The organism is Mycobacterium sp. SVM_VP21, assembly GCA_024758765.1.
Lineage (GTDB): Bacteria > Actinomycetota > Actinomycetes > Mycobacteriales > Mycobacteriaceae > Mycobacterium > Mycobacterium heraklionense_C.
Window position 1 is genome coordinate 4,373,843 of the sequence record CP101406.1, and the last position, 230,686, is coordinate 4,604,528.

A 230,686-nucleotide genomic window follows, 5' to 3' on the forward strand; every position below is an offset into this window, starting at 1 on the left:
ACCGACGGCCAGGCCCGTCCGCCGGCGCGGCTGGTCGGCTGGACTGCGCGCTTCCTGGGCATGGTCAAGCCCGGCGATGACGTCGACTTCCGGGTGGATCGGGTCGGAATCGACCTGGGCGCCGAGGTTCTGGAGATCAGCGCGCGGATCGGCTCTGATCTGGTGATGTCGGCGACCGCTCGGCTGACCGCCCCCAAGACCGTCTATGCGTTCCCGGGTCAGGGCATCCAGCACAAGGGCATGGGCATGGAGGTCCGTGCCCGGTCCAAGGCCGCTCGCAAGGTCTGGGACTCCGCAGACAAGTTCACCCGCGAAACCCTGGGCTTCTCGGTGCTGCACGTGGTGCGCGACAACCCGACTTCCCTGATCGCCTCCGGCGTGCACTACCAGCACCCCGACGGTGTGCTGTACCTGACGCAGTTCACCCAGGTCGCGATGGCCACCGTGGCTGCCGCACAGGTCGCCGAGATGCGCGAGCAGGGCGCATTCGTCGAAGGAGCGATCGCCTGCGGTCACTCCGTCGGCGAGTACACCGCGCTGGCCTGCGTCAGCGGCGTCTACGAGTTGGAAGCGCTGCTCGAGGTGGTGTTCCACCGCGGCTCGAAGATGCACGACATCGTGCCGCGTGACGCCATGGGACGCTCCAACTACCGGTTGGCCGCCATCCGGCCATCGCAGATCGACCTCGACGACGCCGACGTCACCGCGTTCGTTGCCGAGATCGCGGCGAATACTGGCGAGTTTTTACAGATCGTCAACTTCAACCTGCGCGGCTCGCAGTACGCGATCGCCGGCACCGTGGCCGGTCTGGAGGCCCTGGAGGCCGAGGTCGAGCGGCGCCGCGAGATCAGCGGCGGCAAGCGCTCGTTCATCTTGGTGCCCGGTATCGATGTGCCGTTCCACTCGAGCGTGCTGCGGATCGGTGTGGACGACTTCCGCCGTTCGCTGGAGCGGGTCATGCCGCGCGACCAGGACCCGGCGCTGATCGTCGGCCGCTACATCCCGAACCTGGTGCCCAAGCCGTTCACCCTGGACCGGGAGTTCATCCAGGAGATTCGTGACCTGGTGCCGGCCGAGCCACTCGACGAGGTGCTGGCCGACTACGACACCTGGCGTAACGAGAAGCCGGCGGAGCTGTGCCGCAAGGTCGTCATCGAGTTGTTGGCCTGGCAGTTCGCCAGCCCGGTGCGCTGGATCGAGACTCAGGACCTGCTGTTCATCGAACAGGCCGCCGGCGGGTTGGGCGTGGAACGGTTCGTCGAGATCGGGGTGAAGACCGCCCCGACGGTCGCCGGACTGGCCACCAACACGCTCAAGTTGCCCGAGTACGCCCACAGCACCGTGGAGGTGCTCAACGCTGAGCGCGACGCCGCGGTGCTCTTCGCCACCGACACCGACCCGGAGCCGGAGGAGGAGCCGGTTGCGGAGGATTCCGGCGCTGGCGCGCCGGAACCGGCGGCTGTGCCTGATGTCGCCCCCGCCGTCGCTTCGGCTGGCGCCTCAGCTCCGTCCGGTGCTCCCCGCCCCGACGACATTGCGTTCGACGCCGCCGACGCCACCTGCGCGCTGATCGCCTTGAGCGCCAAGATGCGCATCGACCAGATCGAGGCGCTGGACTCCATCGAGTCCATCACCGACGGCGCGTCCTCGCGACGCAACCAGCTGCTGGTTGACCTCGGTTCGGAGCTGAACCTGGGCGCCATCGACGGCGCCGCCGAAGCCGACCTGTCCGGGCTGAAGTCGCAGGTCACGAAGCTGGCCCGCACCTACAAGCCCTACGGCCCGGTGCTGACCGACGCGATCAACGACCAGCTCCGCACCATTCTCGGACCGTCCGGCAAGCGGCCCGGTGCCATCGCCGAACGGGTCAAGAAGACCTGGGAGCTCGGTGAGGGCTGGGCCAAGCACGTCACCGTCGAGGTGGCGTTGGGGACCCGCGAAGGCAGCAGTGTCCGGGGCGGCGCCCTGGGCGGGTTGCACGAGGGCGCGCTGGCCGACGCCGCAGCCGTCGACAAGGTCATCGATGCGGCCGTGCAGGCCGTCGCCGCACGCCGCGGCGTCGCCGTCAGCCTGCCCTCGGCAGGCGGTGGTGGCGGCGCGACCGTGGACGCCGCCGCGCTGGGCGAGTTCACCGCCCAGATCACCGGGCGCGACGGTGTGCTCGCCTCAGCGGCCCGGCTGGTGCTGGGCCAGCTCGGGTTCAGCGAGGATGTGGCCGCGGTCCCGGCGGGCGCCACCGACAGCGAGCTGATCGACCTGGTGACCGCCGAATTGGGTTCGGACTGGCCGCGCCTGGTGGCGCCGGTCTTCGACGGCCGCAAAGCGGTGCTGTTCGACGACCGTTGGGCCAGTGCCCGCGAAGACCTGGTCAAGCTGTGGCTGGTCGACGAAGGCGACATCGACGCCGACTGGCCGCGCCTCGCCGAGCGTTTTGAGGGTGCCGGCCATGTGGTCGCCACCCAGGCGTCGTGGTGGCAGGCCCGGGCGCTGGCGTCCGGCCGGCAGATTCACGGCTCGCTGTACGCCCGGATCGCTGCCGGCGCGGAGAACCCGGGCCGGGGCCGCTACAGCGACGAGGTGGCGGTGGTGACCGGTGCCTCCAAGGGCTCGATCGCGGCATCGGTGGTCGGGCAGCTGCTCGACGGCGGTGCGACCGTCATCGCCACCACTTCTCGCCTCGACGACGAGCGGCTGAGCTTCTACCGCGACCTTTACCGCGACCACGCTCGGTTCGGTGCCGCGCTGTGGGTGGTGCCGGCCAACATGGCTTCCTACTCTGACATCGACGCACTGGTCGAGTGGGTCGGAACCGAGCAGACCGAAAGCCTTGGGCCGCAGTCGATCCACCTCAAGGATGCGCAGACCCCGACGCTGCTGTTCCCGTTCGCGGCACCGCGGGTCACCGGCGATCTGTCGGAGGCCGGTGCGCGTGCCGAGATGGAGATGAAGGTGCTGCTGTGGGCAGTGCAGCGCCTGATTGGCGGCCTGTCGAAGATCGGTGCCGAGCGCGACATCGCCTCCCGGCTGCACGTGGTGCTGCCCGGCTCGCCCAACCGCGGCATGTTCGGCGGTGACGGTGCCTACGGCGAGGCCAAGGCGTCGCTGGACGCGCTGGTGTCGCGCTGGAAGGCCGAGTCCTCGTGGGCTTCTCGGGTCAGCCTGGCCCACGCCCTGATCGGCTGGACGCGTGGTACCGGGTTGATGGGCCACAACGACGTCATCGTCGACGCGGTCGAGGAAGCCGGCGTCACCACCTATTCGACCGAGCAGATGGCGGCCATGCTGCTGGGCCTGTGCAACGTCGAGTCCAAGGTGGCCGCGGCCAACGCCCCGATCGAAGCCGACCTGACCGGCGGCCTGGCCGAGGCGAACCTGGACATGGCCGAGCTGGCCGCCAAGGCCCGCGAGGAGATGACGAGCGAAGCCGCAGCCGACGACGAAGCTGACGCCGGCAATACCATTGCGGCACTGCCGAGCCCGCCGCGCGGTCACACCCCGGCACCCCCGCCGGCCTGGGCCGACCTCGACGTCGACCCGGCCGATCTGGTGGTCATCGTCGGGGGCGCCGAACTGGGCCCGCTGGGCTCGTCGCGCACCCGCTTCGAGATGGAGGTTTCCGGCGAGCTGTCGGCCGCCGGTGTGCTGGAGCTGGCCTGGACCACCGGTCTGGTCAAGTGGGAGGACGACCCGACCCCGGGTTGGTATGACACCGCGACCGGTGAGCTGGTCGACGAGGCCGAGCTGGTGGAGCGCTACCACGACGCCGTGGTGGAACGCGTCGGTGTTCGCGAGTTCGTGGACGACGGTGCGATCGACCCCGACCACGCCTCGCCGCTTTTGGTCAGTGTGTTCCTGGACAAGGACTTCTCGTTCGTGGTCTCCAGCGAGGCCGACGCGCGGGCGTTCGTCGAGTTCGACCCCGAGCACACCGTGGTGCGCCCGGTGCCGGACTCCTCGGACTGGCAGGTGATCCGCAAGGCCGGCACCGAGATTCGGGTGCCGCGCAAGAGCAAGCTGTCGCGCACCGTGGGTGCTCAGATCCCGACCGGGTTCGACCCGACGGTGTGGGGCATCAGCCAGGACATGGCCACCTCCATCGACCGCGTGGCGCTGTGGAACATCGTCGCGACCGTGGACGCGTTCCTGTCGGCGGGTTTCACCCCGACCGAGCTGATGCGCTGGGTGCACCCGTCGCTGGTGGCCAGCACTCAGGGCACCGGCATGGGCGGCATGACCTCGATGCAGACCATGTACCACGGCAACCTGCTCGGGCGGGCCAAGCCGAACGACATCCTGCAGGAGGTGCTGCCCAACGTCGTTGCCGCGCACGTGGTGCAGAGCTACGTCGGGTCCTACGGCGCGATGATCCACCCGGTGGCCGCCTGTGCCACCGCCGCGGTCTCGGTCGAGGAGGGCGTCGACAAGATCCGCCTGGGCAAGGCCGAGCTGGTGGTCACCGGCGGCTACGACGACCTGACCCTGGAGGCCATCATCGGCTTCGGTGACATGGCGGCCACCGCCGACACCGAGATGATGCGCGCCAAGGGCATCAGCGACTCGAAGTTCTCCCGCGCCAACGACCGGCGCCGGTTGGGCTTCGTCGAGGCTCAGGGGGGCGGCACCATTCTGCTGGCCCGCGGCGACCTGGCCGCCAAGATGGGCCTGCCGGTCCTGGCCGTGGTGGCCTACGCGCAGAGCTTCGCCGACGGCGTGCACACCTCGATCCCCGCTCCGGGCCTGGGAGCGCTGGGCGCCGGGCGGGGCGGCAAGGACTCGATGCTGGCCCGTTCGCTGGCCAAGCTGGGCGTGGGCGCCGACGACATCGCGGTGGTCTCCAAGCACGACACTTCGACGTTGGCCAACGACCCTAACGAGACCGAGCTACACGAGCGGCTGGCCGACTCGCTGGGCCGCTCCGACGGTGCGCCGCTATTCGTGATCAGCCAGAAGAGCCTCACCGGGCACGCCAAGGGCGGCGCGGCGGTCTTCCAGATGATGGGGCTGTGCCAGGTGCTGCGCGACGGGGTCATCCCGCCCAACCGCAGCCTGGACTGCGTCGACGACGAGCTGGCCACCGCCGGGCACCTGGTGTGGGTGCGCGAGACGCTGGAGCTGGGGGAGAAGTTCCCGCTCAAGGCCGGTCTGGTCACCAGCCTCGGCTTCGGCCACGTGTCCGGTCTGGTCGCCCTGGTGCACCCGGCGGCGTTCCTGGCGGCGCTGGACCCGAGCCAGCGTGCGGCGTACCTGGAGCAGGCCTCCGAGCGTGTCCTGGCCGGTCAGCGTCGACTCGCCTCGGCGATCGCCGGCGGCAAGCCGATGTATGAGCGGCCCGCCGACCGGCGGTTCGACCACGACACACCGGAGAAGCGCCAGGAGTCGGCCATGCTGCTCAACCCGGCGGCACGGCTCGGCGACGGCGACGTCTACATCGGCTAGCGTCGCTGCGTATGAGCATCGTTGGTGTCGGGATCGACCTGGTGTCGATTCCCGACTTCGCGGAGCAGGTCGACCAACCCGGGACGGTGTTCGCCGAGACGTTCACCCCCGGGGAGCGGCGCGACGCTTCCGACAAGAGTTCGTCGGCGGCGCGGCATCTGGCGGCCCGGTGGGCGGCCAAGGAGGCGGTGATCAAGGCGTGGTCGGGGTCGCGGTTCGCGCAGAAGCCGGTGCTGCCGGAGGCGATTCACCGTGACATCGAGGTGGTCACCGACATGTGGGGACGCCCGAAGGTGCGGCTCTCTGGTGAGATCGCGCAGCATCTCGCCGAGGTGACGATCCACGTGTCGCTGACCCACGAGGCCGACACCGCCGCCGCCGTCGCCATCCTCGAGACCCCCTAATCGGCGAGCAGACACAGAATCGCACTCCGGATGGCTCGGGCGTGCGATTCTGTGTCTGCTCGCGGGGAAGGGATACTGGCGCCATGAGCGAACTGGTGCAGCGAGTCCGCGACGTCTTGCCGTCGGTGCGGGCCGACCTGGAGGATCTGGTGCGCATCGAGTCGGTGTGGGCCGACCCGGCGCGGCGCCCCGAGGTACACCGCAGCGCTCAGCGTGTCGCAGACCTGCTGAGCCAGGCCGGTTTTCCGCAGGTGCAGATCGTTGCCGAGGGCGGTGCGCCGGCGGTCATCGCGCATTTTCCGCCACCCCCGGGTGCCCCGACTGTGTTGCTCTACGCGCACCACGACGTGCAGCCCGAAGGCGACGTGGGGCAGTGGGATTCACCGCCGTTCGAACCCACTGAACGCGACGGGCGCCTCTACGGCCGCGGCACCGCCGACGACAAGGCCGGTATCGCAACACATCTGGCGGCATTCCGGGCGCACGGTGGCCAGCCGCCGGTCGGTGTGACAGTCTTCGTCGAGGGCGAGGAGGAATCCGGATCGCCGTCGCTGGGAGCTCTGCTGGCTGCGCACCGCGAGGCGCTGAGCGCCGATGTGATCGTGATCGCCGACTCCGACAACTGGAGCACCGACATCCCCTCACTGACGGTGTCGCTGCGGGGGCTGGCCGACTGCGTGGTGGAAGTCGCGACGCTGGACCACGGACTGCACTCTGGGCTGTGGGGTGGGGTGGTACCCGACGCGCTCACCGTTCTGGTGCGGCTGCTGGCGAGCTTGCACGACGACGACGGCAACGTCGCGGTCGCCGGATTGCACGAAAGCATCGCGGCACCAGTCGATTACCCACCTGAGCGGGTCCGTGCCGACACCGGGCTGCTGGACGGGGTGACCGAGATCGGCTCCGGATCGGTGCCGCAGCGGATGTGGGCCAAGCCGGCGATCACCGTCATCGGTATCGACACCACGAGCATTGCGGCATCGTCGAACACGCTGATTCCACGGGCCCGGGCCAAGGTCAGTTTGCGGGTGGCCCCCGGCGGCGACGCCGCCGCCCACCTGGAGGCGCTCACCGCTCACCTACAGCACCATGCCCCGTGGGGAGCGCACGTGACCGTCACCCCGGGCGATGTTGGGCAGCCCTACGCCATCGACGCCACTGGTCCGGTGTATGACGCCGCCCGGGACGCATTCGCGCAGGCGTGGGGCGTCGAACCCGTCGACATGGGCATGGGCGGATCCATCCCATTCATCGCTGAGTTCGCCGCCGCTTACCCGCAGGCGACCATCCTGGTCACCGGGGTGGAAGATCCGGGGACCCAGGCGCACAGCATCAACGAGAGCCTGCACCTGGGCGTGCTGGAACGCGCCGCCACCGCCGAAGCGCTGCTATTGGCGAAGCTGGCGACCTGAATGGACGAGCGCCGCTTCATCAAATGGTCGCCGATCGACAGCGGTGTCGACCTCTTCGTCGGTCGCCGTGCGGGGTGCCGTGCTGGCCGGGGCCGGGCCGGCGGTGATGAGCAGGTTGGCGGCCGCCGATGACCTTGCGGTCGGCCGGCTTCGCAGTGTGGAGGTGCCGGAATTAGACCTGCATCGGGATCTCAGGGCGATCTGGACGGGTGGGCGGACGCCGCCGGCCGGGCGGTGCGGGACCTGTTGAGCCACATCGGCGGCGTCAACCGGCCGCACTGATCTACGCCGAAGCTACGTTCCGTACTGGAACCACAGGGGCAGCGCGCTGTTGAGCCGCTGCATGAACTTGATCAATCCGATCCGATACTCCCCAGATCCGAACGAGTCGATCCCGTACTCGGGGAACGCGATCCCGACCCCGAACAGTCCCGGTCCAAGGATCCCGTTCACCGGATCGTATTCCAGCTCCCCCCACTGCGGGGTCGCGGGGAGCTGGCGTCGGGTGAACCCGACGGTGTAGACAACGTGGCTACAGGCTTGGAGCTGCTCGGAGAACTCCTTGTCGTCTACCCGATACCGTTCCAGGCGCTCCGGATAGGTTCCGTCGATGTTCTCACGGGCCCACGTTGCGGCATTCCCCTTCAGGCCAGTGTCGTCGAACAGAATCTGATCACCAAGGTACACAGCGTATTTGGTTGGGCTCCGGTAGAAGTTGACGACCTTCCGGGCGTGGGTGTTCAACAGGTTGGGCAGGGCCACCATCGATGAGTGTGACGAGCCGAAGACGGCCACCGTGGCGTCGTCCAACGCCAGCTGACCGAGTTTGTCGGGGTTCAGTGCCACCTCGACCGGAATCTCCTTCAGGCTCGGATGCTGAAGCGTCTTGGGAACCGAACCGACGGCCAGAATCACGTTCTTCGCTTCGATCTCGGCTTCCGGGGTGCTCACCAACCATCGGCGGTTGCGCAGGACGAGCTCGGTGGCCACCGCGCGAATGGAGGTGACCCGCTCTGACAGGTGTTGGGAGATCCATACCAACGGATCGGCCACCAGGCCGAGCGGGCAGGTGTGACCGGGATCGATGTCGGTCAACTCGAAGTGGGGCGCTTCGGAGAAGCGGAACGACGGGGAGCCGTTCAAGTAGTCGAGGAAGAGCGAGACATAGGTGTTGCCCGGGACGGCGCGCCATTTGGTGCCGATATCACCGGCGGCAAAATCGGGATCGATCCAGACGATCTCGTTCTCGGGGACGCCATGGTCGAGTAGGCGGCCCACCGCGGCTATACCTGCGGGACCTGCCCCGATCACTGCCCAGCTGTGCTCAGTCATCTTCTTGCCTTCCAACGGAGCTGGAGTAGCGCGCTTGGTTGGTCGCTCGACCGGAAGCGCCACCCAAGCCCGACTGTGATTAATGCTGCGCCCGCCGGCAACACGTGACTAGTCGGGTTGTACTTGACAGGTCACAAATTGCCGTTGTGAGCTGAGGTCAACGCCCTTCGGCTGCGGCCTCCAGCGCGGCGATGTCGAGTTTGACCATCGTGAGCATGGCCTGCTTCGCCCGTAGCACGCGCTCGGGGTCTGGATCGGTCATCAACTCCGACAATCGTTGCGGGATGATCTGCCAGGACAATCCGTATCGGTCGGTGAGCCAGCCGCACTGAAGTTCCTTGCCGCCGGCGCTCAACGCGTCCCAGTAGTGGTCGACCTCGGCCTGATCCGCGCAGTAGGCCTGGATGGAGATGGCCTCGTCCAGCGTGAAGTTCGGTCCGCCGTTGATTGCGGAGAACTGCCGCCCGTCGAGCTCGAACAGCACTTGCAGCGGGCTGCCGTCGCGCTCGGGATTCTCCGCGCCCCAGTAGGACACGTCGGTGACCTTCGAATTGGGAAAGATCGACACGTAGTACTCGGCGGCGTCCAGTGCCTGGGTGTCGAACCACAAACTCGTCCGGATGACCGGCACGCGCTGCTCCTTCTCGGTCGGCGGAAAAGTGACCTCGGGGTCAGACCGACAGATCGCGCCGCAGTTTCGCGACGTGCCCGGTGGCCCGCACGTTGTACTGGGCCTCGGCGATCTTGCCCTGTTCGTCGACGACGAACGTCGAGCGAATGACGCCTTGCACGGTCTTGCCGTACATCTTCTTCTCGCCGTAGGCGCCCCAGGCCGCTAACACCGAGCGGTCCGGGTCGGACAGCAGCGGGAAGGTCAATCCCTCGGTGTCGCGGAATTTGGCCAGTTTGGCCGGCTTGTCGGGGGAGATACCGACGACGTCGAGGCCGGCGTCGTTGAAGTCGCGCAGGTTGTCCCGGAAGTCGCAGGCCTGCTTGGTGCAGCCCGGGGTCGACGCGGCCGGGTAGAAATAGACGACGACCCGTCTTCCCCGGTAGTCGGCCAGCGACACGGTGTTGCCGTCGGCGTCAGGAAGGCTGAACGCGGGCGCTTCATCGCCGGGCGCCAGGCGTGCGGTGTCGGTCAACAACTGCCCCTTTCTGCTCGCCGGAGCATGAGACGAACCCCGGCTGCTCTAGGGTAGTTCGACAGGGGCAGCATCGGACAGGGAGGACGACAGTGGCGGAACGCGATCCCGACACGATCAAGAAGGACATCGATCAGGCCCGTGAGCAGCTGGCGTCGACGGTCGACATTCTCGCGGACCGGGCCAACCCCCGTCGGCTGGCCGACCGCGCCAAGGCTCGGGCGGTCGAGATCGTCACCCAACCTGCGGTGATGGCGTCGCTGGCCGGTGTCGGCGGACTCATTCTCATCCTGACGATTCGCCGAATCCGCAACCGCTGAGATCCCCGCGCGCCGGCGCGAAAATTGGGTCTGGTGGCGTGACGCTGCCGGGGCGAAGATATTGCGGTGCGCGCCCAACAGCCCCCGGCGCCGCGGCCTGACCCGATCGGCTACACGCTCAAGCGGCTGGTGCTGGGACGGCCGCTGGTCACCGGTGCGCTGCGCTCCGAGCGGTTGTCGAATCCGGTTGCCCTAGGCGTACTTTCACCCGACGCGATCTCCTCGAACGCCTATGGCGTCGAGGAGATCCTGATCGAGCTGCTGCCGTTCGCCGGCCTGGCAGCCTTCGCGCTGCTGCTGCCCATCACCGGCGTGGTCCTGCTGATCCTGGTACTGGTCACCGCCTCGTATCGCCAGGTGGTGATGACCTACACCCGCGCCGGCGGCTCCTACATCGTCTCTCGGGAGAACTTCGGCCCCCGGGTAGCGCAGGTCGCCGCCGCGGCGCTGCTGATCGACTACGTGGTGACCGTCGCCGTGCAATCCGCGGCCGGCACCGTCGCCGTCGTCTCAGCGATCCGCCCGCTGGGCCCCTACAGCCTGGAGATCACCGTCGCGGTGGTGATCGTGATGTGTTACGCGAACCTGCGCGGTGTGCGAGAAGCCGGCCGTACGTTCGCGATACCGACCTACTTCTTCGTAGGCATGCTCGGGCTGATGATCATCACCGGTGTGGTGCGCGAGATCTTTTGGGGCTTACCCGTTTACGACGCCGAGCACCTCCCAGGGGCGGTGCCGGTCCATCAGGGCAACGGGCTGATCATGGGGGCGACGGTCCTGGTGGTACTGCGCTCTTTCGCCAACGGCGGGTCATCGCTGACCGGTGTGGAAGCCATCTCCAACACCGTCAGCGTCTTCCAAAAGCCGCAGGGCGTGAACGCGCGGCGCGTGCTCACCACGATGGCGTGCATCCTGGGATTCCTGCTGGCTGGCGTCACCTACCTGGCCTACCGCACCCACACCCCGCCGTACGCGGTCGGATATCCCTCGGTGCTCTCCGAGGTGGCCCGGGCGGTGTTCGGCGGCGGCTGGCTGGGTCAGGTTCTGTACGTGCTGGTGCAGACGGCGACGGCGTTGATCCTGTTCACCGGAGCGAACACCAGCTTCAACGGGTTTCCGATGCTGGCTAGCTTCGTTGCCGAAGACCGCTTCCTGCCCCGCCAGTTGACCAAACGCGGGCACCGGCTGGTCTTTTCCAACGGGATCATCGTGCTCACCGTCCTGGCGGTGACTCTGCTGGTGGTCACCGGTGGCTCGGTCAACGCACTGGTGCCGTTCTACGCGATCGGGGTGTTCACCGGATTCGCGATGGCCGGTTACGGCATGGCCAAACATCATGTGACGCATCGGGAATCGGGATGGCGGTACAAGCTCGTCATCAATTTCTCGGCGGGCCTGCTGTCCACCGTGGTGGTGGGGATCTTCGCGGTGGCGAAGTTCACCGAGGGAGCCTGGCTGGTAGTGGTCGTGTTCCCGTTGCTGGTGGTGGTGCTGATCCGGCTCAACCGGGAGTACCGGGCCGAGGCTGCGATCCTGGAGCGATTCCGCACCGACCGGCCTGACTCCGTCAAGTACGCCCGTCACCGGGTGATGGTTTTCGTGCATTCGCTGGACCTGGCGGTACTCGAAGCCCTGCGCTACGGCAAAGGGCTCTACGCCGACGAGCTGGTCGCGGTGCACCTGGTGGTCGACGCCGCCCATGCCGCTCTGCTGCAGCAGCGCTGGGAGTACTACGGCCTGGACACCCCGCTGCGGGTGGTCGACTGCCCGGACCGCCGGCTGACACGCACCGCCCGGCAACTGGTCGACACCGCACGCGCGCAATACCCGAACTGCCACGTGACCGTGTTGCTGCCCCGGCGTACCTACGCGCCGTTGCTGGGGCGCTTGTTGCACGATCGCACCGCCGACAAGATCGCCAAGGCCGTGAGCGTGGTTCCCGACGCGGCGGCGACGATCGTGCCCTACGACGTGCAATCACGCGTGCGGCAGGCGTTCCCGGACCTGTTCGAACAGCGCATTCTGCGCGAGGTCGAGAAACTGCAGCAGTGGGTGGCTCGCCATGACCAGCAGGACGTGGACCGCTACGAGCATCCGGCGCCGCCGCCGGACGCCATCGCGGTGGACGCCCTCATCATCGGTCACCTGTCCACCGTCGAGGGGCGGGTCAATGAGGTCGACGACACCACCAGCCGCGGCAAGCCGGTCCGCGTCGCGGTGGTCGGAGACGGCAGTGGTGAGCTGCGCGCGACATTTCCCGCGGGACGGGGCACCGACATCAGCCCCGGTGACGTGGTTGCGCTCACCGGCAAGGCGCGGCAGAACGGCAATGGGCCGGTGTACATGTCGGACCCGAGCTACCGGATCATCAAGGAGACCGAAGAGTCGACACCGTCGCAGTAAGCCGTCGCAATAAGACGAAACAGTCGAACGAAGTGCGCCGTCAGGGTTTCGAACCCCGGACCCGCTGATTAAGAGTCAGCTGCTCTACCAACTGAGCTAACGGCGCCGTGCGGTCAAGAACCGCGAAAGAGACAATAACAGGCGCCGCGCCGGGAGACGAAATCGCGACGTCAGCGCGCTGTTCTGGACGGAACAGCGGCAGTTCCGATTACCCACTAGACTGCCTGCGAGCAGCATCAGCACGGTCAGGTGGGAAAAGCATGGGGCAGGTTGGTTTGGCGGAACGCTGCCGGGGGTTCGGGTCCCGGGCGGCGGCATTGCTGATGGTTCCGGCCGCGGTAATGAGCTTGAGTGCGTGCGGGAGTAACGCCGACGCCGAAGCGGCCAAGATCATCACCGACAAGGGCACTCCCTTCGCTGACCTGCTGATTCCCAAGGTCACTGCGTCGGTCACCGACAAGGCAGTCGGGGTCGCGGTGGACGCGCCGGTGACCGTGACCGCCGAGGACGGCGTGCTCGATTCGGTCACCATGGTCAACGAGTACGGCGCGATCGTCGACGGCAAGCTCAGTGCGGACGGGTTGACCTGGGCGACATCCGAGCAGCTCGGCTATAACAAGCGTTACACGGTCAACGCGAAGGCGCTGGGCCTCGGTGGCGTGACCAGCCGGCAGATGACGTTTCAGACGCACTCGCCGCAAAACCTGACCATGCCCTACGTCATGCCGCGCGACGGCGAGGTCGTCGGCGTCGGTCAGCCGGTGGCGATTCGGTTCGACGAGAACATCGTTGACCGCGAGGCGGCCGAGAAGGCGATCATTATCACCACCGAGCCTCCTGTGGCAGGCGCGTTCTACTGGCTGAACAATCGCGAGGTGCGCTGGCGGCCGCAGGCCTTCTGGAAGCCCGGAACCAACGTCGACGTGCAGGTCAACACCTACGGGGTGGACCTGGGCAACGGGGTCTACGGGCAGGACAACGCGACCAGCCACTTTGTCATCGGCGACGAGGTGATCGCCACCGTTGACGACGACACCAAGTCGATGGTGGTGCGCATCAACGGCGAAGTGGCCAAGACCATGCCGGTCTCGATGGGCAAGGAAAGCACCCCGACCAACAACGGCACCTACATCGTCGGCGAGCGCTTCGCGCACATCGTCATGGACTCCTCGACCTACGGGGTTCCGGTCAACTCGCCCAACGGGTATCGCACCGACGTCGACTGGGCCACCCAGATCTCCTACAGCGGCATTTTCGTGCATTCGGCCCCGTGGTCGGTGGGAGCCCAGGGCTACGCCAACACCAGCCATGGCTGCATCAACGTCAGTCCCAGCAACGCGCTGTGGTTCTACGACCACGTCAAGCGCGGCGACGTGGTGCAGATCAACAACACCATCGGCTCGTTGCTGCCCGGCAACGAAGGCCTCGGCGACTGGAATGTGCCGTGGTCGCAGTGGCAGGCCGGCAACGCCAACGACCCGGTGCGCTAGACGCGTTAGGCGCCGTCAGGCCGGGGGCGGCTAGCCTTCCTCGCGCAGGTACTCCTCGTTCCCGTTGGGATAACCTCCGCCGAACGTGGTGATGTGCACGTGGTCGTAGTGGCCGTTGCCGCGACCGCTCGGCCCGCCCGGCGTGTAGTACGTGCCGCGCCAGATCGCGTCCTGCATGGCGAACCGACCGGCGTTCTGCCGGACGTAGTCGACGATCTGGTCTCCCAATGCGATGCCCTCGGGACTACCGGGGTTGGGGATCATCACGTCGATGGCCAGGCCGGACGGATGCCAGCGCTGGCCGTCGGGACGCACCCCGATCATGTTGTGAATCTGCGGGAACGCCTCGCTGATGCTGCGGGCGACAAGGATCGTCTTGACCTGCATGCCGTGCTCGTTGACGATCCCCGGCGGCAGCGCGTGCGGTGCCGGCATGGACCAGTTGGTCGCCAGCTCGGGTGCGGGAGGTCCCCAGTCCTGCGGCGGGGGCGGAATGTCTTCGGGTGGCGGGGGAGGCGCGTCCTCCGGGGGCGGTGGTGGTAGGTCTTCAGGTGGTGGGGGAGGTGCGTCCTCCGGCGGCGGGGGTGGCCCGTCTTCGGGTGGCGGAGGCGGCGCGTCCTCGGGCGGCGGCGGCACATCGGCGGCGGCCGGAGGGGGCGGTTCATCGTTGTTTCCCGGCTCGGCACCGACGCTGCCAGCCAAGAACACGGCGGCCGGCAACAGAGTTGTCGCGGCCAGAACCGAGGATTTCATGCGCAGATCTACTAGTCCTTGCGTGAGCACGCAGGGAACCGTAACCAAAACGTTACCTCGACATCAACCCGGCACGCGGAACGGCGCGCCCCGAGCCGACACCCAGCGGTTCGCCAATCGGGGGTTGAGTGGCAGTCAGACCAGGTCAGCTCGATGATGGGCGCCGGTCATCGCAACCAGGGTCCGCGGGTGTTCGCTAGCTCACTAAATTCCGAACGCGGCGGCGATCGCCGACACCGATCGGTCTCCCGGGGCGGCCTGGGCCAGCGGCGCCAGGGGCGACTCACATTGTGCTGACCACATGAGCGTATTCCTCGCAAAATCCTGAGCATTGCCTGTGCGATTGCTAGGGTCGTCGGGCAGTCTCGCGCAACTTCGACGAGGGAATCCGATGGTGACAAAGGTGAAGCGGTTTCTGTGCGGTGCGACCGTCGCCGGCCTGGTTGCCGGAACGGGGGCGGTGGTAGGGACGCAGACTGGGCTGTCCGGGGTGAGCGCCGACTGGCTGCTGGCCGCTGAGCACGTGCTGCTGATCGGTACCGACGGCACCAACTTGGACAAGATCCTGGAGTACGCCTACAACCAAGACAGCGGCTTCAAAACCGCGATGGACCAAGGTATTACCGGAACCGCGAGCCTGACCAACCACACCACCTTCTCCGGTCCGTCATGGACGACGATTCTGACCGGGGTGTGGGACGACAAGCACGGTGTGACCAACAACCTGTTCAGTCCCGAGCCGTACAACTTGTGGCCGACGGTGTTCAACCTTCTCGAGTACTACAAGCCCGAGATCAACACCACGGTGATCGCCGACTGGGACTACATCAACGACATCGCTGCCGCGGGCGGCTACCCGGTCGACAACAACGTCTTCGTGCCCTTCGAGACCAACTGGGCTGATGCCGACGCGCTGGTCACCGCGCAGACCATCGCTCAGATCCTGGCGACCGCCGACAACCCCGACGACATCTCGAACTTCCTGTTCTCCTACCAAGTACAGGTAGACGAGGCCGGACACGAGTTCGGTGGCGGGTCGGCCGAATACGCCCAAGCCGTCGTGAACGTCGGCGCCAACATCCAGCAGATCCTGGCCGCGGTCGCGCAGGTCAAGGCGCTCACCGGTGACGACTGGTCGATCATCATCACCACCGACCACGGACACCAGCAGTCCCACGACATCTTGGGCCACGGCTTCCAATCGCCCAATGAGACATCGTCATTCGTCATCTTCGATCAGGCCGGTGATCACGCCACCGACGGCAGCCAGAACCTGAACTACTCCACGGTGGACATCACGCCGACGATCTTGTCGCTGTTCGGGGTCCCGATGCGGTCAGATTTCGACGGCGTCTCGATGGCCAACGACCCCGCCATCCTCAACAGCATCGTCACACCCGTCGACCTCAAGCAGGCCCTCCACGACGCGCTCGCGATGTACGGCTACCCCAATATCGGCAACGACATCGCGCTGGCCATCCGCACGGTGGTCACCTCCATCCCGTATGGGCTCAATCTGGTCGTCACCGAGATCGACAAGCTCCTGCAATCGATCGTCGACCAGGACATCTTCCTGATCAGTGGACTGGCCCAATTCGCCCAGCAAGTCAACGATTTCGTGGGCGGCCTGGTGGTCGACACGAGCGTGGCGCTGGCTCGCGGCGTTGCATTCCTGACCGGATCGGGCGTCATCGCGCCGACCGACGCGCCGCTACCGCTGCCTGGTGCCTCGGAGTTCTCCGACCCGTGGGGGCTGCTTGCCGCGAGCGATAACCTGTTCGCGCCTGACCATTGGTAGGGGGATTCGAGCTGCCCTGGCTGCTGGACACCTGATACGCCTAGGCGGTCTCGGGACGGCTCCTGGCGGCGATGCAGGTAGCCGCAGAGCATGAAGTTAGGGTACCCTAATTTCATGCCTATAACGTGGATGGACACTGTGATACGCCAGGTGCGCCGAGTCGGTGACTTCCCTTTTCCGCACCAGGCCGCCTTCTTGCTGGACAATCCGATTCACCGACGCCTTGTCAATCCGGGTGGCGTGGTCGGGCAGCTAGCGCTTCGCGGCGGTGAACGAGTGCTGGAGATCGGACCCGGTCCGGGGATCTTCAGTATCGAAATCGCCCGCCGGCTGACGACCGGCCACCTCGATCTTTTCGATGTCCAACCGCAGATGCTGGACAAGGTGAAGAAAAAAGTTGAAGCTGCCGGCTACCGGAATGTGCAGTTTCACTCGGGCGACGCCAGCGACGGGCTTCCCTTCCCCGACAACACGTTTGATCTTGCGTTTCTGGCCAGCGTGCTCGGCGAGGTTCCGGACAAGGCGGCATGTGCGGTGTCTTTGCAGAATGTGATCAAGCCGGGTGGGCGGCTGGTCTTCCAGGAGATATTCCTTGACCCGGATCGACTGGGCGTTGCAGACCTACGCGCTCTTTTCGAACCCAGGGGCTTTGTGCTCAAGTCTGCGACGGGAAACCGGTGGCGTGACATCGTGGAGTTCACCCGGGGTGAGGGCGCATAGGCTGCAATACGGCTTGTCTCCCGTTGCCTCCACCTGGCGTAGGCGCCTATGTCCGCGGCCTTCGCGTCCGCGCCAGAGTGGCGCGTGTAACCGTCTTCAAGAACGCAGAAGGTGCGTGGGCAAAAATGCCCTCCGCGTTCTTGTCAGCACTGACCGATTGCTTCGCCGGGAGCTGTATGGGCGGTTCTTGGTGCCGTACTGACCGCTACGGGGAATCTGGCGACGGCCAGTCGGGTAGGCGCTCCACGATAAAATCGACCGCCGATAGACATGCGCTCTTTGCCCATCGGACTGTTGCGATAAATGCGTCAATCACGTTGTCGGCAAACGACTTGTCCAACCATGATCCCGACGATCCAACGGCGTCGCGGCTGGTGATATCGGATGTAGTCACTAAATGGACTTTGCGATTCTCGTCCATGTACGAAGTCCAGTTGTCATCGGACGACAGGACGTAGACGGGGCTTACCTCAGTGTTGGCGGCCTCGATCCGCTCCTGAGGGAGCCACATCCCCACTCCACCAAGCAAATAGATGATGGGACTGAACAGCACGCCCAGGATTGCCACGACTACCAGGAGCATGACCAGCACATTGGGCGTGCCGTTCTCGTCCCCCTTCTGCGCGCGGCAGTTGATTACTTTGCCTATCAACATGATTACGCCGATGATTCCGCAGATGGTGGCCGCCGCGCAGACATGCCACATAGGCATAGCGTAAACCAGGAGGAAGACTGAGATCACCGCTGAAATCAACAGTAGAAGCGGCCCACCATTGATGGGCGGTTTGTTCGATGACCTCAGTCTGCAGGCTAGAAAGATCACGAATCCTACGGAAATCACCGCTCCGAACGGGAGTACCGTTGCCAAAACTAATGCGGGGACGTTGAGGTTCTGCACCAGTGCACGGAGTGTTTCGGGGTCACCGTGAGAGACCACAAGTACCCGCAACGCGGCGAACACGATTGGGGCAAAGCCCCATACCCACCCAGATGGAAGTTTCCAGACGGATTCCTTCTTGCTGCCCGACACACGAACCAACGCCTCACCCAACGAGCCGGCCGCTTCGCGGATGCTGGTAGGCATTCCCTGCGGGGGCGAGGGCGGGGCGGGTGGCTCCTGCGGCGACTCCATGACCTTGGAAGCTACCGAAGCGCTACGACAACCGCGCTGTCCCATGCCGCAACGTGCGATTTGTCCTGCGCGTGTCGGTGCACGCAGGGGACACCACCGACGGGAAAACTGACCTCATGCTCGAGCCGCCGATGGAGGCTGACCAGGGGGGTGACACGCCAGACGCCAGTCGAGTCGGCAGTGAGTTCGGTGACGGTGGTCTCGGTGGTGGGCATCGCTGCAGCATCTATCCAGTCGCCGATAATCACCAGCCACGCGGTTGCACGTCCCCGCAGGTCAGGGGAGGGCGCGCGCTCCTACGTAGGCGTAGCTCTGTGGCGGTACTCCAGAGGGGAGTAGGTCGGTAATGTGGGCGGGGCTGCGCAGACGGACGGCTCTGCGGATGCCGATGCCCGCCCCGATTTGGCTGTTGGCGTAGTACCTGTCGAAGTCGGCTCGGTTGATGCAGCCCACGTCGGCGAACTGCCGCCAGAGGTCAGTCGGTTTGGCGGTATGGATTGTTCCGACTTCGAAGTAGCCGAGCACCTTGCTGACGGGGGCAGTGGCGTAGACCCACACCACTCTCACGTCATCAGCGAGGCGACGTTTACGGAACTCAATCTTCTTGCGCCCGTCCATAATTGCCTCTGCAAACTGCGGATGGACGGACATGATCACATGGCGTCCAGTTGCTGATGCACCCATTGGGCACCGGTCTCCTTCGCTTTGGTCACGGCTTGTGGCGGTGCCTTCAGCACGTCATGGCTCTGAAGCTCCGCCAGGGTCCATTCGGGATCAACGACGCGATCCTGCCGGAAGAGGATGACAAGTAACTGCGCGGAGTGAGACGCGAGCTGGGCAATATCGGTGGGTCCGTATACGGTTCGTCCGCCGACCAGGTTCAGCACTTCATCGGGAGAGGATGTTCTGGAGGCTTCCTCGACCACGCCAATGACAGATACGGTCTGGAGCCTGGATCGGTAGAACAGAATCGCGTCGCCCGGCTGAATCTGCCTTGAAGATGAGTTGCATAGATACGCCTTGCGCAGCGCGTTACCCCAGGGGAGTGTCGTGCCTTCCAGCCCAGGCAACATGGGTTGTTGAGTCTCGGGTATGCACTCTGGAAACAACTGATCATGCCATTGCTCGATGATCGGAATGACGAACACATTCGCTTGGTCAGACACGGCTGGCGGACCGTACGCAATGTGAAAGTCCAACGGCGACATGGAGGTGTCTCGCGGCTGGTACCTCTTGGCGAGGACAATCTCACCACGCGCCGACTTGCCTGCGTCGTAGTACCCGAACATCTTCATGAAGTCGATGAGCCGCTGATGGCGATCCCACACCTCAACGTAGGCACTTCCAGCGCTGTGGTCGCGGTGCGAAAGGAGGACGGCTTTCAGTAGTAGCTCCCCGTACCGTTGACCGCCGAACTCCTCCTGCACCTTGAATGTCGAAATCTTGGTGATGGGCTCTGGCAGGTCGTACGGGCATTCGGATGCGAGCTCGTTGACCTTCAATATGGCGACGGCTGCGTAGGTTCCGCCGTCTTCGGTGATGATGAAGCACTCACGGTTCGCCGAGTCCCCGCGAACCTTGTTGATCCAGGCATCGAAGCCGTTGTAATCGGTTCTGATGCTGGCGAAAATGTCTTGTTCCAGGTCGAGGGCATATGACTCGACGGGCGTCACCTTCGGTGGTGGTTCGACGGTGGTCGGCTCGAATGCCTCCAGCAGCGCCGCCGCATCGGCAAGTGTGAGGACTCGATCCCCTAGTCCGACCCTCTTCGCTCGCTTATGAAGACCAACGTCCTCAGTGACAAGGAAATTGACGGCGTTCGCGTCCAGTGCAGCCAGTATTCGCAGATCGCGGTGATCGTTGGAATCGGGGACCAGTGGACCCAGTTTGGTCTGGAGGCGAGTGCTGATCGGCACCTCGGCGAGCATCTCGATCTTGCTCAGTTCGGCGATTCGCTGCTCCGCCCGCGTCGGGTTCGTTCCTTCGGAAAGCTCGTCCCTCGTGGCGGGATGGACGAAGACTAGGTTGCGCTGCTTCATCGCTAGCCGCATGAAGGTAGCTGCTGGTCCAAGCCCGGGCTCCATCTGCCCGTCGAACGGTTCAAGTGCAATGAAGACGTTGGTGTCGATCAGAAAGCGCGTCGGCGGCGGAGCCGCCGTTTCCCCGCTCCCTGTCATGGTTGCGATTATCACCCGTCACATTGGTCACACCCGATTGAGACACGCTCCCTAGCCCACTGAGGGGCGACGGGGACGTGTCTCAATCGCCCGCCTGGAGTCCTTGGTCGGGGAGTGGAAGCCGGGGGTGGTCCCACCTACTCCCCCAGCGGGATGTCGCATCGTGGGCGCATGTCGCATCGGATATCGCATGGACCCGAAATGAACATCGCCCCACCCGCTTATGTGCAGGTGAGGCGATGTTTTCCCTCGGGGTGGCTGACGGGACTCGAACCCGCGACACCCAGGATCACAACCTGGTGCTCTACCAACTGAACTACAGCCACCATTGCTGCCCGACTAGCAAGCAGCGTCGTCGATACTAACCGCTTGGGCGCTCAGCGACCGAATCGATATCGTCGGGCGCGTCCACCGGCGGCCCCAGTTCCCCGGCGACCGCGGCAATGTCGCTGGTAGACGGCCCGGGCGGGGCGACGAACGCGGTACGCCGGTAGTACTTCAATTCCCGGATGGACTCGTGGATATCGGCCAGTGCGCGGTGCGCGAGGCCCTTCTCCGGCTGGCCGAAGTAGATCCGGGGGTACCACCGACGGCACAACTCCTTGATCGAGCTGACGTCGATCATCCGGTAGTGCAGGTAGTCGTTGAGGGCGACCATGTCGCGGGCCAGGAAACCACGGTCGGTGCCGATCGAGTTGCCCGCGAGCGGCGCCGTCTTGGCCTGCTTGACGTGGGTGCGGATGTAGTCGAGCACCATCGCCTCGGCGGTAGCCAGGTCGACCGTCGATGCTCTGACCTCGTCGATCAGGCCCGATCGGGTGTGCATCTCGGTCACCACAGGGCTCATCGCGTCCAGGTCCGCGTCGTCGGCGTGGATCACCACGTCAATACCGTCGCCCAGGATGTTCAGCTCGCCGTCGGTGACCAGGGCGGCAATCTCGATGAGCTTGTCCGAGCCCAGATCCAGGCCGGTCATCTCACAGTCGATCCAGACGAGTTCGTCTCGTGCAGCACTCACAGTGAGCCAACGTTAGCCGTTCGCCGCAGCCATAGCCGCACAGCGGTACAGACTGGCCAAGTAATGTCGTGACCTGTGAGTCCCGAGTCGGCGGCGAACGCCGCGCAGCAGATCGCGGCGGGCTATGTCGCTGACGGCCAGGCCCTCGAATTGGGCACGGTGGTGATCGACGACACCGCAGACGCCTCCGCGCAGGTCCGCATCCCGCTGGCCACGATCAACCGTCACGGGTTGGTGGCCGGCGCCACCGGAACCGGCAAGACCAAGACCTTGCAGGTGATCGCCGAGCAGCTATCCGCCGCCGGTGTCCCGGTGCTGATGGCCGACGTCAAGGGCGACCTGTCCGGGCTGTCGCGTGCGGGGGAGGCCGGGGACAAGATCACCCAGCGCGCCACCGAGACCGGCGACGACTGGACGCCGACGGCATTCCCGGTGGAGTTCCTGTCGCTGGGCACCGGCGGTCTTGGAATCCCGGTGCGCGCCACCATTTCCAGCTTCGGACCCATTCTGTTGTCGAAGGTGTTGGGGCTCAACAGCACCCAGGAGTCGACTCTCGGTCTGATCTTCCACTGGGCAGACCAGAACGGCTATCTGCTGCTGGACCTGAAGGATTTGCGTTCGGTCATCACGTTTTTGACCAGCGATGCCGGCAAACCCCAGCTGAAGAACCTCGGCGGGGTGTCGGCTCAGACCGCGGGGGTGATCCTGCGCGCCCTGGTCAATCTGGAGGCCGAAGGCGGCGACACCTTCTTCGGCGAGCCGGAGCTCAAACCGGAGGACTTGCTGCGTACCGACAGTCAGGGCCGCGGCATCATCTCGCTGCTGGAACTGGGCGATCAAGCCACCCGCCCGGTGTTGTTCTCCACCTTCTTGATGTGGGTGCTCGCCGACCTGTTCACGCTGCTTCCCGAGGTCGGCGACGTGGACAAGCCCAAGCTGGTGTTCTTCTTCGATGAGGCGCACCTGCTGTTCACCGACGCTTCGAAGGCGTTCCTGCAGCAGGTCGAGCAGACCGTGAAGCTGATCCGCTCTAAGGGCGTCGGGGTGTTCTTCTGCACCCAGTTGCCCACCGACGTGCCGAACAGCGTGCTGTCCCAGCTGGGCGCCCGGATCCAGCATGCGTTGCGTGCGTTCACCCCCGATGACCAGGCGGCGCTGAGCAAAACGGTGCGCACCTACCCGAAAACCAAGGTGTATGACCTGGAGTCGGCGCTGACGTCGCTGGGGATCGGCGAGGCGATCGTCACCGTCTTGTCGGAGAAGGGTGCCCCGACGCCGGTCGCCTGGACGCGGCTACGGGCACCGCGATCGATGATGGCCTCGGTCGGCGACGCGGCGATCACCGCGGCGGCCACCGCGAGCCCCCTGCACGCCGTCTACAGCGAGACCGTGGATCGCGAGTCGGCCTACGAGATCTTGTCCGGCAAGCTCGCGGCTGGGGAGGGCAGTGCGCCGCCCTCCGACCCCCTGGGATACGACGAAGTGCCGCCGCCACCGAAAGTGCACTGGTGGACGCGGTTCGGTCGCTGGCTCGCCCACTTCCTCTCCACCCGGGAGGGCAAGCAGGTGACCCGTGCTGTCACTACCGTGGTGGTCGGTCAGATCACCCGCGGCGCAATGGGCACCGGGCGCCGCAGGCGTTGAGCCCAACACCGCCAGGCGCTGGAGAATTAGGCGCGATGGCGGATCAACTGTCGCATTTACCTGCCGCCGTGCAGAACCCAATTATATTATTGACGAATGGAAAGAATCCAGTGTTCATGTCGGGATCATCGTTGATGTAGGTGTTGTGATATGCATCCGTTACAAACGAGTATATTAGTTTTCTTACGCCGTCGATTTCGCCATATACAGCGACCGGTACGCCATTTTTAAGGCCGCCCCCGTCGATAAGGTTCTGATGGCCGGCATCGAGGACGCTTGACGGAATGTGCCCCCAGCCGCCACCCGTGTCCCAAAGTGCGTGTACTTTCACGGGTGCCTGGTCGCCGATCTTCACCCACAATGATGAATATGGAGTATCGACATCGCCCGGCCTGTCGCCGTAATATTCCGTCCAATGAACGCCAGGCGGCGTTCCGAAGCCCAAGAGGTGTTCCGGTTCGTCGATGACCAAGACTGTGCCGAGGTTTCCTGGCAGGGCCGCGGTAACGATTGGACCGGGGCCGCCGGTGCCCAGTCCTACGCCCATGATTGAAGCTGCACCGTATTTATCGACATAGTCGAAATCTTTGGGAAAGGCCAATCCGAGAGCGAAATTGAACCAGCCGCCAAATCCTGACCCGGATGATATTAGTACCTGGATTTCTGTTGGTCCGGATACCAGCTCGGTTCCGGTTTGAATGTCGTGGCCGAATCCAATTTGGTTTACTGGAAGTGTTAGATACCAAAGTGGATCATTGTCGCCAAAGCTGAAATCGCCCGCATGGATGGCGGTCGGAAGTTCGAAATATCCACCTAGGATACCTTCGAGGATCCCGAGGGTCCCCCCGAGTTCTTGCAATGGAACGAATAACCCTTCGGAGCCCGTGTCTACCAGGGTAGAAAACGATTCGCCCCCGATGGAGATGTCGATTACCGGCCGATGGAGCTCACCTATCACGTCCATCGGAACCATGGCGAAATTCAGCTGACCGCTGGCATCCGCACTGCCCGCTACGTCCAAGAACATGTCATCGATGTCTGCGCGCGCAGGAGGGGCGAGCAATGCCGTCCCGGCGATCAGTAGCGAGACGATCAGCCTGTCGGTGGCTCCGCCGCCCCTGCGCTGCGATGTCCTGATGGCGGCGCGTTCAGCGCCCTCGTTTGGGACGGCAGCGGTCAGCCCGCGATGCGCTGCGCGCTCATTGCCTGATCTACGGCTACTGTTTCGCTGAGCCATTGCTCCGACCCCCTTGAGGTAGCGCCGTGCGTTTTATAGGCATCAACTGAGCGCCAATACGGATATTAGTGGATGCATTGCCGTTTTAGTCAACATTGGATCTGAAAAGAGCTCTTCGGCCCAGTTCTCGGCCGGCAACTGCCAGAAGCTGCGGGTGTAGGTGTTACCTTGCCAGCGCCTCACAAGCGCGACGACTTTGCCGCAGCGCTGGAGACACCCGCCTTCCTAACGACGGCCGGGGGTGACGGCTTTGCAGCGCAGCGCAGATTCCGGAGCCTTAATGGCCTTCCCGCACTGGGCATCCCCTCACCATCAGCGTCAAGCGCACGCTGGTGATCGTCGCTAACCCCCGCCGAGCTTCTTGTAGACCGCCCCCACGATCGGGGTGACGATGGCGCGCGGCGCGTAGCCGCTGGCCATCGACATGGCCTTGGAGGTGATCCCGGGCACGACGCGCATCTTGTTGCGCGCCAGCGCATCCAGCGACAGTTTCGCGGTGTGTTGGGTGGAGATCCACAAGAAGTCCGGGATCAGTCGGTCGACCAACGAGGCCTCGGTGGCATCGGGCATCTCGGCGCGCACCGGCCCAGGCGCGAGCAACGTGACGTGCACTCCGGACCCCCGTAGCTCACCGCGCAGCGACTCACTGAACGTGTTGGCAAACGCCTTGGTCGCGGCGTAGGTAGCGTTGTTGGGGATCGGTGAGTTTCCCGCCGCCGAACCGGAGATCAAGATGCCACCGGCACGGCGCTCGAGCATGCCGGGCAGCACCGCCAAAACCAGGTCGTGCACCGCCACCGCGTTCAACTGCACCTGCGCCTTCTCCGCCGCCGGGTCCAGGCCGGAGATCGGCCCGAACGTCGCGGTTCCGGCGTTGGCGCACAGCACCGAGATCTCCCGCTCGGCCAACTCAGCGCAGAATGCGTCACGTGCCGGCGGGTCGGCCAGGTCGACCGCGCGTACCTCGACCGCGACCCGGTACTTGTCCCGCAGCCGTGCTGCCACGTCGTTGAGCACATCTTCGCGGCGCGCGGTGATGATCAGGGCGTGGCCGCGGGCGGCCAGCTCGGTGGCTAGCGCCTCACCGATTCCCTGGGACGCGCCGGTGACGACAGCGCGGGCATCTGGGCTGGGAGCAGGAATTGGCATGGGGCAATCGTAGAGTGCCAGTCATGGGCGAGCCGGGGGCGGACAAGCCGGGGCGATCCCGGATCGTAGCGTGGGCACTGTGGGACACCGGTGCGGCCGGTGTCAGCGCCATTGTCGTGACGTTCGTCTACTCGGTGTATCTGACCAGCAGCGTCGGTCGAGAGCTGCCAGGAGAGGTGTCCCCGGCCAGCTGGCTGGGCCGCACGCTGGCCATCTCCGGGCTGACCGTGGCCGCGGTCGCCCCGGTGATCGGGGTCTGGGTGGCCGCCCCGCACCGCCGACGCGTGACGCTGGCGGTGCTGACCGGTACCGCGGCGGTATTGACGGCCGCAATGAGCCTGATCCGTGACGAACCCGCCTACTTGGCTCCGGGACTGTTGTTGTTGGCGTTGACCGCCGCGTGCGGCGACCTGGCCAGCGTGCCCTACAACGCCATGCTGCGGCAGCTGTCGACCCCGCAGAACTCCGGCCGGATCTCCGGCTTCGGCTGGGCGGCCGGCTATGCCGGCAGCGTGGTGTTGCTGCTGCTGGTCTACGTAGGCTGCATCGCCGGCAGCGGCCCCACCCGCGGCCTGCTGCGCTTGTCCACCGAAGGCGGATACAACGTTCGGGTGGCGATGCTGCTGGCCGCGGCCTGGCTGACGGTGTTCGCGTTGCCGTTATTGCTCACCGCGCATCGCTTGGCCGGCGAGAGTCAGGCGCCGGCTCTGCGGCCCGGCTTCTTCGGCGGCTATCGCCAGCTGTGGCGCGACATCACCGCGGAATGGCACCGCGACCGCAACCTGGTCTTCTACCTGGTGGCCAGCGCGATCTTCCGCGACGGGCTGGCCGGTGTGTTCGCGTTCGGCGCGGTGCTCGGCGTCAACGTCTACGGCATCTCGGCCGGCGACGTGCTGATCTTCGGGGTGGCCGCCAGCGTGGTGGCCGCACTCGGGGCCATCGCCGGGGGTCTCCTCGACGACCGGATCGGGTCCAAGACCGTCATCGTCGGCTCACTGGTGGTGATGATCGCTGCCGGCACCACGTTGATGATGCTGTCGGGTCCAGGGGCGTTCTGGGCCTGCGGGCTGGTGCTGTGCCTGTTCATCGGGCCGACCCAATCGTCGGCGCGCACCCTGTTGCTGCGGATGGCCCAAGAAGGCCGGGATGGGTTTGAAGGGGTGGCGTTCGGTCTCTACACGATGACCGGTCGGGCGGTGTCGTTCCTGGCGCCGTGGCTGTTCTCGGTCTTCGTCGACGTCTTTGGCACCGACCGGGCGGGCATGGGTGGGCTGTGCACTGTCCTGCTGCTGGGTCTGCTGGCACTGCTGCCCGTGCGGGTCAGCCGGGTTTGACGGCGGCGACCCGCTTCGCCCGGCTGCGCCGCACTTGCGATCAGCCGGCCGCCGCGCACACCGTGAGGATCGAACCGGTGCGCTGACGCACCTGGGCGCCGTCCACCGATACCGAGCAGGTGATCTGCTCGCCGAAGTTGACCACCGTGACCGCCGCGGCCGTGGTCGCCGGCGGCGTCAGCGTCACCTGCTTGCTCCACGGCAGGGACACATTGAACTCGGTCTGCAATATGCCGCCGGTATCGATGTAGGCGATGCTCAGCGCCCTGCCGGTCCCGCTGACGCTGTAGACGATCGTCTCGGGGGCCCCGGCGGTGGTCGAAGTCGGCGGCGGCGCGGTGGTGGTGGTGCTCGGCGCCGGCGTCCTCGACGGCGGCGGAGTGGTGGTGGGGACGCGCTTGGGAATCGGGGTGCTGGGGGCCGTCGGCAACGGGGTCACCGGCGTAACGGTGGCCGAATTGCGTTGCGACCCATTGGCGATCACCAGGGCGATGACCATGCCGACCACCAGCAGTACCGCCGCACCGGCGACCAGGAACAGCCAGTTTGGAAACCGCGGAGGCTCCGGCGGTCCGCCTTTGCCGCCGCCTACCGGCCCACCCGGCGGGGGCTGAGGCGCCGCCTCCCAGTGCTGCCGCGGCAGTTGCTCGGTCGGGTGAGGGGCCTGCGGCGGATAGCCGGGCGGATACGTCGGGAGCTGCCCGGCGTAGGCCGGGTCGACATAGGGCGGATAGCCGGAGGTCGGCGGTTCGGACGCTCCACCGCGCTGCCACGGCTGATGAGAGCCCTCCGGTCGGTACGAATCGCTCATGCCCACCTCATGGCTTGCAGGGTACCTGCGCCGGGCGTCTGCGGCCGGGACGTCGGCGCGCCCGGCCTAAATTGCGGCCGCGCCCAGCGCGCTGATCGTCATTGCCCGCAACACTGCTCGCGAGTGCTCCGGGGCGGCGGACTTGGCACCGGTGGGCTTCATGCTGTGCGGGGTCGAGTTCAGCAAGCCGAACGCGGCGTGGGCCATCAGCCGCGCATCGGCTTCGGCCAGCCCGGTGTGCAGCGCGCGTAACACGCTCACCCACACCTCGACGTACTGCCGCTGGGCGCTGCGCACTTGGCGCTGCGCGGCGGCCGGCAGATGTCCCAAGTCACGGTCCTGGATCCGAATCAGATCTGGCTCGCCGAGGGCGAAATCGAGATGAAAATCGACCAGGCCGTCCAGCACGTCTTGCGGGCTGCGTCCACTCGCTTCGACCGCGCGTGCCCCGGCGAGCAATCGAGTGCTGATACCGACCAGCAACTCGACCAGCAGTGCTTCTTTGCCTGCGAAGTGTCGGTAGATGGCCGGGCCGCTGACTCCGGCGGCCGCGCCGATGTCCTCCAACCGCACCGCCGAGTAGCCGCCCTGCGCGAAAAGGCGTTCGGCGGCCGCGAGCAGCTGGCTACGCCGGTCGGACTTCAGCCGGCTGCGCCGGTTTCCCGGCTCGTCATTGCCCGCCGAGTCGGCCGAGATGGACTTAGGAATAGAAGAAACCATCACGCCTCCGCTCCATCGTGGACATCTCAGTTAATGGCCACTAACGTAACACCCGTCGCCTCGGAACACATCCGGCTTCGGGCGGCACCGGTGGAGGGGCCGATGGCAACTGCGGTACCCGCGGCACAGGACGCCTTGTCCTACGCCCGCGGCGGGGCCCAGCCCGCCCTGTTGGAGACGACGATTGGCGCGAATCTAGCGACGATCGCCAACGCGTTCGCCGATCGCGACGCGTTGGTCGACGTTCCGTCGGGTCGGCGGTGGAACTACGCTGAGCTCTTAGCCGATGTGCGCCGGCTGGCAACCGGGCTGCTGCATGCTGGCATCGGCACGGGGGATCGGGTGGGAATCTGGGCGCCCAACTGTGCCGAATGGGTGTTGACCCAGTACGCCACCGCCGAGATCGGCGCGATTTTGGTCAACGTCAATCCGGCGTACCGCTCCCACGAATTGGCCTATGCGCTCAACCAGTCCGGGGTCGCGATGGTCATCTCGGCTTCGCGTTTCAAGACCTCCGACTACGTCGGCATGCTGGGGGAGGTGGCTCCCGAATGCCCGGATTTGCGCGAGGTGGTGTTCATCGGCGGTTCCCGGTGGCAGCAGCTGGCCGACACGCCGATCGATGCGACAGCACTGTCGCAGGTGGCCGAGACACTGCATGCCCAGGACCCGATCAATATCCAATACACCTCGGGCACAACCGGTTACCCCAAGGGCGCGACGCTGAGTCATCGCAATATCCTCAACAACGGCTATCTGGTCGGTGAGCTGCTCGGCTACACCGAGGCGGATCGGATCTGCCTTCCCGTGCCGCTGTATCACTGCTTCGGTCTGGTGATGGGGAGCCTGGCGGCGACCAGTCACGGCGCGGCCATCGTGTTGCCGGGCCCCGGCTTCGATCCGGCGGCCACGCTGCGAGCGGTGCGCGATGAGGCGTGCACCAGCCTCTATGGGGTGCCGACCATGTTCATCGCCGAGCTCGGTCTACCCGACTTCGCCGACTACGACCTCGCCAGCCTGCGCACCGGAATCATGGCGGGATCGCCGTGCCCGGCCGAGGTGATGCGACGAGTCATCGGCGACATGCACATGACCGGGGTCGCGATCTGCTACGGCATGACCGAGACCTCCCCAGTCTCGACCCAAACCCGCAGCGAGGACTCGCTGGAGCAGCGAGTGGAGACCGTTGGGCAGGTCGGTCCGCATCTGGAGATCAAGCTGACGGACCCGGCCACCGGCGCGATGGTGCCGCGCGGAGAGGTCGGCGAGCTGTGCACTCGCGGCTATTCGGTGATGACCGGCTACTGGAACGACCCGGACAAGACCGCGGCGGCCATCGACGCGGACGGCTGGATGCACACCGGCGATCTGGCCGTGATGGACGGCGACGGCTACGTGCGCATCACCGGGCGGATCAAGGACATGGTGATCCGCGGCGGGGAGAACATCTACCCGCGCGAGATCGAGGAATTTCTCTACACCCACCCTGACATCCTCGACGCCCAGGTCATCGGCGTGCCCGACGAAACGTACGGTGAGGAGCTGATGGCGGTGGTGATGATGCGCGACGGGGCGCCGCCGTTGACCGTGGAGCGGCTGCGGGAATTCTGCACCGGCCGGCTCGCGCACTTCAAGGTGCCGCGCTACGTGCGGGTCGTGACCGCGTTTCCGATGACAGTCACCGGCAAGGTCCGCAAGGACGAGATGCGCCAGCAGGCGATCGAGCATTTGAGCGGCGGCTGACAGGGCCGCTTGAGAATGGTATTCTTCGGCATCAGTTAATGGATATTAACTGAAATTAGGAGGCGCGAGTGGCGATAGACAAGGTCGTGGCGACGGCGGCAGAGGCCGTGGCCGACGTGACCGACGGCGCGTCACTGGCGGTAGGCGGGTTCGGACTCTGCGGCATCCCGGAGGCGTTGATCGAGGCCCTGCTGCAGCTCGGGGTGACCGATCTGGAGACGGTGTCCAACAACTGCGGTGTCGACGGCGTCGGCCTGGGAGTGCTGTTGGAGCACAAGCGCATCCGCCGCACCGTCAGCTCCTATGTGGGCGAGAACAAGGAATTCGCCCGCCAGTTCCTGTCCGGCGAACTCGAGGTGGAGCTGACCCCGCAGGGGACCCTGGCCGAGCGGCTGCGTGCCGGCGGCGCCGGCATCCCGGCGTTCTATACCCCGACCGGTGTGGGTACCCAGGTTGCCGACGGCGGTTTGCCGTGGCGCTACGACGGCGCCGGCGGGGTGGCGGTCGCCTCGCCGCCGAAAGAGACCCGGGAGTTCGACGGCCGAACCTATGTCTTGGAGCGGGCGATCCGCACGGACTTCGCGCTGGTGCACGCTTGGAAGGGTGACCGGCACGGCAACCTCGTCTATCGCGAGGCCGCCGCCAACTTCAACCCGGACTGCGCTGCGGCAGGCCGGATCACCATCGCCGAGGTTGAGCACCTGGTCGAGCCCGGCGAGATCTGCCCCGCCGAGGTGCACACCCAGGGAGTCTTCGTGCACCGAGTGGTGCACGTGCCCAATCCGATTAAGCGAATCGAGCGGGAGACGGTGCGTTCGTGACCCTCACCAGAGATGAACTGGCCGCACGGGTGGCCGCCGAGCTGCGCGACGGGCAGTACGTAAACCTCGGCATCGGACTGCCCACCTTGATTCCCAACCACATCCCCGACGGTGTCAGCGTGGTGCTGCACTCGGAGAACGGAATCCTCGGGGTAGGTCCCTACCCGTTGCGCGAAGACCTCGATGCCGACCTGATCAACGCCGGAAAAGAAACGGTGACGGTCCTGCCCGGCGCGTCGTTCTTCTCTTCGTCGGCGTCGTTCGGGGTCATCCGCGGTGGCCATCTTGACGTGGCGGTCCTTGGCGCCATGCAGGTTTCGGCCGCCGGCGACCTAGCCAACTGGATGATCCCCGGCAAGATGATCAAAGGCATGGGTGGGGCGATGGACCTGGTGCACGGAGCGCGCCGCGTGATCGTGATGATGGAACACGCCGCCAAAGACGGCAGCGCCAAGATCGTCGAGCAGTGCACGTTGCCGCTCACCGGCGCCCGCTGCGTTAACCGGATCATCACCGACCTGGCCGTCATCGACGTCACCGAGGCCGGCCTGAAACTGGTCGAGACCGCCCCGGGCGTCTCCGTCGACGAGGTCGTCGCGAAAACCGACGCTCCGTTGGATCTTTCGGCACTGTCATGACAGCACCGGCATTCGCTGACGAGCACCGTCGCCTAGTCGCTGAACTCAACACCAAGCTGGCGGCGGCCGCCCTCGGCGGCAACGAGCAATCCCGGCAGCGCCACGTGGCTCGCGGAAAACTGTTGCCACGCGACCGGGTTGACCGGTTGCTGGACCCCGGTAGCCCGTTCCTGGAATTGGCGCCGCTGGCTGCCGACGGGATGTACGACGACCAGTGCCCCGGGGCGGGGATCATCACCGGCATCGGGCGGGTGTCCGGCCGCGAATGCGTGATCGTCGCCAATGACGCCACCGTCAAAGGCGGCACCTACTACCCGGTGACGGTCAAGAAGCACCTGCGTGCCCAAGAGGTGGCACTGGGCAACCGGCTGCCCTGCCTGTACCTGGTGGACTCCGGGGGAGCGTTCCTGCCTCGCCAGGATGAAGTCTTCCCCGACCGTGAGCATTTCGGCCGGATCTTCTACAACCAGGCCACCATGAGCGCTGCGGGCATTCCACAGATCGCAGCGGTGCTCGGTTCGTGCACCGCCGGCGGCGCCTACGTCCCGGCGATGAGCGATGAGGCCGTCATCGTCCGGGAGCAGGGCACCATCTTCCTGGGCGGGCCGCCGCTGGTGAAGGCAGCCACCGGCGAAGTGGTGACTGCCGAAGAACTCGGTGGCGGTGACCTGCACTCCAAGGTCTCCGGGGTCACCGATTACCTCGCCGACGACGACGAGCACGCGCTGCGCATCGTGCGCCAGATCGCGGAGACTTTCGGGCCGCGCCCCGAAAGTCCCTGGGAGATCAGCGACTCCGTCGAGCCTCGGCATGACCCGGCCGAGCTCTACGACGTGGTTCCCCCGGATCCACGGGTGCCCTACGACGTGCGGCAGGTGATCGTTCGGCTGGTCGACGGCAGTGAGTTCAGCGAGTTCAAGGCCGAGTACGGCAAAACCCTGGTGACCGCGTTCGCGCGCATCCACGGCCACCCGGTCGGGATCATCGCCAACAACGGAGTGCTGTTCGGTGAATCCGCGCTCAAGGGCGCGCATTTCATCGAACTGTGCGACAAGCGCTCGATCCCGTTGGTGTTCCTGCAGAACATCGCCGGATTCATGGTCGGCCGCGACTATGAAGCCGGGGGCATCGCCAAGCACGGCGCCAAGATGGTGACCGCGGTGGCGTGTGCGCGCGTGCCCAAGCTGACGGTCGTGATCGGCGGGTCCTACGGGGCGGGCAACTACTCCATGTGCGGCCGGGCGTACTCGCCGCGGTTCCTGTGGATGTGGCCCAACGCCCGGATCTCGGTGATGGGCGGCGAGCAGGCCGCGTCAGTGCTGGCCACCGTGCGCAGCGATCAGCTCGACGCCGCCGGCAAGCCGTGGTCGGCGGCCGACGAGGAAGCCTTCAAGGCCCCGATTCGCGAGCAATATGAAGTGCAGGGCAACCCGTACTACTCGACCGCCCGGCTGTGGGACGACGGGATCATCGACCCGGCTGACACCAGAACAGTGCTGGGCCTGGCGCTTTCGGTCTGCTCGAACGCGCCTTTGGACCCGGTCTCCTACGGCGTATTCCGGATGTGAGCGCAGATGTTTGAAACCGTACTGATAGCCAATCGCGGTGAGATCGCGGTGCGGGTGATCCGTACCCTGCGCCGGATGGGCATCCGATCCGTAGCCGTCTACAGCGACGCCGATGCCGGGGCGCGCCATGTGTGCGAAGCCGACACCGCGGTGCGGCTTGGTCCCGCGCCGGTGCTGGAGAGCTACCTGTCGATACCCAAGGTGCTCGAGGCCGCTGCGTCCACCGGCGCCCAAGCCATTCACCCCGGCTACGGATTCCTTTCCGAGAACGCCGGCTTCGCGGCCGCCTGCCAGCGGGCCGGAGTGGTTTTCATCGGGCCGCCGGCCCGGGCCATCGAGGTGATGGGCGACAAGATCTCGGCGAAGAACACCGTCACCGCCTTTGAGGTGCCGGTGGTTCCGGGTATCGCCAAACCTGGTCTGTCCGATGACGACCTGGTGGCCGCGGCCGGCGAGATCGGCTACCCGGTGCTGATCAAGCCGTCGGCCGGCGGTGGTGGCAAAGGCATGCACCTGGTCGAAGACCCGGCTCAACTGCGCCCGGCGCTGGCCACCGCACGGCGCGAAGCGGCCTCGGCGTTCGGCGACGACACCTTGTTCTTGGAGCGATTCGTGCTGCGGCCGCGCCACATCGAGGTGCAGGTGCTCGCCGACACCCACGGCAACGTGGTGCATCTCGGCGAACGCGAATGCAGCCTGCAGCGACGCCACCAGAAGGTGATCGAGGAGGCGCCGTCGCCGCTGCTGGACGCCGCCACCCGGGACCGGATTGGCGCGGCGGCCTGCAACACCGCCCGCAGCGTGGACTACGTCGGCGCCGGCACGGTGGAATTCATCGTCTCCGCCGATCGTCCGGATGAGTTCTTCTTCATGGAGATGAACACCCGGTTGCAGGTGGAACACCCCGTCACCGAAGCGATCACCGGCCTGGACCTGGTCGAGTGGCAGTTGCGGGTGGCCGCCGGGGAGAAACTGTCCTTCACCCAGGACGACATCACCTTCACCGGGCACGCAGTAGAAGCCCGGGTGTATGCGGAAGACCCGGCTCGCGGCTTCCTGCCCACCGGCGGACGAGTATTGGCGGTGCACGAGCCCGCCGGCGGTTCAGCGAGGCTCGACGGAGGAGAGGCGAAGCTGGGACGGCCGCATGGACCCGGCGCGGGGGTGCGGGTGGACTCGTCGTTGCAGGACGGCACCGTCGTCGGCAGCGACTACGACCCGATGCTGTCCAAGGTGATTGCGCACGGCTCCGACCGGGCGCAGGCACTGGCGCGCCTGGATGCGGCATTGGCCGGCACGGCGGTGTTCGGAGTCCAGACCAACATCGAGTTTCTGCGGTTTCTGCTGGCCGATGAGCGGGTGGTCGCCGGTGACCTGGACACCGAGCTGCTGGACGCCCGGTCGGGCGATTTCACACCGATGCCCGCCCCCGACGATGTGTTGGCCGCCGGTGGCCTCTATCGCCAGTGGGCGTTGTCCGGGCGATTTCGGCGCGGTAATCACCGCTCAGCGGGCGAAACCGCGCCGAAATCGCTGTGGGCGGCCCCGAGCGGATGGCGCATCGGCGCGGCGGCGCCGGTGCGCACCGAGATGCACACCCCACTGCGCACCGAGACGGTGTCGGTGTGGGGCCTGCCCGACGCCGCGCAGGTGCAGATCGGCGACGGCGAGATCCAGAGCGCCAGCGCCCATGTCGAAGGCGATCAGCTGATCGCGACCGTGGCCGGGCGGCAACGCCGCTACCTGTTCGCCGAGGACGACGGTCAACTGTGGATCAGCGACGAACGCGGAACCTGGCAGCTGCGAGAGGCCGAAGTGGTGCGGGTGCACCGCGGCGGCGCAACCCGCAGCGCAGAGATCGCCAGCCCGATGCCGGGCACCGTGATCGCCGTCGCTGTGGAGTCGGAATCCGCTGTCGGCGAAGGTGACCCGGTGGTGGTGGTGGAGGCGATGAAGATGGAGCACACCCTGACCGCCCCGATTTGCGGCCGGGTGCAGGTGTTGGTTGCCGTGGGCGAGCAAGTGAAGGTGGATCAGGTGCTGGCGCGGCTGATCCCGGACGGAGAGACCGAGGAAGCGAAATGACCACGACGGAGGCAGGAAGCCTGCCGAGCCACTACCAGGACCTGCGCGACACCGTCGCCGAGTTCGCCCGCACCGTCGTCGCCCCGGTGGCGGCCAAACACGACGAAGAACACAGCTTCCCCTACGAAGTCATCGCCAAGATGGGGGAGATGGGCCTGTTCGGCCTGCCCTTCCCCGAAGAGTACGGCGGCATGGGCGGCGACTACTTCGCCCTGGCGCTCGCCCTGGAGGAACTCGGCAAGGTCGATCAGTCGGTGGCGATGACGTTGGAGGCCGGCGTGGGCCTGGGCGCGATGCCGATCTACCGGTTCGGCAGCAAAGAACAGAAGCAGACCTGGCTGCCGGATCTGGTCACCGGTCGCACCCTGGCCGGCTTCGGCCTGACCGAGCCGGGCGCCGGCTCCGACGCCGGCGGCACCCGCACCACCGCCCGCCTCGACGGCGACGAGTGGGTCATCAACGGCACCAAGCAGTTCATCACCAACTCCGGCACCGACATCACCTCGCTGGTCACCGTCACCGCCGTCACCGGCACCCGCCCTGATGGACGCAAGGAGATCTCCACGATCATCGTGCCTTCCGGCACAGCGGGATTCACCGTGGAACCGGCCTACAACAAGGTCGGCTGGAACGCCTCGGACACCCACCCGCTCACCTTCGCCGACGCCCGTGTTCCCCAGGCCAACCTGCTCGGCGAAGAAGGGCGGGGCTACGCGAACTTCCTGTCCATCCTGGACGAGGGCCGCATCGCGATCGCCGCGGTCGCCACTGGGGTGGCGCAGGGCTGCGTCGACGAAAGCGTCAAGTACGCCGGCGAGCGTGAGGCGTTCGGCCAGACCATCGGCTCCTACCAGGCGATCAGCTTCAAGATCGCCCGGATGGAGGCACGTGCCCACGTCGCCCGGACCGCCTACTACGACGCCGCCGCGAAGATGTTGGCGGGCAAGCCGTTCAAGAAGGAAGCGGCGATCGCCAAGATGATCTCCTCGGAGGCAGCGATGGACAACGCTCGCGACGCCACCCAGATCCACGGCGGCTATGGCTTCATCAACGAATACCCGGTGGCCCGGCACTACCGCGACAGCAAGATCCTCGAGATCGGCGAGGGCACCACCGAGGTGCAGCTCATGCTGATCGCACGATCGTTGGGGTTGTAATGAGCAAGACCCGCGAGTGGCAATCTCACGACGGGGCGACGGCGTGTCGCGTCGTGAGATTGCCACTCGACGAAGGGAAACGGGGCAGGAGAAGGGAAGCGGTGTGAGCAAGACGGTCGAGCAGCGCGGGCTGTGGTTCGAGGAATACGAGATCGGCACCACCTACCTGCACCGGCCCGGACGCACCATCACCGAAGCCGACAACGTGCTGTTCACCACGTTGACGATGAACACCCAATCGCTGCACCTGGATGCGGCGTGGGCGGCCCAGCAGCCGGGCTTTCGCGGTGAGCGCCTGGTGAATTCGATGTTCACCCTCTCCACGCTGGTCGGCCTGTCGGTGGCACAGCTGACGTTGGGCACCATCGTGGCCAACCTGGGCTTCTCGGAGGTGTCGTTTCCTAAGCCGGTGTTTCACGGCGACACGCTGTATGCCGAGACGGTGTGCACCGACAAGCGGGAGTCCAAGAGCCGTCCCGGCGAGGGCATCGTGACGTTGGAACACGTCGGGCGTAACCAGAACGGCGACATCGTCGCCCGCGCGGTGCGCACCACTTTGGTGCGCAAGCGGCCCGAGGACCAACAGTGAGCACCGGCCCGGCCTGGCTGTTCTGCCCGGCGGACCGCCCGGAGCGCTACGGCAAAGCGGCGGCGGTCGCCGACGTGGTGATCCTGGACCTGGAAGACGGTGTGGCCGCGGCAGATCGGCCCGCTGCCCGCGAAGCGCTGCGCAGCACCCCCCTCGACCCGGAGCGGACCGTGGTGCGGGTGAACCCCGCCGGGACCGAGGACCAGGCTCGCGACTTGGAGGCCCTGGCCGACACCGCCTACACCACGGTGATGCTGGCCAAGACCGAATCCGCCGCTGAGGTCGCCGCACTGGCACCCCGGCAGGTGGTGGCCCTGATCGAGACCCCACGCGGCGCGGTGTTCTGCGCCGAGATCGCCGCCGCGCAGCAATGCGTCGCGATGATGTGGGGTGCCGAAGATCTGGTCGCGGCCATGGGCGGAGGTTCCAGCCGGCACGCTGATGGCCGGTATCGCGATGTAGCCCGGCACGTGCGCTCCAGTGTGCTGTTGGCGGCATCGACGTTCGGCCGGGCCGCGCTGGACGCCGTCTACCTCAACATCGGCGACCTCGACGGGCTCAAAGCCGAAGCGCTCGATGGCGCCGCGGTCGGATTCGCTGCTACGGTGTGCATCCACCCGAGCCAGATCGCGGTGGTCCGCGACGCCTATCGGCCTGCCCCGGAACGGGTTGACTGGGCGCGCAGGGTGCTCGCCGCGGCGCAGTCCGAGCGCGGGGTGTTCGCGTTCGAAGGACAGATGGTCGATTCCCCGGTGCTGCGGCACGCGGAAGCCATCCTGCGGCGAGCGGATTGACGCACCAGGAGGACTGACACCGCATGCGCATCACCCAGATCATCGAGACGCCGGTGCGCTTGCGCGGCGAGGTCGCCAACGCGTTGGTGGATTTCTCTCGGCACACGGTGTCACTGGTCGCGGTGATCAGCGATCAGATCCGCAACGGGAAACCGGTGACCGGCGTCGCATTCAACTCCATCGGCCGATTCGCCCAGAGCGGCATCCTGGCCGACCGGATGATCCCGCGCGTGCTGCGCGCGAAGCCGGAGTCGCTGCTTGACGACGCCGGCCGGATCGATCCCGCGCGGGTGCTGGGCTGCGCGCTGGCCGACGAGAAGCCCGGCGGGCACGGCGACCGGGCTGGAGCGGCAGCCGCACTGGAACTCGCATGCTGGGACCTCAACGCCAAACTCGCCGACGAGCCCGCCTACCGCACCATTGCCGGGTATTTCGGTCGCGACACCGTCGCCGCCGCCGTACCGGTGTATGCTGCCGGCGGCTACTACTACCCGGGCGACGACACCACGGCCGGCCTGGATCGGCTGCGCAGCGAAATCCGCGGCTATCTCGACATAGGCTACGACGCGGTCAAGATGAAGATCGGTGGCGCGTCGACGAGCGAGGACCTGGCGCGCATCGAAGCAGTGATCGACATCGTCGGCAGCGGAGCCCGAGTCGCTGTCGACGCCAACGGCAGATTCGACGAGGCCGACGCGATCCAGTGGGCACAAGCGCTGCGCCCGTATAGCTTGCGCTGGTACGAAGAGCCCGGTGACCCGCTCGACTACGCGTTGAACGCCGCGGTGATCGCGGCATACGACGGTGCCATCGCCACCGGAGAAAATCTGTTCTCGGTGCGCGATGCGACCAACCTGGTTCGCTACGCCGGCATGCGGCCGGGCACCGACATCTTTCAGATGGACGCCGGACTCAGCTACGGCCTGACCGAATACGCCCGGATGATCGAAACCCTCGAAGCGCACGGCTTCGATCGCCGCTTCGCCTTCCCACACGGCGGGCACCTGATCAATCTGCACATCGTGGTCGCGCTGGGACTGGGCGGCTGCGAGTCCTACCCCGGGGTGTTCGCACCGTTCGGCGGCTACGCACCGGGTTGTGTGCTGGCCGAGGGCACCATCGCGCCGACCGACGCGCCGGGCTTCGGGCTCGAGGAGAAGCCCGACCTGGCCACCGTGATTGCCGACCTGGTGGGATGAGCAGATGAAGATCGCGGTCATCGGATGCGGCGCCATGGGTTCCATCTACGCCGCCAGATTGGCAGCGGCCGGCAACGATGTGCTGGCCATAGACCGGTCACCCCAGCATGTCGACGCCATCGCCGAGGGCGGCCTGCGGATCAGCGGACCGCAGCCTGACCAAGTGGTCCCCATGCGCGCTACCACCACCGCGCCGGCCGAGCCGATGGATCTGGTGGTGCTGGCGGTCAAGGCCGCCGACGTCGCCACCGGGGCCAACCAGGCACTGCCGCTGCTCGGCGAGGACACGCCGGTGTTGACCATCCAGAACGGACTCGGGTCGGCCGACACCGTCGCCGACATCGTCGGCGCAGGCCGAGTGGCGGTCGGCATCGCCAGTGGCTTCGGCGCCTCGCGTCCCGCCCCGGGGCATGTGCACCACAACGCGATGCGTGCCGTCCGGTTCGGCGCCTATGCGGCGCTGCCGTTTTCGACTGTCGAGCAGATCGCTGCGGTGTGGGCGGAGGCGGGATTCGACGCGGCCGCGGTCGCCGACATCGCCGCCATGCAATGGGAGAAGCTGATCTGCAACGCCGCCTACAGCGCGCCGTGCGCGCTGACCGGCATGACGGTGGGGCAGGTCATGGACGACGCAGATATGGGACCGGTCAGCCGCGCCACCGCAACCGAGGCCTGGACGGTGGCCCGCGCTGCCGGAATCGGTATCGACGTGGCAGACCCAGTCGCGCATGTCCGGGCCTTCGGGGCGCAGATGCCGAACGCCAAACCGTCTGCGCTGCTGGATCACCTGGCCCGCAGAGTCAGCGAGATCGACGTCATCAACGGCGCCGTGGTGCGCACGGCCGCGCAGGTGGGGGAGCAGGTCCCGGTGAATTCCACACTGACCGCGCTGGTCAAAGCGGTTGAACGTCAGTGGATAACGCCGTAGGGCTGAACACCACGCCGACCGGCGTTCAGCTCCGCGCGGTTTTCGCCGGCGGCGCTAGCGTGGATTGGCATGACCGATGACAAGGCGCGGGTGGACCTGAGCGGGTCCCCGCAGACCATGCTCGCGACGCTGTACGCCAAGGCGCTGGATGCCGATCTGCCCGAACCCATCCTGGGAGACCGCTACGCCAAAGATGTGGTCGCACGCATCGACTACGACTGGCGCAAGACCACCATCACCGCGGCTCGATCGCCGTCGGTGACTACCCGCTCGGCACACTTCGACACCTGGGCCCGCGGATTCCTGGCGGCTAACCCCGATGCCGTGGTGCTGCACCTGGGCTGTGGGCTCGACGCCCGATACTTCCGGTTGCAGCCCGGCGATGGAGTCGACTGGTACGACATCGATTACCCGTCCGTGGCCGACCTGCGCCGGCAGCTGCTTCCCGAACGACGCCACAATCACGTAGTGGCAGCGTCGGTCACCGACCCGGCATGGTTCGCTGAAATACCCACCGGCCGTCCGACATTGATGCTGGGCGAAGGCCTCACGATGTATCTGACCGAATCCGACGGTGTGGCGTTGCTGCGCCGGGTCGTCGAGCACGCCCCGAGTGGGGAGTTGCAGTTCGACGCCTTCAACTGGCTGGGCATCAAGTCGCAATGGTCCAACGCGGTGGTACGCAAATCCGGGGCGACGCTGCACTGGGCGATCAACGGCCCTGACGACATTCTCGCGGCGGTACCGGGCACCCGACTCCTGCAATGGGAGCGCTGGTTCGAGTCGGCCACCTTCGCTCAACTGCCGCGCGCCTACCGGGCGCTGGGTAAGGCGATGTCGTTGATTCCGGCGGTGGCGAACATGTCGCAGTACCACCGTTACACCTTCTGACCTGCGCAGTCGGGTTCTGATAGAACCGTTGACTAATTACGTTACGTAATGTAATTGTTTAGACCGTGAGTCGCCGACAGCGGGTGCCCTAGTGACGGCAAGCCCAGACCAGGCCCCGGCCGGTCGCGGGCGCCCACGTGACCCGCGCACCGAACAGGCCATCACCGAAGCCACCCGCAGACTGCTGGCCCGTGACGGCTACGACCAGGTGTCCATCGAGGCGATCGCCCGCGAGGCCGATATCAGCCGCCCCACCGTCTACCGGCGCTGGCCGTCGAAGACGCATCTGGTGTTCGACGCGGTCTTCGGTGCCGCCGAGGTCGGTGACGTGCTGACCAGCTCGGGCGACTTCGAAGCCGACCTACGTCAATTCGTTGCCGGCGTTTTCGAGTTCTGGCGCGCACCGGACGTGGCCGCCGCGGCGCTGGGCATACTGGCCGATCGCCACCGTGATCCCGAACTGTTCATCCGGACCCAACAGTTGCTCGACGAGACGACCCGCACCGCGTTCGGCGTGCTGGTTCGCGCCGGCATTGACCAAGGCGTGCTGGATGCCGACATCGATGTCGAGATCGCTTACGACGCCTTGGTGGGCACCAGCTTCTACATCGCCCAAGTCTTGGCCACCGAAACGGTCGACGCCGCTGCCGACAGGTTGTGCACCCTGCTGCTGCAGGGAATGAGAAAGAAGGAGAACCGGGATGAGTGACGAGTTGTCCGTCGCGTTTGGCGACCTCCTCGACGAGGTCCGAGCCGTCGAGCAGCGCCTGCTGACTGCCGATCCGCCGCTGGAGGAGGCCGACGTCCTGGACGGCTATCGGTGGGCGTTGAGCCTGCTGCGGGTCGCCTCGGAAGCTTACATCTGGGGCGATGCGGACAAGCCGATCCTGGTCGACGTGATCGGCCCCTACCTCAAGTGGGGCGGCGACAATTCGGACGCGTTCTACCAGCTGGCGCCGATCGACCCGAGCCGCAGCTATCGGGTCACCGGCAACCGCGGCGACGCGGTCTATCTGTCCATGACCGTCTACGGGGGTCCGGACGACGGCCGCTACAGCGACCGCATCATCGACACCATCAACGACCGCGACCTGGGATGCGACGCCGACGGCAACTTCGAATTCGTCATCAGCGCCCAAGAGCAGCAAGGTAATTGGCTCAAGCTGGAGCCCGACGCCGTGTTCATCCTGACCCGCGACTACCTCACCGACCCCGGCGCCGATGCGCGGGTGCAGTGGAAGATCGAGGCGCTCGATGACACGCCGCGGCGCCCCGACAGCCGGGCCGACCTGACCCGGCGGATGCGCGCGGCCCGCACCTGGATTCGTGAGCAGGCGGCGATGGCACCCGTGCGGCTGCCGGCCAACGTGCTGCAGGAGCCCTACCCGGTTCCGAGCCGCACCGTGGGCTGGGCCGCAGGCGATGCCGCCTATTCGATGGGCGCCTACGAACTGCAACCCGGCCAGGCGCTGGTCATCGACGGAACTTCACCGGAGTGTGTGTTCTGGAACCTGTGCCTGTGGAATCCGTTCCTGCACACCTACGACTACACCCGCGAGCGGGTCACCATCAACGGCGCGCACGTCAGCTACGCCCCCGACGGGTCCTGGCAGATCGTGATCAGCGAAACCGATCCAGGGCATCCGAACTGGGTGTCCACCGCCGGCCGGTCGAAAGGCCTGATCTGGCTGCGCTGGTTCTTGCCCGAGGCCACCCCTGACCCACTGACCTGCCGGGTCGTCGACGTCGCAGAGCTGGCCTCGTGAGCGCCGGCACGCGGCCCGGCGCCATCCGCCTTGAAGACCTTGCCAACCCGATCTTTCCCGAGGCTGCCGGCCCGATGCGCGAAGGCCTGGCCGGCTACGGCGCGGTCCTGCAACTCACACCCGAAGCCCTGCTGCAGGCCGCGACTGAACGCACGGGCCTGGACAACTGGGGCGACAACGGATTCCGCGAACGCCTCGACGTGTTGTGCGGTTCCCTGAACGCCGAAGCCGACCTGTCCGGCGTCGGCCGAGCGATGGCGTTCGAACAACTGGTAGGCCATCTGGTCAACCGGCTTCGGCTGGAAGATCTGATCGCGGCCAACCCCGAGATCGAAAACGTCGAGATCGAACGCCCGATCATCATCTGCGGGCTGCCGCGCACCGGCACCACCCATTTGCACAACCTGATCGCCGCCGATCCGGCCCTGCGCTACCTGCCCTATTGGGAGAGCATGGAGCCGGTCGCCACCCCGGGCGAACCCGATCCGCAGGCCAGGCGTGATCGTTGCGCTGTCGGCCTGGATCTGATCAACACCTCGATGCCCGACTTCAAGCGCATGCATGACATGACTGTCGACCACGCACACGAAGAGATCCAGCTGCTGGGCAACGACATCTCTGGAATGCTCTTCGAATGTAGTTACTACCTACCGACATTCGCGCAGCACTACAAGACCCACGATCAGACCGCGTCGTACGCCTACATGAGGCGCACCCTGCAGGCGCTGCAATGGCTGCGCGGCGGGACCCGCTGGGTGCTCAAATCACCACAACATCTAGAGCAGTTCCCCGCGCTGTATGCCACATTTCCCGACGCCACTTTCGTTGTCACCCATCGGGATCCAGTCGAGGTGACCCGATCGATGGCGACCATGATCAGCTACGCGGCGCGCATGGCCTGCGACCAACCCGATCCGGTCAAGATCTCGCAGTACTGGCTGGACCGAGCCGACGATCTGCTCACCGGCTGCCTGCGCGACCGCGATGTGCTGCCGGCGGCGCAGTCGGTCGATGTGCGCTTCGAGGACTTCATGGCCGACGAGGATGGAACCGTCGCTGCCATCTACGAGCTCGCGGGCCAGCCGCTGGACACCCGGGCCAAAGAAGCAATGACGCAGTTCTGCGTCGAGCACCCCCGCGGGCGCTACGGCGCAGTGGACTACCAGCCGGCCGATCTGGGACTAGACGCCGACGAAGTGGCAAACCGCCTGCGTGCCTACCGAAACCAATTCGTTCACGACTAACGGGAGAAAACCATGAACCAACCGATCACCGCCGACGCCTGGGTCGCCACCGCACTCGGTGACCCCGCCAAAGTGCTGGCCCGCCAAAACGTCGAGGTGCGCGCCCCCGGACCCGGCGAAATCCGGGTCGCCGTCAACGCGTTCTGCCTCAACTTCAACGACATTGACATCATCGGTGGCCGATACACGACCCTGCCGCTGCAGCCGCCGTTCGTGCCCGGCATGGAGACCGTCGGAGTCGTGGAAAGTGCCGGCCAGGGCGCTGAACATCTCATCGGCCGGCGCATTGTCGGCATCCCGGTGATGGCCTTCGGCGGCTACGCCTCTTACGCGATCGTGGACGCGGCAACCGCGCTGGACCTGCCGGACTGGGTCAGCGACGTCGACGGCGCCGCCCTGCATTACCCGTTCCACCTGGGCTGGTTCGCGTTGCGCGAGCGTGGCCGCCTCAAGTCGGGGGAGACCCTGCTGGTGCATGCCGCCGCGGGCGGCACCGGATCCGGTGCCATGGTGCTCGGCAAGGCGCTGGGCGCCAGGGTGATCGCCACCGCCGGCAGCGAAGAGAAATTGGAGTTCTGCAAGGAACTCGGCGCCGACCACGCGATCAACTACCGCGACGCCGACTGGGCGCAACAGGTCGTGGAACTGACCTACGGCCGTGGTGTCGACGTCGCGTTCGACGCGGTCGGCGGCGACGTCGCGGTGGAGACCTTCAAGTGCATGGGTTTGAACGGCCGGTACCTGATGGCCGGATTCGCCCAGGACATCGCCTTGGAGGACGGCGACTACCTCTCGCCGAGGCCCATCGCCTACAGCAACTTCGATGTCTGCGGGGTATGCCTGGTCTACGTCAACGACCCGGTGGCGATCCGGCGCACCCTGGGCTTCAACTGGCCGGCCCGCTCCGAGGGACTTGACGCTCACGCGAAAATCCTGGAGTTGCTGCGCACCGGCAAGATCCGCACCGTCGTCGGCGCCGAGGTTCCCTGGACAGACTTGCCGAATGCCTTGGAGCGCATGGCCGCTCGCCAGACCACCGGACGCCTGGTGGTCAGCACCGGCCATCACGGGTAACTTGCCCGGATCAAACCGATGGCTTTCGATGTCTAAGGTCACTACCGGCTAAGCGCACGGCCACCGTAGCCTGACGAACATGATTCCGTTGGGGCCACCGCCCCCGGCGCCGGTCGTCAAACCCCGCCGCCGGGGTGGACCGCGCGGGCCGGTGTTCCTCGGCGCCAACATCGTGGTGCTGGGCTGGCTGGCCGTCGCGGTCGCGCTGTTGGTCGCACACAACGTCGTTGCGCACCCGGTCTGGCTGCCGGTGCACGCGCTGCTGCTCGGTGCGGCCACCAACGCGATCGTGATCTGGTCGGGACACTTCACCACCACGCTGTGCCGGGTCCCTGACCCGCCGCAATGGCACCTGGTGGCCAAGCTGTGCCTGCTCAACCTCGCCGTAATCGCGACTCTGGCGGGAGTGGCCTTCAACACCGAGGCCCTGACCGGGATGGGTGGCACGGCCGTGGCCGTGGTCGCCGTCGCCCACGGCGCCGAGTTGATCGCGATGAAGAAGCGCGCCCTGTCCGCGCGTTTCGACTACCTGGTCGGTTTCTACCTGGCCGCCATCGCGGCACTGCTGGCCGGATCGGCGACCGGTGCCGCCATGGCCTTCGGGGTGGCCCGGTGGTACGCGCAGCTGTGGACCACCCACGTGCACGTGATGCTCTACGGGTGGATTGGCCTGACGGTGGTAGGCACCTTATTCACCCTGTGGCCCACCACAATCCGGGAGAAGATCACCCCGCGCAGCTTCGCGATGGCCCAACGCGCGCTGCCGACGCTGACGGTGGGCCTGTCCGTCGCGGCTGCCGGTCTGCTCACCAACAGCTGGTGGCTCACCGCGGCAGGACTGCTGGGCTATGTGGTCGGAGTCGGTCTGTCCATGGTCGGGTTGTGGCCAGGGCGCAGCTTCACCGGACCCGCGGCCTGGATGCTGGTCGGCGCGACGGCCTGGCTCGGGGTCGCCGTCCTGATCGAGACGATCCGTCTGAGCGCCGCCCGCTCCGTTGACGTGCTGCCCGCGTTCGTCGAGAACACCCTGCTGCCGCTGCTGGCGGTCGGATTCGTCGCCCAGATCCTGTTGGGCGCACTGAGTCAGCTGCTGCCGATCCTGGTGGCCAACGGCCCGCCCGTCCGCAAAGCCGTCATCGGCTACCTGGATCAGGGCTGGCAGGCCCGGGTGTGCGCGATCAACATCGCCGTACCGCTGGTCGCCGGGCCGTGGCGGGCGCCGCTGCCGTTGATCGGCTGGGTGTTGGCCGCAGTCGCGGTCGCCAGCTTCGTCCTGCTGGCGCTGCGGCTTGCGCTGCCCGTGGCGTTGCGCGGCCCGCTCGATATCGACGCGATCGCGCCGCATTCCCGGGCCGTCACCGGGGCGGTCGCCGTCGCCGCGGTGGCCTCGGTGGCCGCCGCGCTGGGGCTCGGGATCGCTGGCCCCGCGCCCTCGGGAGCGGCCGGCATCTCCGGAGAAGCACGCACCGTCGACGTCACGCTGAAGAACATGCGGTTCTCCCCGGATGTGATCAACGTGCCCGCTGGAACCCGGCTGGTGCTGCGCGTCACCAATATCGACGGATTGCCGCACGACTTGCATGTCGACACCGGCGAGCGCACCCCGCGGTTGAGTCGCGGGCAGACCGCGGTGCTGGATCTCGGTGCGGTGCACCAGGACCGCGACGTGTGGTGCGACGTACCGGGACACCGGGCCGCCGGCATGACGATGACGATCCATGCCGTCGGTGGCGCCCCCCGGCATGAGCACACCGGCGCGGGGCATGGTGGCCTGCCCGCGCCCACCGTCCTGGACCTGGCCGCCGATCCGTCACCGGGCTGGACGCCGTACGACGCGGCGCTCGCACCGGCGAACCCGGGCGTGCATCGGGTGGAACTGCGCGCCGTCGACCGAGAACTGGAGATCGCGCCCGGTCGCCGGGAGACCCGCTGGACCTTCGGCGGTGTCGAACCGGCCCCGACCCTGCACGGCCGGGTCGGGGACACCTTCGAGATCACGCTGATCAACGACGCGACCATGGGCCACGGAATCGACTTTCACGCCGGAGCGCTCGCCCCGGACCAACCGATGCGCACCTTGGCGCCGGGGGAGCGGCTGGTCTACCGGTTCACGGCGCACCGAGCCGGCGCCTGGCTCTATCACTGCAGCACCCCGCCCATGGCGCTGCACATCGCCAACGGCATGTACGGGGCGGTGATCATCGACCCGCCAGGGTTGCCGTCGGTGGACCGGGAATACGCCCTGGTCGGCGCCCAGCTCTACGCGGCGGCACCGGATTCCGACGCCCAAACCACGGCCATTCGCGCCGGCCAGCCCGACGGTTGGATGTTCAACGGGACTGCGGCTCAATACATGCACGCACCGCTGCCGGCGCGCACCGGCGAGCGGGTGCGCGTCTGGGTGGTCAATGCCGGCCCGGGCGACTCCATCGCATTCCACGTCGTGGGGTCCCAGTTCGACACCGTTTACAAAGAGGGCGCCTGGTTGCTGCGGCCCCCGCATCAGTCCGGCGCGCCGTCGGCCCCGGCGGGGGGATCGCAGGTCCTCGACCTGGCGCCCGCCCAGGGCGGCTTCGTCGAGCTCACCTTCCCCGAACCGGGCCACTATCCGTTCATGGATCACGACATGCGGCATGCCGAGAATGGGGCGCACGGCATCTTCGAGGTGACCGGCTAGCCCAGGTCGATAGAACACGCCGAGTGTGCGGTTTCGTACGTGACAAGCCCGACCCGAGCGACTCCCAGAACCTCTCCCACACAAAATCCGGTACCCGCCGATCACCACGGCCCCGAAACCCCGCCTGATACCCCATACCGCACCAACACCTCTCGATCAGGTGTTGCAGCGATCACTTGAGCCTGACGCCGTTTTGCCCATCAAAACGCACACTCGACGAATAGCCACGCCGCACCGGATGACCAGGGGTCTCGGTGTTCGCTGGCATAATGAGATCAGCGTCACAAGGAGGCTCGCATGGGCCAGCTGCCAGGCATTACCGGTCCGCAGGTCGCCCTGGAGCCTGTGCAGCTGATCGGGCCGGACGGGGCCCCTACCGCCGAGAATCGCTATAGCCGGGAGCTGCCCGAAGAGACCCTCTGTTGGCTCTACGAGCTGATGGTGCTCACCCGCGAACTCGACACCGAACTGGTCAACCTGCAACGCCAGGGCGAGCTAGGGCTCTACGCGTCGTGCCGCGGCCAGGAGGCTGCGCAGGTTGGCGCCGCCGCGTGCCTGCGCAAGACCGACTGGCTGTTCCCGCAGTACCGCGAGCTGGGTGTCTTCGTCACTCGGGGAATCCCGCCGTGGCACGTCGCGGCGGCCTGGCGTGGAACCTGGAACGGCGGGTTGGAGTTCACCGAGAAGAACTGCGCGCCAATCTCGGTTCCCATCGGCACCCAGGCGCTGCACGCGGTGGGCGCGGCGATGGCTGCCCAACGCCTGGCCGAAGATTCCGTTACCGTCGCCTTCGTCGGCGACGGCGCCACCAGCGAGGGCGATGTACACGAGGCACTTAATTTCGCCGCCGTGTTCGCCGCCCCGTGCGTGTTCTACGTGCAGAACAACCAATGGGCCATCTCGGTGCCGCTGAGCAAGCAGACCGCCGCTGTCTCGCTGGCGCACAAGGCGATCGGCTACGGCATGCCCGGCATCCGGGTGGACGGCAATGATCCGCTGGCCTGCTATGCGGTGATGGCCGAGGCCGCCGAGCGGGCACGACACGGTGGTGGACCGAGTTTGATCGAGGCCGTCACCTACCGGTTCGGTCCGCACACCACCTCCGATGACCCGACCCGCTACCGCAGCAGCATCGAAGTCGACCAGTGGACCGCACTCGACCCGATCCCGCGTTACCGCACCTATCTGCGCAATATCGGCGTGTGGTCGCAGCGCTTGGAGGACCGGGTCGACTCTCGGGCCAAGCGCGTACGCAGCGAACTGCGAGACGCCACGTTCGGGGCCGCCGATGCCGACATCGACGAAGTGTTCACCGCCGTCTACGCCGAGATCACCCCGGAGCTGCAGCAGCAGCGTGCCGCGCTGCGCGCCGAATTGGGCAGGGGGCGCTGATGACCCAGATCCTCGAACCGCCCACCCACTCGGCGACCCCCACCGCGGCGGTCGCGTCCAACACCCGCACTGAAGAGCTGACCATGGTGGCGGCGCTCAACCGGGCACTGCACGATGCGATGGACGCCGATCCCAAGGTCCTGGTGTTCGGCACCGACGTCGGCGTGCAGGGCGGGGTGTTCCGGGTGACCGAGGGGCTGGCTGAGACCTTCGGTGAGCAACGCTGTTTCGACACGCCACTGGCCGAATCGGCGGTGATCGGCATCGCCATAGGATTGGCCATTCGAGGCTTTGTACCGGTCCCGGAGATCCAGTTCGACGGGTTCAGCTACCCGGCTTTGGATCAGGTGGTCAGCCACCTGGCCAAGTACCGGACCCGGACCCGCGGCGCGGTGTCGATGCCGGTCACCGTGCGCATCCCGTCGTTCGGCGGAATCGGTGCGGCTGAGCATCATTCGGAATCCACCGAGACCTATTGGGCGCACACCGCCGGATTGAAGGTGGTGGTGCCCGCCGATCCGTCGGACGCGTACTGGCTGCTGCGCCACGCGATCGAGGCCCCCGACCCGGTGATGTTTTTAGAGCCTAAGCGGCGATACTGGGCCCGCGGACCGGTCGACACCGAACACCCGGCGCCAGGAATCGGGCGCGCTGTTGTGCGCCGGGCCGGCACTGACGTCACAGTGCTCACCTACGGCGGCGGAGTGGCCACCGCGCTGTCCGCCGCCGATATCGGTGCGCGACACCATGGCTGGAGTCTGGAGGTGGTCGACCTGCGCTCGCTGGTCCCGCTGGACTTCGACACCGTCGCCGCCTCGGTGCGGCGCACCGGGCGATGCTTGGTGCTGCACGAAGGTCCCCGCAACCTCGGTTACGGCGCCGAACTGGCCGCCCGCATCTCCGAGGAACTGTTCTACGAGCTGGAGGCGCCGGTGTTGCGCGCCAGCGGATTCGACACCCCGTATCCGCCGGCCCGGCTGGAACGCCTGTGGCTGCCCGGCCCCGATCGGCTGCTGGACTGCGTTCAGCGCGTGTTGGAGGCGCCGTGAGCCCGCGCCACGACGATGCAGAGCGGAGCGATGACGGAGGAGTGGTGCCCGTGAGCACCGAGACGGTCCAGACTTTCACCGTCCCCGATCTCGGGGAGGGCCTCGAAGAGGTGACGGTGACCAGCTGGAACGTCGCCGTCGGTGATCAGATCGAACTCAACCAGGCGCTGTGCTCGGTGGAGACCGCCAAAGCCGAGGTGGAGATTCCCAGCCCGTATGCCGGCAGGGTGGTCGAGCTGGGCGGCGCGGTGGGAGACGTGCTCGCGGTCGGGGCACCCTTGGTGCGTATCGACACTGGTACGCCGGCCGAGCGCCCAGCCGCGCCCGCCGGGCGCGCCCCGGTGCTGGTCGGCTACGGAGCCGACGACACCTTCGACACCAGCCGGCGCATCTGCACGTCCACCACAGGGCGGCCCCAGGCCAAGCCGGGTGCCCGCAAGCTCGCCGCCGAGCTGGGTGTCGACTTGAGCCGCGTGCCGCCCGGACCCAGCGGCGTGATCACCCCCGACGATGTGCGGGCCGCCGCCGGCGAGGCGGCACCCGACGACGAACTTCGTCGGCCCAGCCCGGTGCAGGCGGCCATGGCCGAGCGGATGACACTGTCGCGCAGCCGGATCCCCGACGCGCACGCCAGCGTGCAGGTCGACGGCACCAACCTGCTGCAGCTGCGCGACCGGCTCGTCGAGGCGGGCGCCGCGGGGATCACTCCGTTCGTGCTGATCCTTCGTCTGCTGGTCATCGCCCTGATCCGCCACCCGGCGCTGAACGCCACCTGGGTCGAAGCGCCCGCGGGCCCGATGATCCGCACCCATCACGGCGTGCACCTGGGGTTCGGAGTGGCCGCGCCCCGCGGCCTGCTGGTGCCGGTGGTGTTCGACGCGCAGCGCAAAACCACCCGTGAACTCGCCGACATCGTTGCCCGGCTGATTACCGAGGCTCGGGCCGGCACCCTCAAACCGGCCGAGCTGCAGGGTTCGACATTCACGGTCTCCAACTTCGGGGCGCTCGGCCTCGACGACGGGGTGCCGGTGATCAATTACCCGGAGGCGGCCATCCTGGGGATCGGTTCGCTGAAACCACGGCCGGTGGCGGTGGGCGACACCGTCGTCGTGCGTCCGCAGCTGACCCTGACGTGCGCATTCGACCATCGCGTCGCCGACGGCGCGCAGATCGCCGAATTCCTATGTGCGCTTCGCGATCTGATTGAACAACCCGAGATCGCGCTGCTGGATCTGTAGTCGGGCGCTGTTATTTGCGCTGCGCTGCGGCCAGCCGTGCGGCGAAGTCCGGCGACTCCACGGTGGCTGCCTGCGGACCCAGCTCGGTCTGCTTAGCGAACTCGTGTTGGTCGCCCTCGACCGCCCCGGGGCTGGCGGTGGCGCGCATTGTCGCCTTGGTCGCCAAAACCACCTGCCGAGGCGCTGAGGCCGGCCCGGCGGCCAGGTTCATCGCCGCGGCGACCGGGTCGTCGTCGACTTGCAGCGCCAAGCCGTGCCGCACCGCGGCCTCGGCGTCGAAACGCATGCCGAACAACAGTGCGGCCCGGGCCACCTGAGGACCGACCGCCCGGTGCAGCATCCAGGTGGCACCGCCGCCGGGATGCAGACCCAACTGTTGGAAACGGGCGTCGAACAGCGCGGCCGGACCGGCGATACGCACGTCGGCGGCCAGCGCCAGGTTCAGGCCCGCACCCACCGCGGCACCGTTGACGGCGGCGACCGTGGGCAACGTGCACTGTGCGATCGCCATGAAACCGTCGTAGAGCGCCAACAGTCCGTCCTCGGTCGCCGCACCGAGGGCCGACAGATCGGCGCCGGCGCAGAACGCCCGGCCGGCGCCGGTGACCACCACCGCGTGCACCCCGGGGTCGGCTTCGGCCCGCTCCACAGCGCCCCGCAGCTGCACCGACATCGCGCCGGTGACGGCGTTACGCCGGTCCGGATCGTTGACGGTGATCAGCGCTACGCGGTCGGTGACGCTGTATAAGACGAGATCGGGACGTGTCATGGGGCGATGACGCTACCGCGGTGGGGAGCGATCAGCCGATCCAGGTGACGACCCCTGCGGTCACCCCCACCATCGCGATCATGAACATGGTGAAGAAGATGAGCGCCCGTTCGTGGCTCATGGATCTGCCTTTCCGATTTGCCCGGTCTCCTTGTCGTTCCGCGCGACGCGATGTCATGCGAACCGGGCTGCTGGCGTTCCGCTGCGGCTGACGCGCCGCTGTTCGGCGGCGTTCGATGCGTTGACGGATCGTCCTTGATTGATCGTTGACGCTCCAGACTAGTGGCTAGCCCTGTTCGCGGGTGCAGAAGGTCCGGTTGTTTGCCGAACCCCCGGCCTTGCTGGCCAGGTTGCGTCCAGCAGAGTGGTGTACGAGTCGGACCTGATCAGCGGGACCGGCGTGTCGTTGCCGAATGATTGAAGGTCATCGCGTGATTCTTCGAGAGACCCGTCAAAGTCTTCGACGCAGGAGAGGCGAAGCTGGGACCGCCGCATGAGCCCGGCGGTTCAGCGAGGTTCGACGCAGGAGAGGCGAAGCTGGGACCGCCGCATGAGCCCGGCGGTTCAGCGAGGTTCGACGCAGGAGAGGCGAAGCTGGGACCGCCGCATGAGCCCGGCGGTTCAGCGCCGCCGGCGCCGCAGGTAGCGCTCGAACTCGGCGGCCAACGCGTCGCCGTCGATCTTGTTCAGCGCCTCGGTCATGTCGACCTCGGCGTCGCCGCGTTCCTCCAAGGAGGCCACGTAGTCGGCGATCTCGTCATCCTCGCTGGCCATCTCGCTGACCGCCAGCTCCCACTCCTCGGCCTGCGCCGGCAGGTCGCCCAGCGGAACCTCGATGTCCAGGGCATCCTCGACGCGGCGCAGCAGGGCGACCGTGGCCTTGGGGTTGGGTGGCTGTGAGACGTAGTGCGGCACCGCCGCCCAGAAGGTGACCGCCGGAATCCCGGCCGCCACACACGCGTCTTGGAACACCCCGGTGATACCGGTCGGCCCCTCGTAGCGGGTCTCGGTCAGCCCGAAGCGGGTGGCCGATTCCGCCGAGTACGCGGCCCCCGACACCGGCACTGGGCGGGTGTGCGGGGTGTCGGCCAGCAGCGCGCCCAGGATCACCACGGTGTCGACGTCGAGTTCTTCGATGACCGCCAGCAGCTCGGCGCAGAACGACCGCCACCGCATGTTCGGCTCGACGCCGTGCATCAGCACGATGTCGCGATCGCTGCCCGGCGGCCGGCAGTGGGAAATGCGCATCGACGGCCACACCAGCTCCCGGGTGACGCCGTCGAGCTGGCGGATCACCGGCCGATTCACCTGGTAGTCGTAGTAGGCCTCGTCGTCGATTTCGACGATCAGCCGGGCCTCCCAGATGCTGTTGAGGTGCTGCACCGCATCGCTGGCGGCGTCGCCGGCGTCATTCCAGCCCTCGAACGCAGCCACGACGATGGTGTCGTGCAGTTCGGGAAGGGCAGCGCCGTCATCCGGTCGGGTCACAAGGCCAGGGTAAGGCCTGCGCAAAGATCACGGGCCGCGCCGGACCGGGGGAGTCGGCTTGTTCGTCGGGGCATTCGTCTCGACGCTGGGTGACCACGTAGACTTTTCCCGTCGAGAGGCGTTGCAACGGTTCGCCGGTCTCTGCCGGTGACCGCCACGCTCGACAGAGTTAAGGACGCCTTCCGTCACGGAAGGAGCCCGCATGAATGCCTTTGAGCCCAACATTCGGCCTGACTGTACCGACGAGCTGACGGCTGCTTTGAGCCAGCGGATCATGGTGATCGACGGCGCGATGGGCACGGCGATTCAGCGGGACCGCCCGGATGAGGCCGGCTACCGCGGCGACCGGTTCACCGAGTGGCCGACCGCACTGCAGGGCAACAACGACCTGCTCACCCTGACGCAGCCGCAGATTATCGAGGGCATCCACCGCGAGTACCTCGAGGCGGGCGCCGACATTCTGGAGACCAACACGTTCAACGCGAACGCGGTCTCGCTCGCCGACTACGACATGGCGGACTTCAGCTACGAGTTGAACTACGCGGGTGCCGCGCTGGCCCGCAAGGCGGCCGACGAGTTCAGCACCGGCGACAAGCCCCGCTACGTGGCCGGTACGCTCGGGCCGACGACGCGGACCGCATCGATCTCGCCGGACGTCAACGACCCCGGCGCTCGCAACGTCTCCTACGACCAGCTGGTCGCCGCCTACCTCGAAGCCGCCAACGGCCTGGTCGACGGTGGCGCCGACATCCTCCTGATCGAGACCATTTTCGACTCGCTGAACTCCAAGGCGGCGGTGTTCGCCGTAGAGACGCTGTTCGAGGACCGCGGACGCCGCTGGCCGGTCATCATCTCCGGCACCATCACCGATGCCTCCGGGCGCACGTTGTCGGGTCAGGTGACCGAGGCGTTCTGGAACTCGATCCGGCACGCCAAGCCGATCGCGGTGGGCCTCAACTGCGCCTTGGGCGCGCCGGAGATGCGGCCCTACATCGCCGAGATGGCCCGGATCGCGGACACCTACATCTCCTGCTACCCGAACGCGGGCCTGCCCAACGCCTTCGGCGAGTACGACGAGTCGCCGGAGGCTCAGGCCTCCTACATCGCGGACTTCGCCGACGCGGGCCTGGTCAATATGGTCGGGGGCTGCTGTGGAACGGCGCCGGCGCACATCGCCGAGATCGCCAAGGTCGTCGAGGGTAAGCCGCCGCGCGAGGTGCCGGCCATCGACGTTGCCACCCGGCTCTCGGGTCTGGAACCGCTCAACATCACCGACGACTCCCTGTTCGTGAATATCGGTGAACGCACCAACATCACCGGCTCCGCCCGGTTCCGCAACCTGATCAAGGCCGAGGACTACGACACCGCCCTGTCGGTTGCGCTGCAGCAGGTCGAGGTCGGTGCGCAGGTCATCGACATCAACATGGACGAGGGCATGATCGACGGCGTCGCCGCGATGGACCGGTTCACCAAACTGATTGCGTCCGAGCCGGACATCAGCCGCGTGCCGGTGATGATCGACTCGTCGAAGTGGGAGGTCATCGAGGCGGGCCTGAAGAATGTGCAGGGCAAGCCGATCGTCAACTCGATCTCCATGAAGGAGGGCGAGGAGAAGTTCATCCGCGAGGCCCGGCTGTGCCGCAAGTACGGGGCCGCCGTGGTCGTGATGGCCTTCGACGAGCAGGGCCAGGCCGACAACCTGGAGCGCCGCAAGGAGATCTGCGGGCGTGCCTACCGGATCCTGACCGAAGAGGTCGGTTTCCCGGCCGAGGACATCATCTTCGACCCGAACTGCTTCGCGCTGGCGACCGGCATCGAGGAGCACGCCACCTACGGGATCGACTTCATCGAGGCTTGCGCCTGGATCAAGGCGAACCTTCCTGGGGTGCACATCTCCGGCGGTATCTCGAACGTGTCGTTCTCGTTCCGCGGCAATAACCCTGTGCGCGAAGCGATTCATGCGGTGTTCCTGTTCCACGCCATCAAGGCCGGCCTGGACATGGGCATCGTCAACGCCGGTGCGCTGGTGCCCTACGACTCGATCGACCCCGAACTGCGGGAGCGCATCGAAGATGTGGTGCTCAACCGGCGCCCCGACGCCGCCGAGCGGCTGCTGGAGATCGCCGAACGGTTCAACTCGTCCGAGAAGGCCGAAGACCCGGCGGCGGCCGAGTGGCGATCTCTTCCGGTTCGTGAGCGGATCACGCACGCCCTGGTCAAGGGCATCGACGCGGACGTAGAGACGGACACCGAGGAGTTGCGGGCCGAGATCGCCGCCGCGGGCGGTCGCCCGATCGAGGTGATCGAGGGCCCGCTGATGGACGGCATGAACGTGGTCGGTGACCTCTTCGGCGCGGGCAAGATGTTCCTGCCCCAGGTGGTGAAGTCGGCCCGGGTGATGAAGAAGGCCGTGGCCTACCTGCTGCCGTATATCGAGGCGGAGAAGCAGCCCGGTGAAGCCGAGCACACCAACGGCACGATCGTGATGGCGACCGTGAAGGGCGATGTTCACGACATCGGCAAGAACATCGTCGGGGTCGTGCTGCAGTGCAACAACTACACCGTCGTCGACCTCGGGGTGATGGTGCCTGCCGAGAAGATCCTGGCTGCGGCCAAGGAATACAACGCCGACATCGTCGGCCTCTCCGGCCTGATCACCCCGTCGCTGGAGGAGATGGCTGGCTTTGCCGCCGAGATGGAGCGTGAAGGCCTCCAGATCCCGCTGCTGATCGGCGGCGCGACCACTTCGCGCGCCCATACAGCCGTGAAGATTGCGCCGCGTCGCAGCGGTCCGGTGGTCTGGGTCAAAGATGCCTCGCGTTCCGTTCCGGTCGCGGCTGCGCTGCTCGACGACAAGCAGCGGCCGGCGCTGCTGGAATTGACCGCGAAGGATTACGCCTCCCTGCGAGAACGGCACGCGCAGAAGAACGAGCGGCCGATGGTGCCGCTGGAGAAGGCCCGGGCGAACCGGACGCCGATCGATTGGGACGGCTACACGCCGCCGGTACCTGCCCAGGGCCTCGGCGTGCGGGAGTTTCTTGACTATGACCTCTCCGAGTTGCGCGAGTTCATCGACTGGCAGCCGTTTTTCAACGCCTGGGAGATGAAGGGGCGCTTCCCCGACATCCTCAACAACCCGGCTTCGGGCGAGGCCGCCCGCAAGCTGTACAACGACGCCCAGCAGATGCTCGACACCCTGATCGAGGAGAAGTGGCTGACGGCCAACGCGGTGATCGGGTTCTTCCCGGCCAACGCGGTCGGTGACGACGTCGAGGTCTACACCGACGAGACCCGTACCGAGGTGCTGACGATGTTCCACAACCTGCGTCAGCAGGGTGAGCACCGGGCCGGTATCCCGAACCGGTCGCTGGGGGACTACATCGCCCCCAAGGAAACGGGTCTGGCGGACTACATCGGCGCCTTCGCCGTCACCGCCGGGCTTGGCAGCGGCGAGAAGATCGCGGAGTTCAAGGCAGATCTCGACGACTACAGCGCGATTCTGCTGGAGTCGGTCGCCGACCGGTTGGCGGAGGCCTTCGCCGAACGGATGCATCAGCGGGTTCGTAAGGAGTTCTGGGGATTCCAGCCCGATGAGCAGTTGGACAACGATGCGCTGATCGCCGAGAAGTATCAGGGCATCCGTCCTGCGCCGGGCTACCCGGCCTGCCCGGAACACACCGAGAAGGCGACGATCTGGACGTTGATGGACGTCCACGAGCGGACCGGCATCGAGCTGACCGAGTCGATGGCGATGTGGCCCGGCGCCGCCGTCAGTGGCCTGTACTTCTCGCACCCGCAGTCGCAGTACTTCGTGATCGGCCGGCTGGCCCAGGACCAGGTCGCCGACTACGCCAAGCGCAAGGGCTGGACCCTGTCGGAGGCCGAGCGCTGGCTTGCGCCCAACCTCGGCTACAACCCGGAGGACTGAGCTCAGTTGGCGGTGTTGCGTGCGGTGCTGTGCGACATGGACGGCACCCTGGTCGACTCCGAGAAGCTGTGGGACGTCGCGATGGACGCCCTCTACGACCGGCTCGGCGGGGTGCTGACCCCGGAGGTCCGGGCGTCCACGGTCGGTGGCTGCGCGGAGGACACCATGCGGATCGTCTACGACGACCTGGGACTGCCGCTCGATCCGGCGGCCATGGCGGCCTCGGCGCGCTGGCTGCACGACTACACCGGTGAGCTGTTCGACGCGGGCCTGCCCTGGTGCGACGGCGCCCGGGAGCTGCTCGACGAGCTGGCCGGCGCGGGGATGCCGACGGCCTTGGTGACCAACACCCCGCGGATGCTGGCCGAGCGGGCGCTGGGCAGCATCGGACGGCACTATTTCGCGGCCGTGGTCTGTGGTGACGAGGTGCCCGCGGGTAAGCCGGCGCCGGATCCCTACCTGCGTGCCGCGCAGCTGCTGGACCTGGATCCGCGCTGGTGTCTGGCCGTGGAGGACTCGCCGACGGGCGCCGCCGCGGCCGAGGCGGCCGGGTGCGCGGTGCTGGTCGTGCCCAATGCGCTGCCGGTGCCGGGCGGCGCTCGGCGCCACCAGGTGCCGACCCTGACCGGGCTTGGGCTGGCGGACCTGCACGAAATCTGCGCCCGGCTGGCCGACTTCCACCCAGCCTCCGCCGGAAACCGACGTGACCCATCCTGACGCCGCATGAAACAATCCCTGCTCGTGAAGACCTTCGAGGAGCTGTTCGCCGAGCTCGGTGAGCGTGCCGCGACCCGGCCGGCCGGCAGCGGCACCGTGGCGGCGCTGGACGCCGGTGTACACACGATCGGCAAGAAGATCCTGGAGGAGGCCGGCGAGGTGTGGCTCGCCGCCGAGCACCAGTCCGATGAAGACCTGGCCGAGGAGATCAGCCAGCTGATGTATTGGACCCAGGTGCTGATGATCTCGCGCGGGCTGACGCTGTCCGACGTCTACGGAAAGCTGTGAGCATGTTGCGTGTTGCGGTCCCCAACAAGGGGGCGCTCAGTGAGGCTGCCGCGGCAATGCTGTCGGAGGCCGGCTACCGCAGCCGCACCGACGCCAAGGATCTGACGGTCATCGACCCGGCCAACAAGGTCGAGTTCTTCTTCCTGCGGCCCAAGGACATCGCCATCTACGTCGGGTCCGGTGAACTCGACTTCGGGATCACCGGACGGGATCTGGCGGCCGAATCCGGCGCGCCGGTGGCCGAGCGGTTGGCACTGGGTTTCGGTTCCTCGCGATTCCGCTACGCGGCTCCGGCCGGGCGGGACTGGGTCGCGGCGGACCTGGCCGGCAAGCGCATCGCCACCGCTTATCCGAACCTGGTCCGCAAGGATCTGGCCGGTAAGGGCATCGAGGCCACCGTCATCCGGCTCGACGGGGCGGTGGAGATCTCGATCCAGCTGGGGGTGGCCGACGCGATCGCCGACGTGGTGGGCTCCGGGCGCACCCTTCGCCAGCACGGGCTGGTGGCTTTCGGTGAGTCGCTCTGCGATTCCGAAGCGGTGTTGATCGAGGGCGCCGTAGCCAATGGCCGCAGCGCCGAGACCGCTGCCGCCCGCGACCAGTTGGCCGCCCGGGTACAGGGCGTGGTGTTCGGCCAGCAATACCTGATGCTCGACTACGACTGCCCGCGCGCGCTGCTTGACCAGGCCGTCGCGATCACCCCGGGCCTGGAGTCGCCGACCATCGCGCCGCTGGCCGATCCGGAGTGGGCGGCGGTGCGCGCATTGGTACCACGACGCGAGGTCAACGCGATCATGGACGAGTTGGCCGCGATCGGGGCGAAGGCGATCCTCGCCTCGGACATCAGATTCTGCCGATTTTGATCAGTCCCGGTAGCTGAGCCTTTGCCGTGTTAACGTCCGGTGGTCGGCTCGACTGGCCCGGGAGGTAGTGGTGACGCATTTCATCGTGCTGGTGCTCGCGCTGTTCATCGGTGCCGTCGCCGGGCTGCGCGCGTTCACCGCGCCGGCCGTGATGGCCTGGGCCGCCGTCCTGCAGTGGATCAACTTGAACGGAACATGGGTCGAATGGCTGAGCCATCCGGTGACCGTCACTATCTTGACGCTGCTGGCGGTCGGTGAATTCATCGCCGACCAATTGCCCAGCACCCCGGCGCGCACCGTGCCCATGCAGTTCGGCGCGCGGATCGTGCTGGGCGGGTTCGCCGGCGCGGTACTCGGCACGGCCTGGAACTACACCTGGACGGCACTCGGCGCCGGCATCATCGGTGCGGTGATCGGCACCCTGGTCGGTTTCGCCATGCGACAGCGTGTGGTCGCTGCCAACGGCGGCCACGACCTGCCGGTCGCGTTGGTGGAGGACACCATCGCGGTGCTGGGCGGACTGGCGATCGCCGCGTTGACCGCGGTGGTCTGAGCCGCCGGTCAGCGCCGCTGCACCAGCAGCGCCTGCGCTGACGTCCCGAAGAATCCGTCGTCGTCGAACAGCTCCGCGGTGGTGACGCCCACCCCGTCGGGTCCGATGGAGGCGCGGGCTCGTAGGCCGAAGTCCGCCCCCGTCGGCAGCCGATGCAGGTGCACCACGGTGTCGGTGTTCATGAACATGTACTCGTCGACGTCCAGCGCGGCGCCGACGCCGTTCGCGGAGTCGACCACCATCGCCAGCCGTTGCAGGGCGGTGGTCGGTTCGCTGTCCACCAGGTGCACCTGCGGGCTCAGCCAGGCGATCGCGGTGCCGTCGGGCGCGTCCGGCTGGACCCGCCAGCGCACCGAATGGGCGTAGCCGCTGGCCCGGGCGAACCACTCCGGTGGCGGTAGCGACGGCCCGCTGATCAGTGGCGCGTGCCGGTCGGAGGACACCGCGGTGGTGTCGGAGGTGGCCAGTGCCCACGCGCTCAGCCGTGCCACCGGCCGGTCGTCGTCACAGGTGAACATCTCGGCTTCCAGCAAAGCGATCCGCCGGCCCGGCCGCTGGACCCGGGCCGCAACCCGCACCGGGGCCACCGGTATCGCCCCCAGGATGTCCAGGCTCAGTCGGGCGATCCGCTGGCCCGATCCGTCGAGCAGCTGCTCGATCTCGCGGGTCAGCAGCGCCAGCGGAGGAGACCCGTGCTGTATCTGGCCCCAGTTGCTGCGGGTCAGGTCAGTGGATTCGTAAACGGCGCCGGCGGAACCATCCGCGCGCCGGTAGTAGCTGCCGGTCATGCCGCAGTGTCGGCCGGCCAGCCGGGGTAGGGCGGCGGGGTCCCCCCGAACGCCGGACACAGCGCGCGATGCGCGCACCAGTCGCACAGGCGTGACGGCTGTGGACGGAAATCACCTGTGGCGCCGGCGGTTTGGATGGCCTGCCAGATCGCGATCAACGTTTTCTCGAAACGCAGCAACTCGGCGTGGTCGGGGGAGTAGTCCAGCAGCTGCCCGTCGGCCAGATAGATCAGCCGCAACCGGGCGGGCATCACGCCGCGGGACCGCAGCAGCGCCACCGCATAGAACTTCATCTGGAACAGTGCCTTGGATTCGGCGGCCCCGGACAGCCGCCCGGTGGCCGACGGCGCCCGGCCGGTCTTGTAGTCGACCACCCTCAGTTCTCCGGTCGCCGAGACGTCGATCCGATCGACGAAGCCTCGCAGCAGGGTGCCGTCGGCCAGCTCGACCTCGACCCGCTGCTCACAGCTCTGCGGGTCGAATCGGCGGGGATCCTCCAGCCGGTAGTAGCCGACCAGCAGCTTGCGTGCCTCGGCCATGAGCTGCTCGGCGTCCAGCCCGGCGTCCAACTCCGGGGCGGTGCTGATCAGCTGCTCCCAGGCCGGGGTCACCAGGTCCCGGGCGGTCTCGGGGTCGCGCTGGGGTGCGGGCAGCGCGTAGAGCCGCTCCAGTGCACCGTGGACCACCGAGCCGCGCAGTTGCGCTGCTGACGGTGGTTCCGGGAGCCGGTCAATGGCCCGGAAGCGATACAGCAGCGGGCACTGTTTGAAATCGGCCGCCCGCGACGGGGATAACGCAGGCTTGCTCATACCTGGGAACCCTACGGGCATGCACTGACAACCCCGCTCGCACACGCTGCGTAGGGTGGAAGGCTGTGTCCGAATCCGGGATCTTTCAGGCGGGCGATCGGGCCCAGTTCACCGACGCCAAGGGGCGCCGCTACACCACGGTGCTGGTCCCCGGCGGTGACTTCCACACCCACCGCGGGGCCATTCCGCACGACGAGGTGATCGGGCTGCCCGACGGCAGCGTGGTCAAGTCCGCCAACGGCGACCCGTTCCTGGTGCTGCGGCCGCTGCTGGTCGACTACGTGATGTCAATGCCGCGCGGTGCTCAGGTGATCTATCCCAAGGACTCTGCGCAGATCATCCACGAGGGCGACATCTTCCCCGGGGCTCGGGTGCTCGAGGCCGGGGCCGGGTCGGGCGCCCTGACGCTGTCGCTGCTGCGGGCGGTCGGCCCGGAGGGCAAGGTGATCTCCTACGAGCTGCGTGACGACCACGCCGTGCACGCCCGCGCCAACGTCGAGACCTTCCTCGGGCACCAGCCCGACAACTGGCAGCTGGTGATGGGCGATGTGGCCGACTGTGACCTGCCCGACGGGTCGATCGATCGGGTGGTGCTGGACATGCTGGCGCCCTGGGACGTGCTGGGCACCGTGTCGCGGGTCCTGGTGCCCGGCGGCGTGCTGGTGATTTACGTCGCCACCGTCACTCAGTTGTCCCAGGTGAACGAGGCGCTGCGCGAGCAGCAGTGCTGGACCGAGCCACGGTCCTGGGAGACCATGCAGCGCGGCTGGAACGTCGTCGGCCTGGCGGTGCGGCCCCAGCACGCGATGCGCGGACACACCGCATTCCTGGTCTGCGCCCGCCGGTTGGCGCCGGACACCGTCACCCCGACTCGGTTGGGGCGTAAACGGCCGGTGTGAGTCTGATCGGCGAGCAGACGCAGAATCGCACGAATGGAGCGCTTAGCGTGCGATTCTGTGTCTGCTCGCGCAAGTCAGTCATCGCTGCGGCTCAACCCCCGGCGCACCGACAGCAGCTCGATCTCTGGCCGGTCCGCCACCAGCCGCTCGGCGGCGTCCAGGATCTGCACCAGATGACCGCGGTCACCGGATACCGCCGACACCCCAATTCCAGTGCGCCGGTGGAGATCTAGTGATCCCGTCTCAGCGGCAGACACATCGAACTTGCGACGCAACTCCGCGACGATCGGTCGCACCACCGACCGCTTCTGCTTGAGCGAGTGCACGTCACCGAGCAAAAGATCGAATTCGAGCCAGCCAATCCACATCGTCAGGGCGTCGGCGGCGCCGGCCCAGTGCTGCGGGTCTGGGCGTTGCCGAACGCCAGCAGGCTCTTGGCGGTGGCCTGTGACAGCTGCCAGTCGCCGCGATTGGGGGTGAACTCCATCGGGAAAAAGAACGTGCCGGTAGCGGGATTGGCCGTGTTGACGGTGACGTCGGCGGTCACGTTGCCTGGGGAACGGTCTGACCAGCCGAGACCGGCGGCCTCCAGATTCAGCGGCAGGTAGCCGCCGTCTTTGAGTGCGGTGGCGAATTTGTCGATGGTTGCGGCGTCGGCGGGTTTGGCGCCCTCGATGAGTGCCAGCTTGTCTGCGCCGGGAACCTCGGGGTCCGACAGTCGGTACAGCACATCGGTCAACGCCTCGGGTGCCGGCAAAGCCGACGACGGCGCCTGGACAGGCACCGTCGTCGACGTCACCGGAACCTCGGCCACCGGCTCCGCCGGCTGGTGGCCCGCGCAGCCCGACATCGCCAGAACGGCCGCCGCGAGGGCAGCGGGCCAGGCGATGCGGTGACTACACATCGGGTCTGCGATCAGCTCGACGTCAGCTGCGACAACGACAACAGCGAGGCCCGGGAGAGCTTCCAGCCACCCTGGTCGACGAATGTGAGATTCACCGAGTGCGGCTCCAGCTTCGGCCCCGACGCAGTGACGTCGGCGCTGGCCGCTCCGGGGCCGGCCGGTACGACGTTGGCCACGCTGATCGACAGCGGAAGGGCGCCCTTCTTGAGCGCCTTCTGCAGCCGGTGGTCGATGGCACCGGTCTCGACCGGGCCCAGGCCGCCCTCGACGAGGTCGGACTTGCCGGCGGCGGGGACACCGGGGTCGGCCAGCGTGTTGAGCACGCTGGCCAGCTGCTCGGGGGCAGGTACGGCGGCGGCCGGGTCCAACGGCAGCGGGGCGAGGAACACCGTCGTGGGTGCCTCGGCGGCGGCAGGCGCCGGCGTTGCCAGGTAGCTCACAGTTGAAACGGCTGCGCTGATGGTCGCGACGGCTGCCATCCCCGTGGCGAGGGATTTCACGTTCATTCGGATCCTTTCTAGGTCCTGTCGGTCACCCGATTTGAGAGCGAGGCTAGCAGCGGAGCCGGTGTGTCGGATTGCCACAGAGCACGCGAATGCACAATGGCCGGTAGCGTTGAGGTATCCGTCGCTTCAACTTCCAGTTCGGGAAAGGAGCGCACCATGAGCAACATGGAAGATTCGCCGCGTCCTGAGACATACGACGCGTCAGGGGGGCCGGGCACGCCCGGTGATGACTTCGCCGAGTTGGAAGAACTGCGCCGCGAAGCCGCGGTGTTGCGCGCGCAGCTCGACAGCACCCCGCAGGACACCACTCGCGTGGGCCGCGACGTGCGCCAGCTCGAAGCGCATATTGACTCGTTGACCGCGCGAAACTCCAAGCTGATGGACACCCTCAAAGAGGCGCGTCAGCAGTTGTTGGCGTTGCGTGAGGAGGTCGATCGACTTGGTCAGCCGCCGAGCGGTTACGGCGTGCTGCTGGGCAGTCACGAGGACGAGACCGTCGACGTGTTCACCTCGGGCCGCCGGATGCGGCTGAACATCTCGCCCAATATCGACGTAGCAACCCTCCGGAAGGGCCAGACGGTCCGGCTCAACGAGGCGCTAACAGTCGTCGAGGCCGGCAATTTCGAGTCGGTCGGCGAAATATCCACGTTGCGCGAAATTCTGTCCGACGGGCACCGGGCGCTGGTTGTCGGTCATGCCGACGAGGAGCGCATCGTCTGGCTGGCCGAGCCGTTGGTCGCCGCGGACCTGCCCGAGAGCATCCCGGACGCGCTCTCGGATGACCGGCGTCCCCGCAAGCTGCGCCCCGGCGACTCGCTGCTGGTTGACACCAAGGCCGGCTACGCCTTCGAACGCATCCCCAAGGCCGAGGTCGAAGACCTGGTGCTCGAGGAGGTGCCCGACGTCAGCTACGGCGACATCGGCGGCCTGACTCGCCAGATCGAGCAGATCCGCGATGCCGTGGAACTGCCGTTCCTGCATAAGGATCTCTACCGGGAATACGCGTTGCGTCCGCCCAAAGGCGTGCTGCTCTACGGCCCGCCCGGCTGCGGTAAGACGCTGATCGCCAAGGCGGTGGCCAACTCGCTGGCCAAGAAGATGGCCGAGGTGCGCGGGGACGACGCCCATGAGGCCAAGTCGTACTTCCTCAACATCAAGGGACCCGAGCTGCTGAACAAGTTCGTCGGCGAGACCGAACGCCACATCCGGCTGATCTTCCAGCGGGCGCGCGAGAAGGCCTCCGAGGGCACGCCGGTGATCGTGTTCTTCGACGAGATGGACTCGATCTTCCGCACCCGTGGCACCGGTGTCTCCTCGGACGTGGAGACCACCGTCGTGCCTCAGCTGCTCAGTGAGATCGACGGCGTGGAGGGGCTGGAGAACGTCATCGTGATCGGCGCCTCCAACCGCGAGGACATGATCGACCCGGCGATCCTGCGGCCTGGCCGCCTGGACGTCAAGATCAAGATCGAGCGCCCCGATGCCGAAGCCGCACAAGACATCTTCTCGAAGTACTTGGTCGAGACGCTGCCGGTGCACGCCGACGACCTTGCGGAGTTCGGCGGGGATCGTGGCGCCTGCATCAAAGCGATGATCGAGAAGGTCGTCGACCGGATGTACGCCGAGATCGACGACAACCGGTTCCTGGAGGTCACCTACGCCAACGGTGACAAAGAGGTCATGTACTTCAAGGACTTCAACTCCGGGGCGATGATCCAGAACGTCGTCGACCGCGCGAAGAAGAACGCCATTAAGTCGGTGCTGGAGACCGGCCAGCCGGGCCTGCGCATCCAGCACCTGTTGGACTCGATCGTCGACGAGTTCGCCGAGAACGAGGACCTGCCCAACACCACCAACCCCGATGACTGGGCACGGATCTCGGGCAAGAAGGGCGAGCGGATCGTCTACATCCGCACCCTGGTCACCGGCAAGTCGTCGAGCGCCAGTCGTGCTATTGATACCGAGTCCAACCTGGGCCAGTACCTGTAGCGCTAGCGGTTCTGCAGCGAATAGCTGTTGGTCAGGTCGTCCTGCAGCACGCGCGCAACCTCGGTGGTGGTGTCCACGCGTAACGGGTCGTCCAGCACGCGCGCTTGGTAGGTCCAACCGGGCGGCAGCTTGAGCCGGTCGGCGAGTCCGGCGAGGTCGGCTCGCGACAAGTTCGCATCGACGACCTGGCTCCAGGTCTGCATGACCCAACGCCGCCCGTCGGGGTCGATCAGCTCGTAGACCTGCTCGCCGGCATCGAAGACGAAGACCGCGTGGCGGCTCACCTCGTTGACGGTGTAGGGACCGGGATTCATCGACGACAGTGCGACTTGGGCCTGTTTGATCATCTCGATACCGCCGAAAGTCTTGATCTCCCGCGGGCCCTGCGGTGCCTTTTCGATGGTGTTCATCAGCCAGTAGCGCGGCCCGTTGAGCAGGGCCGCGGCCGCGCCGTTCTCGGTCGCGATGGCCTGCGCGTCGAGCGCGGACCACAGCGGCGCGGGGCAGTCGTTGAGGCCGAAGGTGTTGTAGACGGTAGCCTGCGGACCCGACTCGCCGATCTCGACGAGCAGCACCTCGCCATAGCGCTTGCCGGATACGTCGGTCGTGCGCGGACGAGCTTGCTCGGTGGACATTTCGGTGAAATTAGCCACTGACCTCGGTCAGGTCAACACCTCTGACGGTCGCGTTCCGCGCCCCCTCTAGGCTGGAACGATGCAAAGGATCATCGGGACCGAAGTCGAATACGGCATCGCTTCGCCGTCAGATCCCACCGCGAACCCGATCCTCACCTCCACCCAGGCGGTGCTGGCCTACGCCGCCGCCGCCGGAATCCCGCGCGCCAAGCGCACCCGCTGGGACTACGAGGTGGAATCGCCGTTGCGCGACGCCCGCGGCTTCGACCTGAGCCGCTCAAGCGGCCCGCCGCCGATCATCGACGCCGACGAGGTCGGCGCGGCCAACATGATCCTCACCAACGGGGCCCGGCTCTACGTCGACCACGCGCACCCCGAGTACTCCGCGCCGGAGGTCACCGACCCGCTGGACGCGGTCATCTGGGACAAGGCCGGCGAGCGGGTGATGGAGGCGGCTGCGCGCTACGTGGCCAGCGTCCCCGGCGCGGCCAAGCTGCAGCTGTACAAGAACAACATCGACAACAAGGGCGCCTCCTACGGCACCCACGAGAACTACCTGATGAGCCGACAGACGCCGTTCTCGGCGATCATTGCTGGTCTGACCCCGTTTCTGGTGTCCCGGCAGGTGGTCACCGGCTCCGGACGGGTCGGGTTGGGCGCCGCGGGCGATGAACCGGGCTTCCAGCTCTCGCAGCGCGCCGACTACATCGAGGTCGAAGTCGGCTTGGAAACCACGCTCAAGCGCGGCATCATCAACACCCGCGACGAACCGCACGCCGACGCCGACAAGTACCGCCGGTTGCACGTGATCATCGGCGACGCCAACCTCGCCGAGACGTCGACGTACCTGAAGGTCGGCACCACCGCGCTCGTCCTCGACCTGATCGAGGAGGGTGCCGAGCACGGGATCGACCTGAGCGATCTGGTGTTGGCCCGGCCGGTGCGCGCGGTGCACGTCATCAGCCGTGACCCGACCCTGCGGGCAACCGTCGCACTGGCCGACGGCCGTGAGATGACCGGCCTTGCGCTGCAACGGATCTACCTCGACCGGGTGGCCAAGCTGGTCCAGAGCCGTGACGCGGATCCGCGCGCCAACGACATCATCGAGACCTGGGCCCGAGTACTCGACCAGCTCGAGCGAGACCCGATGGAGTGCGCCGATCTGCTGGACTGGCCGGCCAAGCTGCGGCTGCTGGAGGGCTTCCGGCAGCGGGAGAACCTGAGCTGGTCGGCGCCCCGGCTGCACCTGATCGACCTGCAGTACTCCGACGTGCGGCTGGACAAGGGTCTGTACAACCGGCTGGTCGCCCGTGGCTCGATGCGCCGCCTGATCACCGAACAGCAGGTGCTGGCCGCAGTCCACAACCCGCCCACCGACACCCGCGCCTACTTCCGCGGCGAGTGCCTGCGCCGGTTCGGGGCCGACATCGCCGCCGCGAGCTGGGACTCGGTCATCTTCGACCTGGGCGGGGACTCGTTGGTGCGGATCCCCACGCTGGAGCCCCTGCGCGGCAGTAAGGCGCACGTCGGGGCTTTGCTGGACTCGGTGGACAGCGCCGCCGAACTGGTCCAACAACTCACCACCTAGACCCCGAGCAACATCGGCGCCGACCGGTAGGGTGGAGAAACCGGCCGCGGTCATGCGCGGCCGATGAGATTCAGGAGGCAGCAATGGCTCAGGAGCAGACCAAGCGCGGCGGGGGCGGCGGAGACGACGACGATCTCACCGGCAACACTGCGGCGGGCCAGGAACGCCGGGAGAAGCTCACCGAGGACACCGATGACCTGCTTGACGAGATCGACGACGTGCTGGAAGAGAACGCCGAGGACTTTGTGCGCGCGTACGTCCAAAAGGGCGGCCAGTGACCTGGTTGTCGCGTGATCGTCTGCCCCTCAACTCAGCAAACCCAGGAATCGCGCTCACCGGCGTAGGCCTGTCGTCGTTTTCGGAGTTCCTGCGGTTGCAGGCACCGGAGCTGCTGCCGACCGGCGCGGGTGCCGCGCAGTCCGGCGGGGCCGGTGAGCAACTGCCGCACGGCACCACCATCGTCGCGTTGAAGTACCCCGGCGGGGTCCTGATCGCCGGTGACCGGCGCTCTACGCAGGGCAACATGATTGCCGGCCGCGACGTGCAGAAGGTGTACGTCACCGACGAGTACACCGCGACCGGCATCGCCGGCACCGCGGCGATCGCCGTCGAGTTCGCCCGGCTCTACGCGGTGGAGCTGGAGCACTACGAGAAGCTCGAAGGTGTCCCGCTGACGTTCGCCGGCAAGGTCAATCGGCTGTCGACCATGGTGCGCGGCAACCTGGGCGCCGCCATGCAGGGCCTGGTGGCGTTGCCGTTGTTGGCCGGCTATGACATCGACGCCGACGACCCGCAGACCGCGGGGCGCATCGTGTCGTTCGACGCCGCCGGCGGCTGGAACGTCGAGAGCGAGGGCTATCAGGCGGTGGGCTCGGGCTCGCTGTTTGCCAAGTCGTCGATCAAGAAGCTCTACAACCAGATCAACGACGCCGACACCGCGTTGCGAGTCGCCATCGAGGCGCTCTATGACGCCGCCGACGACGACTCCGCCACCGGCGGCCCGGACCTGGTGCGGGGCATCTACCCGACCGCGGTCGCCATCGACGCCGACGGCGCTGTCGACATCGCCGAGGAACGGATCGCCGAACTGGCCCGTGTGGTGGTCGAGAGCCGAACTCGTGGCGGGGATTCGGCGCCGGAGACCAAGCGGGGTAAGAAATGAGCTTCCCGTACTTCATCTCGCCCGAGCAGGCGATGCGCGAGCGCAGCGAGCTCGCGCGCAAGGGCATCGCTCGCGGACGCAGCGTGGTGGCCCTGGCCTACGCCGACGGTGTGCTGTTCGTCGCCGAAAATCCTTCTCGCTCGCTGCAGAAGATCAGTGAACTCTACGACCGAGTGGGTTTTGCGGCGGCCGGCCGGATCAACGAGTTCGAGAACCTGCGCCGCGGCGGCATTCAGTTCGCCGACACCCGCGGCTACGCCTATGACCGCCGTGACGTCACCGCACGCCAGTTGGCCAACGTCTACGCCCAGACTTTGGGCACCATCTTCACCGACCAGGCCAAGCCCTATGAGGTGGAGTTGTGTGTTGCCGGCGTCGCCTACCAGGGGCAGACCAAAGCGCCTGAGCTCTACAGGGTTACCTACGACGGCTCGATCACCGATGAGCCGCACTTCGTGGTGATGGGCGGCACCACCGAGCCGGTCACCAACGCGCTCAAGGAGTCCTACGCCGAGAACGCGGAGCTGGCCGACGCACTGCACATCGCGGTCAATGCGCTCAAACAGACCGACTCCGGCAACGGTGCCGAACCGCGCGAGCTGGGACCGGGCACCTTGGAGGTCGCCATTTTGGATGCCAACCGGCCCAAGCGTGCGTTTCGACGGATCAGCCGTGCCGCGCTGGAATCGCTTTTACCGCAAGCTGGCTCGTCGGGGGAGGCGTCAGACGAGGCTTCTGGCTAAGCCCGCCTATGCCCAAGAAATACGGGGTCAAGGAAAAGGACCTGGTTGTCAATCACATTGTCGACCTAGTACTTGCCGGAGAGCTGCGCACCGGCGACCGGATCAACCGCGATGCGATCGCGGGCGCTCTAGGGGTCAGTCGGCTTCCAGTTCAGCAGGGCATCGACCAACTCGAACAAACGGGGATGCTGGCCGGCGTTTATCACCGTGGCGTGTTTGTCAGCCGGTTCGATGAGGCCGTGGTTCGCGAACAGCACGAATTGCACGGGACATTGAATGCGATTCCCTCGATGCGAGCGGCGGTGAGCCCGACGCCGCGTGTTCTCGCCGAACTCGATGCGGCAGTGCGGGAACTGCGCGCCAACAAGGCGCCGGCCGGGTTCCACGACGCGGCCATCGAGTTTCGCCGGATCATCGTCGAGGAATACGCCGGCCCGCCATTGCAGGCGGCGATCGGTGCTTCACGGGTGTTCATGCCGCGTGGGTTCTGGAAGAGCTATGCCAACGAGCACGAGGAGTTTCTGCCCAGCTTTGAGGCGGAAGCCGCAGCGATCCATCAGCGCGACCCGGAGGCCGCTCGGGTGGCCTGTATGGACCGGGCGGAGCTGCAGGCCGAGGTGGTACTCGCCGAGTTGACCAGGCGTGGCGTGCTGAACAGGTTAGGTTCTGGCTGAACCCGGTACCGCGGGTCGCCTACCGATCGATCCGGAAACGCTTGACTCGCGCTCCCGCACCCGATGCCAGTTCGACACGGCTGCGCGACACGCCGAAATGCTCTGCCAGAACGCGGATGACGGCGGCGTTCGCTTTGCCGTCCACGGCCGGCTCGCGTACGTAGACGGTCAGTTGACCATCGTCGTCGGTCTCCACCAGGGGGCCTTTGCGGCTGCCCGGCTTGACTTTGACGACGACGGTTTCAGTCATCGTGCCAGGGCTAGCGGGCGACGATCACCGACGAGCCGTGCCCGAACAGGCCCTGGTTGGCGGTGACGCCCACCGTGGCGCCCTCGACCTGCCGGCCGGTGGCCTGACCGCGCAGCTGCCAGGTCAGCTCGCACACCTGGGCAATGGCCTGCGCCGGGATCGCCTCGCCGAAGCAGGCCAGCCCGCCGGACGGGTTCACCGGCACCCGGCCACCGATGGTGGTGGCGCCGCTGCGCAGCAGCTGCTCGCCCTCGCCCTTGGCGCACAGGCCCAGGTGCTCGTACCAGTCGATCTCCAGCGCGGTCGACAGGTCATAGACCTCGGCCAGGCTGACGTCCTCGGGTCCGATCCCGGCCTCGGCGTAGGCGGCGTCCAGGATCTGGTCCTTGAACACCCGCTCCGGGGCCGCCACCACGGCGGTGGAATCGGTTGCGATGTCCGGCAATTCGGGCAGGTGCTGGGGGTAGCGGGGGGTCACGGTGGACACCGCGCGCACCGACGGCACACCCTCGAGCGAACCCAGATGCTTGCGGGCGAATTCGGCGCTGGCCACGATCAGCGCAGCCGCGCCGTCGGAGGTGGCGCAGATGTCGAGCTGGCGCAGCGGGTCGGAGACCACCGGGCTGGCCAGCACGTCGGCAACTGCGGATTCCTTGCGGTAGCGGGCATTCGGGTTGGACAGGCCGTGCCGGGAGTTCTTCACCTTCACGCTCGCGAAGTCCTCGGAGGTGGCGCCGTAGAGGTCCATCCGGCGGCGGGCCAGCAGCGCGAAGTAGACTGGGTTCATCGCCCCGATCAGGTGGAACCGCTGCCAGTCCGGGTCGTTCTTGCGCTCACCGCCGACCGGGGCGAACGCGCCCTTGGGGGTGGTGTCGGCGCCGATCACCAGCGCCACATCGCAGAACCCGGCCAGGATCTGGGCCCGGGCGCTCTGCAGCGCCTGCGAACCGGAGGCGCAGGCGGCATACGAGGACGACACCGGAACCCCGTTCCAGCCCAGCTTCTGGGCGAACGTCGAACCGGCGATGAAGCCCGGGTAGCCGTTGCGGATGGTGTCCGCGCCGGCGATGAACTGGATCTGCTGTGCGTTCAGGCCGGCGTCGGCCAGCGCGGCACGAGCGGCGACCACGCCGTACTCGGTGAAGTCGCGGCCCCACTTGCCCCACGGGTGCATGCCCGCACCCAGGATGTACAGCGGCTCAGTGCTCATGACCGCGACTCCTCCTCATCGCTCCGCAAGCTCTGCTCTGCATCGTCGCCGCGGGGGCTCATGCGTCCACCTTCTTCCACGCGTAGACGGTGCGCGTCACGCCGTCATCGTCGGTGTAGAGCGGCATGGTGGTCAGCTCCATCTCCATGCCGACCGTCAAGTCCGCGGCCAGAGTGCCCTCGACGACCTTGCCCAGCACGATCAGGCCCTCGTCGGCCAGCTCCACCGCGGCGATCGCGAACGGCTCGAACGGGTCGCTCGGCGGGTAGGGGGACGGCGGGAGGTACCGGTTCTCGGTGTAGCTCCAGACCTTGCCGCGCCGCGACAGCGCGACCGGCTCCAACACATCGCCGTCGCAGGCCGGGTTGGGGCAGTTGTTCTCACGCGGCGGGAACACATAGGTGCCGCACTGCGGGCACTTGGCGCCGATCAGGTGGGGGAGGCCGGCGTCGTCGGTGGCAAACCACCCGTCGATCGCGGGCTGCGAGGCTACATCTGGCACTCGGTCAGCGTACCCAACTGGCACGGCGAAACTGAAACGTGTTCTAAGTTCAGACCTGCGCCCGGTCGGCACTGGTGTCGCGCCGGTAGGTGGCGGCGACGCGGGCCAGGTGGTCCGGCCGCAGGATGGCGCCGCTGCGGTGCATCGCCCGGTTGGCGGCCACCACCGCCGCGGTCGCGTCCCGGCGGTGCTCCTCATAGACCCGCAGGCCCGTGTCCGGATGCGCTGCCAGGCTGTCTGCCAGGGCACGGGCGTCCAAGATGGCCTGCGATCCGCCGTTGGCGCCCACCGGATACATCGGGTGGGCCGCGTCGCCCAGCAGCGTCACCCGTCCCCGGCCCCACCACGGCAGCGGATCGCGATCGACCATCGGGTACTCCAGCGGGTCGGCGGTGCGCCCCACCAGGTCGGTGACATCGAGCCAATCCACATCCCAGCCGTCCAGGTAGCCCAACACCTGCCCGGCATCGCACCGCTGGTTCCAGCGCGCGGTGCCCGGCAGCGGCCCGGGCGGGGCTTCGGGGACCAACAACACCCAATTGATCAGGCCGCCGCCGATCCGATAGATCACCAACTCGGTGCCGTCCTCGGCCTTGACGATCGCCATGGTCTGCCCGTCCAGATACGGCTCTCCCGGAGCTGCGCCGCGCCACATCCGCACCCCGGACCACCGCAGGTCGTCGCCGCCGGAGTGCAACTGCGCGCGCACCGCCGAATGAATCCCGTCGGCGCCCACCAAGAAAGCGCCCGGGAGTTCGTCGTCACCCAGCTGCACCCGCACCGCGTCGCCGTCGTCGACGAACCCGGTGACCCGCGATCCGGTCCGTACCGTGCCCGCCCCCAACCGCTCTCGCACCGCATCGAGCAACAGCAAGTGCAGTTCCCCGCGGTGCACCGAATACTGCGGGAATTCATAGCCGCCTTCGATTCCCCGCGGTTCACGGAACAGCTCCCGGCCGCGGGTATCGAAGTAGGCCAACGATGTTGGGGCGACCGCCAGCTCAGACAACCGCTCGCCCAACCCCAGGGCGGACAACTCTCGGACCGCGTGCGGCAGCAGATTGATGCCGACACCCAGCGGGCGCAGCTCCCGAGCACCTTCGACGACGGTGGCACCGATCCCGCGCGCGTGCAGGGTCAGTGCGGTGGTCAATCCGCCGATACCGGCGCCGGCGATCACAACGTCTGTCTCAGTCATGAAATCCAGCGTCGCCGCCCGATAACTATAAGTCCAATATCTTATTAGTCCGGAAACTATAATCAAAAATTATGGAATTGCGGCAGCTCGAATACTTCGTCGCGGTGGTGGAGGAAGCCAACTTCACCCGCGCCGCACAACGGGTCCACGTGGCGCAACCGGCGGTCAGCGCCCAGATCGGCCGGTTGGAGCGCGAACTCGGCCAGCGGCTGCTGGACCGCTCCCGCCGGGAGGTTCGCCCGACGGCGGCCGGTGTGGCGGTGCTGCCGTATGCCAAAGCGGCACTCGCGGCGGTCGATGACGTGCGGCTGGCCGTCGACGAGCTCAGCCGGCTGGTCCGCGGCACGGTCGCGATCGGCACCGTCACCGCCCACCCCGTCGACGTACCCGGGCTGCTCGCCGACTTCCACGCCGAGTATCCGAACGTCGAAATCACCCTCAGCACAGCCAATTCCGACGAGCTGATCGAGGCGGTTCGCGGCGGGGACCTGGACCTGGCGATCGTCTCGGTCGGTCCCGCCGAGCAGCCCCCCGGGCTGGACATCGAGGTGGTCACCGATGAGCCCGTCGACGCGGCGGTAGGCCTCTCCGACGAGCTGGCCGGTGCTGCCACGGTCAGCCTTGCGCAATTGACCCAGCGACAGCGGCCGCTGATCACCCTGCCCGTCGGCACCGGCATCCGCAGCCAGCTCGATCGAGCCTGCGCCGGGATCGGCGTCTCGCCGCGGATCGCGTTCGAGGCCAGCACCCCGCAGGCGTTGGCGGAGCTCGCCGAGCGTGGACTCGGGGTCGCGATCCTGCCGCGCTCGATGGCGCGCAACCGCCCGGGCCTGCACGCACTGCGCCTGACGCCGGAGCTGCGGGGCCGGCTGGTGTTGGCCTGGCGTGCGTCGGGGCCGCGCAGCCCGGCCGCCCGGGTACTCGTCGACAGGGCGCGGCGGTTCCTGCGTGTCGGGACGGGTGCCTAGAGTTGGGGCCGTGACCCAGACCAAACCGACGCTGCTGCTACTGGACGGAAACTCGCTGGCGTACCGGGCCTTCTACGCGTTGCCCGCCGAGAACTTCAAGACCCGCAGCGGCCTGACCACCAACGCCGTCTACGGGTTCACCGCAATGCTGATCAACCTGCTCCGCGACGAGGCCCCGACCCACGTCGCCGCCGCGTTCGACGTGTCGCGGCAGACGTTCCGCTCGGAGCGTTTCCCGGAGTACAAGGCCACCCGCTCATCGACCCCCGATGAGTTCCGCGGCCAGATCGACATCACCAAGGAAGTGCTGGTCGCGCTGGGCATCACCACGTTGTCGGAGCCCGGTTTTGAGGCCGACGATCTGATCGCCACGCTGGCTACCCAGGCCGACGCCGAGGGCTATCGGGTGCTGGTGGTCACCGGCGACCGCGACGCCCTGCAGCTGGTCAACGAGAACGTGACTGTGCTCTACCCCCGCAAGGGCGTCAGCGACCTGACCCGGTTCACCCCGGACGCGGTCGTCGAGAAGTACGGCCTGACCCCGGCGCAGTACCCGGACTTCGCGGCGCTGCGCGGCGACCCCAGCGACAACCTGCCCGGCATTCCCGGGGTGGGGGAGAAGACCGCGTCGAAGTGGATCACCGAATACGGCTCCCTGCAGGGGCTGGTGGACCAGGTGGACACCGTCAAGGGCAAGGTCGGAGATGCGTTGCGCGCCAACCTGTCCACCGTGATCCTCAACCGCGAGCTGACTGACCTGGTGCGCAACGTGCCGCTGGCCCAGACGCCGGACACCCTGCGGCTGGTGCCGTGGGACCGTGAGCAGATCCATCAGCTCTTCGACGACCTCGAGTTCCGGGTGCTACGCGACCGGCTGTTCGACACGCTCTCCACCGCCGGCGGCGCCGTGCCCGAAGCCGAGGAGGGCTTCGAGGTGCGCGGCGGCGCGCTGGAGCCGGGCACAGTGGCGACGTGGCTGGCCGAACACGCCGCCGACGGACGCCGCACCGGGCTGGCCGTGATCGGCACGCATCGCAGCTTCGACAGCGACGCCACCGCGCTGGCCCTGGCGTCGGCGGACGGTGAAGGCGGCTACCTCGACACCGCGGCCCTGACCGCCGACGATGACGCCGCGCTGGGCACCTGGCTGGCCGACCCGACCAAGCCCAAGGCCCTGCACGAGGCCAAACTGGCCATCCACGACCTGGCCGGGCGCGGCTGGACCCTGGACGGCGTCACCTGCGACACCGCCCTGGCCGCCTACCTGGTGCGGCCCGGCCAGCGCAGCTTCAGCCTCGACGACCTCTCGGTACGCTACCTGCGCCGGGAGTTGCGTGCCGAATCCGATGAACAACAACAGCTTTCGCTGCTGGATGACACCGAGGGCATCGACGATCAGGCCGTGCAGACCGCGATCCTGCGGGCCCGGGCCGTTACCGACCTGGCCGACGCGCTGGATCTCGAACTGGCCCGCATCGACTCGTCCAGACTGCTTGTCGACATCGAGCTGCCGTTGCAGCGGGTGCTGGCGGAGCTGGAGACCGCCGGAATCGGCGTCGATCTCGACCACCTGAGCCAGCTGCAGAGCCGGTTCGGCGACCAGATCCGCGACGCCGCCGAGGCGGCCTACGCGGTGATCGGCAAGCAGATCAACCTCGGCTCACCCAAGCAGCTGCAGGTGGTGCTCTTCGACGAATTGGGCATGCCCAAGACCAAGAAGACCAAGACCGGCTACACCACCGACGCCGATGCCCTGCAGTCCCTGTTCGACAAGACCGGCCATCCGTTCCTGGAGCACCTGCTGACCCACCGCGACGTCACCCGGCTGAAGGTGACCGTCGACGGATTGCTGAAATCGGTTGCCTCCGATGGCCGGATCCACACCACGCTGAACCAGACGATTGCGGCCACCGGCCGGCTGTCGTCCACTGACCCAAACCTGCAGAACATCCCGATTCGCACCGACGCCGGTCGCCAGATCCGCGACGGCTTCGTGGTCGGCGAGGGTTACCCCGAGCTGATGACGGTCGACTACAGCCAGATCGAGATGCGCATCATGGCGCACCTGTCGGCAGATGAGGGCCTGATCGAGGCGTTCAACACCGGCGAAGACCTGCACTCGTTCGTCGGGTCACGGGCGTTCTCGGTGCCCATCGACGAGGTGACCCCGGACATGCGCCGCCGTGTCAAGGCGATGTCCTACGGCCTGGCCTACGGGCTGAGCGCCTACGGGCTGGCCTCCCAGCTCAAGATCTCCACCGAAGAGGCCAAAGAGCAGATGGACGCCTACTTCGACCGGTTCGGCCGGGTGCGCGAGTACCTGCACGAGGTGGTCGAGCAGGCCCGCAAGGACGGCTACACCTCCACTGTGCTGGGCCGGCGGCGCTACCTGCCGGAGCTGGACAGCAGCAACCGCCAAGTCCGCGAATCCGCCGAACGGGCCGCGCTCAACGCCCCGATCCAGGGCAGCGCGGCCGACATCATCAAGGTCGCGATGATCAACGTCGACCAAGCCCTCAAGGCCTCCGGTTTGCAGTCGCGGATGCTGTTGCAGGTGCACGACGAGCTGTTGTTCGAGGTGGCCGACGGGGAACGCGAGCCGTTGGAGGCGCTGGTGCGCGACAAGATGGGCAGCGCCTATCCGCTGAGCGTGCCGCTGGAGGTCGCGGTGGGCTACGGGCGCAGTTGGGACGCCGCCGCGCACTAGCGGTCGCCGCTTCGGTGGTGGCCACTGTCGTCCCCGCCGCCCCGCCGGGCGGCCTCGGCACCGGTCATCTCCCGGGCCAGTACCGCCAGCACCAGCCGGGTTTTCTCCTCCGCAGGGACCTTCGTTCGTCGTGATCGGACCATGACCCACTCAACCTCCTCCTCACGGCCGCGTTGTGAATAACGCGACCCTGTCAGAAAGTTTGAGTCAGTGGAGCACGCTATAATCGAACGTATGTTCGATCAGTCGCGGGTTCCGTCTCCGGAGTCGATCGCGCGGCTTAGTGAGCGGTTTGAGCGGCGGTATCCGTCGCGTACGCCGGAGTCGGCTGCATTGGTGGATCGGATCTGCGCGTCGGCGCGCGCGGAGAATCGGGCCGCAGCCGCGCAACTGGTGGCGATCGGCGAGTTGTTCGCGCTGCGATTGGGCCGGTGCAGCGAAACCGAGGAGTGGGCGGTCGATACCGAGGCGGCGGTGGCTGCGGAGGTGGCGGCGGCATTGCGGATCAGCCAAGGGCTCGCGGGCAGTCGACTGCGTTATGCCCGGGCGATGCGAGAACAGTTGCCGCAGGTGGCGGAGGTTTTCAAGGCCGGCGACATCGATATCCGGTTGTTTCAGACGATGGTGTATCGCACGGATCTGATTGCTGATCGTGAGGTGTTGGCGCTCGTCGATGGCCAGTTGGCGGCGCAGGTGGTGAGGTGGCCGTCGCTGACCAGGAGTCGGTTGGCCGGCAAGGTCGACAAGATCGTCGCCAGGGCCGACGCTGATGCGGTGCGCCGCCGCAAAGAGCGCCAAGCGGAGCGGAAGATCGGGTTTCAGGACCAAGAGGGCGGGTTCTCGGAGGTTTACGGCAGCTTGTTCACCCCTGATGCCCGTGCCCTGGACAAGGCGCTGGATGGGTTGGCGGCCACGGTGTGCGAACACGATCCGCGCAGTCGTGATGAGCGGCGTGCCGATGCGATGGGGGCGTTGGCGGCGCGGGCGGATCGGCTGGGGTGTCGCTGCGGGCGGCCGGATTGCGCCGCCGGGGGGCGGGCGGCGGCCGGTCCGGTGGTGCTTCATGTGATCGCCGAGCAGGCCACCCTCGATGGGACCGGTGATGAGCCGGGCTCGTTGGTCGAAGCCGATGGATTGATCCCGCCGGAGTTGATCGCCGAGCTCGCCCGATCGGCCCGGTTGGTGTCGTTGGTGCATCCCGCCGACGCCCCGCCGGAGCCGGGGTATGTGCCCTCGAAGGCGTTGGCTGATTTTGTGCGGTGCCGGGATCTGACGTGTCGCTGGCCGGGTTGTGATCGTCCGGCGGTTGACTGCGATCTGGACCATACGATTGCCTACGGTGACGGTGGGTCCACGCATGCGTCGAACCTCAAATGTTATTGCCGCACACATCATTTGGTGAAGACATTCTGGGGCTGGCAGGATCAGCAGTTGCCCGATGGGACGGTGATCTTGACCTCGCCGGCGGGGCAGACCTATGTCACCACTCCGGGCAGTTCACTGCTTTTCCCGCGCTTGTGCGCACCCACCGGGGAACTGCCGCCACCGCTGCGACGCGACGACGACCGGTGTGGCGATCGCGCCGCGATGATGCCCCGCCGCCGACGAACCCGCGCCCAACACCGCGCAACGCGCATCGCCACCGAACGCAACCAGAACCACAAGGCCCGCCAAGCCCGACGCGCTGTGTTCGACGCCATCTGGTTCCCGAAAGTAGCCCCCGGCATCGACCCCGACGACCCACCGCCCTTCTAGCGGCGGTTCAGGATTCGGGTGGCCTCTTGCACCATCTGCGCCACGATGGCGTCCGCGGGCGCGACGTCGTGAATAAGGCCGACGGCCTCGCCGATCAGGATGTGCGCAATGTCGAAATCCCCGGCGGAGAGCCCCGCCTGGAAGACATCGATGGCCTCCGGCAGGTTGGCCAGCAAGTGGCTCTCGTCGCCGTGCCAGCTCTGCAGGAACGCGTTGCGCAGCGCCCGCTCGTCGTATCGGGCAGGCCAATCGAGTTGTCGCACAAGGTCGTAGACGCGGGTGCGAACGGTGTCCTCACCGCTGGCCCGGATGACGCGCTCGTGAGCGCTGGGCGACACGAGCGCCTCGCTGCAGGCCCAGAACCGAGTGCCGACCAAGACTCCGTCGGCGCCGAGCGCCAGCGCCGCGGCAACCCCGCGGCCGTCGGCGATCCCGCCCGCGGCCAGCACGAACGTTTCCGGCGAGCGTTCGGCCACCAGGTCGACGACGGCCGGAACAAACGTCAGAGTCGATCGGGTCGACATCCCGTGGCCGCCGGCCTCGGCGCCTTGCGCGACGATGACTTTCGCTCCCGCCCGCAGTGCGGCATCGGCCTGCTCCAGGGTTTGCACCTGGCAGATCAGCGGAACCCCCGCGTCGCGGATGTCACCGGCGAAGGCCTCGGGATCACCGAAGGACAGCATGATCGCCGCCGGGTCTCGGTTGAGTGCGACGGCCAGAGCTTCTGGTGCGCGGGCCAGGCTCCAGGTGATGAATCCACATCCGACGTGAGCGTCGCCGGCGGCATCGAATTCGCGCTGCACCCAGTCAGGGTCGCCGTAACCCCCACCCAGCAGACCGAGCCCACCGGCGTGGGTGACCGCTGCCGCAAGCCGGCCGCCGGATGCCTGCGCCATCGGCGCCAGCACGATCGGGTGGTGGATACCGAAGTAGTCGGTGAGGCGATTGCGCAGCGACATCGCGATGCCTCCGTGAGATCAGCGCCGCACCGGCAGGGGAGAGTGATACCCGGCCATGGTGTAGAGCACTGGTGCGGCCGTGCGGGCGGCCACCACCCCGTAGGCGTCCTCCTGCTGCACCGCGAACACCTCGGGATCACCGAAGCCCCGGTCGATGCGGTCCCGGATAAACGCCAGCCGGACCACCTGGACGGCGAACTTCTTGACCGCCTTGCCGGCGGGCCGGCCCCCGATGCGGGTGGCCTCGCGGATCGCCAGCTTGCGGCTGCGGATCGAACCCAGCCAAGTCGCCTCGTTGGCGCTGATCAGGCCGCTGGCCACCATGCCGGGCAGCTTGCTGGCGACCAGCTGCTGTTCGTGGCGGCGGCTCAGCATGCCCAGCAGCACCATCAGCAGGAACACCGGAACCAACCAGAACACGTAGGTCACCAGGAAGAGCTGCCCGCCGCCCATGGCCAGCGAGGCGTTCCACGAGGCGTGCATCGCGACCGCGGCCAGGTAGCCGAGCAGGATCACGATGGCCTTCGACCAGAACCCGTGGCGACGCAGCGCGAAGAACACCCCGATGCCGGTCATCGTGGTGAACAGCGGGTGGGCGAACGGGCCGAAGATCAGCCGGGCGATGGCCACCGCGGCCATCTTGGCCGGTGAGTCGGCCGGCGCGATGTAGACGATGTCCTCCATCCAGGCGAAACCCACCGCCACCACGCCCGCGTAGACCATGCAGTCGGTCAGCGAGTTCAGCGCCAGCCGCCGGCGTCCGGTCAGCATGACCAGCAGGAACAGGCCCTTCGCGGCCTCCTCGATGAACGGCGCCTGGATGGCCGCCATGTCGAAGGCCTTCGATACCAGCGGCCGCACCGTGGCCACCGAGGACCCGAAGGTCTCCAACCCGACGGCCAGCACCACGGCCACCGACGCGCCCCACAGGAACGCCAGCTGCAGCAGCCGGCGCGGCTCGGGCTCCCAGCGATCCAGCCACCGGTAGCACAACAGCACCACCAGCATCGAGATGCTCGCCAGCACCAGCGCTGTCAGGGTTCCGCCCGGGTTGGCCGCGGTGAACAGCAGTAAGAGGAACACGGTGAGGATGGCGAGCAGGACGATCACGATGAGCGGCGCTCCGACCCTCCGCCGGTTCCGCATCTGAGGCATAGCGAGGGAGCGTAGCCACCGGTTTGTCCAGCGTGCAACGCGTCGAGTAGCCTCAACAGGTAGTCCTCGTCTAGTCCGAGACCAGATCGTGGGCCACCGCATGCCCAGCATGCGTGACAACACCCGTCCCTACTACGCCACAATGTCCGGAGCAACCCAACACATGCCAAGTCCCACCGTCACCTCGCCGCAAGTAGCCGTCAACGACATCGGCTCGGCCGAGGACTTCCTCGCAGCCATCGACAAAACGATCAAGTACTTCAACGATGGCGACATCGTGGAAGGCACCATCGTCAAGGTTGATCGGGACGAGGTCCTGCTCGACATCGGTTACAAGACCGAAGGGGTCATCCCCTCCCGCGAACTGTCCATCAAGCACGACGTCGACCCCCACGAGGTGGTGTCCGTCGGTGATGAGGTCGAGGCTCTGGTCCTGACCAAAGAGGACAAAGAGGGTCGTCTGATCCTGTCCAAGAAGCGCGCCCAGTACGAGCGCGCCTGGGGCACGATCGAAGAGCTCAAGGAGAAGGACGAGGCCGTCAAGGGCACCGTCATCGAGGTCGTCAAGGGCGGCCTGATCCTCGACATCGGCCTGCGCGGCTTCCTGCCGGCCTCGCTGGTGGAGATGCGCCGGGTCCGCGACCTGCAGCCCTACATCGGCAAAGAGATCGAAGCCAAGATCATCGAGCTGGACAAGAACCGCAACAACGTGGTGCTGTCCCGTCGTGCTTGGCTGGAGCAGACTCAGTCCGAGGTGCGCAGCGAGTTCCTCAACCAGCTGCAGAAGGGCGCCGTCCGCAAGGGTGTCGTGTCCTCGATCGTCAACTTCGGCGCGTTCGTCGACCTGGGCGGCGTGGACGGCCTGGTGCACGTCTCCGAGCTGTCCTGGAAGCACATCGACCACCCGTCCGAGGTCGTTCAGGTGGGCGACGAGGTCACCGTCGAGGTGCTCGACGTCGACATGGACCGCGAGCGGGTTTCGCTGTCGCTCAAGGCCACTCAGGAAGACCCGTGGCGCCACTTCGCCCGCACCCACGCGATCGGTCAGATCGTCCCGGGCAAGGTCACCAAGCTGGTGCCGTTCGGTGCGTTCGTCCGTGTCGAGGAGGGCATCGAGGGTCTGGTGCACATCTCCGAGCTGGCTGAGCACCACGTCGAGGTCCCGGACCAGGTGGTCGCGGTCGGCGACGATGCCATGGTCAAGGTCATCGACATCGACCTGGACCGCCGCCGGATCTCGCTGAGCCTCAAGCAGGCCAACGAGGACTACACCGAGGAGTTCGACCCCTCGAAGTACGGCATGGCCGACAGCTACGACGAGCAGGGCAACTACATCTTCCCCGAGGGCTTCGACGCCGACACCAACGAGTGGATCGACGGTTTCGACAAGCAGCGCACCGAGTGGGAGGCCCGCTACGCCGAGGCCGAGCGCCGGCACAAGATGCACACCACGCAGATGGAGAAGTTCGCCGCCGCCGAGCACGCCGAGCCCCGCTCGGGTGCCAACGGTTCGCACCGCGACGAGGCTCCGGCCGGTGGTTCGCTGGCCAGCGACGAGCAGCTCGCCGCACTGCGGGAGAAGCTCGCCGGCAACAGCGCGTAGTAGCACCCAGCGCGTTTGAAGGGGCGCAGATGCTGCGTATCGGTCTGACCGGCGGTATCGGCGCCGGTAAGTCGACGGTGTCGGCTACCTTCAGCCGCCACGGTGGCGTCATCGTCGACGGTGACGTCATCGCCCGTGAAGTCGTGGAGCCCGGTACCGAAGGCCTCGCCAAATTGGTCGAGGCCTTCGGGCCGGGCATCCTGCTTCCGGACGGAGCTTTGGACCGTCCGGCGCTGGCGGCGATCGCGTTCAGCGACGACGACAAGCGGGCCACGCTCAACGGCATCGTGCACCCGCTGGTGGCGCACCGCCGTTCGGAGTTGATCGCGGCGGCTGGTGCGGAAGCGGTGGTCGTCGAGGACATCCCGTTGTTAGTCGAATCCCAGATGGCGCCGCTGTTCCCGCTGGTGGTCGTGGTGCACGCGGACGTCGAGACTCGCGTGGCACGGCTGACCGAATACCGCGGCATGTCCGAGGCCGACGCGCGAGCCCGGATCGCCGCACAGGCCACCGAGCCGCAGCGGCGCGACGTCGCCGACGTCTGGCTGGACAATTCCGGTGACCCGGAGGAGCTGGCGAAGCAGGCACTTGAGCTGTGGCATCAGCGGATCCTGCCGTTCGCGCACAATCTTGCCACCCGCCAAACCGTGCCGTCCCCGACGCAGTTGATGTCGGCCGACCCGACCTGGCCGGACCAGGCGCAGCGCATCCTGGCCCGGCTGCGCACCACCTGTGGTCATCGGGCGACCCGCGTCGATCACATCGGGTCCACGGCGGTGGCCGGCCTGGATGCCAAAGACGTGATCGACGTGCAGGTTACGGTCGAATCCTTGGCGATGGCCGACGAACTTGCCGAGTCTCTGTTGAGCGCCGGGTATCCCCGCAAAGAGGCGATCACCGCCGACAGCGGCAAGCCCGACGCCCGCAGCACCGTCGCCGAGTTCGATCACACCGATGACCCGGCGTTGTGGCAGAAGCGTTTTCACGCCTCCGCCGACCCGGGACGGGCCACCAACGTCCACATCCGGGTCGAGGGCTGGCCCAATCAGCAGTTCGCCCTGCTGTTTCCGGCCTGGCTGTCCGCTGATGCCGAGGCTCGGGCCGACTATCTGGCGATCAAGCGCGACGCCGAACGCGCAGCGGCCGGCGGTGACATCGATGCGTACTGCGATGTCAAGGAACCGTGGTTCGACACCGCCTACCGGCGGGCGTGGGCATGGGCCGACGACACCGGGTGGCGCCCGTAGGGCCTGATCAGGCCATGCTGCTGATCAGTGCACCGCACAGCATCGCGCCGGTGTGGGGGTCATTGGTGTTGCCCCAGGTGTTGATGAAGCGCTCGCTCTTGACCGTGGTGACGTCATCGACCTTGATCTCGCAATGCACCGTCGCGGTGGTCGGGAAACGCAGCCGGATCACCATGCCGGCCTTGCTGGGGTCGCTCATCACGGTGTTGGCCTCGAACGGGCTTCCGAACGCATCGAGGTCCGCGCTGGCGGTCTCGGTGTCGTTGCGCATGAACGTGACCACGTTGCCGCTGGACCAGGCGTCGACCTTCGCGATGTAGGTGACGTTGTGCAGCTCGGTGGTGTTGTCGTTGTCATCCGCCCCCGCCGTCGCTGGGATCAGCTGACCACACCCGAGCACGGCTGCGGTGGTGGCAGCGGCGACACCGATTCGCAGTTTGGCGTTCATATCAGCGGAGTTTAGCGCGGGCCTTCAGGCATAGCGTGCGTCACAGTCAACACGCCCAGGAGACTGGAATCACAAACTTTGCATGGCGCGCAAAGTTTGCATTGTGTGCAATGATTCCCGGGTGGATGCGCCGCAGGTCAGCTCGCTGAGGGAACGCCGGCGGCGCGAAACCGAGGCGGCCATCCATCGCGCGGCGGTCGAGTTGATCGCCGAGCAGGGCTACGACGCGGTGACCGTGCCGATGATCAGCGAGCGGGCCGGCGTCTGTGTACGCACCTTCTTCAACTACTTCCCGAACAAGGAAACATCGGTGGTGCTGCCGTTCCCGCCGTTCGACCCGGAGCTCAGCGCCGTGGTGCGCAGTGGGCCGGGCGCAGAACGTCTGATGGCCGACGTGGCCGAACTGGTGATAAACCACATCGAGGTCCACACCGCGAACTCGGTTGGCCTCGCCACGCTGCTGCGGATGATCTGCGAGATCCCGGAGCTGCTCCGGCTACACACCGCCGAATTGGCCGAGCTGGAAACGCAGCTGGTCGAGCTGATCGCCCAGCGACTGCAGTTGCCCGGCGACGATCGGCGCGTCGAAGTCGTCGCCAGCGCGGTGATGGCGACGGCGAACACCGGCATCCAGCGCTGGTCGCGTGATCCGGAGGCCGGTTCCTTGTCAGACGAGGTCCGGCGTTGTGTCTGCCTGCTGGAACCCCTGCAACATCTTTAGAGCCCTTTGGGCCTACCGCGAAAGCGAAAGGGAAAGAACATTTTTGACTTCGTGAAGCGCGCCTGGATTCCTATGGTCGTGGTCCTGGTGGCGACGTTGGCGGGTTTTGCGGGTTTTCGGATCCATGCGGTGATGGCGCCCAAACCCGCGTCGACCGCCTTCATCGACGAGTCCAGACCCGTGATCCCCAAAGATGTCATCTACGAAGTGTTCGGACCGGATGGCACGGCTGGCCAGGTGAACTACCTTGACGAGAACTCGCAGCCGCAGCGTGCCGATTTCACGACCTTGCCGTGGTCGTTCACTATCTCCACCAAGCTGACTTCCATCTTCGCCAACGTGGTCGCCCAGGGCGACAGCAGCTCGATCGGCTGCCGCATCACCGTCAACGGCGAGGTGCGCGACGAGCAGACGGTCGACACCCATAACGCCCAGGTCTTCTGTCTGGTGAAGTCGGCATGAGCGAGGTGAGCACGCCCACCGAGCCTTCCCCGACCACCGTCACCCATTCCCGTGTCGCGCGGTTCATTCACCGGGTGCCACTCCTCGTCGTGGTGGCGTGGCTCGCGCTGACCGTCGTCGTCAACGTCGTTGTGCCGCAGCTCGAAGAGGTCGGCAAGGCACATTCAGTGTCATTGGCAGCCAAGGACGCCCAGTCCTACCAGGCGATCAAGAAGCAAGGCGCCAACTTCGAGCAGTTCGACTCCGACAGCATGGTGATGGTCCTGCTGGAAGGCGACGAGCCGCTCGGCGACCAGGCGCGCACCTACTACCACGGCTTGGTGGAGAAGCTGCGGGCCGACACCGAACATGTGGAGTACGTGCAGGACTTCTGGGGTGACCGGATCACCGCCGGTGGCGCCCAGAGCATGGACGATCACGCCGCCTACGTGCAGCTGAACCTGGTCGGCGACCAGGGCACCACCACCGGCAAGGAATCGGTGCAGTCGGTGCGCGACATCGTCGACGGCAGCGCGCCGCCGCCCGGGTTGCATGTCTATGTGACCGGTCAGGCCGCGCTGACGATGGACATGAACGACGCCGGCGACGAGAGCATGCTCAAGATGACGGCGATCACCTTCGTGGTGATCACGGTCATGCTGCTGCTGATCTACCGCTCGATGGCGACCGTGCTACTGATCTTGTTCACCGTCTTCGTCGAACTGGGTGCCGCGCGCGGGATCGTGGCCGTTCTGGGCCACTTCGAGATCATGGGGCTGTCCACCTTCGCGGTGAGCCTGCTGACCTCGTTGGCGATCGCGGCCGGTACCGACTACGCGATCTTCTTCATCGGCCGTTATCAGGAGGCCAGGGCTGCGGGTCAAGACCGCATCACCGCGTACTTCACCACCTACCACAGTGTTTCGCATGTGGTGCTGGGCTCGGGTCTGACGATTGCCGGCGCCACGTTCTGCCTGAAGTTCACCCGGCTGCCGTACTTCGCATCCATGGGTGTGCCGTGTGCGGTCGGCATGCTGGTCGTGGTCGCCGCGGCAATGACGATCACGCCCGCGGTTCTGCTGCTGGGCACTCGATTTGGCTTGCTGGAGTCCAAGCGGAAACTCTCGGCACGGGGTTGGCGCCGGATCGGGACCGCGATCGTGCGGTGGCCCGGGCCGATCTTCGTGGTGACCATGATCGTCGCCCTGATCGGGATCGGTGTGCTGCCGTCGTACTCCGTGAACTACAACGACCAGTACTACATCCCCAAAAGCCTGCCGTCGATTCAGGGCTATGAGGCGTCGTATCGACACTTCTCCAAGGCCCGGATGAACCCCGACATCGTGCTCGTCGAGACCGACCAGGACCTGCGGACGCCGGGCAACATGCTGGTGCTGGACCGGATCGCGAAGAACATTTTCCGACTGGACGGAATCGACAAGGTACAGAGCATCACTCGGCCACTGGGGGCGCCGATCGACCACAGCTCGGTGCCATTCCAGCTGAGCATGCAGTCGGTGCCCATCACGGAGAACCTCGACTATCTCAAGGGCCGGATGGCCGACATGCTGCACATGACCGATCAGCTCGGTTCGATGATCGAGATCATGGAGCGCATGCACGCCCTGATGTCGGAGCAGGCCGGGGTCACCCACGACATGGTGGGCCACACCACCGAGATGAAGCAGGTTACCGATGAAATGCGGGACCACATGGCTGATTTCGACGACTTCTGGCGTCCGATGCGCAACTACTTCTACTGGGAGCCGCACTGTTCGGGCGTCCCGATGTGCTGGTCGTTGCGGTCGATCTTCGACGGGCTCGACGGGGTCGACAATCTCAGCGACAAGATGACGGCGATGCTGCGCGATCTGGAGCACATGGACACCCTGATGCCGCAGATGGTGGCGCAGCTGCCGCCGATGATCGCCATTTCCAAGGACATCCGCGAAACGATGCTGACGATGTACAGCACGTTCAACGGGATGATCAACCAGATGGCGCGGATGACCGATACCGCGACCGTCATGGGGCAGGCCTTCGACGCCGCGAAGAACGACGACTTCTTCTATCTGCCGCCGGAGGCCTTCGACAACGCCGACTTCCAGAAGGGCCTCAAGTTGATGGTCTCGCCGGACGGGAAGTCCGCGCAGATCATCGTCACCCACGAGGGCGACCCGGCCGGCAACGCGGCGCTGTCCAAGACCGAGGAGGAGCTGACCGCGGCCAAGGCGGCGATCAAGGGCACTCCGCTGCAGGGCGCCCGGGTCTACATCGGCGGCACGGCGCCGACCTATCACGACATCGGCGAGTTCCTGCGATACGACATGATGCTCGCGGTGATGGCGTCGCTGTGCCTGATCATGATCATCATGCTGGTGCTGACCCGCAGCCTCGTCGCGGCCGCGGTGATCGTCGGAACGATCGCAGTCTCGCTGGGCTCGTCGTTCGGGTTGTCGGTGCTGATCTGGCAGCACATCCTCGGCTTACAACTGCACTGGTTCGTGCTGCCGTTCACCGTGATCATCCTGTTGGCGGTGGGATCGGACTACAACCTGCTACTGGTGTCGCGATTCAAGGAGGAACTCGGCGCCGGGATGAACACCGCGATCATCCGCGGCGTCGGGGGTTCGGGCAGCGTGGCCACCCAGGCGGGCCTGGTGTTCGCGTTCACCATGGGCGCGATGATCAGCAGTGACCTGGTCTCGATCGGTCAGTCCGGAACCGCGATCTGCCTGGGTCTGCTGTTCGACACCTTCATCATCCGAGCGTTCATGACGCCGTCGATCGCGGCGCTGCTGGGCCGCTGGTTCTGGTGGCCGATCAAGGTGCTGCCCACCTCGTCGCTCACCCGCAACCGGCCGGCCGTGACCGACCGCGGGGCCGAAGCTGCGGTCGATGACCCGGCGACTACCGAGATCCCGGTGGCGACCCCCTAAGCCCATCGCTGACCGGCCAGGTCACCGGCATGCCCTGACCGGCCAGCCATCGGTCCAGGTCGTAGCCGTTGCGGGCCAGGCCGTCGACGACCGCCACCGCGCGCAGCACCGCGTGTTCGGCGTCGTGTTGGCTCAGCAGGCCCTCGGCGACGGCGGCCATCAGCTCGTCGGTGTCGGCGAGCTCGACGCCGGATGCGGTGCGGACCACCAGATCCAGGTAGTGGTCCCGGGAGTGCCAGCGTTCCGGTGCCGCGGTGTACTCGCCGACGTCGAGATAAAAGTCCTGGTCGCGTTCATGACCGGGGCTGAAATGGAAGACGGTCGCACGCAGCCCGAGCGACGGCAGCAGCCAGGACTCCAGGTAGTGGAACTGGGCCCGGCCCGGGGTGGGGCGGGCCATATAGAGGCCCCACGGGTGCACCGTGTAGACGTCGACGGCGCGCACCACCCCTTTGGGGTCAGTGTTGGTGTAGCCGCGCAGGTCGAAGGTCTCTTCCTTGGGTGGATGCACCGCTGGCCGCCTCTCGCTGTCGGAGGCCCAGCCTATTGCCCGGCTCCTCCTCATCGCGCTGGCGCGCTCTGCATGTCGCCGGGCGGGCCTACTCTGGCTTCCGTGGCCTTCGCAACCGAACACCCTATCGTCGCGCATTCGGAGTACCGGCCCGCCGCAGACGCCGTGGAAGGCATCGTCCGCGCCGGCGGCCGGTTCGACGTCGTCAGCGAGTTCCGGCCGGCCGGTGACCAGCCGGCCGCCATTGCCGACCTGGAACGCCGCATCACCTCGGGGGAGAAGGACGTGGTGCTGCTGGGCGCCACCGGCACCGGCAAATCGGCCACCGCGGCCTGGCTGATCGAGCGGCTGCAGCGTCCCACCCTGGTGATGGCGCCCAACAAGACACTGGCCGCGCAGCTGGCCAACGAGCTGCGAGAGATGTTGCCGCACAACGCCGTCGAGTACTTCGTCTCGTACTACGACTACTACCAGCCGGAAGCCTATATCGCGCAGACCGACACCTACATCGAGAAGGACAGCTCGATCAACGACGACGTCGAGCGGCTGCGCCACTCGGCGACCTCCAGCCTGCTGTCCCGCCGCGACGTCGTGGTGGTCGCCTCGGTGTCCTGCATCTACGGCCTGGGCACCCCGCAGTCCTACCTGGACCGCTCGGTGGAGTTGCAGGTCGGTGCGGAGGTGCCGCGTGACGGCCTGCTGCGGCTGCTGGTCGACGTCCAGTACACCCGCAACGACATGGCGTTCACCCGCGGCTCCTTCCGGGTGCGCGGCGACACCGTCGAGATCATTCCCTCCTACGAGGAGCTGGCCGTCCGCATCGAGTACTTCGGCGACGAGATCGAGGCGCTGTACTACCTGCATCCGCTCACCGGAGACGTGGTGCGCAAGGTCGACTCGCTGCGCATCTTCCCGGCCACCCACTACGTCGCCGGCCCGGAACGGATGACGCAGGCCATCTCCACCATCGAGCAGGAGCTGGCCGTCCGGCTCGAAGAGCTGGAGAACCACGGCAAACTGCTGGAGGCCCAGCGGCTGCGGATGCGCACCAACTACGACATCGAGATGATGCGCCAGGTCGGCTTCTGCTCGGGCATCGAGAACTATTCGCGCCACATCGACGGTCGCGGCGCCGGCACGCCCCCGGCCACCCTGCTGGATTACTTCCCCGAGGACTTCCTGCTCATCATTGACGAGTCACACGTCACCGTGCCGCAGATCGGCGGCATGTACGAGGGCGACATGTCGCGCAAGCGCAACCTGGTGGAGTTCGGGTTCCGGTTGCCCTCGGCGTGCGACAACCGGCCGCTGACCTGGGAGGAGTTCGCCGACCGGATCGGCCAGACGGTCTACATGTCGGCCACCCCGGGGCCCTACGAGCTCAGCCAGGCCGGCGGCGAGTTCGTCGAGCAGGTGATCCGCCCGACCGGCCTGGTGGACCCGAAGGTCGTGGTGAAGCCGACAAAGGGCCAGATCGACGACCTGATCGCCGAGATCCGGCAGCGCACCGCGGCCGATGAGCGGGTGCTGGTCACCACGCTGACCAAGAAGATGGCCGAAGACCTCACCGATTACCTGCTGGAGATGGGGATTCGGGTGCGCTACCTGCACTCCGAGGTCGACACGCTGCGCCGAGTGGAGCTGCTGCGGCAGCTGCGGCTCGGCGACTACGACGTGCTGATCGGCATCAACCTGCTCCGCGAGGGTCTGGACCTGCCGGAGGTGTCGCTGGTGTCGATCCTCGACGCCGACAAGGAGGGCTTCCTGCGCTCCACCCGCAGCCTGATCCAGACCATCGGTCGCGCGGCCCGCAACGTCTCCGGCGAAGTGCACATGTACGCCGACAAGATCACCGACTCGATGCGCGAGGCCATCGACGAAACCGAACGCCGCCGGGCCAAGCAGGTCGCCTACAACGAGGCCAACGGCATCGACCCCCAGCCGCTGCGCAAGAAGATCGCCGACATCCTCGACCAGGTGTACCGGGAGGTGGAGGACACCGAATCCATCGAGGTCGCCGGGTCGGGCCGCAACGCCTCACGCGGGCGGCGCGCCCAGGGCGAGCCCGGTCGGGCGGTCAGCGCCGGGGTCTTCGAAGGCCGCGACACCAGCAACATGCCACGGGCCGAACTGGCCGACCTGGTCAAGGACCTCACCGAGCAGATGATGAACGCGGCGCGAGATCTGCAGTTCGAGCTGGCGGCCCGGATCCGCGACGAGATCGCCGACCTCAAGAAGGAACTGCGGGGCATGGACGCGGCCGGCATCAAGTGACGCGCCAGGCAGGCGACCATTTTCGCGTGTGATGGTGATCCGTGATTGACTGCAAGCGGTGGTGGAACTGACTGAAACAGTGGTGCATGACTCCGCTGTAAGCACTGGCAGCTGGCGTGAGCTGCTCGGTAGGCGCTATCTGGGCACCGCGGCCGTGCTGGCCGGCGGGGTGGCGCTGTACGCCACCAACGAGTTCCTCACGATCAGCCTGCTGCCCAACACCATCAAGGACATCGGCGGTGAGCGGTTCTACGCCTGGGTGACCACCCTGTACCTGGTCGGATCGGTGATCGCCGCGGCCGCGGCCAACGCGGTGCTGGTCCGCGTGGGTTCTCGCTCGGCCTACCTGCTGGGGCTGCTGTCGTTCGGCCTGGGCACGGTGCTCTGTGCGCTGGCGCCCCAGATGGAAGTCCTGCTGATCGGTCGCACCCTGCAGGGCATGGGCGGCGGCCTGTTGGCCGGGCTGGGGTGGGCGCTGATCAACGCCGTCCTGCCCAGCTGGCTGTGGACCCGGGCCTCGGGGCTGGTGTCCGCCATGTGGGGTGTCGGCACCCTGGTCGGGCCGGCAGCCGGCGGCCTATTCGCCCAGTTCGGCATCTGGCGGTGGGCGTTCGGCCTCATGGCGATACTGACCGTGGCGATGGGAGTGGCGGTCAGTGTGGTGCTGCCGGCCGGGGGTACCGGGCACCGTGGCGAGTCCGTGAAGTTCCCGGTGCGGTCGTTGCTGCTGCTGGGCGGCGCCGCGCTGGCGGTCAGTGTGGCGCAGTTGCCGCGCAGCCTGATCGGCGCGATGGGGCTATTGCTGGTTGGCGGGGCCCTGCTGGCCGTGTTTCTGGTCGTGGACCGGCGCTCGTCGTCGGCGGTGCTGCCGTCCAGCGCGTTCCAGCCGGGCCGGGAGAAGTGGATCTACCTGACGTTGGGCCTGCTGATGGCCACCACAAAGGCCAACCTGTACATCCCGCTGCTCGGGCAGCGGCTGGCCCACCTGCCGCCGGTGATGGCCGGCTTCCTGGGCGCCGCGTTGTCGACCGGTTGGACCTTCAGCGAGATCGCCAGCGCGTCGGTGAGCAAGGTACGGGTGGTCATCGGCCTGGTGATCAGCGCGCCGCTGGTGATGTCGGCGGGTTTGGCGGTGGTCGCGTTCGCCCGGATGAGCCACTACAACCCGACCGCGGTCGGCGCGATCTGGGCGCTGGCACTGCTGGTCGTCGGCATCGGCGTCGGCGCCGGCTGGCCGCACCTGTCGGCGTGGGCGATGAGCTGCGTCGACGATCCCGCTGAGGGTGGGACCGCGGCCGCTGCCGTCAACACCGTGACGCTGATCGGTGGCGCGTTCGGCGCGGGGATCGCCGGCCTGGTGGTCAACACCGCGATGAGCGCCGGCCAACCCGCGGCCCGCTGGCTGTTTGCGATCTTCGCTGTGCTCGCCGCAATGGGATTCGTGGTCGCCTATCGGGCCAGCCGGGGTGCCGAACCCCTTCCGACCGCCTCTTGAGTGCGCCGATCACCGGGTGGCCTTGATCACCTGGGCGAAGGTGAACTGCCAGCGTTCGACGACGTGGAAGCGCAGCGCGTGCAGCATCTGGCCGTCGGGTGTGCGGGCGAAGCGGGCGCCTACCGGCAGCGCCACGGCCGCCTGGTGGGCCGGCAGACTGCGGTCGTGATCGGTGATCGCCCAGATCGTTGGGCAGCGGTCGAATTGGTCCTTCAGTGCCGCCACCGACAGGTGCCCGTCCCACAGCCGCCCCAGGGTTTGGCGGTGCGGCCCCAGCCCGGGGTCGGTCAGCTTTGCGAACGCCTCGGGGCGCGCGGCGGTCAACGCCCGGATCGGGCCGGGTAGCCACCTGGTGGTGTTGTCGATCAGCAGGCAGTCGCCGGGCTGGGCGTGCGCGACGATCACGTCGGCCGCCGCGCTGTAATCCCAGCCTTTTTCTTTGGTGTAGCGATCACGTTGATTGGCAACGTAATTGGGCATCGCTGCGATTGCCAGCAGGGCGATAACGCCGATCAGGGCGCGGCGCGAAGTGGCGATCGTGGTGACCGTGATCGCCAGCGCGATCGCCATCGCCGGAGCCGTGCTGATCAAATACCGCGGGTAATAAACTGGTTTCACCAGCACCGAATAGGCCAGCGTGGCCAGGGTCGGGATCAACATCCACTTGACGCACAGCATCGCCAGCCGTCGGGTCTCGGCGTCTGGGGACCGGCGGGTGCCGTTCCGGACGGCGACGACGGCGCCGACGAGCACCAGCCACGCCAGGATTGCGAACGGCACACTGTTGTCGAAGTACTGCTGCTGGACGATCTCGATGGCAGTGTGCGGGTTCAACGGCCGAATCCAGGCGACCTGCCGGATCTGCCCCTGGCTGAACCACAGGAATGGGGACAACGCGGCCAGCGCGATACCCGCCGCCGCAGCCCATCTCCGCCGCGCCGAGCCCTCGCCACCCACCTCACGCAGCGCCGCTGCGTGTACCGCCACCAGCAGGACGGTGAACGTGTTCAGCAGCGTCGCCACCACGACCGCCACGCCGTAGCCCACCCACAGTCGCACGGTGTTACGCCGGGCCGCGGTCACCCACAGCACGGTGAGCCAGACCGCAGCCATCGCCGAGAACGCGTACGGGCGCGCCTCGACGCCGGCCCACGTTATCCGCGGCAATATCGCGTAAAGCGCACCGGCGCACACCGATACCTGCCGGCCGGTGAAGCTGCGGGACAGCACCACCACACCGGCGGCCCCGGCGCCGACCGCCAGACTGCTCGGCACCCGCGCCCAGAATTCGGTCGCGGGGAAGACCGCGAACCAGCCGTGCATGACCAGGTAGTACAGGCCGTGTACCGCGTCGATGTGGGTGAGTAATCGCCACAGTTCCGGCAGTGAGCGGTGCGTCGATGCCGAGATGGTGGCAGCTTCGTCGAACCACAGCGACGGCCGGCTCGCGCCGATGACGCTGATCAACGTTGCCGCAACGGCGATTACGGCCGCGTCCGGTGAGCGCGGCGGGCGCAGTGGCGGACCCGCATCGATACGCACCGGGGCCGGGCTCAAAACCTGGCTCAACGGCGTGCGCTGTCGGTAGCGGTGACGGTGATGACATCCCACGTTACCGTTGGACACGGCATGTCAGCTACGTCACCAGGTCTGCCAACCGGGTCTTTTCGGCCGGTCAGAGGGCTGTGCACGCCGCGCCGCAAACGACATGTGACGCCAATCGCCCCCATCGGGGCCGTCGACGCGTTAATGTCGCCATGGCTCAATTTGCCAACAGGCGACCAATGCACCGGGAGGGTTACGAATGAGCGGCTACAAGACCGTGGTGGTCGGTACGGACGGCTCGGACTCGTCGCTGCGCGCCGTCGACCGCGCGGCTCATCTGGCGTCCGGTGAAGGCGCGAAGGTCGTCATCGCCACCGCCTACCTGCCGCACGCCGACGACCCCCGCGCCGCCGACGCTCTCAAGGACGAGGGCTACAAGGCCTCGGGCAACGCCCCGATCTACGCCATCCTCAAGGAGGCCAAGGAGCGGGCCATTGCTGCCGGCGCCTACGAGGTCGAGGAGAAGGCCATCGTCGGCGCTCCGGTGGACGCGCTGGTGGAGCTGGCGGAGTCGGTCAAGGCCGACCTGCTGGTGGTCGGCAACGTCGGGCTGAGCACCATCGCCGGGCGGCTGCTCGGCTCGGTGCCGGCCAATGTGTCGCGGCGCTCCAAGATCGACGTGCTGATCGTTCACACCACCGGGTAGCGCGCGGGGCTAGACCGGCGGTCCAGCTTCGCCTCTCCTCCGTCAGCCTCGCTAACCGGCGGGGGAGTTCACCACCCCCGTTCGCGCCATTCCGCCAGGTGCGGGCGCTCGACCCCTAGAACGGTGTCGTCACCGTGTCCGGGGTAGACGACGGTGTCGTCGCCGAACCGGTCGAACACCTTGCGACTCACATCACCCAGCAGGCGCTCGAAGTCCCCTGGCTGCCACGTCTTTCCGATGCCGCCGGGGAACAGGCAGTCGCCGGTGAACAGCTGGGTCACGCCGCCGGTGGCCGCGCCGTCCAGGGCCAGCGCTACCGATCCCTCGGTGTGGCCCTGCAGGTGGATCACGTCGAAGTTCAGGTCCCCGACGGTCACGGTGTCGCCATCGGCCAGGATGCGGTCTGGTTTCACCGGCAGCGGCTCAGCGTCCAGGGCGTGCGCGGCCGTCGGGGCCCCGGTGGCCTCGGCGAGTGCGGTCAGCGCCTGCCAGTGGTCGAAGTGCTGGTGGCTGGTGACGATCAGTGCCACGTCCGGGGCGTACTCGCGCACCAGCGCGACCAGGTTCTCGGCGTCGTTGGCCGCGTCGATCAGCAGCGTCTTGCCGGTGTTGGTGCACGTCACCAGGTAGGCGTTGTTGTCCATCGGGCCCACCGAGGCCTTGATGATGGTGGCCCCGGGCAGGGTGCGCCGTGCCGCGGTGCCGGGCTCGACGTGTCCGGTGTAGTTGTCGTCAACCGCGATCTGGGAGGTCATGTCCGTCACGGTACTGGCCCTGAGCTGGTTGTCGGTAGCGCCACCTAGCATGGACCCGTGGCTGACCGGCTGATCGTCAAGGGTGCGCGGGAACACAATCTGCGCAGTGTGGATCTGGACCTGCCGCGCGACGCGTTGATCGTGTTCACCGGGCTGTCCGGATCGGGTAAATCCTCGCTGGCCTTCGACACGATCTTCGCCGAGGGCCAGCGCCGCTACGTCGAATCCCTGTCGGCCTACGCCCGCCAGTTCCTCGGCCAGATGGACAAGCCCGACGTCGACTTCATCGAGGGTCTCTCGCCGGCGGTGTCCATCGACCAGAAGTCCACCAACCGCAACCCGCGCTCGACGGTCGGCACCATCACCGAGGTCTATGACTACCTGCGGCTGCTCTACGCCCGGGCCGGGGCCCCGCACTGCCCGGTCTGTGGCGAGCGGATCGCCCGGCAGACCCCGCAGCAGATCGTGGACCAGGTGCTGGCCATGGACGAGGGACTGCGGTTCCAGGTGCTGGCGCCGGTGGTGCGCACCCGCAAGGGGGAATTCGCCGATCTCTTCGAGAAGCTAAACACCCAGGGCTACAGCCGGGTGCGGGTGGACGGCGTGGTGCATTCGCTGACCGATCCGCCCAAGCTCAAGAAGCAGGAGAAGCACGACATCGAGGTGGTCGTGGACCGTCTCACTGTCAAGGAGTCGGCCAAGCAGCGGCTCACCGACTCGGTGGAGACCGCGCTGGGCCTGGCCGACGGCATCGTGGTGCTGGAGTTTGTCGACCGGGATGACGATCACCCCCATCGCGAGCAGCGGTTCTCCGAGAAGCTGGCCTGCCCCAACGGGCACGCGCTGTCGGTCGACGACCTGGAGCCGCGGTCGTTCTCGTTCAACTCGCCCTACGGTGCCTGCCCAGAATGCGTGGGCCTGGGCATCCGCAAGGAGGTCGACGCCGACCTGGTGGTGCCCGACCCGGATCGCACCCTGGCCGAGGGCGCGGTGGTGCCCTGGTCGATGGGCCCCACCAGCGAGTACTTCACCCGGATGATGGCCAGCCTCGGTGAGGCGATGGGCTTCGACGTCGACACCCCGTGGCGCAAGCTGCCGGCCAAGGCCCGCAAGGCGATCCTGGAGGGCTCCGACGAGCAGGTGCATGTCCGCTACCGCAACCGCTATGGCCGGACCCGCTCGTACTACACCGATTTCGAAGGTGTGATGGCGTTCCTGCAACGCAAGATGGAGCAGACCGAATCCGAGCAGATGAAGGAGCGCTACGCCGGGTTCATGCGTGACGTGCCGTGCCCGGAATGCGCCGGCACCCGGCTCAAGCCGGAGATCCTGGCGGTGACGCTGGCCGCGGGCGACTACGGCAGCAAGTCCATTGCGCAGGTCAGTGAGCTGTCGATCGCGGACTGCTCGGACTTCCTCAACGCGTTGACCCTGGGCCCGCGCGAGCAGGCCATCGCCGGGCAGGTGCTCAAAGAGATCCAGTCCCGGCTGAGCTTCCTGCTCGACGTCGGCCTGGAGTATCTGACGCTGTCCCGGGCTGCCGGAACCCTGTCCGGTGGTGAGGCGCAACGCATTCGGCTGGCCACCCAGATCGGCTCGGGCCTGGTCGGGGTGCTCTACGTGCTCGACGAGCCGTCGATCGGGCTGCACCAGCGGGACAACCGCCGACTGATCGAGACTCTGGTTCGGCTGCGCGATCTCGGCAACACCCTGATCGTCGTCGAGCACGACCTGGACACCATCGCCCACGCCGACTGGATCGTCGACATCGGCCCGGCGGCCGGCGAGCACGGCGGCAAGATCGTGCACAGCGGGCCGTATGCCGAACTGCTCGCCAACCCGGATTCGATCACCGGGGGCTACCTGTCCGGCGCGAAAACCATTGCGGTGCCGCAAATTCGTCGCACGGTGGACCCCAAGCGCCAACTCGGAGTGGTCGGCGCGCGCGAGCACAACCTGGCCGGCGTCGACGTGGCGTTTCCGCTCGGGGTGCTCACCGCGGTGACCGGGGTGTCCGGCTCGGGCAAGTCGACGCTGGTCAACGACATTCTGGCGACGGTGCTGGCCAACAAACTCAACGGCGCCCGGCTGGTGCCTGGCCGGCACACCCGGATCACCGGGCTCGACCACCTGGACAAGCTGGTACGGGTCGACCAGTCACCGATCGGGCGCACCCCGCGGTCGAACCCGGCCACCTACACCGGGGTGTTCGACAAGATCCGCACCCTGTTCGCCGCCACCACCGAGGCCAAGGTCCGCGGCTATCAGCCGGGCCGATTCTCGTTCAACGTCAAGGGCGGACGCTGCGAGGCGTGCACCGGCGACGGCACCATCAAGATCGAGATGAACTTCCTGCCCGACGTCTACGTGCCCTGCGAGGTCTGCCACGGTGCCCGCTACAACCGCGAGACCCTGGAGGTGCACTACAAGGGCAAGACCATCGCCGAGGTGCTGGACATGTCGATCGAGGAGGCGGCGGATTTCTTCGAGCCGATCACCGGCATCCACCGCTACCTGCGCACCCTGGTCGACGTCGGGCTCGGGTATGTGCGGCTGGGCCAGCCGGCGCCGACGCTGTCCGGCGGGGAGGCGCAGCGGGTGAAGCTGGCCTCCGAGCTGCAGAAGCGGTCCACCGGCCGGACCGTCTATATCCTCGACGAGCCCACCACCGGACTGCATTTCGAGGACATCGCCAAACTGCTGGGCGTCATCAACGGCCTTGTCGACAAAGGCAATACGGTGATCGTCATCGAGCACAACCTGGACGTGATCAAGACCGCGGACTGGATCGTCGACATGGGCCCCGAAGGCGGGGCCGGCGGTGGGACGGTGGTGGCCACCGGTACCCCGGAGGACGTCGTGGGCGTGCCGGAGAGCTATACCGGCAAGTTTCTCGCCGAAATCCTGGGCGCACCGGCCAAGCCGGCCAAAGCCGTCAAGCGCCGTCGCAAGGCCAGCGCTTAGGGTCTGTCTGGGCTAAGCCGGCTCAGCGCCGAGGCTGACTCGCAGGTGCCGCACGACAGCGTCGGCAACAGCCTCGATCGGCTCCGTCTTGCCCGCGGAGACCCAATCGGTGAGCCAAATCTGCAAGGCCGAGATGACCAGTGCCGCAGCGATTCGCGGAGGCAGGTGGGCGATCTGACCAGCTTCCACGGCGATTTCGGCCGCTCGGGTGATCATGTCCATACCCGTTCGCCACGCTGCTCGTTGACCCCCTCGGCCCAGTTCGGCTGAGGCCGATGCCCAGCTCAGGCCCTCATTGATGTGCAGCTGCAGAAAGTGCGGGTGTGCTGCGAAGAACTCGACCTCGGCACGCGCTCCGACCAGGATCGCCTCTAGCGGGGAGTCGATTTCATCGGTGCGTACGCGCACGGCGGCGACGAACGCCTGCATGCGCGCGGCATTGAGGACATCCCAGATTTCGTCTTTGCCGCCGAAGTGCTTGTAGACCGTCGCCAGTGACACTCCGGCGGTCTTGGCGATGTCACTCACCCGTGCGTCGGCGAAGCCGGTGCGACTGAACTCGTACTCGGCTGCCGCCACGATCTGCTGTTGGTACATGGCCCTGCGTGCGTCGGCCATGTCAGCGATCGGCGGCGTGGATCGGTTCGTTGCCATGGCCGCCCCCTGCTCTCGATCGACCGTTGGCCCAGTGTCCACGAGGTGCTACGGTCCCACAGTAATCATGATTCTGTTTAACAGAGTCATTATTACTACATAACTCGATCGGAATTGGGAGAGGTGCGCCGATGGCGACCGCTGAGCTGAGCCGGGAGAACTTGCCGCAGATTTCGGCGACACTTCCGCGGTCGCGCGGACTGCGCATCGTATGGATCGTGGCGTTCGGCTCGCTGGCTTTGGCGTTTCCGATATACAGCTACTTGGCATTTCACAGCAGCGTCGACCGTCCCTTCATCGCCGACGCCATGGCTGTGCAGGCGACCGCTGCCTACTTCCTGGGCATTTTTGCGGCGTTCCTGCCGCTACCGTCGCTTCGGGCCTGGACCCGATTTCAACGCCTCCAGGCGGTGGTTCTCCCGTTCGTGATCTGCTCCTACGTCACGCATCTGACTTGGGAGCTCGGCTGGCTGATCCTGCACAAGGCCATCGCCGGGGCGCGCGATGCCGCGTGGGCGTATCCCTGGTGGAACTACATCGACGGCGGCGACCTGCGCTATCTGCACGCCGAACCCAACTTCTTGATGATCGAGGTGCTGTCGGTGATCAACGCCTGTGTCGGCGTCACCGGACTGATCCTGCTGTTCCGGTCCAAGTTCACCGACTACCGGGGAACCCTGCTGGTGATGTCGACAGCCGTCACGCACACCGTCCTGACCTGGTATTACTACGGCACCGAGATCATCGCCGGCTTCCCGTCGATCAATACCGACAGCTTCATGGATCTGGGTGTCAAGTTCGTTCTGCTGAACGGCCCGTGGTTGATCGCGCCCTGGCTGGTACTGGCCTGGGGGTACGCGATGCTCAAGAAGCAGTTCACCACTTCGGGAAACTACGCCGTCAGCGCTGCGCCGCCTTCACCAGCGGCGACGGGAACCGCGGCGGCACCCGCACCCCGTCCAGCCACTCGGTGAGCTCCTGCGCCCGCTTGGCCAACACAGAGCGGGCCTGGGGGCCCGGGTCTTCGAGCAGCTGCAGTTGCACCTCGGCGGCCGCATTCTGATACCAGCCGCCGACGATCCGGCCGTCCCACCACACCGTGGGCCCGGCGTTGCCGTTGTTGTCGAAGAGCTGGCCGCGGTGCTCGCCCAGGTACCAGTCGCGCTGGTACCAACCCATGGTGGTGACGTCGAGGCCCGGCAGCAGCGCACCCCACGGCTCCGCGTCGGGTTCGGGCTCCAGGTCGTCGTCCAGCGCGTAACCGGGCGTGCCGTGCAGGTCGACGTCGACGGCGCCGATCTCACTCAACGCCTTGCGGACCACTGTCTTGGTAGTGCCGAACCACCACTTGATGTCCTCGGCGGTGGCCGGGCCGAACGCCCGTAGCCAGGTTCGGATCAGCTGGGTCTGCGCCGGCTCGGCGGTCATCGGCGCGCCGAGTGCACCGAGCCAGCGTGTCGCGGTCGTCCACTGCGGCCGCGACGACGTCCAGCCGCCGTCGTTGGGACCCCGCACGATGTGGCCCTGCGCGCCCAGCACGGTCAGCGCGCGCGGCGCCAGATGGGTCTGGCCCCCGTAGGATTTTCCGGGCGCGGGATCATAGGTGCCGGCCAGCTCGGGCAGGGCCGCGCGGAGTGCGATGCTGCTGGCCGGCCCGTTCTCATCGAGGTGCCGTAGTACCGCGGCCGCGGCCTGGGTCAGCCATTTTTCCCCGTCATCGGCCACGCCCGCTTTGGCCACATCGGCGATCAGCTTGCGTCGTTCGGTGTCGGCCACCCGGTCGCTGGCCGCGGCTTGCACGGCGGGCAGATCGGCGGGATCGAACACCCACAGTGTTCGGCGCATCGCCAGATGCTTGACCAATGAACGTTTTTCATACAGGGCGTCGTTCAGGTCGGCCACCGCGAACCCCGAGCGCCGCGCCCACAGCGACAAGTACGGGGTGGCGGGATCGGTGGCGTGCAGCCCGACCAGCGTTGCCGCGATCCGGTCGATCGGTTCGTCAGTGGTGTCAGGCGCAAGAAAATGTCTGCGCGCCAAACGGTTTCGCCGCTCGGCGATAGTGAAGCTCCGCACCGGTCAGTGCTCATCCTCGTGCATCGACTTGCGGATCTGCTCCAGCCGGTCGGCGGCCGCACGCTGGCGTTCCTCGAACTGCTTCTCGAGGGTGCGGCCGTCCGGTGTTTCGGAATCCAGCTCCTGGGCGCCGATCGAGGTCTCATAGCGGCGCTCGATCTTCTCGCGCACCGAATCGAACGTCGGCACGCCGGTGGCGTCGTAACCGCTGCCGGCCTGCGGGTCGCTCGGATCGTCACCCATGGTGGCCACGTTACCGCCGGCGATCGAAGTAGCAGGCCCATTCCTCGAGTGCGCGGTTTGGTACGCAGAACGGCCGATTTTCGAACCAAAACGTACACTCGGCGAATCTCGATGCGGCCGCTGTCGCTCAGAGCCGGGCACAACACCATATGGTCGAAACCCGGACCAGCATCGCCTCCTCACATGCTCGGGAAAGCGACCGGCGCCACCCCCGGGGTGCTCAGCCGGGCGGCCAGCCACGGCAGCGCGTGGGTGAACGCCCTGCCGGCGAACGGCCAGTCATGTTGGCCCGGTTCGATGACTACGGCACAGTCGATGCCGTTGGCCTGGCCGAGCGAGCACAGCGACCTCGCGGCGGCCAGCTGACCGCCGATATCGTTCGCCGCGGCGCTGCCGTCGACCGCGAACCACCCCGAAACCCCGGAATACCGGCCGTGCTTGGCGATCACCGTCGACGGGTCGAACGCCGCCCAGGCGTCGGCGCTGCCGCCGAACAGTCGATGGATGGTCTGGGATCGGGTTCCCGCGTTGGGACTCAGATCGCCGGCGATGTCGACAAAGGCGCTGAACTTGTCGGGGTGCATCGCGGTCAGGTCGACCGCGCAGGTGCCGCCCATGGACCAGCCGACCAGACCCCACTGCGACGGTTCGGGGCTGACCCCGAAGTGCGAGATCATGTACGGCGCCACGTCTTCGGTGAGATAGTCGGCGGCGTTGCCGCGCGGGCCGTTGACGCACTCGGTGTCGTTGTTGAAGGAGCCACCCGAGTCGACGAACACTAGCACCGGTGCATTGCCGTGGTGCGCGGCCGCGAAGTCGTCGGCGGCATTGATCGCGCCCCCGGAGCGCAGCCAGTCGGCGGGTGTGTTGAACTCGCCGCCGATCATCATCACGACCGGCAGCGCCGGCGGTGGATTCTGGGCGAACCACGCCGGAGGCAGGTACACCAGTTCGCCGCGATGCTTGAAATGCGAAGCGTCGGCGGGAATCGTCACCTGCAGCACGCGGCCGCGCGCGGGCAGGGTGCCCGAGCCGGCTATCGCATCCACCGCGGCCATGTCGCTCTGGTCGGGCAGCGGCCCCGACGTCAGGTCGTCCCAGGCGCTCTGCACGGTCGGGAAGTAACCGACCCAGGCGTTGAGGGTCAGTGCCGCACTGACCAGACACAGCGGCACCGCCAGCAGGGCGACGCCGCGTCGCCACCAGGCCGCACCGCGCCAGCCCAAGATCAGCAGCGCCGCGGCGGCGCCGGTCAACGCGACCCACACCCACAGGGTGAGCGGCGGCGGCTGACCGGACAGCCCGTCGTCGGTGACGAACCAGTACGCGCACCCCGCCCCAGCGAGCCCCAGGACGCCGATCAGCGGCAGCCGCCACAGCCAGCGGCGCGACCGCCAGCCCACGGCCAGAACCAGCGACAACACCGCCGCCGCCTGCACCGTGACCGGAATCCAGCCATGCATCAGCGAGGTGTGTTCGCCACTCGCCAGGATCACCCCTCCATGATGGACCGGAATGCGGCTCAACGCGGCTTGGCCAGCGGGAACGGCAGTGTGTCCCGGATGCTGTGGCCGGTGATGAGCATGACGACGCGGTCCACGCCCATGCCCAGCCCGCCGGTCGGCGGCATCGCGTACTCCATGGCCTGCAGGAAGTCCTCGTCGAGTTCCATGGCCTCGGGGTCCCCGCCGGCGGCCAGCAGCGACTGCTGGAGCAGCCGGCGGCGCTGCTCCACCGGATCGGTGAGCTCGCTGTAGGCGGTGCCCAGCTCCACGCCCCACGCCACCAGGTCCCACCGCTCGGCCACCCCGGGCTTGCTGCGGTGCGGCCGGGTCAGCGGCGACACCGAGGTGGGGAAGTCGGTATAGAACGTGGGCTGCTCAGTGCGGGCCTCGACCAGGTGCTCGTAGAGTTCCAGCACCACCGCCCCGGCATCCCACTGCCGCAGGTAGTGGACGCCGGCACCGTCGCATAGCCGGCGCAGCGTGGCCAGATCGGTGCCGGCGTCGATCTGCTCGCCGAGCGCATCGGACACCGCGTCGTGCACGGTGCGTACCGGCCACTGCCCGGAGATATCGACCGCTTCGAGCTTGTCGTCGGCCCCTGGCCGCATCACGACCGGGGCACCGTTGGCCGCTACCGCGGCGTTCTGGATCAGCTCGCGGGCCCCGTCGATCCAGGCCAGGTAGTCGCCGTGGGCCTGGTAGGCCTCCAGCAGGGTGAACTCCGGGTTGTGGCTGTAGTCGACGCCCTCGTTGCGAAACGCCCGGCCCAGCTCGAATACCCGCTCCACCCCGCCCACACACAGTCGCTTGAGGTAGAGCTCCGGGGCGATCCGCAGATACAGGTCCAGGTCGTAGGCGTTGATGTGGGTGACGAACGGGCGCGCGTTGGCCCCGCCGTGCAGTTGCTGCAGGATCGGGGTCTCGACCTCCAGAAACCCCTTGGCGAACAAGGTGTCCCGGATCGAGCGCAGCACATTGCTGCGGGCCGAGATCAGTTCGCGAGCTTCGGTGTTGATCGCCAGGTCCACATAGCGGGCCCGCACCCGGGCCTCGGGGTCGGTCAGCCCCTTCCATTTGTCGGGCAGGGGGCGCAGGCATTTGCCGACCAGCCGCCAGCGCGCCACCAGTAGCGACGGTGTCCCGTTGCGGCTGCGCCCCATCCGGCCGGTCGCCTCGACCAGGTCGCCCAGATCGACACCCGCGCTGAAGTCCGCGGCGCGCGCGTCGCCGTCGGCCTGCGCGAGCACCGAATCATCGAGCAGCAACTGCACCTCACCGGACCAGTCCCGCAGCTGGGCGAACAGCACCCCGCCGTAGTCACGCATCCGCAACACCCGCCCGGCCACCGACACGGTCTCCGCGGTGTCGCTGGCCAGGGCTTGGGTCACACTGTGGCTGGGCGCGACGCCCACCGGGTAGGCGTCGACGCCGCTGTCCTGCAACGACTTCAGCTTGGCCATTCGGACCCGGACCTGTTCGGGGAGCCGGGGCAGCGTCTCGGCGGGCTCGATGAACTCGCGGGCGGCACCGCCGTCGATGGTGTCAGGTGCGGTCCCGTCGCTGTGCAGCCGCCCGGAGGCGGCCACCGTCGGCGGCACGGCGGAGTGGTGTCCGGTGTGCTGTTCGTTGCGCCGCGAGAAGGGCAGCACCAGAAAGCCTTCGGCGATCACCGAGGCCACCCCGACGCGGGGGATCAGCCGTGCGTCCTCGTAGCAGGCATAGCGAGGCACCCATTCCGGCCGGTACTTCATGTTCGACCGGTACAGCGTCTCCAGCTGCCACCAGCGGGAAAAGAACATCAGCAGTCGCCGCCATAGTCGCAGCACCGGCCCGGCGCCCAGCTGCGCGCCCTGCTCGAACGCGGCCCGAAACATCGCGAAGTTCAACGAGATCCGGCTGACGCCGATGGTGGTGGCCTGCAGCGCCAGCTCGCTGACCATCAATTCGATGGTGCCGTTGGGGGATTGCGGGGAGCGGCGCATCAGGTCCAGCGACACCCCGTTGTGCCCCCACGGCACCAGCGACAGCATGGCCACGACCTCCCCGGTGCGCGGATCGCCGCGTACCGCCTCGACCAGCAGGCAGTCGGCGTCGGCCGGGTCGCCGAGGCGGCCCAGCGCCATGGAGAACCCGCGCTCGGATTCGGTGTCGCGCCAGGCGTCGGCGTGTTCGATGACGCGGGCCATCTCGTCGGCGCCGATCTCACCGTGCCGGCGCATCCGCACCGTCAGACCCGAGCGGCGGGCCCGGGTGACCGCCTGGCGCACCCCGCGCATGTCCGGTCCGGACAACTTGAATTCCGAGGGCCGCAAGATCGCCTCGTCGCCCAATTCCAGAGCGCTCAAGCCGGCGTCGCGGTAGGCCTGCGCGCCGGCGTGACTGGCGCCCATGACCCCGGGCGCCCAGCCATAGACCTTGCAGATCCGCAGCCAGGTGCCGATGGCCTGCGGCCACGCCCTCGGGTCGCCCACCGGGTCGCCGCTGGCCAGACAGACGCCCACCTCGACCCGGTAGGTGACCGCGGCGCGCCCGTTGGGGGCGAACACCACCGACTTGTCCCGGCGGGTGGCGAAGTAGCCCAGCGAGTCGTTCTGACCGTACTGCTCGAGCAAACCGCGGATCGCCGACTCGTCTTCGCCGGTCAGCGCGTTGTCGGCGCGCTGGGACAAAAACAGCACGATCGCCGCCGCGATCAGGGCCAGCGCCCCGAGCAGCCCGCACAGGGCGCGCAGCCCGAGATCCGGTTTGCCGGGGAAGAAGTCCGGCTCGAGCAGCCCGAAGCCGACCACCCGGTTCACCACGTAGGGCAGTCGCAGGGGGCGTGTCACCGTGCCGGGGAACAGCTCGATGAGGCCCCAGCACAGCAGGATCGCCACCGTCCAGCTGGCGACCAGCGTGGCGGCCGACTTGAGTAGGGCTCCGCGCCGCACTTTGGCCCAGAACTCGCCGCGCGCTGCCACCAGCACCACGATCGCGACCACGTGCAGCACCAGCCCCGCGAGGCCGCTGATGACTTGGAAACGGTCGGAGGTGTCCGACACCAGCCGGCTGACGTTCCAGCCGCCGGCCACCACCAGGTTGGCGATCAGCAACCACCAGGCGATGCGTTTATGTGCGCTGAGCGCTGCGGCCAGCAAGGCCAGGACGAATGCCCAGGCCAGGCTGGTGTCGGGGAAATTGAACAGGTATCTGTCGATGAACTCCCGAGGCTCCCGGATCGCCCAACGGATCACCGGTGACATGCTCGCCAGCAGCGACAACGTGGCGGCGATACCGACAGCCCAAGCGGCGGCGGAGGGCACCCAGTGGAAGCGGGTGTTCGAGCGGCTGCGCGAGCGCGGCACGGGCGGCACTGTCAGGGTCATAGCCCGCGAGAATAAGCAGAAAAGCCGCGAAAAATATGTGAGGAATCGCCGGTGGGTGTGATCGCCGGGAGGAAGCAGCCCTGAACTGCTGCTAGACTCGCTTTCGCGACCGTCCCGGCGTACGCCAGGACAGCAAGTGGAGTTCCCTCCCACCACTAGCCAAGGAGCAATCCTTGAAGGCTCAGTGGTCCGGTCGCAGGCGGTTTAACCGCCTGCTCTGCGCACTGCGCAGGCGGCTTGAGCTATTCAGGCCGTGATCGGTCGGTATGGGCCCTGCTTCGTGCAGGGCTTTTTTGCTGGTGGGTGGGGTCAGCGCCGCTGCGTCCGGACGAGCACTGCGGCGGCCGCGACCGAAGACTACCCAAGGAGGTCCCATCAGCACTGAGATCCGCGTCAACGAGCGCATTCGTGTACCTGAGGTTCGTTTGATCGGCCCGGGCGGGGAGCAGGTAGGCATTGTGCGCATCGAAGATGCGCTTCGCGTCGCCGCGGATGCCGATCTTGATCTTGTCGAAGTCGCACCGACCGCCAAACCGCCGGTCTGCAAGATCATGGACTACGGCAAGTACAAGTACGAGGCGGCTCAGAAGGAGCGCGAGTCTCGCAAGAACCAGCAGCAGACCGTCGTCAAGGAACAGAAGCTGCGTCCCAAGATCGACGACCACGACTATGCGACGAAGAAGGGCCACGTGGTCCGCTTCCTCGAAGCCGGGGCCAAGGTCAAGGTGACGATCATGTTCCGCGGCCGTGAGCAGTCCCGGCCCGAACTCGGCTACCGCCTGCTGCAGCGGTTGGGCGCCGACGTCGCCGAGTACGGCTTCGTCGAGACCTCCGCCAAGCAAGACGGACGCAACATGACGATGGTGCTGGCACCGCACCGCGGCGCGAAAACCCGTGCCAAGGCTGCAGAGGACGCCGGTGGAGGCGCGGTTCACCCCGCACCTGCCACCGCTCCCGCCCCCGCGGCGGACGCGGCCGAGCAGCAGCCCGAGAACTGAAAACCCGACAGCAGAACTGAGGAAACATGCCCAAGGCGAAAACCCACAGCGGCGCTTCGAAGCGATTCCGTCGCACCGGAACCGGCAAGATCGTCCGGCAGAAGGCGAACGCCCGCCACCTGCTCGAGCACAAGCCGAGCACCCGCACCCGTCGTCTGGCCGGCCGCACCGTGGTGGCTGCCAACGACACCAAGCGCGTCAACGCGATGCTGAACGGCTAATTGCCGCTTTTCTGGCACCGCAATCCCCTTACGCCCAACGAGAGTAGGAACACCCCATGGCACGCGTGAAGCGCGCAGTCAACGCCCAGAAGAAGCGCCGTACAGTCCTGAAGGCTTCGAAGGGTTACCGTGGCCAGCGGTCGCGGCTGTACCGCAAGGCCAAGGAGCAGCAGCTCCACTCAATGACCTACGCCTACCGCGACCGTCGCGCCCGCAAGGGTGAGTTCCGCAAGCTGTGGATCTCGCGCATCAACGCCGCGGCCCGCGCCAACGACATCACCTACAACCGACTGATCCAGGGCCTCAAGGCCGCTGGCGTCGAGGTGGACCGCAAGAACCTCGCCGAGATCGCCGTCAGCGATGCGGCTGCCTTCACCGCGCTGGTCGAGGTCGCCCGGGCCGCGCTGCCCAGCGATGTGAATGCGCCGTCATCCTCCTCCGGCGAGGCTGCCTGACCCGAACCGAGCCGATGCTGACCGAACGTTCGGCCCGGGTGGTCGCGGCGGTCAAGCTGCATCGGCACGTGGCCAGGAAGCGCGAACAGCGCTTCCTGGCCGAGGGGCCCAACCTGATCGAGGCCGCGATCGCTCGCGGCCTGGTCCTCGAGGTCTTCGCCACCGAACCGGCGGCGCAACGTCATCACGATCTGCTGGCTTGCGCGCAGGTACCGGTCCAGCTGGTCACCGACCGCGCGGCAAAAGCCTTGTCGGACACCGTCACCCCGGCCGGATTGGTCGCGGTGTGCGCGCATACCGAAGCTGATCTGCACACCTTGCTGGCCGACGCTCCGCGACTGGTGGCGGTGGCCGTGGGCATCGGTGAGCCCGGTAACGCCGGCACCCTGATCCGCATCGCCGACGCCACCGGCGCCGACCTGGTCGTGCTGACCGGCAACAGCGTCGATCCCTATAACGGCAAGTGCCTGCGTTCGTCTGCGGGCAGCATCTTCAACATCCCGGTCGTGGTGGCTGCCGACACCGACGCCGTGCTCACCGCATTGGGACAGGCCAGCCTGCAGGTGCTGGCGACGGCCCTTGACGGCGAACTGAGCCTCGACGACGCCGACCCGGTGCTGACCGCGCCCACCGCGTGGCTGTTCGGTCCGGAGGCCCAGGGATTGCCGACCGAGGCCGCAGCCGCCGCCGACCACCGGGTGCACATCCCGATGGCAGGCGGTGCTGAGAGCCTCAATGTTGCTGCGGCGGCAGCGATCTGCCTCTACCAGAGCGCGCGAGCCCAGCGCCGCGCTTAGGCGGCCTTGGGCTTACGGCGCGGCGGCCGCGGGGTCAGGCCGCCGCCGGCGGCCAGCGAGAAGGTGCTGTGCATCAGGGCCCCGGCGCGCTCGACCAGTTTCATGCCCCGGCTCACCGGCGGGACGTAGTGCATCCCGCTGCGGCGCCGGTCTTTTGGTGGCCCGCTGAACCAGGGTGCTTCGATCGGCGGTGTGTCGCTGGGGATCTTGCCCTGTTCGCGTCGGTATCCGGCCAACGCGCGCGGGTGCAGCCGAATCTCGTCGGGCACGAAGCTGAATGCCACGTGGCTGACCTTGCCCAGCAACCGTAGTAGCACCTCGTCACCCTCCGACCAGCGCAGACCGGCCTTTTCCCGCACTACCGGCTCGAACAGCCCGGCCGCTACCCAGCGCTGGGCGGCCAGCGCCGGCTTGAACATCTGGTGCCACACCGCGTCGGGCATGGGAACGAACCAGGGCTTCGGGATGCGGATGTTCAAGATGTCGATCGCGGCCGGTGTCAGCTCCAGCTCGTCTTCGCACACCCGGTTCCAGTACTGGCAGAAGTCTTCCCAGGACTTCGGCACCGGGCGCATGCTCATGCCGTACATCTGGTACCACCGCACGTGCTCGTCGAAGAGCTGGCGCTTCTCGGCCAAAGTGAGCCCACCGTCGAAGTACTCGGCGAGCTTGATGATCAACATGAAGAACGTGGCGTGCGCCCAATAGAAGGTGTCGGGGTCCAGCGCGTGATAGCGCCGGCCCTTTTCGTCGACCCCCTTGATGTCGCGGTGGTAGTCGCGGATCGAGGCACCGGTGTGCTGGGCCCGGATGCCGTCATAGACCACGCCCATGATCGGGTACACCGACCGTGTCACGCGCTGCATCGGCTCGCTCAAGATGCTGGAGTGCTCGGTTACTCCGGCGCCCAGGCCGGGGTACATGTTCTCGATGGCGCCGATCCAAACGCCCATGATGCCGGTGCGGAGGTCACCGAAGTACTTCCAGGTCAACGAATCAGAGTTCAACGGCTCCACCGCGGGAGCGGGTTTGGGAGCGGTTGCGGCGACGCTCGGGGCACTTTCGTCGGCGGGCGCGGTCGCCTGCTCAACGGACGCGGTCGGCGTAACGGTCATCACGTCTCCTGTCTGGGAACCTGAAACTACGATAATTGTGACAACGATCGTTGTCTACATTCGTTGTGGCGCGTCGCGCCGAAAACGCCGATCGTGTCGTGCGCCACTGTCGGGCTCGTTGCCGGTCTCTGCGAGTGCCACCTACCCTGAATCTCATGGACCTCGAGCCGGCCCCTCGGCAGGCTGATGGGCTCGGGGAGGCGGTGGAGATGTCCGACGAGCCCAGCACCAACCGCCGCCCAACGTTCTCCCTGGACGAGGCCGCGGCCTGGCTGAACCGCACTACCAACGACGTCCGGATCGTGGACCTGGTCCGGCGGGTGCGGCGGGTGTTGCCCGGGGATCCGGAATTCGGGGATCCGTTGTCCACCGCCGGAGATGGGGGACCACAGGCCGCCGCCCGGGCGGCCGACCGCCTGATGGGTGATCGCTCGGCGGCCTCCCGCGAAGTCAGCTTGGGCGCGTTGCAGGTCTGGCAGGCCCTGACCCAACGAATGTCGCGGGTGCCGGGCAACGCTGAGGCAACGCTGGTCTTCACTGATTTGGTCGGCTTCTCAACGTGGTCACTGCAGTCCGGCGACGATGCCACCCTGACCCTGCTGCGGCGGGTGTCGCGCGCGATCGAGCCGCCGCTGCTGGACGCCGGCGGCCGCATCGTCAAACGAATGGGCGACGGACTGATGGCCGTGTTCCGGGACCCGCTGGTCGCCGTCGCCGCGGTTCTGGAGGCGCAAGAGGCTATCCGCGAGGTCGAGGTCAACGGTCACACGCCGCGGATGCGGGTCGGCATCCACACCGGCCGCCCCCAGCGGCTGGCCGACGATTGGCTCGGCGTGGACGTCAACATCGCCGCTCGGGTCATGGAACGCGCCGTCAAGGGCGGGATCGTGGTTTCCGGGCCGACTTTGGAACGGATCGACTCGGCCGCCCTCAATGAGCTGGGGGTGGTTGCTAAGCGAGCACGCCGCCAGGTGCTCGCGGCCAAGACCAGCGGCGTACCGGCAGATCTGACGATGTACCGCCTGAAGGTAGTTCGCCAGAACCCACCAGGCATCGACTGATTGCGCGTCGTTAACTTGCTTGTGGGCCGGTCAGGTTGCCCCACACGAGTGGATGAACCCCGTTCCTTGGAATACCCTGCGGTGAGCGAAGTAACTATTTGACCGGTTTACACAGGTCGCCTTAAAGCAGAAGCGGGGAAACATGTCAGGTCGGCAGCAGCGTCGGAACAACCGCCGTAAGACGAATCGGCTGGTTGGTGCCGGTGGCACGGCCGCGGCGTTCCTGACGTTCGGCATGGCACCCCTGGCGGCGGCCCCCACAGCGCGCGCCGACTGGGACTTCGACTGGCTGGACGACCTGTTCACCCCGGTCTCAGACTCGTCGACCGGCTGGGACAGCAACGCCTGGGACATCGGATCGTGGTTCTCGGCGGCCGACCCCGGCCTTGCCGCCGACACCAGTGCGTTCGATATGACGGCGATCTTCAACTCGCTGGTCTATCAGCCCCTGTACACGATGATCGACTCGTTCATCGACAACCCGGCCAACTCCTGGCTGGTTAACATGGTCAACAGCTGGGCGCCCGAGGGTCAGATGTATCTGGGCGATGGCGCCGCCGGTACGGCCGCGCACCCTGACGGCGGTGCGGGCGGTATCTGGTTCGGCAGTGGCGGGGCGGGTTACGCCGGTCAGGCCGCGGTAGCCGGTGAAGACGGTGAAGACGGTCACGACGCTATTGCGCCCGGCGACGGTGGCGCTGCCGGCTGGTTCGGCAACGGCGGCGCCGGTGGAGCCGGCACGGACGGCCAGGTCGGCGGCGACGGCGGTGCCGGCGGCACGTTCATGGGCATCGGTGGTGCCGGTGGTGCGGGCGGTTTGGGCGCCAACGGCGGTAACGGCGGCGACGTCGAGGGCTGGCTGTTCGGCATCGGCGGTGCGGGTGGCGCCGGCGGCACGGGAACGGCCGGTGGCCAGGGTGACGACGGCGCTTGGGGCACCAACGGTGGTGCCGGTGGAGTCGGTGACGCCGGCAACGCCGGTGGTGCCGGCGGTAACGGCGGTAGTGCCGCCAAGTCGCTGTTCGGCACCGGCGGTGCGGGTGGCAAGGGTGGCGCCGGAGGTGCTGGCGGCCAGGGCGGTACCGGTGCGGATGGCGAAGTCGGCCACGCCGATGGTGGTAACGGCGGCAATGGTGGCGAAGGCGGCGCGGCGGGCAAGGGCGGCGCCGGCGGCGCGGGTGGCTCGCTCGGCAGCAAGGGCGCGGCCGGCGAGGACAGCACGATCAACGGCGACGGCGGCAAGGGCGGCGTCGGTGGTGCCGGTGTCGACGCCGAGGGCGGCAACGCGGCGGGCAACGGCGGCGTCGGCGGCAACGGCGCCAGTGGCGGCGAGAGCGGTAACGGTGGCGCCGGCGGCTTGGGCGGCGCCGGTGGCGCCGGAGACGCCACGCACGACGCCGGTAAGGGCGGCAACGGCGGCGAAGGTGGTGACGGCGGCAAGATCGGCAACGGCGGTACCGGCGGTACCGGCGGAACCGGTGGCGTGAGCGGGACGGCTAACGACACTCTGGATGGCGGAGACGCAGCCATCGGTGGCATGGGTGGTACCGGCGGCGCTGGCGGTGCGGGCGGCTCCGAGGCGGGCAACGGCGGGACCGGCGGGACGGGCGGCGCCGGTGGTGCCGGCCACGACGGAATCAAGGGCACCAACGGAGACGCCGGTGACTTCGGGACTGGGGACGGCACGGGCGAAGCCGGTCAGCAAGGCGGCAACGGCTTCGACGGTGGTGTCGGCGGCACCGGTGGTGTCGGCGGCACCGCTGCCCACGGCGACGCCGGAGCCAACGGCAACGGTGGCGTCGGTGGCGTCGGCGGTGCCGTTGGTGCGGGCGGTGACGGCGGGAAGGGTGCCGACGGCGTCTGGAACAACCCCCTCTCCAATGGCAACGGTGGCGACGGCGGCAGCGCCGGAGCCAACGGCGAGCACGCCGGAAACGGCGGTGCCGGCGGCGCGAAGGGTGGCGCAGGCGCCCAAGCTGGTGATGGTGGCGCTGGCGGCAGCGAAACGCCCTTCGAAGCCAGCAATGGTGGTGCGGGCGGAAATGGCGCCAATGCCGACGGTACACACGATTTCGGTGGCAATGGCGGCAACGGCGCTGAGGGTGTCCACGGCGGCAACGGCGGTGCCGGTGGCAACGGCGGATCCGGTACCACCGGTAACGGTGGTACCGGCGGCGACGGTGGTAACGGCGGTAACGGTTCCCGCAGCGACGGCGGCAACGGCGGTGCGGGCGGCGCCGGCGGGGCATCGGAATCCGGCAACGGTGGTGCCGGTGGTGCCGGTGGTGACGCAGGTGACGGTGACCACGGCGTTGAGGGCTCGACGGGCGACTTCGAAACCGGAACAGGTGCCGGCGGCAACGGCGGTGACGGCTTCAACGGTGGCAAGGGCGGAGCCGGTGGCGCCGGCGGTGACTCCGAGTCCGGCACCAACGGCAGCGGCGGCGACGGCGGTACCGGCGGCAACGCCGGCGCGGGCGGCAATGGTGGCACCGGCGCTACGGGTGACTGGACGCAAAAGGGTCAGTACGGCTACGGCTCCGGCGGCAAGGGTGGCAACGCGGGCGACGTGGGCTCCGCGGGCGAAGGCGGCGCCGCGGGCGCGGCGGGCACCGGCGGTAATGGTGGCGAAGCAGGCAAGGCCGGCACGGGTGGAGCAGGCGCCGATCCCACCGGGGTGCACGGTGGCACCGGTGGTGCCGGCGCCGCCGGCGATCAAACCCATTGGAACGGCGGCACCGGCGGTGACGGCGGTACCGGCGGCGTCCACGGCAACGGCGGTGATGGCGGCGCGGGTGGTAAGGCGTACTACGACCCCGACACCGACACCACCAGGGCGACCACGGGTGGCAACGGCGGGGTCGGCGGCAACGGCGGCGCCGGTGGCACCGAAAGCGGCGACGGCGGCAACGGCGGAAAGGGCGGCGACGCAGCATCGGGCAGCCAGTACGGCGGCAACGGTGGTGCTGGCGGCAAGGGCGGCGCGTCGAGTGCGGTCAACGGCACCGGCGGCCAGGGCGGCGACGGCGGTGCAGGCGCTGTCGCCAAAGGCTGGACGTCTGACGGGAACTGGGGTATCGACACCTTCCCGAACAGGCACTTCGGGGAGGGCACCATCGTGGGCGTCTCCGGCAACGGCGGCGCGGGCGGCGCGGGCGGCGCGGCTACCGGCGAACACGGCACCGGCGGTGCAGGTGGCAATGGTGGCGTAGGCGGCGGAACCACCAGCAGCGACAACGGCGGAACCCGTGTCATCTGGGGCGGTGCCGGTGGCGCCGGTGGCGCAGGTGGTGCGGCCACCATCCCCGCTCCCCCTGCCAACGGCGGCAGTGGCAGTGACGACGAGACTCCCGCTCCGACCGTGGAATCCGGCAACGGTGGCAACGGTGGCCAGGGTGGTGCCGGCGGAGCAGGCACCATCACCGGCGGTGCCGGCGGTGCCGGCGGCGCCGGTGGCGCCAGTGATGACGGCGAGGGCGGCAACGGTGGTGCCGGCGGTACGGGCACCAACGCCACCGGCTGGAACGACCCCAACGGCGACCTGGCCGGCAAGGGCCAGATCCTGGCCTTCGGCGGCAGCGGTGGCAACGGTGGCGCCGGCGGTAATGGCGTGACCGGTGGCGATGGCGGAATCGGCGGCAACGCCGCCAACGGCGCGACCGGCGGCAGCATGTACAGCTCCGGTGGCACCGGCGGCAACGGCGGCGCCGGCGGCGCCGGCACCACCGGTGACGGCGGTAAAGGTGGTAACGGCGGTACCGGCGGCAACGCGACCTGGCGTGCCCACGACGGCGGGGCCGGCGGAGCCGGCGGCAACAGCGCCTCGGGTAATGGCGGTGTCGGTGGCGACGGCGGCCAGGGCGGCAAGCTCACCGCAGGCGGCACCGCACCGACCAACGGCTCGGCGGTCACTGTGGGCAACGGCGGCGCCGGCGGCAACGGCGGCAGCAGCACCGGTACCGGCACCGAAGGCGCCGGCGGTGCCGGCGGTGCGGGCGGCACCGGCGGTGATGGTCTCGGGAAGACCAACGGTGGCGCTGGCGGAACCGGCGGCACCGGCGGCAAGGCGGGCAGCGTGGCGGGCACGGCCGGAACCAAGCCCAGCGCCCCCAACAGCACCACAGGTGTTGAAGGCGGCGCCGGCGGTGCAGGTGCCCCGGCAACCCACGCACCGGAGCCTCCGGCCGGCAGCTAACGGGCAGACCGAAAGCCCCGCACACCGCGTGCGGGGCTTTCGTCGTCATGTCGATAAGATCGACGCTTGCGTCTCAGCCAAAATCACAGCCAGTAGGGGGAGTTTCCTCGCGTGGGCGAACAACCAGTCGACCCGTCCGTCGTCTCCGACGCGACCCTGACCTCGGCGCTACAGGCGGCGCAGGCCGCCTTCACTGCGGCCGCCGACCTGGATGCGCTGGCCCACGCCAAAACCGAGCACCTCGGTGACAAGGCGCGGCTGGCGCTGGCACGCCAAGCGTTGGCCAAGCTCGACAAAGCCGACCGCGCCGACGCGGGCAAGCGGGTCAACGCCGTCCGGACCGACGCCCAGCGGGCGTACGACGAGCGCCTGGCGGCGCTGCGCGCCGAACGTGACGCTGCCGTGCTGGCCGCCGAGAGCATCGATGTCACCTTGCCCTCGGCCCGCAAGCCCGTCGGTGCGCGGCACCCCATCACCATGCTGGCCGAACACGTCGCCGACACCTTCGTCGCCATGGGCTGGGAACTGGCCGAGGGCCCCGAGGTCGAAGCCGAACACTTCAACTTCGACGCGCTGAACTTCCCGGTCGACCACCCCGCGCGCAGCGACTCCGACACCTTCCACATCGCCCCGGCCGGATCGCGGCAACTGCTGCGCACTCACACCTCCCCGGTGCAGATCCGGGCCCTGCTGGCCCGTGAACTGCCGGTCTACGTCGTATCGATCGGGCGGACCTTCCGCACCGACGAGCTCGACGCCACGCACACCCCGGTGTTCCACCAGGTCGAAGGCCTGGCGGTCGACCGCGGCCTGACCATGGCGCACCTGCGCGGCACCCTGGACGCCTTCGCCCAATCCGAGTTCGGGCCGGCGACGCGCACCCGGTTCCGGCCGCATTTCTTCCCGTTCACCGAGCCGTCGGCCGAAGTCGACATCTGGTTTGAGGGCAAGAAGGGCGGACCCGGCTGGGTCGAGTGGGGCGGCTGCGGAATGGTGCACCCCAACGTGCTGCGCGCGGTGGGCATCGACCCGGCCGAATACTCCGGCTTCGCCTTCGGCATGGGATTGGAGCGAACCCTGCAGTTCCGCAACGGAATCCCCGACATGCGCGACATGGTCGAGGGCGACGTCCGGTTCTCCCTGCCGTTCGGGGTGGGTGCCTGATGCGTATTCCCTACAGCTGGTTGAAAGAAGCCCTGGTTGCCGGTGCGCCGGGCTGCTCAGATATCACCCCCGACGAACTCGAGCAGGCGCTGCTGCGGGTCGGCCACGAGGTCGAGGGCGTGCACACCCTGGGCCCGGTCACCGGGCCGTTCAAGGTCGGCCGAGTCGTCGAGATCGAGGAACTCACCGAGTTCAAGAAGCCGATCCGGGCCTGCCGCGTCGACGTCGGCGAGGCCGAGCCGCGCGACATCGTCTGCGGTGCCAGCAATTTCGCCGTCGGCGACTTGGTCGCCGTGGCTCTGCCCGGCGCGGTGCTGCCCGGTGATTTCGCGATTGCCTCCCGCAAGACCTACGGCCGCACCTCCGACGGCATGATCTGCTCGGCGTCCGAAATACGGCTGAACACCGATCATTCCGGCATCTTGGTGCTGCCGGAAGGCACGGCCGAACCCGGTGCGGACGCCGCGGCAGTGCTGGGTCTCGACGACGTGGTCTACGAGCTGGCCATCACCCCCGACCGCGGCTATTGCATGTCGGTGCGGGGGCTGGCACGCGACATCGCCAACGCGCTGGACCTGGACTTCGTAGACCCGGCCTCCCGCGAGGTAGTGCCGGCACTGCCCGCCGAAGGTGAGGCGTGGCCGCTGAGTGTGCAACCCGGCACGGGGGTGCGCCGCTTCGCGCTGCGCAGCGTCACCGGTATCGACCCGGCGGCGGTCTCGCCGTGGTGGCTGCAACGCCGCCTGGCGCTGTGCGGCATCCGGGCGATCTCCCCGGCCGTCGACGCCACCAACTACGTCATGGTCGAACTCGGCCACCCGATGCACGCCCACGACCGGGCCCGCATCACCGGCGGCTTCGACGTCCGCTTCGCCGCGGCCGGCGAGACCGTCACCACCTTGGATGACATCGAACGCAAACTGGAACCGGTCGACGTGCTGATCGTCGATGACGTCGCCACGGCCGCGATCGGCGGCGTGATGGGCTCGGGCAGCACTGAAATGCGCGACGACTCAACCGATGTGCTGCTGGAGGCCGCGATCTGGGACCCGGCTGCGGTGTCGCGGACCGCGCGGCGGCTGCACCTGCCCAGCGAGGCGGCCCGCCGCTACGAGCGCTCCGTGGACCCGGCCATTTCGGTGGCCGTGCTGGATCGCTGCGCGAGCCTGCTGGCCGAGATCGCCGGGGGAGTCATCGGTACCGGTCTGACCGACTGGCGCGGTGACCCGCCGGTCGAGCGCTGGAACCCCGCGCCGGTGCAGATCGCCGCGGACCTGCCGGACCGCACCGCGGGGGTCAGCTACCCCGAGGGCACCACCGTGCGGCGGCTGACCCAGATCGGCTGCGAGGTGGCCGCGACCGGTGACGTATTGACCGTCACCCCACCGAGTTGGCGCCCGGACCTGCGTCAGCCCGCCGACCTGGTCGAGGAGGTGCTGCGCCTCGAGGGGCTGGAGTCCATCCCGTCGGTGCTGCCGACCGCACCGGCCGGACGTGGGCTCAGCGCCACCCAGCGCCGCCGCCGCGCGATCGGCAAGTCGCTGGCCCTGGCCGGCTACGTCGAGGTGCTTACCACGCCGTTCCTGCCCGCCGGGGTCTTCGACACCTGGGGGCTGGCCGACGACGACCCGCGTCGCGCCACGGTGTCGGTGCTCAACCCGCTGGAGGCCGACCGGCCCCAGCTGGCCAGCACGCTGCTGCCCAGCCTGCTGGAAGCCTTGGCCCGCAACGTGTCTCGCGGCATGAATGACGTCGCACTGTTCGCGATCGCACAGGTGGTGCAGTCGGTGGGGCCGGCCGAGTTCCCGGCCGTCACGCCCGCCCGGCGCCCGACCGACACCGAGATCGCCGGGATCGACGCCGCCCTGCCGCGCCAGCCGCAGCACATCGCGGTCGCGCTGACCGGCCTGGCCGAACCCCGTGGACCGTGGGGCCCGGGTCGGCCGGTGGAAGCCGCCGACGCCATCGAGGCGGCACGGGTGATCGCCCGCGCCAGCGGCGTCGAGGTCACGCTGCGCTCCGCGGCCTACCTGCCGTGGCACCCGGGCCGCTGCGCCGAGGTGCTCGTCGGCGAGACCGTGATCGGTCACGCCGGCCAGCTGCATCCCGCCGTCATCGAACGCGCCGGCCTGCCCCAGGGCACCTGCGCGGTCGAGCTGAACCTGGACTCCATCGGAGTGTCCACGGCGTTGCCGGCTCCCCGAGTGTCGCCGTTCCCGGCGGTCTTCCAGGACCTGGCCCTGGTGGTCGATGAGAAGGTGACCGCCCAATCGGTGGCCGACGCGGTGCGCGAGGGCGCCGGTGAGCTGCTGGAGGACATCGCGCTGTTCGACGTCTACACCGGCCCGCAGGTCGGCGAGGGCCGCAAGTCGCTGGCGTTCGCGCTGCGCTTTAGGGCCGCCGATCGCACGCTGACCGAGGACGAGGCGAGTGCGGCCCGCGACGCCGCGGTCGCCCGCGCCGGCGAAGCCGTCGGCGCCGCCCTGCGGGGGTAACTTCTCCCTAAAGATCGACTTCCTCAGTCCAGTGCCAGCACCGAGCGCAGGGCGGTGTCGACGTCCTGCAGCTCGCCGGTGCTCAACCGTCCGACGAATTCGCCGAGGCGCTGCTGCGGATCGATCACGGTGAGTTGTTCGACCAGGACGCGGGTTGTGCCGCCGCCGATCTCAATCTCTGGGCGGAACGAGGCCGCGCGACGGCCGGTCGAGGTTGGCGCGACGATCCAGGTGGACAGCGGAAGATCGTCGGACTGCACCACGACCGCGTAGCGCGACCCGGACTGCTCGTGACCGCGTGAATCCTTGGGGGCCCGCAGGCGGTACACGTCACCACGCACGGAGCGCGTCCATCTCTGCCGCCATCGCGCACGAGGCAGCGACATCGTCGGGGTCGTTGCGCAGGTCCTCGGCTTCGGCACGCATGAGTGCCCGGCGGTGAGCGCGTTCGGCATCCAGGATGGCCGCGCGAGCGGCTTCTGATCGCGACCGGCCCTCGCTGGTCAGCGCGGCCAACGCCCGTTCCACCTCGCTATCAGTGCGGATCGTCAATGTTCCCATGGTTTATATCGTAGTCGAATATGTACGATAAAAACGCTTGCATCCTGTATTTCCACTCGTTAGACAAGCGCGGTCCTACACCATTTGCCGTGGCGCACCCGGGGTGCTCCGTGCTGGGATGGACCGATCGTCCGGGCTAGACAGCTTCGAGAGGCGCCAAGATGACCGAAACCTATGACGTCGTCGTCCTTGGCGCCGGACCGGTCGGGGAGAACGTCGCCGACCGCGTCCGCGCCGCCGGGCTGAGTGTGGCGGTCGTGGAACGTGAACTGGCCGGCGGCGAGTGTTCCTATTGGGCCTGCGTGCCCAGCAAGGCCCTGCTGCGGCCGGTGCTCGCCCTCGCCGACGCCCGCCGGGTGGACGGCGCCCGCGAAGCCGTCAGCGCGCCGGTCGACGCCGCCGCGGTATTCAAGCGCCGCAACTACTACGTGGGGGACTGGGACGACTCCGGGCAGGCCGACTGGATCGAGGGGATCGGCGCGGCGCTGGTACGCGGCCACGGCCGCCTGGACGGGCCACGACGGGTGGTCGTCACCACCGACGGTGGCGATGTGACCCTGACCGCCCGGCACGCCGTCGTCGTCTGCACCGGCACCCGCGCGGCCCTGCCGGATCTGCCGGGGATGGCCGAAGCCCGTCCGTGGACCAATCGCGAAGCCACCGAGGCCAGCTCGGTGCCTGGCCGCCTCGCCGTGGTCGGGGCCGGCGGGGTGGGCGTTGAAATGGCCACGGCCTGGCAGGGATTGGGCTCGGCGGTGACTCTGCTGGTGCGCGGATCGGGCTTGTTGCCGCGAATGGAGCCGTTCGTGGGCGAATACGTCGCCCGCGGGCTGGCCGACTCCGGTGTCGACGTGCGCACGGGTGTGTCGGTCGCCCGGCTTGCGCGTGACGCCGACGGCCCGGTGCGCTTGGAGCTGACCGACGGGAGCGAACTAGAGGTCGACGAAATCCTGTTCGCCACCGGCCGCACCCCGCTCACCGGCGACATCGGCCTGGAAACCGTCGGCCTGACTCCCGGCAACTGGCTGGAGGTCGACGACACCTGCCGGGTGACCGCCGTCGACGAAGGGTGGCTGTATGCGTGCGGCGACGCCAATCACCGGGCACTGCTGACCCACGAGGGCAAATATCAGGCACGCATTGCCGGCGCCGCGATCGGAGCCCGGGCGGCTGGGACGTCGCTGGACACCGCGCCGTGGGGCGTGCACGCCGCCACCGCAGACCATCACGCCGTGCCGCAGGTCTTCTTCACCGACCCCGAAGCGGCCGCCGTCGGGCTCACCGCCGAGCAGGCCGACCGGGCCGGCCACCGGGTGCAGGTGGTGGACGTAGAGATCGGTGACGCGGTGACGGGCGCAAAGCTGCACGCCGACGGCTACCGCGGGCGGGCGCGCATGGTGGTCGACGCCGACGAATTGGTCCTGCTCGGCGTGGCATTCGTCGGCCCCGGCGTGTCCGAATTGCTGCATTCGGCCACCATCGCCGTCGCCGGCCGGGTGCCGATCAGTCGGCTGTGGCACGCCGTGCCGTGTTTCCCGACGATCAGCGAGATCTGGCTGCGCCTGTTGGAGGCCTACCGCGATGCCGGCGCGGCCTGACCGTCGGCTACCGTGCAGCTTGCACGTTCGTGCCTCAACCCACTCGTAATTAGTTTGCATATAAACGCATAATCATGCAGAATCGCCGAGTGACCAAAGCGATCAAAGTGGCGGTGGCTGGTGCCAGCGGCTACGCCGGCGGGGAGATCCTGCGGCTGCTGCTCGGGCACCCCGCCAATGCGGACGGCCGGCTGAGCATCGGCGCGCTGACCGCCGCTGGCAATGTCGGCAGCACCCTGGGCGAACAACATCCGCATCTGGTGCCGCTGGCCGACCGCGTCCTCGAATCGACCGAGGTCGACACCCTGGCCGGACACGACGTGGTGTTCCTCGGTCTGCCGCACGGGCATTCGGCGGTACTGGCCGAACAGCTTGACGACGACACCCTGGTGGTCGACTGCGGCGCGGACTTCCGGCTGGGCGATCGAGGCGACTGGGAACGCTTCTACGGCTCGGCGCATGCCGGCACCTGGCCCTACGGCTTGCCGGAGCTGCCCGGTGGTCGTGACAAACTCATCAACGCCCGGCGGATCGCGGTGCCGGGCTGCTACCCGACCGCGGCGCTGCTGGCGCTGTTCCCGGCCGTCGCCGCCGGACTGGTGGAACCCGACGTCACCGTGGTCGCCGTCAGCGGCACTTCCGGTGCCGGCAAGGCCGCCAAGGTCGACCTGCTCGGTTCGGAGGTCATCGGATCGGCGCGGGCCTACAACATCGGTGGCGCCCACCGGCACACCCCGGAGATCAGCCAAGGGCTGCGCGCGGTCACCCACCGCGACGTCAGCGTCGCGTTCGTGCCGGTGCTGATCCCGGCCTCGCGGGGAATCCTGGCCACCTGCACCGCCAAGACCACAGCGTCGCTGTCCGAACTGCGCGCGGTGTACGAAAAGGCCTACCACGACGAGCCGTTCGTGCACCTGCTGCCCGAAGGCCAGCTGCCCAAGACCGGATCGGTGATCGGCAGCAACGCCGCCCACCTCGCGGTCGCCGTCGACGAGGACGCCTCGACGTTCATCGCGATCGCGGCGATCGACAACCTGGTCAAGGGCACCGGTGGCGCAGCCGTGCAGGCGATGAACCTGGCGCTGGGCTGGCCGGAGACCGAAGGACTTTCCGTCGTAGGAGTGGCGCCGTGAGTGACAACGTTCGGCTGGTGCGGGAGCAGGGTGTCACCGCACCCGGAGGGTTCCGGGCCGCCGGAATCGCCGCCGGCATCAAGGTTTCCGGGAATCCGGACCTGGCACTGGTGTTCAACGAGGGCCCGGATTACGCTGCGGCCGGCGTGTTCACCAGCAACCAGGTCAAGGCGGCGCCGGTGCAGTGGAGCCGGCAGGTGCTCAAAGCCGGCCGGCTGCGGGCGGTGATCCTCAACTCCGGCGGTGCCAACGCCTGCACTGGGCCGGGCGGTTTCCAAGACACCCACACCACGGCCGAAGCCGTCGCGGCGGCACTATCGGAGTGGGGCACCGAGACCGGTGCGGCCGAGGTCGCGGTCTGCTCCACCGGTCTGATCGGTGACCGGCTGCCGATGGACAAGCTGCTGGCCGGTGTTACCGAGGTGGTACAGGCCATGGCCGGCGGCCTGGTCGGCGGAGACGAAGCCGCCCGCGCCATCATGACCACCGATACCGTCCCCAAACAGGTTGCGCTGCACCACAAGGGAGACTGGACCGTGGGCGGCATGGCCAAGGGCGCCGGCATGTTGGCACCATCGTTGGCCACCATGCTGGTGGTGCTGACCACAGACGCCAAGGTCGACGCCCAGGCCCTGGACATCGCCCTGCGCCGGGCCACCGCGGTGACGTTCGACCGGCTCGACATCGACGGCAGCTGCTCCACCAACGACACGGTGCTGCTGCTGTCATCGGGCGCCAGCGAGATCACACCCAGCCAAGACGAGCTCGACGCCGCGGTGTTGGCTGTCTGCGACGACCTGTGCGCCCAGCTTCAAGCTGACGCCGAGGGTGTCACCAAGCGGGTGTCGATCACCGTCAGCGGCGCGGCCAGCGACGCCGACGCGCTGATCGCCGCACGGATCGTGGCCCGCGACAGCTTGGTCAAGACCGCGCTGTTCGGCTCGGACCCCAACTGGGGACGGGTGCTGGCCGCCGTGGGGATGGTCCCGTTCACCATTGACCCGGACCGGATCACGGTGTCGTTCAACGGCTTCCCGGTCTTCCAGGGCGGCGCGCCGATGCCGGGTGCCAGGGAAGTCGATCTATCCGGGCCGGACATCCACGTGACCGTGGAGCTCAACCTGGGCAGCGGGCAGGCCAAGGTGCGCACCACCGACCTGTCGCACGCCTACGTCGAAGAGAACTCCGCGTATAGCTCATGACCGAACAACTCAGCACGCGAGTCAAGGCCCAGGTACTGGCCGAAGCCCTGCCGTGGCTCAAGCAACTTCACGGCAAGATCGTCGTCGTCAAGTACGGCGGCAACGCCATGACCGACGACACCCTCAAGCACGCGTTCGCCGCTGACATGGCCTTCCTGCGCAACTGCGGCATCCACCCGGTGGTGGTGCACGGCGGTGGTCCGCAGATCAGCGCCATGCTCAAGAAGCTCGGCATCGAAGGTGACTTCAAGGGCGGATTCCGGGTCACCACACCGGAAGTGCTCGAAGTGGCGCGCATGGTGCTGTTCGGTCAGGTCGGCCGCGAACTCGTCGGCCTGATCAACGCGCACGGCCCGTACGCGGTCGGCATCACCGGCGAGGACGCCGCGCTGTTTACCGCGGTGCGGCGCAGCGTCAACGTCGACGGGGTCGCCACCGACATCGGGCTGGTCGGCGACGTCGACCGGGTCAACACCGCCGCGGTGCTGGACCTGATTGCCGCGGGCCGGATTCCGGTGGTCTCCACCCTGGCACCCGACCCCGACGGGGTGGTGCACAACATCAACGCCGACACCGCCGCGGCCGCGTTGGCCGAAGCGCTGGCCGCCGAGAAGCTGTTGATGCTCACCGATGTCGACGGCCTCTACACCGACTGGCCCAACCGCGACTCGCTGGTCAGCGAGATCGACACCGCGACGTTGGAGCAACTGTTGCCGAGCCTGGAGTCCGGCATGATCCCCAAAGTCGAAGCCTGCCTGCGTGCCGTGCGCGGTGGGGTGCCCAGCGCCCACATCATCGACGGCCGCGTCGAACACTGCGTGCTGGTCGAGCTATTCACCCACGCCGGCACCGGAACCAAGGTGGTAAACCCATGAGCCTGCAAGACCGCTGGGAAGCGGTGATGATGAACAACTACGGCACCCCGCCGCTGGCACTGGTCAGCGGCGACGGCGCGGTGGTGACCGACGAATCCGGCAAGAGCTATGTCGATCTGCTCGGCGGCATCGCGGTCAACGTGCTCGGCCACCGCCACCCGGCGGTGATCGAGGCCGTCACCATCCAGCTGAACACGTTGGGCCACACCTCGAATCTGTATGCGACCGAGCCGGGCATCGCCCTGGCCGAGGGCCTGGTCGACCACCTCGGTGCGCCGGCGCGGGTGTTCTTCTGCAACTCTGGGACCGAGGCCAACGAAGTCGCCTTCAAGATGACCCGGCTCACCGGCAAGACCAAGATCGTTGCCGCCCAAGGGGCATTCCACGGCCGGACCATGGGCTCGTTGGCGTTGACCGGCCAACCGGACAAGCAGGCACCGTTCGAGCCGCTGCCCGGTGAGGTCATCCACGTGCCCTACGGGGATGCCAAGGCGTTGGCGGAGGCGGTCGATTCGGGCACCGCCGCGGTGTTTTTGGAGCCGATCATGGGGGAGGGCGGCGTCGTCACCCCGCCCGCCGGCTACCTGGCCGAGGCCCGCGGCATCACCGCCGCCCACGGCGCCCTGCTGGTGCTCGACGAGGTCCAGACCGGGATCGGGCGCACCGGCGCCTTCTACGCCCACCAGCATGACGGCATCACCCCCGACATCATCACGTTGGCCAAGGGCCTGGGCGGTGGGCTGCCGATCGGTGCCTGCCTGGCGGTCGGTGCGGCCGGTGACCTGTTGACCCCGGGCTTGCACGGCAGCACCTTCGGCGGCAACCCGGTGTGCACCGCGGCCGCGCTGGCGGTGCTGCGGGCGCTGGCCGACGGTGACCTGATCACCCGGGCCGCCACGCTCGGCAAGACGCTGAGCCACGGCATCGAAGAACTGGGCCATCCGCTGGTCGATTACGTTCGCGGCAAGGGCCTGCTGGCCGGTGTGGTGCTCACCGAGCCCAAGGCCAAGGCCGTCGAACTGGCTGCCCGCGACGCGGGCTTCCTGGTCAACGCCGCCGCGGCAGGGGTGGTCCGGTTGGCGCCGCCGCTGATCGTCACCGAGGAGCAGATCGGCAGCTTCATCACCGCCCTGCCAGGGATCCTCGACACCGCGCAGGAGGCTGCATCATGATCCGTCACTTTCTGCGCGACGACGATGTCACCCCGGCCGAGCAGGCCGAGATCCTCTCTCTGGCAGCGGAACTGAAGGCCGAGCCGTTCAGCTACCGGCCGCTGGAGGGCCCCCGCGGTGTCGCGGTGATCTTCGACAAGAACTCCACCCGCACCCGGTTCTCCTTCGAGATCGGCATCGCCCAGCTCGGCGGGCACGCCGTCGTCGTCGACGGCCGCTCCACCCAGCTGGGCCGCGACGAGACCTTGGAAGACACCGGGCAGGTGCTCTCGCGCTACGTCGACGCCATCGTGTGGCGCACGTTCGCCCAGGACCGGCTGACCGCGATGGCCTCCACGGCTACCGTGCCGATCGTCAACGCGCTCTCCGATGAGTTCCACCCCTGTCAGGTGCTGGCCGACCTGCAGACCATCGCCGAACGCAAAGGCGCCCTCAAAGGTTTGCGACTGACCTATCTCGGGGACGGCGCCAACAACATGGCGCACTCGCTGATGCTCGGCGGCGTCACCGCCGGAGTGCACGTCACGATCGCCGCCCCGGAGGGCTTCACCCCCGATCCCGCCGTGGTTGCCGCTGCGCAGGCACGCGCCGCCGACACCGGCGCGTCGGTCACGCTGACCGCCGATGCGGCCAAAGCCGCGGCCGGCGCCGACGTGCTGGTCACCGACACCTGGACCTCGATGGGCCAGGAGGGCGACGGCCTGGATCGGGTGGCGCCGTTTCGGCCGTTCCAGATCAACGACGAACTCGTCGGCCTGGCCGACCCGGAAGTCACGGTGCTGCACTGCCTTCCGGCGCACCGCGGCGACGAGATCACCGACGCGGTGATCGACGGGCCGCGCAGCGCGGTGTGGGACGAGGCCGAGAACCGCCTGCACGCGCAGAAGGCGCTGTTGGTGTGGTTGCTGGAACGGTCACGATGAGCCGAGCCGACAGCACCGTTACACGAGTGGGCCGCCAGGCCCGCATCGTCGAGGTGCTGTCCTCTGCCGCGGTGCGCAGCCAGACCGAGCTGGCCAGCATCCTGGCCGCCGACGGCATCGAGGTCACCCAGGCCACCCTGTCGCGCGACCTCGAAGAGCTGGGCGCGGTGAAACTGCGTGGCGTCGACGGGGGAGCCGGGGTGTACGTGGTGCCCGAAGACGGCAGCCCGGTGCGCGGCGTTTCCGGGGGCACCGACCGGTTGTGCCGACTGCTGGCGGAACTGCTGGTGTCCACCGACGCCACCGGAAATCTCGCCGTGCTGCGCACCCCGCCCGGGGCGGCGGACTACCTGGCCAGCGCCATCGATCGGGCCGCGCTACCGTACGTCGTCGGCACCATCGCCGGGGATGACACCATCTTCGTGGCGGCCCGCGAGCCGATGACCGGCAGCGAGCTCGCCGCTACCTTCAACGACCTGCAATAAAACCCAAAAGCACAAAGCAAGGAGAACTCGATGTCCGAACGCGTCATCCTGGCGTATTCCGGCGGCCTGGACACTTCGGTGGCAATCAGCTGGATCGGCAAGGAGACCGGCCGCGAAGTCGTCGCCGTCGCCATCGACCTCGGCCAGGGCGGCGAGGACATGGAGGTGGTGCGCCAGCGGGCCCTGGACTGCGGTGCGGTGGAAGCCGTCGTGGTCGACGCCCGCAACGAGTTCGCCGACGAGTACTGCCTGCCGACCATCAAGGCCAACGCGCTCTACATGGACCGCTACCCGCTGGTCTCGGCCATCAGCCGGCCGCTGATCGTCAAGCATTTGGTCGCGGCCGCTCGGGACCATGGGGGCACCATCGTCGCGCATGGCTGCACCGGCAAGGGCAACGACCAGGTCCGCTTCGAGGTCGGCTTCGCCTCGCTGGCCCCCGAACTGAACGTCATCGCCCCGGTCCGCGACTACGCCTGGACCCGGGAGAAGGCGATCGCGTTCGCCGAGCAGAACGACATCCCGATCAACGTCACCAAGCGCTCGCCGTTCTCCGTCGACCAGAACGTGTGGGGCCGCGCGGTGGAGACCGGCTTCTTGGAAGACCTGTGGAACGCGCCGACCAAGGACGTCTACGACTACACCGAGGACCCGACCGTCAACTTCAACGCCCCCGACGAGCTGATCATCAGCTTCGACAAGGGCCGCCCGGTGGCCATCGACGGCCGTCCGCTCAGCGTGCTGGAGATCATTCAGGAGCTCAACACCCGGGCCGGTGCACAGGGCGTGGGGCGTCTCGACGTGGTCGAGGACCGGTTGGTGGGCATTAAGAGCCGTGAGATCTACGAGGCGCCCGGCGCCATGGTGCTGATCACCGCGCACACCGAACTCGAGCACGTCACCCTGGAACGCGAACTGGGCCGCTACAAGCGCGGCGTGGACCGCAAGTGGGGCGAGCTCACCTACGACGGCCTGTGGTTCAGCCCGCTCAAGCGGTCGCTGGAGGTGTTCGTCGAGGACACCCAGCAGCACGTGTCCGGTGACATCCGGCTGGTGCTGCACGGTGGCAGCATCATCGTCAACGGCCGACGCAGCGCAGAGTCGCTCTACGACTTCAACCTGGCCACCTACGACGAGGGCGACACCTTCGACCAGACCGCGGCGCGCGGCTTCGTCCAGATCCACGGGTTGAGCTCCAAGATCTCCGCTCGCCGGGACCTGGGCTGATTGTTACCGCGAGCAGACACAGAATCGCACCCGGGAGCCCCCGGGAGTGCGATTCTGTGTCTGCTCGCCGGAGGGAAGTGACCATATGAGCACCAACGAGGGATCACTGTGGGGCGGGCGGTTCGCCGAAGGGCCGTCCGACGCGCTGGCGGCGCTGAGCAAATCCACCCATTTCGACTGGGTGCTGGCGCCCTACGACGTGGCCGCGTCCAAGGCGCACGCGAAGGTGCTCTACGGCGCCGGGCTGCTCACCACCGAGCAGCGTGACGGCCTGCTGGCCGGCCTGGACAGTCTCGGCGAAGACGTCGCCGACGGCAGCTTCGGGCCGCTGGTCACCGACGAGGACGTGCACGGCGCGCTGGAGCGCGGCCTGATCGACCGGGTCGGTGCAGATCTGGGCGGCCGGCTGCGGGCCGGGCGGTCGCGAAATGACCAGGTGGCCACGCTGTTTCGGATGTGGCTGCGCGACGCGGTGCGCCGTGTCGCCGCCGGGGTGCTCGACGTGGTCGAGGCGCTCGCCCACCAGGCCGGCGCTCACCCGAGCGCGATCATGCCGGGCAAGACGCACCTGCAGTCCGCGCAGCCGGTGCTGCTGGCCCACCACCTGCTGGCCCACGCCCACCCGCTGCTGCGCGACGTGGACCGGATCCTCGACTTCGACGCCCGCGCCGCTATCTCGCCCTACGGGTCGGGCGCGCTGGCCGGCTCGTCGCTGGGCCTGAACCCGGACGCCATCGCCGCCGAACTCGGCTTCACCGCGGCCGCCGACAACTCGATCGACGCCACCGCCGCCCGCGACTTCGCCGCTGAGGCGGCCTTCGTGTTCGCGATGATCGCCGTCGACCTGTCCCGGCTGGCCGAAGACATCATCTTGTGGAGTTCAACGGAATTCGGCTACGCCGTGCTGCACGACTCCTGGTCGACCGGCAGCTCGATCATGCCGCAGAAAAAGAACCCCGACATCGCCGAGCTGGCCCGCGGCAAATCCGGCCGGCTGATCGGCAACCTGACCGGCCTGCTGGCGACGCTGAAGGCCCAGCCGCTGGCCTACAACCGGGACCTGCAGGAGGACAAGGAGCCGGTGTTCGACTCGGCGGCGCAGCTCGAGCTGCTGCTGCCGGCGATGGCCGGGCTGGTCGGCACGCTGCGCTTCGACACCGAGCGGATGGCCGCGCTGGCCCCGGCCGGCTACACCCTGGCCACCGACATCGCCGAATGGCTGGTGCGCCAAGGTGTCCCGTTCCGCATCGCGCACGAAGCGGCGGGTGCGGCGGTGAAGGTCGCCGAGCAGCGCGGCGTTGGCCTCGACGAGCTGACCGACGACGAACTGGCCGCTATCAGCCCGGACCTCACCCCGCAGGTGCGTGAGGTGCTGACGGTCGAGGGGTCGGTGGGCTCTCGTGACGCGCGTGGCGGTACGGCGCCGGTGCGGGTGGCAGAGCAGCTGGAGGCGGTCCGTGAGGCGGTCAGCCAGGCGCGCCGTCGAACTTCCGGGAATCCGCCGAACTAGCCCGCGGATTCGCGGTAGTAGGACGCCAGGTTCTCGGCGAGTTCGTCGAACAGGTCCTGGTTGAGTCCGAAGGCGTGCCTGACCTCATCGACCACGCGAGCGATTTCGTCGGGCTCCAGACCGAGCTCGTCGAGGCGGGCACGGTAGGCGTCCTTGTACGGCTTCGCCCGCACCGGAAACTCGTAGAACGACAGGCCCGCGCCGCCGAGTTCGAACGTGCGGTCCAGGACGCGCCCGATCGCCTGGCCTCCGGAGAGGTCCCCGAGGTAGCGCGTGTAGTGGTGGGCCAGCAACGCGCTGCTCGAAGCCGCGGCAATCCGGTCGCAGTAGGCCTGGGCGGCTGGCGAATCGATCGCGGCAACGGTTCCGCCGGCCCAGAACTCCAGGTCGGCCTCGATCGCTGCGAGCCGTTCCAGCGCGGGGTCGTACACCGATGCGACGAGATCGTCGTCGCGGTTCGCCCGCATCGCGGCCTCCAGTGCGGCATAGACCATCCGTAGCCGCAATAGGTAGTCGACGTAGCCTTGTTCGTTGACCTTGCCGCCCATCAGCTCCGACACAAACGGCGAGGCCTCGGCAGCGTCGTGCGCCGCTTGGGATCCTTCCCGCATCGCGGAGGACAACGATCGGACGGCATCGGGGTCAACCGGGGCCTTCAGCGGCATGGAGTGATCCGTTCCCTTCTTCGCGGGTGCTCTCGTTGGTCCAGCTTCCCGGCATCATCGGCGTGGTGACGCCGTTGCCGAATGTGTCTACCGCCAGCGTAGTGAGTCCGGCCGGGTCCGCCAGTCCAGACTTCGCTGTAGCACCGGTCGATCCGACCGAGGGGCTGCCCGAGGCACTGGCTCGGGTCTGTTGCTCCGGGTGCGGCGCAGCCGGCGCCTCGTCGTCGGTGGTGAGGAATTCGTAGCGGTAGCCGCGCTCTTTGATATCGGCGCCGCGGCGCCTGCGCGTCCTGGACTTCCTGCCGAACGTAGCCGCCGCCGCGGCGCCGGCGGCTTCGCTGGCGCTCCTTGGACGACGTGCGGCCTCCGCGGCCCGCTGCGGCATCGGTGGGCCGAAGCCCACGCCGGGGCCGCCGCCGGCAACCGCGTAGTACAGCGGTGGGGCGCCGGTAGCCGGAGGCGGATTCGGCACCGGCGGTGCTGGTGCGGGCGCCGTGCTTGCGGGCGCCGGAGCCGGAGCGGGAGGGCTGGACACGGCAGACGCCGGGGGAGTCGGAACCACGGCCGCGGCGGGCAGATGCTGTGGCGCGACCACGGGTGGTACCTGCATGGTGGGTACCTGGGCCAGATAGGCGAGCCCGGACAATCCCAATGCGATCGGGATCGCCGACGATCCTGCCGCCGGCCCCATGATCGCCGCGTAGATCGGCGTTCCCATCACGCCGAAGGTCGCTGCGTAGGCGAAGAGGTAAAACAGCGGCAGCCAGGTGGTTGCCGCCGCCGCTGGGTCGGTCGCAAAGTCGACGACGACCTGGTACAGGGTGCCGAGTGGATCCGACAGCACCCGCTTGAGCATGCGGTACATGCTGCTGAAATGCTCGGACCACGACAGCCATTCCTCGATGGGGTCGGTGAGGACGGCGGACCCCGCCTCACCGACACCCGGCTCGAGGACAGACGGCGCCGGCGCCGTCTGCGGTGTTGATGCCACGGTCGCCGCGGCGGCCGCCTGGTAGGCGCTCATGGTGGTGGCGGCCTGCAGCCACATCCGGATGTAGTCCGCTTCGGTGACCGCGATGGGGATTGCGTTGATACCGAAGAAGTTTGTCGCCACCAACATGCTCAGCGTCGCGCGGTTGGCGGCCAGTTCGGCGACGGTCGGCATGGCTGCCAGAGCCGCGGTGTAGGAGCCGGCCGCTGTCTGAAGCTGGGCGGCGGCGGTGGCGCTGTTCGCGCCGGCCTGCATCAGCCAGGCCAGGTAGGGTGCGTGGGCGGCAAGGTAGCGCGCCGCGCTCTGCCCCTCCCACATGTCGGCCTGCACGGTACCCAAGATTGCCGTGAGTTCGGCTGCAGCCGTGGTGTATTCGCTGCTCAGCGCGGCCCAGGCATCAGCGGCCGCCAGCAGTGTTCCGGCGCCCACCCCGCTGCTGAGCAGGGTGGAGTGCACCTCAGGGGGTAACGCCATCCAGATGGGTGTGGTCATGGTCGCGGGTTCACTCCATGCCAGTGCGGCCGGGAGTCCAGAACGGCTTGGTACGGATTCGGCGGCGATCCCAGCCGCGTTCGTTGATCAGGATTTTTCGCAGGGTTTGGATGGTGCGGGCCTCACCGGCGAGGTAAGCGATGCCGGGGTGGTCGGGAAGGTCGAGGGCGCGCAGGGCGTCGGCGAGGACGGGGGAATCTGCGGCGCTGGCGTCACCGCGCTCGACGTGGGTCACCGACCGCGCGAGCTCAAGGTGGTCGGCCTCGGTCGCCGCTTCGACGACGCCGTACACCTCCGTGTCGGGCCGGACCGACCGCAGCATGGCGGCGAACGCGACCGAGGCCGTCTCGTCCCCGGCGAACACGTGGTAAGAAGCGTCTTGGCGGACGACGAAGTTGCCCTGCGGCCGGGTGAAATCGACGTGATCGCCGAGCGACACGGCCGTCGCCCACCGCCGGGCAGGCGTTTCGGCGTCTGGATCGAAGCTGTGTTGGCACATCACGATGTCGAGCGTTCCGGCGTCGGGATCCGCGTCGTAGATGGAATAGGTGCGCAAGGCGTCGTGGGGATGCAGTCGCAGCACCGAATCGAGTAGACCGGCGACCTGCAGACGGACATGCTGGCCCGGTGTCCAGGTCATGCCCCGCAGGCGTGGACCGGTGAAGCGGATGCGGCGCATCGTCGGCGTCAGCTGTTCGATCTCTCCGACGGTTCCGGACAGCAGTAGCGCCTCGCGCAGGGTGCTGACCAGGGGTAACGAGTCGAGGAGCGGTGCCACAGGGCCCTCCCGGGAGTCGAATGCAATTAGGTATGCCTTACCTAATCGGCGACAGTAGCAGATCTGGCGCTGCGCTAGCGTGATGTGGATCAACGGCAGCCGAAAGATCTCGACCGCGTGGCGCCTGATGGCGGCGATCGCGCTCTGCGGGCTGCTGCCACAGTGCGCCGCAGGCGCACCGCCGCCACCCACCTCGGCGCCGGCAGCAACATCGCCGCGGAACGTCGCTCCCGAGCCCGCCACGGTGGCAGGCGTCACGGCCACCGAACTCGGCCCGACCTGGCACCGCGGCTGCCCGGTCACCCCCGCGCAGCTGCGGCGGGTCACGCTGACCTACCTCGGATTCGACGATCGGCCGCACCGCGGCGAGTTGATCGTGAACCAGGAGCTGGTTGCGCAGGTCATCGCCATATTCGACCGGCTCTACCGACTGGAGTTCCCGATCGAGCGGATGCAACCGGTGGCGCACTATCGCGGCGGTGACGACGAGTTGTCGATGGAAGACAACAACACCTCGGCGTTCAATTGTCGACGCATCCCGGGCTCCGGCAATTGGGCGCTACACGCCTACGGCCGTGCCATCGACGTCAACCCGCTGCTCAATCCGATGGTCGACCATGGCAGGTTCGAGCCGCGTAACGCCAGGGTCTACCTGGATCGCCGTCGGATCGAACCGGGTCTGCTGCATGCCGGTGACGCCGCGGTTCGCGCCTTCACCGACGCCGGGTGGCGCTGGGGCGGCACCTGGAAGTCGCCGGTGGACTACCAGCATTTCGAGCGGCGCTGACGCGACAAAAATCACACCCGCCACATTGGCACCGTCGAGCGACCACGCACCGAAGTTGAAAATGGATGTCGCCGGCGATATCACCGCCGCGGCGCCGACCGACCGATAGTGCATGCGCTATCCAAATCGGCAACACCCACATGCTTCTCTCGCGTTACCGCTGAGACTCAGGTGATGAAAGCGACTATTCGGGGTTAGTCGGGGTTAGTCGAGGAGCTCCGAGAGCTCCAGCCAACGGCCCTCCTGCTCGGCCACCTCGGCCTCCAGCGCCCGCAATCCCCTGGTGAGCTCCGCCAGGCCCAGGTGATCGGCCTGGTCGTAGGCGGCCAGCTCGTGATGCTTGGCCTCGATCTGCTCGGCCAGCCGCGCCAGCCGGCGATCGACGGCGGCCAGATCCTTCTGTGCCGCACGCAGTTCCGCTCCCGACAGCGCGCTCGGGCCATCGGCGGTCGCAGCGGCCGGCCGCGACACCGGTGCACGACGGGCGTCGGCGGCCAGCTGCAAGTATTCGTCGACACCGCCCGGCAGGTGGCGCAGCCGCCCATCCAGGATCGCGTATTGGTTGTCGGTCACCCGCTCCAGCAGATACCGGTCATGGGAGACCACGATCAAAGTGCCCGGCCAGGAGTCCAACAGATCCTCGGTCGCGGTCAGCATGTCGGTGTCGACATCGTTGGTGGGCTCGTCGAGCACCAGCACGTTCGGCTCGGCGAGCAACGTGAGCATCAACTGCAGCCGCCGCCGCTGCCCGCCGGAGAGCTCACCCACCCGCGCCGACAACTGGGCGCTGCCGAACCCGAGTCGCTCCAACAGCTGCGCGGGCGTCATCTCCTTGCCATCGACCTGGTAGTCGTTGCGCAGCCGGCCCAGCACATCGGCTACACGGTCTTCGGTGAGCGTCGCCAACTCCGCCGACTGTTGGTCCAACATGCCCAGTCGCACCGTCTTGCCGCGCTTGACCCGGCCGCTGTCCGGCACCACCGTGCCGGCGATCAGACCGAGCAGGGTGGATTTCCCGGCACCGTTGGCGCCGACGATTCCGGTGCGCTCGCCTGGTCCGATCCGCCATTCGACGTCGCGCAGCACCGGTTTGCCGTCGAAGCTGACCGACACATCCAGCAGGTCGATGACGTCCTTGCCCAGCCGCGCGGTCGCCAGCTTCATCAGCTCGACTTCGTTACGCAGCGGCGGGACGTCGGCGATCAGCGCGTTGGCCGCTTCGATGCGGAACTTCGGCTTGGAGGTGCGGGCCGGCGCCCCACGTCGCAGCCAGGCCAACTCTTTGCGTAATAGGTTCTGCCGCCTGGCCTCACTGGCCGCAGCCATCCGGTCGCGCTCCACCCGCTGCAGAACGTAGGCCGCGTAGCCGCCTTCAAAGGGTGCGACGGCTCCGTCGTGCACTTCCCAGGTGGTGGTGGCCACTTCGTCGAGAAACCACCGGTCGTGGGTGACGACCAGCAGGGCGCCGGTATTGCGGGCCCAGCGCTGCTGAAGATGCCGCGCCAGCCAGGTGATCCCTTCCACATCGAGGTGGTTGGTCGGCTCGTCGAGGCAGATCACGTCCCATTCGTCGATCAGCAAGGCCGCCAACTGCACTCGTCGGCGCTGCCCGCCGGACAGCCCGGAGACGGTTGCGTCCCACGCGATGTCGGAGACCAAGCCGTCGACGACGTCACGGATTCGCGGGTTGGACGCCCATTCATGGTCGGCCTGATCACCGACCAGCGACGCCCCCAGCGTGCTGTCGGGGTCGAGGGTGTCGGCCTGGTCCAGCAATCCGACCCGCAACCCACTACGCCGGGTGACGCGGCCCGCATCCGGGGTCGCGGCGCCGGCCAACAGGCGCAGCAGCGACGATTTGCCGTCTCCATTGCGCCCGACGATGCCGATCCGGGCGCCGTCGTTCACCCCGAGGGTGACTGAGTCCAACACCACACCGGTGGGGTACCGCAGGTGTAGGGCCTCGGCTCCGAGCAGGTGTGCCACCGCTGGAACGGTACTGCCTGCCCCTCGCCGAATGGTGAACCAGCCGGACGTACGGTGCTGATGTGCCAGAATGTGCACGATATTCCGGGATCGGGCGCGAAGTAGGGGAGCAGCGGTGGATCTGAACTTGTCGGCCATTACCCGGCCGGTCGAGTGGCTGATGGCCACCGCACAGAACGGCCTGGAGGTGCTGCGCTGGGGCGGCCTGGAGACCGGGACCGTGCCGTCACCGTTCCAGATCGTTGAGAGCACCCCGATGTACAAACTGCGGCGGTATTTCCCGCCGGACAGCCGACCGGGGCAACCACAGCCCGGACCGCCGGTGCTGCTGGTGCACCCAATGATGATGTCGGCAAACATGTGGGACGTCACCCATGACGAGGGTGCGGTCGGCATTCTGCACGACGCCGGGGTGGACCCGTGGGTGATCGACTTCGGCTCACCGGACCAGATCGAAGGCGGCATGCGCCGCAATCTGGCCGACCACATCGTCGGCCTGAGCCAGGCCATCGACACCGTCGCCGAGACCACCGGGCGTGACGTGCACCTGGCCGGCTACTCCCAGGGCGGCATGTTCGCCTATCAGACCGGGGCATACCGGCATTCGAAGAACATCGCCAGCATCATCGCGTTCGGGTCGCCGGTGGACACCCTGGCCGCGCTGCCGATGGGGCTGCCGCCCAATCTGGCGTCCGGTGTCGCCGGCTTCATGGCCGACCATGTCTTCAATCGGCTCGACATCTCGGGATGGCAGGCGCGCCTGGGCTTCCAGATGATGGACCCGCTCAAGACGGCGAAGGCGCGGATGGAGTTCCTGCGCCAGCTGCACGACCGCGAGGCCCTGCTGCCGCGCGAGGCGCAGCGCCGTTTCCTGGAGTCCGAGGGCTGGATCGCCTGGTCGGGTCCGGCGATCTCGGAGCTGCTTAAGCAGTTCATCGCCCACAACCGGATGATGACCGGTGGTTTCGCCATCAATGGGCAGCTGGTCACGCTCACCGACATCACCTGCCCGGTGCTGGCATTCGTCGGTGAGGTCGATGACATCGGACAACCGGCGGCCGTCCGCGGGATCCGCCGCGCAGCTCCCGACGCCAAGGTCTTCGAATATCTGCTGCGGGCAGGCCACTTCGGCTTGGTGGTGGGTTCCAAGGCCGCCGAACTGACCTGGCCGACTGTGGCGCGCTGGGTGCTGTGGCAGTCCGGGATGGGCCCGCAGCCGGTGGGGGTGGCGTTGATGTCCGCGCAGCCGTCCGAAGGCGCCAAGCGCGGCGTCGCGATGACGTCGCGGATCGCACACGGACTGGGTGAGGCCTCCGAGGTCGCGTTGACGCTGGCGCGCGGCGCCGCGGACGCCATGGTGGCGGCGCAGAAATCGGTGCGCACCATGGCCGTTGAGACCGCGCGCACGCTGCCCCGGCTGGCCCGACTCGGCCAGATCAACGATCACACCCGAATCTCGCTGGGCCGCATCATCGATGAGCAGGCCGCCGACTCACCCGACGGCGAATTCCTGCTGTTCGACGGGCGGGTGCACACCTACGAGGCGGTCAACAGGCGCATCGACAACGTCGTCCGCGGCCTGATCGACGTCGGGGTGCGCCAAGGCGTCCACGTCGGCGTGCTGATGGCCACCCGGCCCAGCGCCCTGGTCGCGATCGCGGCGCTGTCCCGGCTGGGGGCGGTGGCCGTGCTGATGCCGACCGACGGGGACCTGCTGCCCGCGGCTCGCCTGGGCGGCATCTCCGACATCATCGTCGACCCGGAAACCCTTGAGCTGGCCGGCGCGGCCGCCCGCGAACTGGACTGCCAGGTGCTGGTGCTCGGCGGCGGTGAAGCCCGCGACCTGGACCTGCCCACCGACATCGACGTCGTCGACATGGAACAGATCGACCCGGACGCCGTCGAACTGCCCGGCTGGTACCGGCCGAACCCGGGATTCGCCCGCGACCTGGCGTTCGTGGCCTTCGGCAACGCGGCCGGCGAGCTGGTAGCCAAGCAGATCACCAACTTCCGCTGGGCGCTCTCGGCGTTCGGCACCGCGTCGACCGCGGCCCTGGGCCCCAACGACACCGTCTACTGCCTCACGCCGCTGCACCACGAGTCCGGGCTGCTGGTCAGCCTCGGCGGTGCCGTGGTCGGCGGGGCCCGCATCGCACTGTCGCGCGGCCTGAACCCGGACCGATTCGTCGCCGAGGTGCGCCAGTACGGCGTCAGCGTGGTGTCCTACACCTGGGCGATGCTCGGCGAGGTCATCGACGACCCGAACTTCGTCTTGCAGGGCAACCACCCGGTCCGGCTGTTCATCGGCTCCGGCATGCCCACCGGCCTGTGGAACCGGGTCACCGAGGTGTTCGCCCCGGCCCACGTCGTGGAGTTCTTCGCGACCAAGGACGGTCAGGCCGTGCTGGCCAACGTCTCCGGCGCCAAGGTCGGCAGCAAGGGGCGCCCGCTGCCCGGCGCGGTGGATGTAGAACTGGCCGCCTACGACTGCGATCACGACCTAATCCTGGAAGACGAGCGGGGTTTCGTGAAGATCGCCGAGAACGACGAAGTCGGTGTGCTGCTGGCCAAGCCCCGCGGACCGATCGATCCGTCCGCCTCGGTCAAGCGGGGCGTGTTCGCCCCGGCCGACACCTGGATCTCCACGGAGTTCCTGTTCCGGCGCGACGCCGACGGTGACTACTGGCTGGTCGGCGGGCGCGCATCCAGCATCCGCACCGACCGGGGCATCGCGTTCCCGGTGGTCATCACCGATGCTCTCGGTGCCGTCACCGGCGTCGATCTGGCCGTTACCTATCGGGTGCCGACCGAGGGCGCGGACCTGGTGGTGTCGGCGGTGACGGTGCAGCCGGGCGCCTCGGTCACCGCCGCCGACCTCAGCGAGGCGGTGGCCGCGCTTCCGTCCGGCGTCGGCCCCGACGTCATCCACCTGGTGCCGAATCTGTCGCTGAGCACGGTGTACCGCCCGGTGGTGGGTGCGCTGCGTGAGGCCGGGCTGCCCAAGGCCGGACGCAACGCCTGGTACTTCGATGCCACTACCCGGCAGTTCAAACGGCTGACGGCCGCGGTGCGGGCCGAACTGGCCGGTGGTCGCCCATGATCGCTCAAGACCTGTTGGACATCCTGGTCTGCCCGGCCGACCGCGGTCCGCTGCTGTTGGTGCAGCGGTCCGGTGTTGGCGCGCTGTACAACCCGCGCCTGCGTCGGGCCTACCGCATTGACGACGACATTCCGGTGTTGCTGATCGACGAGGCCGAATCCGTCAGCGACGACGAGCATGCGCTGCTCATTGCCCAAGCGGGCCCGGCAGATCCCCGGTGAGATAACGCTGCACGGTCGGGGCGATCATCGCTACGACGTCCTGCGCCGGTAGTGAGGCGATCGGCTCCAGGCCGACGATGTAGCGGGCAACCACGACACCCATCAACTGGCTTGCGGCGAACTCGGCGCGCAGCACTCCAGAGCCGGCTGGCTCGTCGATCCGCGGGGCGAGTTCGGCAATCACGATGTCCCGGAAGAAGGAGCGTGCCAGTGGCACTTCGGTTCCGGTGAGCATGGACCGCATCGCCGCGATCAGACCCGTCCCGGCGTGGGAATCCCACAGCGGTAGCAGCAGTTCGGGCAGCGTGCGTCCGAGTTGCTCGACCGGTGTCTCGCGCAGCGGGCCCAGCACCGTCATCGGGTCAATCGGCAGCTCGACCGCAGCGGCGAACAGCTGCTGCTTGGTGCCGTGGTAGTGATGCACCAGCGCCGCGTCGACGCCGGCCTGCGCCGCCACCGCACGGATGGAGGTGTTCGCGAAACCGTTGCGGGCGAACAGCTCTCGGGCCGCAGCCAGGATCTTGTCCCGGTTGTCGGAGGCGCCCGACGGGCGTCCCGGTTTACGGGTGTGCGCCACGGCGGCCATCACGGCGTCCGTCGCCGAAGTGTGACCGCTGCCAGTCCCAGCGCAGCGACCGCGAACGCCAGCACGATGACGATGTCGCGCACCGCGACACCGGTCAGTTGCGGGTGGGTACCCACCTGCTGCAGCGCTTCGAGTGCATAGCTGGCCGGCATCGCGTTGCTGACCCATTGCAGCCATTCGGGCATCGCTGCGCGCGGCACGATGATCCCGGCCAACAACAGTTGCGGCACCATCACCAGCGGAATGAACTGCACGGCCTGAAATTCGGTGCGGGCGAACGCGCTGCACAGCAGCCCCAGGCCGACACCGAGCACCGCGTTGATGATCGCGATCCCAAACACCCACGCCGGGCTGCCGACGGTGTGGAAATCCAGCAGCCAGAATGCGACGACACACGCCAGGCTGGCCTGGGCGGCCGCCGCGATCGAGAACGCCGTGCCGTAGGCGGCGAGCAGGTCGACCCGGCGCAACGGGGTGGTCAGGATGCGCTCAAGGGTTCCCGACGCGCGTTCGCGCTGCATGGTGATCGCGGTGATGACGAACATCAGGAACAGCGGGAACAGGCCCAGCAGGATCAAGCACGCGGCGGTGAACGGCGACGGGGTACCCGGCGGATGTGCGGCGCCCGCGAACATGAAATACATCAGCGTGATGACCAGGCTGGGCACCGCCAAGATCATCGCGACACTGCGGTGGTCACCGGCGAGCTGACGCAGGATCCGCAACGTGGTTGCCGCGAAGGGCCGCAACTGCGGGAATCCGGTCACCCGGCTCGGGGCGCGGTGGTGCGCCGGATGATGGACAGGAACGCTTCCTCCATCGATCGACATCCGGTCTCCTCTCGCAGTCGTCTCGGGGTGGTGCGCGCCAGCAGCCAGCCCTCGCGCATCAGCAGCAGATCGCCGCAGTGGTCGGCCTCGTCCATCACATGACTGGACACCAGCAACGTGGTGCCGCGCCGGGCCAGCGCCGAGAACTGCTGCCAGAGTTCGGCGCGCAGCACCGGGTCCAGGCCGATCGTCGGCTCGTCGAGCACCAGCAGGTCCGGCCGACCGACCAGGGCGCAGGCCAACGAGACCCGGGCGCGTTGCCCACCGGACAGGTTGGCGCAGTAGTCGCCGCGGTGCTTGGGCAGGTCCACCGCCTCGATCGCGTCGTCCGCATCGCGGCTGTCGACCCCGGCGAGTGCGGCGAAGTACCGCACGTTGTCGATCACCCGCAGGTCGTCGTAGATGGTGGCCTGCTGGGGCATGTAGCCGACCCGATGGCGAAGCACGGGGGAGCCGGCCGGGTGGCCCAGCACCTCGACTCGGCCGTCGGTGATGAGCTGCGTGCCCACGATGCAGCGCATCAGGGTGGTCTTTCCGCAGCCAGACGGCCCGAGCAGGCCCGTGATGGTGCCCGGGGCGATCTGCACCGACAGGTCGTGCAACACCGGCCGCTTACCGCGCACCACCCGCAGGTGATCGATCGCGACCGCCGGACCCGACGCGGAGAATTCATCACGCGATGAAATCATCATGTGATGAATAATCTGCTCGGCGCGACGCCCTGTCAAGGGTGTTGAGGCCTCAGGGCAGAATCTCCCAGCGTGAGTGCTGCCCGGCTTGCCGTGGATCCGCTTGCGGCTGCCCAGCGGTTGCTCGGCGCCACTCTCACCTGCCGCGGCGTTGACGCGACGATCGTCGAAGTGGAGGCCTACGGCGGGGTGCCGAACGGCCCCTGGCCGGACCCGGCGGCGCATTCCTACCGGGGCCCCACCGCACGCAACGCCGTGATGTTCGGCCCGCCCGGGCATCTGTACACCTACCGCAGCTACGGCATGCACATCTGCGCCAACGTGGTCTGCGGCCCGGACGGTACGGCCGCCGCGGTGCTGCTGCGGGCGGCCGTGATCGACGCGGGGGAGTTGCTGGTCCGGGCCCGCCGCGGTGACGCTGTGCCGGGGATGGCGTTGGCCCGCGGCCCGGGCAATCTCTGCTCCGCATTGGGAATCACCATGGAAGACAACGGAACCGACTTGTTCGACCCTGGCAGTCCGGTGCACCTGAGGCTCGGCGGGACGCTGCCGGCGCAGGCCGGTCCGCGGGTCGGCGTCAGCCAGGCCGCCGACCGACCGTGGCGGCTGTGGGCGCCCGGGATGCCCGAGGTTTCGGCCTACCGACGCAGCCCGCGGGCACCGGCGCCGGGCGCCTCGGACTGATCCGGGAAAATCAACCCATGCCGACGACGATTCTCGACGAGCTGACCTGGCGCGGGCTGATCGCCCAGTCGACTGACCTGGACGCCCTGACCACCGACGTGACGGACGGGCCGATCACGGTCTACGCCGGATTCGACCCGACCGCGCCCAGCCTGCACGCCGGAAACCTGGTGCCGCTGCTGGCGTTGCGCCGATTCCAGCGGGCCGGACACCGGCCCATCGTGCTGGCCGGCGGTGCCACCGGTCTCATCGGCGACCCTCGCGACAGCGGCGAACGCACCCTGAACACCGCCGATACCGTGGCCGAGTGGTCCGAGCGGATCCGTGGGCAGCTGGAGCGCTTCGTCGACTTCGACGACGGCCCGACCGGCGCCGTGGTGGTGAACAACCTGGACTGGACCGCGCCGTTGTCGGCAGTGGAATTCCTGCGCGACGTGGGCAAACACTTCTCGGTCAACGTGATGCTCGACCGTGACACCATTCGGCGCCGCCTCGATGAGGGCATTTCCTACACCGAGTTCAGCTACATGCTCCTGCAGGCCAACGACTACGTGCAGCTGCATCAGCGGTACGGCTGTTCGCTGCAGATCGGCGGCTCGGATCAGTGGGGCAACATCATCGCCGGGGTTCGGCTGGTGCGACAGAAACTGGGCGCGATCGTGCACGCGTTGACCGTGCCATTGGTCACCGCCGCCGACGGCACCAAGTTCGGCAAGTCCACCGGCGGCGGCAGCCTGTGGCTGGATCCCGAGATGACCAGCCCGTACGCCTGGTACCAGTACTTTTTCAACACCGCCGACGCTGACGTGATCCGCTACCTGCGTTGGTTCACCTTCCTGTCGGCCGAGGAGCTGGCCGCGCTGGAGGAAGCGACCGCGGAGCGCCCGCACGAACGCGCCGCCCAACGCGCATTGGCGCGGGAGTTCACCACCCTGGTGCACGGGGAGGCGGCGACCGAGGCGGTGGAGTTAGCCAGCCAGGCGCTGTTCGGTCGGGGTGAACTGACTCGATTGGACGAATCCACCCTGACGGCGGCGTTGCAGGAGACCTCGGTCGCGCAGCTGGCGCCCGGAACCGCAGACACCATTGTCGACCTTTTGGTCGCCACCGGCCTGTCGGCAAGTCGGGGCGCGGCCCGGCGCACTATCGGCGAGGGCGGCGTCTCGGTGAACAATGTCCGCGTCGACAGCGAGGAATGGACACCGCAGCCCGACAATTTCTTGCATGGGCGGTGGTTGGTGCTGCGCCGCGGAAAGCGCAATGTGGCTGGTATCGAGAGGGTCCAGTGAGGGTCTAGCGACGCGCTCGTCAGCACAGGTTGATCTTGAAAAATCGTCCTGACCAGCGGATTTGACTCTTAGATTCCCCTCGCGTAACTTTATCCACGTCGCAGGGAGCGCCGGAAACGGAAGCCCCGAAGACGCCCCGGAGAGATTCGAGAGAATCGCGACGGATTCTGACTGTCCGCACTGCCTGCAAGCGGTTAAACACCGCGGGTAGGCTGCGCGCTCAGTCGGGCGTGTTGTTTGAGAACTCAATAGTGTGTTTGGTGGTTTTTGTTTGTTGTTGTTTTTGCCATGCCTTCGGCGCCCCGTGTTGGGGGTGTGGTGTTTTTTTGATGTCAGTTGTCGGAGACACCCCGACAGAACAGGAGGACACCCCCGCGGCACTGACCGCCTGAACCACCAACTCGAAGAATCACACGACGACGTCGTACACCACGCCCGTGGACTTGACCATACTCCGGTGCATCCAATCCGACACGTCCGGTGCTGGAAGTGATGTTCAGGATGACAAGCTTGGCTTGTGCTTCGGCGCTGGCCGCTCGTTCTCGCTTTCGTTCGCGACGGTCTTTCGTCGCGATGTATAAGGCAGCGACCGCGGCACCAATCGATCCGAATGCCGCGAGCGCATTGATGACGAGCCCCCAGTCAATCGAGCACATCCTGCGGAGACTAGCCCGACTCGGCCGGTGCCAACTGCCAATTCCAACTACCGGGCGGGGGACCTATGCGGACCCAAAGTCGGTGCTTGTCGGGCGTCAGGCCGTGCCAGCAGAATGGAACAGGCAACGCCGCGCCCACGACGGTTAATGCGGCGAAGGACGGCTCGGTGCCGCCGCGGATGCCTCCGCCATGGGCGGGCATCGGTGCTGGCTTCGGCGGTAGCGGCGGAGTGTGCGCGAACAGGCTCTCCGCATGACCATCTACAACGAGCACCTTGTTCCCCCGCCAGGCCGCCGCTCTGCTGCAGCGCGAATCATCGAGTGCACATCGCCGGATACGGCGGCACCGCCAGTCTGCCGAAATACCTTGGTGGACATACTGTTATCGATTACGTCCGAGCAGAATTCGGACCACGAGTTCGACGGCTTCCTGCCCACCGGCGCCGAAAAAACCAAGCCTTGACGCAAAGTGCCGAAGATGGGAGCAACTGATGACGGGCGGCGTGACGGTAGCGCGAACTTCCGGCGCCCGGCAAGCCTCCGCGAACGATGCGTATAGGCGATCCCCACATCGCGGTGCGGAGTTGCTCCGTCACTCTCACCCTCAGGCGAGCGGTCGCCCACTGAACGAGCATGTCGAACGTCTTCGACCCAGCCAGCGGATCGTCGACTACCGTCGTCTTGTCTTGCTATGTGATTAGGAGAATCCCGTGACGAGCGGCGTTGACCTGCCCATCGATCCGCGGGGAGTTCTTCTCATTGAACCGGATTCGGGAGACCCAAACGCGGTGTCGATGGAGCAGCTGACGATCCTGTCGGTCGAGGACTACTCCCGGTATCGGCAGGCCTACCGGGTGATCAACAACATCGCTGTTGGCGGCGTCTTCACGTACTTTCTTCTGTCTGCAAGCGACCTCCGCGCCAGAATTGCGGCTGCGAACCGAGGTTTTTTAGACCGCCGATTCGCGCCGCAGACGGGCCCAGTGGGCGCCCAACGCTGGGCGGGCAGTCTGCGTGCAGCTGTCTTATCGCTTGCGTCTGCTCTGACGTATCACCAAGAACAGATCTACCAACTGGCCAGCGAGCTACATTCGGACTGTCAGCAAGTCCATGCGGCCATCAAAGGCGTGTTCGGAAATCTTTACGAGACGAATCGCGGGTACCGCCTCTTGTACACGCTGAGGAATCTGATGACGCACCACACCATGGAAGTCGTGGCGTTAACAGCGCGCGTCCTCTTGGTGAAGGACCGTGTGGAATCCCGATTCAGGTTGAGAATCGACCGGGGAGTCGCGCTTCAATCGAATAGGCTCAAGGCAGCAGTAACGAGAGAGTTCCAGGAGATGCTGCACGACCCCGACATTGTTGATCTGCTCGATGAAGTCGGGCCTGCTCTGTCCAGCGCGAACCGGCAGCTTTACGAAATTCTCTATCCTGATCTGGGTTTGCACTGCGGGGCCGTCATGGAGTTCGAATCACTTTTTCAGGGGAGGATCGGTACTCGAGCGTTGGTCAGAAACTGGGATCCTGATGTGCCTGAAGAACAGCCTTCATACACTGCCTGGGCACCCGAAATCTTCGATTTCGCTGCGCGCTATTTGGTTGGTTGAGAATGGCTCCGCGTATTCGATCGAAGCGATGCTGGATGAGGGACTGTCAGATAGACGGTGGATCCGACGTCCATGCAAGTGGATCGTCGGTCTGGCTTCTTGCGCGACGCCAATCACCATTCATGCCATGGTATTCCGTTGCCGTTCGATCGTTCGCCCAGTGTTAATCCGTGACAGAACCCACCGTCGATAAATACCTCCGCAAGTCGAGTTTTGTGATCGAGTACCGATTGCTCACCGATGTCTAAGCGTGCCGGGGGTTTCGGCCACAGCCGGGTTACAAGTTTGTGGTGTTCGAAGGGATGTTCCAAATCGTGGAGCGGATGGTAGACGAGCTGGAACCACGCTACGCGCCCGTCTGCGAGACCGAACCCCATGGTCCTTGTCCGTCCGCATCCGCCCAAACCATCGGCTCGGGTTGTACGACGTAGGAGTACGTTTTCGAAAGGTGGATCGGGAAGTCCTGGCTTATAGGGTTCGGTGACAGCCAACCAGAGTGACGTATCTGTCGGGATAACACCCGCCTTAAGCGAATCGAGAACTGCGCGTGGATAGTTATTCCACGGTCTGTTACGGTCCCTCTCGGCGCGCGCTGAAAAGGCCGTGTGATTTGCACTGGGATGGGAGGTCAATGCGAGCGTCTTGATCAACCAACGAGCAGTGCTAGACACCGCGTCCTGATCTTCGATCGGCCGCATATCACGCAACAGTTGACGGAGGGGGCCTTTCGCGGTCTTCTCGAAACGTCTGTCGAGGTCGCCATTGCACCTTCGGCAGCACGGGAGTATGACTCGCCACATCTTCAAGCTGGTCGATAGGCGGCCTGCGCGCGTCCGAAGTGGTTCGTTGTTGATTCGCATCGTGAATGGACCGGTGTCGTCCCAAAGCCTGAGGAACCAGTTGGGTAAGACATGTTCTGGGGAGTCCGGGGTGCCGCCACAGAACACGCACCGTTCACGCACCGCAACAACGTTACGGATCTGACCGGTCATGGGTAACGCCTTAACCGCATAAGGCCACCCACGACAGGCCCACCCACGACAACGACCGTGAGCGGCCCCATAGGTCGACCTACCTTTGCCACACCGACCGCTTCAGGCCCGGCGAAATGATTACCGATGGCGTGTCAGCTCGGACGCGCCGCAACCACGTGGTTGAGTCGGGCTGGGGCGTAGGACCCTCGACCGAATGCGGTCGCTCCGGGGAAGGTGATAGACATGGCGCGCGTCGAGTGGACACGCCAGGAAGGCGACGACATCGAAGCCGTCGTCGGCATGTTCATCTGCCGCGACTTCCCCAACGCGGTTCGCGTCCGACCCAGTCAAGGCGATGGTGGCGTCGACATCTTCGTTCCGGGCCCCGAAGGCTTCGCCAAGCAACGCGCTGTCTACCAGGTCAAGAAGTTCCACTCCAACTTGACCAGCAGCCAGAAACGCAAGATCACCAGGTCGTTTGAAAACGTGGTCGCGGCCAGCAATAAAGAGGGTTGGGAGATCACCGAGTGGCATCTCGTCATGCCACTTGATCTCACCGACCACAACCTCGCCAATTGGCTTAAAGAACTCACCGCCGCTGCCGAGTTTCCCTGTGAAACTCACGGTCTTTTGTACTGCGATACCAAAGCTGCTCAATACCCCAAGGTCGTCGACTACTACATGCGCGACGGCAAGGAACGCCTTCAGGCGGCCGTGGACAACCTGACCGCGATCATCGCTCGCCGCGTTGATCGCCAACGGAATGAGCCCCTCGTGGCCACGGACGTTATGGCTGACCTTGCATCGATCTACAACGCGCTCAACGACCACGACCCCTTCTACCGGTACGAGTTCGGCGTCTCGGACAGTCCTCCGGCGCAAAACCGCTCATCGGGAGAGCCTGGCCTCGTCGCCGTGCACGCGATACGACACGACTCGGTGTGGATCGCGATCAAGATCTTCGCGCTGTCGCTCGAATCTCTGCGAGAGCGTCCTGTCGGTGGTCAGCTCCAGTTCTCTGTTCCAGAGGACGACGACGAACTGCGAGAGCAATTTCAGAAGTTCATCGACTACGGAGCGCCGCTGACAATGCCGCCGGGTACCGTCAGTGGCTCGCTTGATCTTCCTGGCGGCCTTGGTGGGGAGTTTCGGGGGGCCAGCCTTCAGGTGGTTGCAGCGCCCGAGGGTGGACACGCAGACACTGCCGAACTGATCGTTGCAATCGTCGAACCAGATTCTGACACGGTCATCGCGAGCACAACGATCAGGCGAATCGAGCAGTCCGCCGGCCAGGCTGGCGTCCGCAGCGTATTCGCCGACCAGGCCGCCCTTTTCACCCTGGAGATGCTGGTGCAGGCAGGTCGCCTCGACGGAACCATGAAACTCGACGTCGAGTACAACCTCGAGGGGCGCAGGCCCGGCCAGCTCATTGACAGCTTGAAAGTCTTGTCCGCGTGGCAATCTCCGAACCGCCTTGCGTTTGCGCCTACCTACGGCCCCAGGGACTACGGCGTCGTTGCCACTATTCCCACCGACCGAGCCGAGAACTCCGGACGCTGGGCACAGATTTGCGAAGCACTCGCCCAGCTTCAAGATCACGTTTCGGTGTTGCTCAAGATGCCTGCGGAAATATCCCAAGACGAGGCGCTGGACATCATTTTCGCTGCGAAACTTGTGTCAGGCCAAGCTGTCTCGGTGTCGAAGTCAGGGCCGTTCACTGTCTATCACGAAGGCAATCCGCCTCAGATCGCACGCTACGCCGCCCGTATGTACGAATTTATCGTAATTAGGGCCATCACAATTTCACTGGCTGGTCAGGAGATCGTGGTGGGCAAGGAAGCCTTGTTCTTCCCCGGGCGATACACCGAAATCGAGGACGGTTACTCCACCATCGAGCCGCTAAGCGACGGTGTGAGCATCCGTTACACCGGGGAACTCGAAGTCACCCGAGTGCTCTCGCGGTTCGCGCAGGTACCGGTTAGCATCGAGGACCCTGCGGGTGGCCAAGCCGTAGCGAAAGATCGATGCGATCCACTACCGGGTGCCTGAGGTAGCCGAAGTGGTTGATCCCGCGTCCGACGCGTCGATTTGAGCTGTAACCGTGTCCGGGGGGACTAGCCCACATGCCATACGCGTTACCGAGATCGCTGCTGGCCATGACCAGCTCGGTTGAGCGGCGGGGACGGATATCCCGCGGATCAGGTGGGGACGGCGGATCAGGTGGGGACGATGGTGAACGCCGGCACATGGCGAGGCCGGACATTGTCGAAGTCCCTGCGGTTCACAGTGGCAATCGTGGTAATACCCAGGCGTTCGGCGACGGCTACCAGCGAGGCGTCGGTGCCGCCCAGTCGTCGATCGGCGTATTGGCGGACGAGCTCGGACATCCGCCGCAGGTCGGCGTCAGTAAGGTCCACCGGGCGGAATTGGCATGTGGGCTCGCTGCCGACCGAATCGAGGAACTGTGCCTCGGCGATCGGACCGCCGAACCGGTCGATGAGGTAGCACGCCTCGGCAAGAACGGTGATCGGAAGGGCCAACTGGTCAGTCTGCTGCTCCAACCAGCGACGGCAGAGTTTATGTGCTGTGTCGGAGCGATCCGCCAGCGCCACGATGACGTTGGTGTCTACCAGAATCACGACGGCCGGTCAGCGGCCAAAGCCGTCGGCAAGCAGCTCGTCCACCCGCTGGGAGAGGTTGTGGCGTCCACTGTCGAAGCTCCCGACGAACCCAGGCAGCGGTCGGCGACCGGCGTCAGCGCCGACAGGATGGGACTGCGCAATCGGCTCGACTGCGAGTAGTGCACGCTCGGCCTGCTCGTCGTCCATAGCGTCGACAAGCAGGTGCAGCCGCTCGCGGGTGGTCATGGACTCATTGTGCCAGGCAACCCCGACATGCGATGCGTTTGTTGGTGCCCACTGCGTCGCCGCTGACTGCGAGTCCACGATTGTCGGCTGCTGCCCAGATGTCGGGTGTCGGGTTCTGGACCTCTCTGACTACGACGTTCATCCGCGAACCGCGATGGGAATCCCCTCAAATCCTTTGCCCGTGCGATCAGATGTCGGCCAGTCTCTGCTGCACCCCGACGAGGCGGCCCGTCCGGGAGCGCCGCTACAAGGAGCCGTGGATCAGCTCATCGATCCAGCTAACCGATAGATCTCCAGAATCGATTTAGCGCCAAGCCGTTCGGTGAATCGTAGCGAACGATAACTTCCGCGCGGAACGTGTTCTAGAAACACAGACCCAGCCTTTCCTGTTTGAACTACCGTGGTAGCCAATTGTGTTTGCCAGTCCGTCCGGGAGTCCGGTATGGCCAGCGTGTCTGATGATCCTGGCCAGTTGCGGAGGGCCAAACCGTCACGGCGAATTAAGAAAACACCATGGAGAAGTTGGAGGCGCTCAGCTTTACTTGCCTTCACCTTGAGTTCGCTCGGGCCGATACCCATCCGAGGAGGCATTGTGCACTTGGAACGCGGAACTATCGCCGGCCCCACCGCGGCCTCGGCAGCACTCAAGTCGCCCATGACGTTCAGCGCATCCACCCACCGCAGCGAAGGGACAACATCCATGGCTTCTCAGCACGACACCCGCGTACTCGCGCAACAGTGCGCTCCCAAGCGGGGGGGGGGGGGCGTCTCCCTGCCTAACTAAGCTTCGCCCCCTCGCAACTGCCGGCGCCGTTCTCTTGGGCGCTGGTCTTGTCGTATTTACCCCCCCCGAGTTTGGGGCATCTGCCTGGGCTCCCCACTCTTCGTGAGGTAACTCTCACCGCTGGCGACACCCTGCCGGATCTCCTAGCGCCGTGGATCGACCAGCTCAACACCGCGTCCGCTGACGCCACGACCCTGCTCAACAACTTCTTCCTGGCGCCCGGCGTGGGGTTGCAGCAGTTCCTCGCCAACCAATCCAACTTCTGGCAGCAGGTGCTCGACGACCCGTCGAACATCACCGCCGTGACCAACCAGGTCCAGGAGAACCTGGTGGCGTTGTTGACGGGTTACGGGCTGCAGAACGCCAGCTCCGCCACCACCACCACGGTGCTTCAGCACACCCTCCAGGGCGGAATCGTCGGCGGTCATGCTGTTCTCTTCGGACAGATTCCCGGTTACCTGCCCGCTGATCAGGTTGCAACACTGACGCCGATTATCGATTTCCTGGGGTCACCGGCCAGCGGCATCATTATGGGTGCGCTGGGCCCCGCGATCAGCCCCTGGATCGCGTTGCTGAACAGCGTCACCGACGGTGACGATTTCAACACCACGCTCGCCAATATGGTCGGCGCCTACTTCAACGGTGCCACCCTCAATCTGGACAGCCTGCTCCCGGCGATCAACGGTGCGGGGGTGTTCCCCACGGGCATGACCATGGATCATCTCGACTTCGCGTTTGGTGGGCTGCTTAGTCCCGGTGGCGTGACGGTCGGCCCCTATGGGGTGGATGGCACCGACGTCGCTGTACCGGCTGTCGGCGGCTCGATCTTCAACAGCGTCGGCCTGCACTTCAGCGGCGTTCCCGTCATTGGCAATCTCGACGCTCCCAGCCAGGCCATCGGCCCGATCGGAGCCTGGGAGGCCCTCGGGCAAACGATTGGCGCGCTGCTCGGTTCGGGCTGGACCGGCTATGGCGCGGTCGACGTGTCACCCCCTGCGCTCGGGATTGAGCTGCCCACCATTCCTAGTGACTTCTTTGACGACGGCGGCGTCTCCGGCTCGCTCGCCGCCGACTCGGTCAGCTGGTTACAAGACCTCATGACGGGATTGTTCGGCTGATCTACCCGGCAACCGCACCCCAGGCCTCAATCACCAACAGAAACTGTCTCACAGGAGAGGTATTCGCAATGAGTCGTCGTCACACCAATAGTCGGCAAGGCCGTCACGCTACGACCGGGGGGCAGCACCGTCACCGGATGATCGGTGCCGCAAGTGCGGTCGGTGCGTTTGTGGCCTTTGGGATGACGCCGCTGGCGTCCTTGCCGCCGGCACAAGCCGACGAACTCGACTGGCTGTCGGACCTGTTTGATCCCTCGACGTGGCTGACGGTCGATCCGACCAATGCGGTGTCGACGGGGTCCGACCTCAGTCAGTGGTTTGATCCCTCCGCGTGGGAGGCATTGCTGTCCGGCGCGGGCGAGCCTGGGACGCAGGCACTTTCGCTGGGTTTCGAGCCGCTGGCTGCCGATGCCACGTCCTTCGATCTGTCGCAGTTCTTCGATCAGTGGATCTACACCCCAATCCACACTGGCATTGAGGACTGGATTAACAGCCCCTTCGGTGAATCCATCGACAATGCCATCAACCAGTGGGCCGGCCTCTATCTGATCGGTGACGGGGCCGCCGGAACCGCCGACAGCCCCGACGGTGGTGACGGTGGATTGTGGTTCGGCGACGGCGGAGCGGGCTACAACGCCAGTGGTGCCCCGGGTGTCGATGGTGGTGAGGGCGGCGCCGCCCTCGGCTGGATCGGTAATGGTGGAGCCGGTGGTGACGGTGGCGCTGGCGCCGACGGTGGTGCCGGCGGCGCGGGGGGCACCGTCATGGGTGATGGCGGGATCGGCGGAGCCGGCGGCGTGGGTGTCGATGCTGGTGACAGCGGCGGCAATGGCGGTGACGGTGGTGCCGCGGTGGCCTGGCTGTTCGGTAACGGTGGGGCCGGCGGAGCCGGTGCTGACGGGGTCAACGGAGCCGCTGGCAGCTTCGTGGGCGCCGGCACCGGCCTCGGTGGTGCCGGCGGTAGCGGTGGCAACGGAGGTGAAGGCGGCAGGAGTGGGTTCCTTCTCGGCGACGGCGGAAACGGCGGAGTCGCTGGCACCGCCGGTAGCGGCGGCACCGGCGCCACCGGCACGGCTGGCGATCTCAATGGTGGTAGCGGCGGAGCTGGCGGTGCTGGCGGTGTCGGCGGTCTTGGTGGAACCAAGTTGTACGGCTCTTTCGGGCAGGCGGGCCAGGACGCGGATGGCGCTGACGGTGGCGCAGGCGGCGCAGGTGGCGACGCCTACCAAGTCGATGGCGTCTTCCAGGGCAATGGCGGTGCAGGCGGCAGCGGCGGTGCGGCGGGTGATGGCAACATCGGTGGCAATGGTGGTGCCGGCGGTTCCGGCGGTGACGGCGTCAACGGTGGTGCTGGGCTGGGCGGTGGAGCCGGTGGGGACTCCCTGGGGGCCAATACCGGTGGTGCCGGCGGTGCGGGCGGTGATGGCGGCGCCGCCACCGGCAGCCAAACCAGTAGTGGCATTGGCGGCATCGGCGGCAAGGGCGGTGCTGGTGGCGCGAGTGTCAGCGGCAGCGGCAGCGGCGGCGCCGGCGGCCAAGGTGGCAATGGCGGCGACGGCGCCATTGCCGACAACACTGTCCAGACCACCGGCGGCTCCGGTGGAATGGGTGGTACGGGCGGGGCCGGTGTCGGCGGCGGCGCCGCTGGTAACGGCGGAGATGGCGGTACCGGCACCTACCACGGCGGCAACGGCGGTAGCGGCGGTGTGGGTGGCCGCAGCAGCGGGAGTGGAGCCGGTGCCGCGGGCGGCGACGGCGGCGACGGCGGCGACGCTACCGGTTGGGATGATACGAACGGTACCCACCTTCCCGCCGGAACCATCTTTAGCCAGGGCGGCAATGGCGGCACCGGTGGCACCGGGGGCGGTGGCCTGAACGGGGTCACCGGTGACGGCGGTACCGGGGGCGACGGCGGCGCTGGCGCTGATCACGGTGTCAGCGTGGGCGGTAATGGCGGTAACGGTGGCGGCAGTGGTGGTCTCGCGCTCGGCGGGACAGGCACAGCGGGTAACGGCGGTGCAGGTGGTACCGGCGGTAACGGTACAGCGTCGGGCGGCAACGGCGGCGCCGGTGGTGCCGGCGCGTTGTGGCAAGGCCTGGGACCGTCTGGCAACGGCGGCGCCGGCGGTGATGGCGGCAACAGCGGCGGCGTCGCGACCCCAACCAACAACCTCGGGATCGGTCCCAGCCACGCCGGCAACGGCGGCGCCGGAGGTAGCGGTGGTCAAAATCTCAGCAATGGTGCTAGTGGCAACGGCGGAGACGGCGGTAACGGAGGCTCCGGAGCTGGAGGTGTTGACGGTGGTCACGGCGGCAACGGAGGCGGAGCTGGCAGCAATCTCGCCAGCACGGGTGCTGCCGGCGGTAGCGGCGGCGACGGGGGGCAAGGCGGCGCGGCGACAGGCACGGGTAACGGTGGCGCTGGCGGCAACGGCGGTGTTGGCGCTGGTGCTGGACGGGGTGCGGTTGGCGCTAAATCCGCCACCGCGGCAGGCGGTGACGGCGGTACCGGCGGTGCCGGCGGCACGGGTGGCCAAGGCGGTGCCGGGGGAACTGCGAACACCGGCGACGGCGGTGAAGGCGGTAAAGGCGGTAACGGGGGCCGTGGAGGCGCTGGCGGCGCCGGGGGTGCGGGCGGCGCCGACAGTAACGGCAATGGCCTTGACGGCGGAAACGGTGGTGACGCCGGCACCGGCGGCACCGGCGGGGCGGGCGGCGCGGGCGGCACCAGCACGGGCGGTGGCAGCCAAGGTGCCGGTGGTAATGGCGGCGCCGGTGGTAACGGCGGAATTGGCGGCAAGGGAGGTAACGCCGGCACTCCGAGCGGCAGCGGGACCACCGGACAACCCGGTGCCGGCGGGGCTGGTGGGACCGGTGGCAACGGTGGCGGCGCGGGCCCCGGCAGTCCCGCCGGCCAGCCCGGAAGCGCCGGCAATACCGGGGCCGACGGCCAGCCTGGCTCGTAGGCACGCGAAGGTCGGCTGAGGTCGTCGGGTCCATCGTTGGCCCGACGACCGAGGCCGTTGCGCAAGGGGTCGGAATGTGTGGGGACATCATGCCTACTGCGGACACTTTGGTGGAGTTATTGCGTCAGCAGGCCGCCCGGTTGGGGGAGAAAGCCGCATTTAGCTTTTCCCATCACGGCGATGGACATGATGGCCGTCAGCTGACATATCGGGAGCTGGATACCCGGGCGCGAGCCATCGGGGCACAGCTGCAGCGGTTGGATGCGGCCGGCTCGCCGGTGTTGGTGATATATGGCCCTGGATTAGACGGCATTGCAGGTATTTTCGGCTGCTTGTACGCCGGTGCCGTTGCGGTGCCGGTTCCTGAGCAGGTCGGGTCGCGGCTGGCGTCGGTGATCGCTGAGGTGGGGACGGGCTTCGCAGTGGCACCTCCGAGTATGCCTGCCAGCATCCGGTTGGTGGCAGACGCTACGGCCACCCGCGCCAGTGGGGAACCCCTGCTGTGGTGTGGCACCGAGGACGGCGACGCCGCCGCTTGGGTGGCGCCGGATGTCGACGCCGACAGCATCGCGTTGATTCAGTATTCGGCGGGCTCGACGCTTTTTTCGAAGGGTGTGGTGCTGACCCACGAGAACGTGATGATCGACCTGGAGGCCATCGGCGCGGCAGGTTTGGGAGATCAGCGCGATGTGGCGGTGTCGTGGTTGCCGACGCATCAGGCGCCGGGTCTGATTGGCGGGTTGTTGGCGACGATCTACCTCGGCGCCACCACCGTACAGATGTCGCCGTCGGCATTCATCCAGAGGCCGATGCGTTGGCTGGAAGCGATTTCCCGATGGCGGGCCACGATAACCCTGGCCCCGGACTACGCCTACCGGTTGTGCGTGCAGCGCAGCACCCCCGCACAGCGTGCGGCACTGGATCTGTCGAGTCTGTCCGCCGCGGCAATTGCGGGGAGTGAGCCGACACGGGCTGCAACGATGGAAGCGTTCGCGCGGACTTTCGCCCCGGCGGGATTTCAGCGCGAAGCGTTCATGCCGGTGTATGGACTGGCGGAGGCTACCTGGCTGGTCTCCGGTGGTTCCGAATCCGAAGGGTCGGTGGTCTGCCACGTCGATCGTGATGGACTGAGCTCTGGTTGGATCGCTGAGGCCCGCCCGGACGACCCTGCCGCGGTTGCGATAGTGGGGTGCGGGCGCCCGCGCCAGCCGGTAGTGGTCGTCGACCCCGAGACCCGGCTGGAGTGTGGGCCGGATGAAGTCGGGGAAATCTGGATCGCTGGTTCCGCTGTCGCCCGGGGTTATTGGAACGCGTCTGCCCAAAGTGACTACCTCTTCGAGGCATTCCTCGCCGACGGTGGCGGGGGACCGTTTCTGCGCACCGGTGACATCGGCTTCTTGCGGGGTGAGGAGTTGTTTCTCACCGGGCGATGTAAGGACCTGGTGGTCGTGCGCGGGGTGCACTATTACCCCCAGGAGCTTGAGGCGACCGTGGCGGACTGCCATGCGGCGTTGCTGACCGGGCGTGGTGCAGTGTTCGCCGATGAATCCGAGGAACTGGTGGTCGTGCACGAGGTCAGCTGTTCCATCGGTGGGGCCGAACTGGCGCTGCTGGTGCAGCGGATCCAGTCCGCACTCGCTGAAAGTTATGGAATCCAAGCGGTTTCGATCGTTCTAGTGGAGGCGATGCGGATCCCCACCGCTCCTGACGGTGCGATTCGGCGTGACGCGTGTCGCTGTCAGTTCCTGGACGGTGACATCGGCCCTTTGGCGCAATGGCGCGTAGACGGACCCGGCGCCAAACCGCGGGAAGCCAACGTGGTCGAACTCACCGCGGGGGCGCGTGCCCGAGGGCAACGAGTATCCCGCTCGTGATCCAGGGGAGGCGGATCGCGTGATGGCAGGTTTCGTCCCCGGTCGAGCCGCGCGTAGTGAACCCGGACTGGATCTGGCCGAACAGAAATCGTGGCAGAACTACTTGGCGACGGTGTTGCGCATGACCACTGTGCTCAACCGCCAGTTGACCGATCTTCACCAGTTGACACTGGCCGATGTGCAGCTGCTGGAGATCCTGGGCGACGCGGCGTCGGGCAGTGTTCGGATGGGTGATCTGGCCGGCGCGTTGGCACTGTTGCCGAGCCGATTGACCAGACAGGTCCGGCGACTCGAGGTCCGGGGCTTGGTGCTGCGAGCGGTGAACCCGCAGGACCGCCGATGCGTTGTGGTCACCATCACCGACATGGGGCGAAACTTGTTAGGGCAGGCCATGGTCACCTACGCGAATGCGGTACGGGTCTATTTCCTTGCGCCGTTGAGCCGCCCACAGGTCGGGGTTATGGCGGTTTCCTGTCGGCAAATCGGAGATGCGCTGAAACGTCGTGGGCGACCAGGACCAGCCCGACCCTGACTGAGTCGCAGTCCTTCGACCGGGGCGAGCCCACGCACCAGAAGCCCGGGCATGCTTCGCGCGGGTTCAGGTGTTCCTGGTCCGCGAACTTTCCTGGGAGGATGGGGTATTTCAGTTCGGCTGGACTGTCGCCGGTCCGGCCATGATGCACGTCCCGACGTGGACCGGTCGGTCTCTCAGGTCACTTTGGCAGAAATGGCAAGTCTGTTGGTCCCAGTCGGAACACGGCCTGCGCCGCTCCGCGCCTCCGGCCGTATTCCGACTGGCCTTTCGGATGTGGTTGCGTGAGGTGGATGGGTCGCTCGGTGGTGGTGGTGGTGGGTTTGTGTTCGCCCGCTATCGGCTTGGTGCCGGGCATCTTTCCGGTCCTGAGGGATGCGGCGCGGATCGGTACGTGACAGGTGAGCGGCGGTGCCGGCACCTATACGGAGGCCCCTCTCACCCGAGGTAGACATCTTGTGGCGGGCAACGAACCAATGCTCCGCCGTGATCCCTAAAAAATGCGGTCCTCGTCGTTGAGGGGACTCCCGCATCGGCAGCATCGCCCCCGAGAGTTCGGTCCCTCCGTGTGGTCGGTGCATTCGTCGGGCCTCATTGGCCAATCGTCATCTTCCAGCTGTTGGCGGTGAAGTCGTTCAGCGAGAGCCCTTTCTTCGGGATCAGCGATCATGTAGCCGCCTTCCACACGGACCCACTGCCCGGACACCACGAGCTCCATCGCAGTCAATGACGTTTCAGCGCTGAGGTAGCCATCGGAAATGAACCCGGGCGTGTCATAGCGCACGCTCGCCGTTACCGCGAAAGCATTCAGATCAAAAGCGGCACGTGACAGAACGACATGCTCGCCGGAGCGCTGTTCTACGCGGAAGAACTCTCGATGGTCCTCGTCCTCAAAGTGGCCACTAGTTACCATGATCTTCCTCTCGGAACGTTACCCGTAGCGCTGTTGCCCGCCTGCAAATCTAGCGCCGCGCTCCGCTGGCGTCATCTGCCTGCAGTGCGGCTATTGCGTCGAGCAGCAGCTCGGCAAGCAGCTCCGCGTAGTTCACGATCGCGAACCGATGCCGAACGGGAGCCCCGAAACAGCTTGTCCGTGACACGGCTCCGTACCCATCGCTCTGTCAGTCGAGAACCGCTTTTCATCCAATGTATTCGTCGCGAAGCAGCCCCAAGACGGCTTGAGTGTGCGTCCGCGACGGAGCCAACCGCATCGTTGGTCGTAGCGAGCCAGTCCGACCGCTTAGGGCTCGCCGACTCAGCGTCCCTTCGCGCGCCCCCCGAAGTAAGCGCCTAGAAACCCTGGCGCCAAGAGGCGCTCGGCAAGAGTCTCCCCGGTCTCGGGCAGAGTCAGTAGCCGAGCGCTGAAACTTAGGCGGTGAATCGCGTCTGCGCGGGCCTCTGGACTGAGGCGTAATGAAGCGATCGACTTGGCTGCTAGGAGCTCTTCCTGAAGCCGGCCGTCGAATTCTCCGCGTATGTAGCCGAAATGTCGTTCGAGAGGGTTAAGTTCGTAGTTGCTCCAGGGCCACGTCCCCCACTCCGCCATACCTTGAGTCAGTACACAGCGCACGCGATCTGGCAGGAACATGCTTTGCTCGGATAAGAACCACGCCAGGTACTCGGCGTATTCGTAGTAACGGACTGCTGGACCAAAGGCCGCAGCTTCGCCGGCGACAAAACGACAAGCGATGCCAGAAGGACTGTACGCGTCCAAATTCGGATCACGTAGCGCATATTCGTCATCGCACCGGGGGAGTGCGCTGTCGCTGGTCAGATTGCCGTGGCCTCTTTGCTGCCGACAGGCAAGCCCACGGGCGAGGGACGTCTCGTACAGTTCTTGGATCCGATCCTCGAATTGACCACCGAATCCGGGAATGGCCAGCTGAGGAGCGTAAGCGAGCATGTAACGAGGAAACTCATGGCAGACCTGCGCGAGGCCCGGGGTGCCATCAATGAAGGCGTGTACATCTTCGGGCCGCGTGATTTGCGTGATCGGCCGCGCCTCAGCAACCCTTCGCCATTCCATTTGAGCCGCGGCCCAGGCTAGCCGATAACCGCGCTCGTCTGGTTCCCGAGACGGCTCGGGTAGCGGAAAGCCCCACCGACCCCAGCCCATGGCTTCTTGAAACCCGCCTTCAAGGTCGTTTGACTCCGATGCAGCGGCAACATCAAGCCACCAATCATCCGTAACGATAGGCGGGTTGTAGCCCATGTCGATCAGTTGATCGCGAGCAATGATCAATGTCGAACCACGCGGACGGATTACCTCGCAGAGCTGACGTACGACCTGATCGATACCATTTACACTCGATGCCGCTACCTTATCGGCAAGAGGTGGCGAGAATGTTAGGACATCATCGCGCGTTACCCCATGCCAAATTGGTAGTAAGACACCCTGGCTTTCTATCTCGCGCGCCACCAAACCGTCGAGTTCCCACTGAGACCAACCCTTGGAGAAAAAGCTGTGGCTAAGGACGACCACTCCGTAACGGGATTGACTCAGGCCACGGTCAATCGACCGCCGGAGAGAATCTCCGATGCGAAGACTGAACTCGTCGTACCAAACCTCGATGTGCTCCTCGCGTAGCCTTTCTGCGAGCAAGCGAACGAAACCAAGCTTGTCCTCGCTTGCGTGGCAGATGAATGCGTCGAAGAGCATGGCCAGCCTCGTTCTCGAGATTTGCAGGCACGAACCTACCCGAAGGGTAAGACGTCTTGAACAGGTCCCAATAGGGTAGACACTTCATCGGGATACTCGTCTGCCCAGACGCTTAGAAACGCCCCGCGTACGATCACTTCTGCGAGCAGTCCCAGTCGCTCGCCGATTTGTGTGAACAGCAAATGGTGATCTCGACAGGTATCGCCCGTCCCTGTCACAACATCGACAACTTCGGATTGACGAGTGAGCGGCAGCTGCAAGGCTGCGGTCAAGCGGGCCGCAGCTGGCTGAATCCGCTCTAGGACACGGTAGTAGACGTACGTCTCGGGCATCTCGCCCGGCAGTCTAAATACTGTGGCCGATTCTGACTGCTTGGAGTCACCGTCGATGTAACACCTGGATGGGAATGGGGCGCTTGGATCGGCGTTGTGGTATTGGTTAATCTTGACCGCAGTTCCATCACCCTGCATGGCATGTATTTGAACAGCATCCAGCGCCACGGGTTTCGTAGAACGCCGCAATGCGACCTCAAGCCAGTTCCGGGCGAAATCGTCCTCAACAAATAGGGCTAACCGCGCCTCAATCTGACCGGTAACTGCACGAAGTGCGCGAATATCAAGCTTTCCTTGAACGATATCTCCGTTCAGACAGACCCAGACTGCATCCGTTGGCAACGGTATCAGCGCATCGTTACTGTGCGTGGTAAAAATTACCTGCGCCTTCTTTCGATGAGCGACATCGATTAGATAGTCGACCATCCGCACTGTCGCTACCGGATGAAGGCCATTCTCAATCTCTTCGATCAGTATCAATGAATTCTCGCCGGAGGCCTCGATATCCATCAACATTCGAATCACACTGGATTCTCCAGCGCCGAAATGAAACTCGGAGTAACCCGTGCCGGTACCTGTTTTTCCAGCCAGCAATGATACCTTGCCACTAGCGTCAACCTGGATACTCTCGAAGCTTGAAATATCCTTGCCGAGGATCTTTTTTGCGGCATCGGCAACTTCGGCCTTGAGGACAAAAATTCGGTCGGGAGGGACCGCAAACCCGGTGGAAGCGCACCGACGCAGCTCCACCCTTTCGTTTGCAGGAACTGTCCGCGCGACACCAAATGTCAGAACTTCGCGGCTGAGCGCGTCGCGATTCCATCGCTGGCGCCTGAAACTGGCAGTCCGTCGGAAGATCTCGCGTTGCTGTTCCTGCCGATCAAGCAGTTCGTACTCAATGCTCCAGTCCTGCATCGAGTCGTCGAATTTTCCACTCTTCGCGAAGAATTGACGCGGCTGAACCTCCTTATAGGCGCAACCCGCAGCGCCTAGCACCGTCGTCTTCCCTCCGCCATTTGGGCCGATAAGCGCGGTAACAGGAAAATCGAACCGCACCTCCTGCCCGTGAAAACCTCGAACACGAGTTAACGTCAACCTAGTCAGGAATTTACCGTAATTGGATTTGCGTACCTTGTCTTGAAGTTCAGCAATCACGCTCGACCGGATCTCGCTCCGCAGTCCGCGGGCAACAGAACTCGAGCGGAGCCCACTAGCAGTGGCGTCTGTGTCGATGTCGGTCACGAGATTATTGTCCACCATCTGGCTCACTCGATCCCAGTCAGCTACCCCGAGTTGGATGGACTTGGGCTCTGGCGACACCCGGTTGAGGCGACACGGCGGTGTACTTGATCCATCCGCTCGAAAACCGGCGTAGTTGTTCGGGAGGTTCGCTACAAGCGACGGGACTTGCCGCGAAGCACGTGACTGGAGACAACTCGTTCAGCAGTCCATCCGCGCCCGGCGGAGGGACTTGACACATGATCATCCTGGGCTGATGACGTTCGGCGCCATCATTCGATGACGGTCGGTCGGGGCATCCGTGTCGGGCGCATTGTCGCCATGTCCGGTTTGTGTCCGGTGGTCAGACAGGCGCCGTGCGTCAGTCGCGCTCAGTGCGCCGTATTTGACGCATGGATGTCGTTAAAGCGCAGGTCAGCACTCATTCCACCCACCTGAAAAGCGGAAGGTCGCCGGTTCGATCCCGGCCCTGGCCACTGAGAGCACCCACTGGCGACGGTGGGTTTTTCTGTGTCTGGGGCAGTTCGCTGTGTGCGAGGGCTGCGATGACCTTATTTGTGCTGTGTGTACGTCCGCATGGTGAAACCACGACTTTCCAATGGTTCGTTGCCAGCCAAGCCCGAAGACCGGCGAGCTGTTCGGCTCAGGGCTTCAGGCGCCTCCGTGGGGAACCCGCGGTACGCGCCCAATCTGGTCGCTTCGTGTCACCGATGCGGCCTACGCTCCAGCCCATGCCCGAGTCGAACGAGCTGTGCGACTGCCCCCGCGACCACTACCGCAGCATGGACGGCAGGTGCACTGAGCCCTCGCTGCGCAGTGAGGAGCCCGAGGCCCTGGCCAGGTACAGCTGGTGCGGGTGCTGCGTGGCGGACTGCCCCGATGTCCACGCCGAGCCTGATGCCGAGTTCCGTGCGGTCCCCGGGTCCGTGGTGGTCGCTGCCGAGTACGTGGCCACCCTGCATCCCGACCGCCAGAGGGACCTGCGGGAGCAGGCGGATCGTGGCGAACTCCGGATTGTGCCCCGGGTGGAAATGTTTCCGGGGTCGGCGTGATGAACCCTCGCTGATCATCCACTGCGTCCTTGAGTCGACGCTCGATCAAGCCACCGGACCTGGAAAGCCGTTATTTCGGATCGGAGCGGGTGTACGCACGGTCGGGATGAAATCAGTTCTTAGTCAACTGGGTTCGGGGCGGGTCAGCCTTCTGTCGTTGGCAGCGACTTCACGGGGCGGCGGGGAGATCATCCATCAGCTGCTGCAGGCCGCTCTGCTTGGCCGCCCGGAGCAGGCGTGCGATCGCGGCCTCCATGCATTTCCGGCTGGCCCAGCCGGCCTCGGCCGCGGCCTCATTCCAGCCGTCGCCTGCGAGGACGCGTTGTGCCGCATGAACGAGTCGCTCGCCACTGGGGCGCTCCGGCAGAGTGGCGACAGCGGCGAGGACCCGTTGCGCGCGGTCGCGGTGAGCGTTCGCGTTCGCCCACCCGGAGAAGCTGCCGGTCCGCCCCTCCGCGGCTGCATCCCAAGCTGGTCCGTCTTTCACGATCAGCGGGTTCGTTGCGCGGTTGCTGGGGCTCTCCGTGACCCACGCGGTGATCACGTGCTCGAAGGCGAGAACGATCCAGAGATACTTCTTGGATTCGAGTCTGCGCCGCAGCGACATGTAGGTGACACGGCCCGTACGCTTCGCAGTCTCGACGGTGACCACCTCCCAGCACTCGGGCTGGAAGTCGGTCAAGTGGTGCCGTGGAATCTCGCGTTCATCGAAACGCGCCTTAGCGTGCGGTATTTCCAGGTTCAGGCCACTCAGTCCTTTCAGTTGTTCGCGGGCATTGTCGAACAGTGGTGCGGGGCCGTATTTGGTGTGGAATCGAAGAACTGGCACCTTGGTCATGGCTGGGCCAGGCTGCCATCAGCCACCGACAACTTCGCTCGCCGCGGCGACGCACCAGGTCCGGCTACAAGCGTCAGGGTATGGCGCAGCCCGAGGCTCACGTGCCGGCGTTGATCCGCGGCCACCGGCTAACGCGCCCATAGACTGAGCCGCTGTGCACCCTGCCTCGATTCGACGAGCGTCACCAATCGTCGTCGCCGCGTTGATCGCCGCTGCCGTGCCGCCGACCGCTGCCGCAGCCAGTGACAAGATCCAGCTCGGCGGCGGGGCCGCGCTCGTGCTGCACGCCGACACGCTGTGCACGCTGACCGCCATGGGCCACGACAGCACCGGGCGGCTGATCGGTTTCACTGCCGCGCACTGCGGAGGGCTGGGATCGCCCGTCGTTGTCGAGGGCGCCGAAGACCACGGCGACGTGGGCACGGTGGTGGCCGCCGACGAGGGGCTGGGCTACGCGGTGATCGAGTTCGATCCGGTCAAGGTCAAACCGATCGGCGACTACGAAGGCTTTGGGATCTTCGGCCTCGGCCCCGCCGAGCCGAACCCCGCCGCACAGGAACCTGCCGCACCAGAACCCGCCGCCCCGGTAGTCGCCAGCCCGGAACCCCCGAGTGGGGAAACCGCCGAAGCGCTCCCCCCGGAACCCCCGGCCCACCAACAGCTCTGCAAACTCGGCCGGGGCACCGGCCTCAATTGCTACGACTTAGGGCCTGCCGGCGTGGACACCGCCGGTGAGGACTGGTGGCTGCCCGGCGACGACGGGGCGCCGGTCACCGTGGACAACCTGCTGATCGGCATGGTCCGTGACGCAACCGTCCCGGGGCCGCTGGAGCAGCTGGGCCCCGGGATCGTGATGGTCAAGGCGATCATCGATGACCTCAACGCCAAGGGCGGCCCGGGCGCCGGGTTCGGCCTCGGCTAAGCCGAGCCGGTTCCCGTGGCAGCCGGGACCGCGCCATCGGGCGACGCGGCCGCGGCGGTGCCTTCTGGTGCTGCGCCGGCCTCTTCGGTGGAGGGGATCCACACCGAGGGATCGTCAGCCGGGAAGGTGCCGCACTGCTCGGCGATGCCCGGGGCGGCCGACTCCTGCGTACGGAACAGCGCCGCGTAATAGGGGAAGAAGTTGGCGAGCTGATCCACCTCGGCCTGCCGGCCGGCGGGGTCCTTGGACAGCAGATTCTTCATCCGGGAGCGGACCTGGTCCTGCAGCACCGGGGGCTCTTTGCTGAACTTCGTCACGATCGCGTCATAGGCCGGCGGGTCGACGACCTTGGTCGCTGCCATTAGCTGGTCCACCGAGCACTGCGTGGTCAGAATCGGTTCCGGAACGGCATTCGGGTCGTCGGCTGCGGCGACTCCCGTGCCAAAGGCCAACAGGCCCACACTGATTGCTGCCAAACCCACTGCGCGGATGCGCCGATTCACGGTAGTCTTCACGCGGCTGGACGTTACCAGCCCGAACATTGCTGGAGGCGGGCTTCGTCCCGACAGCGCCGCCGACAGTGCTTCGCGCGCGCAGAGATCAGGGCCGCAACGTCTCCGGGCAGAGCTCGGCCTGCGCCGCCTGAATCTGGACGTCGGCGGCCTCAGGGCTGTAATAGAAGGTGTTGGTCAGCTGGCGCACCAGGTCGCCCGGCGAGATGCCGGAGCGGTAAGTGCCGGTGTGGCCATACATCCGCAGCTCGGCGCAGATGTAGTGCCCCGAGGTCACTTTGACGTGGTCGGCGACTGGGATCGCCACCGGTGCGGAGTTGACCCGGGCCAGATAGCTGGCGTCATCGGCGTGCGCCACGGGAGCGGCGGTCAGTGCCGTGGCGGCCACCAGGAGTGCGGCAATCCGGACGGTCACATGCATGACCTCTATGGTGCCACCGACAGCCGGTCGATGGGGCGACTCTCGGGGCGACCAAATCCCCACGCATCGCCGCCTGCCTGGTTAGGGTGCCAGCCATGGCAGTCAAGGATTCCCGCGAGGTGGTTATCGAAGCGAGCGCGGAGGAGATCTTCGACGTCCTCGCCGACGTCGAGTCTGTTCCGACCTGGTCGCCGCAGTACCAGAGCGCTGAGGTGCTCGACACCCACGACGACGGCCGTCCCCGTCGGGTGCGGATGAAGATCAAGGCGGCGGGCCTGACCGACGAGCAGGTCGTCGAGTACAGCTGGACTGACGACAGCGTCGGCTGGACGCTGGTGTCGGCCGGCCAGCTCAAGGCGCAGGATGCCAAGTACACGCTGACCCCGCAGGGCGATAAGACCAAGGTCCGGTTCGACATGGCCGTCGACCCGTCGATCCCGATCCCGGGCTTCCTGCTCAAGAGCACCCTCAAGGGCGGCATGAAGACCGCCACCGACGGCCTGCGCGATCAGGTCCTCAAGATCAAGAAAAGTCGCTGACTTTTCCGCTGCGATGAAATCCTGCCGCTGGCAGGGCGCGGCGCTACGCTCGATCTAGTGGCTGTTCGAGCATCGCGGGAAATTGTGATTGACGCGCCGCCGGAGAAGATCCTCGACGCGCTGGCTGATGTGTCTGAGTTGGCATCGTGGTCGCCGGTGCACAAGCGGATCGAAGTCCTCGACAAGTACGAGGACGGCCGTCCCCATCATGTGCTGGCCACCATCAAGATTCTGGGCTTGGTGGACAAGGAGATCCTGGAATACCACTGGGGCCCGGACTGGATGGTCTGGGACGCCAAGGCGACGGCCCAGCAGCGCGCCCAGCACGTCGAATACACCCTGACTCGCGAAGGACCCGACAGCACCCGGGTGCGCTTCGACATCACCGTCGAACCGTCTGGGCCGATCCCGGAGTTCATCGTGCGGCGCGCCAGCAAGCTGGTGCTGAGCATCGCCACCGAACGGCTGCGTCAGCAAATCATGGGCGAAGACGCCATTACCGAGTCGTAGCGGGCCCATCGCGCAGCGTCTCCAGCCGCCGGATCGCCTCGTCGATGGTGTCCTCACGCTTGACGAAGGTGAACCGCACCAAGTGATTCCAGACATCGGGAGTGGCCGCCTCCGAACCGGGCACGCAGAACGCCGACAGCGGGATAGCCGCGACCCCGGCCCGGTGCGGCAGCTCGGCGCAGAACGCCGTGCTGTCGTCATAGCCCAGCGGGCGCGGATCGGCGCACAGGAAATAGGTGCCGAAGCTGTCGTGCACCTCGAATCCGATGCCCCGCAAGCCGTCGGTCAACCGGTCGCGGCGCGCCTGCATGGTCGCGCGCAACGCCGCCACCCAGGCGTCCTCAGTGTTCAGCGCCAGCGCCACCGCCGGCTGAAACGGCGCCCCACCGACATAACTCAGGTACTGCTTGGCGGCCCGCACCCCGGCCAGCAGCTCCGCCGGCCCGCACGCCCACCCGATCTTCCAGCCGGTGCAGTTGAACATCTTCGCCGCGCTGGAGATGGTGATGGTGCGCTCCGCCATCCCTTCGAAGGCGGCCAGCGGGCGATGGGTCCGTCCAGCGAAGACCAGGTGCTCATAGACCTCGTCGGAGATAACCAGCAGGTCGGCCTCCACCGCGATGCGCGCGATCTCGGCCAACTCGGACTCGGTGAACACCATGCCGGTCGGATTGTGCGGTGAGTTGACGATCAGCGCCCGGGTCGCGGGACCGACAGCGCGGCGCAATCTATCAACATCCAACGCGAATCCGCGCCCGTCGGGCACCAGCGACACACTGACTCGTCGCGCCCCGGCCATGGCGACCACCGGGGAATAGGAGTCGTAGAACGGTTCGAGCAGCACCACATCGGAACCCGGCTCCACCAGACCGAGCACCGCGGCGGCGATGGCCTCGGTAGCCCCTACGGTCACCAGGACTTCGGTGTCGGGGTCGTAGTCGATCCCGTACGTGCGGGCGCGTTGCCCGGCGATGGCTTCGCGCAGGGCGCGGATACCGGGCCCGGGCGGGTATTGGTTGACACCCTCGGTGATCGCGGCCCGGGCGGCCTCGAGCATGGCGGGCGGGCCGTCCTCGTCGGGGAAGCCTTGGCCGAGGTTGACCGCGCCGATCCGTGCGGCCAGCGCCGACATCTCGGCGAAGATCGTGGTGGCATAGGGCTCCAGCCGTGAAACCATCCGCGCCGTCATGGGACCCGAGCCTAAAGGGCGTCGTCGCAGGGTCGAGCGTGAAGCTGGCTTCACGTTCAGGCCGTCGGCGTGAAGCCACCTTCACGTTCGGCGGAGACGAGCCCCCAGACGGACCAACCATCCGGTTGATAGGCCACCCTGTTAGGCTGGGAATTCGGGGACTACGCTCCGACCAAGACGCAGTCGATCCGCATCGAATACCAAATACTGAAGAGGAATCGCCCATGTCCGAAGAAGCCTTCATCTACGAGGCCATTCGCACCCCGCGCGGCAAGCAGCGCGGCGGCGCGCTGAACGAGGTCAAGCCGATCAGCCTGGTCGTCGGCCTCATCGAGGAACTGCGCACCCGCCACCCCGACCTGGACGAGAGCCTGATCAGCGACGTCGTTCTGGGCTGCGTCTCGCCCGTGGGTGACCAGGGCGGCGACATCGCCCGCACCGCGGCGCTGGCCGCGGGCCTGCCCGACACCGTCGGCGGCGTGCAGCTCAACCGGTTCTGCGCCTCCGGGCTTGAGGCCGTCAACGTCGCCGCGCAGAAGGTGCGCTCCGGCTGGGACGACCTGGTGCTGGCCGGCGGTGTGGAGTCGATGAGCCGGGTGCCGATGGGCTCCGACGGCGGCGCGATGTTCTCCGACGTGCCCTTCACCTACGACAACTACATCGCCCCGCAGGGCATCGGTGCCGACCTGATCGCCACCATCGAGGGCTTCTCCCGCGAGGACGTGGACAACTACGCGCTGCAGAGCCAGCAGCGTGCGGCGGCTGCCTGGTCGGGCGGCTACTTCGCCAAGTCCGTCATCCCGGTGCGCGACCAGAACGGTCTGCTGATCCTGGACCACGACGAGCACATGCGCCCCGACACCACCCTCGAGGGCCTGGGCAAGCTGCGCACCGCCTTCGACGGCATCGGTGCGATGGGCGGCTTCGACGATGTGGCGCTGCAGAAATACCACTGGGTCGAGGGCATCAACCACGTCCACACCGGCGGCAACAGCTCCGGCATCGTCGACGGTGCCGCCCTGCTGATGATCGGTAGCGAGAAGGCCGGCGCGTCGCAGGGCCTGACCCCGCGCGCCCGAATTGTGGCCACCGCCACCACCGGCGCCGACGCGACCATCATGCTCACCGGCCCCACCCCGGCCACCGTCAAGGCACTCGACCGGGCCGGGCTGACCGTCGATGACATCGACCTGTTCGAGCTCAACGAAGCATTCGCCTCGGTGGTGCTGAAGTTCCAGAAGGACCTGGGCATCCCCAACGAGAAGCTCAACGTCAACGGTGGCGCCATCGCGATGGGGCACCCGCTGGGCGCCACCGGCGCCATGATCACCGGAACCATGGTCGACGAGCTTGAGCGTCGCGGTGCCAAGCGTGCACTGATCACGCTGTGCATCGGCGGCGGCATGGGCGTGGCCACCATCATCGAGCGCGTCTGAGAGGGCTGGTAAAAAATGGCAGAGAACACCATCAAGTGGGACAAGGATGCCGACGGCATCGTCACGCTGACCCTGGATGACCCGACCGGGTCGGCCAACGTCATGAACGACCACTACCGCGAGTCCATGCACAACGCGGTGCAGCGCCTGATCGAGGAGAAGGACTCGGTCACCGGTGTTGTCATCACCAGCGCGAAGAAGACCTTCTTCGCCGGTGGCGACCTCAAGGCGATGATCCACGTCGGCCCGGCCGACGCCCAGGCCGTCTTCGAGCAGTGCGAAGGCATCAAGGCCGACCTGCGCGCCCTGGAGACCCTGGGTAAGCCGGTCGTGGCCGCCATCAACGGCGCCGCCCTCGGCGGTGGCCTGGAGATCGCGCTGGCGTGTCACCACCGGATCGCGGCCGACGCCAAGGGCAGCCAGCTCGGCCTGCCCGAGGTCACCCTGGGCCTGCTGCCCGGCGGCGGCGGTGTCGCCCGCACCGTGCGGATGCTGGGCATCCAGAACGCCTTCATGAACGTGCTGGCCCAAGGCACCCGCTTCAAGCCGGCCAAGGCCAAGGAGATCGGCCTGGTCGACGAGGTGCTGCCTACCGTCGAGGAGCTGGTGCCCGCCGCCAAGGCGTGGATCAAGGCCAACCCCGACGCCGGCGTGCAGCCGTGGGATGCCAAGGGATACAAGATGCCCGGCGGCACTCCGGCCACCCCGGCCCTGGCGGCGATCCTCCCGTCGTTCCCGGCCCTGCTGCGCAAGCAGGTCAAGGGGGCCAACATGCCCGCGCCGCGAGCGATCCTGGCCGCCGCGATCGAGGGCGCGCAGGTGGACTTCGACACCGCCAGCCGCATCGAGACCCGCTACTTCATCTCGCTGGTCACCGGCAACGTCGCCAAGAACATGATCCAGGCGTTCTTCTTCGACCTGCAGCACATCAACGGCGGCGGCAGCCGGCCCGAAGGCATCGCGCAGACCCCGATCCGCAAGATCGGTGTGCTCGGTGCCGGGATGATGGGCGCCGGCATCGCCTACGTGTCGGCCAAGGCCGGCTACGACGTGGTGCTCAAGGACGTCTCGCTCGAGGCGGCCCAGCGCGGCAAGGGTTACTCGGAGAAGCTGGAAGCCAAGGCGCTCGAGCGGGGTCGCACCACCGCTGAGAAGTCGCAGGCGCTGCTGGACAAGATCACCCCGACCGCCGACCCGCAGGACCTGGCCGGCGTCGACTTCGTGATCGAGGCCGTGTTCGAGAGCCAGGAGCTCAAGCACAAGGTCTTCCAGGAGATCGAGGACATCGTCGAGCCCAACGCACTGCTGGGATCGAACACCTCCACGCTGCCGATCACCGGTCTGGCGACCGGCGTGAAGCGCCAGGAGGACTTCATCGGGATCCACTTCTTCTCGCCGGTCGACAAGATGCCGCTGGTGGAGATCATCAAGGGCGAGAAGACTTCCGACGAGGCGCTGGCCCGGGTGTTCGACTACGTGCTGGCGATCAAGAAGACCCCGATCGTGGTCAACGACAGCCGCGGCTTCTACACCTCGCGCGTGATCGGCACCTTCGTCAACGAGGCGCTGATGATGCTCGGTGAGGGCGTGGAGCCGGCCAGCATCGAGCAGGCCGGTCTGCAGGCCGGCTACCCGGCAGCTCCGCTGCAGCTCTGCGACGAGCTCAACCTGGAGCTGATGCAGAAGATCGCCACCGCCACCCGCGAGGGTGTCGAGGCGGCCGGTGGCACCCTCGCCAAGCAGCGCAACGAAGAGGTCGTCGACAAGATGATCGAAATCGGTCGTCCGTCGCGCCTGAAGGGTGCCGGCTTCTACGAGTACGTCGACGGCAAGCGCACCGGTCTGTGGTCGGGCCTGCGGGAGACGTTCAACTCGGGCAGCTCCACCCCGCCGCTGCAGGACATGATCGACCGGATGCTCTTCGCCGAGGTGCTCGAAACCCAGAAGTGCTTCGACGAGGGCGTGCTGACCTCGACGGCCGACGCCAACATCGGCGCGATCATGGGCATCGGGTTCCCGCCGTGGACTGGCGGCACCGCGCAGTACATCACCGGCTACCCCGGCGGCAAGGCCGCCTTCGTGGCGCGGGCTCAGGAGCTGGCCGCCACCTACGGCGACCGGTTCAACCCGCCGGCATCGCTGCTGTAATCAGGTGACAACGTGGAATCCCCCGAAACCCCGCGGTTTCGGGGGATTCTGCGTTTCCTCGACCGCCAGGTGAGCGTTGGGGCGCTGATCGAGGCGGCGCTGTGGCTCGGCCTGGTCTACGTGATCGCCGGCGTGGTGTGGCTGTTCCTGCACCCCGACGGCGTCGAGCGGCTCCAAGCGCAGGCCGAGCGGCAGTACGGCATCCCGCCGGCCAGCGTCTACGAGGTGGCGACGGTGACCTCGGTGGCGCTGTGGCCGGTGATGCTGCTGCTGCCGGCCGACGTCTGCGTGCGCTGAGCCGCGCCGTCGGGCTTAGATCGCCCCCAGGTCTGCTGAAATCCAGTGCTGGGGACGCAGATAGATGACCACCTGCTCGCCCAGTTGGGCCAACGCGTACTCGAGGAACTTCTCGGCCCGATCGGGCGGCAGGTAGCGGTGGGCCAGTTCGGCGTGGAGGACTTCGGTGCCGGGCTCGATGCGGCTGACGGTGCCGTCGACGGCGACGTAGCGCAGTGTCGGCTCGGTACGCTCCACCATCAGCGAGAAGCTGCCGGCTGCCTCGATGAGCTTGGCTTTGCGCGACTCGGCCCCGGTCAACACCCAGGGCTCACCGCCGGGTGCGTACTGGTACCAGATCGGCACCGTGAGCGGACCTCGGCCGGCGCCGGCGTTCACCGACAGCGCCGCGATGTGCGGCTCGGCCAGAAACTGCTCGCGCTCGTCCTTGGAAAGACTCATGTTTCGAGGCTAGCCGCGAACGCCGGGCGTCGCCTTCAGATTGCCGGACCGAGCAGGTCGTCGGCGTCGCGGATGATGTAGCCGTAGCCCTGCTCGGCCAGGAACCGCTGCCGGTGTGCCGCGTATTCGGCGTCCAGGCTGTCGCGGGCGACCACCGAGTAGAACACCGCGCCGCCGCCATCGGCCTTGGGGCGCAGCAGCCGGCCCAGCCGCTGGGCCTCCTCCTGCCGTGACCCGAAGGTGCCCGAGACCTGCACGGCCACCGATGCTTCCGGCAGGTCGATGGAGAAGTTGGCGACCTTGGACACCACCAGGGTGGAGATCTCACCGCGGCGGAAGGCGTCGAACAGCTTCTCGCGCTCGGCGGTACGCGTCGAGCCCTGGATCACCGGGGCGTCCAACTGCTCGCCCAGTTCCTCCAATTGGTCGAGATAGGCGCCGATCACCAGGGTCTGTTCGCCGGGATGCTGCTTGAGGATCGAGCGCACCACCGCGATCTTGGAGTGCACCGTCGAGCACAACTTGTAGCGCTCCTCGGGCTCGGCGACCGCGTAGGTCATCCGCTCGCTCTCGGTCATGGTGACCCGCACCTCGATGCACTCGGCCGGAGCGATCCAGCCCTGCGCCTCGATGTCCTTCCACGGTGCGTCGTAACGCTTGGGCCCGATCAGCGAGAACACGTCACCTTCGCGGCCGTCCTCGCGGATCAGCGTCGCGGTCAGGCCCAGGCGGCGGCGGGACTGCAGATCGGCGGTCATCCGGAACACCGGCGCGGGCAGCAGATGCACCTCGTCGTAGATGATCAGCCCCCAGTCGCGGCTGTCGAACAACTCCAGGTGCCGATATTCACCCTTGGTGCGCCGGGTGATCACCTGATACGTGGCGATGGTGACCGGCCGGATCTCCTTGCGCTCACCGGAGTACTCGCCTATCTCCTCTTCGGTCAGCGACGTGCGCGCCACCAATTCGCGTTTCCACTGCCGGCCCGCGACGGTGTTGGTGACCAGGATCAGCGTGGTGGCCTTCGCCTTGGCCATCGCCGCGGCACCGACCAATGTCTTGCCGGCACCGCAGGGCAACACCACCACCCCCGAACCACCCGACCAGAACGAGTCGGCGGCCATCTCCTGATAGTCGCGCAGCTGCCAGCCGTCCTGGGCCAGCTCGATCGGATGGGCCTCGCCGTCGACGTAACCCGCCAGATCCTCTGCCGGCCAGCCGATCTTGAGCAGCATCTGCTTGACCCGGCCGCGCTCACTGGGATGCACCACGACGGTGTCGTCATCGAGGCGGGCACCGAGCATCGGCGCGATCTTCTTGTTGCGCAGCACTTCCTCGAGCACCGCGCGATCCAGGCTGACCAGGGTCAGGCCGTGCACCGGGCTCTTCACCAGCTGCAGGCGCCCGTAGCGCGCCATAGTGTCGACGATGTCGACCAGCAGCGGTTGCGGCACCGCGTACCGAGAATGGCTGACCAAGGCGTCGACCACCTGCTCGGCGTCGTGGCCGGCGGCTCGGGCGTTCCACAACGCCAGCGGGGTGATGCGGTAGGTGTGGATGTGCTCCGGGGCGCGCTCGAGCTCGGCGAACGGCGCGATGGCGGCGCGCGCCGAACCGGCCTGTTCGTGGTCGACCTCGAGCAGCACGGTCTTGTCGGATTGGACGATCAACGGCCCGTCAGTGCTCATGGGGCCCATTATCCGGGCTGCCCCGACATCCGTCGCTAGTGCGTTGCGTCGTCGTCGGGGGCCGACGACACCGAGGTGATGCGGTGGATCGCGAAATCCTTCATCTGCCCCGACGTCGAATCGAACGCCATCAGCCGCCCACCTAACACCTGGGTGGGAGCCACTTCGCGCTGGGTGGCCACCCCGGCGGCGTCGACGTAGCCGATCATCACCGTGGCCCGCTCCAGCGCGGCGCGCTTGAGCATGATCATCGCGGTCACCGGGTCCAGCCGGATGTTGTCGAACGGCGCCGACGTCACGGTGCGTAGCACCCGGACCAGCGCGGTCAGGCTGTCCTCACCGGGACCGGGGTGTGGCCGGTGCCCGCGACGCTCCGCGGGGGTGTGCACCCGCATCCCGCGCGGCCGGATGTCGACGATCGTTCCGGTGGCATCCTCGGCGGCCGGGGCGAAACCGGCGTCGCGCAGCGCGGCCAGTACGTCGGCGAGCGGAGCCTGCGCCACCGCCACCGTCGGGGCCAGCATCCGCAGGCCCAGCGTCTCGGCGGCCGGCACGGCGACCGCCTGGGCCAGCAGTGCGGGATCCTCGCAGCGCACGAAGGAGGCCGCCAACCCGATCCGCAGCTGCCCGTGCCGGCGTGCGACGTCGTCGATCAGATAGCTGAGGCCTTGCGGGACCGGGGTCTTGGAGTGCTTCTCGAAGAACGTCCGCAGTCCGGCACCGGTACGGCCCACGTCCAAGGCGGACCGGATGGTCTGTTCGGAGACTCGGTAGACCATTGCGGCGCCGGCCGATTCCACGGTGGCGACGACGGCCAATTCCTCGGCGAGTTCACGTTTCAGCGGCCCCGGCACCACCACGGTCAGGTCGGCCTGCACCAAGAAGTGGTCGATCGGCTCGGGCAGCGCCTTGGCCATCGCGGCCACTGCGGCGGCATCCTCGGCGTCGGAGGCAGCGCCGTCGGCGCCGGCGGCCAGCAGGATCCGCCCGGGGGAGCTGAGCGCGCCGCGGCCCAGCACACCCAGGGCGTGCGCCTCGTCGAGTAGTTCGCCCACCGGGCCGGGCTGGAGCCGGTTGGCCCAGCGCGGCCGGCGCCAGATCAGCGCCTGCGACGCGGCCACCGTGTCGACCCCGGCGCCTACGGGCAGTTCGGCGAGCATGCCCAGCAGCAGCCGGCGATCCAGCGGGGCGGCGGTGGAGAACAACGGGGTGGACAGCGCCGCCCGGGGTTTGCCGTCGGCGCCGCGGCTGCCGATCAGACCCGGCCGGGCCGGCAGATCCAGCCAGGTGGCGGCCAGCAGATGCCAGCGCTCCGCGGTGGACTGCTCGGCGAACCGGTCGGCGAGCACCGTCGGCGCCCAGGACGGGCCGTCGGCGTCGGGCCAGTCCCGTTGATCGACGCTCGCCGGGTCGGGAAAATCGGCCGCGATCAGCCGCGCGGTTGCGGCGACCTCCAGCAGCAGGCCCAGCCGGATCTCGTCGACCCCGGTGGCCTTGGCCAGTCGCTTGACCTCGCGCACACCCAGCCCGCCGCTGCGCAGCTCCGGTACCGGCGTTTCACCCAGATTGGCCAGGATCACGTCGAGTTCGCGCAACACGTCGATCACTGCGCCGGCCGCCGCCGCGTCGACATCGGCCGCGGTGGTCTGCGACACCACCGGGTCGGGCTCGTGCAACGCGATCGGGCCGGGCTGCTCGCCCCGCAGCACTTGACCGACGAGCCGCGGCAGGATCACCGTCTCGTCGTCGACGCGACGCAGCAGCCCGGCTGCCAGCAGCCTGGGCACCGGACGTTCCGGGGGTGCGTCGGGGGCGGCGTCGCGGGTGCGCCCGATCGGGGAGCCGGTCAGCAGCTTGTCCAACAGATCACGCTGCGGAGCGTCCAAATCGGCGATGGCTTCGTGAAGTGTGGCGATCTCGGCATCACCGTCTACCGGTTCTTCTCGGGTCACTTGACCCGGATGCCAGGGCAGGCCCGCGCCCGCCTCGGCGGCGATGCGCAGTAGTCCGCCCGGCTCATGCGAACCCCAACACAACGCCCGCTCGATCAGGTCGGTCAGCGCCTCGGTCACCGCGTCGGCGGGTGCGCGCTCGCCGAGCAGCGCCAGCAGATCGGTGACCGGCACGCCGGTGCCGTCGGCGTGCAATTCCAGCAGCGCATCGAGGACGGCGAGCCGCAGGAAATCCAGCTCGTCGGTAGCGGCCCGAACCGACTGGCGGGCCTGGGCTCGCGCCGCCAGGGCGGCGATGCTGCCGGGCGGGGGTTGGGCGAGGTCCGGCCGTAGCTTCAGAAGCCGGATCAGATCCTCATCGGGCAGGTCGGCCAGCCACGACCCCAGTGGGACACCCCGGGCGCGTTCGGTCATCGACGACCAGCGTAAGGCGACGACCAGCGTAAGGCCCAACCGGTGAACGTCTTCGATCGCGACCTGTCAGAATGGTGCCGTGGCTGGAAACCAGGACAACAAGAACCGGTACGTCGACAACGGTTGGCCGGAGACCGACGGCGAACCCGCCGTCAGCGAGCTGCGCACCGACCGGACTGGCGCACTGTCGCCGTTCGGGGACCTCGTGTTCCCGCTGCCGGCCGACGAGCTGCCCTACCTGCATCCGGTCACTGTCGTCAACCGGTAGCGGTGACGCCATGACCGGGCCGCTCTCACACCTCGATGACCGGGGCGCGGCCCACATGGTCGACGTCAGCGCCAAGGCGACCACCAAGCGCGTTGCGGTCGCCGGCGGCGTGCTGTGCACCACCGCTGAAGTGATCCAGCTGATCTCGGCCGGCGGACTGCCCAAGGGCGACGCGTTGGCCACCGCCCGGGTGGCCGGCATCATGGCCGCCAAACGCACCAGCGATCTGATTCCGCTCTGCCACCAACTGGCCTTGACCGGAGTCGACGTGGACTTCACCATCGGCGAATCCCAGATCGACATCACCGCCTCGGTACGCACCACGGACCGCACCGGGGTCGAGATGGAAGCGCTGACCGCGGTCAGCGTGGCGGCCCTGACCCTCTACGACATGATCAAGGCCGTCGACCGCGCCGCCGTCATCGACAACATCCGGGTGCTGAGCAAGGACGGCGGCCGTACCGGCGCCTGGGAGCGCTCGTGAGCGCCCGGACCGCCCGAATCATCATCGCGTCCACCCGCGCGTCGGCCGGGGTGTACACCGACCGCACCGGGCCGATCATCGCCGACTGGCTGGCGCAGCGCGGCTTCGCCGAGGCTCAGCCGGAGGTCGTGGCTGACGGCGAGCCGGTCGGCGCCGCCCTACGCGCCGCGGTGGCCGACGGGGTGGACGTGATCATCACCTCCGGGGGAACCGGCATTTCACCGACCGACGACACCCCGGCGCAGACGCTCACGGTGCTCGATTACGAGATCCCCGGCCTCGCCGATGCCATCCGCCGGTCCGGGTTGCCGAAGGTGCCGACCTCGGTGCTGTCTCGGGGTGTGTGCGGGGTGGCGGGCCGCAGCCTGCTGGTCAACCTGCCCGGGTCGTCCGGCGGGGTCCGCGACGGGCTTGGCGTGCTGGCCGACGTCTTAGATCACGCCTTGGACCAGCTCGCCGGCGGAGACCACCGGTGACGGCCCCCGCCGCGCTGATCCTGCGGGCCGCGATCACCGAGCAACCGATCGTGCTGTCCGAGCACGAAGAGCTGGTAGGCCACCGCGCCGCGGGAGCGATCGTGGGATTCGTCGGCATGATCCGCGACCACGACCACGGGCAACAGGTGCGGCGGCTGGAGTACTCCGCGCACCCGTCGGCGCAGCAGGTGATGGCCGAAGTGCTGGCCGAGGTGGCCGAGCAGGCCGTCGGGGTCCGCGCGTTGGCCGCCAGCCACCGGATCGGTGTGCTGCACATCGGTGACGCCGCTCTGGTGGCCGCCGTGGCGGCCGATCACCGCCGGGAGGCCTTCGAGGCCTGCGCGCTGCTTGTCGACACCATCAAGGCGCGGCTGCCGGTGTGGAAGCACCAGTTCTTCGCCGACGACACCGAGGAGTGGGTCGGCTCGGCCTGATGGCCGTGTGAACACAAAAAACGGGGGCCGGTGATCCGGCCCCCGCTTTCCGTAGGTGCGTTACATAACCCGGCTGGGCTGCTGCGCGAACGCGTCCAGCGCGTCGTTGCCGCTGATGTTCTCCGACCGGACGGCCTGCCACAGCTGCTGGTGGAAGCCGACCGACACCGCTTCCTGCCGGTTGCCGTCCTGACCGGGAGCCGGAGCCACCTCGTCGCCGGGAGCCGGGGCCTCGGGTGCCGGAGCCTCCGGGTTCCACCAAGGCGCAGGAGCCTCGGGGGCCGGCGGCGGGACATCCTCGGCGATCGGGGCCGGGGCCTCGGGCGCCGGAGCGTCCGGAGCGGGAGCCTCGGGGGCCGGAGGAAGGTCCTCGGCGATCGGGGCCGGGGCCTCAGGTGCCGGGGCCTCGGGAGCCGGAGCTTCGGGGAACCAGCCTGCGGGAGCCGCCGGTGCGGCGCCTTCCGCGGGAGCCGGACCCTCGGGAGCCGGAGCCCACCACGGTGCGGGCTCGGGCGCGGGCGGGGGAGCCATCGGGTTGTCCATGGCCACGGTCTCGCCGTTGACGTCCGGGTTGTCGATAGGGGCGTCGGCCGGCGGCGCTGCCGGGACCTCACGCTGCGATGCGCCGGACAGCCCGCGGCCGCAGACCGGCCAGGCGCCACGGCCCTGGGTTGCCAGCACGTGCTCCGCAACCGCGATCTGTTGCTCGCGGCTGGCTAGGTGTGCCGACGGGGCGTACTTGCCACCACCGTGCGAACTCCAGGTGCTCGGCGAGAACTGCAGCCCGCCCTGGTATCCGTTGCCGGTGTTGATGCCCCAGTTGTTGCCGGATTCGCACCGGGCTACGTGGTCCCACTCGTCATCGGTAGCCGCGGCTGCGGTCCCGGCGAGGGCCAGGCTGCCGCCACCGATCACAGCTCCGGTGAAAGCGATTTTGGCGATGTTGACGTTCGATTGGGTGGGCTTGCGATGCCGTCCACTCATACGGTGGTGAATTCCTCTCTGTCTACGCCTGCGAGGTCAGCGTCGGGTTCGGACAGGGGGGACTGCCCGGCCTTGATGCACACGGTGCGTCGTCGGCTTCACCCCAAGAGGCCGGTTAAGGCCTCAGGGCCGCTCTCGGCGGACCCGGTGGGTCCCCCGCCTCCATCCATCAGGTATTTGAGGTTTTCCTCTCCCGTTGGATGGAGCTCGGCGCTACGGGTGAAGAAAGGTGGATCGAACGGAAAATTTTCGATACACCCGGAGATGTACCGTAACCGGTCTTACCCGCTGAGTCACCCTTAGCGCTCCCGGGTGTTTTCATCGCTAGCTCTTCCAAAACCGCCAGGAACCGCCCACGTTTGCGCAGGTCAAAGCCCTCTCCATCAAGCTGTTGTCGGCTCGTAATCAATTCGTTATGTGACGTAGATCATGCTAACCGCCGGGTTTGATTCGGCGGTCCAGCTGCGCCTCTCCTTCGTCGAGGCTTGCTAACCGCCGGGTTTGATTCGGCGGTCCAGCTTCGCCTCTCCTTCGTCGAGGCTTGCTAACCGCCGGCGAACGGCGGCAGTACGTCGACTGTTTCGCCGGGCTGCAACGCCGCCTCCTGGTCGCGCACCGCGATCCCGTCGCGCAAGTAGGAGCACCGGCTCAGCACCGATGCCAGCCGCTCGTTCCGGGCGGCGAGGGTCTGGGCCAAGGCGGCCACTCCGCCCCCGAGGGGCACGGTGACGGTCTCCGATTCGGCTCCGGCTGCAGCCCGCGCCGCGGCGAAGTAGCGGACCGTCACCGCGACGCCGGTATGGGTGGCGTCGGTCTGATGGGTCATGGATCAGCCGCCGATCGCGCTCATCGGGCGGTCCGGCTGGATGAAATCCGGATCGTTGATGCCATGGCCAGCCTTCTTGGTCCACATCGCGGCCCGCCACGCCTGCTCGATGGCGTCGTCATCGGAACCGTCTCGCAGTAGGGCGCGCAGGTCGTACTCCTCGGTGGCGAACAGGCAGTTGCGAATCTGGCCGTCGGCGGTGAGTCGCGTCCGGTCGCAGTCTCCGCAGAACGGCCGCGATACCGAAGCGATGATCCCGAACGTGCCCGCCGGTGTCTTCGGGCTCTCATCAACGAGCCAGAGTTCGGCCGGCGCGGAGCCGCGCGGTTTCGGATCGGGCCGCAGGGTGAACTGGGCCTGCACCGTCTCTAGCAGTTGCTCGACGCTGAGTCCGGCGTCACGGTTCCAGTTGTGGTCGGCGTCCAACGGCATCATTTCGATCACCCGCAAGTGGTAGCCGTGCAGTAAGCAGAAGCGCAGCAGGTTGATGATGTCGTCGCCGGTGATCTTGGGATCGAGCACGGCATTGACCTTGATCGGCCGCATCCCGGCCTGCGCGGCCGCGTCCAGACCGGCGAGGACGTCGGGCAGGCGGTCGCGCCGGGTGATCTCGGCGAAGTGGGCGCGGTCGACGGTGTCCAGCGACACGTTGATTCGGTCGAGCCCGGCCGCCACCAGGGCGCCGGCCCGGCGGGCCAGGCCCAGGCCGTTGGTGGTCAACGCGATCTCGGGCCGCGGGCGCAGTGCCGCGGCGCCGGCCACCACGACTTCGAGGTGGCGGGCCAGCAGCGGCTCGCCACCGGTGAACCGGATGTCGGTGATGCCAAGTCGGTCGACGCCGATGCGCATCAGTCGAATCAGCTCATCGTCGCTCAGCAGGTGCTGGCTGGGAATCCAGTCCAATCCCTCGGCCGGCATGCAATAGGTACAACGAAGGTTGCAACGGTCGGTCAGGGATATCCGCAGATCGGTGTGCACTCGCCCGAAGGTGTCCACCAGCGGCCCGGTGGTCGGCATCTGCGTAGCGACGGCACGCTCCACGGCTTCATGGAAGGCGGCCTTCCGGGCCGCCTCCTGGTGGTCCGCGTCGGCGGCATCCGCATGCGGTGGCGGAGTGCGCAGACCCGCTTGCCTCAACGTCATATCCGTATCCGATTCGGTCGGCCGGGGAGCGACCGCATCGACGTCGGTGTCCGGTCCTGGTCTCCTCCAGCGGCTGCACCAGCCTACCGAGGAAACCTGGGTGTTTTACGGGTCTTTGTCCTAGTAGGATCGGCTGCTGACGCGTCCTGCGCAGGCGGGACGCTTCCTTTATGTCCCCACGTACGTGATCAAGCAAGACAAGCAGGTGAGACCAGTGCCGACCGGCAAGGTGAAGTGGTACGACGCCGCGAAGGGCTTCGGCTTCCTGTCCCAGGAAGAAGGTGAGGACGTCTACGTCCGCTCCTCGGCCCTGCCGGACGGTGTGGAGGGTCTCAAGGCGGGCCAGCGGGTCGAGTTCGGCGTCGCTGCCGGACGTCGCGGGCCGCAGGCGCTGACGGTGAAGCTGATCGACCCGCCGCCGAGCCTGTCGCGGACCCGACGTGAGGCGGCGCCGGCTGTCGAGCACCGGCATACTCCCGACGAGCTGCACGGCATGGTCGAGGACATGATCACCCTGCTGGAAGGCACTGTGCAGCCGGAGCTGCGCAAGGGTAAATACCCGGACCGCAAGACCGCTCGGCAGATCTCCGAGGTGGTCAAGGCCGTGGCGCGCGAGCTCGACGCCTGAGCCCAGCCGGTGCCGGCGATCCCCGCTGCGAAGTGGCGATCGTCGCTGACTGACTACTGAAATGACCGCAGCGACAGCACGCTGAGAAGACAACTGGTCTGACCACCAGACCTCCGGCCATTTTTCGTGCTAGGGTTCCGATCATGACCCTGCAGCCGATCACTCGTCAGTCGATACCCGACGAGATCTTCGCCCAGCTCGCCGGCCAGGTGCTCTCCGGTGACCGGACGCCCGGCGACACCCTGCCGAGTGAGCGAACCCTGTCCGAGGCGCTCGGCGTATCGCGTGCCGCGGTCCGGGAGGCGCTGGGCCGTCTCGACCGGGCGCGTCTCATCCAGGTCCGCCAGGGCGGGTCCACCGTGGTGCGCGACTTCCGCGCCGAGGCCGGTTTCGATGTGTTGCCGTTGCTGCTCGTGCACGGCGGCGACGTCGACCGCGCCACCTTGGCCGGCCTGGTCGAGGCACGCGCCATCATCGGTCCGCAGGTGGCCGCCCTGGCGGCGGCCCGCGCCACCGACGACGCTCGAACCCGGCTGCGTGCCATGGTGGACGAGCTGGAAGCCGAATCAGAACCCGTGCAACGCATGTGGCGTGCTCTGGCGTTCTGGGAACTCATCGTCGACAGTGCCGAGTCGATCGCGTTCCGGTTGCTGTTCAACACGCTGAATCAGGCATACGTGCCCGCGCTCGACGCGCTGGTCAACGTGATGGCTGCCGAGGTCACCGAAATCGAGCACTACCGATCGCTCACTGAAGCCATCGCCGTCGGGGATCAACGCGGCGCCCGGCTGGCCGCAGCGGCGCTACTCGACCTGGGCAGTGCCGCCTTCGCCGAGCTCGCCAACCAGTTGGAGGACCGCAATGACGCGTAAACAGCAGACGCTGCGTGCGGCCTTCGCTGAATTCATTCGGCACCCCAGTCCTTGGATGCTCGTCACGTGGGCGAGTGCGCTGTGGGCGGCACGCCTGACGGTGGGCGGCTGGTCGATCGGTGACGTCGTGATTGCCGTTGGGCTCCTTGCCTTTTCGCCGTTAGGCGAGTGGCTTATCCATACTGGAATCCTGCATTGGCGGCCGCGCACCGTGGCGGGCATCACGATCGACTCGCGTCTGGCTCGTGACCACCGTCTGCATCATCGCGACCCGCGCGATATTCCGCTGATCTTCGTTCCGTGGCCCAGCCTGATTGTGATCATCTCCTTGACTCCCTTGGTGTTGCTCGCCTTCGGTGACACCGGAAAAGGTCTGACGTTCGTGCTCACCATCGCGACGTTCCTGGTGTTCTACGAATGGATTCACTACCTCGTTCACACCGACTACAAGCCCCGCCACGCGATCTACCGCGCAGTGTGGCGCAACCACCGGTATCACCACTTCAAGAACGAGAACTACTGGTTCACCGTGACCAGCTCCGGCACCGCCGATCGACTGCTGGGCACCTACCCCGATCCGCGCACAGTGCAATCGTCGCCGACAGTGCGAAACCTGCATGCGCCAACGGTGACCGGCTGAACCACCGTTCCGCGCGTGGCCGCGGTAGCAGCATGGCGTTTGGTTTGACACCAACTGGTCAATCCCCGACACAGCATCCGGGGGTTCTGGAGGAGGTGTCCGATGACGCAGCAGGTTCAGGTCAGCGAGGAACAGGCACGAGCCGTTGCCGAGGAGTCTCGCGAGAGGGGTTGGGACAAGCCGTCTTTCGCCAAGGGGCTTTTCCTCGGGCGGTTTCCACTACCGCTCATCCACCCGATTCCGCGGCCGTCCGATCAGGACGCCGCGCGTATCGAGGAATTTCTGGGCAGGCTGCGGGAGTTCCTGGACACCGTCGACGGCGCGGTCATCGAACGTGACGCCCTGATCCCCGACGAGTACGTCAAGGGACTGGCCGAACTCGGCTGTTTCGGGTTGAAGATCCCCGCCGACTACGGCGGTCTGGGCATGTCGCAGGTCGCCTATAACCGCGCCCTGGTGATGGTGTCGAGCGTGCATCCCAGCCTCGGGGCGCTGCTGAGCGCCCATCAGTCGATCGGGGTGCCGGAACCGCTCAAACTGGCCGGCACCGACGAACAGAAGAAGAGGTTCCTGCCGCGCTGCGCGGCCGGGGAGGTCTCGGCGTTTCTGTTGACCGAACCGGATGTCGGCTCGGATCCGGCTCGGCTGGCCTCGACTGCCAGACCGATCGAGGACGGCGCCGCCTACGAGCTGGACGGGGTGAAACTGTGGACCACCAACGGCGTGGTGGCCGAGCTGCTGGTGGTGATGGCGCGGGTGCCCGACGGCGACGGCCACCGAGGAGGCATCAGTGCCTTCGTGGTGGAAGCCGATTCGCCCGGGATCACCGTCGAACGCCGAAACAAGTTCATGGGGCTGCGCGGTATCGAGAACGGTGTGACCCGGCTGCACCAGGTCCGGGTGCCCGCCGAGAACCTGGTCGGGCGCGAGGGCGACGGCCTGAAGATCGCGCTGACCACCCTCAACGCCGGGCGCTTGGCCATTCCCGCGATGGCGACCGGATCGGCGAAGTGGTCGCTGACGATCGCCCGGCAGTGGTCCCGGGAGCGCGTCCAGTGGGGAAGGCCGGTCGGCGAGCACGAGGCGGTCGCGAAGAAGATCGCGTTCATCGCCGCGACCAGCTACGCGCTGGATGCAGTGCTGGAGCTGTCCGGACAGATGGCCGATGAGGGCCGCAACGACATCCGGATCGAGGCGGCGTTGGCCAAGCTGTGGTCCAGCGAGATGGCGTGCGTCATCGCCGACGAGCTGTTGCAGATTCGCGGCGGCCGTGGCTACGAGACCGCCGAGTCGCTTGCGGCGCGCGGCGAGCGCGCGGTGGGGGTGGAGCAACTGGTTCGGGATCTGCGGATCAACCGGATCTTCGAAGGGTCCAGCGAGATCATGCGGCTACTGATCGCGCGCGAGGCCGTCGACGCACATCTCAGCGCCGCGGGGGACCTCGCCAACCCCAAGGCCGACCTGGGGCAGAAGGCCAGATCCGCCGCCGGGGCCAGCCGCTTCTATGCAAAGTGGTTGCCGCAACTCGTTTTCGGCGAGGGCCAACGGCCCACCTCGTACCGCGATTTCGGCGAGCTGGCCACGCATCTGCGGTTCGTCGAACGGCACTCGCGCAAGCTGGCGCGGAACACCTTCTACGGCATGGCCCGGTGGCAGGCCGGCCTGGAAAAGAAGCAGGGCTTCCTGGGTCGGGTCGTGGATATCGGGGCGGAGCTGTTCGCGATGGCCGCGGTGTGCGTGCGGGCCGAGGCGCAGCGGGTGGCCGATCGGGCCGAAGGACAGCAGGCCTATCAGCTGGCCGAGGCATTCTGCGAGCAGTCCCGGCTGCGGGTCGAGGCGTTGTTCGCCGCGTTGTGGACCAACACCGACAGTACCGACACCGCGTTGGCCAACGCGGTGCTGTCCGACCGTTACCTCTGGCTGGAGGACGGCATTCTCGATCCGTCCGAGGGCACCGGCCCGTGGATTGCCCACTGGGAGTCGGGCGCCTCAACCGAGTCGAACTTGGCGCGCCGGTTCCTTCCCGCCCCGTAGATCAGCTCCGACATCGAGCCCCTGGGCGCTATGCTGCGGCACCACGACCTGATCCGTCCGGAACGGAGGGAGCGTATGTCCACCCCCTACCTGCCACAGCCTCATCCACAAGGCCCCATTCCTGCTGGCCCGCCGAATTTCGGCCCCGCCCCGCAATCGACCGCGCCTCCCGTCGTGCCGAAACGCGCTCAGACTCACCAGTTTGCGTTCGACGGTGGCGCCGGCACCTACCTGGGCACTGCGGTCCTGGCCTTTCTGATCACCGTGCTCACTCTGGGGATCTGTTACCCGTTCGGCCTCGTGCTGCGGGAACGGTGGCGTGCCAAGCACTCCTACATCGAGGGCCGGCAACTCGTTTTCACCGGAAGTGCGTGGGGGCTGTTCGGCATGTGGTGGAAGTGGCTGATCTTGATCATTGTCACGTTGGGGATCTACGGGTTCTGGGTCGGACCACGTCTGGCTCGGTGGAAATGGGAGAACACCTCCTGGGCGCAGCACGCTCCGGTGTGAACCCGCCCGGGTAGCCCGGCACTGTCGACCGTCTGCGGTACTCGAATCGTGGCACTCTGGTAAGCATGGCCAGCTACCTCGCCGGCGGCGATTTCAAGCGCGACACTAACTACATCTCCACCCGCATCACCGCCGACGGCCGCGATGGGTATCCCGTCGAACCGGGTCGGTACCGGCTGATCGTGGCGCGGGCCTGCCCGTGGGCCAATCGCACCATCATCGTGCGACGGCTGCTCGGGCTGGAAAAGGTTATCTCCATAGGGTTTTGCGGCCCCACCCACGATCAGCGCAGCTGGACCTTCGATCTGGACCCCGGCGGCGTCGACCCGGTGCTGCAGATCCCACGGCTGCAAGACGCGTACTTCAAACGCATTCCGGACTACGCCAAGGGGATCACCGTTCCGGCGATGGTCGACGTGCCCACCGGTGCGGTGGTGACCAACGACTTCGCCCAGATGACTCTGGATTTCTCCACCGAATGGACGGCCTATCACCGTGATGGGGCGCCGCAGCTGTACCCAGAAGCGCTGCGCGAGGAGATCGACGAGGTGGCCCGGCGGATCTACACCGAGATCAACAATGGGGTCTATCGGTGCGGTTTCGCCGGTACCCAAGAGGCCTACGACGCCGCCTACGACCGATTGTTCACCGCACTGGACTGGGTCAGCGACCGCCTCGCCGATCAGCGATACCTGTTGGGAGACACCATCACCGAGGCCGACGTGCGACTGTTCACCACGCTGGCCCGGTTCGACCCGGTCTACCACGGACATTTCAAATGCAACCGGCAGAAGCTGTCCGAGATGCCGGTGCTGTGGGCCTACGCTCGGGATCTATTCACCACGCCCGGGTTCGGCGACACCACCGACTTCGTCCAGATCAAACAGCACTACTACATCGTGCACGCCGACATCAATCCGTCTCGGATCGTCCCCGACGGGCCGGAAGTGGCGAATTGGTTGTCACCGCATGGGCGAGAAGCGCTGGGCGGCAGGCCGTTCGGGGACGGAACTCCGCCGGGGCCGGTTCCGTCCGGCGAGCAGGTGCCGGCCGGCCACGGAGCTTGACCCGCCATCAATCCAGCGCGTGACGATTCCAGCGCGTGCCCACCGCCCACTCGGCGTGCGAGGCCGTGAACAGCTCGCCGGTTCTGGCGTCGACGATCAGGGTGGGCAGCTGCACCACCAGCCCGCGCAGCAGACCGCGCTGCGGATCCACGGTGGGGACGGTGACCGCCAGGGTGCTGCCCGCCGGATATGTCTCTTTGGTGGTGTCGGCCGGGTCGTCGTAGAGCCGCCACAGCTGCCACGGCGCTCGCCCGATGGTCTCGTCCACCGACAGCTGCACCGGATGACGCGAATCGACCGCCAACGTGCCCTGCGCTTCGGTCAGCAGGCACTCATCGAGGTTGAGCACGTTGCAGTACATGTATGGACCGGTGCGGGTGAGATGCCCGTTGGAGTATGCGCTGATCTGCGGCGGCAGCGGCTCCTCGGCCCGGGTGAACCACCAGGTGGCGAATCCGGCGAGCGCTGCGGTCACCACCGTCAGCGCAGCCACCAGCACGGCCGTCGAGCGTTTCACTCCTACATCACCCCTGTCTTGCCGGATCGAGGCGGGCACCGTCCTGCTCGATCAACACCGGCCGGTTGCCCCCCAGGCCGGGAATCAACGAGTCGCCGTGGAACGACAGGATGGTCTGGGCCAGACCCGGGATCAGCAGAGCGGTGATCGCGGTGAAGCCCACCCACAAGTCGGTATATACCAACACGCCCAGTGCGCCACCCAACACCCAGGCCAGTTGCAGGGTCGACTCGGTGCGGCCGAATGCCGATGCCCGTGACTCTTCGGGCAAGTCGTCCTGCAGCGCTGCGTCCAGCGACGCTTTCGAGATCGCACTGGCTCCCGACGTCACCAACGCGGCGATCGCCGCCATCACCAGGGTCCCGGCCACCGCCGCCGCCAGCGCGACGGCAGTCACCGCCATGGTGCAGCGCACCACCAGCACCGCGGGGCGTCCCAGTCGCAGTCGAGCGCTGGTGAAGTTCCCGGCGAAATTGCCCAGGCCGGCGGCCGCTCCGATCAGTCCGAGAATGCCCAGCTGTACCCAACCGCCGGCATTGTGCTGCTTGGCCACGAACGCCGGATACAAGAACAAGAACCCGACCATGGCCTTGATGGTGCAATTGCCCCACAGCGCGGCGATGATATTGCGGCCCAGCGGTTGCCGCAGTGGCTGGCTCAGCGCCCCGCCGGCACGCCGGACCTGTTCGGGCCAGCTTCGGGGCCGTTCGTCGAAGCGGTAGCTCAAGGTGGTCGGGATCTCGCCGGCCGTCACTTCCACCCAGCGCGGGATCCGCATCGACAGGACCGCCCCGGCCACCGAGACCGCCACGAGCACCAACAATGCCCCCGGTAGCTGTAGCAGCCGGGTGAAGATGTACTCGGCTGCCGCGGCGACACCGCCGCCGACGATGGTGCCGCCGAGTAGACCGAACATCGTCAGCCGGGAGTTGACCCGCACCAGATCGATCGACGGCGGCATGACCCGTGGCGTGACCGCACTGCGTAACACCGTGAACGACTTGGACAGCGCCATCATCGCCAACGCGCAGGGGTAGAGCACCCAGGAGCCGAAGGTGCCCGCGACCCCGTCGTAGTTGGCGATCAGCACCAGGGCCAGCAGGGTTCGCAGCGAGAACGACATGGCCAACGCCGCGCGTCGGCCATGCTGGACGCGATCCAGAGCGGGACCGATCAGCGGCGCGACCACCGCGAACGGTGCGATTGTCACCAGCAGATACAGCGCCACCCGGCCCTTGCTCTCGCCGGCCGCCGCCGCGAAAAACAAGGTGTTGGCCAGCGCGACGGCCATCGCCGCGTCCACCGCGAAGTTCGCCACCACCGGCCAGGTCAGTGCGGTCAGTCCAGATTTGTCGGCGCCGTCGGCGGTGGCGGCGCGTTGTACCAGCCCATACATTCGCGAGCCCATTTCGCGACTGCGCGCCGCGGCAGCTCGAGTGACCGTGACGCGATCGCTGGGACCTGAACCGCTCGGCGCCTCGGGGCGACGAGGCGTGCCGGTATGTTCGCGCAGCGGTGGCAGGTACCGGTTGTCGCTGGGCATGGGCTTGCGCTGCCGCTGGTCACCGGTGGTGTTGCTGGGGTAGTTGGCCATGCCGGGATGCTGGCCGGCCGAGCCGTTGCGCGTACCTCGGCCGGAGACCGGTGACGGACGGCTGCGCCGGCCCGGTTCGGGGAGATCACGACGCCGTGCAGACACATCCGCGATTCTTCCCTATGTCCGCCGCAGGACCGCGTAGGCCGTGATCGTGCCTGCATGTGGCTGATGGAGCCGCGCTGCGGCAGTATAGGGACGTCATTGAACGGAAGGGACCCGCGTGATGCGACCCAGCGCAGAATCAGCCACTGCGACCATCGCCGTGCCCACGGTGCTGGCCGAGGCCGTCGAGCACGCCCGCTCGGCCGTCGCCGAGTTCAGCGGCGCCGACACTGTCGGTGAGCACCTGGGGGTCGACTACGAAGACCCGACCGCCGCCACCCACCGGTTCGGTGCGGTGCTGCCCGGTTATCAGGGCTGGCAGTGGGCTGTCGTCGTCGCGGCGATCCCGGGCGCCACGGAGCCCACGGTCAGTGAGGTTGTGTTGGTGCCCGGCCCCACCGCCTTGCTGGCGCCGGAGTGGGTGCCGTGGGACCAGCGGGTGCGGCCCGGCGACCTGGGGCCGGGGGATCTGCTGGCGCCGCCCGCCGACGACCCGCGGCTGGTGCCCGGTTACACCTCGAGCGGCGACCCGCAGCTCGACGAGGTGGCCGGCGAGATCGGCCTGGGCCGACGCTGGCTGATGAGTCCGGTGGGTCGCGCCGAGGCGGCGCAGCGCTGGCACGACGGCGAGTACGGCCCGGATTCGGCGATGGCACGGTCCACCAAACGAGTCTGCCGCGACTGTGGCTTCTATTTGCCGCTCGCCGGTGAGCTGGGCACGGTGTTCGGCGTCTGCGGTAACGAGATGTCCGCCGACGGACATGTAGTCGACAACCGGTACGGCTGCGGTGCGCACAGTGACACTCCGGCGCCTGCGGGCACCGGTTCCCCGGTATACGAGCCCTACGACGACGGCGTGCTGGAGCTCGTCGATGTCGCGACGGCTCCTGCGGCTCTGCCGGCTGACGAGGTCAGCGAACCGGTTGACGAGCCGGCTGAGCCGGTGGCTGAAGTCGCGGCCGAGGCCACAGACGTGGCGGCCGAGTCGGCGGACGGGGCGTCGGACGCGCCTGATGAGGTGACCGAGGCGGCCGTCGAAGCGACCGTGGAGACCGAGATGGCGGAACCAACGGTGGAGCCCGAACCAGTAGCACCAGAGTCAGATGCCGCCGGCGAAACGGTCGACCATATTCCCGCCGAGCCGGCGGACCCGGAGGCAACCTGACGGCACCGCCGTTTTCGAGGTTGGCTCTACCGTTAGCGCTGCTGCCCGAGTCGTGCGCGACGATGAATCTCCTTGACTTCCGTCCAATTCACCTGCGGCCGAATGAGTCCCCGCCTGGCTAAGTAGCGGTTTCCCGCTGCGCGGTTACTTCTGGCAGCGCGCGACAACACCACTGCCATGCGTGCGGATGGTGTGAACGCGGAACCGACGAAGATCCAAGCGTCCCCGCGGCGCTCCAGGCGTCCCTGGATGCGCAGGGCTTTCAGGTGCCAGAGCTTTTCGTCATGCGAGTGGCAGAGTAGGTTGGCCGGGCCCTCGACGACGTCGAGGCCGTTCGGCCACGCAATGACCATCTCGCCCGTGGCGGGATTCAAGGGCAGAGCGGCCTGTCGGACGCTGACCGGATAGCCATAGGAATCGGCCGCCGTCACTACGCCGCCGATTTCCGAGAACGCCGCCAGTTCCCGGGCCGCGTCAGCCCACATAACTGAGCTCTTCGACGTCGACTCGACGCGGGCTTTGGCTGAAATCTCTGGTAGGCCAATGCAATATCCGGTATGGCGTTACCTGTATCGCAAGGCGTACATAGTAGAAGGGAAACAGTCGCCGACCGAGCCAACTGCTCATGAAGGCACTTGCCGGCTGTCGTGCGCAGACCTGCTCGAACAACCGGCGCAAGTCGCGATTCTCCCTCAGATCGGCGACGATGCGATCCTCGGCGATGGCGTCGCCTTGGACCAGGACCGCGCCTGGATTGTCGAAGCCTGAGCCGGTGGGCTCGGAGAACAACATGCTCACCTTCGGGTTGCGACGGATGTTGAATGCTTTCTGGGGCAGGCCGATGCTGGTACAGAGCAGGAAGCGTCCATCGGGAAGCAAAAGGGGGCAGATCGGCCAGGTCTGTGGCGAGCCGTCTCGAGACATCGTGGTCAACTCACAAGTACGAAAGTTCTCGATGATCTCGCGGGCTGAAGGCTCTGCGACGTCACGTCCTTGAACTCCGCGCCGTGTGCTCAGTGCCGTTGCCTGCGTGCCGTAGAGAACGGCTCGGTACCGATCTAACGTGCGGCGAGCGAGTAGCCGGACGGCGATGCGTTGCAGGAGCGGTATGTGGTTCAGGATTCGTCGGGCCTCATCTGCCGATGATGCATCGAAAGTCAAGCCGCCCAACACAAGACCGAGTCGGAAGTTCTTCCGCGAGATCAATTCGGAGCCGCGGGCGGCGCATTGCTGCCATTCCTCGACGGTCAGGTGTTGGTTGATGAGCGGGACGATGTTGCGCTCTTCATCGGCAAGGTGCTCGTCCACCCGTGCCGACAGATCCGCCACGGCATCGAGGAGTTGCGCAGCGAGCCCGGCATCGGCGGTGCGTACCCAGGACGTCAGAACTGACTTGACCTTGGCGTCAGCGGCGGCGATCGCGCGATGAGCTTGTTCCATACGCGCGACGGCTTCGGCGAATTCGGTTGCTCGGCAGTGCAGTTTCGGCCAGATCAACTCATCCTCAGCTGCATGGTGGTGGTGTAGTGCGGCCGTGATCAGCTCGATGTGCGAGGCGACGACAGCAGAGCGCGCGGTGTCGCCGGCCGTGACGTTCCGAATCAAGGTGGGAACGTCATGCAACTCGCTGCGGAATACCTTGTGAACGATCGCCATGTCGAACGCGTCCGTCGGCATGAGGGCCTCCTTCGCCGTCTCGGGCCGTGGGAAGGCCTTCGTGTCGGCGTAGAACCCGTGTCGCGCGCAGCTTGTGCGACACGATCACGAGATGATGGACTGCCAGGATGGACATATTTAGTTGCGGTGGTCATGTAATGAATACAGCTGAACTGTACTTAAATGGCTGAGGAAGTCAAGCCTCGACGGCAATATCGCTCCGCTGCGCGCACCCGGCAGCGTGAGGAGACACGTGCGGCGATCATTAGCGCCGCGACGGCTGGGTTCATCGAGAACGGCTACGCCACCACCACGATCGCGCAGATCGCTGCGCGGGCACAGGTATCGCAGGAGACCGTGTACGCCGTGTTCGGCACCAAGCGAGACATACTGCGCGTCGTGGTCGAACAGGCGTCGGCCGGAGCGCCCAGCACCGAAGCCTGGAGTACCGGGGACTGGCTTACCCGGGTGAAGGCCGAGCCCGACCAGCGTCGCCGCCTCGAGCTGATCACCGATGCGACCCGCGACGTTCTGCGCCGGGTGGCTCCGATCGACGAGATCGTGCGCTCAGTGGCAGCCTCCGACCCGGAGATCGCCGAGCTGCAGAGCGAACTTGAACGCCGTCGTCGTAACGACCTTCGCGGGCTGGTGCAACTGCTTGCCGAAGCCGGGCCGCTGCGGGTATCAGTCGACCAGGCGGTGGACCTGTGGTGGGCACTCGGTCACAGCACCGGCCCCTACCGCGCGCTGACCGTCGACCGCGGTTGGAGCCACCGACGGGCTCGGGCAGCGATCATCGATGTCGTGGCCCGAACTCTGCTCGCCGATGCCTAAGTCGACATCGGTCGCCACGGAGTGCCTAACCGAAGTTGAACAGGTACTCGCCCGGGAGCACAAAGATCATGTTGAAGGCGGTGTTGACCACCGCTCCCGGTAGGCCGAGCACATAGTTGACGATGTCCAGCGGGATGGTGGCCGCCTGGCTGAAGGCCATCCCGAAGTCGAGGTTGATCAGGCTGGTGACCACGTTCGAGATGTCGTTGTACAACGTAAACGGCAGGCTGATAAAGCGGTTGAACAGTCCTACGGCGGCCGCCACTTCCGCGTTGAACAGGCCGACGATGTCGAACGCGGCGGCAGCGCCGGGAACGTCCAACGCATTGGCGGCGCCGGGAAGGACTTCGGACAGGTCGACCGTGCCCGGCACGTTGAGTTCGTCGGCAATGCTGGACAGGTCGAAAGGCGCCAGCCCGGCGAGGGTGTCGAAGCTGTCGACGACCGCGTTGGCGGCCAGCGTCACCTCGGCCGACACCGCGGCTGCGGCGCGCGTGGTGATTTCGGGTGACGCGACCACCGGGGTCAGGCCAGCGGCAACCAGCGCGGTCGCTGCGATGGCGATGCTCGGCAGTCGCACTGCGGATTTCACGGTTTCCATGGATTCCTCCCGTATCTCCCCATTTCAGGGGACGCTACTCCGCCGCCACAGGAGCGTCAGGCGTTCTCTGCAGCGGCCTTGATCTTGCGCAGTGAAGCGTTCATACCTTCAACCAGCTCGCGTTCGAAGGTAGGCGTCCCGCCCATGAACTTGCCCACCAAAAACGCGGAGACCGCGGTGGTGTTGCCGTTCTCGACGTGCCGACTCTCGACCACCCGAGTGCCAGTGGCGGTCGGTTCGAGTTCGTAGGTCCACACACTGTGGTTCTCGGTGACGCGGAAGGCCAGCTTGCGCTCCGGGATGTACTCGGTGATGACGGAGCTGGTGGGCCAGTACATCCGTCCGCGCCGGTTGAAGTTGATCGTGCGGGTTCCCTGGCGCACCGCACCGAGCGGCTTCATCCACCGGCACTGCGGGCTCCATTCGGGCATCCGCCGGAAGTCGGAGATCAGTGCCCAGACCTTGGCCACCGGTGCATCGATGTCGACCTGTGCCGTCAACAGTGGGGCTGCCATGGCGTTCCTCCTCGAATCGTCGGGTCATTACTCTATTCGTGTTCCAGCCCGGTTTGGGCTCCGCGCGCGCCGCGTCGTGCCGCCCCGCGTTGCACCAGAAAAATTGTGGTGCCCACCATCCCGACGCCGAGGCCCGCCACGCTCACCGGCCGCCACCCTTCCAGTGCGGGCACCGTGAACGCGGCGATGGTCGCGCAGCAGAAACCGGTGACGCCGGCGCCGATTACCGGCCAGATCCGCAGCAGCGCGGTCGGCAGCGGTGGCGGCTGAAGGGAGGGCTCCGGGGAGTGCTGAGGGGTCATCGCCGTTGACGTTAGCGCCTCGCCGGTAAAGTTCCCGCAGTGGCCAGGGTCGTCGATGTTGTCGATATCGATGACCCCAGAGATTCCCGGCTGGATGACTTCCGCGATCTGAACAGCATCGATCGTCGACCCGATTTGCCCACCGGCAAGGGGCTGGTGATCGCCGAAGGGGTGCTGGTGGTCCAGCGGATGCTGGCATCGCGGTTCACCCCGCGGGCGCTGCTGGGCACCGATCGGCGGCTCACAGAGTTGGTGCCGGACCTGACTGCACCCGACGCCCCGGGCGTCCCGTATTACCGGGTGTCTGCCGAGGTGATGACCGCGGTGGTGGGTTTTCACCTCAACCGCGGTGTGCTGGCCGCCGCCTCGCGGGTCTCCGAGCCGTCGGTGGCTGACCTGGTCGCCGGGGCCCGGACGATCGCGGTGCTTGAGGGCGTCAACGACCACGAGAATCTGGGCTCGATCTTTCGCAACGGTGCCGGCTTGGGTGTGGACGCGGTGGTGTTCGGCAGCGGCTGCGCCGACCCGCTCTACCGGCGCTCGGTGCGGGTCTCGATGGGGCACGCCCTGCTGGTGCCGTTCGCCTGTTCGGCGGACTGGCCCGGGGACCTGACGATGCTGCGCGAGCAGGGTTTCCGGCTGCTGGCGATGACTCCGGACCCGCGGGCCGAGCTGTTGTCGAGCGCGATGGCGAAGGTGCGCGACGAACCGGTAGCGGTGCTGGTCGGCGCGGAGGGGCCGGGGCTGTCGGAGCGGGCGATGCGCGCCAGCGATATGCGGGTCCGCATCCCGATGTCGCGGGGAACTGACTCGCTCAACGTAGCCACCGCCGCCGCGCTGGCGTTCTACGAGCGCATTAGGCTGCCGGAATGACGTCGACCCCCAGTACGCCGTGGGGGACGGGTCTGACTGTTGCGGGGTTCGTCGCGGCGGTGACCGGCACCGCGATCACCGTGTTGAGCCTGGGCCTGCTGCGCGTCCACCCGGCACTGGCGATGGCGCTCAATCTGATTGCGGTGGGCGGGCTGGCGCCCACGGTATGGGGCTGGCGACGCACCCCGGTGCTGCGATGGTTGGCTTTGGGCGCCGGAATCGGCGTGGTGGGTGCGTGGCTGGCGCTGCTGGCGCTGGTCGCTCAGCGCTGACCGGTCGAGCGCACCCCGAGCAGGACGTCCTCCCACCCCGGGACTTCGGGCTTGCTGCGGCGGCCGCGGGTCCCCGCGCGTTGCTGCACCGGCTCCTCTTCGACCACCGCGGGGGCGGCCGGAGTCTCGAAGTCCAACTCGGCCACCGTGGCGACGGGCCGCAGCGGACGGCCGAAGCCGGGGTCGATCAACTCCATGGCCGCGTCGTCGACAGCGGTCACCGTCCCGCCATGCGCTCCCGGCGTGAACCAGAAGTGCGCGACGTTGTCCGAGCGCCCGGCCTTCCACGCCAGCTGCACCGTCCAGCGCCCGTCGTCATTGCGCCACGCGTCCCAGCTGCTGCTGTCGGAGCTCAAGCCCCGCGACACCAGCGCGGAGGTGACGACCTCCAGCAGGGTCGGTACCGCCGGGCCGTCGGACAGCACCGGGTGGGCAGCGGTTGCGAGCTCCGCGGCCCGGGATCGTTCCAGCAGCACCGGGTGTGCGAAGCGCTCGACGCGGGCGACGTCCACACCGGCGGCGGCAGCCACCTGTTCAACCGAGGCGCCGGCGCGGATGCGTGCCTGGATGTCTTTGGGGCGCAGCATGCTGCTGGCCGCATCACCCGGATTCTGTCCGACGCGGTGGCCCTCGCCGCGCACAGCGCCGCGCAACCGGTCGTCGATGCGGACCCGGAACATCTCGGTGTGGTCTTCGCCGTCTCCGGCGCTTTCGCAGATGATGTGCTTGCCGTCGACGTCGAGGCCGATGGCCCTCAGTTCCCGCATGACTTCTCCTTGCGAACGCCCGGTTACGTGCGGACTCTAGTCCAGTGAACAGCCCGGCTCGGCGTGACACGCGGGCGTTATAACGATCCGATCACGGCGGTTCAGCGAGCCTCGACGGAGGAGAGGCGAAGCTGGGACCGCCGCATGAACCCGGCGGGTTCAAAGAGGCGGGTCCGCCGAGCTCAGAGGGCATTGCTCAGAGCCGAGCTCAGAGGCGTTCGACCACCCAGTCCACGCACTGGGTCAGGGCGCTGACGTCGTCGGGTTCCACGGCCGGGAACATCGCGACCCGCAGCTGGTTGCGGCCCAGCTTGCGGTAGGGCTCGGTGTCGACGATGCCGTTGGCCCGAAGCACCTTGGCCACGGCCGCCGCATCCACCTCGTCGACGAAGTCGATGGTGCCCACGACCTGAGAGCGCAACGCCGGGTCTGCGACGAACGGCGTGGTGAACGACCGCTCCTCGGCCCACGAGTACAGCCGCTGCGACGAGTCCGCGGTGCGTTTCACCGCCCAGTCCAGGCCACCGTTGCCCAGCATCCAGTCCAGCTGCTCGGCCAACAGCGCCAGGGTGGCGATCGCCGGGGTGTTGTAGGTCTGGTTCTTTGTGCTGTTGTCCACCGCGATCGGCAGGGAGAGGAACTCCGGCACCCATCGGCCGGACGCGGCGATGGCCTCGATGCGGGCCAGTGCTGCCGGGCTCATGATGGACAGCCATAGCCCGCCGTCGGAGGCGAAGTTCTTCTGCGGCGCGAAGTAGTAGGCGTCGACCTCGGTGATGTCGACTGGCAGGCCGCCGGCACCCGATGTCGCGTCGATCACGACCAGGGCCCCTCCATCCCCACCGGGGCTCTTAGGCCGGCGCACCGGCACCGCGACCCCGGTGGAGGTCTCGTTGTGCGCCCAGGCGATCACGTCGACCGACGGGTCGGACTGCGGCTCGGGGGCGCTGCCCGCGTCGGCCTTGATGACGATCGGGTCGCCGACGAAGGGGTTCTTGGCCACCGCCGAGGCGAACTTCGCGCTGAACTCGCCGTAGGTCAGGTGCAGCGACCGCTTGTCGACCAGCCCGAACGCTGCGGCATCCCAGAAGGCCGTGGACCCGCCGTTGCCCAGGACCACCTCGTAGCCGTCGGGCACCGAGAACAGTTCGCGCAACCCGGAGCGGACGCGGCCGACCAAGTCCTTGACCGGCGCCTGACGGTGGGAGGTGCCGAACAGCGGCGCTGCGGTGGTGACCAGCGCGTTCAACTGCTCAGGGCGGACCTTCGACGGCCCGCAGCCGAACCGTCCGTCAGCGGGCTTGATGTTGTCCGGGATCGTGAGCTGCTCAGCCATGGTCTCTAGCGTAGACAGCGGGCGGCGCGACTTCGCAGGGCAGGTTTATTGTGACGTGGATCACCCGAGCCGCTCGACACCTGTCACGCCCACAGTGTTGATCCGGAGTCTGGACGGGTACCCAGTACCTGCGGTACCGTTGTACATAAGCCTACTAAATGTAAACGACTGCTGGAGGTGTCTCCAATGGCTCAGAAAGCCGCTCGAACCCGAATCGTGCGCCGGTGGCGAGCCAACATGGAAGTGACCGACGACGCGAACTACGTCGAGATCCTCAACACCTTGTCGGAAGGGTCGGTGCGCCGGAACTTCAATCCGTACACCGACATCGACTGGGACACTCCGGAGTTCAAGGTCACCGAGAACGACCCGCGCTGGATCCTGCCGGGTACCGACCCGATCGGTCGACACTCGTGGTACCAGGCCCAGCCCGAAGACGTCCAGATCAAGATCGGCATGTGGCGCCAGGCCAACGTCGCCAAAGTCGGGCTGCACTTCGAGTCGATCCTGATCCGCGGCCTGATGGAATACGCATTCTGGACGCCCAACGGCTCACCCGAGTACCGCTACTGCCTGCACGAGGCGGTGGAAGAGTGCAACCACACCATGATGTTCCAGGAGATGGTGAACCACATCGGCGCCGACGTGCCCGGGATGCCGCGGTTGCTCAAGTGGGTGCAGCCGTTCATTCCGCTGGTCGCCGGACCGCTGCCGATCCCGTTCTGGTTCGGCATCCTCGCCGGCGAAGAGCCCATCGACCACATCCAGAAGGCCATCCTGCGCGAAGGCAAGACCCTGCACCCGATCATGGAACGGGTGATGGCCATTCACGTGGCCGAAGAGGCGCGGCACATCTCCTTCGCGCACGAATATCTGCACAAGCGCATTCCGAACCTGCCCCGTCGCAAGCGGTTCTGGCTGTCGCTGTACGTGCCGATCGTGATGCGGATCTTGTGTTCGGCGATCGTGGTGCCGCCCAAGGCCTTCTGGACCGAATTCGACATTCCGCGCGAGGTCCGCAAAGACATCTTCTTCCGGTCGGTCGAGGCTCGACAGATGTTGCAGGACATGTTCGGCGACGTCCGGATGCTCTGCCACGACACCGGTCTGATGAACCCGATCGCCAAGTTGGTGTGGCGGATATGCCGGATTCACGGCGCACCGTCCCGGTTCCGCAGCCAGCCGCAGCGTGCGCACCTCACGCCCGTTGCCGCTTCGGTCGCGTAGCGCCGCCCTCAGGTCATGCCGCACGTAATTACCCAGGCGTGTTGTAACGACGCGTCGTGTGTGTTCGCCTGCCCGGTCAACTGCATTCACCCCACGCCGGACGAGCCCGAGTTCGCCACGTCGGAGATGCTCTATATCGACCCCGATGCGTGTGTGGACTGCGGAGCCTGCGTGCGGGCATGCCCGGTCGACGCGATCGTCCCGCACACCAAGGTGATGGCCGAACAGTTGCCGTTCATGGAGATCAACAAGTCGTTCTACCCGGAACGCCCTGCAGGGGTGAAGCTCCCGCCGACCTCCAAGCTGGCGCCCATCCTGCCGGCCGCCGAGCTGCATCAGCGCGGCAAATATCCGCTGACCGTGGCTATCGTCGGCTCCGGCCCGGCGGCCATGTACGCGGCCGACGAACTAATGACCCAGCAGGGTGTGCTGGTGAATATGTTCGAGAAGCTGCCCACCCCTTACGGGTTGGTGCGGGCCGGAGTCGCCCCGGACCACCAGCGCACCAAGCTGGCCACCCGGCTGTTCGACGAGATTTCCTCGCGTCGTGGTTTCCAGTTCTTCCTCAACGTCGAGGTGGGAAAGCACCTGAGTCACGCGGACCTGCTGCAGCACCACCACGCCGTGCTGTACGCCTCGGGTGCGCTGCACGACCGGCGACTCGAGATCGATGGCATGGGGTTGCCCGGAACGGGCACCGCGACCGGGATCGTCGGCTGGTACAACGGTCATCCCGAGTTCGCCGACCTGCCAGTCGATCTCAGCTGCGAACGGGCGGTGATCGTGGGCAACGGCAACGTCGCCCTCGATGTGGCACGCGTCCTCACCGCCGACCCGGACCGACTGGCCCGCACCGACATCGCCGACTACGCGCTGGCAACGCTGCGGGACTCGGCTGTTTCCGAAGTGGTGATCGTCGCCCGACGCGGCCCAGCGTCTTCTGCGTTCACCCTGCCCGAGCTGGTGGGGCTGACGCAGACCGCTGAGGTGGTCCTCGACGCCGAGGACCATGCCCGGGTGCGTGACGACCTGGCGAGGGTTCAGGACACCTTGACCCGGCAGAAGCTGGAGATATTGAGCAAGTTGGGTGACGCGTCGGCGCCGATCACCCGTCCCCGGATTCGATTCGCCTACGAGTTGACCCCGGCGCGAGTTCTCGGTGATGGCCGTTGCAGCGCAGTGGAGTTCACTGTCACCGGAACCGATCAGGTGCGACGCATCGACGCCGGCCTGGTGCTGACTTCGATCGGCTACCACGGAACGCCCATCGCCGACCTGCCGTTCGACGACGCTGCCGGCGTCGTCCCGAACGAGGGCGGTCGCGTGATCGACCCGGCGACCGGTGAGCGAGTTCCGGGAGCGTACGTGTCGGGCTGGATCAAGCGCGGTACCAACGGGTTTATCGGCTCCAACAAGTCTGACTCGCTCAAGACCATCCAGACGCTGGCCGTCGACTACAACGCAGGTCTGCTGACGGAGCCGATCGCCGGCCCGCGGGCAGTCGCCCGGATGGTGCACGCCCAGCAACCCGATGTCATCGACGCCGCCGGGTGGAAGGCCATCGACAAAGCCGAAATCGCCCGCGGCGAAGCACAAGACCGCCCGCGGGTGAAGTTCACCAGGGTGCCGGACATGCTCGACGTGGTCAAGGACCATTCGGATCTGCCGCTGCTGCAGAACCTGCTCCGCGCGCTGCGACGGGGCTGAACCGCCGCGCCTGCGGGGCGCTGGGGGCCTGGGGGCCTGGGGGCCGCCGAGCGTGTACTCAGATCGAAAAATCGCGCTGAATCTTGGGCTGATTACACGTTCGGCGCACGGGCGGCCGGGTCATGCGGCGGGTCAGGCTTGGGTGACGTGTTCCCAGCCCGCAACGGATTCCGCGCTGCGCGGCCCCGGCCCGACGTAGATCGCCGACGGGCGCACCAGCTTGCCCAGTCGCTTCTGCTCCATGATGTGGGCGCACCAGCCCGCGGTGCGGCCACAGGTGAACATCGCCGGCATCATGGCCGGGGGCACCTCGGCGAAGTCCAGGATCACCGCCGCCCAGAACTCCACGTTGGTCTCGATGGCCCGGTCGGGGCGACGCTCCCGAAGCTCGGCCAGCGCCGCCTGCTCCAGTGCGGCGGCCACCTCAAAACGCGGAGCCGACAGTCGCTTGGCGGTGGCCCGCAGTACTCGGGCGCGCGGGTCTTCGGCGCGGTACACCCGGTGGCCGAAGCCCATCAGCTTCTCGCGCCGGTCCAGGATGCCCTTGACCACCGCGCGCGCGTCGCCGGTGCGCTCCGCCTCGGCGATCATCGGGATCACCCGCGCCGGGGCGCCGCCGTGCAGCGGGCCACTCATCGCGCCGATCGCGCCGGACAGCGCCGCGCCGACGTCGGCGCCGGTAGAAGCGATCACCCGGCCGGTGAACGTCGAGGCGTTCATGCCGTGCTCGGCCGCCGACACCCAGTAGGCGTCGATCGCCTCGGTGTGCCGCGGGTCGGGCTCGCCGCGCCAGCGGGTCATGAACCGCTCAGTGATGGTGGAGCACCCGTCGATCGTCTGCTGCGACACCGCCGGCTCCTGGCCCCGAGCCGACTGCGCGACATAGGACAGCACCATCACCGACGCGCGGGCCAGCTGATCGCGGGCGGTGGCGTCGTCGGTGTCCAACAACGGCTCAAAGCCCCACTGCGGCGCCAGCATCGCCACGCCGGCCTGGGCGTCGACCCGGACGTCGCCGGTGCGAATCGGCAGCTCCAGCGGCTCGGCGGGCGCCAGCGGACGGCTGAAGTCGCCGTCGACCAGCAGAGCCCACACGTCGCCGAAGCCGACCTTGCCGGCCAAGTCCTCGATGTCCACACCGCGGTAGCGCAGCGCGCCGCCGTCCTTGTCCGGTTCGGCGATTTCAGTAGTGAAGGCAACCGTGCCTTCCAAGCCGGCGACAAAGTTCTCCGGGACCGCAGCAGTCATACCGTGGATTCTTCCACCCGGGCGCGCAGCGCTTGCTACCGGCCGGTAACGACGGCTGGTCTGCGGCGCGGCGTAGCGTTGTGCGGTGCACAGGACCGGCCCCGACAACGAGCACCTGGCGGCGATGCGAGTGGAATACCAGGAGAAGGACAACAGCGGCGACCTCGACGCGGACTGGCTCGAGGAAGGTTGGGAGGTTTTGCTGCGTAACTGGATCGGCGACGCCGAGCGCGCAGGGATCGCCGAGCCCAACGCCATGGTGTTGGCTACCGTCGAGGCCGGCCGTCCGGTCAGCCGCTCGGTGCTGTGCAATAACCTCGACGGATGCGGTGTGACGTTTTTCACCGACACCGACTCCGCCAAGGCTGCCGAGCTGGCCGCGACACCGTACGCATCGGCCACTTTTCCCTGGTATCAGCTGGGCCGCCAGGTCCACATTCGCGGGCCGGTCACGATGCTCGACGAGTCGGTCAGCGCCGAGTACTGGTCCCACCGACCGCGGGCGTCCCAGTTGGGTTTCTGCGCCTCGCAGCAGTCGCAGCCCATCGCGTCACGGGCCGCGCTGCTGGCGCAGTTGGACGCTGTGACGGCCCAATTCGCCGGCGCCGAGTCGATCCCCGCGCCGTCGAACTGGCGTGGCTACCGGATCGCCCCGGCGGTGGTGGAGTTCTGGCAGGGCCGGGAAGGCCGGTTGCACAACCGGATTCGGGTTACCGGCGGGCGGGTGGAGCGACTCCAACCGTGAGTCCGGTGCTGCGCAAATGAGAATATTCGCCGACACCACTCCGCTGCGCAGTCCCGATTTCCGACGGCTGTGGGTGGCCGGGATCCCGACCGTCATCGGGGCGAACCTGACCATCTTCGCGGTGCCGGTACAGATCTACGCGCTGACCCGCAGCTCGGCCTACGTCGGGCTGTCCGGTCTGTTCGCGCTGGTGCCGCTGGTCGTCTTCGGTCTGCTCGGCGGCGCCTGGGCCGACGCCATGGACCGCCGCAAGCTGCTGATCATCGCGTCCTGCGGGCTGGCGGCGGCCTCGCTGCTGCTGTGGTTCCAAGCCGCGGCCGGACTGGAGAACGTGTGGGTGGTGCTCGGTCTGCTGGCCGTCCAGCAGGGTTTCTACGCGGTCAACTCCCCGACCAGATCCGCAGCGATTCCGCGGCTGGTGGCCGGCGGCGATCTGCCGGCCGCCAATTCGCTCAACATGACGGTCATGCAGTTCGGGGCGATCGTCGGGCCCCTGCTGGCCGGGCTGCTGCTCGGCTGGGTCGACCTGTCCACCCTGTATCTGATCGACGCGGTGACGTGCCTGGTGCCGATCTGGGCGACGTTTCGGCTGGCGCCCATGCCGCCGAGTGGGTCGTCGGGCCCGTCCCGCTTCGGGATCGCGGCCGTGCTGGACGGATTCCGTTACCTGGCCGGCAACACCGTGGTGCTGATGTCGTTCGTGGTGGACCTGATCGCCATGATCCTCGGCATGCCCAGGGCACTGTTCCCGCAGATCGCCAGCGCGGACTTCGGCGGGCCCGTGGAGGGCGGCACCACCATGGCCCTGCTGGCCGCGGCGATGTCGGCCGGCGCGGTGCTCGGCGGGGTGTTCTCGGGGTGGCTGCCGCGGATCACCCGTCAGGGCCTGGCCGTGGTGGCTGCGATCGTGATCTGGGGAGTGGCCATGATCGGCTTCGGACTCGCGGTCGGCCACGGCGGAGGGCACGCGGGCCGAGCGCTGTGGGTGGCGCTGGTGTTCCTGGCGGTCGGTGGCGCCGCGGACATGGTCTCGGCGGCGTTCCGCTCGACGATGCTGCAGCAGGCCGCCTCCGACGAGATCCGTGGCCGGCTGCAAGGGGTGTTCACCGTGATCGTCGCCGGTGGCCCGCGGCTCGCCGATGCGGTGCACGGTGCCGCCGGCGCGGTCGTGGGGACGGCCGCGGCATCCGCCGGCGGCGGGGCCCTGGTGGTGGTGGGTGTGATGCTCGCAGCCCTGGCAGCGCCCGCTTTCCTGCGCTATCGCCGGCCCGGCGCTGTACACCGACCGCCGCCACCGGAACGTCGATAGGGGATACCTCGGCCCCGGGCGGGCGCGTCGGCCCGGAACCGACTACCTTTTCCTATACACGCCCAATCTTTCAGCCGAATAGCGCAAAGGGGTTCCTTGTGGCCGCAACCGATGACACCGCCACTCTCCGGTATCCGGGCGGCGAGCTAGAACTGCCGATCGTCAAGGCGACCGAGGGGTCCGACGCTCTCGCCATCGGTTCGCTGCTCGCCAAGACCGGCTACACCACGTTCGACAATGGCTACGCCAACACCTCGCCGGTCAAGAGCGCCATCACCTACATCGACGGTGACGCCGGCATCCTGCGCTACCGCGGTTACCCGATCGAACAGCTGGCCGAGAAGTCGACCTTCATCGAGGTCAGCTACTTGCTGATCTACGGCGAGCTGCCTACCTCTGACCAGCTGGCCGCGTTCACCGGCCGGATTCAGCGGCACACCATGCTGCACGAGGACCTGAAGCGGTTCTTCGACGGCTTCCCGCGCAACGCCCACCCGATGCCGGTGCTCTCCAGCGTGGTCAACGCGTTGAGCGCCTACTACCAGGACTCGCTGGACCCGTCGGACAACGACCAGGTGGAACTGTCCACCATCCGGCTGCTGGGCAAGCTGCCCACCATCGCTGCCTACGCCTACAAGAAGTCGGCCGGCCAGCCGTTCCTGTACCCGGACAACTCGCTGAGCCTGGTGGAGAACTTCCTGCGGATGACGTTCGGCCTGCCGGCCGAGCCCTATGAGGCCGACCCCGAGGTGGTCCGCGCCCTGGACATGCTGTTCATCCTGCACGCCGACCACGAGCAGAACTGCTCGACGTCGACGGTGCGGCTGGTGGGCTCCTCGCGGGCCAACCTGTTCACCTCGATCTCCGGCGGCATCAACGCGCTATGGGGCCCGCTGCACGGTGGCGCCAACCAGGCGGTGCTGGAGATGCTCGAGCAGATCCGCGACCAGCAGAACGGCAACGTCACCGACTTCGTGCGCAAGGTCAAGAACCGCGAAGACGGCGTCAAGCTGATGGGCTTCGGCCACCGGGTCTACAAGAACTATGACCCGCGGGCGCGCATCGTCAAGGAACAGGCCGACAAGATCCTCGGCAAGCTCGGCGGTGATGACGAACTGCTCAACATCGCCAAGGACCTCGAAGAGGCCGCGCTGACCGATGACTACTTCGTCGAGCGCAAGCTCTACCCGAACGTCGACTTCTACACCGGCCTGATCTACCGGGCGATCGGCTTCCCGGCCCAGATGTTCACGGTGCTGTTCGCGCTGGGCCGGCTGCCCGGCTGGATCGCGCACTGGCGCGAGATGCACGACGAGGGCGACAGCAAGATCGGCCGGCCCCGCCAGATCTACACCGGCTACACCGAGCGTGACTACGTTGGCATCGGCGGACGGTAACCACCATGACTAATCCGGCCAAGCCTCAGATCACCGTTCCGACCGGCCCGGCACCCGCCGACCTGGTCATCGAGGACATCGTCGTCGGGGAAGGCCCCGCGGCCGTCCCCGGTGGCGTCGTCAACGTGCACTACCTCGGCGTCGACTACGACAGCGGCGCGGAATTCGACAGCTCGTGGAACCGCGGCGAATCCCTGGAGTTTCCGCTGGACGGGCTCATCTCCGGTTGGCAGGACGGCATCCCGGGCATGAAGGTGGGCGGCCGGCGTCAGCTGGTGATCCCGCCGGAGCTGGCCTACGGACCCGCCGGAACCGGGCACCCGCTGGCCGGCAAGACCCTGGTCTTTGTGATCGACCTGCTCGGCACCCGCTGAGTGCGTGCCCGGCTGATCGGGGCAGCGCTGGCAACGGCGCTGCTCGCTGCGATCGGTTACGGCCTACTGGAACGCGCGGAGCAACCCGTCGCCGCCCCGGCAGTGCCAGTGCCAGGGCCGGTGTCGGTGTCGGTGACCCGTCACGGTAGTGAATTCACACTCGCCGGGGACGTCGCCGATCCGGCAGCCAAACGAGAGCTGTTGGACGCGGTGATTACCTCGAGTGACGGTGTCACCGTCGTGGATCGTCTCGCGGCGGTGCCCGGAGCGGTGACGGTCGACTTCTCTGGCGCGGCCCCGGTGTTCGAGGCGGCCGCGGGCATCGGCGATTTCACCCTTGCGATCACCGGCGACACCGTGACGCTGGGCGGGACCGTGGCGAAGACGGACGAGGCGGCCGCCGTGCAGGTCGCTGCCGAGGACGCCTGGGCGCGGGCGCGCATCGTCAACGAGCTGGCGACCAGCTCCCCGGGCGGGGAGAAGTCCACCAAAAACGACTAATAGCCTCCATTAGCAAATCGAAACTCCTACACTCGCGGTGTCCTGGACTCGCGGGTGTTTTTCGGTCTTCAAGGAGGATCCATGCCAGGCTCAGAAAACCCCACTGTGACTGGCTGGCGAAAGGTCTCGCGGTTCTACCGCCGGCCTCCCGGCTTCGGCTGGCTCCTGGCCCTTGCGGTAATTCCGTTGCTACTGGCGTTGATTGGTTACGGCATCACCGATCGTTCCAAGCTCGACATCAACGGGCCGAATATCAATCCACCGGACATCGCCGCGCCGTCACTGTCGGTACCGAGTGTGAGCCTGCCGGGTGTGTCCTTCGCCCCGTTGGCGATTCTGCGCAACGGCAATGTCATCACCCTCAACGGGGATCTGCCTGACATCGCCACTCGAACCGGACTGCTCGACATGCTCAAGGGAGTGTTCGGCAGCGGTGTGCAGTTGGTCGACAACCTCAACATCAAGGCCCGCGTCACCGCACCCGACCTGTCCAGCCTGGGAGCGGTGTTCAAGGCCGCCGTGTCCATGCCGGACTTCAAATTCAAGGTCGTCGGCGACACCGTCACGCTGATCGGAACCGCGGCGTCCGAGGCGGTCAAGTCCGCCGTCGAGGCGGCCGCGAAAGCGGCGTGGCCGAACCTGAAGTTGCTCAACAACATTGAGGTCTCGGCTGGCGAGAGTCAGGCGGCACCTAGTGCCACCGGGGCGCCAGCGCCAACACCGACACCGACGCCATCGCCGGCCCCGGCTCCCGCACCCGCGCCATCGGGAAGCGCCCCGGCTCAGACGCCGGCCCCGAGCCCGGCCGGTGACTGCGGCAATCTGCAGGACGACATCACCGCTTTGATGAGCACGCCGGTCAGGTTCGTCACCAACGGCTACACCCTGTCGGCGGGCACGCGGGACCAACTGAGCCGGGTGGCGGAGAAGGTGAAGGGCTGCCACAACGCTCGCGTCGCGGTCAACGGCTACACCGACAACACCGGCAACGACGGCATCAACGTGCCGCTGAGCACCGCCCGTGCCAAATCAGTGGCCGACTTCCTGGTGGCCCAGGGCGTCCCCGCCAACAGCGTCACGTCCAAGGGATTCGGCTCGGCCGACCCGGTCGCCAGCAATGCGACACCGGATGGTCGTGCCCAAAACCGTCGCGTCGCGATCACCGTGAGCTAAGGAGAATCTGCAATGGATTTCGTCATTCACTGGCTGTGGTATCTGCTGGCATTCGCGGTGGGCTCGGCGGTCGCCTGGTTACTCACCGTCGTCTCGATCCGCCGCACCAGCAAGGAAGAAGCCGTTGCGGCGCTTCCCGGCTCGCGTGAGATAGGAGCCCACTGATGCACGGCGTCAATTGCTGGTTGATGGGACTGTCATTTCTGTTGGGTCTGCTGCTGACATTCGCCTTCACCATCCGGCGGGTCAAACGTGAGGTGCCGGTATCGGCGGCATACGGGGCCGCCGGTGCGGCGGCGAGCGCACCCACAGCCCCCATCCCGACCGGCGGCGCGGGCGCCCGACCGGGCTCGGCGGCCAAGCCCCCCGGCGGTCTGTTGCCCTCGGAGGCCGAGACCACCGCGATGGCGATCGGCGGAGCGCCCTACGGCGTGGGTTCGGCACGCGCGGGTGCCGGCGGCATCGGCCCGGCCGGCTGGACGATCAAGGGCAACGAGGACTCGATGCTCTACCACACCACCGACAGCCCCTGGTATGACCAGACGATTGCCGAGGTGTGGTTCGCCGAGGAGAGCGCCGCCGTGGCTGCCGGATTCACCCGCTGGGACAAGGGCAAGGCCGCGCGCGGCCCCAGCGGTACTGCCAAGCTGGTCGCCGACGTCGAGGAGATGCCGCCCGGCCCGTACGGTCCGGGATCCACCAAGGCCGGCCCCGGTGGCAGCGGACCGCTGGGCTGGACGGTCAAGGGCAACGAGGACTCGATGCTCTACCACGCTCCGGCGAGCCCGGCCTACGACGCGACGATCGCCGAGGTGTGGTTCAAGGACGAACAGACCGCGGCGGCGGCCGGCTTCCAGCGCTGGGACAGCTGGCGCAAGGACAAGAAGAAAAAGAAGTGACGAGTCAGGCGTAGTGCGCTCAGCTCGGTGGCGGAAGCCGCAGCAGCAGACGTACCCCGCCCAGCGGGCTGTCTTCCAAAGACGCCGTGCCGCCATGCAGTTCGGCCTGTTGCGCCACCAGGGCCAGCCCGAGACCGGACCCCGAATGCGATGCCGTCGACCCACGGGAGAACCGCTCGAAGACGATTCGGCGCTCTTCCTCGGGAAGCCCGCCGCCGTTGTCGTCGATGGCGATCTCCACGCCTTCGCGTGAGGTCACCGCCGACAACTGCACCTGGGTTGCGCCGCCGTGCTTGACCGCGTTGGCGATCGCGTTGTCCACGGCCAGCCGCAGTCCGGCCGGCAGCCCGACGATGATGCAGGTCGGCGACGGCACCAGCGAGACGTTCAAGTCGGGGAAGACCCGCATCGCGTCGTGGGCCGCCCGGTCGAGCAGATCGGTGATGTCGACCGGCACGTGATCATCGGAGGTGGACAGTTCGCCCTGCGCCAACCGCTCCAGGGCCGACAGCGTCGCCTCGATCCGCGTCTGGGTCCGCACGACGTCGTGCAGCACCTCCTTGCGCTGGTCGTCCGGCAGGTCCAGGGTGGTCAGCACCTCGAGGTTGGTGCGCATCGCGGTCAGCGGGGTGCGCAGTTCATGCGAAGAGACGGCGGCGAAGTCACGCGCGGAGGCCAGTGCCTCTTGGGTGCGGTCGCGCTCTTTCCAGATCCGCTGCAGCATGCCGCGCATTGCCTCGGCGATCTCCACCGCCTCGGTGGCGCCGCGCACCTCGATCTCCGGCCGTTCGTCGCCGGCGTCGATCGATCGCGCCTGCTGCGCCAGCCGTCGCAGTGGTCGTACCGCGAATGCCGTCAGCAGCCAACCCAGCAGCGCGGCCGCTCCGATCGCGACGGTACAGAGCAGGATCACCCGTCGGTGCAGGTTGTTGGTGTCGGCGAGGGTGGCGTCGTAGGTGGCGCCGACGGCCAGCGACCGTGGTCCCGGCCCGGGGATGTCGACGGTGCGCACCCGGTAGCGCACGCCGTCGATCTCGGTGTCGGCGTAGCCCGGCTCCAGCTCCGGCAGCACCACGCTGGAGTTCGACGTCACTTGGTTGGCTCGCCGCAGGGTGATGACCGCGTCGGTGGCGCCGGCCGCCCGGGGCAGTTCACCCAGGCCGATCAGCGGAACGGTCAGCCCGGCCGCCTCGTCGAGCCGGCGGTCCAGCCAATACTTGCGGTCGTTGGTGATACCGACCCACACGATGGCGCCGATGATAACCGTTACGATCGCGGTGCCGATCGCCGTCACCAGCATCACCCGGGTCCGCAGCGACGGTGTTCTGGCGAAGATGCGCCGCAGCAGTTTCATGACGTTCACGGCCGCACTCACTGCGTTCGCAGGACGAAGCCGACCCCGCGCACGGTGTGCAGCAGTCGCGGAGCACCACCGGCCTCCAGCTTGCGCCGCAGGTAGCCGATGAACACGTCGACGACGTTGGTGTCGGCGGCGAAGTCGTAGCCCCAGACCAGCTCGAGCAGCTGCGCGCGCGACAGTACTGCGGTCTTATGTTCGGCGAGCACGGCCAACAGGTCGAACTCCCGCTTGGTCAGGTCCACGTCGACGCCCTTGACCCGGGCGCGGCGGCCCGGGATGTCGACCTCCAGCGGGCCCACCGTGATGGTCTCCGAGGAGGAGCTGGCCGCCGACCCGCGCCGCCGCAACATTGCCCGAACCCGGGCCACCAGCTCGGCAAGCACGAACGGCTTGACCAGGTAGTCGTCGGCGCCGGCCTCGAGCCCGGCCACCCGGTCGTCAACCGAACTGCGCGCGGACAGCACACAGACCGGCACGTCGTCACCCATGGCCCGCAGTGCCGTCACCACACTCACGCCGTCGAGCACCGGCATGTTGATGTCGAGCACGATGGCGTCGGGACGGGCTTCCTTGGCACTGCGCAACGCTTCGGCGCCGTCGGCCGCCGTCGCCACCTCGAAGCCGGACAGTCGCAGTCCGCGTTCCAGCGAGGCGAGCACGTCGGAGTCGTCGTCGACGACCAAGACTCGGGGTGAGGCAGCGGCATTGTCCATGGTGGCCATTTTGCCTGAACATGGCCACCAAGCGCGGGATGCGCCGCGGGTCGCTCCGATCAATCTAGGGTCGACTGCGTGAAACCGGCGTCCGCGCTGCGCGGCCTGCTGCCCTACCTGCGCCCCTACCGGGCTCGCTGGGTCGCCATGGTGACGGTCGCCGTGCTCAGTCTGGTCGCCACCGTGGTGATCCCGCTGATGACCAAGGCCGTCATCGATGGACCGGTGCAGCACCGTGACCAGCCCGGGCTGTGGGTGCTGGGGACGGCGGCAACCGCGCTCGGGGTCATCGAGGCGCTGCTGTTGTTCGTGCGGCGCTGGCTGGTCGCGCCCACCACCATGGGTGTGGAAGCCGACATCCGCAAGGATCTCTACGCCCGGCTGCAGATCCTGCCGATGACCTTTCACGGCCGGTGGCAGTCCGGCCAGCTGCTGTCGCGGGCCATGAACGACCTGTCCGCGGTGCGGCGCTTCCTGTCGTTCGTGGTGGTGTTCCTGGTGCTCAACACGGTGCAGATTCTGGCGGTCACGACGATCCTGCTGGTGCTCTACTGGCCGCTGGGCGCGGTTGTTTGCGCGTCGCTGGTCCCGGTGATGGTTGCCATCTCGCACTTCCGGCGCCAGTACACCCGGCTGACGCGCCAAGCGCAGGACCAGGCCGGCCAGGTGGCCACCGTCGTCGAGGAGTCTGCGTTGGGTCTGCGCACCATCAAGGCGTTCGGACGCGAGGAGTACGTGTTTGCGCGTTTCGATGCCCAAGCCGCAAAGCTGCGCGACCTGGGCGTCAAGAAGGTGGTGGTGTCGTCGAAGTTCTGGACCCTGTTGGAGGTGATCCCGAACTTCACGTTGATCGGGGTTATCGCGGTCGGCGCGTACGCGGCCGGGCACCAGCTGGTCACGATGGGCACCCTGGTCGCGTTCGTCACGCTGATGCTCTCGCTGATCTGGCCGCTGTCATCGTTGGGCTTTTTGCTGTCGGCCACCCAGGAAGCGATGACCGCCGCCGACCGGATCACCGAGATCTTCGATGCGCCCCTCGAGATCACCGACGGTGACGACCCCGTGCCACCGGCGGGCCGGTTGGAGTTGCGCGATGTCGGATTTCGGTTTGCCACCGGGGCGGGCACTGCCGCCCCATGGGTGCTGCGCGGGGTCAATCTGACCGTCGAACCCGGCGAGACCGTCGCTCTGGTGGGCGCCACCGGCTCGGGGAAGTCGGTGCTGGCGATGTTGCTGTCCCGGCTCTACGACGCGCATGAGGGCCAGATCCTCATCGGCGGCCGGGACATCCGCACACTGACGTTGGCTGCGTTGCGCTCGGCGGTGGTGACCGCCTTCGACGACCCCACCCTGTTCTCGATGTCGGTGGCGGAGAACCTGCGGCTGGGCCGGCCCGAAGCGAGCGACGCGGAACTGGCCCACGCCCTGGAGGTGGCGTCGGCCGATTTTGTCTACGAGCTGCCGTCCGGGCTGGACACCCGCATCGGGGAACAGGGCCTGAGCCTGTCGGGCGGGCAGCGGCAACGGCTGTCGCTGGCCCGGGCCCTGGTGGCGGCGCCGACGATCCTGGTGCTCGACGACACCTTGTCGGCCCTGGATGTGCACACCGAGGCCGCCGTGACCGATGCGCTGCGCCGAGCACTGCGAACCGGGCCGCAGCCGATCACCGGGCTGGTGGTGGCCAACCGGGCGTCCACCGTGGCGCTGGCCGACCGGGTGGCGCTGATCGAGGGTGGGACCATAACCGCGATCGGGACTCACGCCGAGCTGCTGGCCGAGGTGCCGCGGTACCGCTATCTGCTGGCAGCAGACGATGAGCTGGACGACGGCGCCGAACACCTCGTCGACTGGGCACGCGGGTGACGGCCGAGCCGGGCCGGGCCGCGGCGCGGGGTCTGCTCTGGTCGTTATTGCTTCCGTATCGGTTTGCGGCGCTGCTGATGGTGGTGGCGATTGTGGTGGAAAACGCTGCCCGGCTTGCGGTTCCAATACTCGCGCAGCGCGGAATCGACCGGGGCATCCCGCCGATCGCCGCGGACGGCTCGATCCGGCAGCTGAGTGTGATCGTGACGGCGCTCGCGGTGGTGGTGTTCACGCAAGCCATCAGCCGGATGCTCTTCCTGCAGTGGTCGGGCACGATCGGGCAGCAGATGCTGCTGGAGCTGCGGCGCCGCGTGTTCCGCCAGTTTCAGCGCCTGGATGTCGGGTTCCACGAGCGCTACACCTCGGGCCGGGTGGTCAGCAGGTTGACCAACGACGTCGACGCGATCCAGGACATGCTGCTCACCGGGTTCGACGGCCTGGTCGGCGCCGCACTCACGATGGCAGGTACGGCGGTGCTGCTCATCGTGCTGGACTGGCGGCTGGGCCTGATGTGCCTGATCGCCTTTCCGGTGCTGGTGGCGTTGCTGCGATGGTTCCGGGGCGAATCGTCGAAGAACTACGCCGCGGTGCGCGAGCATGCCGCGCGGGTGATTGTGCAGTTCACCGAGACCATGATCGGGATCAAGGCGGTGCAGGCCTATCGCCGAGAGGCCCGCAATCAGGAGATCTTCACGGAAGTCGCCGACCAATACCGCTCGGTGAACGAGAAGGCATTCAGACTGGTCGCGGTCTTCTCGCCCGGGGTCAAGCTGGTCGGCAACCTCACCACCGGTGTGGTGCTGCTCTACGGGGGCTGGCGAGTGTTGCACGGGCACATGACGATCGGCACCTTCACCGCGTTCCTGCTTTATCTGCGGATGTTCTTTGAACCGATGCAGGGCATCTCGGAGTTCCTCAACACCTTTCAGTCGGCCACCTCGGCGCTGGAGAAGCTGGCCGGGGTGCTGGCCGAAAAGCCCGCCGTCACCGACTCGGCTGGTCCGCAGACCGTTCCCGGTGGGGTGCGCGGTGAGATCGACTTGCGTGACGTGCATTTCGGCTACCGGGAAGGCCAGTCAGTGCTGGCCGGTATATCGCTGAACATCCCGGCCGGCCAGACGGTGGCGCTGGTCGGCAGTACCGGAGCCGGCAAGTCCACCATCGCCAAACTGATCGCCCGGTTCTACGATCCGGGGTCGGGAGCGGTGACGTTGGACGGCGTCGACCTGCGTGCGTTCACCCAGGCGGCGCTGCGCCGTCACGTCGTGATGGTCACCCAGGAGAACTTTCTGTTCACCGGCACAGTCGCCGACAACATCAGGTTCGGTCGTCCCGATGCGACTGGCGCCGAGGTGGCCGCCGCGGCGACGAGTGTGGGCGCCGACGCATTCATCACCGCCCTGCCCGACGGTTACGACACCGATGTCGCCAAGCGGGGCGGGCGGCTCTCGGCGGGCCAGCGTCAACTGATTGCGTTCGTGCGTGCCTTCCTCGCCGACCCGGCGGTACTGATCCTCGACGAGGCGACGTCTTCGCTGGACATCCCCGGCGAGCGGATGGTGCAGAAGGCGCTGCGCAACGTGCTGGCTGGGCGGACTGCGCTGGTGATTGCCCACCGGCTCTCCACGGTCGAGATCGCCGACCGGGTTCTGGTGATCGAGGGCGGGCGCATCGTCGAGGACGGGCCGCCGGCCGAGCTGATCCGCGCGGAGGGCCACTACGCCGCCCTGCACGACGCGTGGCTGCGCTCGTTGGCCTGAACGGCGGCATGCGCGCGCTTCGGGGCGGGTTAAATCCAGGTGAATTTAAATGATCCGACCTGCGAACATCGGGATGTGGGGCGCAAAGATCCCGCAAACGCAGGACTTTCCAAGCAAATTGCCCACTTAGGCTTTCCGACGTGATTGTCACATCGAACGCTAAGGCCGCCAAGAAGGCCGAAGCTGCCAAGGCAGCTGCGTGATCGGTTCGCCGACGGCGCAAGGGTTGGCCTTGGCGTCGGCCACCAGTTTCGGGATCAGCGACTTCGTGGGCGGTGTCGCGTCGCGGCGGGTCGCTGCGCTCCGCGTGGTGTTGGTGTCCACCCCGGTCTCGATGGTGATGCTCGGAATGCTCGCCCTGATCGGCGGCGGGCACATCACGACGAGCACGGTGGTCTTGGGCATGCTCGGCGGACTCACCCAGGCCCTGGGCATCTGGTGGTTCTACGCCGCCATGGCCGCGGGCCCGATTTCGGTGGTATCGCCACTGGCCGCAGTGGTCGACGCCAGCGTGCCGGTGTGCGTCGGACGGATGCTGGGGGAACGTCCCGGCATGCTCGCCAGCGCAGGTATCGCGGTGGCGCTGGGCGCGGTGGTGTTGATCAGCTGGCACGCCGGCGACGACGGCGTCCATCGGCCGGGGCTCACCCACCGCGTGCTCTGGTTGACGGTCGCCTCGGGGGTGGCCCTGGGGTTGAACTTCGTCTTCCTGGACCGCACTCCGTCGGATTCCGGGCTGTGGCCCCTGTTGTTCGCGCGTGCCGCGGCCACGGTTCTGGTGATCGCCGTCGCGGCGGCCAGTCGCAATTTGAAGGTGCCTTCGGGCACACCGCTGCGGCTGGCGTTCCTGATCGCACTGCTCGACACCGCCGCCAACGTCACCATGCTGTTCGCGTTGAAGCTCGCGCTGCTGTCACTGGCCAGCGTCTTGATCTCGCTGTATCCCGCCGCCACGGTGATCTTGGCGGTCGTCTTACTGGGGGAGCGGGTGCGTTTCCGGCAGGTGATGGGGATGGTGCTGGCGGGAGTGGCCGTAGCGATGATCACCGGTTAGGTGATCGCCTCCGCGAGACCGACGTTTTGCAGGTCGCCACTCACACTTTCGCTGCAAAACGTCGGTTTCGGTGATCAACCGGGCAACCCGATCCGGCGGTAGCGCTCCAACCGGGCCGCCATCCGCTGCTCTGCGGGCACCCCGCGCAGTGCCGACAGCTCGACGGCGACGGCCCGCGACATTCGCTTGGCGAAGTCGATCGGCTCCTCGGCGGCATCCGGGTGTTCGCCGACGATCACATCCACGATCCCGTGCGCCTGTAGATCCGCCGAACGGATGCCCTGCGCCGCGGAGAGCTCCGGAGCGTGGTCGGTATCGCGGAACACGATGGCACTGGCGCCCTCCGGCGGCAACGGCGCCAGCCAGCCGTGCAACGCGGCCAGCACCCGATCCGCCGGCACCATCGCCAGCGCCGGACCGCCACTGCCTTGGCCCAGCAGCACCGACACCGTCGGCACCTCAAGGGTGACCAGCTCGGCCAGACACGCCGCGATCTGCGCTGCCAGGCCACCCTGCTCGGCCTCCACCGACAGTGCAGGCCCGGGAGTGTCGATGACCAGCACCAGCGGCAGCCGCAGGCCCGCGGCCAACGCCATGCCGCGGCGCGCATCGCGCAGCGCGATCGGGTCGGTCAGCCGATCTGCGCCCCGCAGCTGCCCCAACACCACGGCGGGCTGACCGCCGAAGCGCGCCAACGCCAGCAAGATCGTGGCATCGCGTTCGGTGCTGCCGGTCCCCGACAAGAACACCCGCTCGGTGGCGCCGTGCCGCAGCAGAAACCCGACGCCCGGCCGATCCGGACGCCGCGACGCGCACACGGAGTCCCACGCCGGAACGTTGGGAATCGGCTCAGCGGCCGGCTTCGCCGGAGCCGGAGCCGGATCGTCGAGCATCACCTTCAGCGTCCGCGCGCAGGTGCGCCGCAGCCACTTCAGCGGGATGACGCCGTCGATCACCCCGTAGGCCTGCAGGTTCTCGGCGGTCTGGACGCCCGGCGGGAACGGTGCGCCATAGAGCTGTTCGTAGACCCGCGGCCCCAGAAAGCCCACCAGTGCCCCCGGCTCGGCTAGCGTGACGTGCCCCAGTGAACCCCAGGACGCGAACACCCCGCCGGTGGTGGGGTGACGCAGGTAGACCAGGTAGGGCAGGTGAGCGCGCTTGTGCAGTTCTACCGCGGCGGCGATCTTCACCATCTGCAGGAATGCGACGGTGCCCTCCTGCATCCGGGTGCCGCCCGAACTCGGCGACGCCAGTAGTGGCAGTCGTTCGGCGGTGGCCCGCTGGACTGCGGCGGTGATCCGCTCGGCGGCAGCTACCCCGATGGAGCCGGCCAGGAAGTCGAAGTCGCTGGCGATCACCGCGACCCGGCGGCCGTTGATCCGGCCCTCCCCGGTCAGGACCGCCTCGTCGCGGCCGCTGGCAGCCCGGGCCGCCGCCAGCTCGGCGGCATAAGCGTCACTGACCGGCACGGCCAGCGGCGCGGCGTCCCAACTGAGGAACGAGCCGCGATCCAGCACCGCATCGCGCACTTCATCGGCCCCGGTCCGGCTCACAGATCGAGGCTAATAGGCTGGTTCGTCATGATCGGTGTTACCCGCGATGAAGCCGTCACGACTATCGAGTTGCAGCGCCCCGAGCGCCGCAACGCGTTGAACTCCCAGCTCGTCACCGAGTTGCGGGAGGCGGTCTTGGACGCCGCCACCCACGACGTCCGGGCGATCGTGCTGACCGGGCAGGGCACCGTGTTCTGTGCCGGCGCGGATCTGTCCGGTGACGCGTTCGCTGCCGACTACCCCGACAAACTGGTCGCCCTGCACCAGAGCATCGCCGACGTCCCGGTGCCGGTGATCGGCGCCATCAACGGGGCCGCGATCGGCGCCGGCCTGCAATTGGCGATGGTCTGCGATCTGCGGGTGGTGGCCCCCGAGGCGTTCTTCCAGTTCCCGGTCGCCAAGTACGGTCTGGCGCTGGACAACTGGAGCATCCGGCGGCTGACCTCACTGGTCGGCTACGGGCGGGCCCGGGCGATGATGCTGACCGCGGAGAAGCTGCCCGCCGACGCGGCACTGCTCACCGGGATGGCCAACCGGATCGGCACCCTTGCCGACGCGCAGGCCTGGGCGCACGAGATCGCCGGGCTGGCGCCGCTAGCGCTGCAGCACGCCAAGCGGGTGCTCAACGACGACGGCGCCTACGAGGAGCAGCAGCCGGCGCACAAGGAGCTGTTCGACAAGGCTTGGGGTTCCCAAGACGTCATCGAGGCCCAGGTGGCGCGGGTGGAGAAGCGGCCGCCGAAGTTCCAGGGCGCCTAACCGGCGCCATCGAAACGGCGGAGCCCGCGGGCCGCCACCATAGACTCGTCGTCATGCTGCGTGGAGCACTTCGACTGGCGGGAACCACAGCGTCGCTGGTTGCTGGGGGCTGGACGCTACGTGCGCTGCGGGGCACGCCCACCGCGTTGGGCGCGGCGCCCACTGCGATCGATGCGGTGGCTTCCCGGTCCAGGAATTACCGCGACGGCATCTTCCACAACATCGAACGCGTGGCAATGGTCAACATGGACCGCGAACAACAGCGGCTGATGGTGCGCGAGCTGTTTGCCGACCGCATCGGGCGGCGGCCCACCACGCCGATTCCGCTGGAGGTGCCCGACTTCAGTGTCAACGTCGAGCCGCTGGCGATCACCTGGCTGGGACACGCGACGGCACTCGTGGAGATCGACGGCTATCGCGTGCTGACCGACCCGGTCTGGAGCGAGCGCTGTTCGCCGTCGGACGCGGTCGGTCCTCGACGGCTGCACCCCCCGCCGGTGGGGCTCGGGGCGCTGCCCGCGGTCGACGCGATCGTCGTCAGCCACGACCACTACGACCACCTCGACATCGATACCGTCACCGCGCTCGCCCGCAGCCAATGGGCGCCGTTCGTCGTTCCACTGGGAGTCGGAGCGCACCTGCGTGCCTGGGGCATCCCCTCCGAGCGAGTGATCGAACTCGACTGGGACGAGAACACCACGCTGGGGGATCTCACCGTGACCTGCACCCCGGCGCGGCACTTCTCCGGGCGATTCCTGACCCGCAACCAGACCCTGTGGGCGTCGTGGGTGATCGCCGGTCCCGAGCACCGGGTCTACTTCGGCGGCGACAGCGGATACACCGGTAGCTTCAGCACGATCGGCGCCCAGCATGGCCCCTTCGACGCCACGCTGTTGCCGATCGGGGCCTACAACACCGCCTGGCCCGACGTCCACATGAACCCGGAGGAGGCGGTCCAGGCGCATCTCGACTTGAACGGCGCGGCGTCGGGTCTGCTGGTGCCGATTCACTGGGGCACGTTCCGGTTGGCGCCGCACCGCTGGGCCGAGCCGGTGGAACGGCTGCTGGCCGCCGCCGACGCCGCGGGGATAGCAACGGCAGTGCCCAAACCCGGTGGTTCAGTGCGACCCGGCGCCGCCGCGCCCGCAGCGTGGTGGAGGCTCTAGCACCATGACCAGGTGGGCGGCTACGGCCGGGGCCACGGTGCTGGCCGTTGCGTTGAGCGCGTGCACTCCAGCGGCGACTCCGGCCATGCAGCAAGACACCCCGCCCAACGAGGTGTCCGGAGTGGACATTCCCGCGGGCCGCGTCGCTGCCGCGGTGGCCAAACTCGACGGCCTGGCGCAGCAGCTGATGACCAGCACCGGAATACCCGGGCTGGCGGTCGCGGTCGTCCACGGCGGGCAGGCCGTGTACGCCAAAGGCTTTGGTGTGCGCGACACCCGCAACGGTGACGGACCGGACAATGCGGTCAACGCCGACACGGTGTTCCAACTGGCTTCGATGTCCAAACCCGTCGGTGCCACCGTGGTGGCACAGCAGATCAGCGCGGGAATCATCGCCTGGGACACCCCGGTGGTGACGCAGCTGCCCTGGTTCGCGCTGTCGGACCCCTACGTCACCGACCACATCACCATCGCCGACCTGTACGCCCATCGGTCCGGGCTGCCCGATCACGCCGGCGACCGGCTCGAAGACCTCGGCTACGACCGCCGGGAAGTGCTGCAGCGGCTCAGATACCTGCCGCTGGCCCCGTTCCGCAACAATTACGACTACACCAACTTCGGGCTGACCGCCGCTGCCGAGGCGGTCGCCGCCGCCGCCGGCGTGCCCTGGGAGCAACTGTCGGCCGACGCGCTGTACCGCCCGCTGGGGATGGCCTCAACCAGCTCCCGCTACGCGGACTTTCTCGCCCGACCCAACCGCGCACTCACCCACATCAAGACCGACGACAGCTATCAGCCGCGCTACCAACGCAATCCGGACGCCCAGTCACCGGCCGGCGGGGTCAGTTCCTCGGTGAACGACATGACCAGCTGGCTGGCCATGATGCTGGCCAACGGCAGCCATGACGGCACCCAGATCATTGCGCCCGAAGCGATGCTTCCCGCGATCACGCCGCAGGTGATCAGCGCCCCCGCCGGAGTCGGCACTGCCCGGGCAGGGTTCTACGGCGAGGGATTCAACGTGTCGATCACCTCATCCGGGCGCACCCAGTACGGCCACTCCGGTGCTTTCCTGCTGGGCGCCGCGACCGCGTTTTCGGTGCTGCCGTCCCAAGACGTCGGAATCGTCGTGCTGACCAACGCCACCCCGATCGGGGTCCCGGAGACCTTGATCGCCCAATTCCTCGACCTGGTCCAGTACGGCGAGATCCGCGAGAACTGGCCGACGCTGTACCGACAGGCGCTGGCGCCGATGTCGCAACCCGAAGGCGCGCTGGTGGGTGCGGGGCCACCGGCCCATCCGGCTCCCGCCCGGCCACTGTCGCAATACGTCGGCGAGTACGCCAACCGCTATTGGGGACCGGCCACCGTCACCGAGGACCACGGTGCGCTCGATGTGACGCTCGGGCCGGCACGCAGGCGATTCCGGTTGAGCCACTACGACGGTGACACCTTCACCTTCGCCCTGCAGGGCGAGAACGCGTCGGACGGAACGATATCCAAGGCCACTTTCGCCAAGGACGCGGTGGAGCTGGAGTACTTCGATCACGACAAGCTGGGAAGGTTCACCCGTTGACGACAGCGCGAACCGCAGGCCTCACCGACGCGCAAGTCGCCCAGCGGCTCGCGCAGGGCCAGACCAACGACATCCCTGCCCGCGCCGCGCGCAGCGTTCTCGAGATCATCCGAGCCAACGTCTTCACCCGGATCAACGCGATCCTGGGTGTGCTGTTGGCCATCGTGCTCACCACCGGCTCACTGATCAACGGGCTGTTCGGGTTGCTCATCGTCTTCAACAGCGTCATCGGAATGGTGCAGGAGATCCGGGCCAAACAGACGCTGGACAAGCTGGCCATCGTCGGCCAAGCGAAACCGTTGGTGCGCAGGCAGTCCGGGACACAGCAGCTTCCGCCGGGACAGGTGGTGCTCGACGACGTCATCGAGCTGGGCCCCGGTGACCAGATCGTCGTCGACGGCGAGGTCATGGAGTCATCCGACCTGGAGGTCGACGAGTCCCTGCTCACCGGTGAGGCCGACCCGATCGGCAAAGATCTGGGCGACCAGGTGATGTCGGGCAGTTTCGTGGTCTCCGGCAGCGGCGCCTATCGGGCCACCCGGGTGGGTCGCGAGGCGTACGCGGCCAAACTGGCCGAGGAGGCCAGCAAGTTCACCCTGGTGAAATCCGAACTGCGCAGCGGTATCAACCAGATCCTGAAATTCATCACCTACCTGTTGATCCCGGCCGGGCTGCTGATCATCTACACGCAGTTGTTCACCACCGACGTGGGCTGGCGGGCATCGGTGCTGGCGATGGTGGGCGCCCTGGTGCCGATGGTCCCCGAGGGACTGGTGCTGATGACGTCGCTGGCGTTCGCGGTCGGGGTCGTGCGGCTGGGGCAACGGCAATGCCTGGTGCAGGAACTGCCCGCGATCGAAGGTCTGGCCCGCGTCGACGTGGTCTGCGCCGACAAGACCGGCACTCTCACCGAGAACGGAATGCGGGTATCGGAGGTCGCCGAACTCGATGGCGCCGAAAGCCTTCCGGTACATCAAGCACTGGCCGCGCTGGCCGCCGAAGACGCCCGCCCCAACGCCAGCATCCAGGCAATTGCCGAGGCGTTCCCGACCTCGCCGGGCTGGACGTCGAGCGCCTGCGCGCCGTTCAAGTCGGCCACCAAATGGAGCGGTATCTCCTTCTCCGAACACGGCAACTGGGTGATCGGGGCGCCCGATGTCCTGCTTGAACCGTCCTCGGCGGCCGCCGAGCAGGCCGAACGGATCGGGGCGCGCGGCCTGCGTGTCTTGTTGCTCGGGGTCTGCGACCAGCCCGTCGACCATCCCGAAGCGCCCGGACAGGTGACTCCGGCGGCGTTGGTGGTGCTCGAGCAGAAGGTGCGACCAGACGCCCGCGAGACATTGGATTATTTTGCCGCGCAGGACGTGTCGGTGAAGGTTATCTCCGGCGACAACGCGGTCTCGGTGGGCGCGGTGGCCGCCGAGCTGGGGTTATCCGGAGACGCGATGGACGCCCGCAAGCTGCCCACCGAACCGGATCGACTGGCCGGTGCACTGGAGGAACACACCGTGTTCGGCCGGGTGCGCCCCGATCAGAAGCGGGCCATGGTGCACGCCTTGCAGGCGCGCGACCACACCGTGGCGATGACCGGCGACGGCGTCAACGATGTGCTGGCGCTCAAGGACGCCGACATCGGGGTCGCAATGGGGGCGGGCAGCTCAGCGGCTCGCGCGGTGGCCCAGATCGTGTTGCTGGACAACAAATTCGCCACCCTGCCCTACGTAGTGGGCGAGGGGCGTCGGGTGATCGGCAACATCGAGCGGGTGGCGAACCTGTTTTTGACCAAGACGGTGTATTCCGTGCTGCTCGCACTGCTGGTCGGGCTGGTCGGGCTGGCGTCGGCACTGTTCGGCACCAAGCCGTTGCTGTATCCGTTCCAGCCGATCCATGTCACGGTTGCGGCGTGGTTCACCATCGGCATCCCGGCGTTCGTCCTGTCGCTCGCACCGAACAATGAGCGGGCGCACCCCGGCTTCGTACGGCGGGTGATGAGCGGGGCGCTGCCGGCCGGCGTCGTGGTGGGCATCGCCACATTCGCGTCCTACCTGGTGGCGTACCGCGGCAGCGAGGCCACCGCGGTCCAGCAGATCCAGGCTTCCACCAGCGCGTTGATCACTCTGCTGACCACCGCGGGATGGGTGCTGGCGGTGGTGGCGCGGCCCTATCAATGGTGGCGGCTGCTGTTGGTGATCAGCTGCGGGTTGGCCTACGTGGCGATCTTCGCGATGCCGCTGACCCGGGAGAAGTTCCTGCTGGATCCCTCCAACGTGGCACTGACGTTGCTGGCGCTCGGCATCGGCGCGCTCGGCGCGGCCGCCATCGAGGCGATGTGGTGGGCCCGGGGCGGCATGCTCGGTGAGCGGCCGAAGTTGTGGCAGGGGTCGGCAACGGCCACAATGGCCCAGCGATAAACCGCGACACAAGGGGAAAGCACGACATGGCCAAGCTCTCCGGATCCATCGACGTCCCGCTGCCTCCCGAAGAGGCCTGGGCGCACGCCTCGGATCTGTCCCGCTACAAAGAGTGGCTGACCATTCACCGGATATGGCGCAGTGTGCTGCCCGAGACCCTCGAAAAGGGCACGACGCTGGAGTCGATCGTCGAGGTCAAGGGCATGCTCAACAGGGTCAGGTGGACGATTGTGAACTACAAGCCACCCACCGGCATGACCCTCAACGGCGACGGCAAGGGCGGGGTCAAGATCAAGCTGCTCGCCAAGGTCGCGCCGGAAGGCGACGGCTCCAAGGTCAGTTTCGACGTGCACCTGGGCGGTCCGGCCCTGTTCGGCCCGATCGGCATGCTGGTGGCCGCTGCGCTCAAGGGCGACATCAACGAGTCGCTGCGCAAGTTCGTCACGGTTTTCGCGCCGAGTTAATCGGTTGCGCGCCGCGCCATCCCGCCATTAGGGTGGCGGACGTCCCCATACGGGACGGCCCTGCACAGGAGGTCATGGAATGACAGGCATCGTCGGTCTCACGCCGCTGTCCGCGCGCTGATCACCGCCGAGTTGCCGTAGTCCGGTCCCGGTTGTCAGCGCTCCCGCTGACCTTCCCGGAGACCGCATGTCCCTCCCGTTTTCTGACGCTCAGGCTGTCGTCACCCTGACCGATGTCGGCTTTACCTGGCCCGACGGCAGTGTCGCGCTGGCCGGCGTCACCGGCTCGTTCGGTATCGGCCGCACCGGCTTGGTGGGCGCCAACGGCGCCGGCAAATCCACCCTGCTTCGGCTCATCGTCGGGCAACTGCGGCCGACAACCGGGCACCTCACCACGGCCGGGCAGGTGGCCTACCTGCCGCAGCTGCTCACCCTCGATACCGACGCCTCGATCGCCGGGCTGCTCGGCGTCGCCGATCGACTCGCCGCACTGCGGGCCATCGAAGGCGGTGATGCCGCCGAGACCCATTTCGAGCTGGTCGGTGACGACTGGGACCTCGAAGCCCGCGCCGATGCGGCACTGCGCGACATCGGGTTTTCCTTGGGCGACCTCGATCGCCGAGTCGCCGAACTTTCCGGCGGGGAGGTCATGCTGGTGGCGTTGACCGGGCTGCGGCTGGCGGCCGCCCCGATCACCCTGCTCGATGAGCCGACCAACAACCTGGACCGCGGCGCGCGCACCGGGCTGGCGCAGTTGGTCGACACGTGGCCGGGTGCACTCATCGTGGCCAGCCATGACACCGCGCTGCTGGAGCAGATGGACTGCACCGCTGAGCTTTACGACGGGCGACTCACCACTTTCGGCGGCCCCTACAGCGCCTGGCGGGGCCACCTGCAGGCCGAGCAGGCCGCCGCCCGGACGGCTGCCCGCACCGCAGAGCAGGTGGTCAAGGTCCAGAAGCGCCAGCGTGTGGAAGCCGAGACCAAACTCGCCCGACGCAACCGGGCGGTCCAGGTCGCCCAACAGAACAAGCGCGCCGCGAAGATCGTGATGAACCAGAACGCTGCTAACGCCCAGGTCTCGGCGGGCAAGCTGCGCGGGCATCTTGACGGTCGGGTCAGTGACGCCCAAGCCGATCTGGACGCCGCGTCCGCCCGGGTTCGTCGCGAGGAACACATCCGCGTCGACCTACCCGATCCGGAGGTGCCCAACAGCCGCCGGCTGGCCGAGCTGCCGGGAGCCGACGGACCGATCATCGTGCAGGGACCAGAACGCATCGCCCTGGACGGCCCGAACGGGGTGGGCAAGACAACGCTGCTGGAAGCGCTGCTGACGGGCGATGCCGGGCGCCTGCTGACCGCCCGGGTCGGATACCTGCCGCAACGCCTGGATCACCTGGACGACACCATGTCCGCGTTCGACGCGGTGTCGGCGGTCTCCGGCAGGCAGCCGCAGGCGGTGCGCGCCCAACTGGCCCGGTTTCTGCTGACCGCGGACTGCGTGGCCCGGCCGGTCGGCACCTTGTCCGGTGGTGAGCGATTCCGCGTCGCGCTGGCCCAACTACTGCTCGCCGATCCGCCGCCGCAACTGTTGCTGCTCGACGAGCCGACCAACAACCTCGATCTGGACAGCGTCGGTCAGCTTGTCGAGGCGCTGGGTGGCTACCGCGGAGCCTTCATCGTGGTGAGTCACGACGACGAGTTTCTGGCGCGGCTCGGCCTGAGGCGAACGTTGACGATGCCGCGCAGCGGTGTGCTGGTCGATGCGAGCTAGTGTCACAACATGACTCGCTCGCGTCCTGGTTGGCTGATCGCACTGTGCGCGGCCCTGCTGTCGGCCAGTGCCTGGCTGCCGTGGTTGACCACGTCGGCCAACGGCGGCGGGCATGCCAGTGCGATCGGCGGCAGCGCCGGTGCCATCGCGTTGCCGCCCCGATTTGGTGTCGGCCAGCTGATCGTGCTGCTGGCCGCCATTCTGCTGGTGGCCGGCGCGATGGTGGCCCGGGAACTCTTCACCCGGCTGGCCGCGGCCGTCGCAGTGCTGGATTCTGCGCTCGTCGCTGCACTGGGCATCTGGTACTACCGGCTGAACGTCGCGGCGCCGATCGCCGCCGGATATGGCCTCTACATCGGCGCCGTCGCCGTAGTGGGTGCGCTGGGCTTTTCGGTGTGGGCGCTGGTCAGCGCAGTGCGGCGATGACCTCGGCGTGCTCGTGAGCCGGACACGTGCCGGGGCTGCCCGGGACTGTCACAATGCTGTGCGATGGTGACGTCATGACGCAGTCGAGGTCCGTAACGACGGCCGAGGTTCTTGAAAGGGCCCAAAGGTTTCCTCGGCTGCGCTATATGGGCTCGAAATACCAACTGCTGCCGCACCTGGAGCGGTTGTTTGCCGATCTTGGCGGCGAAACGGCCATAGATGCGTTCTCCGGCTCCGGGGTGGTCTCGTACCTGTTAAAGGCACAAGGGTTCTCGGTCACGAGCAACGATTTTCTCGCGTTCCCCGGCATGATCACCCGTGCGACTGTTGCTAACTCTTCTGTGCGACTCACTGCTGGCGACATCGACCTGATCTGCGGACCGGCTGCCGACGACCGTGACTTCATCCAGACCAAGTTCGACGGGCTGTACTACACGCCGGAGGATCGTGCATTCCTCGATTCGGCGTGGTCGCACATCGACCAGCTGAGCGGATTCAAGCGAGACATCGCAATCTCCGCGCTGGTGCTCTCGGCTGCTCGACGCCAACCTCGCGGGGTATTCACCTTCACCGACTCCACCAAGTACGCCGACGGACGCCGCGATCTTCGCATGACACTGCGGGAGCATTTTCGTCGTGCTGCCGCGGAGTACAACGCCGTGGTGTTCAGTAACGGAGGCAAGAGCCGGACGGTCACCGGCGATATCTTCGACCTGGACGTCGAGACCCCGGACCTGGTGTATCTGGACCCGCCCTACGCGCCGCCGCGTGACGACGCCGACTACATGAAGCGGTATCACTTCCTTGAAGGATTAAGTGTCTACTGGCGCGACGTCACGATCATGGAAGAGACAAAGACCAAGAAAATCGCGAAGAGATTCACCCCGTTTGCCTACAAGCGCACGATCGAGGACGCGCTACTGCGGACCTTTGAGCGGTTCGAGGATGCGGGCGCGATCGTGCTGTCCTACTCCTCGAACGCGCTTCCCGACGCCAGCCGCATCGTCGATTTGCTGGGCAAGGTGAAGGCTGACGTCCAGAAGATCGCCGTCGACCACAAGTACAGCTTCGGAACGCACTCGGCGGCCACCCGCCGCGACGTGTCCGAGTACCTGTTTGTCGGGACCAATACATGAGCGACGCCGTTCCGTTCGCTGATTACCTCGGCGGACTCGGCCGATTGAGCGCGCACATCGATCCCCTGGCCGCAACGCCGGAGACCGACGCGATCCGTCGCGCGGTCGAATCGCTGGCTGCCCTGCCGACGATCGACCGTGCGTCGCTCACGGACTGGGTGACCACCTATCCCCGTGACGTACCGGTACTGGCGCTTTTTGTCGGCCTTGGCCAGGAGAAGCTCAAGAATGCGCTCAAGCATGAATTCGATACCGCCGGCTGGGTGCTGCTCGCCCGCAACCGAGCATCAGAGCTGATCGATTGGCTCGACGACGCGTACTTTCTGGTACCGCAGACTGTTGCGCAACTACACGCGCAGTACGGGGCCGCGGACGTACTGATAGCGCGTGCGGGTACCCGGGCCGCAGCCGCAGCTGCTGGGCAGCAGGGGCGTCACGTAGAAGACGAGATCGAAGCCGTCGTCAAGGGACTCGGGCTGCCCTACGAGACGCGCACGCGTTTCGTAGGTCGCAGCGGTCGAACCGCGCCGTGTGACCTGGTCGTCCCCAACGGCAGTGCCGCAGAGATCGTCGTCGCAGCGAAGGGTTACGACTCGACGGGGAGCAAGCTCACCGACGCGGTCCGGGAAATCGAGGAGATGGCAGAGGTTCGCACCCCGCGGCAGTTCGTGATCGCGGTGATCGACGGGATCGGCTGGAAGAACCGCGTCTCGGACCTGCGGAAGATCCACCAACTCTGGAATGACCGGGAGATCGACGGCATGTATACCTTGGGCACGCTCGACCAGTTCCGCAACGATATCGAGGATGCTGCCCGGCTGCGAAAGTTCTTGTGAAAAACCCACTCTCGGGTATCGGCCGGCAGCGATCGCTGACTCACCGCAGTGCGGCGATGACCTCGGCGAAGGCCTCGGCATGTTCCTGCTGGACGGTGAAGTAACTGATCCCGTAGCGGCGGCGGCGTTCGCGCAGCGTGTCGGCCATCTCGTCAACCGACCCGGACAACACCGCGGGCGAGGCCAGCAGTTCCTCATCCGACAGTGTCGGCGCGAACCGGCGGGTCAGCGACAGATTGGGCGTCCCGGAACCGTCGGTCGGCACCGCCGTGATGGCCAGGTTCAGTTCGAGGGTATCGAACCGATTGCCGGCTGCCGCGCGGACGAAGTCGATCCGCTCGGCCAGCGAATCGTCGGCGCCGTCCACCCGCGACCCGGTCAATCCGATGATGTCGGCGTGGCGAGCTGCCGTCGTCAGTAGCCGGTCACCACTGCCGGCGATCAGGATGGGCACGCGCGGCTGGTGTGTCGCCACATATTTCGTCACGTGCTCGAGGTATTCGACGCGGCGACCGGCGCTGGGAAAGGGCAGCTCGGCGGCCTCGAACTCCGCGCGCACGTAGCCCGCCCCCAGACCCACCTCCAGCCGCCCGCCCGAGAGCACGTCGGTGTCGGCGATGTCGCGGGTCAGCAGCGCCGGCTTGTAGAAACAGGCGTTGAGTACGTAGGTGCCCAGCCGGATCGTCGACGTGGCCGCGGCAGCGGCGACCAGGACCGGGAAGGGGGCCGGGGCGCCAAGATGGTCGGGCACGTGCAGGACGTCGAAGCCGAAACTCTCCAGCCGCCGCGCGGTCTCGGCGAGTTCGGTCGTCGACCGGATCGGGTTCAGGCCCACACCGAAGCGAAACTGCTTGTCCACCAACTACCTCCTCAGCCGGCTTTGCCGAGTGCCGGCCCTACGGTCAGCGTGCCGGCCGGGCCGGTGCGGGCGGGGGAGCGGGACTGGGTGCCGGTGCCGGAGACCGGGTCTCGCTGCTCGGCGACTCTTCCGGTTGCGCCGCCGGGAATTCCCACTTGCCCGACAAGATGTCCTTGTCCGGTTGGTAGAGCCGGACCAGGTAGTTCCATCCCGGCGTGGTGGGCAGGCAGTTGGCTGTGTTGTCGTCCGAACAACCCCCGAACTGCACGGTCACCGATCCGTCGGCCGCTTTGGTCGCGGTGATGTTGTTGACCGAGTACGCCTGCTGCGGGTTCTCCGTGAAATAGCCGTTCTTGTTGTAGACGGTGACCGACCAGAACGCTTTCACCGGAACATCTTTGACGGTAAGGCGGTACACCGTGTTGCCGTCGTTGCGGGCCGGGGTGACGTTGAGGTACAGCGCCTCCTTCTCGGAGTTGCCGCCCCACGCCGCGGCCGCCCCGATCAGATGCCGCACCGGGTCCGTGTCGGCCTCGGTGCCGAACATGCCCCGGGTGTCGGGGATGGTCTGCGCCAGCTCCAACAACGCGTCGGTGACCTTCTTCTGGCTGATCGGATCCCACCGGGGCACGTCGAAGCTGCCGGTGTCGTCTTGTTGCGCGGTGATCGCGTCCTGCAGGCGGTGTGCTGCGGCCAGGTCGGCGGGATCGTTGGGATCGGCCAGGATACGAATGGCGACGGCCACATAGCGGGTTCCGACATGTTGCTGATCCAGGGTGTGTTCGCCGCCGCCGTAGAACATGTCCGTGACGTATTCGTCCTGGTTGATCACCTGCGCCGACATGTACCGCTGACCGGGATCGGGCAGGGTCAGCGTGACCGGACCGGCCTGCAGGTCGAACACCGCAGCTGAATACAAGGTGTCCCGGTTGGAGCGCACCACCAGCTGCCTGTCGACCGGGGTCACGTCGCGCATGTGGAAGAAACGGCCGAAACCGTTCTCGTTGACGATGTTGGTGAATTCCTGGTCGGTGACGGCCCGCACGAAGTTGTCTGGCGACACCAACACCATGCCGTTGGGGGTGCTACGGGGGGCCAGATGCGCCACCGGATCGGTGCCGGTCTTTGTCACCGTCAGCCCGCATCCGCTAAGGACCAGTGCCGCCGTCACCGCGCCGAACGCGGAAAGCCATCGCATGGACATGCAGCGCAACCTACCGGTCGATACCCGTTGATGTCGGCAACCGGTTTGGCGACACGATCGCCCCAAACTGCGCGACGCCTATTGCACCTCTTCCGGTCCGGAAGTATGGTCCCAAATAATAAAAATAAGCCGTGAGTACAAAGAGAAAATGATTAACGAGAGCGGGAGAGTAGTGGCCGTGGACATGACCGGCAACATCGAAGCGCAGCGCCCTTCGCGGGTTTCGTCCTGGCTCCGCTCCTCGGGCCACGGACGGCGATTGGGGACCGCCGCGGTGGTGGTCGGCGGCGCACTGTCGATGGTGATGGGCACCCCGTTGGTCGCCGCCGGAATCGCCGCACCTGCAGTGACGCTGACCGCGGGATACCAGCAGGCCCTCGATGCGCTGCTCGACGCCATGAAGCAGGCGCAGGCCTACGACCTGTCACTTCCCTATGCATCGCCCGGCGACGCGGACACGTTGATGACGATGCTGCGCAACACCAACTACCAGCTGATCACCACCGGATTGTCGCGGGTGACCGAGCTGTTCAACGGAGTGTTCTTCCAATCGCCCGAAGTGGTTGCGGGGAACGTCGCCGACTCGCGCCAGTATTTCGACTACTTCACCCCTGACATCAACTACCACGTCACCGCGGGGCTGGCTCCCGGTGCGACCTACGTGCTTACCGGAACCCTCGGTGGGGGGACCGAGCACATGTCGATCAGCACCATGGCCGTCACCGGTGCCACGGCCCACACCATCGAGGACCTGGAACTCAACCACGGCTTGGTGGTCGATCCCAATGGCAACTTCACCATCTACATCGGGCCGGAAGCGCCGGCGGGCGCGGTCAACTTCTTGGACTCCACTGATGCCACCGTCGGGGGTGCGGCGTCCCTGCTGATCCGCGACATGACGGGCGATTGGGCCAAGGGTCCGGCCAATATCAGCCTGCAATGTGTGGCCGACTGCCCGCCGTTCTTCTCCATCCCGGCCGGCGGATTCTTCCCCACCGACGGCGGCGGAACCGACGTGCCGACCGAGCCGGCCAAGATCGGCTCCGTCGACGACGTGTTGAACATGCTGTTCAACGCCTTCGCTCAGATCGTCGTGCCGTTCAACCAGCGCAGCATCGACGGTGGGGCGTCGGTGGGTATGGAGGTGCCCGCCAACACGATGATGACGCTGGCGCCGGAGACCAGCTATGGAGTCGGCCTGGAGTCCGCGGTCGTCACCGGCGGCAACTGGGACCTGGATCCCGGCGAGGCGCTGATCCTGAAGGTGCCCAACGTGGACGCGGCCTACAGTGGCATCGAGCTGATGAACGTCTACGGCGGTGCGCTGCCCTACGTGATGGCGCAGACCACGCTGAACAACACCACCACCTTCCACGCCGACGACGGCTACACCTATTACGTCATCAGCGCGACGAATCCGGGTGTGGCCAACTGGCTCGACACCGGCGGACTCGCCACGGGTGAGATCTTCGCGCGCTTCGAGAACGTCGACGATCGTGACGCCGCGATCGGCCTGGGGGTGACGGCGCAGGTGGTGCCGGTCGGCGACATCGCCCAGTACCTGCCCAGCGACACCCCGACCGTCAGCCCGGAGGAGTTCGCCGCCGACATGGCCCGGCGGGTGATGTCGTATGACTACGCGATGGACGTGTCCCGGATCCACGCACAGCCCGCCTGGGTGCTGCAGCATCTGGAGCTCAACGCACTGTCGGCGCTGATGGGCAGGGATAACTTTGAGTCGGTGTTCGGCAGCCAGCCCTCCACTCCGATCGAGCTGAGGTTCACCGACGCGCTGAGCCCGGACTGGGATGCCGTCATGCGCAGCATCATGGACCACCCGATGGAGAGCCTGACCTCGGTGTGGAACGCCCTGCCGGTGCTGACCAGCGACATCACTTTGCCGATCACGCTGGCGCTGGCCCAGACCGCCATGTCGGTGCTGATGCCGCAGATGTTCCTCACGGCCATCGACGACGCGCTGTTCAACCCGAATACCAGCATCTTGGCCGGGCTGCTCAACGCTCGTGACGACTTCGCGACGGTGATCTTCAGTGGCAACGACGACTGGCCGACCGAACTCAGTGCCCAGGCGGCCCAGCAGTGGGCGAACATGTCCGACCTGATCGCCAACACCCCGAGCTTTAGCCTGGCGGATCTGTTCGGCTGATCCCACCGTTGTGCGAGTCTGTCGACTTACTGTGGCCCTGAAATGTATTAGCTGGAGCTTCTTGACGGCCTAGCTATGCCTGAGGATTGTCGAAGCTATGGCTCTTCGGCGTCTGAGAATGGGGATGACGGGCGCGGCCAGCGCGTTTATAGCGCTGGGGTTGGGGCAGCTGGCGGCTGCGCCCGACGCCCATGCCGACGACTTCGACATGCTGATCGACCAGGTCCTCAATGCGATGACGAGTTTCCTGGAGATGGGCTCGGTGAGCACGGTGTTGGGGTCGCAGACGGACACCGAGCTCGTCAGCTGGCTGGGCAGCCTTGATCCGGTCGGCGCCGCCACCGCCGACGTGCAGGCGATGAGCCAGAACCTGTTGGTGAACCCCAGTTTTGAGACGGCCGATCCGTCCGGGTCGGGCTACAGCGGGGTGACCATCCCGGGCTGGACCGAGACCGGCACCCCTACCGTGATCGCCTACGGCACCCCGATGGGTTATCCGTCGCCGGTGTCGACTCCCATCCCCGCGTGGTCAAGCTTTCCGCAGACCGCACCGGCGGGCGCCGGTGACAACTTCGCCGGCGGCGGACCGGTGGGCACGTCGAGCATCAGCCAGACCGTCGACCTCACCGGCGCGGCGGGAACGCCGTATGCGCTGAGCGCGGATCTCGGCGGCCAGGGCTGGGACTCGTCCTCGGCCTCGGTGCAGGTCACCTTCTACGACGCCAACGGCGCCGTGGTGGGCACCGGCTCGCTCGCGCCGGTCTCGGTATGGGATCGCCTGGGCTTCACCGGGTTTGAGGACCGCTCCATCACCGGGACCGTTCCCGAGGGCGCCGTCTCCGCGCAGGTGACCACGACTTTCACCGACCGGGACTGGGTCCTGGGCAACTACAACGGCGCCTACGCCGACAATGAATCGTTCACCGTCGGCGATCCCAGCCTTACCGCGGCCCCGCTGGTCGCGCCGGCGTCCGATGTCGGCCAGCTGGACCACGTATTCGTCATCTACATGGAGAACAAGGGTGCCGCCGACATCGTCGGCAGCCCCAACGCGCCGTACATGAACAGCCTGATCAACAC

Annotated in this window: 199 protein-coding genes, 2 tRNA genes, 7 pseudogenes and 1 riboswitch (2 of these 209 cut by a window edge); of the genes and pseudogenes, 130 read left to right on the forward strand and 78 right to left on the reverse strand. The window is 67.1% G+C overall.

The window, feature by feature from the left end:
- The 4 genes and pseudogenes from NM962_20510 to NM962_20525 all read left to right on the forward strand — a co-directional run.
- On the forward strand, positions 1–5,436 hold the 3' portion of the coding sequence (locus NM962_20510) for a DUF1729 domain-containing protein (GenBank protein ID UVO12233.1). It extends 3,825 nt beyond the left edge of the window; only the last 5,436 of its 9,261 coding nucleotides appear in the window; the start codon falls outside the window, past its left edge; it ends in the stop codon at positions 5,434–5,436.
- Positions 5,437–5,447: 11 nt separating this feature from the next.
- Entirely contained in the window at positions 5,448–5,840 is a 393-nt protein-coding gene (locus NM962_20515; GenBank protein ID UVO12234.1) for a holo-ACP synthase, read from the forward strand.
- Positions 5,841–5,870: 30 nt separating this feature from the next.
- Positions 5,871–7,252, forward strand: a pseudogene (locus tag NM962_20520) (dipeptidase).
- Positions 7,253–7,292: 40 nt separating this feature from the next.
- Positions 7,293–7,534 (forward strand): annotated as a pseudogene (locus tag NM962_20525) (LysR substrate-binding domain-containing protein).
- 12 nt (positions 7,535–7,546) lie between these two features.
- Here NM962_20525 and NM962_20530 read toward each other — a convergent pair.
- The 3 genes from NM962_20530 to bcp form a co-directional block, all read right to left on the reverse strand.
- A complete protein-coding gene (locus tag NM962_20530) occupies positions 7,547–8,584 on the reverse strand; it encodes a pyridine nucleotide-disulfide oxidoreductase (protein UVO12235.1) in 1,038 nt (345 codons plus the stop codon).
- A gap of 157 nt (positions 8,585–8,741) precedes the next feature.
- On the reverse strand, positions 8,742–9,215 hold the full coding sequence (locus NM962_20535; protein ID UVO12236.1) for a VOC family protein: 474 nt from the start codon (positions 9,213–9,215) through the stop codon (positions 8,742–8,744).
- Positions 9,216–9,255: 40 nt separating this feature from the next.
- Complete coding sequence (bcp, locus tag NM962_20540; GenBank protein UVO12237.1) at positions 9,256–9,729, reverse strand: thioredoxin-dependent thiol peroxidase; 474 nt, start codon at positions 9,727–9,729, stop codon at positions 9,256–9,258.
- A 92-nt stretch (positions 9,730–9,821) separates the two neighbouring features.
- Between bcp and NM962_20545 the strand changes: the two genes are divergently transcribed.
- The gene (locus tag NM962_20545) at positions 9,822–10,049 is read left to right on the forward strand and encodes a DUF3618 domain-containing protein (GenBank protein ID UVO12238.1); all 228 of its coding nucleotides are present in this window, start codon (positions 9,822–9,824) and stop codon (positions 10,047–10,049) included.
- Between the two features lie 66 nt (positions 10,050–10,115).
- Positions 10,116–12,452, forward strand: a complete 2,337-nt coding sequence (locus tag NM962_20550; GenBank protein ID UVO12239.1) for an amino acid permease — start codon at positions 10,116–10,118, stop codon at positions 12,450–12,452.
- 33 nt (positions 12,453–12,485) lie between these two features.
- Here the strand turns inward: NM962_20550 and NM962_20555 are convergent.
- A tRNA-Lys gene (locus tag NM962_20555) sits at positions 12,486–12,558 on the reverse strand.
- Positions 12,559–12,712: 154 nt separating this feature from the next.
- On the opposite strand from NM962_20555, the gene NM962_20560 reads away from it, so the two are divergent.
- The gene (locus NM962_20560; GenBank protein UVO12240.1) at positions 12,713–13,942 is read left to right on the forward strand and encodes an Ig-like domain-containing protein; all 1,230 of its coding nucleotides are present in this window, start codon (positions 12,713–12,715) and stop codon (positions 13,940–13,942) included.
- A 30-nt stretch (positions 13,943–13,972) separates the two neighbouring features.
- Here the strand turns inward: NM962_20560 and NM962_20565 are convergent, their stop codons facing one another.
- Positions 13,973–14,695 carry a hypothetical protein gene (locus NM962_20565; GenBank protein ID UVO12241.1) on the reverse strand — a complete coding sequence of 241 codons (723 nt, stop codon included), beginning with the start codon at positions 14,693–14,695 and terminating at the stop codon, positions 13,973–13,975.
- Between the two features lie 391 nt (positions 14,696–15,086).
- Between NM962_20565 and NM962_20570 the strand changes: the two genes are divergently transcribed.
- Positions 15,087–16,493 carry an alkaline phosphatase family protein gene (locus NM962_20570; protein ID UVO12242.1) on the forward strand — a complete coding sequence of 469 codons (1,407 nt, stop codon included), beginning with the start codon at positions 15,087–15,089 and terminating at the stop codon, positions 16,491–16,493.
- Positions 16,494–16,622: 129 nt separating this feature from the next.
- Positions 16,623–17,213 (forward strand): methyltransferase domain-containing protein, encoded by a 591-nt coding sequence (locus NM962_20575; protein UVO14861.1) that lies wholly within the window; start codon positions 16,623–16,625, stop codon positions 17,211–17,213.
- 205 nt (positions 17,214–17,418) lie between these two features.
- Here NM962_20575 and NM962_20580 read toward each other — a convergent pair whose 3' ends face one another.
- From NM962_20580 to orn, 5 genes are all read right to left on the reverse strand, one after another.
- Entirely contained in the window at positions 17,419–18,345 is a 927-nt protein-coding gene (locus tag NM962_20580; protein ID UVO12243.1) for a hypothetical protein, read from the reverse strand.
- Positions 18,346–18,621: 276 nt separating this feature from the next.
- Positions 18,622–19,029, reverse strand: a complete 408-nt coding sequence (locus NM962_20585) for an ASCH domain-containing protein (GenBank protein UVO12244.1) — start codon at positions 19,027–19,029, stop codon at positions 18,622–18,624.
- Entirely contained in the window at positions 18,999–20,522 is a 1,524-nt protein-coding gene (locus NM962_20590; GenBank protein ID UVO12245.1) for a GNAT family N-acetyltransferase, read from the reverse strand. Before NM962_20590 ends, NM962_20585 begins: the two co-directional genes overlap by 31 nt.
- 253 nt (positions 20,523–20,775) lie before the next feature.
- A tRNA-His gene (locus tag NM962_20595) sits at positions 20,776–20,848 on the reverse strand.
- A 35-nt stretch (positions 20,849–20,883) separates the two neighbouring features.
- Complete coding sequence (orn, locus tag NM962_20600) at positions 20,884–21,498, reverse strand: oligoribonuclease (GenBank protein UVO14862.1); 615 nt, start codon at positions 21,496–21,498, stop codon at positions 20,884–20,886.
- Positions 21,499–21,615: 117 nt separating this feature from the next.
- On the opposite strand from orn, the gene NM962_20605 reads away from it, so the two are divergent.
- On the forward strand, positions 21,616–23,184 hold the full coding sequence (locus NM962_20605; protein UVO12246.1) for a DUF853 domain-containing protein: 1,569 nt from the start codon (positions 21,616–21,618) through the stop codon (positions 23,182–23,184).
- Between the two features lie 43 nt (positions 23,185–23,227).
- Here the strand turns inward: NM962_20605 and NM962_20610 are convergent, their stop codons facing one another.
- Positions 23,228–24,421 carry a hypothetical protein gene (locus NM962_20610; protein UVO12247.1) on the reverse strand — a complete coding sequence of 398 codons (1,194 nt, stop codon included), beginning with the start codon at positions 24,419–24,421 and terminating at the stop codon, positions 23,228–23,230.
- Positions 24,422–24,763: 342 nt separating this feature from the next.
- Positions 24,764–25,570 carry a mycolate reductase gene (cmrA, locus tag NM962_20615; protein ID UVO12248.1) on the reverse strand — a complete coding sequence of 269 codons (807 nt, stop codon included), beginning with the start codon at positions 25,568–25,570 and terminating at the stop codon, positions 24,764–24,766.
- A 23-nt stretch (positions 25,571–25,593) separates the two neighbouring features.
- Here cmrA and NM962_20620 point away from each other — a divergent pair, with 23 nt between their 5' ends.
- Positions 25,594–26,904: an MFS transporter gene (locus tag NM962_20620; GenBank protein ID UVO12249.1), complete on the forward strand. Its 1,311-nt coding sequence runs from the start codon at positions 25,594–25,596 to the stop codon at positions 26,902–26,904.
- Between the two features lie 40 nt (positions 26,905–26,944).
- Here the strand turns inward: NM962_20620 and NM962_20625 are convergent, their stop codons facing one another.
- Both NM962_20625 and NM962_20630 read right to left on the reverse strand, forming a co-directional pair.
- Entirely contained in the window at positions 26,945–27,715 is a 771-nt protein-coding gene (locus NM962_20625) for an MmpS family protein (protein ID UVO12250.1), read from the reverse strand.
- Positions 27,716–27,781: 66 nt separating this feature from the next.
- Positions 27,782–28,435 (reverse strand): TetR/AcrR family transcriptional regulator, encoded by a 654-nt coding sequence (locus tag NM962_20630; protein UVO14863.1) that lies wholly within the window; start codon positions 28,433–28,435, stop codon positions 27,782–27,784.
- Positions 28,436–28,537: 102 nt separating this feature from the next.
- On the opposite strand from NM962_20630, the gene NM962_20635 reads away from it, so the two are divergent.
- The 19 genes from NM962_20635 (at position 28,538) to NM962_20725 (ending at position 51,288) form a co-directional block, all read left to right on the forward strand.
- Positions 28,538–30,178: an AMP-binding protein gene (locus NM962_20635; protein ID UVO12251.1), complete on the forward strand. Its 1,641-nt coding sequence runs from the start codon at positions 28,538–28,540 to the stop codon at positions 30,176–30,178.
- Positions 30,179–30,252: 74 nt separating this feature from the next.
- Entirely contained in the window at positions 30,253–30,999 is a 747-nt protein-coding gene (locus NM962_20640) for a CoA transferase subunit A (protein ID UVO14864.1), read from the forward strand.
- On the forward strand, positions 30,996–31,637 hold the full coding sequence (locus tag NM962_20645) for a 3-oxoacid CoA-transferase subunit B (GenBank protein UVO12252.1): 642 nt from the start codon (positions 30,996–30,998) through the stop codon (positions 31,635–31,637). Before NM962_20640 ends, NM962_20645 begins: the two co-directional genes overlap by 4 nt.
- Complete coding sequence (locus NM962_20650; protein UVO12253.1) at positions 31,634–33,205, forward strand: methylcrotonoyl-CoA carboxylase; 1,572 nt, start codon at positions 31,634–31,636, stop codon at positions 33,203–33,205. Before NM962_20645 ends, NM962_20650 begins: the two co-directional genes overlap by 4 nt.
- A gap of 6 nt (positions 33,206–33,211) precedes the next feature.
- Positions 33,212–35,290: an acetyl/propionyl/methylcrotonyl-CoA carboxylase subunit alpha gene (locus NM962_20655; protein ID UVO12254.1), complete on the forward strand. Its 2,079-nt coding sequence runs from the start codon at positions 33,212–33,214 to the stop codon at positions 35,288–35,290.
- Positions 35,287–36,447 (forward strand): acyl-CoA dehydrogenase family protein, encoded by a 1,161-nt coding sequence (locus NM962_20660; GenBank protein UVO12255.1) that lies wholly within the window; start codon positions 35,287–35,289, stop codon positions 36,445–36,447. Before NM962_20655 ends, NM962_20660 begins: the two co-directional genes overlap by 4 nt.
- A 103-nt stretch (positions 36,448–36,550) precedes the next feature.
- Complete coding sequence (locus NM962_20665; GenBank protein ID UVO12256.1) at positions 36,551–37,036, forward strand: MaoC family dehydratase; 486 nt, start codon at positions 36,551–36,553, stop codon at positions 37,034–37,036.
- Positions 37,033–37,830, forward strand: coding sequence for a CoA ester lyase (locus NM962_20670; protein ID UVO12257.1), 798 nt, complete (start codon positions 37,033–37,035; stop codon positions 37,828–37,830). Before NM962_20665 ends, NM962_20670 begins: the two co-directional genes overlap by 4 nt.
- Before the next feature lie 23 nt (positions 37,831–37,853).
- On the forward strand, positions 37,854–39,029 hold the full coding sequence (locus NM962_20675) for a mandelate racemase (GenBank protein UVO12258.1): 1,176 nt from the start codon (positions 37,854–37,856) through the stop codon (positions 39,027–39,029).
- 4 nt (positions 39,030–39,033) lie between these two features.
- The gene (locus tag NM962_20680; GenBank protein ID UVO12259.1) at positions 39,034–39,957 is read left to right on the forward strand and encodes a 2-dehydropantoate 2-reductase; all 924 of its coding nucleotides are present in this window, start codon (positions 39,034–39,036) and stop codon (positions 39,955–39,957) included.
- A 69-nt stretch (positions 39,958–40,026) separates the two neighbouring features.
- On the forward strand, positions 40,027–40,848 hold the full coding sequence (locus NM962_20685) for a class I SAM-dependent methyltransferase (protein ID UVO12260.1): 822 nt from the start codon (positions 40,027–40,029) through the stop codon (positions 40,846–40,848).
- 91 nt (positions 40,849–40,939) lie between these two features.
- Positions 40,940–41,557: a TetR/AcrR family transcriptional regulator gene (locus NM962_20690; GenBank protein UVO12261.1), complete on the forward strand. Its 618-nt coding sequence runs from the start codon at positions 40,940–40,942 to the stop codon at positions 41,555–41,557.
- Positions 41,550–42,614, forward strand: coding sequence for a DUF1214 domain-containing protein (locus NM962_20695; GenBank protein ID UVO12262.1), 1,065 nt, complete (start codon positions 41,550–41,552; stop codon positions 42,612–42,614). The genes NM962_20690 and NM962_20695 overlap by 8 nt, the downstream gene beginning before the upstream one ends.
- The gene (locus tag NM962_20700) at positions 42,611–43,858 is read left to right on the forward strand and encodes a sulfotransferase (protein UVO12263.1); all 1,248 of its coding nucleotides are present in this window, start codon (positions 42,611–42,613) and stop codon (positions 43,856–43,858) included. Before NM962_20695 ends, NM962_20700 begins: the two co-directional genes overlap by 4 nt.
- A 12-nt stretch (positions 43,859–43,870) precedes the next feature.
- Positions 43,871–44,932 carry a zinc-binding dehydrogenase gene (locus tag NM962_20705; protein ID UVO12264.1) on the forward strand — a complete coding sequence of 354 codons (1,062 nt, stop codon included), beginning with the start codon at positions 43,871–43,873 and terminating at the stop codon, positions 44,930–44,932.
- A 79-nt stretch (positions 44,933–45,011) separates the two neighbouring features.
- On the forward strand, positions 45,012–47,609 hold the full coding sequence (locus tag NM962_20710; GenBank protein UVO12265.1) for a multicopper oxidase domain-containing protein: 2,598 nt from the start codon (positions 45,012–45,014) through the stop codon (positions 47,607–47,609).
- Between the two features lie 297 nt (positions 47,610–47,906).
- Positions 47,907–49,001, forward strand: a complete 1,095-nt coding sequence (pdhA, locus tag NM962_20715; GenBank protein UVO12266.1) for a pyruvate dehydrogenase (acetyl-transferring) E1 component subunit alpha — start codon at positions 47,907–47,909, stop codon at positions 48,999–49,001.
- Entirely contained in the window at positions 49,001–50,050 is a 1,050-nt protein-coding gene (locus tag NM962_20720; protein ID UVO12267.1) for an alpha-ketoacid dehydrogenase subunit beta, read from the forward strand. Before pdhA ends, NM962_20720 begins: the two co-directional genes overlap by 1 nt.
- Before the next feature lie 50 nt (positions 50,051–50,100).
- Positions 50,101–51,288 carry a 2-oxo acid dehydrogenase subunit E2 gene (locus tag NM962_20725; protein UVO12268.1) on the forward strand — a complete coding sequence of 396 codons (1,188 nt, stop codon included), beginning with the start codon at positions 50,101–50,103 and terminating at the stop codon, positions 51,286–51,288.
- 10 nt (positions 51,289–51,298) lie between these two features.
- Here NM962_20725 and NM962_20730 read toward each other — a convergent pair whose 3' ends face one another.
- Together NM962_20730 and NM962_20735 are read right to left on the reverse strand one after the other, a co-directional pair.
- On the reverse strand, positions 51,299–52,057 hold the full coding sequence (locus tag NM962_20730) for an enoyl-CoA hydratase (protein ID UVO12269.1): 759 nt from the start codon (positions 52,055–52,057) through the stop codon (positions 51,299–51,301).
- A 621-nt stretch (positions 52,058–52,678) separates the two neighbouring features.
- Positions 52,679–53,545, reverse strand: a complete 867-nt coding sequence (locus NM962_20735; protein UVO12270.1) for a PAC2 family protein — start codon at positions 53,543–53,545, stop codon at positions 52,679–52,681.
- 202 nt (positions 53,546–53,747) lie between these two features.
- Here NM962_20735 and metH point away from each other — a divergent pair, with 202 nt between their 5' ends.
- The 5 genes from metH (at position 53,748) to NM962_20760 (ending at position 59,894) form a co-directional block, all read left to right on the forward strand.
- Positions 53,748–57,473: a methionine synthase gene (metH, locus tag NM962_20740; GenBank protein UVO12271.1), complete on the forward strand. Its 3,726-nt coding sequence runs from the start codon at positions 53,748–53,750 to the stop codon at positions 57,471–57,473.
- Between the two features lie 15 nt (positions 57,474–57,488).
- Complete coding sequence (locus NM962_20745) at positions 57,489–58,190, forward strand: HAD family phosphatase (GenBank protein UVO14865.1); 702 nt, start codon at positions 57,489–57,491, stop codon at positions 58,188–58,190.
- A 6-nt stretch (positions 58,191–58,196) separates the two neighbouring features.
- Complete coding sequence (locus NM962_20750; GenBank protein UVO12272.1) at positions 58,197–58,478, forward strand: phosphoribosyl-ATP diphosphatase; 282 nt, start codon at positions 58,197–58,199, stop codon at positions 58,476–58,478.
- Between the two features lie 2 nt (positions 58,479–58,480).
- Positions 58,481–59,341 (forward strand): ATP phosphoribosyltransferase, encoded by an 861-nt coding sequence (gene hisG / locus NM962_20755; GenBank protein ID UVO12273.1) that lies wholly within the window; start codon positions 58,481–58,483, stop codon positions 59,339–59,341.
- 70 nt (positions 59,342–59,411) lie between these two features.
- On the forward strand, positions 59,412–59,894 hold the full coding sequence (locus NM962_20760) for a DUF4126 family protein (GenBank protein ID UVO12274.1): 483 nt from the start codon (positions 59,412–59,414) through the stop codon (positions 59,892–59,894).
- An 8-nt stretch (positions 59,895–59,902) separates the two neighbouring features.
- On the opposite strand, the gene NM962_20765 is transcribed toward NM962_20760, so the two are convergent.
- Together NM962_20765 and NM962_20770 are read right to left on the reverse strand one after the other, a co-directional pair.
- Positions 59,903–60,682 (reverse strand): thioesterase family protein, encoded by a 780-nt coding sequence (locus NM962_20765; protein ID UVO12275.1) that lies wholly within the window; start codon positions 60,680–60,682, stop codon positions 59,903–59,905.
- A complete protein-coding gene (locus tag NM962_20770; protein ID UVO12276.1) occupies positions 60,679–61,491 on the reverse strand; it encodes a RecB family exonuclease in 813 nt (270 codons plus the stop codon). The genes NM962_20765 and NM962_20770 overlap by 4 nt, the downstream gene beginning before the upstream one ends.
- Before the next feature lie 65 nt (positions 61,492–61,556).
- Here NM962_20770 and NM962_20775 point away from each other — a divergent pair, with 65 nt between their 5' ends.
- Positions 61,557–62,390 (forward strand): tRNA (adenine-N1)-methyltransferase, encoded by an 834-nt coding sequence (locus tag NM962_20775; protein ID UVO12277.1) that lies wholly within the window; start codon positions 61,557–61,559, stop codon positions 62,388–62,390.
- 74 nt (positions 62,391–62,464) lie between these two features.
- On the opposite strand, the gene NM962_20780 is transcribed toward NM962_20775, so the two are convergent.
- The 3 genes from NM962_20780 to NM962_20790 are packed head-to-tail and all read right to left on the reverse strand — an operon-like array spanning position 62,465 to position 63,806.
- The gene (locus NM962_20780) at positions 62,465–62,758 is read right to left on the reverse strand and encodes a DUF503 domain-containing protein (GenBank protein ID UVO12278.1); all 294 of its coding nucleotides are present in this window, start codon (positions 62,756–62,758) and stop codon (positions 62,465–62,467) included.
- 2 nt (positions 62,759–62,760) lie between these two features.
- Positions 62,761–63,294 carry a hypothetical protein gene (locus tag NM962_20785; protein UVO12279.1) on the reverse strand — a complete coding sequence of 178 codons (534 nt, stop codon included), beginning with the start codon at positions 63,292–63,294 and terminating at the stop codon, positions 62,761–62,763.
- An 11-nt stretch (positions 63,295–63,305) separates the two neighbouring features.
- Entirely contained in the window at positions 63,306–63,806 is a 501-nt protein-coding gene (locus tag NM962_20790) for a hypothetical protein (protein ID UVO14866.1), read from the reverse strand.
- Positions 63,807–63,965: 159 nt separating this feature from the next.
- Here NM962_20790 and arc point away from each other — a divergent pair, with 159 nt between their 5' ends.
- Positions 63,966–65,789 (forward strand): proteasome ATPase, encoded by a 1,824-nt coding sequence (gene arc / locus NM962_20795; protein UVO14867.1) that lies wholly within the window; start codon positions 63,966–63,968, stop codon positions 65,787–65,789.
- A 2-nt stretch (positions 65,790–65,791) separates the two neighbouring features.
- On the opposite strand, the gene NM962_20800 is transcribed toward arc, so the two are convergent.
- Positions 65,792–66,424, reverse strand: coding sequence for a hypothetical protein (locus NM962_20800; GenBank protein ID UVO12280.1), 633 nt, complete (start codon positions 66,422–66,424; stop codon positions 65,792–65,794).
- A 79-nt stretch (positions 66,425–66,503) separates the two neighbouring features.
- Between NM962_20800 and dop the strand changes: the two genes are divergently transcribed.
- The 5 genes from dop (at position 66,504) to NM962_20825 (ending at position 70,591) form a co-directional block, all read left to right on the forward strand.
- On the forward strand, positions 66,504–68,012 hold the full coding sequence (gene dop / locus NM962_20805) for a depupylase/deamidase Dop (GenBank protein UVO12281.1): 1,509 nt from the start codon (positions 66,504–66,506) through the stop codon (positions 68,010–68,012).
- Positions 68,013–68,095: 83 nt separating this feature from the next.
- A complete protein-coding gene (locus tag NM962_20810) occupies positions 68,096–68,290 on the forward strand; it encodes a ubiquitin-like protein Pup (GenBank protein UVO12282.1) in 195 nt (64 codons plus the stop codon).
- The gene (prcB, locus tag NM962_20815) at positions 68,287–69,174 is read left to right on the forward strand and encodes a proteasome subunit beta (GenBank protein ID UVO12283.1); all 888 of its coding nucleotides are present in this window, start codon (positions 68,287–68,289) and stop codon (positions 69,172–69,174) included. Before NM962_20810 ends, prcB begins: the two co-directional genes overlap by 4 nt.
- Positions 69,171–69,917, forward strand: a complete 747-nt coding sequence (prcA, locus tag NM962_20820) for a proteasome subunit alpha (GenBank protein ID UVO12284.1) — start codon at positions 69,171–69,173, stop codon at positions 69,915–69,917. Before prcB ends, prcA begins: the two co-directional genes overlap by 4 nt.
- An 8-nt stretch (positions 69,918–69,925) precedes the next feature.
- On the forward strand, positions 69,926–70,591 hold the full coding sequence (locus NM962_20825) for a GntR family transcriptional regulator (protein ID UVO12285.1): 666 nt from the start codon (positions 69,926–69,928) through the stop codon (positions 70,589–70,591).
- Positions 70,592–70,610: 19 nt separating this feature from the next.
- Here the strand turns inward: NM962_20825 and NM962_20830 are convergent, their stop codons facing one another.
- The 4 genes and pseudogenes from NM962_20830 to NM962_20845 form a co-directional block, all read right to left on the reverse strand.
- A complete protein-coding gene (locus NM962_20830) occupies positions 70,611–70,841 on the reverse strand; it encodes a DUF167 domain-containing protein (GenBank protein ID UVO12286.1) in 231 nt (76 codons plus the stop codon).
- Positions 70,842–70,851: 10 nt separating this feature from the next.
- A complete protein-coding gene (locus NM962_20835; GenBank protein ID UVO12287.1) occupies positions 70,852–72,051 on the reverse strand; it encodes a lipid-transfer protein in 1,200 nt (399 codons plus the stop codon).
- Positions 72,048–72,553: pseudogene (locus tag NM962_20840) on the reverse strand (OB-fold domain-containing protein). Before NM962_20840 ends, NM962_20835 begins: the two are co-directional and overlap by 4 nt.
- 49 nt (positions 72,554–72,602) lie before the next feature.
- Positions 72,603–73,751 (reverse strand): FAD-dependent monooxygenase, encoded by a 1,149-nt coding sequence (locus NM962_20845; protein UVO12288.1) that lies wholly within the window; start codon positions 73,749–73,751, stop codon positions 72,603–72,605.
- Positions 73,752–73,822: 71 nt separating this feature from the next.
- Between NM962_20845 and NM962_20850 the strand changes: the two genes are divergently transcribed.
- Positions 73,823–74,719, forward strand: coding sequence for a LysR family transcriptional regulator (locus NM962_20850; protein ID UVO12289.1), 897 nt, complete (start codon positions 73,823–73,825; stop codon positions 74,717–74,719).
- A gap of 10 nt (positions 74,720–74,729) precedes the next feature.
- Complete coding sequence (polA, locus tag NM962_20855; protein UVO12290.1) at positions 74,730–77,426, forward strand: DNA polymerase I; 2,697 nt, start codon at positions 74,730–74,732, stop codon at positions 77,424–77,426.
- Here polA and NM962_20860 read toward each other — a convergent pair.
- Positions 77,423–77,569, reverse strand: a complete 147-nt coding sequence (locus tag NM962_20860; protein ID UVO12291.1) for a hypothetical protein — start codon at positions 77,567–77,569, stop codon at positions 77,423–77,425. The genes polA and NM962_20860 overlap by 4 nt on opposite strands.
- A gap of 91 nt (positions 77,570–77,660) precedes the next feature.
- Between NM962_20860 and NM962_20865 the strand changes: the two genes are divergently transcribed.
- On the forward strand, positions 77,661–79,181 hold the full coding sequence (locus NM962_20865) for an HNH endonuclease (GenBank protein ID UVO12292.1): 1,521 nt from the start codon (positions 77,661–77,663) through the stop codon (positions 79,179–79,181).
- On the opposite strand, the gene NM962_20870 is transcribed toward NM962_20865, so the two are convergent.
- Both NM962_20870 and NM962_20875 read right to left on the reverse strand, forming a co-directional pair.
- Positions 79,178–80,140: a nitronate monooxygenase gene (locus NM962_20870; protein UVO12293.1), complete on the reverse strand. Its 963-nt coding sequence runs from the start codon at positions 80,138–80,140 to the stop codon at positions 79,178–79,180. The two genes, NM962_20865 and NM962_20870, sit on opposite strands and share 4 nt — an antisense overlap.
- Before the next feature lie 18 nt (positions 80,141–80,158).
- The gene (locus NM962_20875) at positions 80,159–81,295 is read right to left on the reverse strand and encodes a PrsW family intramembrane metalloprotease (GenBank protein UVO12294.1); all 1,137 of its coding nucleotides are present in this window, start codon (positions 81,293–81,295) and stop codon (positions 80,159–80,161) included.
- Positions 81,296–81,458: 163 nt separating this feature from the next.
- Here NM962_20875 and rpsA point away from each other — a divergent pair, with 163 nt between their 5' ends.
- Positions 81,459–82,898: a 30S ribosomal protein S1 gene (rpsA, locus tag NM962_20880; GenBank protein UVO12295.1), complete on the forward strand. Its 1,440-nt coding sequence runs from the start codon at positions 81,459–81,461 to the stop codon at positions 82,896–82,898.
- A 29-nt stretch (positions 82,899–82,927) separates the two neighbouring features.
- Positions 82,928–84,145, forward strand: coding sequence for a dephospho-CoA kinase (coaE, locus tag NM962_20885; GenBank protein UVO12296.1), 1,218 nt, complete (start codon positions 82,928–82,930; stop codon positions 84,143–84,145).
- A gap of 7 nt (positions 84,146–84,152) precedes the next feature.
- Here coaE and NM962_20890 read toward each other — a convergent pair whose 3' ends face one another.
- Positions 84,153–84,593 (reverse strand): hypothetical protein, encoded by a 441-nt coding sequence (locus NM962_20890; GenBank protein UVO12297.1) that lies wholly within the window; start codon positions 84,591–84,593, stop codon positions 84,153–84,155.
- Between the two features lie 103 nt (positions 84,594–84,696).
- On the opposite strand from NM962_20890, the gene NM962_20895 reads away from it, so the two are divergent.
- The 3 genes from NM962_20895 (at position 84,697) to NM962_20905 (ending at position 88,694) form a co-directional block, all read left to right on the forward strand.
- Positions 84,697–85,314: a TetR/AcrR family transcriptional regulator gene (locus tag NM962_20895; GenBank protein UVO12298.1), complete on the forward strand. Its 618-nt coding sequence runs from the start codon at positions 84,697–84,699 to the stop codon at positions 85,312–85,314.
- Between the two features lie 72 nt (positions 85,315–85,386).
- A complete protein-coding gene (locus NM962_20900; GenBank protein ID UVO14868.1) occupies positions 85,387–85,776 on the forward strand; it encodes an MmpS family protein in 390 nt (129 codons plus the stop codon).
- A complete protein-coding gene (locus tag NM962_20905) occupies positions 85,773–88,694 on the forward strand; it encodes an MMPL family transporter (protein UVO12299.1) in 2,922 nt (973 codons plus the stop codon). The genes NM962_20900 and NM962_20905 overlap by 4 nt, the downstream gene beginning before the upstream one ends.
- On the opposite strand, the gene NM962_20910 is transcribed toward NM962_20905, so the two are convergent.
- Entirely contained in the window at positions 88,666–89,205 is a 540-nt protein-coding gene (locus NM962_20910) for a DUF402 domain-containing protein (protein ID UVO12300.1), read from the reverse strand. The two genes, NM962_20905 and NM962_20910, sit on opposite strands and share 29 nt — an antisense overlap.
- Before the next feature lie 102 nt (positions 89,206–89,307).
- Here NM962_20910 and uvrB point away from each other — a divergent pair, with 102 nt between their 5' ends.
- Positions 89,308–91,479 (forward strand): excinuclease ABC subunit UvrB, encoded by a 2,172-nt coding sequence (gene uvrB, locus NM962_20915; protein ID UVO12301.1) that lies wholly within the window; start codon positions 89,308–89,310, stop codon positions 91,477–91,479.
- A 67-nt stretch (positions 91,480–91,546) separates the two neighbouring features.
- Positions 91,547–92,974 (forward strand): MFS transporter, encoded by a 1,428-nt coding sequence (locus NM962_20920; GenBank protein UVO14869.1) that lies wholly within the window; start codon positions 91,547–91,549, stop codon positions 92,972–92,974.
- A 9-nt stretch (positions 92,975–92,983) separates the two neighbouring features.
- Here NM962_20920 and NM962_20925 read toward each other — a convergent pair whose 3' ends face one another.
- The gene (locus NM962_20925; GenBank protein UVO12302.1) at positions 92,984–94,600 is read right to left on the reverse strand and encodes a glycosyltransferase family 39 protein; all 1,617 of its coding nucleotides are present in this window, start codon (positions 94,598–94,600) and stop codon (positions 92,984–92,986) included.
- 178 nt (positions 94,601–94,778) lie between these two features.
- On the opposite strand from NM962_20925, the gene NM962_20930 reads away from it, so the two are divergent.
- Positions 94,779–95,225 carry a universal stress protein gene (locus NM962_20930; GenBank protein UVO12303.1) on the forward strand — a complete coding sequence of 149 codons (447 nt, stop codon included), beginning with the start codon at positions 94,779–94,781 and terminating at the stop codon, positions 95,223–95,225.
- 68 nt (positions 95,226–95,293) lie between these two features.
- Here the strand turns inward: NM962_20930 and NM962_20935 are convergent, their stop codons facing one another.
- Positions 95,294–95,980: an MBL fold metallo-hydrolase gene (locus NM962_20935; protein UVO12304.1), complete on the reverse strand. Its 687-nt coding sequence runs from the start codon at positions 95,978–95,980 to the stop codon at positions 95,294–95,296.
- A gap of 57 nt (positions 95,981–96,037) precedes the next feature.
- Here NM962_20935 and uvrA point away from each other — a divergent pair, with 57 nt between their 5' ends.
- Entirely contained in the window at positions 96,038–98,944 is a 2,907-nt protein-coding gene (gene uvrA / locus NM962_20940; GenBank protein ID UVO12305.1) for an excinuclease ABC subunit UvrA, read from the forward strand.
- Positions 98,945–98,956: 12 nt separating this feature from the next.
- On the opposite strand, the gene NM962_20945 is transcribed toward uvrA, so the two are convergent.
- The gene (locus tag NM962_20945; GenBank protein UVO12306.1) at positions 98,957–99,598 is read right to left on the reverse strand and encodes a TetR/AcrR family transcriptional regulator; all 642 of its coding nucleotides are present in this window, start codon (positions 99,596–99,598) and stop codon (positions 98,957–98,959) included.
- Between the two features lie 131 nt (positions 99,599–99,729).
- On the opposite strand from NM962_20945, the gene NM962_20950 reads away from it, so the two are divergent.
- Entirely contained in the window at positions 99,730–100,572 is an 843-nt protein-coding gene (locus NM962_20950; protein ID UVO12307.1) for a hypothetical protein, read from the forward strand.
- Here the strand turns inward: NM962_20950 and NM962_20955 are convergent.
- The 4 genes from NM962_20955 to lysX form a co-directional block, all read right to left on the reverse strand.
- Positions 100,499–101,674, reverse strand: coding sequence for a winged helix DNA-binding domain-containing protein (locus tag NM962_20955; GenBank protein ID UVO12308.1), 1,176 nt, complete (start codon positions 101,672–101,674; stop codon positions 100,499–100,501). The two genes, NM962_20950 and NM962_20955, sit on opposite strands and share 74 nt — an antisense overlap.
- 3 nt (positions 101,675–101,677) lie before the next feature.
- Positions 101,678–101,917, reverse strand: coding sequence for a hypothetical protein (locus tag NM962_20960; protein ID UVO12309.1), 240 nt, complete (start codon positions 101,915–101,917; stop codon positions 101,678–101,680).
- 179 nt (positions 101,918–102,096) lie between these two features.
- Positions 102,097–103,380 carry an alpha/beta hydrolase-fold protein gene (locus tag NM962_20965; protein UVO14870.1) on the reverse strand — a complete coding sequence of 428 codons (1,284 nt, stop codon included), beginning with the start codon at positions 103,378–103,380 and terminating at the stop codon, positions 102,097–102,099.
- A gap of 59 nt (positions 103,381–103,439) precedes the next feature.
- A complete protein-coding gene (gene lysX, locus NM962_20970; GenBank protein ID UVO12310.1) occupies positions 103,440–106,787 on the reverse strand; it encodes a bifunctional lysylphosphatidylglycerol synthetase/lysine--tRNA ligase LysX in 3,348 nt (1,115 codons plus the stop codon).
- 374 nt (positions 106,788–107,161) lie between these two features.
- Between lysX and infC the strand changes: the two genes are divergently transcribed.
- From infC to NM962_20990, 4 genes are read left to right on the forward strand one after another with little or no spacing between them, the layout of a single operon-like run.
- Positions 107,162–107,785, forward strand: a complete 624-nt coding sequence (gene infC / locus NM962_20975; protein UVO14871.1) for a translation initiation factor IF-3 — start codon at positions 107,162–107,164, stop codon at positions 107,783–107,785.
- A gap of 26 nt (positions 107,786–107,811) precedes the next feature.
- Entirely contained in the window at positions 107,812–108,006 is a 195-nt protein-coding gene (gene rpmI / locus NM962_20980; protein UVO12311.1) for a 50S ribosomal protein L35, read from the forward strand.
- Positions 108,007–108,062: 56 nt separating this feature from the next.
- Positions 108,063–108,461, forward strand: coding sequence for a 50S ribosomal protein L20 (gene rplT / locus NM962_20985; GenBank protein UVO12312.1), 399 nt, complete (start codon positions 108,063–108,065; stop codon positions 108,459–108,461).
- Between the two features lie 14 nt (positions 108,462–108,475).
- Positions 108,476–109,258: an RNA methyltransferase gene (locus NM962_20990; protein ID UVO12313.1), complete on the forward strand. Its 783-nt coding sequence runs from the start codon at positions 108,476–108,478 to the stop codon at positions 109,256–109,258.
- Here NM962_20990 and NM962_20995 read toward each other — a convergent pair.
- Positions 109,255–110,373 carry an oxygenase MpaB family protein gene (locus tag NM962_20995; protein UVO12314.1) on the reverse strand — a complete coding sequence of 373 codons (1,119 nt, stop codon included), beginning with the start codon at positions 110,371–110,373 and terminating at the stop codon, positions 109,255–109,257. The two genes, NM962_20990 and NM962_20995, sit on opposite strands and share 4 nt — an antisense overlap.
- A 209-nt stretch (positions 110,374–110,582) precedes the next feature.
- Here NM962_20995 and NM962_21000 point away from each other — a divergent pair, with 209 nt between their 5' ends.
- The 6 genes and pseudogenes from NM962_21000 to pheT all read left to right on the forward strand — a co-directional run bounded on the left by NM962_21000 (position 110,583) and on the right by pheT (position 119,288).
- Positions 110,583–111,434, forward strand: a complete 852-nt coding sequence (locus NM962_21000; GenBank protein ID UVO14872.1) for an adenylate/guanylate cyclase domain-containing protein — start codon at positions 110,583–110,585, stop codon at positions 111,432–111,434.
- Between the two features lie 142 nt (positions 111,435–111,576).
- A pseudogene (locus NM962_21005) lies at positions 111,577–112,335 on the forward strand (hypothetical protein).
- A 633-nt stretch (positions 112,336–112,968) separates the two neighbouring features.
- Positions 112,969–113,280: pseudogene (locus NM962_21010) on the forward strand (hypothetical protein).
- A gap of 891 nt (positions 113,281–114,171) precedes the next feature.
- A pseudogene (locus NM962_21015) lies at positions 114,172–114,477 on the forward strand (hypothetical protein).
- 1,263 nt (positions 114,478–115,740) lie between these two features.
- Positions 115,741–116,793, forward strand: coding sequence for a phenylalanine--tRNA ligase subunit alpha (pheS, locus tag NM962_21020; protein UVO12315.1), 1,053 nt, complete (start codon positions 115,741–115,743; stop codon positions 116,791–116,793).
- Positions 116,793–119,288, forward strand: a complete 2,496-nt coding sequence (gene pheT / locus NM962_21025) for a phenylalanine--tRNA ligase subunit beta (protein ID UVO12316.1) — start codon at positions 116,793–116,795, stop codon at positions 119,286–119,288. Before pheS ends, pheT begins: the two co-directional genes overlap by 1 nt.
- 23 nt (positions 119,289–119,311) lie before the next feature.
- Here pheT and NM962_21030 read toward each other — a convergent pair whose 3' ends face one another.
- Both NM962_21030 and NM962_21035 read right to left on the reverse strand, forming a co-directional pair.
- The gene (locus tag NM962_21030; GenBank protein UVO12317.1) at positions 119,312–119,629 is read right to left on the reverse strand and encodes a type II toxin-antitoxin system PemK/MazF family toxin; all 318 of its coding nucleotides are present in this window, start codon (positions 119,627–119,629) and stop codon (positions 119,312–119,314) included.
- Complete coding sequence (locus NM962_21035; GenBank protein UVO12318.1) at positions 119,619–119,849, reverse strand: hypothetical protein; 231 nt, start codon at positions 119,847–119,849, stop codon at positions 119,619–119,621. The genes NM962_21030 and NM962_21035 overlap by 11 nt, the downstream gene beginning before the upstream one ends.
- Positions 119,850–120,010: 161 nt before the next feature.
- On the opposite strand from NM962_21035, the gene NM962_21040 reads away from it, so the two are divergent.
- From NM962_21040 to argH, 9 genes are all read left to right on the forward strand, one after another.
- Positions 120,011–121,447, forward strand: coding sequence for an NAD(P)/FAD-dependent oxidoreductase (locus NM962_21040; GenBank protein ID UVO12319.1), 1,437 nt, complete (start codon positions 120,011–120,013; stop codon positions 121,445–121,447).
- A gap of 74 nt (positions 121,448–121,521) precedes the next feature.
- Positions 121,522–122,580, forward strand: a complete 1,059-nt coding sequence (argC, locus tag NM962_21045; protein ID UVO12320.1) for an N-acetyl-gamma-glutamyl-phosphate reductase — start codon at positions 121,522–121,524, stop codon at positions 122,578–122,580.
- Entirely contained in the window at positions 122,577–123,782 is a 1,206-nt protein-coding gene (argJ, locus tag NM962_21050; protein UVO12321.1) for a bifunctional glutamate N-acetyltransferase/amino-acid acetyltransferase ArgJ, read from the forward strand. The genes argC and argJ overlap by 4 nt, the downstream gene beginning before the upstream one ends.
- Positions 123,779–124,657, forward strand: a complete 879-nt coding sequence (gene argB, locus NM962_21055; protein UVO12322.1) for an acetylglutamate kinase — start codon at positions 123,779–123,781, stop codon at positions 124,655–124,657. Before argJ ends, argB begins: the two co-directional genes overlap by 4 nt.
- A complete protein-coding gene (locus tag NM962_21060) occupies positions 124,654–125,829 on the forward strand; it encodes an acetylornithine transaminase (GenBank protein ID UVO12323.1) in 1,176 nt (391 codons plus the stop codon). The genes argB and NM962_21060 overlap by 4 nt, the downstream gene beginning before the upstream one ends.
- Positions 125,826–126,752 carry an ornithine carbamoyltransferase gene (argF, locus tag NM962_21065; GenBank protein ID UVO12324.1) on the forward strand — a complete coding sequence of 309 codons (927 nt, stop codon included), beginning with the start codon at positions 125,826–125,828 and terminating at the stop codon, positions 126,750–126,752. The genes NM962_21060 and argF overlap by 4 nt, the downstream gene beginning before the upstream one ends.
- The gene (locus tag NM962_21070; protein UVO14873.1) at positions 126,749–127,237 is read left to right on the forward strand and encodes an arginine repressor; all 489 of its coding nucleotides are present in this window, start codon (positions 126,749–126,751) and stop codon (positions 127,235–127,237) included. Before argF ends, NM962_21070 begins: the two co-directional genes overlap by 4 nt.
- 30 nt (positions 127,238–127,267) lie before the next feature.
- The gene (locus NM962_21075; GenBank protein UVO12325.1) at positions 127,268–128,464 is read left to right on the forward strand and encodes an argininosuccinate synthase; all 1,197 of its coding nucleotides are present in this window, start codon (positions 127,268–127,270) and stop codon (positions 128,462–128,464) included.
- Positions 128,465–128,549: 85 nt separating this feature from the next.
- Complete coding sequence (argH, locus tag NM962_21080) at positions 128,550–129,974, forward strand: argininosuccinate lyase (protein ID UVO12326.1); 1,425 nt, start codon at positions 128,550–128,552, stop codon at positions 129,972–129,974.
- Here the strand turns inward: argH and NM962_21085 are convergent.
- Genes NM962_21085 through NM962_21095 form a run of 3 tightly spaced genes read right to left on the reverse strand, consistent with a single transcriptional unit; the run spans position 129,971 to position 132,900 of the window.
- A complete protein-coding gene (locus NM962_21085; GenBank protein ID UVO12327.1) occupies positions 129,971–130,639 on the reverse strand; it encodes a biliverdin-producing heme oxygenase in 669 nt (222 codons plus the stop codon). The genes argH and NM962_21085 overlap by 4 nt on opposite strands.
- Positions 130,617–132,122, reverse strand: coding sequence for a PPE family protein (locus tag NM962_21090; GenBank protein ID UVO12328.1), 1,506 nt, complete (start codon positions 132,120–132,122; stop codon positions 130,617–130,619). Before NM962_21090 ends, NM962_21085 begins: the two co-directional genes overlap by 23 nt.
- A 10-nt stretch (positions 132,123–132,132) precedes the next feature.
- The gene (locus NM962_21095) at positions 132,133–132,900 is read right to left on the reverse strand and encodes a siderophore-interacting protein (protein UVO12329.1); all 768 of its coding nucleotides are present in this window, start codon (positions 132,898–132,900) and stop codon (positions 132,133–132,135) included.
- Positions 132,901–132,982: 82 nt separating this feature from the next.
- On the opposite strand from NM962_21095, the gene NM962_21100 reads away from it, so the two are divergent.
- Positions 132,983–133,687: a M15 family metallopeptidase gene (locus NM962_21100; GenBank protein ID UVO12330.1), complete on the forward strand. Its 705-nt coding sequence runs from the start codon at positions 132,983–132,985 to the stop codon at positions 133,685–133,687.
- Positions 133,688–133,891: 204 nt separating this feature from the next.
- Here the strand turns inward: NM962_21100 and NM962_21105 are convergent, their stop codons facing one another.
- Entirely contained in the window at positions 133,892–135,673 is a 1,782-nt protein-coding gene (locus NM962_21105) for an ABC-F family ATP-binding cassette domain-containing protein (protein ID UVO12331.1), read from the reverse strand.
- A 160-nt stretch (positions 135,674–135,833) separates the two neighbouring features.
- Here NM962_21105 and NM962_21110 point away from each other — a divergent pair, with 160 nt between their 5' ends.
- Both NM962_21110 and NM962_21115 read left to right on the forward strand, forming a co-directional pair.
- Positions 135,834–138,773, forward strand: a complete 2,940-nt coding sequence (locus NM962_21110; GenBank protein UVO14874.1) for an acyl-CoA synthetase — start codon at positions 135,834–135,836, stop codon at positions 138,771–138,773.
- A complete protein-coding gene (locus NM962_21115) occupies positions 138,770–138,994 on the forward strand; it encodes a Trm112 family protein (GenBank protein ID UVO12332.1) in 225 nt (74 codons plus the stop codon). Before NM962_21110 ends, NM962_21115 begins: the two co-directional genes overlap by 4 nt.
- Here the strand turns inward: NM962_21115 and NM962_21120 are convergent.
- From NM962_21120 to NM962_21130, 3 genes are read right to left on the reverse strand one after another with little or no spacing between them, the layout of a single operon-like run.
- The gene (locus NM962_21120) at positions 138,960–139,580 is read right to left on the reverse strand and encodes a TetR family transcriptional regulator (GenBank protein ID UVO12333.1); all 621 of its coding nucleotides are present in this window, start codon (positions 139,578–139,580) and stop codon (positions 138,960–138,962) included. The genes NM962_21115 and NM962_21120 overlap by 35 nt on opposite strands.
- Positions 139,580–140,410, reverse strand: a complete 831-nt coding sequence (locus tag NM962_21125; protein ID UVO12334.1) for an ABC transporter permease — start codon at positions 140,408–140,410, stop codon at positions 139,580–139,582. The genes NM962_21120 and NM962_21125 overlap by 1 nt, the downstream gene beginning before the upstream one ends.
- Positions 140,344–141,102 carry an ABC transporter ATP-binding protein gene (locus NM962_21130; protein UVO12335.1) on the reverse strand — a complete coding sequence of 253 codons (759 nt, stop codon included), beginning with the start codon at positions 141,100–141,102 and terminating at the stop codon, positions 140,344–140,346. The genes NM962_21125 and NM962_21130 overlap by 67 nt, the downstream gene beginning before the upstream one ends.
- Positions 141,103–141,171: 69 nt before the next feature.
- Here NM962_21130 and NM962_21135 point away from each other — a divergent pair, with 69 nt between their 5' ends.
- From NM962_21135 to NM962_21155, 5 genes are all read left to right on the forward strand, one after another.
- Positions 141,172–141,783 (forward strand): DNA-3-methyladenine glycosylase, encoded by a 612-nt coding sequence (locus NM962_21135; GenBank protein ID UVO12336.1) that lies wholly within the window; start codon positions 141,172–141,174, stop codon positions 141,781–141,783.
- A gap of 17 nt (positions 141,784–141,800) precedes the next feature.
- Positions 141,801–143,072, forward strand: coding sequence for a tyrosine--tRNA ligase (gene tyrS, locus NM962_21140; GenBank protein ID UVO12337.1), 1,272 nt, complete (start codon positions 141,801–141,803; stop codon positions 143,070–143,072).
- A gap of 909 nt (positions 143,073–143,981) precedes the next feature.
- Complete coding sequence (locus NM962_21145; protein UVO12338.1) at positions 143,982–144,191, forward strand: hypothetical protein; 210 nt, start codon at positions 143,982–143,984, stop codon at positions 144,189–144,191.
- Between the two features lie 247 nt (positions 144,192–144,438).
- Entirely contained in the window at positions 144,439–145,338 is a 900-nt protein-coding gene (locus NM962_21150) for a hypothetical protein (protein ID UVO12339.1), read from the forward strand.
- A gap of 1,217 nt (positions 145,339–146,555) precedes the next feature.
- Positions 146,556–148,361 (forward strand): hypothetical protein, encoded by a 1,806-nt coding sequence (locus NM962_21155; GenBank protein ID UVO12340.1) that lies wholly within the window; start codon positions 146,556–146,558, stop codon positions 148,359–148,361.
- Between the two features lie 167 nt (positions 148,362–148,528).
- On the opposite strand, the gene NM962_21160 is transcribed toward NM962_21155, so the two are convergent.
- A complete protein-coding gene (locus NM962_21160) occupies positions 148,529–148,924 on the reverse strand; it encodes a PIN domain-containing protein (protein ID UVO12341.1) in 396 nt (131 codons plus the stop codon).
- Between the two features lie 36 nt (positions 148,925–148,960).
- On the reverse strand, positions 148,961–149,179 hold the full coding sequence (locus tag NM962_21165; GenBank protein UVO12342.1) for a hypothetical protein: 219 nt from the start codon (positions 149,177–149,179) through the stop codon (positions 148,961–148,963).
- Between the two features lie 855 nt (positions 149,180–150,034).
- On the opposite strand from NM962_21165, the gene gjpA reads away from it, so the two are divergent.
- Positions 150,035–151,081 carry an outer membrane porin GjpA gene (gene gjpA / locus NM962_21170; protein ID UVO12343.1) on the forward strand — a complete coding sequence of 349 codons (1,047 nt, stop codon included), beginning with the start codon at positions 150,035–150,037 and terminating at the stop codon, positions 151,079–151,081.
- Positions 151,082–152,027: 946 nt separating this feature from the next.
- Here the strand turns inward: gjpA and NM962_21175 are convergent.
- Positions 152,028–152,228: pseudogene (locus NM962_21175) on the reverse strand (hypothetical protein).
- A 1,908-nt stretch (positions 152,229–154,136) separates the two neighbouring features.
- Between NM962_21175 and NM962_21180 the strand changes: the two are divergent.
- Positions 154,137–155,921, forward strand: coding sequence for a fatty acyl-AMP ligase (locus tag NM962_21180; protein ID UVO12344.1), 1,785 nt, complete (start codon positions 154,137–154,139; stop codon positions 155,919–155,921).
- A 22-nt stretch (positions 155,922–155,943) separates the two neighbouring features.
- Complete coding sequence (locus NM962_21185) at positions 155,944–156,453, forward strand: MarR family transcriptional regulator (GenBank protein ID UVO12345.1); 510 nt, start codon at positions 155,944–155,946, stop codon at positions 156,451–156,453.
- A gap of 1,255 nt (positions 156,454–157,708) precedes the next feature.
- Here the strand turns inward: NM962_21185 and NM962_21190 are convergent.
- Both NM962_21190 and NM962_21195 read right to left on the reverse strand, forming a co-directional pair.
- On the reverse strand, positions 157,709–159,112 hold the full coding sequence (locus tag NM962_21190) for a toll/interleukin-1 receptor domain-containing protein (protein UVO12346.1): 1,404 nt from the start codon (positions 159,110–159,112) through the stop codon (positions 157,709–157,711).
- 35 nt (positions 159,113–159,147) lie between these two features.
- Complete coding sequence (locus NM962_21195; GenBank protein ID UVO12347.1) at positions 159,148–160,686, reverse strand: AAA family ATPase; 1,539 nt, start codon at positions 160,684–160,686, stop codon at positions 159,148–159,150.
- A 728-nt stretch (positions 160,687–161,414) separates the two neighbouring features.
- On the opposite strand from NM962_21195, the gene NM962_21200 reads away from it, so the two are divergent.
- Positions 161,415–161,735, forward strand: coding sequence for a hypothetical protein (locus NM962_21200; GenBank protein ID UVO12348.1), 321 nt, complete (start codon positions 161,415–161,417; stop codon positions 161,733–161,735).
- A gap of 169 nt (positions 161,736–161,904) precedes the next feature.
- Here NM962_21200 and NM962_21205 read toward each other — a convergent pair whose 3' ends face one another.
- Positions 161,905–162,573 (reverse strand): hypothetical protein, encoded by a 669-nt coding sequence (locus NM962_21205; GenBank protein UVO12349.1) that lies wholly within the window; start codon positions 162,571–162,573, stop codon positions 161,905–161,907.
- Between the two features lie 154 nt (positions 162,574–162,727).
- Between NM962_21205 and NM962_21210 the strand changes: the two genes are divergently transcribed.
- On the forward strand, positions 162,728–163,495 hold the full coding sequence (locus NM962_21210) for a S1 family peptidase (protein ID UVO12350.1): 768 nt from the start codon (positions 162,728–162,730) through the stop codon (positions 163,493–163,495).
- On the opposite strand, the gene NM962_21215 is transcribed toward NM962_21210, so the two are convergent.
- Positions 163,492–164,010: a DUF5078 domain-containing protein gene (locus tag NM962_21215; protein ID UVO12351.1), complete on the reverse strand. Its 519-nt coding sequence runs from the start codon at positions 164,008–164,010 to the stop codon at positions 163,492–163,494. The two genes, NM962_21210 and NM962_21215, sit on opposite strands and share 4 nt — an antisense overlap.
- Before the next feature lie 85 nt (positions 164,011–164,095).
- Positions 164,096–164,428 (reverse strand): DUF732 domain-containing protein, encoded by a 333-nt coding sequence (locus tag NM962_21220; protein UVO12352.1) that lies wholly within the window; start codon positions 164,426–164,428, stop codon positions 164,096–164,098.
- Between the two features lie 95 nt (positions 164,429–164,523).
- On the opposite strand from NM962_21220, the gene NM962_21225 reads away from it, so the two are divergent.
- Positions 164,524–164,967: an SRPBCC family protein gene (locus NM962_21225; GenBank protein UVO12353.1), complete on the forward strand. Its 444-nt coding sequence runs from the start codon at positions 164,524–164,526 to the stop codon at positions 164,965–164,967.
- 57 nt (positions 164,968–165,024) lie between these two features.
- A complete protein-coding gene (locus NM962_21230) occupies positions 165,025–165,477 on the forward strand; it encodes an SRPBCC family protein (protein ID UVO12354.1) in 453 nt (150 codons plus the stop codon).
- On the opposite strand, the gene NM962_21235 is transcribed toward NM962_21230, so the two are convergent.
- The gene (locus tag NM962_21235; protein ID UVO14875.1) at positions 165,464–166,654 is read right to left on the reverse strand and encodes a pyridoxal phosphate-dependent aminotransferase; all 1,191 of its coding nucleotides are present in this window, start codon (positions 166,652–166,654) and stop codon (positions 165,464–165,466) included. The genes NM962_21230 and NM962_21235 overlap by 14 nt on opposite strands.
- Positions 166,655–166,890: 236 nt before the next feature.
- On the opposite strand from NM962_21235, the gene NM962_21240 reads away from it, so the two are divergent.
- From NM962_21240 to NM962_21250, 3 genes are read left to right on the forward strand one after another with little or no spacing between them, the layout of a single operon-like run.
- Positions 166,891–168,102, forward strand: a complete 1,212-nt coding sequence (locus NM962_21240; GenBank protein ID UVO12355.1) for an acetyl-CoA C-acetyltransferase — start codon at positions 166,891–166,893, stop codon at positions 168,100–168,102.
- A gap of 15 nt (positions 168,103–168,117) precedes the next feature.
- On the forward strand, positions 168,118–170,250 hold the full coding sequence (locus tag NM962_21245; GenBank protein ID UVO12356.1) for a 3-hydroxyacyl-CoA dehydrogenase NAD-binding domain-containing protein: 2,133 nt from the start codon (positions 168,118–168,120) through the stop codon (positions 170,248–170,250).
- A 12-nt stretch (positions 170,251–170,262) separates the two neighbouring features.
- Positions 170,263–170,547 carry a hypothetical protein gene (locus NM962_21250; GenBank protein UVO12357.1) on the forward strand — a complete coding sequence of 95 codons (285 nt, stop codon included), beginning with the start codon at positions 170,263–170,265 and terminating at the stop codon, positions 170,545–170,547.
- A gap of 15 nt (positions 170,548–170,562) precedes the next feature.
- Here the strand turns inward: NM962_21250 and NM962_21255 are convergent, their stop codons facing one another.
- The 3 genes from NM962_21255 to NM962_21265 are packed head-to-tail and all read right to left on the reverse strand — an operon-like array spanning position 170,563 to position 175,042.
- Complete coding sequence (locus NM962_21255) at positions 170,563–170,988, reverse strand: pyridoxamine 5'-phosphate oxidase family protein (protein UVO12358.1); 426 nt, start codon at positions 170,986–170,988, stop codon at positions 170,563–170,565.
- Positions 170,989–171,023: 35 nt separating this feature from the next.
- Positions 171,024–172,676: a DEAD/DEAH box helicase gene (locus NM962_21260; GenBank protein UVO12359.1), complete on the reverse strand. Its 1,653-nt coding sequence runs from the start codon at positions 172,674–172,676 to the stop codon at positions 171,024–171,026.
- Between the two features lie 35 nt (positions 172,677–172,711).
- Positions 172,712–175,042 carry a helicase-associated domain-containing protein gene (locus tag NM962_21265; GenBank protein ID UVO12360.1) on the reverse strand — a complete coding sequence of 777 codons (2,331 nt, stop codon included), beginning with the start codon at positions 175,040–175,042 and terminating at the stop codon, positions 172,712–172,714.
- Between the two features lie 79 nt (positions 175,043–175,121).
- Here NM962_21265 and NM962_21270 point away from each other — a divergent pair, with 79 nt between their 5' ends.
- Genes NM962_21270 through NM962_21285 form a run of 4 tightly spaced genes read left to right on the forward strand, consistent with a single transcriptional unit; the run spans position 175,122 to position 176,704 of the window.
- Positions 175,122–175,310 (forward strand): hypothetical protein, encoded by a 189-nt coding sequence (locus tag NM962_21270; protein ID UVO12361.1) that lies wholly within the window; start codon positions 175,122–175,124, stop codon positions 175,308–175,310.
- A gap of 10 nt (positions 175,311–175,320) precedes the next feature.
- The gene (gene moaC / locus NM962_21275) at positions 175,321–175,794 is read left to right on the forward strand and encodes a cyclic pyranopterin monophosphate synthase MoaC (protein UVO12362.1); all 474 of its coding nucleotides are present in this window, start codon (positions 175,321–175,323) and stop codon (positions 175,792–175,794) included.
- Complete coding sequence (locus tag NM962_21280; protein ID UVO12363.1) at positions 175,791–176,270, forward strand: MogA/MoaB family molybdenum cofactor biosynthesis protein; 480 nt, start codon at positions 175,791–175,793, stop codon at positions 176,268–176,270. Before moaC ends, NM962_21280 begins: the two co-directional genes overlap by 4 nt.
- 14 nt (positions 176,271–176,284) lie before the next feature.
- Positions 176,285–176,704: a molybdenum cofactor biosynthesis protein MoaE gene (locus NM962_21285; GenBank protein UVO14876.1), complete on the forward strand. Its 420-nt coding sequence runs from the start codon at positions 176,285–176,287 to the stop codon at positions 176,702–176,704.
- A gap of 60 nt (positions 176,705–176,764) precedes the next feature.
- Here NM962_21285 and NM962_21290 read toward each other — a convergent pair whose 3' ends face one another.
- The 3 genes from NM962_21290 to moaA all read right to left on the reverse strand — a co-directional run bounded on the left by NM962_21290 (position 176,765) and on the right by moaA (position 179,531).
- A complete protein-coding gene (locus tag NM962_21290; protein ID UVO12364.1) occupies positions 176,765–177,688 on the reverse strand; it encodes a transglycosylase family protein in 924 nt (307 codons plus the stop codon).
- A 9-nt stretch (positions 177,689–177,697) separates the two neighbouring features.
- Positions 177,698–177,881, reverse strand: a riboswitch (cyclic di-AMP (ydaO/yuaA leader).
- A 351-nt stretch (positions 177,882–178,232) separates the two neighbouring features.
- On the reverse strand, positions 178,233–178,514 hold the full coding sequence (locus NM962_21295) for a MoaD/ThiS family protein (GenBank protein UVO12365.1): 282 nt from the start codon (positions 178,512–178,514) through the stop codon (positions 178,233–178,235).
- A 3-nt stretch (positions 178,515–178,517) separates the two neighbouring features.
- The gene (moaA, locus tag NM962_21300; GenBank protein ID UVO14877.1) at positions 178,518–179,531 is read right to left on the reverse strand and encodes a GTP 3',8-cyclase MoaA; all 1,014 of its coding nucleotides are present in this window, start codon (positions 179,529–179,531) and stop codon (positions 178,518–178,520) included.
- Between the two features lie 340 nt (positions 179,532–179,871).
- On the opposite strand from moaA, the gene NM962_21305 reads away from it, so the two are divergent.
- The 6 genes from NM962_21305 to NM962_21330 all read left to right on the forward strand — a co-directional run bounded on the left by NM962_21305 (position 179,872) and on the right by NM962_21330 (position 185,408).
- Positions 179,872–180,285, forward strand: coding sequence for a cold-shock protein (locus NM962_21305; protein UVO14878.1), 414 nt, complete (start codon positions 179,872–179,874; stop codon positions 180,283–180,285).
- A 143-nt stretch (positions 180,286–180,428) separates the two neighbouring features.
- Entirely contained in the window at positions 180,429–181,157 is a 729-nt protein-coding gene (locus NM962_21310; GenBank protein ID UVO12366.1) for a GntR family transcriptional regulator, read from the forward strand.
- Positions 181,147–181,797 carry a sterol desaturase family protein gene (locus NM962_21315; protein UVO12367.1) on the forward strand — a complete coding sequence of 217 codons (651 nt, stop codon included), beginning with the start codon at positions 181,147–181,149 and terminating at the stop codon, positions 181,795–181,797. Before NM962_21310 ends, NM962_21315 begins: the two co-directional genes overlap by 11 nt.
- 102 nt (positions 181,798–181,899) lie before the next feature.
- Complete coding sequence (locus NM962_21320) at positions 181,900–183,831, forward strand: acyl-CoA dehydrogenase family protein (GenBank protein ID UVO12368.1); 1,932 nt, start codon at positions 181,900–181,902, stop codon at positions 183,829–183,831.
- Between the two features lie 174 nt (positions 183,832–184,005).
- The gene (locus NM962_21325; protein ID UVO12369.1) at positions 184,006–184,341 is read left to right on the forward strand and encodes a YjgN family protein; all 336 of its coding nucleotides are present in this window, start codon (positions 184,006–184,008) and stop codon (positions 184,339–184,341) included.
- 65 nt (positions 184,342–184,406) lie between these two features.
- Complete coding sequence (locus tag NM962_21330; GenBank protein ID UVO12370.1) at positions 184,407–185,408, forward strand: glutathione S-transferase C-terminal domain-containing protein; 1,002 nt, start codon at positions 184,407–184,409, stop codon at positions 185,406–185,408.
- Between the two features lie 7 nt (positions 185,409–185,415).
- Here NM962_21330 and NM962_21335 read toward each other — a convergent pair whose 3' ends face one another.
- Entirely contained in the window at positions 185,416–185,925 is a 510-nt protein-coding gene (locus NM962_21335; protein ID UVO12371.1) for a DUF2771 domain-containing protein, read from the reverse strand.
- Positions 185,926–185,932: 7 nt separating this feature from the next.
- Positions 185,933–187,519, reverse strand: a complete 1,587-nt coding sequence (locus NM962_21340) for an MFS transporter (protein UVO14879.1) — start codon at positions 187,517–187,519, stop codon at positions 185,933–185,935.
- Positions 187,520–187,745: 226 nt separating this feature from the next.
- On the opposite strand from NM962_21340, the gene NM962_21345 reads away from it, so the two are divergent.
- Positions 187,746–188,789 carry a DUF3027 domain-containing protein gene (locus NM962_21345; protein UVO12372.1) on the forward strand — a complete coding sequence of 348 codons (1,044 nt, stop codon included), beginning with the start codon at positions 187,746–187,748 and terminating at the stop codon, positions 188,787–188,789.
- 32 nt (positions 188,790–188,821) lie between these two features.
- Here the strand turns inward: NM962_21345 and NM962_21350 are convergent, their stop codons facing one another.
- Together NM962_21350 and NM962_21355 are read right to left on the reverse strand one after the other, a co-directional pair.
- Positions 188,822–189,274: a hypothetical protein gene (locus NM962_21350; protein ID UVO12373.1), complete on the reverse strand. Its 453-nt coding sequence runs from the start codon at positions 189,272–189,274 to the stop codon at positions 188,822–188,824.
- Positions 189,264–190,466 carry a hemerythrin domain-containing protein gene (locus NM962_21355; GenBank protein UVO12374.1) on the reverse strand — a complete coding sequence of 401 codons (1,203 nt, stop codon included), beginning with the start codon at positions 190,464–190,466 and terminating at the stop codon, positions 189,264–189,266. Before NM962_21355 ends, NM962_21350 begins: the two co-directional genes overlap by 11 nt.
- Before the next feature lie 162 nt (positions 190,467–190,628).
- Here NM962_21355 and NM962_21360 point away from each other — a divergent pair, with 162 nt between their 5' ends.
- Positions 190,629–191,279 carry a TetR/AcrR family transcriptional regulator gene (locus tag NM962_21360; protein UVO12375.1) on the forward strand — a complete coding sequence of 217 codons (651 nt, stop codon included), beginning with the start codon at positions 190,629–190,631 and terminating at the stop codon, positions 191,277–191,279.
- 25 nt (positions 191,280–191,304) lie between these two features.
- On the opposite strand, the gene NM962_21365 is transcribed toward NM962_21360, so the two are convergent.
- From NM962_21365 to NM962_21375, 3 genes are read right to left on the reverse strand one after another with little or no spacing between them, the layout of a single operon-like run.
- A complete protein-coding gene (locus tag NM962_21365; protein ID UVO12376.1) occupies positions 191,305–191,880 on the reverse strand; it encodes a hypothetical protein in 576 nt (191 codons plus the stop codon).
- 56 nt (positions 191,881–191,936) lie between these two features.
- Positions 191,937–192,395, reverse strand: a complete 459-nt coding sequence (locus tag NM962_21370; protein ID UVO12377.1) for an SRPBCC family protein — start codon at positions 192,393–192,395, stop codon at positions 191,937–191,939.
- Positions 192,396–192,427: 32 nt separating this feature from the next.
- The gene (locus NM962_21375) at positions 192,428–192,697 is read right to left on the reverse strand and encodes a DUF2530 domain-containing protein (GenBank protein UVO12378.1); all 270 of its coding nucleotides are present in this window, start codon (positions 192,695–192,697) and stop codon (positions 192,428–192,430) included.
- A gap of 39 nt (positions 192,698–192,736) precedes the next feature.
- Here NM962_21375 and NM962_21380 point away from each other — a divergent pair, with 39 nt between their 5' ends.
- Positions 192,737–193,570, forward strand: a complete 834-nt coding sequence (locus NM962_21380; protein UVO12379.1) for an RNA methyltransferase — start codon at positions 192,737–192,739, stop codon at positions 193,568–193,570.
- Complete coding sequence (locus NM962_21385) at positions 193,567–193,842, forward strand: DUF2537 domain-containing protein (protein UVO12380.1); 276 nt, start codon at positions 193,567–193,569, stop codon at positions 193,840–193,842. Before NM962_21380 ends, NM962_21385 begins: the two co-directional genes overlap by 4 nt.
- Here NM962_21385 and sepH read toward each other — a convergent pair.
- On the reverse strand, positions 193,833–194,609 hold the full coding sequence (gene sepH / locus NM962_21390; protein ID UVO12381.1) for a septation protein SepH: 777 nt from the start codon (positions 194,607–194,609) through the stop codon (positions 193,833–193,835). The two genes, NM962_21385 and sepH, sit on opposite strands and share 10 nt — an antisense overlap.
- Positions 194,610–194,817: 208 nt before the next feature.
- Positions 194,818–195,945, reverse strand: coding sequence for a phosphoserine transaminase (gene serC, locus NM962_21395; GenBank protein UVO12382.1), 1,128 nt, complete (start codon positions 195,943–195,945; stop codon positions 194,818–194,820).
- 186 nt (positions 195,946–196,131) lie between these two features.
- Here serC and NM962_21400 point away from each other — a divergent pair, with 186 nt between their 5' ends.
- Complete coding sequence (locus NM962_21400) at positions 196,132–197,172, forward strand: diiron oxygenase (protein UVO12383.1); 1,041 nt, start codon at positions 196,132–196,134, stop codon at positions 197,170–197,172.
- A gap of 15 nt (positions 197,173–197,187) precedes the next feature.
- On the forward strand, positions 197,188–198,879 hold the full coding sequence (locus tag NM962_21405; protein ID UVO12384.1) for an FAD-dependent oxidoreductase: 1,692 nt from the start codon (positions 197,188–197,190) through the stop codon (positions 198,877–198,879).
- A gap of 132 nt (positions 198,880–199,011) precedes the next feature.
- On the opposite strand, the gene NM962_21410 is transcribed toward NM962_21405, so the two are convergent.
- Positions 199,012–200,127 carry a citrate synthase 2 gene (locus NM962_21410; GenBank protein ID UVO12385.1) on the reverse strand — a complete coding sequence of 372 codons (1,116 nt, stop codon included), beginning with the start codon at positions 200,125–200,127 and terminating at the stop codon, positions 199,012–199,014.
- 124 nt (positions 200,128–200,251) lie between these two features.
- Here NM962_21410 and pdxH point away from each other — a divergent pair, with 124 nt between their 5' ends.
- The 8 genes from pdxH to NM962_21450 all read left to right on the forward strand — a co-directional run bounded on the left by pdxH (position 200,252) and on the right by NM962_21450 (position 206,525).
- The gene (gene pdxH, locus NM962_21415; protein ID UVO14880.1) at positions 200,252–200,872 is read left to right on the forward strand and encodes a pyridoxamine 5'-phosphate oxidase; all 621 of its coding nucleotides are present in this window, start codon (positions 200,252–200,254) and stop codon (positions 200,870–200,872) included.
- Positions 200,873–200,888: 16 nt separating this feature from the next.
- The gene (locus NM962_21420) at positions 200,889–202,181 is read left to right on the forward strand and encodes an MFS transporter (GenBank protein ID UVO12386.1); all 1,293 of its coding nucleotides are present in this window, start codon (positions 200,889–200,891) and stop codon (positions 202,179–202,181) included.
- Positions 202,182–202,279: 98 nt separating this feature from the next.
- The gene (locus NM962_21425; GenBank protein UVO12387.1) at positions 202,280–203,578 is read left to right on the forward strand and encodes a citrate synthase; all 1,299 of its coding nucleotides are present in this window, start codon (positions 202,280–202,282) and stop codon (positions 203,576–203,578) included.
- 5 nt (positions 203,579–203,583) lie between these two features.
- Complete coding sequence (locus NM962_21430; GenBank protein UVO12388.1) at positions 203,584–203,952, forward strand: FKBP-type peptidyl-prolyl cis-trans isomerase; 369 nt, start codon at positions 203,584–203,586, stop codon at positions 203,950–203,952.
- A complete protein-coding gene (locus NM962_21435; protein UVO12389.1) occupies positions 203,953–204,453 on the forward strand; it encodes a hypothetical protein in 501 nt (166 codons plus the stop codon). It abuts the gene before it with no gap.
- Positions 204,454–204,534: 81 nt separating this feature from the next.
- Positions 204,535–205,626, forward strand: a complete 1,092-nt coding sequence (locus tag NM962_21440) for an OmpA family protein (GenBank protein UVO12390.1) — start codon at positions 204,535–204,537, stop codon at positions 205,624–205,626.
- Between the two features lie 12 nt (positions 205,627–205,638).
- Positions 205,639–205,791 (forward strand): hypothetical protein, encoded by a 153-nt coding sequence (locus NM962_21445; GenBank protein UVO12391.1) that lies wholly within the window; start codon positions 205,639–205,641, stop codon positions 205,789–205,791.
- Complete coding sequence (locus tag NM962_21450) at positions 205,791–206,525, forward strand: hypothetical protein (protein ID UVO12392.1); 735 nt, start codon at positions 205,791–205,793, stop codon at positions 206,523–206,525. The genes NM962_21445 and NM962_21450 overlap by 1 nt, the downstream gene beginning before the upstream one ends.
- A 19-nt stretch (positions 206,526–206,544) precedes the next feature.
- On the opposite strand, the gene NM962_21455 is transcribed toward NM962_21450, so the two are convergent.
- Together NM962_21455 and NM962_21460 are read right to left on the reverse strand one after the other, a co-directional pair.
- On the reverse strand, positions 206,545–207,879 hold the full coding sequence (locus NM962_21455) for a HAMP domain-containing histidine kinase (protein UVO14881.1): 1,335 nt from the start codon (positions 207,877–207,879) through the stop codon (positions 206,545–206,547).
- A 17-nt stretch (positions 207,880–207,896) separates the two neighbouring features.
- Positions 207,897–208,598: a response regulator transcription factor gene (locus tag NM962_21460; GenBank protein ID UVO12393.1), complete on the reverse strand. Its 702-nt coding sequence runs from the start codon at positions 208,596–208,598 to the stop codon at positions 207,897–207,899.
- A 147-nt stretch (positions 208,599–208,745) separates the two neighbouring features.
- Here NM962_21460 and NM962_21465 point away from each other — a divergent pair, with 147 nt between their 5' ends.
- From NM962_21465 to NM962_21475, 3 genes are all read left to right on the forward strand, one after another.
- On the forward strand, positions 208,746–210,461 hold the full coding sequence (locus NM962_21465) for an ABC transporter ATP-binding protein/permease (protein UVO14882.1): 1,716 nt from the start codon (positions 208,746–208,748) through the stop codon (positions 210,459–210,461).
- A complete protein-coding gene (locus tag NM962_21470; GenBank protein UVO12394.1) occupies positions 210,458–212,221 on the forward strand; it encodes an ABC transporter ATP-binding protein/permease in 1,764 nt (587 codons plus the stop codon). Before NM962_21465 ends, NM962_21470 begins: the two co-directional genes overlap by 4 nt.
- Before the next feature lie 199 nt (positions 212,222–212,420).
- Positions 212,421–213,275, forward strand: coding sequence for a DMT family transporter (locus tag NM962_21475; protein UVO12395.1), 855 nt, complete (start codon positions 212,421–212,423; stop codon positions 213,273–213,275).
- 74 nt (positions 213,276–213,349) lie between these two features.
- On the opposite strand, the gene NM962_21480 is transcribed toward NM962_21475, so the two are convergent.
- Entirely contained in the window at positions 213,350–214,828 is a 1,479-nt protein-coding gene (locus NM962_21480; GenBank protein ID UVO12396.1) for an acetyl-CoA carboxyl transferase, read from the reverse strand.
- 27 nt (positions 214,829–214,855) lie between these two features.
- On the opposite strand from NM962_21480, the gene NM962_21485 reads away from it, so the two are divergent.
- From NM962_21485 to NM962_21525, 9 genes are all read left to right on the forward strand, one after another.
- Positions 214,856–215,587 carry an enoyl-CoA hydratase gene (locus NM962_21485; protein ID UVO12397.1) on the forward strand — a complete coding sequence of 244 codons (732 nt, stop codon included), beginning with the start codon at positions 214,856–214,858 and terminating at the stop codon, positions 215,585–215,587.
- 53 nt (positions 215,588–215,640) lie between these two features.
- Entirely contained in the window at positions 215,641–216,753 is a 1,113-nt protein-coding gene (locus NM962_21490) for an MBL fold metallo-hydrolase (protein ID UVO12398.1), read from the forward strand.
- Positions 216,754–216,757: 4 nt separating this feature from the next.
- Entirely contained in the window at positions 216,758–218,329 is a 1,572-nt protein-coding gene (locus tag NM962_21495; protein ID UVO12399.1) for a serine hydrolase, read from the forward strand.
- Positions 218,326–220,740 carry a cation-translocating P-type ATPase gene (locus NM962_21500; protein ID UVO12400.1) on the forward strand — a complete coding sequence of 805 codons (2,415 nt, stop codon included), beginning with the start codon at positions 218,326–218,328 and terminating at the stop codon, positions 220,738–220,740. The genes NM962_21495 and NM962_21500 overlap by 4 nt, the downstream gene beginning before the upstream one ends.
- A gap of 26 nt (positions 220,741–220,766) precedes the next feature.
- Positions 220,767–221,204 carry an SRPBCC family protein gene (locus NM962_21505; protein UVO12401.1) on the forward strand — a complete coding sequence of 146 codons (438 nt, stop codon included), beginning with the start codon at positions 220,767–220,769 and terminating at the stop codon, positions 221,202–221,204.
- A gap of 187 nt (positions 221,205–221,391) precedes the next feature.
- Positions 221,392–222,978: an ATP-binding cassette domain-containing protein gene (locus NM962_21510; GenBank protein UVO12402.1), complete on the forward strand. Its 1,587-nt coding sequence runs from the start codon at positions 221,392–221,394 to the stop codon at positions 222,976–222,978.
- Positions 222,979–222,987: 9 nt separating this feature from the next.
- Positions 222,988–223,404 carry a hypothetical protein gene (locus NM962_21515; protein ID UVO12403.1) on the forward strand — a complete coding sequence of 139 codons (417 nt, stop codon included), beginning with the start codon at positions 222,988–222,990 and terminating at the stop codon, positions 223,402–223,404.
- A gap of 74 nt (positions 223,405–223,478) precedes the next feature.
- The gene (locus tag NM962_21520; protein UVO12404.1) at positions 223,479–224,540 is read left to right on the forward strand and encodes a DNA adenine methylase; all 1,062 of its coding nucleotides are present in this window, start codon (positions 223,479–223,481) and stop codon (positions 224,538–224,540) included.
- Positions 224,537–225,376 (forward strand): hypothetical protein, encoded by an 840-nt coding sequence (locus NM962_21525; GenBank protein ID UVO12405.1) that lies wholly within the window; start codon positions 224,537–224,539, stop codon positions 225,374–225,376. The genes NM962_21520 and NM962_21525 overlap by 4 nt, the downstream gene beginning before the upstream one ends.
- Before the next feature lie 40 nt (positions 225,377–225,416).
- Here the strand turns inward: NM962_21525 and NM962_21530 are convergent, their stop codons facing one another.
- Both NM962_21530 and NM962_21535 read right to left on the reverse strand, forming a co-directional pair.
- Positions 225,417–226,235 carry an LLM class F420-dependent oxidoreductase gene (locus NM962_21530; protein UVO12406.1) on the reverse strand — a complete coding sequence of 273 codons (819 nt, stop codon included), beginning with the start codon at positions 226,233–226,235 and terminating at the stop codon, positions 225,417–225,419.
- A 43-nt stretch (positions 226,236–226,278) separates the two neighbouring features.
- Positions 226,279–227,298, reverse strand: a complete 1,020-nt coding sequence (locus NM962_21535) for a DUF1214 domain-containing protein (protein ID UVO14883.1) — start codon at positions 227,296–227,298, stop codon at positions 226,279–226,281.
- A gap of 289 nt (positions 227,299–227,587) precedes the next feature.
- On the opposite strand from NM962_21535, the gene NM962_21540 reads away from it, so the two are divergent.
- Together NM962_21540 and NM962_21545 are read left to right on the forward strand one after the other, a co-directional pair.
- Positions 227,588–229,606: a hypothetical protein gene (locus NM962_21540; GenBank protein ID UVO12407.1), complete on the forward strand. Its 2,019-nt coding sequence runs from the start codon at positions 227,588–227,590 to the stop codon at positions 229,604–229,606.
- 118 nt (positions 229,607–229,724) lie between these two features.
- Positions 229,725–230,686, forward strand: partial view of a phosphoesterase gene (locus tag NM962_21545; protein ID UVO12408.1) — the 5' portion only. It continues 796 nt past the right edge of the window; the window shows 962 of its 1,758 coding nt (coding positions 1–962); its start codon is at positions 229,725–229,727; its stop codon lies off the right edge, out of view.

Coding starts and splice junctions, on each gene's coding strand:
- NM962_20515 (UVO12234.1), top strand. CDS start 5,448: ATGAGCATCGTTGGTGTCGGGATCGACCTGGTGTCGATTCCCGACTTC.
- NM962_20530 (UVO12235.1), bottom strand. CDS start 8,584: ATGACTGAGCACAGCTGGGCAGTGATCGGGGCAGGTCCCGCAGGTATA.
- NM962_20560 (UVO12240.1), top strand. CDS start 12,713: ATGGGGCAGGTTGGTTTGGCGGAACGCTGCCGGGGGTTCGGGTCCCGG.
- NM962_20565 (UVO12241.1), bottom strand. CDS start 14,695: ATGAAATCCTCGGTTCTGGCCGCGACAACTCTGTTGCCGGCCGCCGTG.
- NM962_20570 (UVO12242.1), top strand. CDS start 15,087: ATGGTGACAAAGGTGAAGCGGTTTCTGTGCGGTGCGACCGTCGCCGGC.
- NM962_20575 (UVO14861.1), top strand. CDS start 16,623: ATGGACACTGTGATACGCCAGGTGCGCCGAGTCGGTGACTTCCCTTTT.
- NM962_20580 (UVO12243.1), bottom strand. CDS start 18,345: ATGGAGTCGCCGCAGGAGCCACCCGCCCCGCCCTCGCCCCCGCAGGGA.
- NM962_20585 (UVO12244.1), bottom strand. CDS start 19,029: ATGGGTGCATCAGCAACTGGACGCCATGTGATCATGTCCGTCCATCCG.
- NM962_20590 (UVO12245.1), bottom strand. CDS start 20,522: ATGACAGGGAGCGGGGAAACGGCGGCTCCGCCGCCGACGCGCTTTCTG.
- orn (UVO14862.1), bottom strand. CDS start 21,498: ATGACCGGCCTGGATCTGGGCTCGGACAAGCTCATCGAGATTGCCGCC.
- NM962_20610 (UVO12247.1), bottom strand. CDS start 24,421: ATGGCTCAGCGAAACAGTAGCCGTAGATCAGGCAATGAGCGCGCAGCG.
- cmrA (UVO12248.1), bottom strand. CDS start 25,570: ATGCCAATTCCTGCTCCCAGCCCAGATGCCCGCGCTGTCGTCACCGGC.
- NM962_20620 (UVO12249.1), top strand. CDS start 25,594: ATGGGCGAGCCGGGGGCGGACAAGCCGGGGCGATCCCGGATCGTAGCG.
- NM962_20625 (UVO12250.1), bottom strand. CDS start 27,715: ATGAGCGATTCGTACCGACCGGAGGGCTCTCATCAGCCGTGGCAGCGC.
- NM962_20630 (UVO14863.1), bottom strand. CDS start 28,435: ATGGTTTCTTCTATTCCTAAGTCCATCTCGGCCGACTCGGCGGGCAAT.
- NM962_20635 (UVO12251.1), top strand. CDS start 28,538: ATGGCAACTGCGGTACCCGCGGCACAGGACGCCTTGTCCTACGCCCGC.
- NM962_20650 (UVO12253.1), top strand. CDS start 31,634: ATGACAGCACCGGCATTCGCTGACGAGCACCGTCGCCTAGTCGCTGAA.
- NM962_20655 (UVO12254.1), top strand. CDS start 33,212: ATGTTTGAAACCGTACTGATAGCCAATCGCGGTGAGATCGCGGTGCGG.
- NM962_20660 (UVO12255.1), top strand. CDS start 35,287: ATGACCACGACGGAGGCAGGAAGCCTGCCGAGCCACTACCAGGACCTG.
- NM962_20675 (UVO12258.1), top strand. CDS start 37,854: ATGCGCATCACCCAGATCATCGAGACGCCGGTGCGCTTGCGCGGCGAG.
- NM962_20680 (UVO12259.1), top strand. CDS start 39,034: ATGAAGATCGCGGTCATCGGATGCGGCGCCATGGGTTCCATCTACGCC.
- NM962_20685 (UVO12260.1), top strand. CDS start 40,027: ATGACCGATGACAAGGCGCGGGTGGACCTGAGCGGGTCCCCGCAGACC.
- NM962_20695 (UVO12262.1), top strand. CDS start 41,550: ATGAGTGACGAGTTGTCCGTCGCGTTTGGCGACCTCCTCGACGAGGTC.
- NM962_20705 (UVO12264.1), top strand. CDS start 43,871: ATGAACCAACCGATCACCGCCGACGCCTGGGTCGCCACCGCACTCGGT.
- NM962_20710 (UVO12265.1), top strand. CDS start 45,012: ATGATTCCGTTGGGGCCACCGCCCCCGGCGCCGGTCGTCAAACCCCGC.
- pdhA (UVO12266.1), top strand. CDS start 47,907: ATGGGCCAGCTGCCAGGCATTACCGGTCCGCAGGTCGCCCTGGAGCCT.
- NM962_20720 (UVO12267.1), top strand. CDS start 49,001: ATGACCCAGATCCTCGAACCGCCCACCCACTCGGCGACCCCCACCGCG.
- NM962_20730 (UVO12269.1), bottom strand. CDS start 52,057: ATGACACGTCCCGATCTCGTCTTATACAGCGTCACCGACCGCGTAGCG.
- metH (UVO12271.1), top strand. CDS start 53,748: ATGAATGCCTTTGAGCCCAACATTCGGCCTGACTGTACCGACGAGCTG.
- NM962_20750 (UVO12272.1), top strand. CDS start 58,197: ATGAAACAATCCCTGCTCGTGAAGACCTTCGAGGAGCTGTTCGCCGAG.
- hisG (UVO12273.1), top strand. CDS start 58,481: ATGTTGCGTGTTGCGGTCCCCAACAAGGGGGCGCTCAGTGAGGCTGCC.
- NM962_20765 (UVO12275.1), bottom strand. CDS start 60,682: ATGACCGGCAGCTACTACCGGCGCGCGGATGGTTCCGCCGGCGCCGTT.
- NM962_20770 (UVO12276.1), bottom strand. CDS start 61,491: ATGAGCAAGCCTGCGTTATCCCCGTCGCGGGCGGCCGATTTCAAACAG.
- NM962_20780 (UVO12278.1), bottom strand. CDS start 62,758: ATGTGGATTGGCTGGCTCGAATTCGATCTTTTGCTCGGTGACGTGCAC.
- NM962_20785 (UVO12279.1), bottom strand. CDS start 63,294: ATGTGTAGTCACCGCATCGCCTGGCCCGCTGCCCTCGCGGCGGCCGTT.
- arc (UVO14867.1), top strand. CDS start 63,966: ATGGAAGATTCGCCGCGTCCTGAGACATACGACGCGTCAGGGGGGCCG.
- NM962_20800 (UVO12280.1), bottom strand. CDS start 66,424: ATGTCCACCGAGCAAGCTCGTCCGCGCACGACCGACGTATCCGGCAAG.
- dop (UVO12281.1), top strand. CDS start 66,504: ATGCAAAGGATCATCGGGACCGAAGTCGAATACGGCATCGCTTCGCCG.
- NM962_20810 (UVO12282.1), top strand. CDS start 68,096: ATGGCTCAGGAGCAGACCAAGCGCGGCGGGGGCGGCGGAGACGACGAC.
- prcA (UVO12284.1), top strand. CDS start 69,171: ATGAGCTTCCCGTACTTCATCTCGCCCGAGCAGGCGATGCGCGAGCGC.
- NM962_20825 (UVO12285.1), top strand. CDS start 69,926: ATGCCCAAGAAATACGGGGTCAAGGAAAAGGACCTGGTTGTCAATCAC.
- NM962_20830 (UVO12286.1), bottom strand. CDS start 70,841: ATGACTGAAACCGTCGTCGTCAAAGTCAAGCCGGGCAGCCGCAAAGGC.
- NM962_20835 (UVO12287.1), bottom strand. CDS start 72,051: ATGAGCACTGAGCCGCTGTACATCCTGGGTGCGGGCATGCACCCGTGG.
- NM962_20845 (UVO12288.1), bottom strand. CDS start 73,751: ATGACTGAGACAGACGTTGTGATCGCCGGCGCCGGTATCGGCGGATTG.
- NM962_20850 (UVO12289.1), top strand. CDS start 73,823: ATGGAATTGCGGCAGCTCGAATACTTCGTCGCGGTGGTGGAGGAAGCC.
- NM962_20860 (UVO12291.1), bottom strand. CDS start 77,569: ATGGTCCGATCACGACGAACGAAGGTCCCTGCGGAGGAGAAAACCCGG.
- NM962_20865 (UVO12292.1), top strand. CDS start 77,661: ATGTTCGATCAGTCGCGGGTTCCGTCTCCGGAGTCGATCGCGCGGCTT.
- NM962_20870 (UVO12293.1), bottom strand. CDS start 80,140: ATGTCGCTGCGCAATCGCCTCACCGACTACTTCGGTATCCACCACCCG.
- NM962_20875 (UVO12294.1), bottom strand. CDS start 81,295: ATGCCTCAGATGCGGAACCGGCGGAGGGTCGGAGCGCCGCTCATCGTG.
- rpsA (UVO12295.1), top strand. CDS start 81,459: ATGCCAAGTCCCACCGTCACCTCGCCGCAAGTAGCCGTCAACGACATC.
- coaE (UVO12296.1), top strand. CDS start 82,928: ATGCTGCGTATCGGTCTGACCGGCGGTATCGGCGCCGGTAAGTCGACG.
- NM962_20890 (UVO12297.1), bottom strand. CDS start 84,593: ATGAACGCCAAACTGCGAATCGGTGTCGCCGCTGCCACCACCGCAGCC.
- NM962_20900 (UVO14868.1), top strand. CDS start 85,387: ATGGTCGTGGTCCTGGTGGCGACGTTGGCGGGTTTTGCGGGTTTTCGG.
- NM962_20905 (UVO12299.1), top strand. CDS start 85,773: ATGAGCGAGGTGAGCACGCCCACCGAGCCTTCCCCGACCACCGTCACC.
- NM962_20930 (UVO12303.1), top strand. CDS start 94,779: ATGAGCGGCTACAAGACCGTGGTGGTCGGTACGGACGGCTCGGACTCG.
- NM962_20935 (UVO12304.1), bottom strand. CDS start 95,980: ATGACCTCCCAGATCGCGGTTGACGACAACTACACCGGACACGTCGAG.
- NM962_20945 (UVO12306.1), bottom strand. CDS start 99,598: ATGGCAACGAACCGATCCACGCCGCCGATCGCTGACATGGCCGACGCA.
- NM962_20950 (UVO12307.1), top strand. CDS start 99,730: ATGGCGACCGCTGAGCTGAGCCGGGAGAACTTGCCGCAGATTTCGGCG.
- NM962_20960 (UVO12309.1), bottom strand. CDS start 101,917: ATGGGTGACGATCCGAGCGACCCGCAGGCCGGCAGCGGTTACGACGCC.
- NM962_20965 (UVO14870.1), bottom strand. CDS start 103,380: ATGCATGGCTGGATTCCGGTCACGGTGCAGGCGGCGGCGGTGTTGTCG.
- lysX (UVO12310.1), bottom strand. CDS start 106,787: ATGACCCTGACAGTGCCGCCCGTGCCGCGCTCGCGCAGCCGCTCGAAC.
- rpmI (UVO12311.1), top strand. CDS start 107,812: ATGCCCAAGGCGAAAACCCACAGCGGCGCTTCGAAGCGATTCCGTCGC.
- rplT (UVO12312.1), top strand. CDS start 108,063: ATGGCACGCGTGAAGCGCGCAGTCAACGCCCAGAAGAAGCGCCGTACA.
- NM962_20990 (UVO12313.1), top strand. CDS start 108,476: ATGCTGACCGAACGTTCGGCCCGGGTGGTCGCGGCGGTCAAGCTGCAT.
- NM962_20995 (UVO12314.1), bottom strand. CDS start 110,373: ATGACCGTTACGCCGACCGCGTCCGTTGAGCAGGCGACCGCGCCCGCC.
- NM962_21000 (UVO14872.1), top strand. CDS start 110,583: ATGTCCGACGAGCCCAGCACCAACCGCCGCCCAACGTTCTCCCTGGAC.
- pheT (UVO12316.1), top strand. CDS start 116,793: ATGCGTATTCCCTACAGCTGGTTGAAAGAAGCCCTGGTTGCCGGTGCG.
- NM962_21035 (UVO12318.1), bottom strand. CDS start 119,849: ATGGGAACATTGACGATCCGCACTGATAGCGAGGTGGAACGGGCGTTG.
- NM962_21040 (UVO12319.1), top strand. CDS start 120,011: ATGACCGAAACCTATGACGTCGTCGTCCTTGGCGCCGGACCGGTCGGG.
- argC (UVO12320.1), top strand. CDS start 121,522: ATGCAGAATCGCCGAGTGACCAAAGCGATCAAAGTGGCGGTGGCTGGT.
- argB (UVO12322.1), top strand. CDS start 123,779: ATGACCGAACAACTCAGCACGCGAGTCAAGGCCCAGGTACTGGCCGAA.
- NM962_21060 (UVO12323.1), top strand. CDS start 124,654: ATGAGCCTGCAAGACCGCTGGGAAGCGGTGATGATGAACAACTACGGC.
- argF (UVO12324.1), top strand. CDS start 125,826: ATGATCCGTCACTTTCTGCGCGACGACGATGTCACCCCGGCCGAGCAG.
- NM962_21070 (UVO14873.1), top strand. CDS start 126,749: ATGAGCCGAGCCGACAGCACCGTTACACGAGTGGGCCGCCAGGCCCGC.
- NM962_21075 (UVO12325.1), top strand. CDS start 127,268: ATGTCCGAACGCGTCATCCTGGCGTATTCCGGCGGCCTGGACACTTCG.
- argH (UVO12326.1), top strand. CDS start 128,550: ATGAGCACCAACGAGGGATCACTGTGGGGCGGGCGGTTCGCCGAAGGG.
- NM962_21085 (UVO12327.1), bottom strand. CDS start 130,639: ATGCCGCTGAAGGCCCCGGTTGACCCCGATGCCGTCCGATCGTTGTCC.
- NM962_21090 (UVO12328.1), bottom strand. CDS start 132,122: ATGACCACACCCATCTGGATGGCGTTACCCCCTGAGGTGCACTCCACC.
- NM962_21100 (UVO12330.1), top strand. CDS start 132,983: ATGTGGATCAACGGCAGCCGAAAGATCTCGACCGCGTGGCGCCTGATG.
- NM962_21110 (UVO14874.1), top strand. CDS start 135,834: ATGGCCACCGCACAGAACGGCCTGGAGGTGCTGCGCTGGGGCGGCCTG.
- NM962_21115 (UVO12332.1), top strand. CDS start 138,770: ATGATCGCTCAAGACCTGTTGGACATCCTGGTCTGCCCGGCCGACCGC.
- NM962_21120 (UVO12333.1), bottom strand. CDS start 139,580: ATGGCCGCCGTGGCGCACACCCGTAAACCGGGACGCCCGTCGGGCGCC.
- NM962_21125 (UVO12334.1), bottom strand. CDS start 140,410: ATGTCGATCGATGGAGGAAGCGTTCCTGTCCATCATCCGGCGCACCAC.
- NM962_21130 (UVO12335.1), bottom strand. CDS start 141,102: ATGATGATTTCATCGCGTGATGAATTCTCCGCGTCGGGTCCGGCGGTC.
- tyrS (UVO12337.1), top strand. CDS start 141,801: ATGCCGACGACGATTCTCGACGAGCTGACCTGGCGCGGGCTGATCGCC.
- NM962_21145 (UVO12338.1), top strand. CDS start 143,982: ATGACCATCTACAACGAGCACCTTGTTCCCCCGCCAGGCCGCCGCTCT.
- NM962_21155 (UVO12340.1), top strand. CDS start 146,556: ATGGCGCGCGTCGAGTGGACACGCCAGGAAGGCGACGACATCGAAGCC.
- NM962_21165 (UVO12342.1), bottom strand. CDS start 149,179: ATGACCACCCGCGAGCGGCTGCACCTGCTTGTCGACGCTATGGACGAC.
- NM962_21180 (UVO12344.1), top strand. CDS start 154,137: ATGCCTACTGCGGACACTTTGGTGGAGTTATTGCGTCAGCAGGCCGCC.
- NM962_21185 (UVO12345.1), top strand. CDS start 155,944: ATGGCAGGTTTCGTCCCCGGTCGAGCCGCGCGTAGTGAACCCGGACTG.
- NM962_21190 (UVO12346.1), bottom strand. CDS start 159,112: ATGCTCTTCGACGCATTCATCTGCCACGCAAGCGAGGACAAGCTTGGT.
- NM962_21200 (UVO12348.1), top strand. CDS start 161,415: ATGCCCGAGTCGAACGAGCTGTGCGACTGCCCCCGCGACCACTACCGC.
- NM962_21205 (UVO12349.1), bottom strand. CDS start 162,573: ATGACCAAGGTGCCAGTTCTTCGATTCCACACCAAATACGGCCCCGCA.
- NM962_21220 (UVO12352.1), bottom strand. CDS start 164,428: ATGCATGTGACCGTCCGGATTGCCGCACTCCTGGTGGCCGCCACGGCA.
- NM962_21225 (UVO12353.1), top strand. CDS start 164,524: ATGGCAGTCAAGGATTCCCGCGAGGTGGTTATCGAAGCGAGCGCGGAG.
- NM962_21235 (UVO14875.1), bottom strand. CDS start 166,654: ATGGTTTCACGGCTGGAGCCCTATGCCACCACGATCTTCGCCGAGATG.
- NM962_21240 (UVO12355.1), top strand. CDS start 166,891: ATGTCCGAAGAAGCCTTCATCTACGAGGCCATTCGCACCCCGCGCGGC.
- NM962_21245 (UVO12356.1), top strand. CDS start 168,118: ATGGCAGAGAACACCATCAAGTGGGACAAGGATGCCGACGGCATCGTC.
- NM962_21255 (UVO12358.1), bottom strand. CDS start 170,988: ATGAGTCTTTCCAAGGACGAGCGCGAGCAGTTTCTGGCCGAGCCGCAC.
- NM962_21260 (UVO12359.1), bottom strand. CDS start 172,676: ATGAGCACTGACGGGCCGTTGATCGTCCAATCCGACAAGACCGTGCTG.
- NM962_21265 (UVO12360.1), bottom strand. CDS start 175,042: ATGACCGAACGCGCCCGGGGTGTCCCACTGGGGTCGTGGCTGGCCGAC.
- moaC (UVO12362.1), top strand. CDS start 175,321: ATGACCGGGCCGCTCTCACACCTCGATGACCGGGGCGCGGCCCACATG.
- NM962_21290 (UVO12364.1), bottom strand. CDS start 177,688: ATGAGTGGACGGCATCGCAAGCCCACCCAATCGAACGTCAACATCGCC.
- NM962_21295 (UVO12365.1), bottom strand. CDS start 178,514: ATGACCCATCAGACCGACGCCACCCATACCGGCGTCGCGGTGACGGTC.
- moaA (UVO14877.1), bottom strand. CDS start 179,531: ATGCCGACCACCGGGCCGCTGGTGGACACCTTCGGGCGAGTGCACACC.
- NM962_21310 (UVO12366.1), top strand. CDS start 180,429: ATGACCCTGCAGCCGATCACTCGTCAGTCGATACCCGACGAGATCTTC.
- NM962_21315 (UVO12367.1), top strand. CDS start 181,147: ATGACGCGTAAACAGCAGACGCTGCGTGCGGCCTTCGCTGAATTCATT.
- NM962_21320 (UVO12368.1), top strand. CDS start 181,900: ATGACGCAGCAGGTTCAGGTCAGCGAGGAACAGGCACGAGCCGTTGCC.
- NM962_21330 (UVO12370.1), top strand. CDS start 184,407: ATGGCCAGCTACCTCGCCGGCGGCGATTTCAAGCGCGACACTAACTAC.
- NM962_21340 (UVO14879.1), bottom strand. CDS start 187,519: ATGGCCAACTACCCCAGCAACACCACCGGTGACCAGCGGCAGCGCAAG.
- NM962_21345 (UVO12372.1), top strand. CDS start 187,746: ATGCGACCCAGCGCAGAATCAGCCACTGCGACCATCGCCGTGCCCACG.
- NM962_21350 (UVO12373.1), bottom strand. CDS start 189,274: ATGTGGGCTGACGCGGCCCGGGAACTGGCGGCGTTCTCGGAAATCGGC.
- NM962_21355 (UVO12374.1), bottom strand. CDS start 190,466: ATGCCGACGGACGCGTTCGACATGGCGATCGTTCACAAGGTATTCCGC.
- NM962_21360 (UVO12375.1), top strand. CDS start 190,629: ATGGCTGAGGAAGTCAAGCCTCGACGGCAATATCGCTCCGCTGCGCGC.
- NM962_21365 (UVO12376.1), bottom strand. CDS start 191,880: ATGGAAACCGTGAAATCCGCAGTGCGACTGCCGAGCATCGCCATCGCA.
- NM962_21370 (UVO12377.1), bottom strand. CDS start 192,395: ATGGCAGCCCCACTGTTGACGGCACAGGTCGACATCGATGCACCGGTG.
- NM962_21375 (UVO12378.1), bottom strand. CDS start 192,697: ATGACCCCTCAGCACTCCCCGGAGCCCTCCCTTCAGCCGCCACCGCTG.
- NM962_21385 (UVO12380.1), top strand. CDS start 193,567: ATGACGTCGACCCCCAGTACGCCGTGGGGGACGGGTCTGACTGTTGCG.
- sepH (UVO12381.1), bottom strand. CDS start 194,609: ATGCGGGAACTGAGGGCCATCGGCCTCGACGTCGACGGCAAGCACATC.
- serC (UVO12382.1), bottom strand. CDS start 195,945: ATGGCTGAGCAGCTCACGATCCCGGACAACATCAAGCCCGCTGACGGA.
- NM962_21400 (UVO12383.1), top strand. CDS start 196,132: ATGGCTCAGAAAGCCGCTCGAACCCGAATCGTGCGCCGGTGGCGAGCC.
- NM962_21405 (UVO12384.1), top strand. CDS start 197,188: ATGCCGCACGTAATTACCCAGGCGTGTTGTAACGACGCGTCGTGTGTG.
- NM962_21410 (UVO12385.1), bottom strand. CDS start 200,127: ATGACTGCTGCGGTCCCGGAGAACTTTGTCGCCGGCTTGGAAGGCACG.
- pdxH (UVO14880.1), top strand. CDS start 200,252: ATGCGAGTGGAATACCAGGAGAAGGACAACAGCGGCGACCTCGACGCG.
- NM962_21420 (UVO12386.1), top strand. CDS start 200,889: ATGAGAATATTCGCCGACACCACTCCGCTGCGCAGTCCCGATTTCCGA.
- NM962_21430 (UVO12388.1), top strand. CDS start 203,584: ATGACTAATCCGGCCAAGCCTCAGATCACCGTTCCGACCGGCCCGGCA.
- NM962_21440 (UVO12390.1), top strand. CDS start 204,535: ATGCCAGGCTCAGAAAACCCCACTGTGACTGGCTGGCGAAAGGTCTCG.
- NM962_21445 (UVO12391.1), top strand. CDS start 205,639: ATGGATTTCGTCATTCACTGGCTGTGGTATCTGCTGGCATTCGCGGTG.
- NM962_21450 (UVO12392.1), top strand. CDS start 205,791: ATGCACGGCGTCAATTGCTGGTTGATGGGACTGTCATTTCTGTTGGGT.
- NM962_21455 (UVO14881.1), bottom strand. CDS start 207,879: ATGAAACTGCTGCGGCGCATCTTCGCCAGAACACCGTCGCTGCGGACC.
- NM962_21460 (UVO12393.1), bottom strand. CDS start 208,598: ATGGACAATGCCGCTGCCTCACCCCGAGTCTTGGTCGTCGACGACGAC.
- NM962_21465 (UVO14882.1), top strand. CDS start 208,746: ATGGTGACGGTCGCCGTGCTCAGTCTGGTCGCCACCGTGGTGATCCCG.
- NM962_21485 (UVO12397.1), top strand. CDS start 214,856: ATGATCGGTGTTACCCGCGATGAAGCCGTCACGACTATCGAGTTGCAG.
- NM962_21490 (UVO12398.1), top strand. CDS start 215,641: ATGCTGCGTGGAGCACTTCGACTGGCGGGAACCACAGCGTCGCTGGTT.
- NM962_21495 (UVO12399.1), top strand. CDS start 216,758: ATGACCAGGTGGGCGGCTACGGCCGGGGCCACGGTGCTGGCCGTTGCG.
- NM962_21505 (UVO12401.1), top strand. CDS start 220,767: ATGGCCAAGCTCTCCGGATCCATCGACGTCCCGCTGCCTCCCGAAGAG.
- NM962_21510 (UVO12402.1), top strand. CDS start 221,392: ATGTCCCTCCCGTTTTCTGACGCTCAGGCTGTCGTCACCCTGACCGAT.
- NM962_21515 (UVO12403.1), top strand. CDS start 222,988: ATGACTCGCTCGCGTCCTGGTTGGCTGATCGCACTGTGCGCGGCCCTG.
- NM962_21520 (UVO12404.1), top strand. CDS start 223,479: ATGACGCAGTCGAGGTCCGTAACGACGGCCGAGGTTCTTGAAAGGGCC.
- NM962_21525 (UVO12405.1), top strand. CDS start 224,537: ATGAGCGACGCCGTTCCGTTCGCTGATTACCTCGGCGGACTCGGCCGA.
- NM962_21540 (UVO12407.1), top strand. CDS start 227,588: ATGATTAACGAGAGCGGGAGAGTAGTGGCCGTGGACATGACCGGCAAC.